The sequence below is a fragment of the Sorangium sp. So ce362 genome, assembly GCF_051519845.1.
Classification (GTDB): Bacteria; Myxococcota_A; Polyangia; order Polyangiales; family Polyangiaceae; genus Sorangium.
Map to the genome: position 1 here is coordinate 6,162,573 of NZ_CP150332.1, position 230,686 is coordinate 6,393,258.

The 230,686-nt window shown below is 71.4% G+C and carries 168 protein-coding genes and 2 pseudogenes (2 of these 170 only partly in view); 95 read left to right on the forward strand and 75 right to left on the reverse strand.

The window, feature by feature from the left end:
• The 9 genes from WMF17_RS23510 to WMF17_RS23550 form a co-directional block, all read left to right on the forward strand.
• Positions 1 to 830, forward strand: partial view of an alpha/beta hydrolase family esterase gene (locus WMF17_RS23510; RefSeq protein ID WP_437595309.1) — the 3' portion only. It extends 217 nt beyond the left edge of the window; 830 of the gene's 1,047 nt are visible here — the last part of the coding sequence; its start codon lies off the left edge, out of view; the stop codon is at positions 828 to 830.
• A gap of 268 nt (positions 831 to 1,098) precedes the next feature.
• Complete coding sequence (locus WMF17_RS23515; RefSeq protein WP_437643339.1) at positions 1,099 to 2,163, forward strand: DUF3237 domain-containing protein; 1,065 nt, start codon at positions 1,099 to 1,101, stop codon at positions 2,161 to 2,163.
• A 59-nt stretch (positions 2,164 to 2,222) separates the two neighbouring features.
• Positions 2,223 to 3,422 (forward strand): MFS transporter, encoded by a 1,200-nt coding sequence (locus WMF17_RS23520; protein ID WP_437643341.1) that lies wholly within the window; start codon positions 2,223 to 2,225, stop codon positions 3,420 to 3,422.
• A gap of 113 nt (positions 3,423 to 3,535) precedes the next feature.
• Positions 3,536 to 4,762 (forward strand): flavin-dependent oxidoreductase, encoded by a 1,227-nt coding sequence (locus WMF17_RS23525; protein ID WP_437643342.1) that lies wholly within the window; start codon positions 3,536 to 3,538, stop codon positions 4,760 to 4,762.
• Complete coding sequence (locus tag WMF17_RS23530; protein ID WP_437595313.1) at positions 4,759 to 5,205, forward strand: DUF3237 family protein; 447 nt, start codon at positions 4,759 to 4,761, stop codon at positions 5,203 to 5,205. The genes WMF17_RS23525 and WMF17_RS23530 overlap by 4 nt, the downstream gene beginning before the upstream one ends.
• 90 nt (positions 5,206 to 5,295) lie before the next feature.
• Positions 5,296 to 6,582, forward strand: coding sequence for a hypothetical protein (locus WMF17_RS23535; RefSeq protein WP_437643344.1), 1,287 nt, complete (start codon positions 5,296 to 5,298; stop codon positions 6,580 to 6,582).
• A gap of 375 nt (positions 6,583 to 6,957) precedes the next feature.
• Positions 6,958 to 7,935, forward strand: coding sequence for a fumarylacetoacetate hydrolase family protein (locus WMF17_RS23540; RefSeq protein WP_437643346.1), 978 nt, complete (start codon positions 6,958 to 6,960; stop codon positions 7,933 to 7,935).
• A 131-nt stretch (positions 7,936 to 8,066) separates the two neighbouring features.
• Positions 8,067 to 9,218: a 4-hydroxyphenylpyruvate dioxygenase family protein gene (locus WMF17_RS23545; RefSeq protein ID WP_437643348.1), complete on the forward strand. Its 1,152-nt coding sequence runs from the start codon at positions 8,067 to 8,069 to the stop codon at positions 9,216 to 9,218.
• A complete protein-coding gene (locus WMF17_RS23550) occupies positions 9,218 to 10,378 on the forward strand; it encodes a homogentisate 1,2-dioxygenase (RefSeq protein ID WP_437595317.1) in 1,161 nt (386 codons plus the stop codon). Before WMF17_RS23545 ends, WMF17_RS23550 begins: the two co-directional genes overlap by 1 nt.
• A 90-nt stretch (positions 10,379 to 10,468) precedes the next feature.
• Here WMF17_RS23550 and WMF17_RS23555 read toward each other — a convergent pair whose 3' ends face one another.
• The gene (locus tag WMF17_RS23555) at positions 10,469 to 12,778 is read right to left on the reverse strand and encodes a protein kinase domain-containing protein (protein ID WP_437643350.1); all 2,310 of its coding nucleotides are present in this window, start codon (positions 12,776 to 12,778) and stop codon (positions 10,469 to 10,471) included.
• A 131-nt stretch (positions 12,779 to 12,909) separates the two neighbouring features.
• Positions 12,910 to 13,533, reverse strand: coding sequence for a TetR/AcrR family transcriptional regulator (locus WMF17_RS23560; RefSeq protein ID WP_437595319.1), 624 nt, complete (start codon positions 13,531 to 13,533; stop codon positions 12,910 to 12,912).
• Positions 13,534 to 13,845: 312 nt separating this feature from the next.
• Here WMF17_RS23560 and WMF17_RS23565 point away from each other — a divergent pair, with 312 nt between their 5' ends.
• Positions 13,846 to 15,354, forward strand: coding sequence for a serine/threonine-protein kinase (locus WMF17_RS23565; protein WP_437643352.1), 1,509 nt, complete (start codon positions 13,846 to 13,848; stop codon positions 15,352 to 15,354).
• Between the two features lie 10 nt (positions 15,355 to 15,364).
• Positions 15,365 to 16,468 (forward strand): hypothetical protein, encoded by a 1,104-nt coding sequence (locus WMF17_RS23570; protein WP_437643354.1) that lies wholly within the window; start codon positions 15,365 to 15,367, stop codon positions 16,466 to 16,468.
• A gap of 4 nt (positions 16,469 to 16,472) precedes the next feature.
• On the opposite strand, the gene WMF17_RS23575 is transcribed toward WMF17_RS23570, so the two are convergent.
• Complete coding sequence (locus tag WMF17_RS23575) at positions 16,473 to 17,912, reverse strand: PQQ-dependent sugar dehydrogenase (RefSeq protein WP_437643356.1); 1,440 nt, start codon at positions 17,910 to 17,912, stop codon at positions 16,473 to 16,475.
• Between the two features lie 248 nt (positions 17,913 to 18,160).
• Between WMF17_RS23575 and WMF17_RS23580 the strand changes: the two genes are divergently transcribed.
• The 14 genes from WMF17_RS23580 (at position 18,161) to WMF17_RS23645 (ending at position 32,466) form a co-directional block, all read left to right on the forward strand.
• A complete protein-coding gene (locus tag WMF17_RS23580) occupies positions 18,161 to 18,811 on the forward strand; it encodes a cytochrome c3 family protein (protein WP_437643357.1) in 651 nt (216 codons plus the stop codon).
• Between the two features lie 122 nt (positions 18,812 to 18,933).
• Positions 18,934 to 21,960 (forward strand): TAT-variant-translocated molybdopterin oxidoreductase, encoded by a 3,027-nt coding sequence (locus WMF17_RS23585; protein WP_437595324.1) that lies wholly within the window; start codon positions 18,934 to 18,936, stop codon positions 21,958 to 21,960.
• Positions 21,957 to 23,300: an NrfD/PsrC family molybdoenzyme membrane anchor subunit gene (gene nrfD / locus WMF17_RS23590; protein WP_437595325.1), complete on the forward strand. Its 1,344-nt coding sequence runs from the start codon at positions 21,957 to 21,959 to the stop codon at positions 23,298 to 23,300. The genes WMF17_RS23585 and nrfD overlap by 4 nt, the downstream gene beginning before the upstream one ends.
• On the forward strand, positions 23,300 to 23,833 hold the full coding sequence (locus tag WMF17_RS23595) for a DUF3341 domain-containing protein (RefSeq protein WP_437595326.1): 534 nt from the start codon (positions 23,300 to 23,302) through the stop codon (positions 23,831 to 23,833). The genes nrfD and WMF17_RS23595 overlap by 1 nt, the downstream gene beginning before the upstream one ends.
• Positions 23,830 to 24,465, forward strand: a complete 636-nt coding sequence (locus tag WMF17_RS23600) for a c-type cytochrome (RefSeq protein ID WP_437595327.1) — start codon at positions 23,830 to 23,832, stop codon at positions 24,463 to 24,465. The genes WMF17_RS23595 and WMF17_RS23600 overlap by 4 nt, the downstream gene beginning before the upstream one ends.
• Positions 24,462 to 25,649, forward strand: a complete 1,188-nt coding sequence (locus WMF17_RS23605) for a hypothetical protein (protein ID WP_437643359.1) — start codon at positions 24,462 to 24,464, stop codon at positions 25,647 to 25,649. Before WMF17_RS23600 ends, WMF17_RS23605 begins: the two co-directional genes overlap by 4 nt.
• Complete coding sequence (locus tag WMF17_RS23610; RefSeq protein ID WP_437595329.1) at positions 25,646 to 26,038, forward strand: hypothetical protein; 393 nt, start codon at positions 25,646 to 25,648, stop codon at positions 26,036 to 26,038. The genes WMF17_RS23605 and WMF17_RS23610 overlap by 4 nt, the downstream gene beginning before the upstream one ends.
• Complete coding sequence (locus WMF17_RS23615) at positions 26,035 to 26,874, forward strand: SCO family protein (RefSeq protein ID WP_437595330.1); 840 nt, start codon at positions 26,035 to 26,037, stop codon at positions 26,872 to 26,874. Before WMF17_RS23610 ends, WMF17_RS23615 begins: the two co-directional genes overlap by 4 nt.
• Positions 26,871 to 27,962, forward strand: a complete 1,092-nt coding sequence (coxB, locus tag WMF17_RS23620) for a cytochrome c oxidase subunit II (RefSeq protein WP_437595331.1) — start codon at positions 26,871 to 26,873, stop codon at positions 27,960 to 27,962. Before WMF17_RS23615 ends, coxB begins: the two co-directional genes overlap by 4 nt.
• Positions 27,959 to 29,617 carry a cytochrome c oxidase subunit I gene (locus WMF17_RS23625; RefSeq protein WP_437595332.1) on the forward strand — a complete coding sequence of 553 codons (1,659 nt, stop codon included), beginning with the start codon at positions 27,959 to 27,961 and terminating at the stop codon, positions 29,615 to 29,617. The genes coxB and WMF17_RS23625 overlap by 4 nt, the downstream gene beginning before the upstream one ends.
• Complete coding sequence (locus WMF17_RS23630) at positions 29,592 to 30,257, forward strand: cytochrome c oxidase subunit 3 (protein ID WP_437643361.1); 666 nt, start codon at positions 29,592 to 29,594, stop codon at positions 30,255 to 30,257. Before WMF17_RS23625 ends, WMF17_RS23630 begins: the two co-directional genes overlap by 26 nt.
• A gap of 15 nt (positions 30,258 to 30,272) precedes the next feature.
• Entirely contained in the window at positions 30,273 to 30,611 is a 339-nt protein-coding gene (locus tag WMF17_RS23635) for a cytochrome C oxidase subunit IV family protein (protein WP_437595334.1), read from the forward strand.
• Positions 30,612 to 30,749: 138 nt separating this feature from the next.
• On the forward strand, positions 30,750 to 31,535 hold the full coding sequence (locus tag WMF17_RS23640; RefSeq protein WP_437643363.1) for a hypothetical protein: 786 nt from the start codon (positions 30,750 to 30,752) through the stop codon (positions 31,533 to 31,535).
• A gap of 118 nt (positions 31,536 to 31,653) precedes the next feature.
• Positions 31,654 to 32,466 carry a ferritin-like domain-containing protein gene (locus WMF17_RS23645; protein WP_437595336.1) on the forward strand — a complete coding sequence of 271 codons (813 nt, stop codon included), beginning with the start codon at positions 31,654 to 31,656 and terminating at the stop codon, positions 32,464 to 32,466.
• Positions 32,467 to 32,544: 78 nt separating this feature from the next.
• On the opposite strand, the gene WMF17_RS23650 is transcribed toward WMF17_RS23645, so the two are convergent.
• Entirely contained in the window at positions 32,545 to 33,057 is a 513-nt protein-coding gene (locus tag WMF17_RS23650) for a GNAT family N-acetyltransferase (RefSeq protein ID WP_437595337.1), read from the reverse strand.
• A gap of 527 nt (positions 33,058 to 33,584) precedes the next feature.
• Between WMF17_RS23650 and WMF17_RS23655 the strand changes: the two genes are divergently transcribed.
• Positions 33,585 to 34,178, forward strand: a complete 594-nt coding sequence (locus WMF17_RS23655) for a hypothetical protein (protein ID WP_437595338.1) — start codon at positions 33,585 to 33,587, stop codon at positions 34,176 to 34,178.
• Positions 34,179 to 34,676: 498 nt separating this feature from the next.
• Positions 34,677 to 35,888, forward strand: coding sequence for a hypothetical protein (locus WMF17_RS23660; RefSeq protein WP_437595339.1), 1,212 nt, complete (start codon positions 34,677 to 34,679; stop codon positions 35,886 to 35,888).
• A 59-nt stretch (positions 35,889 to 35,947) separates the two neighbouring features.
• Here the strand turns inward: WMF17_RS23660 and WMF17_RS23665 are convergent, their stop codons facing one another.
• Positions 35,948 to 37,495, reverse strand: a complete 1,548-nt coding sequence (locus WMF17_RS23665; RefSeq protein ID WP_437643365.1) for a phytoene desaturase family protein — start codon at positions 37,493 to 37,495, stop codon at positions 35,948 to 35,950.
• Positions 37,496 to 37,838: 343 nt separating this feature from the next.
• Here WMF17_RS23665 and WMF17_RS23670 point away from each other — a divergent pair, with 343 nt between their 5' ends.
• Positions 37,839 to 39,545 (forward strand): protein kinase domain-containing protein, encoded by a 1,707-nt coding sequence (locus WMF17_RS23670; RefSeq protein ID WP_437595341.1) that lies wholly within the window; start codon positions 37,839 to 37,841, stop codon positions 39,543 to 39,545.
• Between the two features lie 264 nt (positions 39,546 to 39,809).
• On the forward strand, positions 39,810 to 44,816 hold the full coding sequence (locus tag WMF17_RS23675) for a translocation/assembly module TamB domain-containing protein (RefSeq protein ID WP_437643367.1): 5,007 nt from the start codon (positions 39,810 to 39,812) through the stop codon (positions 44,814 to 44,816).
• A 148-nt stretch (positions 44,817 to 44,964) separates the two neighbouring features.
• Here WMF17_RS23675 and WMF17_RS23680 read toward each other — a convergent pair whose 3' ends face one another.
• Positions 44,965 to 45,462, reverse strand: coding sequence for a hypothetical protein (locus WMF17_RS23680; protein WP_437573098.1), 498 nt, complete (start codon positions 45,460 to 45,462; stop codon positions 44,965 to 44,967).
• 78 nt (positions 45,463 to 45,540) lie between these two features.
• On the opposite strand from WMF17_RS23680, the gene WMF17_RS23685 reads away from it, so the two are divergent.
• On the forward strand, positions 45,541 to 46,299 hold the full coding sequence (locus WMF17_RS23685; RefSeq protein ID WP_437595344.1) for a class I SAM-dependent methyltransferase: 759 nt from the start codon (positions 45,541 to 45,543) through the stop codon (positions 46,297 to 46,299).
• An 18-nt stretch (positions 46,300 to 46,317) separates the two neighbouring features.
• Here the strand turns inward: WMF17_RS23685 and WMF17_RS23690 are convergent, their stop codons facing one another.
• The 5 genes from WMF17_RS23690 to rpsO form a co-directional block, all read right to left on the reverse strand.
• The gene (locus tag WMF17_RS23690) at positions 46,318 to 47,376 is read right to left on the reverse strand and encodes a hypothetical protein (protein WP_437595345.1); all 1,059 of its coding nucleotides are present in this window, start codon (positions 47,374 to 47,376) and stop codon (positions 46,318 to 46,320) included.
• 84 nt (positions 47,377 to 47,460) lie between these two features.
• Positions 47,461 to 49,368 (reverse strand): protein kinase domain-containing protein, encoded by a 1,908-nt coding sequence (locus WMF17_RS23695; protein ID WP_437643369.1) that lies wholly within the window; start codon positions 49,366 to 49,368, stop codon positions 47,461 to 47,463.
• The gene (pyk, locus tag WMF17_RS23700) at positions 49,365 to 50,792 is read right to left on the reverse strand and encodes a pyruvate kinase (protein WP_437595349.1); all 1,428 of its coding nucleotides are present in this window, start codon (positions 50,790 to 50,792) and stop codon (positions 49,365 to 49,367) included. Before pyk ends, WMF17_RS23695 begins: the two co-directional genes overlap by 4 nt.
• Positions 50,793 to 51,069: 277 nt before the next feature.
• Positions 51,070 to 53,334 (reverse strand): polyribonucleotide nucleotidyltransferase, encoded by a 2,265-nt coding sequence (gene pnp, locus WMF17_RS23705; protein ID WP_437595350.1) that lies wholly within the window; start codon positions 53,332 to 53,334, stop codon positions 51,070 to 51,072.
• A gap of 489 nt (positions 53,335 to 53,823) precedes the next feature.
• The gene (gene rpsO, locus WMF17_RS23710) at positions 53,824 to 54,090 is read right to left on the reverse strand and encodes a 30S ribosomal protein S15 (RefSeq protein WP_437595351.1); all 267 of its coding nucleotides are present in this window, start codon (positions 54,088 to 54,090) and stop codon (positions 53,824 to 53,826) included.
• Positions 54,091 to 54,476: 386 nt separating this feature from the next.
• Between rpsO and WMF17_RS23715 the strand changes: the two genes are divergently transcribed.
• Positions 54,477 to 56,048, forward strand: a complete 1,572-nt coding sequence (locus tag WMF17_RS23715; protein ID WP_437595352.1) for a serine/threonine-protein kinase — start codon at positions 54,477 to 54,479, stop codon at positions 56,046 to 56,048.
• 45 nt (positions 56,049 to 56,093) lie between these two features.
• Here WMF17_RS23715 and ruvX read toward each other — a convergent pair whose 3' ends face one another.
• Positions 56,094 to 56,522, reverse strand: a complete 429-nt coding sequence (gene ruvX, locus WMF17_RS23720) for a Holliday junction resolvase RuvX (RefSeq protein WP_437475727.1) — start codon at positions 56,520 to 56,522, stop codon at positions 56,094 to 56,096.
• A gap of 113 nt (positions 56,523 to 56,635) precedes the next feature.
• Here ruvX and hisS point away from each other — a divergent pair, with 113 nt between their 5' ends.
• From hisS to WMF17_RS23740, 4 genes and pseudogenes are all read left to right on the forward strand, one after another.
• Positions 56,636 to 57,922 (forward strand): histidine--tRNA ligase, encoded by a 1,287-nt coding sequence (gene hisS, locus WMF17_RS23725; protein ID WP_437595353.1) that lies wholly within the window; start codon positions 56,636 to 56,638, stop codon positions 57,920 to 57,922.
• Positions 57,919 to 59,697, forward strand: coding sequence for a hypothetical protein (locus WMF17_RS23730; protein WP_437595354.1), 1,779 nt, complete (start codon positions 57,919 to 57,921; stop codon positions 59,695 to 59,697). Before hisS ends, WMF17_RS23730 begins: the two co-directional genes overlap by 4 nt.
• Positions 59,698 to 59,800: 103 nt before the next feature.
• Positions 59,801 to 60,433 carry a COMM domain-containing protein gene (locus tag WMF17_RS23735; RefSeq protein ID WP_437643371.1) on the forward strand — a complete coding sequence of 211 codons (633 nt, stop codon included), beginning with the start codon at positions 59,801 to 59,803 and terminating at the stop codon, positions 60,431 to 60,433.
• 67 nt (positions 60,434 to 60,500) lie between these two features.
• Positions 60,501 to 60,641, forward strand: a pseudogene (locus WMF17_RS23740) (DoxX family protein); the annotation flags it as partial.
• A gap of 55 nt (positions 60,642 to 60,696) precedes the next feature.
• Here the strand turns inward: WMF17_RS23740 and WMF17_RS23745 are convergent.
• The 3 genes from WMF17_RS23745 to WMF17_RS23755 all read right to left on the reverse strand — a co-directional run bounded on the left by WMF17_RS23745 (position 60,697) and on the right by WMF17_RS23755 (position 63,490).
• Positions 60,697 to 61,272, reverse strand: a complete 576-nt coding sequence (locus tag WMF17_RS23745; RefSeq protein ID WP_437643372.1) for a hypothetical protein — start codon at positions 61,270 to 61,272, stop codon at positions 60,697 to 60,699.
• A 125-nt stretch (positions 61,273 to 61,397) separates the two neighbouring features.
• Positions 61,398 to 62,165: an alpha/beta fold hydrolase gene (locus tag WMF17_RS23750; RefSeq protein WP_437643374.1), complete on the reverse strand. Its 768-nt coding sequence runs from the start codon at positions 62,163 to 62,165 to the stop codon at positions 61,398 to 61,400.
• A gap of 269 nt (positions 62,166 to 62,434) precedes the next feature.
• The gene (locus tag WMF17_RS23755) at positions 62,435 to 63,490 is read right to left on the reverse strand and encodes an AraC family transcriptional regulator ligand-binding domain-containing protein (RefSeq protein WP_437643376.1); all 1,056 of its coding nucleotides are present in this window, start codon (positions 63,488 to 63,490) and stop codon (positions 62,435 to 62,437) included.
• Positions 63,491 to 63,834: 344 nt separating this feature from the next.
• Between WMF17_RS23755 and WMF17_RS23760 the strand changes: the two genes are divergently transcribed.
• The 7 genes and pseudogenes from WMF17_RS23760 to WMF17_RS23790 all read left to right on the forward strand — a co-directional run bounded on the left by WMF17_RS23760 (position 63,835) and on the right by WMF17_RS23790 (position 71,954).
• A complete protein-coding gene (locus tag WMF17_RS23760; RefSeq protein WP_437643378.1) occupies positions 63,835 to 65,496 on the forward strand; it encodes a MutS-related protein in 1,662 nt (553 codons plus the stop codon).
• 1 nt (position 65,497) lies between these two features.
• Entirely contained in the window at positions 65,498 to 66,481 is a 984-nt protein-coding gene (locus WMF17_RS23765; RefSeq protein WP_437643380.1) for a hypothetical protein, read from the forward strand.
• Positions 66,482 to 67,223: 742 nt separating this feature from the next.
• Positions 67,224 to 68,288, forward strand: a pseudogene (locus WMF17_RS23770) (S8 family serine peptidase); the annotation flags it as partial.
• A gap of 241 nt (positions 68,289 to 68,529) precedes the next feature.
• On the forward strand, positions 68,530 to 69,681 hold the full coding sequence (locus tag WMF17_RS23775) for a hypothetical protein (RefSeq protein ID WP_437643382.1): 1,152 nt from the start codon (positions 68,530 to 68,532) through the stop codon (positions 69,679 to 69,681).
• The gene (locus tag WMF17_RS23780) at positions 69,678 to 70,301 is read left to right on the forward strand and encodes an RNA polymerase sigma factor (protein WP_437643384.1); all 624 of its coding nucleotides are present in this window, start codon (positions 69,678 to 69,680) and stop codon (positions 70,299 to 70,301) included. The genes WMF17_RS23775 and WMF17_RS23780 overlap by 4 nt, the downstream gene beginning before the upstream one ends.
• Entirely contained in the window at positions 70,292 to 71,167 is an 876-nt protein-coding gene (locus WMF17_RS23785) for a hypothetical protein (protein WP_437595363.1), read from the forward strand. Before WMF17_RS23780 ends, WMF17_RS23785 begins: the two co-directional genes overlap by 10 nt.
• Before the next feature lie 61 nt (positions 71,168 to 71,228).
• Positions 71,229 to 71,954, forward strand: a complete 726-nt coding sequence (locus WMF17_RS23790) for a hypothetical protein (RefSeq protein WP_437595364.1) — start codon at positions 71,229 to 71,231, stop codon at positions 71,952 to 71,954.
• A gap of 193 nt (positions 71,955 to 72,147) precedes the next feature.
• On the opposite strand, the gene WMF17_RS23795 is transcribed toward WMF17_RS23790, so the two are convergent.
• On the reverse strand, positions 72,148 to 74,334 hold the full coding sequence (locus WMF17_RS23795) for a hybrid sensor histidine kinase/response regulator (protein WP_437643386.1): 2,187 nt from the start codon (positions 74,332 to 74,334) through the stop codon (positions 72,148 to 72,150).
• A gap of 47 nt (positions 74,335 to 74,381) precedes the next feature.
• Complete coding sequence (locus WMF17_RS23800; RefSeq protein ID WP_437643388.1) at positions 74,382 to 76,784, reverse strand: hypothetical protein; 2,403 nt, start codon at positions 76,782 to 76,784, stop codon at positions 74,382 to 74,384.
• 209 nt (positions 76,785 to 76,993) lie between these two features.
• Between WMF17_RS23800 and WMF17_RS23805 the strand changes: the two genes are divergently transcribed.
• The 3 genes from WMF17_RS23805 (at position 76,994) to WMF17_RS23815 (ending at position 80,528) form a co-directional block, all read left to right on the forward strand.
• Complete coding sequence (locus tag WMF17_RS23805) at positions 76,994 to 78,244, forward strand: MFS transporter (protein ID WP_437595367.1); 1,251 nt, start codon at positions 76,994 to 76,996, stop codon at positions 78,242 to 78,244.
• 184 nt (positions 78,245 to 78,428) lie between these two features.
• The gene (locus WMF17_RS23810; RefSeq protein ID WP_437595368.1) at positions 78,429 to 79,859 is read left to right on the forward strand and encodes an MATE family efflux transporter; all 1,431 of its coding nucleotides are present in this window, start codon (positions 78,429 to 78,431) and stop codon (positions 79,857 to 79,859) included.
• A gap of 78 nt (positions 79,860 to 79,937) precedes the next feature.
• The gene (locus tag WMF17_RS23815) at positions 79,938 to 80,528 is read left to right on the forward strand and encodes a Uma2 family endonuclease (RefSeq protein ID WP_437595369.1); all 591 of its coding nucleotides are present in this window, start codon (positions 79,938 to 79,940) and stop codon (positions 80,526 to 80,528) included.
• 7 nt (positions 80,529 to 80,535) lie between these two features.
• Here the strand turns inward: WMF17_RS23815 and WMF17_RS23820 are convergent, their stop codons facing one another.
• The 5 genes from WMF17_RS23820 to WMF17_RS23840 form a co-directional block, all read right to left on the reverse strand.
• Positions 80,536 to 84,189, reverse strand: a complete 3,654-nt coding sequence (locus WMF17_RS23820; RefSeq protein ID WP_437643390.1) for an SNF2-related protein — start codon at positions 84,187 to 84,189, stop codon at positions 80,536 to 80,538.
• Positions 84,190 to 84,227: 38 nt separating this feature from the next.
• Positions 84,228 to 84,362 (reverse strand): hypothetical protein, encoded by a 135-nt coding sequence (locus WMF17_RS23825; RefSeq protein ID WP_437643392.1) that lies wholly within the window; start codon positions 84,360 to 84,362, stop codon positions 84,228 to 84,230.
• A gap of 219 nt (positions 84,363 to 84,581) precedes the next feature.
• Complete coding sequence (locus WMF17_RS23830; RefSeq protein WP_437643394.1) at positions 84,582 to 85,091, reverse strand: hypothetical protein; 510 nt, start codon at positions 85,089 to 85,091, stop codon at positions 84,582 to 84,584.
• Positions 85,088 to 85,510, reverse strand: a complete 423-nt coding sequence (locus tag WMF17_RS23835; RefSeq protein ID WP_437643396.1) for a hypothetical protein — start codon at positions 85,508 to 85,510, stop codon at positions 85,088 to 85,090. The genes WMF17_RS23830 and WMF17_RS23835 overlap by 4 nt, the downstream gene beginning before the upstream one ends.
• Positions 85,511 to 85,589: 79 nt before the next feature.
• Positions 85,590 to 85,853: a hypothetical protein gene (locus WMF17_RS23840; protein WP_437595373.1), complete on the reverse strand. Its 264-nt coding sequence runs from the start codon at positions 85,851 to 85,853 to the stop codon at positions 85,590 to 85,592.
• A 676-nt stretch (positions 85,854 to 86,529) separates the two neighbouring features.
• Between WMF17_RS23840 and WMF17_RS23845 the strand changes: the two genes are divergently transcribed.
• Positions 86,530 to 87,147 carry a hypothetical protein gene (locus WMF17_RS23845; RefSeq protein ID WP_437643398.1) on the forward strand — a complete coding sequence of 206 codons (618 nt, stop codon included), beginning with the start codon at positions 86,530 to 86,532 and terminating at the stop codon, positions 87,145 to 87,147.
• Between the two features lie 555 nt (positions 87,148 to 87,702).
• Positions 87,703 to 88,797: a serine/threonine-protein kinase gene (locus WMF17_RS23850; protein WP_437643400.1), complete on the forward strand. Its 1,095-nt coding sequence runs from the start codon at positions 87,703 to 87,705 to the stop codon at positions 88,795 to 88,797.
• Between the two features lie 602 nt (positions 88,798 to 89,399).
• Here the strand turns inward: WMF17_RS23850 and WMF17_RS23855 are convergent.
• From WMF17_RS23855 to WMF17_RS23870, 4 genes are all read right to left on the reverse strand, one after another.
• Positions 89,400 to 90,515, reverse strand: a complete 1,116-nt coding sequence (locus tag WMF17_RS23855; RefSeq protein ID WP_437643401.1) for a hypothetical protein — start codon at positions 90,513 to 90,515, stop codon at positions 89,400 to 89,402.
• A gap of 287 nt (positions 90,516 to 90,802) precedes the next feature.
• Positions 90,803 to 90,997 (reverse strand): hypothetical protein, encoded by a 195-nt coding sequence (locus tag WMF17_RS23860; RefSeq protein WP_437643403.1) that lies wholly within the window; start codon positions 90,995 to 90,997, stop codon positions 90,803 to 90,805.
• Positions 90,998 to 91,247: 250 nt separating this feature from the next.
• Complete coding sequence (locus tag WMF17_RS23865) at positions 91,248 to 92,624, reverse strand: DUF1552 domain-containing protein (RefSeq protein ID WP_437643405.1); 1,377 nt, start codon at positions 92,622 to 92,624, stop codon at positions 91,248 to 91,250.
• 16 nt (positions 92,625 to 92,640) lie between these two features.
• The gene (locus WMF17_RS23870; protein WP_437595399.1) at positions 92,641 to 94,131 is read right to left on the reverse strand and encodes a DUF1592 domain-containing protein; all 1,491 of its coding nucleotides are present in this window, start codon (positions 94,129 to 94,131) and stop codon (positions 92,641 to 92,643) included.
• 862 nt (positions 94,132 to 94,993) lie between these two features.
• Here WMF17_RS23870 and WMF17_RS23875 point away from each other — a divergent pair.
• Both WMF17_RS23875 and WMF17_RS23880 read left to right on the forward strand, forming a co-directional pair.
• Positions 94,994 to 95,179 carry a hypothetical protein gene (locus tag WMF17_RS23875; RefSeq protein ID WP_437595380.1) on the forward strand — a complete coding sequence of 62 codons (186 nt, stop codon included), beginning with the start codon at positions 94,994 to 94,996 and terminating at the stop codon, positions 95,177 to 95,179.
• A 144-nt stretch (positions 95,180 to 95,323) separates the two neighbouring features.
• Positions 95,324 to 96,364 (forward strand): Gfo/Idh/MocA family protein, encoded by a 1,041-nt coding sequence (locus WMF17_RS23880; RefSeq protein WP_437595381.1) that lies wholly within the window; start codon positions 95,324 to 95,326, stop codon positions 96,362 to 96,364.
• Between the two features lie 268 nt (positions 96,365 to 96,632).
• Here WMF17_RS23880 and WMF17_RS23885 read toward each other — a convergent pair whose 3' ends face one another.
• A complete protein-coding gene (locus tag WMF17_RS23885; protein WP_437643407.1) occupies positions 96,633 to 97,772 on the reverse strand; it encodes a family 16 glycosylhydrolase in 1,140 nt (379 codons plus the stop codon).
• A gap of 302 nt (positions 97,773 to 98,074) precedes the next feature.
• Entirely contained in the window at positions 98,075 to 99,802 is a 1,728-nt protein-coding gene (locus WMF17_RS23890) for a glycoside hydrolase family 43 protein (RefSeq protein WP_437643409.1), read from the reverse strand.
• Positions 99,803 to 100,516: 714 nt separating this feature from the next.
• On the opposite strand from WMF17_RS23890, the gene WMF17_RS23895 reads away from it, so the two are divergent.
• On the forward strand, positions 100,517 to 101,257 hold the full coding sequence (locus tag WMF17_RS23895) for a hypothetical protein (protein WP_437595384.1): 741 nt from the start codon (positions 100,517 to 100,519) through the stop codon (positions 101,255 to 101,257).
• Between the two features lie 332 nt (positions 101,258 to 101,589).
• Here WMF17_RS23895 and WMF17_RS23900 read toward each other — a convergent pair whose 3' ends face one another.
• From WMF17_RS23900 to WMF17_RS23910, 3 genes are all read right to left on the reverse strand, one after another.
• Complete coding sequence (locus WMF17_RS23900) at positions 101,590 to 102,804, reverse strand: endo-1,4-beta-xylanase (RefSeq protein WP_437595385.1); 1,215 nt, start codon at positions 102,802 to 102,804, stop codon at positions 101,590 to 101,592.
• 100 nt (positions 102,805 to 102,904) lie between these two features.
• Positions 102,905 to 103,354 (reverse strand): hypothetical protein, encoded by a 450-nt coding sequence (locus WMF17_RS23905; protein ID WP_437595386.1) that lies wholly within the window; start codon positions 103,352 to 103,354, stop codon positions 102,905 to 102,907.
• A 228-nt stretch (positions 103,355 to 103,582) separates the two neighbouring features.
• Positions 103,583 to 104,722, reverse strand: a complete 1,140-nt coding sequence (locus tag WMF17_RS23910) for a hypothetical protein (RefSeq protein ID WP_437595387.1) — start codon at positions 104,720 to 104,722, stop codon at positions 103,583 to 103,585.
• Between the two features lie 1,028 nt (positions 104,723 to 105,750).
• Here WMF17_RS23910 and WMF17_RS23915 point away from each other — a divergent pair.
• The 4 genes from WMF17_RS23915 to WMF17_RS23930 all read left to right on the forward strand — a co-directional run bounded on the left by WMF17_RS23915 (position 105,751) and on the right by WMF17_RS23930 (position 111,541).
• A complete protein-coding gene (locus tag WMF17_RS23915) occupies positions 105,751 to 106,536 on the forward strand; it encodes an alpha/beta hydrolase family esterase (RefSeq protein ID WP_437595388.1) in 786 nt (261 codons plus the stop codon).
• A 124-nt stretch (positions 106,537 to 106,660) separates the two neighbouring features.
• Positions 106,661 to 107,821: an alpha/beta hydrolase family esterase gene (locus WMF17_RS23920; protein WP_437595390.1), complete on the forward strand. Its 1,161-nt coding sequence runs from the start codon at positions 106,661 to 106,663 to the stop codon at positions 107,819 to 107,821.
• A gap of 640 nt (positions 107,822 to 108,461) precedes the next feature.
• Positions 108,462 to 110,114: a DUF1592 domain-containing protein gene (locus WMF17_RS23925; protein WP_437595391.1), complete on the forward strand. Its 1,653-nt coding sequence runs from the start codon at positions 108,462 to 108,464 to the stop codon at positions 110,112 to 110,114.
• Positions 110,111 to 111,541, forward strand: coding sequence for a DUF1552 domain-containing protein (locus tag WMF17_RS23930; protein WP_437643411.1), 1,431 nt, complete (start codon positions 110,111 to 110,113; stop codon positions 111,539 to 111,541). Before WMF17_RS23925 ends, WMF17_RS23930 begins: the two co-directional genes overlap by 4 nt.
• A gap of 432 nt (positions 111,542 to 111,973) precedes the next feature.
• On the opposite strand, the gene WMF17_RS23935 is transcribed toward WMF17_RS23930, so the two are convergent.
• The 5 genes from WMF17_RS23935 to WMF17_RS23955 form a co-directional block, all read right to left on the reverse strand.
• Positions 111,974 to 112,363 carry a TIM-barrel domain-containing protein gene (locus WMF17_RS23935; protein ID WP_437643413.1) on the reverse strand — a complete coding sequence of 130 codons (390 nt, stop codon included), beginning with the start codon at positions 112,361 to 112,363 and terminating at the stop codon, positions 111,974 to 111,976.
• A 317-nt stretch (positions 112,364 to 112,680) separates the two neighbouring features.
• Entirely contained in the window at positions 112,681 to 113,655 is a 975-nt protein-coding gene (locus tag WMF17_RS23940) for an alpha/beta hydrolase family esterase (protein ID WP_437643415.1), read from the reverse strand.
• A gap of 219 nt (positions 113,656 to 113,874) precedes the next feature.
• Entirely contained in the window at positions 113,875 to 115,284 is a 1,410-nt protein-coding gene (locus WMF17_RS23945; protein WP_437643417.1) for a hypothetical protein, read from the reverse strand.
• Positions 115,281 to 117,623 (reverse strand): PKD domain-containing protein, encoded by a 2,343-nt coding sequence (locus tag WMF17_RS23950; protein WP_437643418.1) that lies wholly within the window; start codon positions 117,621 to 117,623, stop codon positions 115,281 to 115,283. Before WMF17_RS23950 ends, WMF17_RS23945 begins: the two co-directional genes overlap by 4 nt.
• Positions 117,624 to 117,626: 3 nt before the next feature.
• Positions 117,627 to 119,357 (reverse strand): Ig-like domain-containing protein, encoded by a 1,731-nt coding sequence (locus WMF17_RS23955; protein WP_437643420.1) that lies wholly within the window; start codon positions 119,355 to 119,357, stop codon positions 117,627 to 117,629.
• A 342-nt stretch (positions 119,358 to 119,699) separates the two neighbouring features.
• Here WMF17_RS23955 and WMF17_RS23960 point away from each other — a divergent pair, with 342 nt between their 5' ends.
• A complete protein-coding gene (locus tag WMF17_RS23960) occupies positions 119,700 to 121,166 on the forward strand; it encodes a PAS domain-containing protein (RefSeq protein ID WP_437643422.1) in 1,467 nt (488 codons plus the stop codon).
• Between the two features lie 20 nt (positions 121,167 to 121,186).
• Here WMF17_RS23960 and WMF17_RS23965 read toward each other — a convergent pair whose 3' ends face one another.
• Entirely contained in the window at positions 121,187 to 121,351 is a 165-nt protein-coding gene (locus WMF17_RS23965) for a hypothetical protein (RefSeq protein ID WP_437643424.1), read from the reverse strand.
• Positions 121,352 to 122,247: 896 nt separating this feature from the next.
• Between WMF17_RS23965 and WMF17_RS23970 the strand changes: the two genes are divergently transcribed.
• Together WMF17_RS23970 and WMF17_RS23975 are read left to right on the forward strand one after the other, a co-directional pair.
• A complete protein-coding gene (locus tag WMF17_RS23970; protein ID WP_437595399.1) occupies positions 122,248 to 123,738 on the forward strand; it encodes a DUF1592 domain-containing protein in 1,491 nt (496 codons plus the stop codon).
• A gap of 16 nt (positions 123,739 to 123,754) precedes the next feature.
• Positions 123,755 to 125,131, forward strand: a complete 1,377-nt coding sequence (locus tag WMF17_RS23975; protein WP_437643426.1) for a DUF1552 domain-containing protein — start codon at positions 123,755 to 123,757, stop codon at positions 125,129 to 125,131.
• A 295-nt stretch (positions 125,132 to 125,426) separates the two neighbouring features.
• Here WMF17_RS23975 and WMF17_RS23980 read toward each other — a convergent pair whose 3' ends face one another.
• The 4 genes from WMF17_RS23980 to WMF17_RS23995 form a co-directional block, all read right to left on the reverse strand.
• Positions 125,427 to 126,773: a DUF1552 domain-containing protein gene (locus WMF17_RS23980; protein WP_437651380.1), complete on the reverse strand. Its 1,347-nt coding sequence runs from the start codon at positions 126,771 to 126,773 to the stop codon at positions 125,427 to 125,429.
• Between the two features lie 41 nt (positions 126,774 to 126,814).
• Entirely contained in the window at positions 126,815 to 128,371 is a 1,557-nt protein-coding gene (locus tag WMF17_RS23985) for a DUF1592 domain-containing protein (RefSeq protein ID WP_437643427.1), read from the reverse strand.
• 854 nt (positions 128,372 to 129,225) lie between these two features.
• The gene (locus WMF17_RS23990; RefSeq protein WP_437643429.1) at positions 129,226 to 130,314 is read right to left on the reverse strand and encodes a serine/threonine-protein kinase; all 1,089 of its coding nucleotides are present in this window, start codon (positions 130,312 to 130,314) and stop codon (positions 129,226 to 129,228) included.
• A gap of 164 nt (positions 130,315 to 130,478) precedes the next feature.
• Complete coding sequence (locus WMF17_RS23995) at positions 130,479 to 133,127, reverse strand: protein kinase domain-containing protein (RefSeq protein ID WP_437643431.1); 2,649 nt, start codon at positions 133,125 to 133,127, stop codon at positions 130,479 to 130,481.
• A 168-nt stretch (positions 133,128 to 133,295) separates the two neighbouring features.
• Between WMF17_RS23995 and WMF17_RS24000 the strand changes: the two genes are divergently transcribed.
• Both WMF17_RS24000 and WMF17_RS24005 read left to right on the forward strand, forming a co-directional pair.
• Complete coding sequence (locus tag WMF17_RS24000; protein WP_437643433.1) at positions 133,296 to 134,831, forward strand: serine/threonine-protein kinase; 1,536 nt, start codon at positions 133,296 to 133,298, stop codon at positions 134,829 to 134,831.
• Positions 134,832 to 135,163: 332 nt separating this feature from the next.
• Complete coding sequence (locus WMF17_RS24005) at positions 135,164 to 135,658, forward strand: hypothetical protein (RefSeq protein ID WP_437643434.1); 495 nt, start codon at positions 135,164 to 135,166, stop codon at positions 135,656 to 135,658.
• Between the two features lie 68 nt (positions 135,659 to 135,726).
• Here the strand turns inward: WMF17_RS24005 and WMF17_RS24010 are convergent, their stop codons facing one another.
• Positions 135,727 to 136,884 (reverse strand): hypothetical protein, encoded by a 1,158-nt coding sequence (locus WMF17_RS24010; protein ID WP_437643436.1) that lies wholly within the window; start codon positions 136,882 to 136,884, stop codon positions 135,727 to 135,729.
• 270 nt (positions 136,885 to 137,154) lie between these two features.
• Between WMF17_RS24010 and WMF17_RS24015 the strand changes: the two genes are divergently transcribed.
• The 7 genes from WMF17_RS24015 (at position 137,155) to WMF17_RS24045 (ending at position 145,337) form a co-directional block, all read left to right on the forward strand.
• Positions 137,155 to 137,637, forward strand: coding sequence for a peroxiredoxin (locus tag WMF17_RS24015; RefSeq protein WP_437643438.1), 483 nt, complete (start codon positions 137,155 to 137,157; stop codon positions 137,635 to 137,637).
• A gap of 114 nt (positions 137,638 to 137,751) precedes the next feature.
• Complete coding sequence (locus WMF17_RS24020) at positions 137,752 to 139,740, forward strand: DUF4139 domain-containing protein (RefSeq protein WP_437643440.1); 1,989 nt, start codon at positions 137,752 to 137,754, stop codon at positions 139,738 to 139,740.
• Positions 139,741 to 140,113: 373 nt separating this feature from the next.
• Complete coding sequence (locus WMF17_RS24025; RefSeq protein ID WP_437595410.1) at positions 140,114 to 140,686, forward strand: hypothetical protein; 573 nt, start codon at positions 140,114 to 140,116, stop codon at positions 140,684 to 140,686.
• 1 nt (position 140,687) lies between these two features.
• On the forward strand, positions 140,688 to 141,920 hold the full coding sequence (locus WMF17_RS24030; protein WP_437595411.1) for a matrixin family metalloprotease: 1,233 nt from the start codon (positions 140,688 to 140,690) through the stop codon (positions 141,918 to 141,920).
• Between the two features lie 551 nt (positions 141,921 to 142,471).
• The gene (locus tag WMF17_RS24035; protein ID WP_437643442.1) at positions 142,472 to 143,356 is read left to right on the forward strand and encodes an SUMF1/EgtB/PvdO family nonheme iron enzyme; all 885 of its coding nucleotides are present in this window, start codon (positions 142,472 to 142,474) and stop codon (positions 143,354 to 143,356) included.
• A 321-nt stretch (positions 143,357 to 143,677) separates the two neighbouring features.
• Positions 143,678 to 144,541, forward strand: a complete 864-nt coding sequence (locus WMF17_RS24040; protein WP_437595413.1) for a mechanosensitive ion channel family protein — start codon at positions 143,678 to 143,680, stop codon at positions 144,539 to 144,541.
• Positions 144,542 to 144,695: 154 nt separating this feature from the next.
• The gene (locus WMF17_RS24045) at positions 144,696 to 145,337 is read left to right on the forward strand and encodes an HD domain-containing protein (RefSeq protein WP_437595414.1); all 642 of its coding nucleotides are present in this window, start codon (positions 144,696 to 144,698) and stop codon (positions 145,335 to 145,337) included.
• A gap of 2 nt (positions 145,338 to 145,339) precedes the next feature.
• Here the strand turns inward: WMF17_RS24045 and WMF17_RS24050 are convergent, their stop codons facing one another.
• Positions 145,340 to 146,299, reverse strand: coding sequence for a diacylglycerol/polyprenol kinase family protein (locus WMF17_RS24050; protein ID WP_437595415.1), 960 nt, complete (start codon positions 146,297 to 146,299; stop codon positions 145,340 to 145,342).
• Positions 146,300 to 146,545: 246 nt separating this feature from the next.
• Between WMF17_RS24050 and WMF17_RS24055 the strand changes: the two genes are divergently transcribed.
• The 3 genes from WMF17_RS24055 (at position 146,546) to WMF17_RS24065 (ending at position 151,638) form a co-directional block, all read left to right on the forward strand.
• A complete protein-coding gene (locus WMF17_RS24055; protein WP_437595416.1) occupies positions 146,546 to 146,770 on the forward strand; it encodes a hypothetical protein in 225 nt (74 codons plus the stop codon).
• Between the two features lie 182 nt (positions 146,771 to 146,952).
• The gene (locus WMF17_RS24060; protein WP_437643444.1) at positions 146,953 to 150,900 is read left to right on the forward strand and encodes a M36 family metallopeptidase; all 3,948 of its coding nucleotides are present in this window, start codon (positions 146,953 to 146,955) and stop codon (positions 150,898 to 150,900) included.
• Positions 150,901 to 151,014: 114 nt separating this feature from the next.
• The gene (locus tag WMF17_RS24065) at positions 151,015 to 151,638 is read left to right on the forward strand and encodes a carbonic anhydrase (RefSeq protein ID WP_437643445.1); all 624 of its coding nucleotides are present in this window, start codon (positions 151,015 to 151,017) and stop codon (positions 151,636 to 151,638) included.
• A 256-nt stretch (positions 151,639 to 151,894) separates the two neighbouring features.
• Here the strand turns inward: WMF17_RS24065 and WMF17_RS24070 are convergent, their stop codons facing one another.
• The gene (locus WMF17_RS24070) at positions 151,895 to 153,913 is read right to left on the reverse strand and encodes a lipoxygenase family protein (protein WP_437643447.1); all 2,019 of its coding nucleotides are present in this window, start codon (positions 153,911 to 153,913) and stop codon (positions 151,895 to 151,897) included.
• A 502-nt stretch (positions 153,914 to 154,415) separates the two neighbouring features.
• On the opposite strand from WMF17_RS24070, the gene WMF17_RS24075 reads away from it, so the two are divergent.
• The 3 genes from WMF17_RS24075 to WMF17_RS24085 all read left to right on the forward strand — a co-directional run bounded on the left by WMF17_RS24075 (position 154,416) and on the right by WMF17_RS24085 (position 157,660).
• Positions 154,416 to 155,312, forward strand: a complete 897-nt coding sequence (locus tag WMF17_RS24075; protein WP_437643449.1) for an SCE4755 family polysaccharide monooxygenase-like protein — start codon at positions 154,416 to 154,418, stop codon at positions 155,310 to 155,312.
• A 109-nt stretch (positions 155,313 to 155,421) separates the two neighbouring features.
• On the forward strand, positions 155,422 to 157,293 hold the full coding sequence (locus WMF17_RS24080) for a DUF885 domain-containing protein (protein WP_437595421.1): 1,872 nt from the start codon (positions 155,422 to 155,424) through the stop codon (positions 157,291 to 157,293).
• Positions 157,294 to 157,414: 121 nt separating this feature from the next.
• Complete coding sequence (locus WMF17_RS24085; RefSeq protein ID WP_437643451.1) at positions 157,415 to 157,660, forward strand: hypothetical protein; 246 nt, start codon at positions 157,415 to 157,417, stop codon at positions 157,658 to 157,660.
• A gap of 13 nt (positions 157,661 to 157,673) precedes the next feature.
• On the opposite strand, the gene WMF17_RS24090 is transcribed toward WMF17_RS24085, so the two are convergent.
• Positions 157,674 to 158,198, reverse strand: coding sequence for a hypothetical protein (locus WMF17_RS24090; protein ID WP_437595423.1), 525 nt, complete (start codon positions 158,196 to 158,198; stop codon positions 157,674 to 157,676).
• 239 nt (positions 158,199 to 158,437) lie between these two features.
• The gene (locus WMF17_RS24095) at positions 158,438 to 160,078 is read right to left on the reverse strand and encodes a di-heme-cytochrome C peroxidase (RefSeq protein ID WP_437595424.1); all 1,641 of its coding nucleotides are present in this window, start codon (positions 160,076 to 160,078) and stop codon (positions 158,438 to 158,440) included.
• A 424-nt stretch (positions 160,079 to 160,502) separates the two neighbouring features.
• Between WMF17_RS24095 and WMF17_RS24100 the strand changes: the two genes are divergently transcribed.
• The 4 genes from WMF17_RS24100 to WMF17_RS24115 all read left to right on the forward strand — a co-directional run bounded on the left by WMF17_RS24100 (position 160,503) and on the right by WMF17_RS24115 (position 164,157).
• Positions 160,503 to 161,423 carry an alpha/beta hydrolase gene (locus WMF17_RS24100; RefSeq protein WP_437595425.1) on the forward strand — a complete coding sequence of 307 codons (921 nt, stop codon included), beginning with the start codon at positions 160,503 to 160,505 and terminating at the stop codon, positions 161,421 to 161,423.
• Positions 161,424 to 161,573: 150 nt separating this feature from the next.
• Positions 161,574 to 162,065: a Cys-tRNA(Pro) deacylase gene (gene ybaK / locus WMF17_RS24105; protein WP_437595426.1), complete on the forward strand. Its 492-nt coding sequence runs from the start codon at positions 161,574 to 161,576 to the stop codon at positions 162,063 to 162,065.
• A gap of 74 nt (positions 162,066 to 162,139) precedes the next feature.
• On the forward strand, positions 162,140 to 162,958 hold the full coding sequence (locus tag WMF17_RS24110) for a hypothetical protein (RefSeq protein ID WP_437643452.1): 819 nt from the start codon (positions 162,140 to 162,142) through the stop codon (positions 162,956 to 162,958).
• Positions 162,955 to 164,157, forward strand: coding sequence for a serine/threonine-protein kinase (locus WMF17_RS24115; protein ID WP_437643454.1), 1,203 nt, complete (start codon positions 162,955 to 162,957; stop codon positions 164,155 to 164,157). The genes WMF17_RS24110 and WMF17_RS24115 overlap by 4 nt, the downstream gene beginning before the upstream one ends.
• Here the strand turns inward: WMF17_RS24115 and WMF17_RS24120 are convergent.
• Positions 164,146 to 164,673, reverse strand: a complete 528-nt coding sequence (locus WMF17_RS24120) for a DUF2243 domain-containing protein (RefSeq protein WP_437595429.1) — start codon at positions 164,671 to 164,673, stop codon at positions 164,146 to 164,148. The two genes, WMF17_RS24115 and WMF17_RS24120, sit on opposite strands and share 12 nt — an antisense overlap.
• Before the next feature lie 201 nt (positions 164,674 to 164,874).
• Between WMF17_RS24120 and WMF17_RS24125 the strand changes: the two genes are divergently transcribed.
• The gene (locus WMF17_RS24125) at positions 164,875 to 165,657 is read left to right on the forward strand and encodes a hypothetical protein (RefSeq protein ID WP_437643456.1); all 783 of its coding nucleotides are present in this window, start codon (positions 164,875 to 164,877) and stop codon (positions 165,655 to 165,657) included.
• Positions 165,658 to 165,855: 198 nt separating this feature from the next.
• On the opposite strand, the gene WMF17_RS24130 is transcribed toward WMF17_RS24125, so the two are convergent.
• Both WMF17_RS24130 and WMF17_RS24135 read right to left on the reverse strand, forming a co-directional pair.
• Positions 165,856 to 166,212: a hypothetical protein gene (locus tag WMF17_RS24130; RefSeq protein ID WP_437595431.1), complete on the reverse strand. Its 357-nt coding sequence runs from the start codon at positions 166,210 to 166,212 to the stop codon at positions 165,856 to 165,858.
• 104 nt (positions 166,213 to 166,316) lie between these two features.
• On the reverse strand, positions 166,317 to 167,705 hold the full coding sequence (locus WMF17_RS24135; protein WP_437643458.1) for an MFS transporter: 1,389 nt from the start codon (positions 167,703 to 167,705) through the stop codon (positions 166,317 to 166,319).
• A gap of 95 nt (positions 167,706 to 167,800) precedes the next feature.
• Here WMF17_RS24135 and WMF17_RS24140 point away from each other — a divergent pair, with 95 nt between their 5' ends.
• The 3 genes from WMF17_RS24140 to WMF17_RS24150 are packed head-to-tail and all read left to right on the forward strand — an operon-like array spanning position 167,801 to position 170,893.
• On the forward strand, positions 167,801 to 169,006 hold the full coding sequence (locus tag WMF17_RS24140; RefSeq protein WP_437643460.1) for an efflux RND transporter periplasmic adaptor subunit: 1,206 nt from the start codon (positions 167,801 to 167,803) through the stop codon (positions 169,004 to 169,006).
• Positions 169,006 to 170,226 carry an ABC transporter permease gene (locus tag WMF17_RS24145; RefSeq protein WP_437643462.1) on the forward strand — a complete coding sequence of 407 codons (1,221 nt, stop codon included), beginning with the start codon at positions 169,006 to 169,008 and terminating at the stop codon, positions 170,224 to 170,226. The genes WMF17_RS24140 and WMF17_RS24145 overlap by 1 nt, the downstream gene beginning before the upstream one ends.
• Positions 170,219 to 170,893, forward strand: a complete 675-nt coding sequence (locus WMF17_RS24150) for an ABC transporter ATP-binding protein (RefSeq protein WP_437643464.1) — start codon at positions 170,219 to 170,221, stop codon at positions 170,891 to 170,893. The genes WMF17_RS24145 and WMF17_RS24150 overlap by 8 nt, the downstream gene beginning before the upstream one ends.
• Positions 170,894 to 170,971: 78 nt before the next feature.
• Here the strand turns inward: WMF17_RS24150 and WMF17_RS24155 are convergent, their stop codons facing one another.
• Positions 170,972 to 171,760: an SDR family NAD(P)-dependent oxidoreductase gene (locus tag WMF17_RS24155; protein ID WP_437595436.1), complete on the reverse strand. Its 789-nt coding sequence runs from the start codon at positions 171,758 to 171,760 to the stop codon at positions 170,972 to 170,974.
• Between the two features lie 270 nt (positions 171,761 to 172,030).
• Here WMF17_RS24155 and WMF17_RS24160 point away from each other — a divergent pair, with 270 nt between their 5' ends.
• On the forward strand, positions 172,031 to 172,972 hold the full coding sequence (locus WMF17_RS24160) for a hypothetical protein (protein ID WP_437643466.1): 942 nt from the start codon (positions 172,031 to 172,033) through the stop codon (positions 172,970 to 172,972).
• Positions 172,973 to 173,052: 80 nt separating this feature from the next.
• On the opposite strand, the gene WMF17_RS24165 is transcribed toward WMF17_RS24160, so the two are convergent.
• Complete coding sequence (locus WMF17_RS24165; RefSeq protein WP_437643468.1) at positions 173,053 to 176,928, reverse strand: serine/threonine-protein kinase; 3,876 nt, start codon at positions 176,926 to 176,928, stop codon at positions 173,053 to 173,055.
• 599 nt (positions 176,929 to 177,527) lie between these two features.
• Here WMF17_RS24165 and WMF17_RS24170 point away from each other — a divergent pair.
• Together WMF17_RS24170 and WMF17_RS24175 are read left to right on the forward strand one after the other, a co-directional pair.
• Complete coding sequence (locus tag WMF17_RS24170) at positions 177,528 to 178,352, forward strand: SDR family oxidoreductase (protein ID WP_437595439.1); 825 nt, start codon at positions 177,528 to 177,530, stop codon at positions 178,350 to 178,352.
• 210 nt (positions 178,353 to 178,562) lie between these two features.
• Positions 178,563 to 179,243 carry a universal stress protein gene (locus WMF17_RS24175; protein ID WP_437595440.1) on the forward strand — a complete coding sequence of 227 codons (681 nt, stop codon included), beginning with the start codon at positions 178,563 to 178,565 and terminating at the stop codon, positions 179,241 to 179,243.
• Between the two features lie 80 nt (positions 179,244 to 179,323).
• Here the strand turns inward: WMF17_RS24175 and WMF17_RS24180 are convergent, their stop codons facing one another.
• The 9 genes from WMF17_RS24180 to WMF17_RS24220 all read right to left on the reverse strand — a co-directional run bounded on the left by WMF17_RS24180 (position 179,324) and on the right by WMF17_RS24220 (position 189,124).
• Positions 179,324 to 179,935: a DUF488 domain-containing protein gene (locus tag WMF17_RS24180; protein ID WP_437643470.1), complete on the reverse strand. Its 612-nt coding sequence runs from the start codon at positions 179,933 to 179,935 to the stop codon at positions 179,324 to 179,326.
• A gap of 95 nt (positions 179,936 to 180,030) precedes the next feature.
• Complete coding sequence (locus tag WMF17_RS24185) at positions 180,031 to 181,080, reverse strand: DNA-3-methyladenine glycosylase 2 (protein WP_437643472.1); 1,050 nt, start codon at positions 181,078 to 181,080, stop codon at positions 180,031 to 180,033.
• Positions 181,040 to 181,306: a hypothetical protein gene (locus WMF17_RS24190; RefSeq protein WP_437595444.1), complete on the reverse strand. Its 267-nt coding sequence runs from the start codon at positions 181,304 to 181,306 to the stop codon at positions 181,040 to 181,042. The genes WMF17_RS24185 and WMF17_RS24190 overlap by 41 nt, the downstream gene beginning before the upstream one ends.
• Positions 181,307 to 181,841: 535 nt before the next feature.
• Positions 181,842 to 183,353: a hypothetical protein gene (locus WMF17_RS24195; RefSeq protein WP_437643474.1), complete on the reverse strand. Its 1,512-nt coding sequence runs from the start codon at positions 183,351 to 183,353 to the stop codon at positions 181,842 to 181,844.
• Positions 183,354 to 183,825: 472 nt separating this feature from the next.
• Positions 183,826 to 184,350 carry a hypothetical protein gene (locus WMF17_RS24200; RefSeq protein WP_437643476.1) on the reverse strand — a complete coding sequence of 175 codons (525 nt, stop codon included), beginning with the start codon at positions 184,348 to 184,350 and terminating at the stop codon, positions 183,826 to 183,828.
• 599 nt (positions 184,351 to 184,949) lie between these two features.
• Positions 184,950 to 185,150 carry a hypothetical protein gene (locus WMF17_RS24205; RefSeq protein WP_437595448.1) on the reverse strand — a complete coding sequence of 67 codons (201 nt, stop codon included), beginning with the start codon at positions 185,148 to 185,150 and terminating at the stop codon, positions 184,950 to 184,952.
• A 109-nt stretch (positions 185,151 to 185,259) separates the two neighbouring features.
• The gene (locus WMF17_RS24210) at positions 185,260 to 187,701 is read right to left on the reverse strand and encodes a substrate-binding domain-containing protein (protein ID WP_437651382.1); all 2,442 of its coding nucleotides are present in this window, start codon (positions 187,699 to 187,701) and stop codon (positions 185,260 to 185,262) included.
• A gap of 175 nt (positions 187,702 to 187,876) precedes the next feature.
• Positions 187,877 to 188,056 (reverse strand): FG-GAP repeat protein, encoded by a 180-nt coding sequence (locus WMF17_RS24215; protein WP_437643478.1) that lies wholly within the window; start codon positions 188,054 to 188,056, stop codon positions 187,877 to 187,879.
• Between the two features lie 126 nt (positions 188,057 to 188,182).
• Positions 188,183 to 189,124: a hypothetical protein gene (locus WMF17_RS24220; protein WP_437643480.1), complete on the reverse strand. Its 942-nt coding sequence runs from the start codon at positions 189,122 to 189,124 to the stop codon at positions 188,183 to 188,185.
• Between the two features lie 127 nt (positions 189,125 to 189,251).
• On the opposite strand from WMF17_RS24220, the gene WMF17_RS24225 reads away from it, so the two are divergent.
• The 6 genes from WMF17_RS24225 (at position 189,252) to WMF17_RS24250 (ending at position 197,046) form a co-directional block, all read left to right on the forward strand.
• Positions 189,252 to 190,055 (forward strand): VTC domain-containing protein, encoded by an 804-nt coding sequence (locus tag WMF17_RS24225; protein WP_437595453.1) that lies wholly within the window; start codon positions 189,252 to 189,254, stop codon positions 190,053 to 190,055.
• Positions 190,052 to 190,744 carry a DUF4956 domain-containing protein gene (locus WMF17_RS24230; RefSeq protein WP_437595454.1) on the forward strand — a complete coding sequence of 231 codons (693 nt, stop codon included), beginning with the start codon at positions 190,052 to 190,054 and terminating at the stop codon, positions 190,742 to 190,744. The genes WMF17_RS24225 and WMF17_RS24230 overlap by 4 nt, the downstream gene beginning before the upstream one ends.
• A gap of 2 nt (positions 190,745 to 190,746) precedes the next feature.
• Entirely contained in the window at positions 190,747 to 192,804 is a 2,058-nt protein-coding gene (locus tag WMF17_RS24235; RefSeq protein WP_437595456.1) for an HlyD family secretion protein, read from the forward strand.
• A gap of 56 nt (positions 192,805 to 192,860) precedes the next feature.
• The gene (locus WMF17_RS24240) at positions 192,861 to 194,297 is read left to right on the forward strand and encodes a TolC family protein (RefSeq protein ID WP_437595457.1); all 1,437 of its coding nucleotides are present in this window, start codon (positions 192,861 to 192,863) and stop codon (positions 194,295 to 194,297) included.
• A gap of 995 nt (positions 194,298 to 195,292) precedes the next feature.
• Entirely contained in the window at positions 195,293 to 196,057 is a 765-nt protein-coding gene (locus WMF17_RS24245; protein ID WP_437643481.1) for a dienelactone hydrolase family protein, read from the forward strand.
• A 14-nt stretch (positions 196,058 to 196,071) separates the two neighbouring features.
• Complete coding sequence (locus tag WMF17_RS24250) at positions 196,072 to 197,046, forward strand: aldo/keto reductase (protein WP_437643482.1); 975 nt, start codon at positions 196,072 to 196,074, stop codon at positions 197,044 to 197,046.
• Between the two features lie 123 nt (positions 197,047 to 197,169).
• Here the strand turns inward: WMF17_RS24250 and WMF17_RS24255 are convergent, their stop codons facing one another.
• The 4 genes from WMF17_RS24255 to WMF17_RS24270 all read right to left on the reverse strand — a co-directional run bounded on the left by WMF17_RS24255 (position 197,170) and on the right by WMF17_RS24270 (position 200,895).
• On the reverse strand, positions 197,170 to 198,036 hold the full coding sequence (locus WMF17_RS24255; RefSeq protein WP_437643484.1) for an alpha/beta hydrolase family protein: 867 nt from the start codon (positions 198,034 to 198,036) through the stop codon (positions 197,170 to 197,172).
• 54 nt (positions 198,037 to 198,090) lie between these two features.
• Positions 198,091 to 198,990: an AraC family transcriptional regulator gene (locus WMF17_RS24260; RefSeq protein ID WP_437595463.1), complete on the reverse strand. Its 900-nt coding sequence runs from the start codon at positions 198,988 to 198,990 to the stop codon at positions 198,091 to 198,093.
• A 57-nt stretch (positions 198,991 to 199,047) separates the two neighbouring features.
• Positions 199,048 to 200,166 (reverse strand): endonuclease/exonuclease/phosphatase family protein, encoded by a 1,119-nt coding sequence (locus tag WMF17_RS24265; RefSeq protein WP_437643486.1) that lies wholly within the window; start codon positions 200,164 to 200,166, stop codon positions 199,048 to 199,050.
• A gap of 153 nt (positions 200,167 to 200,319) precedes the next feature.
• Positions 200,320 to 200,895, reverse strand: coding sequence for an MmcQ/YjbR family DNA-binding protein (locus tag WMF17_RS24270; protein WP_437643488.1), 576 nt, complete (start codon positions 200,893 to 200,895; stop codon positions 200,320 to 200,322).
• A 122-nt stretch (positions 200,896 to 201,017) separates the two neighbouring features.
• Here WMF17_RS24270 and manA point away from each other — a divergent pair, with 122 nt between their 5' ends.
• Positions 201,018 to 202,217, forward strand: coding sequence for a mannose-6-phosphate isomerase, class I (manA, locus tag WMF17_RS24275; RefSeq protein WP_437643490.1), 1,200 nt, complete (start codon positions 201,018 to 201,020; stop codon positions 202,215 to 202,217).
• 173 nt (positions 202,218 to 202,390) lie between these two features.
• Here manA and WMF17_RS24280 read toward each other — a convergent pair whose 3' ends face one another.
• From WMF17_RS24280 to WMF17_RS24300, 5 genes are read right to left on the reverse strand one after another with little or no spacing between them, the layout of a single operon-like run.
• Positions 202,391 to 202,732, reverse strand: coding sequence for a hypothetical protein (locus WMF17_RS24280; protein ID WP_437595468.1), 342 nt, complete (start codon positions 202,730 to 202,732; stop codon positions 202,391 to 202,393).
• Positions 202,725 to 203,309 carry a 4Fe-4S dicluster domain-containing protein gene (locus tag WMF17_RS24285; RefSeq protein WP_437595469.1) on the reverse strand — a complete coding sequence of 195 codons (585 nt, stop codon included), beginning with the start codon at positions 203,307 to 203,309 and terminating at the stop codon, positions 202,725 to 202,727. The genes WMF17_RS24280 and WMF17_RS24285 overlap by 8 nt, the downstream gene beginning before the upstream one ends.
• Complete coding sequence (locus WMF17_RS24290) at positions 203,306 to 204,079, reverse strand: nitrate reductase cytochrome c-type subunit (RefSeq protein WP_437595471.1); 774 nt, start codon at positions 204,077 to 204,079, stop codon at positions 203,306 to 203,308. The genes WMF17_RS24285 and WMF17_RS24290 overlap by 4 nt, the downstream gene beginning before the upstream one ends.
• Positions 204,076 to 206,484 (reverse strand): molybdopterin-dependent oxidoreductase, encoded by a 2,409-nt coding sequence (locus tag WMF17_RS24295; RefSeq protein WP_437595473.1) that lies wholly within the window; start codon positions 206,482 to 206,484, stop codon positions 204,076 to 204,078. The genes WMF17_RS24290 and WMF17_RS24295 overlap by 4 nt, the downstream gene beginning before the upstream one ends.
• Positions 206,484 to 206,726: a hypothetical protein gene (locus WMF17_RS24300; protein ID WP_437595475.1), complete on the reverse strand. Its 243-nt coding sequence runs from the start codon at positions 206,724 to 206,726 to the stop codon at positions 206,484 to 206,486. Before WMF17_RS24300 ends, WMF17_RS24295 begins: the two co-directional genes overlap by 1 nt.
• 227 nt (positions 206,727 to 206,953) lie before the next feature.
• On the opposite strand from WMF17_RS24300, the gene WMF17_RS24305 reads away from it, so the two are divergent.
• Genes WMF17_RS24305 through dsrP form a run of 3 tightly spaced genes read left to right on the forward strand, consistent with a single transcriptional unit; the run spans position 206,954 to position 209,781 of the window.
• Positions 206,954 to 207,574 (forward strand): hypothetical protein, encoded by a 621-nt coding sequence (locus tag WMF17_RS24305; RefSeq protein ID WP_437595476.1) that lies wholly within the window; start codon positions 206,954 to 206,956, stop codon positions 207,572 to 207,574.
• A complete protein-coding gene (locus WMF17_RS24310; RefSeq protein ID WP_437595477.1) occupies positions 207,571 to 208,473 on the forward strand; it encodes a 4Fe-4S dicluster domain-containing protein in 903 nt (300 codons plus the stop codon). Before WMF17_RS24305 ends, WMF17_RS24310 begins: the two co-directional genes overlap by 4 nt.
• 15 nt (positions 208,474 to 208,488) lie before the next feature.
• A complete protein-coding gene (dsrP, locus tag WMF17_RS24315) occupies positions 208,489 to 209,781 on the forward strand; it encodes a sulfate reduction electron transfer complex DsrMKJOP subunit DsrP (RefSeq protein ID WP_437643492.1) in 1,293 nt (430 codons plus the stop codon).
• Here the strand turns inward: dsrP and WMF17_RS24320 are convergent.
• From WMF17_RS24320 to WMF17_RS24345, 6 genes are all read right to left on the reverse strand, one after another.
• Complete coding sequence (locus tag WMF17_RS24320) at positions 209,776 to 211,053, reverse strand: GNAT family N-acetyltransferase (RefSeq protein WP_437643494.1); 1,278 nt, start codon at positions 211,051 to 211,053, stop codon at positions 209,776 to 209,778. The genes dsrP and WMF17_RS24320 overlap by 6 nt on opposite strands.
• Positions 211,054 to 211,142: 89 nt before the next feature.
• The gene (locus tag WMF17_RS24325) at positions 211,143 to 211,922 is read right to left on the reverse strand and encodes a metallophosphoesterase family protein (RefSeq protein ID WP_437595481.1); all 780 of its coding nucleotides are present in this window, start codon (positions 211,920 to 211,922) and stop codon (positions 211,143 to 211,145) included.
• On the reverse strand, positions 211,888 to 213,123 hold the full coding sequence (locus WMF17_RS24330) for a carboxylate--amine ligase (protein ID WP_437643496.1): 1,236 nt from the start codon (positions 213,121 to 213,123) through the stop codon (positions 211,888 to 211,890). Before WMF17_RS24330 ends, WMF17_RS24325 begins: the two co-directional genes overlap by 35 nt.
• 2 nt (positions 213,124 to 213,125) lie before the next feature.
• Positions 213,126 to 214,256, reverse strand: a complete 1,131-nt coding sequence (locus tag WMF17_RS24335) for a polysaccharide deacetylase family protein (RefSeq protein ID WP_437595484.1) — start codon at positions 214,254 to 214,256, stop codon at positions 213,126 to 213,128.
• Positions 214,257 to 214,323: 67 nt separating this feature from the next.
• Positions 214,324 to 215,562 carry a glycosyltransferase gene (locus WMF17_RS24340; RefSeq protein WP_437643497.1) on the reverse strand — a complete coding sequence of 413 codons (1,239 nt, stop codon included), beginning with the start codon at positions 215,560 to 215,562 and terminating at the stop codon, positions 214,324 to 214,326.
• Between the two features lie 838 nt (positions 215,563 to 216,400).
• Positions 216,401 to 216,805 (reverse strand): hypothetical protein, encoded by a 405-nt coding sequence (locus tag WMF17_RS24345; RefSeq protein WP_437595487.1) that lies wholly within the window; start codon positions 216,803 to 216,805, stop codon positions 216,401 to 216,403.
• Positions 216,806 to 217,189: 384 nt separating this feature from the next.
• Here WMF17_RS24345 and WMF17_RS24350 point away from each other — a divergent pair, with 384 nt between their 5' ends.
• Positions 217,190 to 217,822 carry an NUDIX hydrolase gene (locus WMF17_RS24350; protein ID WP_437643498.1) on the forward strand — a complete coding sequence of 211 codons (633 nt, stop codon included), beginning with the start codon at positions 217,190 to 217,192 and terminating at the stop codon, positions 217,820 to 217,822.
• A gap of 848 nt (positions 217,823 to 218,670) precedes the next feature.
• On the forward strand, positions 218,671 to 230,686 hold the 5' portion of the coding sequence (locus WMF17_RS24355) for an SDR family NAD(P)-dependent oxidoreductase (RefSeq protein WP_437643500.1). Its footprint extends 6,161 nt past the window's final position; only the first 12,016 of its 18,177 coding nucleotides appear in the window; it begins with the start codon at positions 218,671 to 218,673; the stop codon falls past the right edge of the window.

Consider the following 230,686-nt stretch of genomic DNA (forward strand, 5'->3'; position numbering starts at 1 on the left):
GTGGCGCCAGCGGCAGCGGCGGGCACCCGACCTCGGGGGGAGCCGGCGCGGGCGGCGCGGGCTCCGTCGGCTCCAGCTCGAGCGGTTCGGGGGGAGAGACGGAGAGCGCGGGCTGCGGTAGCACGACGGAGCCGACGAGCGGCCGTTTCAGCATCGATGTCGGGGGCACGACGCGCGAGTACATCCTCGCCGTGCCGGACGACTATGATTCGAGTCGTCCTTACCGGCTGATCTTCGCCTGGCATCCCCGCGGCGGCTCGGCCGAGCAGGTCGCGACCGGGTTCGGCGGCGGCTACTACGGCCTCCAGGGCCGCGCCGGCGGCTCGGCGATCTTCGTCTCGCCCGAGGGCATCGACCAGGGCTGGGAGAACAAGAGCGGCCGCGACATCGCGTTCCTCCGCGCCATGCTCGACCGCCTCAGCGCCGATCTCTGCATCGACGAGAGCAAGATCTTTTCGACGGGATTCAGCTACGGCGGCATGATGTCGTACGCGATCGGCTGCGCGATGGGCGACACCTTCCGTGCCATCGCCTCCATGTCCGGCGCGCTCTACAGCGGCTGCGAGGACGGCGACGACCCTGTGGCCATGTGGGGCGCCCACGGCGACACCGACAACGTGGTTCCAGTCGATAATGGTCGGAGCGCTCGCGATGTCTTCCTCGAACGAAACCACTGCGACCAGCAGACCACACCGACCGAGCCGAGCCCCTGCGTCAGCTACGAAGGCTGCGACGCGGGCTATCCCGTCGTCTGGTGCGAGTTCAGCGGGGGCCACGCCCCACAGAACAACTCCGGCGAGTCGATCTGGAGCTTCTTCTCGCAGTTCTGAGTCGGGTCTCGCTCGCCGCAACTTTCATGGACGACGTCTGGCGCCACCGCTGCCAATCGACGACATGCTCTTCACTGAATGGACGGATCCGACGATGAAGATGGGGAATTGGCCGACGAAGGCCTTGATGTTTGGAATCCTTGGCATCTGCTCTGGAGGGTGTGGTCAGTCAAGCGAGGATGGCAGCGGACCCACGACGAGCAGCAGCGCTAGCGGCGCGGCGTCGGGCGGCTCTGGTGCAACGACCGGCACCGGCGGCGACGCCGGCATGGACGGCGCGGGTGGCGGGATCGCCGGAGCCGGTGGCGCTGGGGAGACCGGCGGCAACAGCGGCAGCGCTGGCGGGAGCGCCGGCGCTGGCGGCGACAGCAACGGCGGCGGCGAGGCGACGATCGTCCCCGATCCATCGTGGACCTGCGGCATGCCCGGCGGCATCCCGCTCCCCACGCTCGGCGAGCTCGTCTTTCGGGCGACGCTCCAGCTCGGCGAGACCCACGACGTCGGGACCACCCAGTTCGGACACCGCCGCCTCCTCGACGTGAAGGGGGGCACGCTCACGGGCGACAAGGTCCAGGCCACGTTCCTCACGGGCGGCATGGAACTCGAGCTCACGCTGTCGAACGGATCCGTCGAGCTCGAGGAGATCAACATCCTGAAAGCGAGCGACGGCACCCTCATCTACCTGCGGAGCTGCGGCGTCGCGCCCGCCGGCGATGCGGTCGTCCGGATCGTCCCGGACTTCGAGGTCGCGACATCGAGCTCGCTCGCCTGGCTCAACACAGGGAAGTTCGCGGGCACCCGTGTCGTCGACGCCGCGGCGGGCACGGTCCAGATCGACGTCTACGACATCGCCGACGTGGCCGCCGGAGAGCCGAAGATCCAGCTCAAGGATCCCGAGGGCGTCCCCAACCAATCGTGGGAGTGCTCGACGGCGACCGGGGCGAGGGGCTCGAGCGTGTTCACCGAGTCCGTCACGCTCGGTGCTTCCATCTCCGTCGGCGCGAGCAAGCGCGGCACGCGCAACATCATTCCCATCACCGGGGGTACAGTCACCGGTGGAATGCTGCTCAGCGGCCTGTCGGGCTCGGTGCTCCCCGGAGGCGCGGACTACCAGCTCCTCGGATCGAGCACGGTGCTGGACGCCAGGTACGCGCTGTCCTCGAACGGCGAGGTCATCGTGGTGAGGAACTGTGGACCGTTCGGCGCGCTCATCCCGGTCTTCGAGACGCGCGCGGACGGCCCCTACGCGATCCTCAACACGAAGCAATATGTGAGCTCCGACCCGGGAGGCGCGGCGGGCGGTGTCAGCCTCACCTTCTACGAACGCAGATAGCTCCAGTGCGGCCAGTTGCAACCATCCCGGGTAACGGGACGAAAACGGGAGATTTCCCCATGGGCGCATCGCCCCCTCACGCGTCACGCGGCGCGGTCACGCTGTCGCTGTGCTTCCTGATCGCCCTGCTGGAAGGGTTCGATATCCAGGCCATCGGCGTGGCCGCCCCCCTGCTGATCCCCGACCTGGGCCTCTCGCCCGGACAGGCGGGCGTCGTGTTCGGGGCCGGCATGGCCGGGCTGGTCTGCGGCGCGCTGGCCGGCGGCTGGATGGCCGATCGCATGGGCCGCAAGCCGCTGCTGATGCTGGCTGTCGCCATCTTCGGCCTGTTCACGCTGGCCACCCTGGTGGCGGGCGGACCGCTGTCGCTCGGCCTCTACCGGTTCCTGGCTGGGGTCGGCCTGGGGGCGGCGATGCCCACCCTGGTGGCCATCGCCCTGGAGATCGCCCCGCCCGACCGGCGGACCCGCACCACCACCATGATGTTCAGCGGCATGCCGGCCGGCGGGGCGCTGGCTGCGCTGTTCGCGGCCGGTTTCCTGGAACGGTTCGGCTGGCACAGCATCTTCCTGGTCGGCGGCGTGCTGCCGCTCTTGCTGCTGCCGGCCATGGCGTGGCTGATGCCCGACAGCCGCGCGGCGGCGGCCGGCGGCGCCCAGCGGCCGGGCAGCGCGCAGGCGCTGTTCGGCGAGGGCCGGCTGCAGGTCACGCTGCTGGCCTGGTTCACCTTCGGCCTGACGCTGCTGGTGCTGTATCTGCTGCTGAACTGGCTGCCGTCGCTCGTGGCGGCCAAGGGCCTGGGCGGGACCGGGGGCGCTGGGGCCGCCTTCGCCTTCAATGTCGGCAGCGTCCTCGGCTGCTGGATCATCGGCATGCTGGTGGACCGCCTCGGGCCGCGCCTTCCCATCATCGTGGCCTATCCCGCGCTGGCCCTGTCGCTGTTCGGGCTGGCGTGGGCCGACAGCCTGCTGCCGGTGGTGGCGCTGGCCGGCCTGGCCGGCTTCTTCCTGCTGGGCGCGCAATATTCGCTCTATGGCGTCATCCCGCTCTATTACCCGGCGCCGGCGCGCGGGCTGGCCACCGGCGCCTCCATCGCCGCCGGCCGGCTCGGTTCCATCGGCGGGCCGCTGATGGCGGGCCTCCTGCTGGGCCAGGGCTGGGGCCCCGCCGGCGTGGCCATGGCCATGGTGCCAGTGGTGCTGTCGGCCGGGGTGGCGGCCGCGGTGATGACCATCCGCGGCCGCTATGCCGGTGATTGAGGAATGGGCGGCGGCGATCAGCGCCGGGCCGTCGCGGTTGACGTCGGGACCAAACCATCATCAAAGCCTATAACAACAGGCGGCTTCAAGCCGCATGTCTGCGGGAGGACTTTATGCAGGTGATCGTCGCAGGCGCCGGGATCGGCGGCCTGGCCGCGGCTCTGGCGCTGCACGCCTCGGGCCATGAGGTGACGGTGTTCGAGGCCGCGCCCAGCATCCTGCCGCTCGGGGTCGGCATCAACCTTCTGCCCCACGCCGCCGAGGTGCTGGACGAGCTGGGCCTTGTCGAGGCCCTGCTGGCCAAGGGGGTGGCGACCCGCGAGCTTGTCTATTTCAACCGCTTCGGTCAGCGCATCTGGGGCGAGCCGCGCGGCCGCTTCGCCGGGCACGCCGCGCCGCAGATCTCCCTGCACCGCGGCGCCCTGCAGGGCGTGCTGTTCGACGCCGCCGTCGAGCGGCTGGGCGAAGGCCGGGTGATCTGCGACCGGCGCCTCTCGGACCATGAAGAGGACGGAGGCCGCATCGTGGCGCGCTTCTTCAATCGCGAGGGTGCGGCCTCGAAGGTTCCCGCCGACCTCCTGATCTGCGCCGACGGCATCCATTCGGCGGCGCGCGCCGGCCTCTATCCGGACGAGGGGCCGCCGGTCTATGGCGGCCGCATCCTGTGGCGGGCGACCAGCCTGGCGGCGCCCTTCCTCACCGGCGCGAGCATGATCATGGCCGGGCATCAGGACCAGAAGTTCGTCGCCTATCCCATTTCCCCGCCGGGGCCGGACGGCCGGCAGAGGGTCAACTGGATCGCCGAGCTCACCGTCGCCGAGAGCCTGCGACGGGAGGACTGGAACCGGACGGGCGATCCCGCCGACTTCCTGCCCAGGTTCGAGGCCTGGCGCTTCGACTGGCTGGATGTGCCCGGCCTGATCCGGAGCGCCGAGGCGATCTACGAGTTCCCGCTCGTCGACCGCGATCCCCTGCCGCGGTGGAGCCATGGGCGCATGACCCTGCTGGGCGACGCCGCCCATCCCATGTATCCGATCGGCTCCAACGGGGCGAGCCAGGCCATCCTGGACGCCCGCGCCCTGGTCCGCGCGCTCGCTGCCCATACCGATCCGGTGGAGGCGCTCACCGCCTACGAGGCCGAGCGCCTGCCCGCCACCGCCGCCATCGTCGCGGCCAATCGCGGCAACGGCCCGGAGCAGTGCATGCAGATCGCCCAGGACCGCGCGCCCGACGGCTTCGAGCGTATCGAGGACGTCTTCGCCCCCGGCGAGCTTTCGGCCATCGCCGCCCGCTACAAGGTGCTCACCGGCCTCAAGCGCGCCTCGGAGCCCCGCGCGTGAGCCCGCCCCTCGTTCGCCTGATGACGCTCGAGGTGACGGTGGACCCGCCGGTCACCGTCAGTCCGAGCCCGCCCGGCCGGCGCTTCATCCCGATCGTCGGCGGCACGGTGGCCGGCGGCCTCGAGGGCCGGGTGCTGCCGGGCGGCGACTGGCAGACGATCTGGGCCGACGGACGGATGGACATCTCCGCCCATTACATCCTCGACATCGCCGGCCATGGGACGGTGGAGATCCTCTCCGAAGGCGTCCGCGCCGGGCCGCCGGAGGTGCTGGCGGCGCTCGGGCGCGGCGAGGCCGTGGATCCCAGGCTCTACTATTTCCGCACCGCCATCCGTATGCGCACCTCGGCGCCAGGGCTCCTGCGGCTGAACGCCGTGCTGGCCCTGGCCGTGGGCGAGCGGCTGGCCGACCGGGTGCGGCTCACGGTGTACGAGATCGGCTAGGGGGCGCGACCGTTGCTGAGACCTCACGGAGAACGCATGAGCACACAGACGAGAGCGTCGAGACGCCGGGGCGATGTTGGCGCAGGGTTCTTGGCCCTCATCGTCGGCATCACTTCCTTCAACCGGTCGGCACAGGCGCAAGCGCAGCCCGAAGCACCGCCGGGGCCCGCGGGCGGAGACCCGCCGATCGCGGCTCCCGCGACCGAGCCCGCGAGCCCTCCTGCAGACGCGACCACGGCGCGAGCGCCGTCTGCGGAGGCCCACGCCGGCGCGCCGGCACTGCAAAGCGCGGCCGGGCCCGGCCCAGCTTCGCCGGCGCCGCCGCCTCCGGCAGAGGAGGAGCCATGGAAGAAGCCGCTCAGCGTCGCGGCCTGGGCCCGCGTCGGAGGTCGCCTGCAGAACCCCGGCGCGCGCGAGAAGATGGACCGACTGCTCGCGGACGGAGAGCTGGATCTGTCGTTTTCAGGCGAGATCAACCGGTTCATCGGGGTGCAGGGCGCGATCGTTGCTCAGTTTGGGCCGACCCCGACGGGGGGCAACATCGCGGGCAGCGCGACCCTCCGTGACGCCATCGCCAAGATCAAATTTCATGATTTGCTGAACGTCTGGATCGGTCGAATGATCGTGCCGTCGGATCGCTCCGCCTTCTCCGGGCCGTGGTCGATGGGGCCGTGGAACTATCCAGGATTCTTCGAACCCTATGCGCCGCCGATTGGTCCGAGACAGGGGCCTCTCGGGCGCAACGATGGAGTAACCGCCTGGGGCAAGATAGCGGGCGGCCTATTCAAATATTACGCCGGTGCTTTCAACCTGCATGACTCTTCGGTGAGCCCGCTCTACACGGCGAGGCTCAATTTGAGCTTGCTCGACCCGGAGCCAGCTTATTACCAGAAGTCCACGTACCTCGGAGAGAAGAGCATCCTCGCGCTCGGCGTGGCGGGTGAAGTGCAGAGGGAAGGTTCAGTCGAATCGTTGCCGCCCCCCGCGATGGGCATGCCCCCAGGCGTCCCGCGCAAGGACACCTTCATGGAGGCCAACGCCGACATCCTGTTCGAAAGGAACCTCGGCACGGCGGGCACGATCACGCTCGAAGGCGCATTTTACAAGTACTTTGGAGACTTCGAGAGGCTCGACTATTCCTTTTTTGCACTCGCGAGCTACCTCACGCCGAGCAACGTCGGCGTCGGGAAGCTGCAGCCTCTGGTTCGACTGCAACAAGCGAAGCCGAAGAACGCCGACCCCTATGTGCTCATCGATGCCCAGATGGGCTACATCATCGAAGGGCACGCTGCGCGCGCGGCGCTCGGCTATCAAAGGAGCGATCTCTCGGGGGCGAAGGGGAATGCCCTGTTCCTCGGCGTCCAACTGCAGAAGTGATCCCCGAAGCTTGGGAGTCTTGCGTCCACGACCCGCTTGCGAGGAGCTGGTCATGCGCGGCATGGGAGCGGCCCCGTCGGCAAGTCGACGTCACCGACGTGGGCGTGAGTCTCGCATCGCGGCATAGGTGAGTATGCCTATGCCGCGAGCCAGAGGGATCGGGTACGAAGTCGTTGCAGTCACCTCCATGGCGCGCTGCACAGGATCGTGGAGCGTCGTGAAAACATCCAATCCGGTGTTCATGCGGATCCGTTCAACCGGTTACCCGATGCGCAGCGCGCAACGAAGGACGAGCCCTGGCAGGCGCGACGGGGCTCCTGCTCGTCGAGCGGAGGCGAAGAGACGCCCGGGGCGCCACGAGGAGCTCGCACGCGCATGAAGCTCGCCTCTCTCCGCGGCCCCGGCCGCGATGGCACGCTCGTCGTCGTCCGCCGCGACGGCCTCGCCTGCGCGCCGGCCGGCGCCGCCTTCCCGACGCTCCAGGCCGCGCTCGACGACTGGGAGCGCGCCGAGCCCGCGCTGCGCCGCATCGCCGACGACATCGAGCGCGGCGACGCGGCGGTGGCCCCGCTCGTCATGGAAGAGCTCGCTGCGCCCCTGCCCCGCGCGTACGAGTGGGTCGACGGATCGGCCTACATCCATCACATCGAGCTCGTGCGCAAGGCGCGCGGCGCCGAGCCCCCCGCGACGCTCACGACCGATCCGCTTGTGTACCAGGGCGGCTCAGGCGTCCTCCTCGGGCCGACCGACGACATCGTCCTGCGCGACGAGGCGTGGGGCCTCGATTTCGAGGCCGAGGTCTGCGTCGTCCTCGGCGACACCCCGCAGGGCACGCGCCGTGACGAGGCCGACCGGCAACTCCGCCTCTTCCTGCTGGCCAACGACGTGACGCTGCGCAACCTCGTGCCCGCCGAGCTCGCGAAGGGGTTCGGCTTCTTCTGCTCGAAGCCCGCCACGGCGTTCTCTCCGTTCGCGATCACGCCGGACGAGCTCGGCGACGCGTTCCGGGACGGGCGCGTCCACCTGCCGCTCCGCTCGACCTACAACGGCGCGCTCATCGGCGATCCCGAGGCCGGCCCGGAGATGCACTTCTCGTTCTTCGATCTCGTCGAGCACATCGCCAGGACCCGCAGCTTCACGGCCGGGACCCTGCTCGGCAGCGGCACCGTCTCGAACCGGGATACGGCGCGCGGCGTGTCGTGCCTGGCCGAGAAGCGCATGCTCGAGATCCTCTCGCACGGCGCGGCGAGGACGCCTTTCATGAAGCCGGGAGACACGATCATGATCGAGATGCTGAGTCGCTCGGGCGAGAGCCTCTTCGGGCGCATCGCGCAGCGGGTGGTGTCCGGATGAGCGCCCCGGCGAAGCGGACCACGCGCTACGGCCACTGGCGGAGCTCGCGCAGCTGGCGCGCGCGCATCGCCCTCGCCTACAGGGGCGTCTAGCTCACCCCTGCGTTTACCCCCTCGCGACGGAGGATCCGGATGGCCAAGGTGGAGTCGATCGGCATCAAGCGGGTAGAGGCGCTGCACTACTACGTGCGCGACCTGGAGCGGAGCCGCAGGTTCTACACGGAGAAGCTCGACTTTCAGGAGATCGCCGCGAGCTCGCCGGAGCTCACGGCGGCGGCGGCGCAGCGGTCGGTCGTCTTCCAGGCCAGCGAGTGCGCCATCGTGTGCTCGCAGCCGCTCGGCGAGGGCGGGCGGGCGTGGCGCTACCTGCGCAAGCACCCCGACGGGGTGGGCACGATCATCTTCGAGGTGGAGGACGTGGGCCGCGCCTTCCGGCTGCTCGAAGGCCGCGGGGGCACGCCGATCGACGAGATCCACCGGGCGACGGACGAGGGCGGCACGTTCGCGTCGTTCTCGATCACGACGCCGTTCGGCGACACCACCTTCCGCTTCGTGGAGCGGCGCGGCTACCGGGCGCTGTTCCCCGGCTGCGTGGCTTACGACGCGCCGCGCGGCGGCGAGAACCGCTTCGGGCTCGCCCGGTTCGATCACATCACCTCGAACTTCCAGACGATGGCGCCCGCCCTGCTCTGGATGGAGCACGTGCTCGGGCTCGAGCCGTTCTGGAAGATCGCGTTCCACACGAACGACGTCGCGGAGGGCGCCGATCACGGCTCGGGCCTGCGCTCGGCCGTGATGTGGGACCCGGGCTCGGGCGTGAAGTTCGCCAACAACGAGCCTTACCGGCCCTACTTCAAGAGCTCGCAGATCAACGTCTTCAACGAGGAGCACCGCGGCGACGGGGTGCAGCACGTGGCGCTCGCCGTGGAGGACATCCTCGCGGCCGTGCGGGCGATGCGCGCGCGCGGCGTGGAGTTCATGCCGACCCCGGCCGCCTACTACGACATGCTGCCCGAGCGCCTGCAGCAGCTCGGCGTCGGGCAGCTCGACGAGGACGTGGCGGCGCTGCGGGAGCTCGAGGTGCTGGTCGACGGCGACGGCGCGAGGTCGTACCTGCTCCAGATCTTCCTCAAGGAGTCGGCCGGCACGCACCGCGATCCCGACGCCGGGCCGTTCTTCTTCGAGCTCATCCAGCGCAAGGGGGACCGCGGCTTCGGCGCCGGCAACTTCCGGGCGCTGTTCGAGAGCATCGAGCGGCAGCAGAAAGCGGAAGGGAGCGGCTGATGCTCGATCGCGTCGTCGCCGGGAGCGTGCCGCGCAAGCACCACATCGCCCTCCGGAGCGAGGCGGGGGAGCTCCGCTACGAGGAGTGCCTGACGCGGGAGGGCTTCGACGGCCCCTACACGATCGCCTACCACGAGCGCCGACCGCACGAGCACCGGGTCGCGCGGGCGGCGCACGGCTTCGCGCTGCCGGTCGCCGCGCCGGCGCGCCCGCTCGCGAAGCGGCACTACCGGTCGCAGGAGCTGCCGCGCCGGGGCGGGCCCGCGATCGACTGCCGCGTGCCGCTGCTGTTCAACGACGACGTGGTGATCGGGATCGCCCAGCCGGACGCCGACGATCCGGTGTACTTCGCGAACGCCGACGCCGACGAGCTGCTCTTCGTCTTCCGCGGCGGCGGCGTCCTGCGCACGATGCTCGGCGATCTCCGCTTCGAGCGGGACGACTACGTCGTCGTCCCGAAGGGGCTCTTCCACCGCTTCCTCCCGGACGCCGCGCCCCAGCAGTGGCTCTCGATCGAGGCGGCGGACATCCACCTCCCGCGCAAGTGGCGCAACGAGGTCGGCCAGCTGCGGATGGACGCGCCCTACTCCCACCGCGATTTCCGGCGGCCGACGTTCGTCGGCCCCCTCGACGAGGGCATCCGCGCGCTCGTCGTGAAGCGCGGCGGCGCGTTCCACGGCTTCGCCTGCGAGCGCTCACCGCTCGATGTCGTCGGCTGGGACGGGACGGTGTACCCGTTCGCGTTCCCGATCCAGAGCTTCCAGCCGCGCGTCGGGCTGGTGCACCTGCCGCCGGACTGGCACGGGACGTTCGCGGCGCGGGGCGCCCTCATCTGCAGCTTCGTGCCGCGCCCGGTCGACTTCCACCCGGAGGCGATCCCCTGCCCCTACCCCCACTCGTCCGTCGATTGCGACGAGCTGCTGTTCTACTGCCGCGGCAACTTCACCTCGCGCCGCGGCGTCGGCCCCGGCAGCATCTCGCACCACCCGGCCGGCGTGCCGCACGGGCCGCACCCCGGCGCGTACGAGGCGAGCCTCGGGAGCCGCGAGACGAGCGAGCTCGCCGTCATGCTCGACACGATCCGCCCGCTCGCGGCCACCCCGGCCGCGCTCGAGGTGGAGGACCCGGGCTACCAGGACAGCTTCATCGCGGGCCCCTGATCCGGATCAGGCGCTCAGCGCATCGAGAAGCAGCGGTTCAGGAACTCGTTGATTTCCTTCTCCCCGAGGCCGCTTCGCGCAGCCGCCTTCTCAAGCGAGCGCCTCGGCGTGGATCCTCCCGCGCCGGGGCGCGGTGGCCGGGAGCTCGAGCGTGAACTTCGCGCCCAGGCCGGGGCCCTGGCTCTCCGCGCGGAGGGCCGCGCCGAGCAGGCGGGCCTCCAGCACGCTCGCGTGCAGGCCGAGCCCCGTGCCCTCGGGCCACGTGGTGAACCCCTGCTGGAACAGCCGCGCCAGATGCTCCGACGCGATGCCCACGCCGGTGTCCTCGACCTCCACCGAGCAGCCACCCTCCTCCCGCGGCGCGCACCGGACGAGGACCCGGCGATCCGGGCCCGCCGCGTGGCACACCGCCCGCCGCGCGTTGGTGATGAGGTTCGTGACGATCTGCAGCAGCCGGCGCCGGTCCGTCTCGACCCGCGCGTCGTCCGAGAGCTCGCAGACGACCTCGATGCCGTGGTGCGCGCGCTCGGCGCGGTTCAGCCCGACGCGCAGGGCGTCCTCGACCACGGAGGAGACAACGACCGGCTCGACGATGATCTTCATCCCGGCGTTGCGCAGCTGATCGGACACGATGTCGCGGATGCGGCTCACGCATTCGCCGAGCTCCGAGAGCTCGCTGGCCGCGGCCTCCTGCTCGGCCGCGAGGTGCCGGGCCAGCTCCTCGACGTACTCGATCAGCCGCTGGCCGCGCGGGTCCGCCGCAAAGAACCCCGCGAGGTCGTCCCTGTGCGTCTTCAGGAGCTGCGCCACCTGGCCGAGCCGCGGGACGCGCGAGCCCGCGATCCGCTCCGAGAGCTGCATCCGCAGCACCATGACGCTGTTCAGCGCGTTGCCGACGTTGTGCACGGCGCTGTCCGCGACCTCGGCCATCCCCGCCTTGCGCGCGGCGTCGGCGAGCCTCTGCTGCGTGCTCCGGAGCTCGCGCGTGCGCTCGTCCACCCTGCGCTCGAGGTCCTCGTGGACAAGCGCGTTGCTGAGCGAGACGGCCGCCTGCGCGGCGAGCAGGAGGAGGATCTCGAGCCGCTCGGGCCCGAAGAGCCCCTCGAACAGGTTGTTCTCCAGGTAGATCGCGCCGAGCACCCGCTCCCTGAACAGGAGCGGCGCGCAGAGCATCGACCGGACCTTGCGGGAGCTCACGCAGGGGTCGTCCCGCAGCGCCGGGTCCCGGGAGGCGTCGGCGTGGATCACGCTCTGGCGCGTGCGCACGGCGAGCCGCACCACCGAGGCGCAGACCTCGTCGCTCTGGTCCTCGAGCGGGATCGACGGCAGCGCCCGCGACTCCGGCGGGTGCGCCACGCCCTGCGCGACGAGCACGAGGCCGTCGCCGCGGACGAGCAGCAGCGCCCCCCGCTCGGCGTCGGCGTTCTCGATGAGCACCTGCACCATGCTGGTGAGCAACCGCTCGACGACGAGCTCCTCGGAGAGAGCGCGCGCCGCGTTGAGCAGCGGCGACAGGGACCGCTGCGCCTCCCCCTCGCGCCCGACCAGGCGGTGCGGGAGGCAGCAGCGACCGGAGGCGTCGCGCTCGCCGGGAGGGAACGGGGCGATACGACCGTCCTCGCGGAGCGAGCGCTGGCACCTGACCAGGTCTCTCGCCAGGCCCTCTGCGCTCTGGTGCCGCTCCTCGGCGTCCTCCGCGAGGAGCTTCATGACGAGGGCCGACACGGCCGGAGGTACGGAGCCCTCGGGCAGCGGCGCGGGGGGTCGGGGGGAGTGCATCCACTCGAGCGGGCCCGAGGCGTCGAACGGCAGGCGCCCAGCGAGCATCACGTAGAACACGACCCCGAGCGAGTAGAGGTCTGTGCGCCAGTCGAGCGTCCGGCTCGTCCGGCCCGCCTGCTCGGGCGACATGTAGGGGAGCCTGCCCTCCTCGACCGCGCTCTGCGCCTGCGGGTGCTCGTTGCGGAGCCGCGTCGAGAACATGAAATGGGTCAGCCGGACCGCGCCGGCCTTCGGGTCGACGAGAAAGCTCTGCGGCTGGATGTACGTGTGGATCACGCCGCCGCCGTGCACCTCGGCGAGCGCGCCGGCCATGCTCGCGGCCCACGCGAGGAGCTGCTCGATCCCGAGCGGTGAGCGCGCGAGGAGCCGGTCGAGGGGCACGAGATCCTCGTCCTCGAAGACGAGGACCGGTGTCTCGCCGCAGCGCTCCATCCGCGTCGGGCGCAGCACCTGCGCGGCGTCGAGAGAGCGGGTGATCTCGAGTTCGTTGAGGAGCGCGCCGGCGGCCAGAGCCGTCGTGTGACGAGGTGAGTCGAGGTGAGCCTTGAGCAGCACGCGCCTCCCGTCGCTCTCGCGCACGGCACGCACGAGGATCCACCGCTCATTCGTCGTCTGCAACACCTCTTCGTATCGATAGCCCACCGCTGCTTGCAAGGCTCTGCTCCGATCTGGCGAGGCGCCGATTGGCCGCCAGCAAGGAGCCGATGGTAAGCCAGCGATCCGCGCCTGTCACATATGCGGCGCCGGAGTCAGCGCTCCGGCTTGCGGGCGGGCTCACGGCCGACGAGGCCGTAAAGGACGATCCGGTGGACGGCGGACAGCGTCGCTTCCACCTCCTCGCGGGAGCTCTGGAACAGCCACGGAGGGGAGAAGCTCGCATAGGCGCGAAGGAGCGCGCGCGCGGCGAGCTCGGGGTCCTCGACGTCGAGCTCGCCCGCGCGGGCGCCGCGCGCGATGAGGTCGCGGAGGAGCGCGCGCTCCTCGTCGAGGAAGCGGGCGTGGGCCGCCTTCACGGCGCGGCTCTGGCAATGCACGAGATCGCACGCGTGCGCGCCCGAGCCGGCGAGCTCCAGGAACGAGCGCGCGCGGGTGTCGAAGACCGCGCGTAGCCGGTCGCCGAAGGGCTGGCCGTCCCCGGCCGCGGCGGCGCGCATGGCGGCCATGACGGCGCGGTGCTGGCCCTGGGACAGCTCCTCGACGATGGCGTCCTTCGAGGCGAACTCGAGGTACACGGCGCCGACCGCGATCTCGGCCTCGCGCGCGATGTCGGCGACGGTCGTCTTGGCGGGCCCATACCGGCAAAGGAGCCGCTCTGTCGCCTCGAGGATACGCTGGCGCCGCTCGCTCGCGCTGCCGGGGTGACCGTGCTCCATGAGGTGAGCGATGTTCTCTCGGATTCACGCGCGGGGGAAGTGGCCCGGCGAACAGCTGGAGGGAGCCGACGGGGGCGCGGGCAGCGCGACGGCGCCGGCCGCGCGGGGGGCGCGGCGGCAGCGCGGGTCGGCGCGGCCGCGCGGCGGCGCGCGGGCCGCGCGGGGCGCGCGGTCGCGGCGCGTCGGAGCCCAGCCCCGAGATTGATCGCCGTCCGCCCGGCGGCTATCGTGGGCTGGCTTTGCGCCGGATCTTCCGCGAAGATCGCGCGGTTCACGAGATCCGCGATCCGGCGCCGCCGAAGGGACCGATCCATGACGAGCACCGCGCCGACACACGACGAAGCCGAAGGGCTGGTTCGACAGGGGCAGGTGATCGCCGGCAAATACCGCGTCGAACGGGTGATCGGCATCGGCGGGATGGGCGTCGTCGTCGCGGCGACCCACCTCCAGCTGGAGGAGCAGGTCGCGATCAAGCTGCTGCTGCCCAGCGCGGCCCACTCGCGCACGCTCGCCGAGCGCTTCGTGCGCGAGGCGCGCGCCGCGGTGAAGGTCAAGAGCGAGCACGTGGCGCGCGTGACCGACGTCGGGACGCTCGAGTCGGGCACGCCGTACATGGTGATGGAGTACCTGTCGGGCAGCGATCTCGCCGAGGCGCTCCGCGCGGGCGGGCCCATGGCCCCGCAGGCCGCGGTGGAGTACGTGCTCCAGGCCTGCGAGGCGCTCGCCGAGGCGCACGCCGCGGGCATCGTCCACCGCGACCTCAAGCCGGCGAACCTGTTCCTGACGCGGCGCGCCGACGGCTCCCCGTGCGTGAAGGTGCTCGACTTCGGGATCTCGAAGGTGGCGACCGGCGGCTCGGATCCGCGGATCACCGACACGACGGCCGTCATGGGCTCGCCGCTCTACATGTCGCCGGAGCAGCTCAAGTCGTCCCGCGACGTCGACGCGCGCACCGACCTCTGGTCGCTCGGCGTCATCCTGTTCGAGCTGCTCGCGGGCGCGCCGCCGTTCGACGGCGCGACCATGCCGCAGCTCTGCGTGGCGATCATGCAGGGGATCCCCCGCCCGCTCGCCTCGCTCCGCCCCGACGTGCCCCCGGCGCTCGTGGCGGTGATCCTCCGGTGCCTGGAGAAGCTGCCGGAGCGGCGCTTCCGCGACGTGGGCGCGCTGGCCGAGGCGCTCGCGCCGTTCGTGACCGGGCGGGCGCGGCTGTCCGTCGACCGGATCAGCGGGATCTCCCGGAGCTCGGCGCCCTCGCGGCCGGACACCCCGGCGCGGAGCGGGGCGACCTCCCCGACCATGGTGAACACCTCCCCGGCGTGGACCGATACGGTGGTGCCGCGGAAGCGGCCGGTGGGGCTCGCCGTCGCGCTGGCCGGCATCGGCCTGTCGCTGGTCGCCGCGCTCGCGGTCTTCGGCTTCCTGAGCGCCCGCGCGCGCGGCGACGGCGCCGCGACCGAGCCGTCCGGCAGCGCCTCGGCCGCGTCGTCCCCGGCGGGCTCCGCGGCGCTGCCGGAGGCGCCCGCGGCGCCGTCGCCGGCGGGCTCCGCGGCGCCGCCGGACACGCCCGCGGCGCTCTCGCCGGCCGTCACGCCGGGCGGCGTCGAGGCGCCCGCGCCCGCGGAGGACCGCGCGGCGCCGGGTCCGGCCCAGGCGGCCTCGGCGCCGCCGGCCAGCGCCAGGCCCGCGGCGGCGCGACCGGCGAGCGCCGCTCCCCGACCCGCAGTCGCCGCGACCGCGCCGCAGATCCGGACCGCCCGGCCGGCCGCCGCTCCGGCCGCCGCGCCGACCAGCGGCAACCTGTTCGACGATCGCAAGTGAGGACACGATCATGACGAGCCTGCCCATGCAGCACCTCGGGCGCCTGCTGGCGCTCGCGATGTTCCTTGCCGCCCTCGTGGGGGGCGGCCGCGACGCCAGGGCCGATACGGCGGCCGCGCAGGCGCTGTTCGACGCGGCCAGGCAGCTGATGGCCCAGGGCAAGTACGCCGACGCGTGCCCCAAGCTCGAGGAGAGCCAGCGGCTCGACCCGGGGATCGGCACGCAGTTCAACCTCGCGGCCTGCTACGAGCAGATCGGCCGGACGGCGAGCGCCTGGTCGACGTTCCTCGACGTGGCCGGCGCGGCGAAGGCCGCCGGCCAGGCGGAGCGCGAGAAGGTCGCGCGGCAGCGCGCCACGGCGCTGGAGCCGAGGCTCATCCGGCTGACGATCACGGCGCCAGCCGACGCCCCGGCCGACCTCCAGGTGAAGCGCGACGGCGCCCCCGTGGGGCGCGCGCAGTGGGGCACGCCGGTGCCCCTGGATCCCGGAAAGCACACGATCGAGGCCTCCGCCGCCGGCCGAACGCCGTTCGTGAAGGCCGTCGAGCTCACCCGGGCGGGCGCCTCGGAGACGGTGGCCATCCCCCCGCTGCCCGCAAGCGCGGCGGCGCGCGCCGCCACGCCGCCGGCCAGCACCACCGCGCCGCCGGTGAGCGCCGCCGTCGCGCCGCGCGCCGCCGCGCCGCCGGCCAGCGGCGCCGCGTTCGCGCCGGTCGCCGGACGCGCGCCGGCCCCGCCGGCCGAGCCGCTGACCCGGCGCCGCAGCAAGGGGATGATGGTCACGGGCATCGTCCTGACGAGCATCGGCACCGTCGCCCTCATCGGCGGGGCCCTGGCGATCGCCTCCGCGTGCTCGGGCCCGGGCTGCGAGTCCGGGGAGGAGCTCGACCCGTTCGAGGAAGAGTTTGGCTACGCGGAGGAGGACAGCGAGATGGACGCCGGGTACGCGCTCGTCATCGGCGGCCTCGTCTTCGCCGGCGTCGGCATCCCGCTCGCCATCATCGGCGGCCGCAAGGTGCCGGTCCAGGTGGAGAGGAAGGCCGCCTCCGCGCCGGCGCCGCCGCCCGAGCTCGTCATCGGCCCGCGCTACGCCGGACTCCGCTGGTCCATGTGAGCCGTCACTCCGGATCGACGCGGTACACGGTGCCGCCGCCGAAATCCGTGACGTAGACCTCGCCCACGCCGTCTTGCCCGAAGCTGGCGACCTTGAACCCGAACGACCCGAGATCGTCCGTCCGGTCGACGGGCGCGGACGCCACCCCGCCCTCGTACGTCAGCGTCCAGATCCGGCCGCTGCAGTAATCGCCGAAGAAATAGCTCCCCCGGAGCCATGGGATCCTGCTGCCCCGGTAGACGTAGCCGCCCGTGACCGAGCAATCCTCGATGACCCGCCCGGCGTGGGCGTACTCGGCGGCGGGGGGCGTGGTGATGCCGTCAGGATCGCAGTCTTCCGCGGGCACGAAGCAGTGCGCGCCCTCCATGAGGCGCCAGCCATAGTTCTTCCGGCCCTGCCCCGCCGGCTCGATGTTGATCTCCTCCCACAATCGCTGTCCGACGTCTGCGATGTAGAGATCGCCCGTGCACACGTCGAAGCTGAAGCGGTACGGGTTCCGCAAGCCGTAGTCCCAGATCTCGGGCAGGACGCCCTCACCGGTCATGTTCCCTTCCGGGATGCGGTACGGGTGCGTCGAGACGTCCAAGCGAAGGATCTTCCCGAGCAGCGTCGCGAGCTCCTGGCCATTGCCGATGGGCGAGTGGCCGGGGCCGAAATCGTTGCTGTTCCCGCCGTCGCCGAGGCCGAGATAGAGAAAGCCGTCGACCGGGCTGAACTCCAGCGAGCCACCGTTGTGGTTTCGCTCCGGCTGCGCCTGCTCGAGGATCGTGGCCACCGGCGCCGGATTGGCCACGTCCGGGCGGTCGCCCCGCGCGAGCTCGACGACGCGCGTGTCGCCGCCCGTCGCCTTGTCCGAGTAGTGAACGAAGAACCGGCCATTGCTCTCGTAGTCCGGGTGGAAGGCGAGCCCGAGGAGGCCGCGCTCGCCCGCGAAGAGGACGAGGTCCCGCAGATCGAGGAACGTCGTGGGCTCGGTCGCCCCCTCGTCGAGCACGAGGATCTGACCGGGCTGCGTCACGATGAAGAGCCGCGTGGGGTCGCCCGGCGCGGATTTCACGAGGAGCGGTGACCGGAGGCCGGTGACGACCGGGGTGAGCTTCAGCGAGCCCTCGTCCTCGGTCGGCGGCGAGCAGCTCGGCCGCGCGACAGGCGCGCCGCCGCCGCCGTCACCGCCGCTCCCGCCGGCGCCGCCCTCCCCCGCGCCGCCCTGATCGGCTCCGCCCCCGCCGGCGCTCCCCCCGGCATCGCCGCTTCCGCCGGCGCTACCCCCCTCGATGCCGCTCCCGCCCGGCCCGCCGCTCGAGGAGACCGAGGAGGCCCCGCCGCCGCCGAGCGACAGCGGGGAGAGCGATTCGTCGCGCGAGCACGCGACGAAGGCGAGCCCGGCCGCCACGGGAAGCGCGATGAGCAGGAGGGGCGACAGGGCAGAGCTCGATTGCCTCATCGCGGGAGGATATCGCAGATCTCCGTCCCGGGAGGCGAAGAACGGGTGTTCGTGCCCGGCGTCGCGCGCAATCCAGCGCAATCCAGCGCGCGGGACAAGCACGCCGGACGGCGCCGCTCCGGGATCGCCCTCGCGCGCTGCTCCCGCCGCGCGCGAGATGACGAGATCGCGAAACGACCCCAGCGATCCTCGCATCGATGGAGATGGCCGTGTCGCCGCACATCGAGCGAGGCCGGCCACACGCGATCATGGCATCCGTTTTTCCGCGATGGAGCAACACCGCCTTTCGACTCGCCATCGCCGCCGTCCTCATCGGCGGCGCGGCGGCCGTGGCAGCGCCGATGATCTACGTGCGAACCGAGTGGAACACCGGGCAGAGCCTGCCCGTGCAGCAGCCGGTGCAGTTCGACCACAGGCACCATGTGCAGGACGACGCCATCGATTGCCGGTTCTGCCATTACACGGTCGAGCGCGCCGGCACGGCGGGCATGCCGTCGACGGCGCTCTGCATGGGGTGCCACAGCCAGATCTGGAATCAGAGCCCCAAGCTCGAGCTCGTCCGGAGCAGCTATTTCTCGGATATGCCCATCCGCTGGAACCGCGTCACCGACGTCCCCGACTTCGTCTATTTCAATCATGCGATCCACGTGAACAAGGGGGTCGGCTGCGTGACGTGCCACGGCCGCGTGGACCAGATGGCCGACGTCTACAAGGTGTCTCCGATGACGATGGGCTGGTGCCTCGACTGCCACAGGGCGCCGGAGCGGCACCTCCGCCCGCCCTCCGCAGTCGCGGACATGGACTGGGACGCCGGCCCCGACGCGGAGCGGATCGGCCGGCAGATCGCGCAGGAGCTCGGCGTGCGGCGTCTCGAGTACTGCTCGACCTGCCACAGGTGAGCGCGCGCAGGAGCAAGAGCCAGGCGGGGACGGGGACAAGAAGACAACGACGGGCGTGCGACGAACCGCGGAGAGCAGTCGAGGCGGCGGCGCCGATCCACCGATGACCTGAAGAGGGATTGATGGCTGATCAGAGACAGACCCCCTGGAGCGCGGCGCTCGACGGCAAGACGGGCAAGGCGTACTGGCGCAGCCTCGCGGAGCTCCTCGAGTCGCCGGAGCTCCGCGAGGCCGCCGCGCGGGAGCTCCCCGGAGGCGAGGGCGGCCCGGGCGCGGTGAGCCGGCGGGCCTGGCTCAAGCTCCTCGGCGCGAGCATGGCGCTCGCAGGCGTCTCCGGGTGCAACTCGAGGCCCGCGGAAAAGATCGTCCCCTATGTGACGACGCCGCCGGAGGTGACGCCGGGCATCCTCCGGTACTACGCCACCAGCCTGGAGCTCGACGGGTTCGCCACAGGCATCCTCGTCGAGAACCACGAGGGGCGGCCGACGAAGGTCGAGGGCAACCCGGAGCACCCGGCGAGCCTCGGCGCGACAAACGTCTACGAGCAGGCGTCGGTGCTCGGCCTCTACGATCAGCACCGGGCGCGCGCGGCGCGGCGCGGCGCCGCCCCGGCGGCGTGGCAGGCGTTCGTCGAGCAGCTCGGGGGCGAGCGGAGCGATCGCGGCGCCGGGCTCCGGTTCGTCCTCCGGCCGACCGGCTCCCCGCTCGTCCTCGACCTCATCGGCCGCATCCAGGCGCGCCATCCGGCCGCGCGGTTCACGTTCTACGCGCCCGCCCGGTCTTCGCACCCGGCGCGCGGGGCCGAGCTCGCCTTCGGCGCTCCGCTCCAGGCGCAGTACGACTTCCGTACGGCGGACGTCATCCTCGCGCTCGACGCCGACTTCCTCGCGTCGATGCCGTTCAGCGTGCCGCATGCGCGCCAGTTCTCGGAGCGCCGGCGCCTCGGCTCGCCGACGGGCACCATGAACCGTCTCTACGTCGTCGAGCCCGGGATGAGCCCCACCGGGAGCATGGCCGATCACCGCCTGCGCAAGCGCCCGAGCGAGATGCCGGCGCTCGCCGCGGCGATCGCGGCGGAGCTGCTCCTCGCGGAGGGCGCGCGCCCCGGATCCATCCCGCCGCAGGCGCTCGGCGCGCTCGAGCCGCTCCGGGCGCACGTGCGCGAGGAGGAGAAGCCGTTCGTCCGGGCGCTCGCGCGCGACCTCGCGCGCGGCGCCGCGGCGAGCGTCGTCATCGTGGGGGAGCGGCAGCCGCCCCAGGTCCACGCGCTCGCGCACGTCATGAACACGGCGCTCCACAACGACCGCGCGGCGTGGGTCACCCGGGCGACCCTGATCTCGGCCGGCGCCGCGGAGCAGGAGCTCGCCGCGCTCGCCGACGAGATCCGGCGCGGCGGCGTCGATACGGTGGTGATCCTCGAGAACAACGTGGCCTATACGGCGCCCGCGGATCTCGAGCTCGCGGCGCTGCTCCGCGCCGTCCCGAACCGCGTCTATCTCGGGCTCTACGAGGACGAGACGGCGGCCGCCTGCGACTGGTTCTTGCCCGCCGCGCACGAGCTCGAGGCCTGGGGAGACGCCCGCGCCTACGACGGCACGATCTCGCTGGTCCAGCCGCTCATCGAGCCGCTCTTCATGGGCAGGACCGCCTCCGAGGTGCTCGCGGTGTTCGCCGGCGAGCCGCGCCGGGGCGCGCGCGAGCTCCTGCGCGACGCCTGGACGGCGCGGCGGGGCGGCGCCGATTTCGAGGCGTTCTGGGAGGACGCGCTCCGGCGCGGGCTCGTCGAGGGCAGCGCGGCCCCGCGCGAGAGCGCCGCGCTGCGGGTCGACGGGGTGATCGCGGCGCTCGGGCAGCTCGCGGCGGCGGTCCCGGCGCCGGCCGAGGTCGTCGAGGTCGCCTTCTCGACCGACTCGAACGTCTATGACGGCCGGTTCGCCAACAATCCGTGGCTGCTCGAGCTGCCCGATCCCGTGACCAAGCTCACCTGGGACAACGCCGCGCTGCTCAGCCCGGAGACGGCCAGGGCGCTCGGCGTCGAGAGCGAGGATGTGGTCGATCTCGAGCTCAGGGGGCGCGCGATCTCGATACCGGTCCTCATCGCGCCGGGGCACGCCGACGGGACGGTGTCGCTCGCGCTCGGCTACGGGCGGAGCGGCGCCGAGTCGATCGCCGCCGGGGTGGGGGCCGACGCGTACCGGCTCCGCACGGCGGACGCGCCGTTCTTCGCGGCGGGCGTCTCGGTGCGGAAGCGGCCGGATCAGAAGCACCCGCTCGCCCTGACGCAGGCGCACTTTCGCCTGCAGGGGCGCCCTATCGCGCTCTCGGTCCCCCTCGCCGTCTACCGCGAGCACCCCGGCTTCACGGAGGCGCTCAAGGGGCCGCTGCCGTCGCTCCTGCCCGAGGTGCCTGCCCCCGGGGCGCCGCTCGGGCAATGGGCCATGACGATCGATCTCACGATCTGCACAGGATGCAGCGCGTGCGTCGTCGCGTGCCAGGCCGAGAACAACGTCCTCGTGGTGGGCAAGGAAGAGGTCCTGAACAGCCGCGAGATGCACTGGCTCCGCATCGACACCTATTACGCGGGCGACCTGCGCGACCCGGGTGTCGTCCACCAGCCCATGCTGTGCCAGCACTGCGAGAAGGCGCCGTGTGAATACGTGTGCCCCGTCAACGCGACGACGCACAGCCCCGACGGACTCAACGAGATGACCTACAACCGCTGCGTCGGGACGCGGTTCTGCTCGAACAACTGCCCCTACAAGGTCCGCCGTTTCAACTGGTTCGATTATACCGAGCTCCACGCCTACAACACCGGGCTCGCGAAGCTCCAGCGCAACCCCGACGTGACCGTGCGGGAGCGCGGCGTCATGGAGAAGTGCACGTACTGCGTCCAGCGGATCCGCCGCGCGGAGATCGCGGCGCGCATCGAGCAGCGCGGGATCCGCCCGGGGGAGGTCGTCACCGCCTGCCAGCAGGCCTGTCCGACGCGGGCGATCCAGTTCGGCTCGCTCGATCACGAGGGGACGCCGATGGTCGCGTGGCGGAGCGAGCCGCGGAGCTACGCGGTGCTGCACGACCAGGGGACCCGGCCGAGGACGATGTACCTCGCGCGCATCGACAACAAGAACCCGGAGATCGGCGAGCCGTGACACAACCCCTCATCCTCGGGAGGCCCACCGACGAGGCCCTCTCGGAAGAGCTGCTGTCGGTCGTCTGGAAGCCGCGATCGCGGCTCTGGTGGGCCGCGTTCGCGCTCGCCGGCGCAGGGACGATCGTGCTCGCGATGACCGTCACCTACACCATCACGAGCGGGATCGGCGTCTGGGGCAACAACATCCCGGTCGGCTGGGCGTTCGGGATCATCAATTTCGTGTTCTGGATCGGCATCGGGCACGCCGGGACGTTCATCTCGGCGATCCTGCTCCTCCTCGAGCAGCGCTGGCGCACGAGCATCAACCGGTTCGCCGAGGCGATGACCCTCTTCGCGGTCGTCCAGGCGGGCCTCTACCCGCTCCTGCACCTCGGGCGGCCGTGGTTCGCGTACTGGCTCATCCCCTACCCTGCCACGCTGAGGGTCTGGCCTCAGTTCAAGAGCGCGCTGCCCTGGGACGCGGCGGCCATCTTCACGTACTTCACGGTCTCTCTCGTGTTCTGGTACGTCGGGCTCGTCCCCGACTTCGCGTCCCTCCGCGACCGGGCCCCCGATCGCCGCCGACGGGTGATCTACGGGATCCTGTCGCTCGGCTGGCGCGGCTCCGCGCAAGGCTACCGCCATTACCGCCTCCTCTACGGGCTCCTCGCCGGTCTCGCGACACCGCTCGTGCTCTCGGTGCACTCGATCGTGAGCAGCGACTTCGCGATAGCGCTCGTCCCGGGCTGGCACTCGACCATCTTTCCCCCGTTCTTCGTCGCCGGCGCCATCTTCTCCGGCTTCGCGATGGTGCTGACGCTCCTCATCCCGGCGCGCCGGGTCTTCCACCTGAAGAGCGTCGTCACCCAGCGGCACATCGACAACCTCAGCAAGCTGACGCTCGTCACGGCCTGGATCGTCATCTACTCGTACATCATCGAGCTCTTCGCCGCCTGGTACAGCGGCTCGGCGTACGAGATCTATCAGTTCTTCGTCGCGCGCCCGAGCGGACCGAACGCCGCCGTCTTCTGGGCGCAGATGATCTGCAACGTCGCCGTCCCGCAGCTGCTCTGGTCCTCGCGGGTCCGGAGCAACATGGTCCTGCTCTGGATCATCTCGATCCTCGTGAACGTCGGTATGTGGTCCGAGCGGTTCGTGATCATCGTCCTGTCGCTGCAGCGCGAGTTCATCCCGTCGGGGTGGCACGCCTACAGCCCGACGTGGGTCGATCTCTCGATGTTCGCCGGGACGTTCTGCTTCTTCCTGCTCCTCTTCCTGATCTTCCTGCGCCTCTTGCCGTTCATCCCGGTGGCCGAGGTCAAGGAGCTGAATCACGAGCTCGGCAAGGAGGAGCACTGATGCGAAGAGGTCTGCTCGCCGAGTTCGAGACGCCGGAGGCGATGCTCCGGGCGATCGCGGAGCTCAGGAGCCGCGGGTACCGCAGGCTCGATGCGTTCACGCCGTACCCGGTGCACGGCCTTGACGAGGCGCTCGGCCTGCGCCGCTCGCCGCTCAACTGGATCGTCCTGCCGTTCGCGCTGGCGGGCGCCGCCGGAGGCTACCTCGTCCAGTGGTACAACAACGCGTACGACTACCCCCTCAACGTCGGCGGCCGGCCACAGCACGCGGCCCCCGCGTTCGTGCCGATCACCTTCGAGATGACGGTGCTCGCGGCCGCCCTCGGGGGGTTCGTCGCGCTGCTCGTCCTCATGCGGCTGCCCGAGCTCTGGAGTCCGATCTTCGACGTTCCGGGCTTCGAGCGCGCCACCATCGATCGATTCTGGATAGGCATCGACGCCCGCGACCCGGCGCTCATCCGCCCCCTCGCCGAGCGCGACCTCACCGATCTCGGCGCGCTCGCCGTCGCCTGGGCCGGGAAGGAGCGCACATGAAGCGCGGCCGCCTCCTCCCGCTCTCCTGCCTGGCCGCGGCGGCGCTCTGCCTGTCGTGCACCCCGGCGGCCCCGAGCGAGCGCGAGCCCGGGGACGCCGACGCGCTGGACCTCGAGCGCATGCTCCACCAGGCGCGCTACGCACCCTACCAGGCATCGGAGCTCTTCCACGACGGCTCGGTCATGCGCCATCCGCCCGAGGGCACCGTTCCGAACGACCGCGTGACCGGCGATCCCGGGCTCACGCGGGGCGTCGCGGGCGGGGCGTACGTGGCGCGCATCCCGGTCCCGGTGACGATCGAGCTGCTCCGGTACGGCCAGGGCCGTTACGAGATCTTCTGCGCCGCCTGCCACGGGATCGCCGGAGACGGCGAGTCGGAGGTCGCGCGCAACATGACGCAGCGCCGCCCGCCGTCGCTCGTCGACCCGCGCGTGCAGGCGTTCCCGCCGGGCCGCGTCTACCAGGTCATCGTCGAGGGCTACGGGCTCATGCGCTCTTACGAGACGAACATCCCGCTCCATGAGCGCTGGGCGATCGTCGCCTATGTGAAGGCGCTCGGGAGGAGCCGCGCCGCCGCGCTCGACGCGCTCCCTCCACCCCTCCGCGAGCGCGCCCGGAAGGAGCTCCCGTGACGTTTCGTATCCCGGTATTCCGGGGCGGCCGCGCGATCGTGACGCGGTCCCTCGGCCTCGCGCTCGTCGGCGCCGTGCTGCTCGTCGCCGGCGCGTTCGTGGACCGCGAGCGGCTCTTCTATGCGTACCTCGCGGCGTACGCCTACGCCGTGACCACGGTGGTCGGCGCTCTCATCTTTCTCATGATCTGCCACGCCATGAACGCGACGTGGCCGGTGGCCGTCCGCCGCCTCGCGGAGGCGATCGTCGGGGCTTTGCCCCTCCTCGTCGTCCTGTTCATCCCGCTCCTGTTCGGGCTGGACACGCTCTATGGCAAGTGGCTCCGCCCCGAGTCCATCGGCGACGAGCACGTGAGGGCGATCGTGCTCCACAAGCAGCCTTACCTGAACCTCCCCTTCTTCCTCGTCCGGACGGCGATCTACTTCGCCGTGTGGCTCGCCTTCGGCGCCCTGCTCCTGCGCGGCTCGCTCCGGGGCGACGCGAGCCCGGCCGTCGCGGACAGCGGCCGGCTCCGCACGATCAGCGTCGCCGGCCTCCCGCCCGTCGCGCTCACGCTCTCGTTCGCCTCGTTCGACTGGCTCATGTCCCTCGCGCCGACGTGGATCTCGACGATGTTCCCTGTCTACGTCTTCGCCGGCGGCTTCGTCGCGGCGATAGCGCTGCTCACGGTGCTCGCGTTCGCCGCCGAGCGCGCCGGGCTCCTGCCCGGGCTCCGCGCGTCGCACTACTACGCCCTCGGCCGGCTGCTGCTCGCGTTCACCATCTTCTGGGCCTACGCCGCCTTCTTCCAGTTCATGCTGATCTGGATCGCGAACAAGCCCGAAGAGGTGGAGTTCTACCTGCACCGCTCCCACGGCCCGTGGGGGCCCGCGACCCTCGTCCTCGTGCTCGCGCGGTTCGTGATCCCGTTCGCGATCCTGCTCAATTACAGGATCAAGCGGCGGCCAGCCTGGCTGTCGGCCGTCGCCGCCTGGATCCTCCTCGCGCATTACCTCGACATGCACTGGCTCGTCGCGCCCGAGGCCTCCGGCGCGCGCGCGCCGTTCCACTGGCTCGATCTCGCGGCGCTCCTCGCCGTGGTCGGCCCGTGCGTCGCGTTCGTCGCGCTGCGCCTGCGCGGCAAGCCGCTCGCCCCCATCAACGACCCGGCCCTGCCGGCCGCCTTCCGTTACGAGAGCGTATGACGTCCCACTACCGCCGTCCCGACGTGCGCCAGGAAGAGGATCTCCTGCCCTGGCGGATAATCCTCGCCGTCGCGTTCGCCGTCGTCGTGATCTTCTTCATCCTGGGCATCTGGTCGAGGATGATCCTGCGCGACCGCGAGGCGGAGCTCCGCCCCGCGGGCAGGACCCTGGAGCGCGCCCTGGAGCGCCTCCCGCCGCGCGGCGTGGTGGCCGGGGTGGATCAGCGGATCTTCCAGCGCCGGGCCGTCGGCGAGGAGGGGCTCGGCACGATGCTGAACCGCGAGAAGCGCGAGGAGCTCGACCGCTTTGGCTGGGCCGATCAGGGCCGCGGGCTCGTGCAGATCCCGATCGAGGACGCGATGAATCTCGTCGTCGAGGAGAGCCGATGATGAGGATGCATCCGGTGTCCGCCGCCGCGCTCCTCTCGCTCGTGTTCACGCGCGCGCCGCTCGCCGCCGCCGCGGATCCGCCGTCGCTCCCGCCCGCCGCGCGCGAGGTCGACATCGAGGAGCGCCTCGGGGGCGCGGTCGACAAGGCGCTCCAGTTCACGGACATGGACGGGCGGCGCGCGCCGCTCGCCGAGCACTTCGATGGCCGGCGGCCGGTCCTCGTCGTCCTCGCCTATTACCGCTGCCCGACGCTCTGCGGCCTCGTGCTGCGCGGCCTCGTCGCCGGCATGGCGAAGCTCGATTACCGGCTCGGCGACCAGTACCGCGCCGTCACGGTGAGCTTCGATCCGCGGGATACCCAGGAGTCCGCGGCGCGGAAGCGCGGCGCCGCCCTGTCGGCGCTGGGCATGGCGGGCGCGCCGGCGCGGGAGACCTGGCCGTTCCTGACCGGCGAGCTGCCCGAGATCCGCGCGCTCGCCGGCGATCTCGGCTTCCGGTTCGCGTACGACCCGCGGACCGAGCAGTACGCGCACCCCGCGGCGGTCTTCGTGCTCACGCCGGAGGGCCGCATCTCCCGCTATCTCTATGGCATCGAGTTCTCCGCCCTCGACCTCCGGCTCGCGCTCCTCGAGGCCAGCCGCGGGCAGGTCGGCACCTCCTTCGATCGCGTCCTCATGACGTGTTATCGCTACGACCCCGCGAGCCGCCGCTACGGCCCTTACGTGGCCGGCTTCCTGCGGATCGGCGCGGCCGCCATCCTGACCTGGGTCGCCACGGTGCTCGCCTTCTTCGGGTGGCAAGGGTGGCGGCGCCGGCGGCGGGAGGACGCGCGATGAACGAGCTCCTGCGCCAGCTGCTCTTCCTGCCCGAGCAGCGCTCCTCGCTGGCCCGCGAGATCGACGGGCTGCACTACTTCGTCATCCTCATGACGATGGGCGGCGCCGTCCTGATCACGCTGATCGGCGGGTATTTCCTTATCCGTTATCGCCGGCGGATCCAGAACACCCCGCGGCCGAACACCGGGGTCCTCGCGCGGCCGGCGCTCCTCCTGGAGACGGCGGGGCTCTTCGGCCTCGGCTTCGTGTTCCTCACCTTCTGGAACATCGGCACGCGGCAGTTCGTCGACCTGCGCACGCCGCCGGACGACGCGCTCGACGTCTATGTCACGGCCAAGCAGTGGATGTGGAAGTTCAGCTATCCGGAAGGAGAGAGCATGATCTCGGTGCTCTACGTCCCTGCGCGCAGGCCAGTGCGGCTCGTGATGACGTCGCGCGATGTCATCCACAGCTTCTTCGTGCCCGCGTTCCGCATCAAGCAGGACGTCCTCCCGGGCCGGTACACCACCGCCTGGTTCGAGGCGACCGAGCCCGGCGCGTACCCCATCCTCTGCACCGAGTACTGCGGCACGAGCCACTCGGAGATGCGCGGCCAGGTGATCGCGCTCGACCCGGAGGACTACGAGCGCTGGCTCGCGGGCGGCGCGGCGAGCACCCCGGCGTTCGCGCAGGAGGCCGCCGCCAAGGCCGAGCAGGAGCTCGCCGCGGCGGAGCCGACGATGCCCGTCCGCGGCGAGCGCGCCGCCGCGCGGCACGGCTGCCTCCGCTGCCACACCCTCGACGGCACGCCGCACGTCGGCCCCACCTGGGCCGGGCTCTACCGCGCCGTCGTGCCGCTCGAGGACGGCGGCGAGCGCATCGCCGACGAGGCCTACATCACCGAGTCGATCATGGATCCGCTCGCCGTCGTGCACCGCGGCTTCTCGCCGGTCATGCCGTCGTATCTGGGGCAGATCACGCCGCCCGACATCGCCGCGATGATCGAGCTCATCAAATCGATCCGCGACGTCCCCCGCGGCCCCGTGGTGCCGTGGGACGGCGGAGTCAGCGGGGGCGGCGCCGCCGCGCCGGGGGGGATGACGCCATGATGGCCCATGAGGTCGAGGGGACAGCGCCCGTTCACGGCTCGCACGAGCTCGATTACCTCCGCGCCGGCGTCGGCGTGCGCTCGTGGCTGCTCACGACCGATCACAAGCGCATCGGGCTCATGTTTTACGCGCTCATCGTGCCGATGCTCATGCTCGGCGGCGCCTTCGCGCTCGTCCTCCGGACAGAGCTCCTGACCCCCGGGCCCACCGTGATCGACGCGTCGACCTACAATCGCATGTTCACGCTCCACGGCGTGGTCATGGTCTGGCTCTTCATGATCCCGTCGATCCCGAACATCTTCGGGAACTTCGTCCTCCCGCTCCAGATCGGCGCGAAGGACCTCGCCTTCCCGCGCCTCAACCTGGCGAGCCTCTACTTTTACGCGATCGGCGGCGTTGTCACGCTGGCGACGGCGATCTTCGGGGGCGCGGACACCGGGTGGACGTTCTACCCGCCGTACAGCACGACCACGCCCACGGCCGTCATGCCCGTCGTGATCGGCATCTTCATCCTCGGCATCTCGTCGATGATGACGGCGGTGAACTTCATCGCCACGACGCACACGATGCGCGCCAGAGGGGTCGGCTGGGGCCGCCTGCCGCTCTTCACGTGGGCGATCTACAGCACGAGCATCATCATCCTGCTCGCGACGCCCGTCCTCGGCCTGACGATCCTGCTCGTCGGGCTGGACCACATCTATCATTTCGGCATCTTCGACCCGACGCTGGGCGGAGATCCCGTGCTGTTCCAGCACCTGTTCTGGTTCTACTCCCACCCGGCCGTCTACATCATGGTGCTCCCGGCGCTCGGGGTCATCAGCGAAGTGGTCTGCACCTTCTCGCAGCGGCCCCCGGCGTCCTACTGGGCGATCGCCATCTCGTCGCTCGGCATCGCCTTCATCGGGTTCACCGGCTGGGGGCACCACATGTTCGTGGCCGGGATGAGCGAGCTCGACGCCGGGATCTTCGGCGCGCTCTCGATGTTCGTCGCGATCTTCTCCGCCATCAAGGTCTTCACCTGGGTGGCCACGCTGCAGAAGGGGGCCATTTATTTCAACACCCCGATGCTCTATTTCTTCTGGTTTCTGTTCCTCTTCGTCTTCGGCGGCATGACCGGCGTCGCCGTCGCGACGCAGTCGCTCGACGTCCACTGGCACGACACCTACTTCGTCGTGGCCCACTTCCATTTCATCATGGTGGGGGGCACGGTCACCGCGTTCCTCGCGGCCGCGCACTACTGGTTCCCCAAGATGTTCGGCCGCATGTACTCCGAGCCGATGGGGATGGTCAGCTCGTTCGGCGGGTTCCTCGGGTTCATCCTGACGTTCCTCCCGCAGTTCTTGCTGGGCAACGCCGGGATGCCGCGCCGTTATTACAGCTACCCGGAGCAGTACCAGTGGCTGAACGTCCTCTCGACCGGCGGCGCCTACCTGCTCGCGGGCGCGCTCGTGCTCTCGCTGGTGAACCTCCTCATCGCCCTGCGCTGGGGGCCGCGCGCCGCGGCCAATCCATGGAGGTCCCGCAGCTACGAGTGGGAGACGCCGCCCATCCCACCGGCGCACAACTTCCCTGTGACCCCGATCATCGAGCGCGGCCCGTACGACTACCACCTGACCGACGAGGAGGCCCATGCCCGAATCTCAACCGCCCGCTGAGCCGCTCGCCCCGGCGCGGCTCGCCATGCAGTTCGAGGATCTCGAGAAGCAGACCCACGCCGCGCACTTCGGGATGTGGATCTTCCTCGCCAGCGAGATCCTCCTCTTCGGCGGGCTCTTCGCCCTGTATGCCGCCTACCGCGCGGTCTTCGGCGCCGAGTTCACCGCCGCCGTCGCGCACAACAACGCCACCATCGGCACGGCGAACACGGCGATCCTCCTGACGAGCAGCCTCCTCGTCGCGCTGAGCGTCTATGCCGTGCGCCTCGATCAGCCCGTGAGGGCCGGCCGCCTCCTGCTCGGCGCCATCGCGCTCGGCCTCGCCTTCCTCGCGCTGAAGGGCATCGAGTACACGCACCACTTCCACGAGGGCATCTTCCCCGGCGCCGCCTACCGCTTCGAGGTGCTCCCGCAGCCGGGCGCGAACGTGTTCTTCACGCTCTATTACCTGACGACCGGGCTCCACGCCATCCACGTCACGGCGGGGCTCGTGGTCCTCGGCTGGCTCGCGTGGGGGTGCTTCCGGCGCCGGTACGGCGCGGGCAACGAGACGCACGTCGATCTCGGCGGGCTCTACTGGCACCTCGTCGACGTGATCTGGATCTTCCTCTGGCCCATGCTCTACCTGATGCACCGCTAACGGCATGTAGCGCTCATGATCGTCAAGCACCTCTCCTCGCGGACCTACGTGATCGTCTGGCTCGTCCTGATGGCGCTCACGCTGGCCTCGTACCTCCTCTCGCTCGCCCACCTCGGCCGGGCCGACGTCGTCGCGGCGCTGCTCATCGCCACGGCGAAGACGGTGCTCGTGCTCCTCTTCTTCATGCACCTCATCGAGCAGCGCTTCGCGAACACCCTGCCCATGATCGTGGCGGCCCTCCTCCTCGGCCTGCTGCTCACGCTGATGATCGCCGACGTGACGACGCGCGAGACGGTCTCGCGCGGGCCGGTCCCGCCGGCTCCGCCGCCCGAGGCCATCGCCCCACCCCGGTGATCCGGGGGAAGCGCTCGTCGGGCGCGCTCGATCACCACCTGCCGCTCGGCCTGGCCCCTCGCTTGCATGCTCCAGCCGCAGAGCGCGCAAGGACGAGATCTTGCGCCATGTTGTGCCGCAGAAAGGACGTAGCGAGTCATGGCCATTCAGAAAAAGCGCAAGGTGCTCCGGGCTCCCTTCATCGTGACCGTCGCCGCGGCGGCCTCGCTCGCGGGCGCCGTGGCCCTGCCGGGATGCCTCCCCACCGTGCAGGGCGGCGGCTGTCCCGAGGCGATTCCGGAGAGGGGATCGAGCTGCGACGCGGACGACCTGTCCTGCGACTATCTCGACTCCTGCGACCACCCCATCGAGTACGGGTGCGTGGACGGGGCGTGGCAGGTGGAGGCCGAGATGTCCTGCAACCCGCCGCCGCCACCGGAGGAGTGCCCCGTCGCGGTCTGCAACCCGCCGCCGCCCGCGTGCCCCGAGGAGATGCCGGCCAACGGGGCTCCCTGCGACGGCGGGATCGGGACCTGCGGCTACGAGATGATAACCGGCTGCGGTCCGATGCCGATCGACGCGGCGTGCGTCCTGGAAGACGACACCTGGCGCTGGCAGGTGCACGAAATCTTCTGCAACCCGCCGCCGCCGGACCAGTGCCTCACGGCCGCCACCGCGAACGAGTGCGCGGGTCTGGGGCCGACATGTCAGTGGCTTGTGCCAGGCTGCGCCGAGGGCTCCGGGACCCCGGCGCTGCCCGCGGTGGGCTGCTTCCCGAGCCTGCCATGCGAGGCCGACGAGGCGTGTCCATCCGGGACGCTCTGTCAGGAGGTCGTCGTCAACCCCTGCGTCGCGTCGTCTCCCGACGGGGCGACCTGCGCCGCGTGCGGGGCGACCGAGCACGTCTGCGTGCCGCCCTCCGCGGCGACCACCGCGTCGAAGTGAGCTCCTCCGCGGCCGGCACTCCCACCTCCCGGCCACCGCGGCGGCGTGAGCCGCTCCGCGGCCGGCGCGCTCCGCCTCCCGTCTTGCCGCCCTCGGACCCCGCGCATAGGGTGACCCCATGACGGACGCCCCCGACGCAAAGCAGGACAGCACCGCGGCCGCGGAGCAGGCGCCGCGCGAGCAGCCGTCCCCCCTCCCTCCCGCGAGCGACGCGGTGCGCGCCGAGTGGGGGCGGCGCGTCGAGGCCGAGTACCGCTCGGCGGCGATCACACAGCACCTCACGCTCTGGCTCATCCAGATGGGCGCGTCGCCGGATCTCATCGACGACGGCCTGCGCATCGTCAAGGACGAGCTCGCCCACGCGCGCCTGAGCCATCGCGTCCACGCCCTCGCGGGCGGCGGGGCCTTGCCGGCGCTGCGCCGCGAGACCCTCGGCCTGAAGAGCAGCGGCGACGAGCCGCTCGAGATGGCTGTCGCCCGGGCGGGCGTCGAGGTGTTCTGTCTCGGAGAGACGGTCGCTGTCCCGCTCTTCAAAGTGCTCCGCGAGGGGTGCACCGTCCGTGTCGCGCGCCGGGCGCTCGACCGCATCCTGCGCGACGAGGTCCGGCACCGCGACTTCGGCTGGACGCTGCTCAGCTACCTGCTCGAGCTGCCGTGCGCGCCGGCGGTGAGGCAGCTTGTCGACCGCGAGCTCCACGCCATGTTCACGCGGCTGCGCAGGAGCTACATGCCTCCCGGCGGCGCGAGGCGCGCGGCGATCTCGGACGACGACCGCGCCTGGGGCCTGATGCCGGTGGCCCGTTATGGCGAGATCCTCGAGCGTGCCATCGAGCGGGACTACGTGCCTCGCTTCGGCGAGCACGGCCTCGACGCGGCCGCCGCGTGGCGCCGCTCGGCGAGCGCGCCCGACAGGGCCGCCGCGCCCCCCTGAGCCGGCCCCGCCCGCCCTCGACACGGCGCCGCGAGGCGGGCCGTCGCCCTTCGGGGGCGGGCCGGGGCTGGCGGTAGGTCAGGCCTTGAAGAGGTCGAACTCGGGGCTGTAGGTCACGACGCCCCGGGCGCGCTCCAGCGCGTGCCCTGCGAGCTCCAGCACCATGAACGCCTCATCGACCGCGTACTCGTTGCCGAGGCCGTACAGGCTGGCCTTCTTGAACCCGAACCGGGCGTAGTACGCCGGCTCGCCGAGCACGACGGCGAACGCATGGCCGGCGTCCCTGCACGCCTCGAGCCCTCGCCGCGCCAGCGCGGAGCCCACGCCGCGACCGTGGAGGTCCGGCAGCACCGCGAGCGGCGCGAGGCCGAGGCCCCCGTCGGGCGCGCCGTCGCCGGCGATCGTCACGGGGCTGAACAGGACATGTCCGACGATGGCACTCTCCATCTCCGCGACCAGCGAGACCGTGGAGCGCCCCGCGTCCCGCAGCCTGTCCACGAGATCCGCCTCGAGCGCCGAAGGAAACGCGGCGATGTGCACGGCGCGGATCCCGGCCTCGTCGCCCGCCCGCTCGGACCGGAGGCTCATCATCGAAGCACCCCGCCAGGACGGCGGTTCCCCGCCGCTTCGCCCGATCCGCCGGGGGCCTCCGGCGCGATCCCTCGCCCGCGGTCAGCGTCAAGCGCCGAGGCGCACCTGGCTGTGACAGACCACGTCCGACCGCGTCCACGCGTGGAGAGCGTCCCGAGGACTCCAGTTCTCCACAGGCGTTCTCCACAGGAAAGCCCCCGGTGCAACAGCTGGATTCTGTCGATTACCATCGCGGCGCGCGCCTCCTCTCGTCATGGCTCCCGCAGAGCCTAGCCGAACCGAGCGCGGACCGGCGAGCCGGCATTCGCGCCGCGCATGTAACTACATGTAATCGTTATAATTTAAGGCGCAAGAGGCTCCGCCGTCCGACCCTGATAGGTTGGGACAATGTCCGTCCGATCGATCCCTTTCCGGACGGGTCGAAGGTGGCTATCCATGGTAGACATCAAAAACACGGCGCGACGACGTGTCTCTCGCACGGCGCGCGTGAATGGCGCGCCGGAATGCTCCGTTTTGGAGGAGATTTCATGGAACAGATCTCGCTCACGTATTTTGTCGACTTCGTTCTCAAGGCCGGGACGCCCAAGCTGACCGGCGTCAGGGAGTTCAAGGAGCGGAAGGACGAGCTTTACACGGACTTTTACAGGCAGGTCCGCGAGGCGATCGTCGACATGCACAGGAGCGGAAAGCCCACCAGCGTGCTCGACGGCTTCCTCGCCGCCCAGCACGACGAGCGGCGCCGCCGCATCTACCCGTCGGTGGTGAATGGATACCGCAAGTTCCTCGCCTCGACGAAGATGACGTGGTTCGAGCCGCCGGCGTCGACGTACCGCCTCGGCGATCTCGAGATCAACGTCAATCCGGAGCTCGGGCTCCTCATCGATGGGACGCCGCACGTGATCAAGATGTATTTTCGCGGGGAGCCCCTGTCGTCCAAGCGGGTGTCGGTCGTGCTGAATCTCCTCATGAACGGCCTCGCCGAGAGCACGCCGGGCGGCGCCTTCGCGGTGCTCGACGTGCGGAACGCCAAGATTCACACCTTCAAGGTGCCGAACCCGCGGCTCAGCCTGCTGCTCCGCGGCGAGGCGGCCTCCTTCGCCACCATCTACACCGGGCTGTGACGGCCGCGGCGCCGGGCGAGGCGGCGGCGCGCAGCGCGAACGTCGCACCACGTCATCGCTCGGCATCCACCGAGCCCGGGGCGCCCACCGCCGCGCCACCGACGCCGCCGCGCCGCGCGCCCGCCCAGCGCACGAGCCGGCTCAGCGGGCGGACCGGCAGGCGAGCGGCCTCGCGACGACGCCGTGACGCGGCAACGCCGTGACGCGGCAACGCCGTGACGCGGCAACGCCATGACGCGGCGGCGCCGCAACGCCGCGGCACCGTCACGCGGCAGCAGCGGAATGATGCAGCACTGAACCCGCGACGAACGGCGCACAGGCAATCAGCTGTAGGAGATTTACGCCTCTGGCCACATCGCAGCACGCACAAGCAGAGCAAAAATGACCGATCCCGTGAAAGAGAACTACGATCAAGCCGTCAGCTTCAGTTATCCTCAGGCTGCCATGGACCGCCGCGCGCAGATCACTGCAACCCCGCTTCATGTACCCAGCATTCTTGTGGTCCTTGATCCGGCGTGGCCGGCGCTCTTCAGCCTGTGCCTCGCGGTGGCGCCGGGCTGCGGGGTGCTCCTGCACCGCTGCGACGCGGCCACCGCCGCGACGATCGCCGCCGAGCGGCGGCCGCTCGCGATCATCCTGTCCAACAGCGTCTACGCGAAGGAGCCGGCCGAGTTCGACGCGCTCGCCCGCGACGTTCGCTCCACGCTGCTGCGGCTCGACGAGGAGGTCAGCGAGCGAGAGCTGGAGGCGATGCTGAGCGGCGCGCTGCGCGAGACGCGCGAGATGAACGCCCAGCGCGACGCGGGGCGGCGCGACGAGGGCAGCGGGCGCTACACGCTGATCGGCACGCAGCTCAGCGAGGCCGTCGGCGCGAAGGGCGCGGCCCCGCGTGCGGCGCCGAGGCCGGGCGCGAGCGCCGATCCCCGGCTCGCGCAGCGGCACCGCGAGTCGTCGCCGAGCCACAGCACGATGCCGCCGCCGTCGGCGCGCGCCGGCTCCCCGCCCTCGGTCCGGCTGCCGCTGCCGAGCCAGCCGTTCACCCCGGTGCCTCCGTCCAGCGCACCGCCGTCGTTCCGCTCCCCGCCCTCGGTGCGCTCCGCGCAGCCGTCGTCGGCGCGCGCGCAGCCGAGCGCGTACGCCACGGGCATACCTCGCTCGGTCCCACCGCCCGCCTCGCGCCCGCTCTCGGGCCCCCCGCCGGCCCATCCGGCGGTCACCGCCGGCGCCCCGCAGTCGGTCCCGCCCCCGTCGACGCGCGCGGCGGCCGCCTCGGTGCGCGCGGAGCTGCGGTCGAGCCCGCCCCCTCCGATGCGCGCCCAGCCGAACGCGTCGCCGCCGTCGTCGCGCGCGCTGCCGGGGGTCCCGGCGGCGCGGCGGCCGACGCCGATGCCGCCGTCGAGCTCGCAGGCGGGGCCGCCTCCCTCCGCGCGCAGCCTGCCGAGCCCGCCCTCCATGCGCGGCATGGCGAACTCGCCCCCCTCGGTCCGCTCCGGCCCGCCCGGTCGGCTCTCGGGCACCGAGCCCCCGCCGTCGATCCGGACGATGGGTCCGCTGTCGGCGCGCCTGGCCCCGCCGTCCTCGGTTCGCCCCGAGCTGTCGCCGCGCTCGGGCGTGCGGGAGCGGGGCAGCGAGGAGCTCGACGCCGTGTTCGAGGATCAGAAGCTGCCGCTCGACGCGCTCGGCAACCGGGGCGGCACGACGACGCGCTGAAGCGCGGGGGCCTCTGCGGCGCTGTCCGGCGAACGCTGTAGCTCGTCGGACGGCGGCGCCTATCCGCGCGGGCGCGTGACCCACGACACGGCGGAGGCCGCAGCGCGCCCGAGCAGATCGCCGGCGATGTCGCTCAGCGCAGGAGGCGCGGGCGCGCCGAGATCGCGGCCCAGGTCGACGAGGATGCGGTCGACGCACTCCATCGCGCTCGAGGCGGCGAGCTCCATGCCCGCGCCGCGGCCGCCGGCGGCGCCCCCCGCGAGGTAGAGCCCTCGCACGGGCGTGTGCACCGCCGGCCGCGCGCGGCCGACCTGGCCAGGCGTCTGCGCCGTCCCCGCGGCGAGCTCGCCGCCCGGGACGCACGCTCCCCCGCGCCCGTTCCCGGGCGAGCCGTCGACGCCGTCGACGAAGAGCGCCGCGGAGAGCAGGCCGGGCACCGCGCCGACGAGCGCGCGCAAGAGCTCGTCGGTCGTCGCGGCGGGCGCGCCGGGCGAGGCGCCGCCGCTCGCGCCAGACACGGCGCATGCGCAGAGGAGCTCGTGCCCGGGCGGCGCGAGCGACGGATCGAAGCGCGTCGGCGCCAGGCAGTAGAACGGCAAGGCCGGCGCGCCGTCGCCGCCGCCGCCGATGCCGGCGAGCGCGCCCGCCGCGACGAGCCGCTTGCGCAGCCCGATCTTCACCTGGGCCTGCCTCGGCTGCGGCGTCAGCGCGCGGGCGCGCGCCACGTACGCCTCCGGGAAGTGCGGCTCGCCCACGAGGCCCGCGACGGTGGGCAGGAGGCCGGCCGTGCTCACCACGACGCGCGCAGACAGCGTCGTCCCGTCCTCGAGCTCCACGCCGCGCACGCGCCGAGCCTGCACCAGCACGCGGCGCACGGTCGTGCCCGCGAGCACGGCGGCGCCGTGCTCGCGGGCCAGACGGCAGAAGACGTCGGGGACCCGAGCCGCGCCGCCCTCGGGGTAGCTCTGCCGTCCGGAGCGGGCGAGCCGGCGCAAGGAGAAGAGCGCCTCGCCGGCCGACGCCTCGGATCCGGGGAGCAGCAGCGGCAGGCCGAGCAGCCCGCCGAGCCGGGCCGCGGCCGCGGCGCGCGGGAGGAAGCGGGCCGCGTACGCCTCGGCCGTCACGTCATCGCACGCGGCCAGGTCCACGTCGCGCATCGCGGTCGCGTGCGCGAGGAGGCGCGCGGCGCGCGCGGCCTCCAGGGGCGTGAGCTCGAGGGCGCGCGCGAGATCCAGCGCGGAGGCGGCCAGCTGCCGGTGATCCGCCGGGAAGACAACGCGGCCGCCGCGCTCAGCTTCGCGGCCGCCGCGCGCGGGGCCCGCGAAGCAGAGCGCGGCGGGCTCGCTGCTCTGCCGGAAGGCGATCGCGTCGCCCTGGCCCACGCGGCGGAGCACGTCGCCGACGGGGCCCTCTTCGCCGCGGCAGAGCATGTGCGTGCCTGTATCGACACGGAAGCTGTCCCTCTCGTAAGCCGCGGCGGAGCCGCCCAGGCGGCGCTCCTTCTCGGCGAGGAGGGTCGGGATGCCGGCGTGCGCCAGGAGGAGCGCCGCGGCAGCGCCGCCGACACCCGAGCCGATCACCACCGCGCGCAAGGGAACCTCGTCCATGACGTCGTGAGAACATAACGCGGCGAGCCCGTGCGCGGCGTGTCGTGCAGCACCCTCCGTGCGTCGCAGGAATCACGCCACGTGCGCAAGGAGCACCAGAAGCGCAAGGAGCGCAAGGAGCGCAAGGAGCGCAAGGAGCGCAAGGAGCGCAACGAGCGGAGCGGCGGAGCGTAAGCAACGCTGGACGCGCCAGGCGCGCGGCGCCCGCGAGCGGCGACCACGAGCGGCGACCACGAAGCCGCGCGCAGCAGCGCAAGCCAACAAAGCGTCGAGGCGCGCGCCGAGCGTTGACCGTCGAGAACAGCCCCTCGTAGAGTGTAGCCTTGCAGCCGACGTGCCCGCCATGAAGACCTGCCCGCAGTGCCATCAGCGTTATCCGGCCGACAGCGCCTTCTGCTTCATCGACGGCTCGTCGCTCGTCTCCGAGAAGGATCCCCGCATCGGGATGTCGATCGCGGGCCGGTACGTCATCGAGCAGGCGCTCGGGATCGGCGGGATGGCCACGGTCTACCGGGCCTACAACAAGCTCATCGGGACGCCGTGCGCCATCAAGATCCTGAACCGCGAGTTCGCGCAGGACACGACGACGCGGGAGCGCTTCCGGCGCGAGGCGCGGCACGCGCAGCGGCTCGCGCACCCGAACATCATCGAGATCTTCGATCAGGGCGACACCGACGAGGGGCTGCCCTTCCTCGTGATGGAGCTGCTCCAGGGGACGAGCCTCGCCGACGTGGTGGAGCGCAGCCGGGTGCCGCTCGCGCGGGCGCTGCCCATCTGGGTGCAGATGGCGCGCGCCCTCGGCCGAGCGCACGATTTCGACGTCGTGCACCGCGATCTCAAGCCCGAGAACGTGTTCCTGCTGAAAGGCGACTGGGTGAAGCTGCTCGACTTCGGCATCGCCCGGTGCGCGCAGGACGCGCGGCTCACGAACCTCGGCGAAATTTTCGGCACGCCGCAGTACATGGCGCCCGAGCGCAGCACGACGATCGACGCGGGCCCCCCGGCCGACCTCTACTCGCTCGGGGTCATCATGTTCGAGATGATCACGCAGCGGCTGCCGTTCGACGCGCCCGATCCGGCGAGCTGGATCCTGAAGCACATGAACGAGCAGCCGCCGGCCCTCAAGGAGCTCGCCCCGGAGATGCCCGACGCGCTCGACCGGCTGGTCAGCGCCCTGATGGCGAAGGCGCCCTCGGAGCGCCCCGTCGACGCGTACCGCGTGCTCGCGGAGCTCGAGGAGATCGCGGCGGCGAACCGGATCGCGCTCCCCCCGCCGCCCGAGGCGATGCCGCGCGACTCGGCCGTGCGGTCGCGCGGCGCCGGGCGCGATCCCTGGGTCAACCGGCTCGATCTGTTCGAGAAGATGACGGCCCGCGCGTTCGGAGCGTCCGCGCCGGCGGACATCCAGCGGCAGCTCGAGGGGCTGCGCGGCCTCGTGCGGGAGCACGCCGAGCTCCGCTCGAGGGCGCTCGACGAGCAGCGGCGCCTCGAGGGCGTCGCCGAGGAGTGGCGCGACGGCCGGCTGCAGATCGGGCGGGCGATGGACGCGCTCACGGTCGACGCCTCCCTCACGCGCGACGAGGCCCGCTCCTTCCGCGCCAGGGTGGCGCCGCTGAACGCGGCGACGCAGGCGTTCATTCCGGCGGTGCTGAGCGCGCACAAGGAGGCCGTGCGCTGGGAGGGCCGGAGCGGGTTCGCCGAGCCCTACCTCGAGCTCGCCGCCAGCTACCGCCAGCTGGCCGAGCTCGTCGAGGGCTGGTACGCGTCGCGGAAGGCGGATTACGAGGCGGAGAGCGAGGCGATCGCCCGCGAGCACGAGGTGGCCGAGGTGGACGCGCAGATCAAGAAGCTGCGCGAGCGGCTCGAGGAGCTCGATCGGCAGCTCGAGGCGCGGCGCCGGGAGTCCCAGGAGCGCATCGCCGAGATGGGGCGCAGGGCCGATCAGCTCGACGCGGAGCTGCTCCACCTGGCCAGCCGGTTCTGCGCGCCGCTCCGATCGAAGCCGGAGCTCGGCACGCTCTTCGTGGAGCTCGAGCGGCTCGCCGGCTGAGCGCTCGGCTCCGGCGCGCCTCGGACGCGCCGCCCGGCGACGGGCAGGCCGCGGCGTCCGGGCGACGTCGTCCCCACGGAGCCCGTGGATCCGGCGCGGACGCGCCTCGGCCGGGATCGCGCCGGCGTCACAGCAGCCCTCCGTCGCCTGGTTTCACGTCGCGCGCCGGCGCGGTCGCCGCACCTCTTGCGTACTAAGCTACCCTCCGTGACGCCCGCCCCCGCACCAGAACCGCGGCGCCCTCTGCCGCGCGCGCCGGGACGCATGCGCCGCGCCGCGTCCGCGGCGGCGGCAGCGCTCGGGCTGGCTCTGGTGTTCACCGGCGCCGCTGCCGTCGGTGTCGCGCTCCACCTCGACACGCCCGCCGCGCGCCGCGTCGCCCGAGACGCCACGAACCGGCTGCTCGGTTCCCTCTTCCAGGGGCGCATCGTCGCCGACGAGATCGACGCGCTCAGCCTGAACGGCGTGCGGATCCGCTCCGCGGTCGCGCTCGATCCGCGGGGGAACAAGGTGATCCGCGCGGGCGGCATCGAGGCGCGCGCCGACGTGCTCTCGATGCTCCGCGGCGCGCTCCTCGGGACGGGCGCGCTCCGCATCGAGGTCCCGTACATCCGGGTCGAGCAGATGGAGGTGCTGGTCCAGGACAGCGGCGCGGGCGGCGTCACCCTCGGCGAAACGTTCACGCCGCTGCCGCCGAGCCGCCCGCCGTCGCCTTCGCCCGAGGCCCCGCCGCGCGAGGTCGTCGCCGCGCTCTCGCGCATCGAGATCGGGCGCGGGTGGGTCCACGGGCAGCTCGCGCCGCCGCGCGCGCTGGACGCCGACGTCAGCCGGCTCGTCGGGTCGGTGCACATCGGCCCGGAGGGCGTGGCGGTCGACGTGGACCAGACCGGCCTCGTGGATCGCGCCTTCCTGCCCGCCAGGACCGCGGGCACGGCGAACTACCACCTCCGCGCCGGCGAGAAGGTCCGGATGTGGAGCAGCTTCGCCGGTCGGCTCGCCGACGTCGAGGTCACCGCCCGGGCCGTGCTCGACGAGGAGCACCTCGAGGCGCACGCGAGCGTCCCGCGCGCGACGCCGGAGCAGCTCCGGAGCCTCCTGCCGGATCACCCCCTCACCGAGCCGGTGGCCGCGCGCGTCTCGCTGAGCGGCCATCTCCCCCAGCTCGACGTCGCGGCCTCGTTCTCGGCGGACCCTCCCGGCCCGGCGGGGGGCAGCGTCGCCCTCGCGGGGCGGCTCGACGTGACGGGGCCCGTCCGGCTCGACGCCGATGTGCAGGCGCGCGACATCGATCTGCGGGTCTTCGGCGTGCACCTCTCGCCCGCGGCGGCGGGTGGCGAGCGCGGCGCAGCGCCCGCACGGACAGGCGTGGCGCCCATCCGGACAGGCGTGGCGCCCATCCGGACAGGCGTGGCGCCCATCCGGACAGGCGTGGCGCCCATCCGGACAGCAGCCGCCGCGAACGCCGCGCCGGAGAGCGGCCACAAGCCGACGGAGGCGGCACCCTCGATCACCGCCGAGGGCCGGGTGCGCGTCGAGCTCGGCGACGAGCTCCGGCTCGCCGTCGAGGCGCGGACGGAGCCGACCGAGCTGCTCGGGGAGCGGGTGCCGGCGGCGGACGTCCACCTCGTGCTCGACCGCGGCGAGCTCCACATGCACGCGCACCTCCACGAGCCGGGCGCGCCGATCGACGCCACCGTCTCGCTCCTGCCGGGCGGCCAGGGTATCCGCTTCGCGGCGACGGCCGACATCCCGGCCATCGCCGCGGCGCCGCGCCTCGCCGGGCCCGTCGGCGGCGCCGGCCGCGTGCGCGTCGAGGGGAGCCTGCGCGATGGGGCGCTCGACGCGCGGGTCGAGGGCGCGTTCGCCGGGCTCCGGGTCGGTCCGGACGTCGCGCTCGCGAGCGCGCGCTTCGCGGGGCGGGTCTCCGGGCCGGTCGACGCGCTCACGGTGAGCGGCTCGCTCTCCGGCCAGGAGGCGCTCGCCGGCGGGCACACGTTCGACGAGGTCACGGCGCAGATCTCCGGACCGCTCGCCGCGCCGAAGCTCCGCGCGACGGTCACCGACGGAGACGACACCCTGAACGCCTCCGCCCGGCTGAGCTCCGCCACCGGCGCGCTCCGCGACGTCGAGCTCCAGCTGAAGCGCGACGGCGCCGAGGTCGCGGGGAAGATCGCGGCGATCCGCCCCTCGGCCGGCGGGCTCGCCGTCGAGGGGATCGAGCTCGCCTCCGCCGAGCTCGGCTCGCTGAAGGGTCAGCTCGCGGTGCGCGGCGACGACGTGACCGGGCGGCTCCAGGGCAAGGACATCGACGTCGGCCGCCTCGCGCGGATGCTCTGGATCCCGCTCCGCGTGCGCGGGCGCGCGGACGTCGACGTCGCGCTCGACCACGACCGCGAGACCGGGCGCTCGGGCCACGTGCGGCTCGCTCTCACGGGCGGCGAGGTCGCGTTCCTGTCCGGCGTCTCGGCGCAGCTCACGGCGATCTTCGAGCGCGACCAGATCAAGGCCGACGGGCTCGTGCGCCTCGACGCGAGGGCGCCGCAGGCGGCCGGAGGACCGGCGGGGAACGGCGCGGGGAACGGCGCGTGGGACGGCGCGCTGCCGCGGTGCGCCGGCACCCTCGCGAGCGTGCGCTTGTCCGGCGCCGAGGGCACGCTGAAGGGGCCTCTCCTGCGCGCGGAGACGTGGGCCGCTCTGGTCGGGCAGGCCGAGGTCGCCGCGGACGACTGGGACCTCGGGTGCCTCGCGCAGCTCATGCCGATCGGACACATCGTGAGCGAGGTGCGCGGCAAGCTCACGACCCGCTTCCAGGTCTCGCGCGCGCCCGGCGAGCCGTTCCCCTCGCTGCACGACGTGCTCGTGCGGACGCAGGGCCTCGCGCTCGCCGGGCCTCACCGCCTGGGCGCCGAGCGCCCGGCCTGGGAGTCGCGCTTCATCGACGCGCAGCTCAAGGGCTCGCTCGACGGGACGACCGGCAAGGCCGACGCCGCGCTGACCCTGTACGACGGCGGGCTGCTCGCCGACGCCTCCGGCTCGATCGAGCTCGACCTCGCGGCGCTCGCGGCGCCGCCCGCGGACCGGTGGTCGTCGCTCCTGCGCTCGCCCATCGCCGCGCAGGTCTCGCTCCCGCGGCGCGCGATGGACCAGCTCACCACCCTCCCCTCGTTCGTGCGCGACGCGCTCCCGCCGCTCGCCGGCGAGCTGCGGATCGACGCCTACGCCAACGGCACCGTCGCGCGTCCATCCCTGACGGCGCGCACCCTCTGGTGGGGCCTCACGTACGTGCCGCCGGGCGCGAAGGGCGCGACGGATCTCCTGTTCCCCACCGACCTCGACGCGTGGCTCACGTACGACAGCGAGAAGGCCACGCTGGACGCGCACGTCACGCGCGGCGCGGACGAGATCGCGACCGTGCGCGCCGAGGTGATCGCGCCGCTCGACCGCCTGCTCGGGGACGTCCCGGCGCGCGCGCTGAGGGGCGCGCCTCCGCTCCCGGCGTGGACCGGCCGCTTCCGCGCGACGCTGCGCAACGTCCCGCTCGGCGAGATCCCGCTGCTCGGCGACAGCGGCATCGGCGGGCACCTGAGCGGCGAGATCGAGATGCGCGATCTCAACGTCGCGCCGGCGCTCACGGCGCACCTCACGCTGCCGGGCGTCACGATCGGGAGCGATCTCGCCTTCGAGCGCGGTGTGCTGTCGCTGCGGATCGACCCCAGGCGCAGGACGGGGCGCGGGGACCTCCACGTCACCGAGCTCGCGCTCGAGGGCCGGAGCGGCGGCAAGCTCCGGGCGAACGCCTACGCCAGCGTGCGCTTCCGCGACGGCTTCCTCCCGATCCCCGACGGCGAGCGCACCGACCTCGCCATCTCGGCGGAGCGCTTCCGGCTCGCGGCGCTGCAGCCGCTGGTCGGCAGGCTGCTGAGCAAGCTCGACGGCACCCTGGACGGCGACCTGCACGTCGAGCTCGGCGGCGCGTCCGGGGCCGACGGGGGCAGCGTCCGCGCCCAGCTGGAGGTCCGGGACGGGGTCGTGCACATCCCCGAGCTCGGGCAGGAGCTGCGCGACGTGGCCGCCCGCGTCACGGCCGACAGCGGCGTCGTCCGGATCGAGGGGTTCCGCGCGGCAGGCACCACCGGGCAGGCGCAGGGCTGGGCGCTGTTCCGGCTCGACGGGCTCGCGTTGCGCGACGGGGCCGGGGCGCTGACCATCGCCGACGACCAGGCGCTCCCGCTCACGCTCGAGGGGGTGCCGCTCGGGACCGCCTCGGGGACGCTGTCGTTCATCGCCGAGAAGAAGCCGGGCGAGCTCGCGCTCTACGCGACGGTCCCGAGGCTCCGCCTCTCGCTGCCGGCGACGAGCAGCCGCGACGTGCAGCCGCTCGGCGACAACCCCGACATCTCCGTCTCCCACCCGCTCGGGCCGGAGAAGGAGAAGCGCGCGGCGGACGCGCTCCGCTACACGATGACGTTCGACGTGCGCGACGCGGCGGTCAGCGGCGCCGGGCTAAGGCTGCAGCTGAGGAGCGCCGAGGACGCGCCGCCGCGGGTCGTGATCGGCGAGGACGTGGTGGTGTCGGGCGGCATCGAGCTCGCGCGGGGCGAGCTCGAGATCTACGGCAAGGTGTTCGAGATCGAGGGCGGACGCGTGCGCCTGCGCGAGGAGGAGACCTCGAACCCGCACCTGAACGCCACGGCGCACTGGGACGCCCCGGACGGCACGCGCATCCACGTCGCGTTCAACGGCAACCTCCGGCCCATCACCGAGAGGACGCTGCGCTTCACCTCGAGCCCGCCGAGCTCGCAGCAGGACATCCTCGCGCGGCTCCTGTTCGGCGCCGATTTCTCCGGGGGCGCGCAGGCGGCGGGCGCCGAGACGCCCGCGCGGCTGGCCGCGGGCCGCATGGTCGCGTCGGTCGGCGGCGAGCTCGCGGCGGCGCAGTTCAACGCGCTGCTGAGCGGCATCGCGCCGCTGCGCGGGCTGTCGACGCGGTTCGGGACGACCTCGGACGGGACGCTGCGGACGAGCCTCATCTACCGGCTGAACGACGACCTGACGGCGAAGGCCACCTTCCAGGAAGGCGCGCTGCAGGGCTCCTCGACGAGCGAGGGCGGGCCGAACCCCGGGGGGATGGCGAGCGAGCGCGGCACGCGGACCGAGGTCACCATCGACTGGCGCTTCGACGAGCACTGGACGCTCCGCGGCACGGTGGGCGTCGACGCGCGCCAGACGACCTCGGGCATGCTCGACCTGCTCTGGCAGTACCGGTACTGAGCGGCGCGAGCGGGCGGAGCGGACGCGAAGCGGACGCGGGGGTTCGGGGCGGAGCCCCGAGGAAACAAAACTAGGGCCGCCCGCGCGAAGCCGCCGCGAAGCGGCGCCGAAGTCCGGCCATCCTTGGCCGGACTTCGGGCGGGCGGAGCTAGCTTGCGGCCCGCGCGGGCAGCCGGATCTCGCGCCCGCTGACGCAGAGCGTGGGCGGCTCGGCTTCGACGAGCAGCGGGGCGAGCTGCGACTGCGCGTGGCGCGAGAAGCGCGCATCGAGCGCGCCGCCGCGGGCGCGCGCGTACACGACGCCGTCGTCGCCGAGGGAGAGCGTCGCCGGATCGAGCGGCTCCTCGGTGCCGTCGAAGAGGAGCAGCGTGACCGCGCCGCCGTCGCCGATCCGGAGCGCGTCGACGAAGAGCGGGGCGTCGTCGGCCTGGAAGTAGCACCAGTCGTAGCCGTTCGTGAGGATCGGACGGCCGTCGTCCGGGTGCCGCGCGATCCACGACCTGAGCCCGCGCTCGAGCGCCGGGTGGTCGACGCGGGCGCCGTCGTGCCAGAAGCGGCCCTCGCGATCGAGCCGGATCGAGCTCTCGCGGGACGTCCCTGGGGGCGGCGCGAACCGGAAGAAGTCAGGATGGTCGCCGGGCTTCATGGGTCACCTCGCAGGAGAGATGCGCCCCGGCGCGGCGCCGCGCAAGCCGCGCGCGCCGGGGAGTACTATAGCGAGCCCATGCGATCCCAGACGGACGAGGCCGTGGCCGACGAGCACCTGCGCGCGACGCGGGCGTACTACGACGAGTTCTCCGCGCGCTACGAGGCCCGGCGCGGGGGGCGCGATCGCGGGGGCTACCACGACCTAGTCGACGCGCTCGAGGTCGACTTCGTGCGGCGCTTCGGCGAGGGCCGCGACGTGCTCGAGGTGGGGTGCGGCACCGGGCTCCTGCTCGCGCGGATCGGCGCGTTCGCGCGCTCTGCGCGCGGGGTCGACCTCTCGCCCGGCATGCTCGAGCGCGCCCGCGAGCGCGGGCTCGACGTCGTCGAGGGGAGCGCGACCACCCTGCCGTTCGCCGACGAGAGCTTCGACGTCGCCTGCTCGTTCAAGGTGCTCGCCCACGTCGAGGACGTGCGCCGCGCGCTGTCCGAGATGGCGCGCGTGGTGCGGCCCGGCGGGCACGTGATCGCCGAGTTCTACAACCCTCTCAGCCTGCGCGGGCTCGTGAAGAAGCTCGGCCCGGCGGGCGCCATCAGCGACAGGACCCGGGAGAGCGCCGTCTTCACGCGCTTCGACGCGCCGCGCGCCGCCGCCGCCCTGATGCCCGGGAGCGTGCGCGTCGTCGCCTCGCGCGGCGTGCGCATCGTGACGCCGTTCGCGGCCGCGATGCGGGTGCCCGGCCTCGGGCGGCTCCTGCACCGGGCGGAGTGGGCGCTGTGCGACACGCCGCTCGCGCAGCTCGGCGGGTTCTGGATCGCCGCCGCGCAGAAGGCGTGAGCCGCGCGGCGGCCCCGGTCAGAACCGGCCGAGGAGCCCCCCGTAGAGGCCGCCGGGGAGCACCGAGATCGTCGGCGCGGCGCTGAAGCTCGGGGGCGGCGGCGGCACGCGGCGCGTGCGGAAGGACACCCTCTCCGGGACGAACGTGATCTGCGCGTGGGCGATCCCGGCCGCGACGAGCGTCGCGAACGCCCCGAAGGCCACGCGGTTGACGGCGGCCGCGGTGTCGATCCGGCGGTTCAGCGCGTCGATGTCGACGCTCTGCGCGGGCCTGCCCGGCGTCGAGGGCCTCGGCGTGACGTCGACGTTCTCGTAGCTGGACAGCGCCAGCGCCGACACGATCGAGGTCCCGCCGGCGACGGCCTGGCTGACCAGGAAGAACCAGCCGATCCCCTCGTCGCCGTTCTGGAACTGCCCCACCCCGAAGGGCAGCATCGCGGTCCATCGGGAGTTCCTCTCCACGACCCGCTCGCGCCCGGCGAGGCGGCGGAGCTCGGCGACCCAGCGGCGCTCGTCCTCGCGGCCCCGCTCGATCCGCAGCCGCTCCGCGCGCTGCACCTCGGCCTTCTGCCGCGTCATCTCCTCGATCCGCGCCCGGATGCGCGCCCGGACCGCGGTGAACCGATCGATGACCTCGGGCTGGAACACCGCCGGGTTCGGCGAGTACACCGGGTTGTCGAGGAGGATCTGCTCGATGTACGCGTCCGCCGCGCCCGTGCGCCGCAGCGCCACGAGCGCCGCGACGGCGAGGCCGCGCGCCCGCTCGATCAGGACGGGATCCGAGATCCGGCACGGCTTGCCCTCCACCTCGGTCGCGCCGCGCTCGCAGGGCGCGTTCGCGGGGTCGAGCATCGCCGCGAAGCGGTCCACGGCCTCCTCGTAGTGCCCGGCGTCGAAGCGCGTCTTGGCGAGCTCGAGCTGCTGCATGTCGTCGGCGCGCGCCGGGCCCGTGAAGAGCAGCGCGAGGGCGCCCACCGCGGCCGCAAAGAGCCGTTGCGGCGCGAGCAGGGCGCGGCTGCTCCCGACCGATGGGAAGCGAGCGCCGGGAGACTTCCCGCCTGGAGTTCGCGCAGCCATGCGGAGGGGTGCGCCGTGATGTAGCGGAGTTTGGCCGGGGATGCTGAGATTTCAGGCGCCGACGCCTTGATTCTGTCGATGCCGTCAGCCGGACGGCCAGGAAACGGTGTTCGATTCGCCGGCCACGAGCGTCACGTTGCCGACGCGCGGCGCCGCGTCCGGCGTCGCGGGCGTGAAGATGCAGCGCCCGCTCCAGGACACGTCGCTCAAGGTCACCGTCTGCGGGGTGCCCGCGTAGCCGATCACGCCGATCTGCGGGCACGCGTACTGCGCGCTCGGCGGCGCGCCGCTCAGGACGACCGTGCTGGGCAGGATCTCCAGCTTGTGCACGATCCGCTGCGGCGCGGTGACGCCGGGCTTGGGCGCGACGACCGAGATGACGCCCGAGTACGACTTGCAGCACCGCGAGCCGGGCACGCTGATGTGGATGCTGTGCGCGCCGACCTTGAGGGGCGTGACCTTGTTCGCGCCGAACCAGCGGATCTCGACGCCATCGAGCACCACCTTGGCGCCGCTCGGGACGATCTGGAAGACGACGTCGCGGACCGCCGGGACCTCGCCCTGAGGCGCGGCCGTCGGCGCGATCGACGACGGCTGAGGCCGCCGGCGGGGCCGCGGCGCGATCGCGAGCTCCGTCGCGCTGGGCGCGACCGCGCGCAGGTTCGGCGGCGGGATCAGGGCCTCGAGGGGCGCCGGCCGCAGCGGCTCGGCCGCGGCGGGCGCGTCCCCCTCCGGCGACGGCGGAGGCTCGCGGAGCGCGCGGGCGACACCGAACGCGGCGACGCCGAGCGCCGCCGACCCGAGCGCGACGAGCAGCGCGCGCCGCGCGAGCTGCCTCCGGCTGCGGCTCGCGTTCAGCTTCGCGATCCGCTTGAGGATGCTCAGATCGCTCGGCGCGAGGGCGAGGGCCCGGTTGTAGTCGGCGGCCGCGCCCGGCACGTCGCCGCGCTTGCGGCCGGCCTCCGCGCGCGCCACGAGGCGCGGGACGAGCCGCGCGACGTGCCGCTCGGTGTAACCCGCCGGGTCGGCGAAATAGGCGGCGAGCTCGACGCGGGGCTCCGCGATGCCGAGCTCGGTCAGCTCGGCCCGGATCAGCTCGGCGAGCGCGCGCGGGCTCGCCGCGCGGGCCGCGATGTCGTGCGCCAGGGCGCTCGCGACGATCCGGCTCCAGCGCGCGCCCACGGCGGGCCGCTCGCGCTCGGCCTCCGGGTAGGCCCCCTCGAGCACCTTGCGGAGCACCTGCGCCGGGTTCTTGCCCTCGAACGGCAGGTGCCCGACGAGGCACTCGTAGAAGAGCACCCCGAGCGCGAAGACGTCGGTGCGCGCGTCGACCTCGCCCCCCTCGATCTGCTCCGGCGCCATGTGCGCCGGCGAGCCGAGCACCTGCCCGGTCGACGTGACGCCCTGGGCGTCGAGGATCTTGGCGATGCCGAAGTCGGTGAGCTTGATGACCACGCTCGCGCCGTCCCAGCTGACGCCGGGGCGGTCGGATGGCAGCTCGACGAGCACGTTCTCCGGCTTCACGTCGCGGTGGATGATCCCGGACGCGTGCGCGTGCTCCAGCGCGTCGCAGAGCTCGAGCGCCATGGCGGCGCCGATCTCGGCCGGCATGTCGGGGTGGGAGCCCAGGATCTTGCGCAGCGTGGAGCCGCGGAGCAGCTCGACCACGAGGTAGCGCTCACGGTCCTGCTCGCTCGAGACGTCGTACACCTCGACGATGCCGGGGTGGCGCAGCTTCGCCGCTGCGCGCGCCTCGGCGACGAAGCGGGTGCCGACCTCGGCGTTCTCGCGGAGGTGCTTGTGGATGATCTTGACTGCGACCTCGCGGCGGAGCCGCGGGTCGCGGGCGCGGTAGACCGTGGCCATGCCGCCATGGCCGATCTCCTCGATCAGCTCGTATTTCTCGAGCTTCGGGAGGCCTTCTGCGCCCGCGTGTCTGGAGAGGGATTCCTGCTCGCCCGTCGAGCCCCTATCGCGGGCGGGCAGGCTCATTCAACAACCTTCACCCGAATCGTGTTGGTCGACCCCGAGACGCCGACAGGAGCACCGAAGATGGTGACGAGCTTGTCGCCCGGCGAGACGACGCCGTTCGCGAGCAGCTGACCGGTGGCGCGCTCCACCATCTCATCCGAGTTCCGGAGCGCGTCGACGGGGAACGGCACCACGCCCCAGAGCAGCGCGAGCCGCCGGCGCGTCGTGTCGTTCGGCGAGAAGGCGACGATCGGCACCACGGGGCGCGCCTTCGACGCGTACCGCGCGGTGAGGCCGCTCTCGGTGAACGCGATGATGAGCTTCGCCCCGATGTCCCGCGCGATGTCGCACGCGGCGCGCGCGGTCGCCTCGGGGACGTTCGCGCGCTGGCCGGGCTGCTCGCTCGAGAGATAGCGATAGAACGAGCTCTGCTCGGCCTCGGTGACGATGCGGGCCATCATCCGCACGACGAGCGGCGGGTGAGCGCCGGTCGCGGTCTCCTGCGAGAGCATGACCGCGTCGGTGCCCTCGAAGACGGCCGTCGCCACGTCGCTCGCCTCGGCGCGCGTCGGGCGCGTCGCGGTCACCATCGACTGGAGCATCTCGGTCGCGACGATGACCGGCTTCTGGTGCACGCGGGCGAGCCCGAGGATCTCGCGCTGGATGATCGGCACCCGCTCCGGGTTGAACTCCACGCCGAGATCGCCGCGCGCCACCATGACCCCGTCCGAGGCGAGGATGATCGACTCGAGGTTGTCGATGGCGCCTGGCGTCTCGATCTTGGACACGATCGGCGTCGGGCGGCCCCAGGCGTCGCAGATGTCGCGGACGTGCCGGACCTCGTCCGCGTTGCGCACGAACGAGAGGGCGACGTAATCGACCCCCTGCGCGAGGCCGAAGCTCAGGTCGGCCTTGTCCTTCTCGGTGAGGGCCGAGATGCGCACGCGCCTGGCGGGCAGGTGGACGCCGACGCGATCGCGCAAGCGTCCGCCCTGCGTCACGCCGGCGTGGACGCGCTCGCCGTCGACCTTGGTGACGGTGACCACGACACGGCCGTCGTCGATCAGGACGACGTCGCCCGGCTGCAGGTCGGAGGCGAGCCCCTCGTAGAGGATCGGGATCTCGCCCGGCGTGGCGACAGGGCTGTCCCTGTTCGCCTCGATCAGCGTGACGGAAGCCCCGTCAGCCACCTCGAAGGTGTTGCCGGGGAAGCGACCGGCTCGAATCTTCGGGCCGCAGAGATCCTGCAGGATCGCCACTGGCTTTCCGCAGGCCTCCGCAGCCGCGCGGACCGTGGCAATTGCCTTGCCGTGATCCTCATGCGAGCCGTGAGAGAAGTTGAGTCGAGCGACATCCATACCGGCGCGGATCAGCTGCTCCAGCGTCGTTTGAGAGTCACACGAAGGACCAATGGTACAGACGATTTTCGCTCTGCGTACGAGCACGGGCGGAGCATGCCACGAGCAGGGGTCGCGACACTACCCTGATTGTGAAGGAGCCATGCTGACTTCACCGGATTCCAACAAAGCGGCCGGGGCGACGGGCCCGGACGCCGCGCGCGCGTCGACGCAGCGGCCGAGCGCGCCGGCCCGCAGCGGACAGCGATCGCCGCGCGAAGCCGCGGATCGCTGGGAAACAGATGATTTTTGTGAGGAGCGTGAGCGTCGGGGAGGCCGGCGCGCGCCGCAGCGCGGCATGGCCTCCCCGTCTGCGGTCGCGTGACTAGGAGCGTCGCTCGCGGCGCTCGCGCGGCGGTCCGCCTCGATCGCGATCCATACCGGGCCGCGATCCGCGGTCGCCGCCGCGCCCTCCGCCCGGACCATCGCGCCGCGGCGGCGGGCCGGCGTCGCGCGCCTGCGCCATGCGCTCGCGCGCCCGATCGCCCTCCTCGCCCTCCGGCAGCGGCAACAGCTCGCGCCGGCTCAGCCGGATCTTGCCGTCGCGATCGACGCTCAGCACCTTCACGTCGATCGAGTCGCCCTCCTTGAGGACGTCCTCGACGCGCTCGACGCGCGTGTGGGCCATCTCCGAGATGTGCAGCAAGCCGTCGGTGTTCGGGAGGATCTCGACGAAGGCGCCGAAGTCGGTGATGCGCTTGACCGTCCCCGCGTAGGTCGTCCCGACCTCGGGCTCGGCCGTCAGCCCCTTGATGATGTCGAGCGCCCTCTTCACCGCGTCGGAGTCGGCCGACGCGACGTTCACCGTGCCGTCGTCCTCGACGTCGATCGCGACGCCGGTCTGGTCGACGATGCCCTTGATGGTCTTGCCGCCGGGGCCGATGATGAGCCGGATCTGGTCGGGCTTCACGCGCACCGTGGTGATCCGCGGCGCGTACTGGCTGAGCTCGGGCCGCGTGGTCGCCAGCGTCTCGAGCATCTTGTTCAGGATGTGGATCCGCCCCTCGCGCGCCTGATCCAGCGCCTGCATCAGGATGTTCCGGCTCAGGCCGGCGATCTTGATGTCCATCTGGATCGCGGTCACGCCGCGCGCGGTGCCGCAGACCTTGAAGTCCATGTCACCGAGGTGGTCCTCGTCGCCGAGGATGTCCGAGAGCACCGCGTAGCGCTGGTCCTCCATGATGAGCCCCATCGCGATGCCGGCGACCGGCGACTTGATCGGCACGCCCGCGTCCATCAGCGAGAGGCACCCGCCGCAGACCGCCGCCATCGACGACGAGCCGTTCGACTCGAGCGTCTCCGACACGATCCGGATCGTGTAGGGGAACTGATCCGGCGCCGGGATCATCCGCAAGAGCGCGCGCTCGGCGAGCGCGCCGTGGCCGATCTCGCGCCGGCCGGGGCCGCGCATCGGCTTCGTCTCGCCGGTCGAGAAGGGCGGGAAGTTGTAGTGGAGGTAGAAGCGCTTCCACGTCTCCCCCATCAGGCCGTCGATCTTCTGCTCGTCGGTCGAGGTGCCGAGCGTCGTCGTGACGATCGCCTGCGTCTCGCCGCGCTGGAACAGGGCGCTGCCGTGCACGCGCGGGAGCAGGCCCACCTCGCACATGATCGGCCGGATGCTCTTGCCGTCGCGCCCGTCGATGCGCCGGCCCTCCTCGATGACGTAGGTGCGGACGACGTGCGCCTTGCGCTCCTCGAACTCGGCCTTCACGAGCCCCTGGAGGGGCAGGAGCTTCTCGGCGCCGAGCTCGGCGGCCAGGGTCTCGGTCATCTTCTTCTTGAGCGAGCTGTAGCCCTCGTAGCGCGCCTTCTTGTCGGTCACCCGCGTCGCGGCCTTGAGATCGCCGTCGACGAGCTCGGCGACGCGCCGCTTGATCTCCGCCGGGAGCTGAGGGGCGACGAACTCGCGCTTCGGTTTGCCCACCGCGGCGCGCATCTTCTCGATGAGATCGATGACCGGCTGCGCCGTCTCGTGCGCGAACATCAGCGCGTCGATGATCTCGGCCTCGGTCGCCTCCGCGGCGCCGCCCTCGACCATCACGATCGCGTCGCGCGAGCACGCGACGACGAGATCGATGTCGCACTTCTCGATGTCGGCGGCCGTCGGGTACGCGACGAACTCGCCCTCGAGCCGGCCCACGCGCACGCCCACGATCGGCCCCTGCCAGGGGACGTCCGAGATGTGCAGCGCGGCGCTCGCGCCCGTCAGGGCGAGGACGTCCGCCTTGTTCTGCTTGTCGCTGGAGAGGACGGTCGCGATGATCTGCGTGTCCCGCTTGAAGCCCTCCGGGAAGAGCGGGCGGAGCGGGCGATCCATGAGGCGGCACGTGAGGATCTCCTCCTCGCGCTGGCGCGCCTCGCGCTTGAAGAACCCGCCGGGGATCTTGCCGGCGGCGTACGTCTTCTCGACGAACTCGCAGGTGAGGGGGAAGAAGTCGAGGCCCGGCCGCTCGTCCTGCGAGACAACGGTCACGAGCACCATGGTGTCGCCGTAGGTGACGAGCACGGCCCCGTGGGCCTGCTTCGCCAGGCGGCCGGTCTCGAGGGTGAGGGCACGGCCGCCCACCATGACGGATTCACGAACAAACATTGGAATTTCAGCTCTCTCTCGCGATCGCGAGGGCCGCTGCGTGCGGCGCTACGCCGAGCGCGAGGGGCTGCTCTTCTTCCTCGGTCCCTGCGCAGGAGCCGAGCTGCTGCGCACGAAGCGAAGACGAAGACGCGCGGAGCCCGCGCTCGGAAACAGCGAGGCCTATCGCCCCGCCGGTCCGTGGTCAATGAATGACCTCCTTAGAGCGTTCGCTCCCCTCTCGCCAGCGCAAAAAGCAGGCGTTCAGGGGTGCGTGCCGCAAACCTCCCGAACGGAAGGGGCCGAAACGCCGGCCCGTCGTCCGTGGCGCGTCGATGGATCGATGGAGATCGCGGAGTGGAAGGGAGCTGCGCGGCGGAACGGACCACCCCGGCGGGCTGTCGCCAGGGCTCGTCGTCTGCTCGCTCTCAACGTGGGGTCACGCGGGCGCGGCGGGTCGAGCGGGCGCTCGAGGCGCCCGCGGGCCGGCGCGATCCGCTCTGAAATCGGCTACTTGCGGAGGTTGAGGCGGCCGATGAGGGTGCGGTAGCGCTCGACGTCGATGCGCTTCAGGTAGTCGAGCTGCCTGCGGCGCTGGCTCACCAGCTTCAGCAGACCCCGGCGCGAGTGGTGGTCCTTCTGGTGCGTGCGGAAGTGATCCTGCAGCTGGTTGATCCGCTCGCTGAGGAGCGCGATCTGGACCTCGGGGGACCCGGTGTCGCCCTCGTGAACCGCGTACTTCTGAATGATATCCGTCTTCTGAATCGAGTGCAGCATGCTGGCTCTCCATGGCCTTGCCGGTGCGCTGCCGAGCGTCCGGGCCGGGGCGTCTTACAACGCCGGCGACTGGCCAAGCGACGCCTGAAGGTGAGCCCCGCGCCCGTAGCGGCGCGAGCCCACGAAGTTCAGGCCAGTGAGCTGAGGAGCGCGCGAGTATACGCAGACGCCTCGCTCCGTCAACGCGGTCGACATGGGCGCGCGATTTGTCACCCCCAGAACGGCCGATTGGCTACCCTCGGTCAGCGATGCCCGGCACCCTCCGGCCCCCTGACGACGCTCCCCGACTACAGTCGGACCCTTCCCGACCCCAGTCGGACGCACGCGGCCCCCGATCGCAGTCGGACGCACGCGCGTCGCAGTCGGACCTTCATATCGCGAACGCGATGACGAGCCTGTCCACCTCCGCCACCGCGCTCCCGGCCTCCGGGAGCGACAACGCGACCCCCAAGGTCTGCCCCACCTGCGGGGTGCGCTACCCGGCCGAGTTCAGGGTCTGCCCGCGGGACGCCGCGACGCTCGACGAGTCGGAGGACGACGCGCTCCGCGACGACCTCGTCGGCAAGACGATCAACGAGACGTACACGGTCGTGCGCGTCGTCGGCGAGGGCGGCATGGGGCGCGTCTACGAGGCGCGCCACACCCGGATCTCGAGCAAGCGCTTCGCCATCAAGATGCTGCACCCGGAGTTCGCGCGGCAACCGCAGGTGATCTCGCGGTTCCAGCGCGAGGCCGAGGCCGCGGCCGCGGTGCAGAGCCCGTACGTCGTCACCGTCTTCGACGTCCACCGCACCGCGGAGGGGCGGCCGTTCCTCGTCAACGAGTTCCTCGAAGGCAGGGAGCTCGCCGACTACCTCAATGATGTCGGCAAGATGAAGATCGGCCCCGCCGTGCGCATCGTCCGGCAGATCTGCAAGGCGCTCACCGCCGCCCACGCGAAGGGCGTGGTGCACCGCGACATGAAGCCGGAGAACGTGTTCCTCACCGGCGACCTCACGATGCCCACGGCCAAGGTGATCGACTTCGGCATCTCCAAGGTCGACGACGCGCCGGGCGCCGCGCTCACGCAGACCGGCATGATCATGGGCACGCCGTCGTACATGGCCCCGGAGCAGGCCCGCGGCGAGCGCGTCGATCATCGGGCGGACATCTACGCCGTCGGCGCGATCCTCTACTGCGCCCTCACCGGCAGCCGGCCGTTCGACCGCAACGACCCGACCGCGACGCTGACCGCGGTGCTCACCGAGGACCCGCCGCGCCCGCGCTCGCTCGAGCCGAGCATCCCCGAGCCGCTGGAGATGATCATCCAGCGGGCCATGGCGAAGGAGCCCATCCATCGGTACCAGACGATGGAGGAGTTCGACGCGGAGCTCGCGCTCTACGACAGCAACGAGACCGAGCCGAAGGAGCTGAGCTCCTCCGGCGTCCAGCCCGGGCCGCGCAACTCGCTGCCGTCGGCGCCGCGCGCCGCGCCGACGATGACGATGCAGCTCCGCCAGGCGCAGCAGGTGAGCATGGCGAGGCCGCTCATCCTGCTGCTGTCGGTGCTCGGCATCTTCTGGGTCGCCGGCGGCCTCATCACGCTGGTCACCGCGATCATCCGCCTCTCGCGCGGCGGCACCGTGACCGACAACCTGACGGGCCTCGAGGCGGTCCTGCTCGCGTTCGGCATCGGCTTCGCGCTGATCACCCCCGCGCTGATCGGCGCGCGCCACGTGCGCCGGAGCGTGTGGAACAACAGCATGAGGGCGGTCGATCTGGCCGACAACCTCCGCCGGCCGATCGTGGTCGGGCTGTGCGCGTACGGCTTCGCGTCGCTGCTCGTGCGGGTCGTCGAGGCCGTCGTCCTCCGGCGCGCGGCCGGCGTCGCGTGGCCCATGTGGGACGTCGTGCTGTTCGCGATCGGCGCGGTCGGCGCCGCCGGCGCGTACCTGCTGCTCCGCAGCGAGAGCCGCTAGCGCCGGCGAGCGCCGCAGCGCCGGCGAGCGCCGAAGGCTCCGCGGCTAACCGCGCCGCCCGTCGAGCCAGGCCTGGAGCAGCAGCGCCGCCGCCGCCCCGTCGACGCGCTCCTTGCTCTTTCGCCCCGAGACGCCCCCGTCGCGCAGGCGCCGTGCCGCCTCGACCGTCGTCAGCCGCTCGTCGACGAGCTCCACCTCGACGCCGGCCGCGTCGGCCAGCACCTGCGCGAAGGCCACCGCCCGCCGCGCGGCGGGCCCCTCGGCCCCGTTCATCTCGAGCGGCAGCCCCACCACGAACCGCGTGATCCCTTCGTCCCGGGCGAGCGCCGCGAGGGCCGTCAGGAGCGCCTTCCGGTTCCGCCCGTCGAGCAGCGGCCGCGGGTGCGCGTAGAGCCCGAGCTCGTCGGTCACGGCCACGCCGACGCGGGCCTTCCCAAGATCGATCGCCGCAGCGCGCGTCTTCGCCTTCGCCATGCTCCTCGGGGAGAGCACATAGCCCCCGGACGGTGAGGCGGCGAGACCCAACGTACCGGGAAGCATCCGACCGGCTTGACCCGCTCGCCAGCACCGACCATAAGCGCCGCGCGATGGAACTGCGTGCGGTACGGGGGATGAACGACATCCTCCCCGAAGAGGTGGAGCGCTGGCACAAGCTCGAGGGGGCCTTCCGCCTCCATGCGGAGCTCCACGGTTATGCCGAGGTGCGCACGCCGCTGATCGAGCCGACGGAGCTCTTCCGGCACCAGATGGGCGAGACGACGGACGTGGTCGAGAAGGAGATGTACTCCTTCGAGCGCCACGGCGATCAGCTCACCGTTCGCCCCGAGGGCACGGCGGGCGCCGCGCGCGCGTACGTCGAGCACGGCGTGCACGCCAAGGAGCCGGTCACCCGCTGGTACTACCTCGGGGCGATGTTCCGCGGCGAGCGGCCGGCCAAGGGGCGCTACCGCCAGTTCTACCAGGCCGGCTGCGAGCTCTTCGGCGATCCCGGGCCGCTCTGCGACGCCGAGACGATCGACCTCGTCGCGGGCTTCCTGCAGCGCATCGGCGTCGACGACTTCGTCGTCCACGTGAACTCGCTCGGCAGCGCGGGCACGCGCGAGCGCTACCGCGAGGCGCTGCTCGCCCACTTCACGCCGCGCAAGGGCGAGCTCAGCGACGACTCGCAGCGCCGCCTCGAGAAGAACCCCCTGCGCATCCTCGACTCGAAGGACCCGCGCGACCACGAGGTGGCGCGCGACGCCCCGTCGATCCTCGACCTGCTCGACGACGCGGACCGGGCCCACTGGGAGGGCGTGCTGCGCTGCCTCGACGTGCTCGGCGTGAACTACGTCATCGACCGGTCGCTCGTGCGGGGGCTCGACTACTACACGCGCACGCTCTTCGAGGTGAAGGCGACCTCGAGCGAGCTCGGCGCCCAGAGCACGCTCGCGGGCGGCGGTCGCTACGACAACATGGTCGCCGGGCTCGGCGGGCCGAGCGTGCCGGCGATCGGCTTCGCGATGGGGATGGAGCGGCTGCTCACGGTGATGCCCGACGCCGCCTCGCGCCGCAGGCCCGGCTGCTTCCTCGCCCCGCTCGGCCAGGCTGGCGCGGACCGGGCGCTCGTCCTGGCGAAGCAGCTGCGCGCGCTCGGCGTCTCGGTCGAGCTGGACGGGCGCGGCGGGCGGCTCAAGGCGATGCTCCGGCGCGCGGACGCCCTCGGCGCGCGGCTCTGCGTGATCCTGGGCGACTCGGAGGTCGAGCGCGGCGTCATCCAGATCAAGGATCTCGTGGCGCACGTGCAGGAGGAGATCCCGCTGGAAGGAGCGGCGCGCGTGCTCGCGGATCGGGCCCTCGAGGCTTCACCCGTCGGCCAGCGGGGAGCGCGTTGACCACCGAGGCGATGGGAGCACCGGGCTGCTCGCGGGGGGCGCGCGGCGCTCCGGCGGGCGAGGAACAGGGCAGGGCGCGGCGCGCGCGCGCGGCGCTCTCGCTCGCCGCCGCGCTGGTCGCGCTCGCCGCGCCGTCCGTCGCGGCGGCGCAGGTCGGCTTCGGCCAGCCCGGCATGGGCCCGCCCCCCTCGAGCTCGCCGCAGCCACCGCCCGGCATGCCGGAGACGCACGCGGCGCCGACCTCCGAGGAGAGCCCGATCCAGACCCAGGAGCCGACCCTGCCGGAGGACCCGCTGGCCGTGCCGCCGTCGGTCAAGAAGCAGATCGGCACGAACGACACCGGCGAGTGGGAGGTCGGGCGCGCCGAGGAGATCCAGCGCGACTGGTACGGGCTCTATTACGGCGAGCGGAGCGGCAGCTACCAGTTCCGGACGCTCTTCCCCCTGTGGGCGGAGCGCAAGATGCCCGGCGACCGCGCCACGATGGTGACGCCGCTCTACTACAACCGCCGGAGCAAGGACGTCGACGCCGACGTCCTCTTCCCGTTCTTCTGGAAGCTGCGGGACCAGAACACCTACACGACGATCGTCGGCCCGTTCATGCACCGCGAGTCCGAGGGCCGCCCCGCGAGCCCCGGGCGCAAGGCGGAGCCGGGCCGTCACGACAACTGGCTCGCGCCGCTCTTCTTCGAGGGCAAGAGCGACGATGGGAGCGGCTACCTCCACATCCCTCCCCTGCTCACCTTCACGCACCACACCGCGCGGAGCGGCTTCAACCTGGTCGGCCCCCTCTTCTGCAGCTGGAAGGGCGGCCCCGCGTGCGACGCGCGCTCGGCCGACAAGATCGATCTCGGCCTGGCCCCGCTCTACTTCTACGGTCGTGACGAGAGCAGCGAGTACGAGGTCATCCCGCCGCTCCTGCACTACTACCATTACAGCGACGTCGGAGACCGCTCGACCAATATCTGGGGTCCCTTGATGTGGCAGCACTCGCGCAAGGGCGACGTGTTCAACATCATGCCCTTCTACTGGCACAGCTGGGGCAAGAACCACGATCGAACCACGCTGTTCCCGTTTTTCCATTACGGATACGAGGGCAACTCGAACCTGCTCGTCACACCGCTCTTCGTGAAGGCGCGCGGCGAGGAGGGGGAGAGCACCTTCGCGACCTGGGGCTACGCTCGCTATCGAGGGCGGACGGAGCTCGACATGATCACGCCGCTCTTCTGGCAATACAGGGATCCGGACATCGATCTGGAGCGGACGTTCCTGCTCCCGTTCTATTACCGGAACACCTCGCCGCGCAGCGATGATCTCGTCCTCTTCCCGTTCTACGGCCGCTTCAAGCGCCACGGGCTGAGCGACACCACGTGGCTCACACCGCTGGTCCGGCACACGCAGGATCTCACCGGCTGGGAGACGGACATCTACCCGTTCTTCTATTCGGGTCGAAACCGCAGCTCCACGCACCTCGTTGTCGCGCCGTTCCTATGGGACTTCGCGTCGCCGACGTCGCGCACCACGATGGCCCTGCCGGTCTTCTTCCGGTTCGCGGACCAGAACTCGGTGACGCAGGTCGCGCTCAACACGGTCTACCGGGAGCAGCGGCTGCGCACCGGCAAGGAGTGGGAGTTCCATTTCTTCCCCGTGTTCTCGTACGGCGAGACGCCGCAGGGGCACTGGTGGAACGTCCTGTACGGGCTCGCCGGGTACACGCGCGAGGGCACGATGTCGAAGATGCGCGCCCTCTACGTCCCGATCCAGCTGAGCAAGTGAGCCGGCCGGGCGCCGCGCCGGCCGCGCTCGCGGGCCAGTACGGCCGGCGCGCGCGCGGCCATGGACATCGCCGCGGCGCTCGACAATCGTTGGCGAGGTCGCGATGAGCACCCCCGCGCGCGAAGCGCCCTCCCCCCGCGCCGAGCTCCTGAGCCTCGGCGGAGCGCCGCCGCCCCCGGAGCTCGGCGCCGACCTGCGCCGGCTCCTGGAGCTGCCCGAGGGCGCGCGGCGGCGCCTCTGGGAGGCGCTCGGGCCCAGCCTCGGCGAGCCGGTGCCCGCCGCCGTGGAGCGGCTCCTCGACGCGTTCTGCCGCCGGCACGAGGTCGACTCCGAGGCGCTCGCGCGGGTGCTCAAGGCGTGCCGCTTCCTCGTCCGCGAGGCGAGCAAGCGCGACCTCGACCGCGCCGCCCTTGCGGCCGACCTCGCCGCGCTCGCGCCCGGCGAGGGCGCCGAGGAGATCCAGGCGATCCTGCTCGCCGGCTACGACCAGGCCAGGGCGGTCGTGCGGCGGGAGATCGTGCGCGGCGCGCTGCTCGACCACGGCAAGCTGCTCACCGGCGTCGACTGGCGCATCGACACGATCGCGGCCGCGAGCCGCGGGGTGAAGATCGCGTCACCCGTCGTCCTGCTCACGCTGAGCTACCAGGAGGGCGAGCACCGCTCCCGGATCACCCTCCAGGCCACCCCCGACATGCTGCTGGAGCTCCAGCAGCTCTGCGCGCAGATCCTCGGCTGACCGCGCACGTCAGCGCGTTGAAGCGCCTGGTGCCATCGCCGAGGAGCACGACGACCAGGTCGTCCTGCTGCCCTCCGCCACGCGCATCGAGCCCGTGCTTGCGGTGCTGGCCGCGCTCGGCTGCGTCGCGCTGATGGTGGGCGCGATCGTCTTCCACGTCACACGCGGGGAGGCGGCGAACGCGCCGTTCAACTTCCTGCTGGTCGCGCTCTCACTGTTCGTCGCGTGGGGCCGCCGATCGAAGGCGCCGATCGCCCCCCGCGTCAGGTCCAGGGCCACAAGGAGAACGTACCCCCGAGCTCGACGCCGAACGTCATCGGCTGGACCCACGGCCCGTAGCTCTCCAAGGTCGCGGGGAGCCTGTACGCCGCGCGAACTCCGGAGAAATAGCGCCGGCCGAAGCGGAGGCCCGCCGTGACTCCGAACGAGAAGAGCGCGGTCCCGCTCAGGTAGGTTCCGTCCTTCGCCTCGGGGAATTGCTCCAAGTACGAAGCGCTTTGCCACATCGTGGTGGCGATATTGCCGCGGAACCCGGCTCCGGCCGCGGCGTACCATTTCGGTCGATAGAACCCCGGGGCGAGGGTGAGGCGATAGCCGTAGGCGAGCGCCGTGTGCGCTTCGTTTTGAGCCAACTTGAGGTCGAGGTCGACGCGTCCGAGCACGTCGAACCCAGGTCGATCGAAGAGCCGCGCGCTCACGCCGCCCGTGAGATCCCAGCTCGAAAAATCGATGAGCGCGTCGAGGTCGACGTGCAAGCCGAGCCTCCGCGCTCGCCCGTGCCCCACGTCGATGCCCCGAACGTACCCAAGGCCCACCATGAAGCCCGGATCCAGCGTCACACGAGCGCGGAGATGATCATCGCCAGGTGCGCCGCGCAGCATCGACTCAGCGGCGGCCTGCGCGCGCGCCGCGCTCGGAGCCAAGAGGACGCCGGCCAGAGCGCTGAGCAGAAGTCCGGCGCGCTTCACGGGTGACCTCCGAGGAATTCACGGATGGCTTCGTGAGCTTCGGCGCGGCGGAGCAGCTCCGAGTGCTCGGCGTCTTCGATCTGGAACACCTCTGCGTTCGGGAAGCAGGGGACGTGATGGTCGAGCTGGAAGTCGTGGCCCAGACGGCCGTCCGACTTGCCCGTGATGAACAGCACGGGGTTGTCTTCGAGGCCCTCGGTGAAGTCGAAGCTGTAAGACTCGTCGAAATTTCCTTGCCAGAGGTTGATGCGATAATTCGCGCGAAACCCGAGGCGCCAGAAATCATAACCCAGGAGCGAATCGCGCTCCGTCGTTCCAGCCAGGCCGATGACGTAGAAGTAATCCGCGCGGGCATCCCCGCTCGGCAGCAGGTAGTCCGTGGCGTTCAGGTATTGATGCACCTCACCGCCGAAGAAGTTCACGCTCGCCACGTTGGCGTCTCGGGCGGCCGCTGGATTCAGGCTCCCGGGCTCCGCCACGACGGCGCGGCCCACTCGCTCGGGGTAGCGCTGGAGGAAATAGGTCGCGTACGCGCCGCCCCAGGAGATGCCGATCAAGTGGACGGGAGCGTCGGGGCTCCAGAGCTCAGCTAGATAGTAGAGGTCGTCCAGGTAGGTCGGTCCGTCGAGCTCCTCGTCCGGGACGCGTGCCGAGAGCCCGGTGCCTCGTTGATCCCAGAAGACGAGGAAGTACTCGTCATCGAGGACTTCAAGGGAGAGGAGGTCCCGGTGATCCCCTCCGGGCCCGCCGTGGAGGACGATCACGACGGGATTGTCTGCGTCGCCTCGGGTCTGGAGATGAACCTTTCGCCCGTCCTCAAGCGATGTCTGCGGTAGAGAGGGATCGTCGACGACCGTGAGCGGCACGAGGTTTCCATCCGTTCCGCTCTCGAGGCAGCCAGTGGAGACGACGCCCAGCAAAGATAGAGCCAAGTGCTTCATGATGTGGGCGGATCCTGACGCGCACCTCGGCGTCGGGGAGGGATCGAGGGCGCCACAAGGGGGACCGATCGCGCCAACTTGCGCGCTACGTCTTACACTTTGGCGCGTGCGCGTGAGCCCTGGGCGCGAAGCTCGGCGGGCGGGGCGCCGAACCAACGTTGGCACGCGCGTCGTAAGGCGCGGACGTCCGAGTAGCCGAGCAGGTCGGCGACCTCGCTGAGCTTGAGAGAGCCTCGAACGATCAGCTCTTCCGCCCGCTCACGAAGGACCTCATCGACCAGCTGGCGAAAGGTGATCTTCGCGAGGCCGAGCCGCCGCTGCAGAGTCCTGGTGGAGCAGCCGAGCGCGCGCGCCGCGCCGTCGACGCAGAGCGGCTCCTGACGCTGAACGGAGGCGCGCAAACAGGCCGCGGTCTTTTGCAGATCGTCTGCGCCGTCTCCGACCGTCTCGAGGAGCCTTTGGGCGAGGGACCGGAGGTGCGGAACCAGAGCGGGCCTGGCCGAGTGCAGCGGAGCATCGAGCAGCTGGGCCGGCGCGACGAGGGCGTTCCTGGGCGCCGAAAAACGGACCCGCGCACCAGCGAATAGTGCAGCCCTCTCCGTCGTCCACCCCGGGTGGCGAGCGTGGGCCCAGCAGATCTCGAAGAACGGATGCAAGACGCCCGTCGTGAGGACGATGGTGCGAGCATAGAACGTCATGGTCGCTTCAGCGGCGACGCGCGGTGTGGGTCGGCCGTCTGGCAGGTGCGCGTCGGAGATGTAGACGCGCTCGCCTTCGACCCAATAGGTCGCGAGCGAAGCCTGGTTCGCCAACGGGTTGAACCGTTGGACCATGTCGAGGGCATCTCGGAGCGTCGCGCTGGTCTCGGCCAAGAGCCCCATGGCGCCGAAATCTTCCGGCCTTCCGGTTGCTCCAATGTCGATTCCTACCCCTGTATCGGCGAGGCTCTCCTCGATCGCCTGCAAGAGCTCGACGTGCTCTCGAAAGGCGATGCGCGCCTCGGGATGCTCGAGCATTTCACTACGAAGGCCCACGGCCCCGAGCATTGCCTCCGCGTCCAGACCTCGGCTCACCGCGTAGCGAGCGGCGCGGCGCGTCCACGAAGCAGCGATCGTTCCGCTCAGGGTCTTTGTCCGTCTCCCGGTCATCGGTGGCGTTCGACCCTAGCACCAGAGCCGGCTCGACCTTCGGGCTTCGCCCCGCACGGCCGGCACCTCGCGTCGTGGCCCGGCCCCGTGCTCGGACCCGAGATCGAGGTCGAATCGCCACGACCGGCCCGATGGCCCCCTCGCCATCTCCGAACCGGGGCCTCACCGGGACGCCGGAGCGCCCCAGCTGCCGTGGAATCTTGCAGTTTCGCGACCATCTTCATGGGTGTTCCCTGCGCGGGGGAACTTTTCCTGCGAGCGCGGGTCGTCTGCTCGTGCACCCGATCCACGCGCAGGTTCCCACCGAGAGCATCGCCCGTCCGCCCGCGCCCCATGGGCCCGACGTGCCCTGTGCGGCCGCGCTCCCGTCCACGGACAGGATCCCCAGCCTGCTCTTCGTGGATCCGCCCGCGCGGACCGATCTCGACGAGATGCGACAGTCCCTCTCGTTCGCGTTCACAAGCGGCGTCTCCGGCGGGTTCTTCGGCCAAGCGCTCGATCGGGCGCCCATCGCGCCCTCCACGTGGGATCCGAAGAACTTCGCGCCGGACCTGTTCCTGGAGGAGCTCGTGGCCCGGTGCTTCCGCGTCCGCGTCGGGGGGCACGAGGCCGTCGTCAACCGAGGGTTCATCCTCCGCGTCCTCTCCCGGCCTCCGAGCGACACGCGCGTGACCGAGCTCCGGAGGGGGATCCTCCACGAGCTCTCGATCTCACCCACGTTTCGCAGGCAGCTCGAGAAGCTCTACACCGCCTCGTGCCGGTTGCGGGGCGCGCTCGAGGGCGCGGTGGCAGGGAAGAAGTTCGATCCGACGCGGCGGCAGCTCGACGTGCTCGCGATCGTCAAAGAGGTCTTCGATCTGATGAGCGCGTCGTTCGAGGGCGCTCGATCGGGCCTCTCCCGGCTGCGCGATTTCGGCCAGGCGGTGCAGGCGACCGAGGGGTATCGATCGATGGCCGATCTCCTCGATTACGACGAGCACCTCGCGACGCTCCGCCTGGACATCCGCGTGGGCGCCGACGGCCGCATCCGCGGCTTCGACGTCGTGACCGTCCGGGAGCGGCAGGAGAACCCGTTCGTCCTGTCGCCGGTGCGGCGCTGGCTCGCGAAGCTCGAGATGTTCTTTCGCGGGTACAGCTTTGGCGACGGAGAGGTCATGGCGAGGCTCATCGACGCGGTGTTCGAGGGCGTCGAGGATCAGGTCGTCCAGCTGGTCCCGCTCGTCGGAGAGATGGAGGTCTACCTGGGAGCGCTCGGCTTCCGGGATCTCACCGCGGCGGCGGGGCTCGAGGTCAGCCTGCCGGAGCTCCGGTCCGTCGCGGAGGGCGAGCGCGTGCTCCTCGGCCTCTTCAATCCGCTCCTCGTCGCCAACGGAGGCAAGGCGGTGCCGTGCGACGTCGTGATCGATCGGGCCGACACGACGCTCCTTGTCACGGGGCCGAACTCGGGCGGAAAGACTCGCCTGCTCCAGTCGGTGGCGCTGGCGCAGCTGCTCGCGCAGGCAGGCATGTTCGTGCCGGCGCGCAGCGCGAGCGTCGTCTGCGTCCCAGGGCTCGTTGTGTCGCTCATCCAGGAGACGAAGTTCGATCAGAGCGAGGGGCGGCTCGGCATGGAGCTCCTCCGGATCCGGGCGCTCTTCGAGGAGCTCGGCCCGGGAGCGATGGTGATCCTCGACGAGCTCTGCTCGGGGACGAACCCGTCCGAGGGGGAGGAGATCTTCGAGCTCGTCGTCACGCTGCTCGCGAAGCTCCGCCCGCAGGCGTTCATCACCACGCATTTCCTGACGTTCGCGGCGCGGCTCGAGCGGGAGAAGGCGCTCAGGAACCTCCGGTTCGTCCAGGTGGAGCTCGACGCGGCGCAGAAGCCCACGTACCAGTTCATCGTCGGCGTGGCCGCGACCTCGCTCGCGGCCCAGGCCGCGGCTCGGCTCGGCGTGACCCGCGGCGAGCTCGAGGGCCTCATCGATCGCAACCTGCTCGCCTCCCGAGCGCACTCCAGGGAGAGCTGACGTGGCGACGTTCCTCGCGACGGAGCGGATGAACCCCGCGCTCGCCGCGCGCGTGGAGCGGGCCATCAGCCACCGGGCGCGCGCACGCCGTCACGCGGCTCGATCCGGAATCGAGGGGACGCTCGCGAGCGGGCGGCGGCTTGGGCGGGCACGGCTGCTCACGCTGCTGACGGCGGTGGTCATCGGGCTCCTCGCGATCGCGATGTACCTCCACGATCGCCGCACCGTCGAGGCCGAGCGGCGCGCGCTGCTGGCCGTGATCGACGAGCGCCGCGCGGGGCTCCCGGCGGGCTACGAGCGCTTCGTCGAGGCGACGGATCGCTGGATCGGCGAGGCCGCGAGCGACGGGGACCCCGCCGACATCGTCGACCCCTCGCTCCGCGCTCCGGGGGCTCTCGACGCCCTGCTCCGCCGGCCCGCGGTGTACGTGCGCGCTCCGCGCGCCGAGCTGCGCGACGTTCGCGGGATCGACGACGCCGCGCGCGGATCCGACAAGGATGCGTTCCTCCTGTGCCTCATGAGGCCCCCGCCCTCCCCCTCGGAGCGCGATCGGCTGACGAAGGTGCGAGGCGTGTATTTCGGCGGGACGAAGGTCGACGAGGACACCGCGAACGTCCGCCGGCTCGTCGAGGCGCGGCTCGGCCTCGCGGTGCTCGGCCCCGCGTTCGATGGCTCGGTGCGCGCGGCCCGCGAGCTCTCGGCGCTGAAGCGGCTCCGCAAGGCGCTGGAACAGTCCCCGATCGAGCTGGCGAAGAAGGCGGCCGGCGCGGAGATCCTGATCGTCGTGGCCGAAAGCCCGATCGAGACCGAGACGTTCGCGAGCTCGGCGCGCGTCTCGCTCGTGGATCTTGCGGCGAAGAAGGTCCTCTTGCGCGTGGGCCGGCGGGTCGACGAGCAAGCGCTCTCGCCGATGGGCGTGATCCATCGCGAGCAGATCGAGGGCTGCGGCCTCGCCTTCGCGGTGCGGCGCAGCGTCGAGGAGTGAAGGCTTCGATCCCCGGATCGCGAGGCGGTCACCGAGCTCCGGCCCGCTCACCACCTGCGACGGCTGCCCGGACGGCCCTCTCGAGCACCTCACCGACCTCGCGCGTCCGCAGAGGACGAGCTCGTTCCACACGAGCTCTGCACCGTCTTCGTGAGAGGCGCCGTCGAGCAAGAGCGCCGCGCTCGCTCTCGAGCCATCCGTGCCGGCGGAGGTGACGCGCCATGCGCCGGACGGCCACGCGACCTGCGTCGCGCCGCGCGAGAACCGCGCGGCGTAGGCGGGACACCACCGCGCGGCGAGCACGGCGTAGTCGAGGCGCAGGGCCGGCCCGCGCGCGGGTCTTCGAAGCACCGGACGGCGAGGTTCGCGCCCCGAGGGCCGATGGCGGCTCACGCCCTCAACGTGGAGGCTCTCGCCGCCATCCGCCCGGCGAGGCGTGCCCCGCCCCTCTGGAGCAGAGGCCACGCGCCAGACGGCAACGCCGGCTTCCGCAGCGCGAGGCGCCCTGGTGAGGCCGCCCAACGGGCGATCTCACGCCTGGCCCGGCGCTTGCTGACACCAGCGATGACGCGGCGATGAGCCCCGTCGACGCTGGCTGCGAGGAGCGCTTGAGCGCCGCAAGCGGCCTCGCCCGGGTGCCATCTCGCGGTTCACCCAGGTGCGCTGTCACCGAGAGCGTAGTTGCTCGTGGACAGCGATCCAGCCTCGATGAGGACCTCGCCGCGCGGGACAGCTTCGCCCGGCGAGCGGCACGAGCGCCGCGTCGCCCTACGCCGCGGGCGTGGCGGCGCTGATCTGGGCCGCCGATCCGACGCTCAGCGCCAACGAGGTGATGGATATCCTGCGCACGACCGCCGACACGTTCGGCTTCGGGGACGCGCGCATCGTCGACGCGAGCGACGCCGTGAAGACGGTCCTGGGCAACATCCCGCCCGCCGTGAAGATCCTGAGCCCCGCGAACGACGCGAGCGTGCTGCACGGCACGGAACTCACGCTCTCGGCGCAGGCTGACGATGTCGAGGACGGCCCTGCGTGCTGCACGGTCCACTGGTCGAGCAGCCTGATGGGCTCGCTCGGCGGGGGCGCGACGCGGGAGGTGTTCCTCACCCAGGGCAGCCACACGATCACGGCCACCGCGACCGACTCGAACGGCGCCTCGACGACCACCTCGATCGTCGTGCACTCGGGGAACTCGCCGCCGGTGCCGGAGATCCAGGAGCCCACGGCCGGCAGCACCATCACGCAGAACGTGATGACCACCCTTCAAGGCCGCGCGTTCGACGCCAACCTCGGGCTCGAGATGTTCCTGCCGTGCAGCAGCCTGCAGTGGAGCTCGCCGCAATTCCCGGGCTGGGCGCCCATCGGCTGCGCCGTCGCAAGGACGTTCCCGAACGTCGGGCCGGTGACGCTGAAGCTGACGGCGACCGACGACAGCGGCGCGATCGGCACGGTCACGCGCACGGTCAACGTGGTGGCGCCGCCGCTCGACGCGCCGCCGAACGTGTACCTGTCCAACATCGTGAATGGCAACGGGATCGACTACGATGTCCCGAAGTTCATCAGCGGCGGCGCCGTCGACCCCGACGGCGGCAGCATCGTGTCGTACCGCTGGACGGTGATTCACGACGGGGTGGAGACCGAGATCCGCGGCCCAGCGGCGACGCCCGGGTTCAGCTGGACCCCCTCGGCGCACCTGCCCACGGATTGCGGCGGCTACTCGGTGCAGCTCCGGCTGTACGCCACCGACTCGCAAGGTCAGGTCGGCTTCACCACGATCACCATCTACGTCTTCCAGCCAGTCTGCTGAGCTGCCCCGGCGCCGAAGGCGCGACCGCCAACGTGGGTCGGGTCGCGCCTTCGGCGGAGGCGCTCGCGGGGAGGGTCCAAAGGGTGCGCGATCGCGCAGCTCATTGGGGCTTGACGCCTCCGAAACGTTTGGATTCCCTTCTCCCCGGCCGTCGAACCATGTCAACCTCCCGAGCTGGGCGCGGAACCTCCTGCCGATCGCGAACGAGCCCGGCGCTACCGTCGCTTGCGATCCGCAGGACATGATGCGCCGGCTCGACCCCCGCCGGCGGGACATCCTCGCTGCCGCCGAGTCCCTCGTCTTCTCCTTCTCCGAGCGCGGCGCGCTCGCGCTCGCCGCGCTCGCCGCGGTGGCGGGCGATGCTCGCGCCGACACCGCGGCGAGCGCGCGCGGGGTCGAGCTCGACTGGATCGCGCCCGGGGAATGCGCGGATCGAGGGCGCGTGCTGGCCGAGATCGCGCAGCGCCTCGGGCGGCCGTCCGAGGAGAACGGCGAGCCGACGCTGAAGGCACGCGCGGTGGTGTCCCGCAACGAGCGCGGGCCGTGGGACCTCCGCCTCACGATGACGCTCGGCGAGACGACACGGTCGCGCGAGCTCCACAGCGAGACCTGCGCCGAGCTCGCCGACGCGGCGGCGCTGATCATCGCGCTCGCCATCGATCCCGACGCAGCCAACCGCGGCATCCCGAAGGCGGCGCCGGACACCGACGCGGGGCCAGGCGCCATCTCCGGCGCGGATCCGGGCGCCGGCGCGGCGCCGGAGGTGGACGCAGCTCCGGACGCGCCCACCGCCGCCGAGGCGCCGCCCGCGGCCCCGCCCCCGGCAGGCGCCAGCGCCCCCGCGGCCCCGGCGCAGCGCGCGGCGCGCCCGTCGCGCCCCCTCGAGCTGCGCGGCACGCTCAGGGCCTCCGGCGTCCTCGACACCTCCGCGCTCCCGGCGGTCGCCCCGGGCGCCAGCATCTCCGCGGGCGTGCTGATCGGAGCCGTCCGCGCCGAGGTGTCCGGCACCTACTTCGGCGCGCAGCAAGCGCTCGTCGCGCGGACGACGATGGGCGGCGACGTCCACCTGGCCACCGGCGGGCTGCGCCTTTGTTACGCAACGCGTTATCACGCGTTCGAGCTCGGCCCCTGCGCCGGTATCGAGGTCGGCGTCATGGGCGCGGCCAGCTTCGGCGCGGCGTCGCCCGGCTCGAACCGGGCGCTCTGGATCGCGCCGCACCCCGGAGCGATCGCGACCTTCGCCCTCTCGGACCGGATCCGCATCCCGCTCGCGATCGACGTCCCGTTTCCGGTGACGCGCGATCGGTTCGTGCTCGTCGGCATCGGCGCTGTCCACCGGAGCGCTGCCGCCACGCTCCGCGCCTCGCTGGGGGTCGAGGTGCGATTTCCGTGACGGATCCGGACGGCGCCGGCCATGTACTTCGCGTGACGAGGACGTCCCCCGCGTCGGCGCTCCCCTTCGCGGGGTCCGTCTTCGATCCGCGCGCCGGCGTCCACGAGGCGCCCGTCCTCCTCGACTTCGACGCGGTCTATGACGAGCACGCCGACTTCGTCTGGCGAAACCTGCGCCGGCTCGGCGTCCGCGAGGCGAGCCTGGACGACGCCTTCCAGGACGTCTTCGTCGTGGTCCACCGGCGGCTCGGCGAGTTCGAGCCACGGTCGAGCGTGAAGGCGTGGCTGTTCGCGATCCTCTGCCGGGTGGCGCGCGATCACCGGCGCCTCGTCCGGCGCAAGGGAGGGCTCGAGGAGCTGCCGGGGGGCGTGGCGGACCGCGCGCCGGGGCCGGCGGAGCGGCTCGAGCAGGTCGAGGCGCTGAAGCTCGTCGACGCGCTCCTCGCGGAGCTCGACGACGACAAGCGCGCGGTGCTCGTGATGGCGGAGATCGAGGAGCTGAGCGCGCCGGAGATCGCCGCGGCGCTCGACGTGAAGCTGAACACGGTCTACTCGCGGCTGCGCGCCGCGCGCCGGGAGTTCGAGCTGGCGCTGGCGAGGAGCGGGGGTGGATGGCCATGAGCGATCCGGGCGAGAGGGCGCGCGCGCTCCTGAGGGCGGCCCGAGCGGACGGGCTCGCGCCGTCCGACAAGGTCCGGCTCCGCGCGGCGATCGCGGGGAAGCTCTCGGCCGCCGCGCCGCAGGAGCCGTCCGGGGAGGCGCCCACCTCGCCCCCGCCGCCGCTCGCGGGCAGCGGGGAAGGCGGCGTGCTCTCGGGCAACGCGGCCGGCGGCGTGCTCTCGGGCAAGGTGATCGCGGCGGGCGCGCTGATCGGCGCCGTCGCCTTCGCCGGCGGGTTCTTCACCGGCAGGGCGACCGTCGACGTGCCTCCGCCGGCCAGCGCAGCGCCGCCGGCGAGCGCGCCCGCGGTGACGCCGCCCGCGGTGACGCCGCCCGCGGCGCCTCCGCCTGCGGTGACGCCGCCCGCGGCGGCTCCAGTCGCCGCGCCGGCGCCGATGGCGGCGCCCTCGCGCGCCGCCCGCGCGGTCGCTTCCGCACCGCCGCGGCCGCTGGACCCGGGCGCGGAGGACGCCGCGCGAGCGCCCTCGACAGGCGGCGGCGAACGCGAGCCGGCGCGCCCGCGCGGCGGACAGCCGGCGACGCCGAGCACGCTCGCCGCGGAGATGGCCTTGCTGCGCGAGGCGCAGGACGCCGTGCGGGACGGCGATCCGTCGGCCGCGCTCGATCGCCTCGACGACCTCGGCGCCCGGTTCCCAGAGGGCCAGCTCCGCGAGGAGCGCATGGCTGCTCGCGTGCTCGCCCTCTGCGCGGCAGGGCGGGCGCCGGAGGCGCGCGCGGAGGCCGAGCGGCTCCTCGGCGAAGCGCCGGGCTCGGTGCACATGGGCCGAGTCCGCGCCTCGTGCGCGTTCCGAGAAAATCTCGACTGACAGAGACGGATGTTCCTCGCGCCGGCCATGTAGCGATGGACCGCAAGAGACAGGAGGAACCATGAATCGTTCGACCCGCGTCGCGCTCGCGTTGCTCTTCACGGCTGCCTCGCTCGGGAACACCGGCTGTCAGTCGCAGGATCTGCCCATCGGCAGCGGTGAGCCCAACCCCGACTCCAGCGCGGCCGCGCTGCTCATCGCGCACTGGGATGGATACGTCGAGAACTTCAAGTTCCGCTCGGGATCGGACGTGATCCAGATCGACATCGACACCGTGGAGGGCGCATCGATCCAGGGGAAGGTGCGCTTCGGCACGGGAGCCGCCATCCCCCCGGCTGTGGATCCGGACGTGGGCTATCCCACGTCGATCGAGCCGGGCAACTACTACGATACCGACCTGCCCTACGAGGGGTTCGATTTCACCATGCTCGATGCGCAGCTCACCGACCGCCGGCTGCGTTTCGCCATCGATCCCCGAGAGCTCTGGACGGGCTGGTGCGAGCTTCAGACGTCGTACCTCATGCAGCCAGACTCGGACGCCTACCTCTGCATGCCCAACGGGGGGTGGGGAACAGGGGCCGCCGGCTGTACCCAGGACGGGCAGCCCACCGACTGCGGATACATCGCGCTGTGTAGAATAGGCGTTTGCGATTGTGATGCATCCGGGTGCACCATCGATGTGCGCAACACGGTCGCCTTCGATTTTGTCGTCGACCAGCAGAGGGCAGACGGCAGCATCGTGTTCGGGAGCACCATGTACAACGTCCGGCTGACGCGCAACCCCTGACGGCGAGCAGCTCAGGTGGTCCGTGGCCAAGCGGTCCATTCGATGCGTGGCTGGCGCGCGACAACGTTCCTCGCGTCGCTCCCTACCACGCTCGGAAATGGGTCGCGCGCCAGCGGGTGGCCCCGCTGCGCGCAGATCCTCGGCTGACCGCGCGCGCCGCCGCCGGCGCGCGCGCGTCACCGCTGAGCGCGCCTCACCGAGACCTCGCGCTCTCCCGCTCCTCGGCCTGGTTCGCCGTGACCACCTCGGCGATCGCGCTCAGCGCGTCCTCGGCGGAGAACGGCTTCTCCAGGAGCGGCCGGCCCGACGACGCGAGGAACCGCTCCACGTCGGCGCCGAAGCCCACGCCGGTCATGAAGATGAATCCCTGCGCGAGCGCCGGATCGCTCTCGCGGATCCGCGTGTAGAAGACGTCGCCCGACATGCCGGGCATCCGCAGATCGCAGAGCACCACGTCGAACCGCTGGCCGCCGGCGAGCATCCCCATCGCCGCGTCCGCGCTCGGCGCGACGGCCACCTGGTGCACGCGGCCCAGCTGCTCGCACAGCGCGCGCGCGAGCGACGCCTCGTCCTCCACCACGAGCACCCGCGCCCGCGTCGACACGAGCCGCGGCACCGGCGCCACGCTCGGCGTCGCCTCCTCCGCGCGCCCCGCCGCGGGCAGCGAGATGACGAAGCGCGCGCCGCCCGGCGGATCGCTCCCGGGGACCGGGCTCTCCGCCGTGATCTGCCCGCCGACGCGCTCGATGATCTCGCGGCTGATCGACAGGCCGAGCCCCGTGCCGACCTCGGGCCCCTTCGTGGTGAAGAACGGCGTCCAGATGCGCGGGAGGTTCTCCTCCGCGATGCCGGCGCCGGAGTCGGTCACCACGATCTCGACCGTGTCCCCGTCGCTCCGCGTCTCGACCGTCACCGTCTGCTCGCGCTCCTCGTGCTTCGAGCCCGGCTTCGAGATCGCCTGCGCCGCGTTGACGAGGAGGTTCACGATGACCTGCCCGAGCCGGCCGTCCTCCATGAGGACCGGCGGCACCTCCGACAGGCTCTTCACGATCTGCGCCCGCTCGATGATCTGGCCGCGCGTGAGGCTCAGCGCCGACTCGACGGTGCGGTTCGCGTCCGTCAGCGTGCGCCGCGACCCCTCGGGCTGCGGCGGGCTCGCGAACAGCTTGAGATCGCGGACGATGTCGACGATGCGCTTGATCGAGTCGCGCAGCTCCCGGAGCAGCTCCGACGCGCTCGAGGCGGCGGCGCCCTCCATGCGCACGTTCGGGCCGCGCAGCAGGCGATCGAGCATGTCCAGGCCGAGCAGGATGAACGCGGCCGGGTTGTTGATCTCGTGCGCGACGCCGGCCGCCAGCGTGCCGAGCGTCGACAGGCGATCGACCTGGATGAGCCGGGTGCGCGCCGCGTGCTCGGTGCTCACGTCCGCGAGGACGCCCTCGATCGCCACCACGCGGCCGCGATCCGAGACGAGCGGGTACACCGTGCCGCGCGCGGTGATCGCGTCGCCGCCCCGCCTGCGCAGGCGCGCCTCGTAGGACGACGAGGGGGCGCCGAGCTTGGCCCGCGCGACCGCGTCCTCGAAGCACATCACGCCCTCCGGATCGGCGTGGGCCTCGCCGAGGAAGCCCGGCGTCTTCAGCGCCTCGGTCACCGGCACGCCGAGGAGCCGCTCGGCGTGCCGGTTCAGGAACGAGAGCTCGCCGGTCTCGGGATCCAGCCGGAAGATGATGAGCGGCGCGTTGTCGAGGAGGTTCCTGTGCTGCTCCTCGAGCTCGCGGATCCTGAGGAGCCGCTCGGCGGCCTCGCGCTCGCCGGCGACGACGCGCAGCGAGCGATCCAGGCCGGCGCCGAGCGCGTCGGCGAGCTGCTCCAGGAGCTCGATCGGCGCGGCGGCCGCCGCCGCGGCGTCGGCGTAGCCGAGGACGAGCGCCGCGATGACGGGGCCGCCGGACGGCCCGGAGCGCGCGGAGGCCTCGCCGCCGGGCGGCGCGGCCCGCACCGGGAGCGCGACGTACGAGAGGCACCCCGCGGAGGCCCCCATCCCCTCGAGCGCGTCGCCCGCGCGGGTGTCGACGCAGGAGAACGTCTTGCCCTCGCCGAACACCCGCCGGAAGAGCGCCACGGGCGCGGGGACCAGCGCGCTGAACGGCGCGGCCGCGAGCGTGTCGCCGCGGAAGGCCGCGTACGCGCGGAGCTCGCCCTCGGGCTCCGGAAACAGCATCGCGAGGACCTGGAACGCGGCGAACCGGCCGACGGCGTCGGCGAGCTCCTCGAACGGCCTCGGCAGGAGGAGGTTCGAGTGGCGGGCCACGACGGTGAGGACGGCGTTCAGCGCGACGAGGCGACGGTACCTCTCGCTCGCAGGCGCATCGTGCATTTCCACGCCATCTCACCACGTCAGCGCGCGGGAACGAGAGGCATTCTTCATTTTTGTCCGGCCGGCGGGTCGGATGGGGTCGCCGGGGACGCGGGCCGGGGCGCCGCGCGGTCGCACCGCTCGAGCAGGCGAAGGGCGGCGTCCCGGCGCTCCTCGCTCACGGCGGGCCCGGTGCCGGCCGCCCCGTCGTGGGCGGCGTACTGGGCGAACATCCGGCGGGCGGTCTCGGCATCGTCGACGCCGCACGCCACCACGAGCCGCAGGCGCTTGGCCTCGATCCAGACCCGCTGGACGGGCAGGTGGGCGCCGAGCGCCCGCTCCAGGCGATCGGCCGCCTCGTCGAAGCGGCCGTCGTTCAGGTAGTGGCGGCCGAGGAGGTAGCTCGGCAGGCCGTCGCCGGGGGCCTGCGCGGCCCAGGCGCCGAGGAGCTCCGCCGCCCGGAACCGATCCGGCGCGCCGCCGCGGGTCCCGATCAGCAGCTCGGCGACGGCCGCGCGCGCCCGCTCGTCGTGCGCGGCGGCGATCTTGACGTCGAGCGTCCGGAGCCGGTCCTCGTCGACGAGGCGGCCGGCGACCTCGCGGTACCAGGCCACCGCGCCCTCCCGGTCGCCGGCCGAGAGCGCGGCGTCGCCGAGCCGCTCCGCCGCGCGGTCGCGCAGGTGGCGCGGCATCGACGCGTCGCCGGCGATGGCCGAGAGCTCGCGGACCCCCTCGCCCCGGCTGCCGGGCGCGTCGCTGGCGAGCCGCGTCTCCGCGATGGCGACGCGCGTCGCGGGGCTCCGGTCGAGCGCGAGGACGCGCTGGTACTCGGCGATCGCGCCCTCGTGGTCGCCGCGCGCGCGCAGCTGCTCCGCCTTCTGCGCGCACGCGTCGACCACGTGCGGGCAGCGCCGCTCGAAGACGGCGGGCCGATCGAACCGGGCCTTCGCCTGCGCCCTGGCGGCGTCGGGGAGCGACAGCGCGTCGAGCTCGGCGTGCCACGCGCGCTCCATCTCGTCCCACGAGGCGCCGGTGATCTCCGGCAGCGCCCTCCCGCCGTACCAGGCGCGCACCGCGGCGGGGCCGTGCGTCGCGCGCACGTGGCCGACGAAGGCGCCGCTCACGGTGTACGCGGTCGACGAGTTCTCGGCCAGGAAGCCGAGCGCGAAGAGGCGCGAGAGCCGCGGCAGGATCCCGAGATCTCTCATGGCCTTCGCCCATTCGCGCGGGCTCAGGTCCTCGCCTTCCCTGGGCGATCCGGCGACGGCGATCCCCTCGATGAGGCCCGGGTCGGGGAGCCACCCGCCGAGCCGCCCGGCGATCTCGAACGGGCCGCGGGCGAAGGCGCCGGCGAGCACGTGCATGATCTCGTGTCCGAGCGTCGGGTGCGGGAAGCCGGCGGCCTGCAGGTACACCTCGCGGCGCCACGGCTTCGCGACGTACGTGCGCGACGCCCCCATGAGCGCGCCCTTCTGCGCCGCGCTCTCGAACAGGTAGGCGCGGACCCGGAGCGGCTCGCCGTCCCGCTCGGCGGGCGCGCCGAGCCAGCGCTCGCCGGCCTCGATGTGGGCGTCGCACTCGCGCACGAAGCGCAGGATGTCGCCCTCGCGCATGCCGCGCGGGTAGACGACCTCGCAGCGCTGGCCCTGCGAGAACGCGCCGAGCTCGGCCGCGATGGTCTCGGAGGTCTGGAAGTGGCCGAGGCGCGCGCCTTCGAGGAGGTTCACGGCGCCCAGGGCGGCGCTCGCCGCGCCGAGCAGGAGCAGCCCGGGGCGGCCCTGCGGCTGGAACGAGATCCGGCCGCCCGTGTCGTGCACGAGGTGCTGCGCGAGCACGGACGCGGCGAACAGGGTGGCCAGCGTCCCGGCGCGGTAGGTGAGCAGCCCGGAGGCGTCGACGACCGTGTCGTAGAGGGTGCCGCTGAAGAAGCCGACGAAGGGGTCGTAGGCGAAGACGATCGGGCTCGTGTAGAAGCGGACGGCGCTCACGCCGATCGAGGCGAGCGGGGCGGCGAGCGCGGCGAGGACGGCGACGAGCCGGCGCCGCCATGCCGGGGGTGGGGGCGCGGCGTCCTCGCGCCGGATGCCGGCGGCGAGCTCGCCCGCGACCGCGCCCCAGGCGCCGCCGAGCGCCGCGCCGAGGACGGGCCCGAGGGCGAAGTGCGCGGAGCCGCCGAGCACGTCGCAGAAGCCGGCGCGGAGGCCGTGGCCGAGCGTGGTGGCGTACGCGACGAGCGCGAGCAGAGCGCCGTTCGCGACGCCCCGCCGGAAGGCCTCGACCGGCAGGGGCCGGTGGGCGGCGACGTCGAGGGCGGTCGTGATCGCCGCGACGCTCGGCACGAGGAGGCCCGCGGCGAGCGCGCTCTCGTAGCCGGGGCCGTCGAAGAGGGGCAGGAGACCGACGAGCGCCATCGCGATCGCGACGAGCGCTGCGCCGAGCCTCAAGGCCGGTGAACGGAGCAGCGTGGGCATGGGCGCGGGTGCCTCCAGGGCTGCCTTAGTAGCCGCGCCTGCCCGGAGAGGCGAGCGGGATGCGGGCCCCCCCCCGACGCCCGGGGTCGGGTTCAAGGCGTCTTGCCCCCGGAGGCTCTCTCGGGCCCCTCCCGCCGGCGCGTTCCAGGAAGCTGGACTCTCCTTCCCGTTCTCTTCTCTTCTCTTCTCTGCTCTGCTCGCCCCCCGCAATGTCCCCTCCCCCCGCCGGCCTCTCTCGCCACCCCGATTTCCTGCGTCTCTGGGCGGCGCAGGCGGTGAGCGCGCTGGGCAGCCGTGTCAGCCGGACGACGCTGCCCGTGATCGCCATCGTGAGCCTCGGGGCCGACGCGGGTGGCGTCGCGGTGCTCTCGGCCCTGTCCACCGCGCCGGGCGTCCTGGTGGGGCTCTTCGCGGGTGGGCTCGTCGATCGCTCGCGCAAGCGGCCGTTGCTCATCGGCGCGGATCTCGTGCGCGCCGCGCTGATCCTCTCGGTTCCGATCGCGGCCTGGACCGGCGCGCTCACCCTCCTCCACCTCTTCGTGGTGGCCGCGCTGGTCGGCATGGCCACCTCCCTGTTCCAGATCGCCGACAACGCGTACTTGCCGGCGCTGGTCGGGCAGGACCGCCTCGTCGAGGCGAACGCCAGGCTGGAGGGGACCGAGGCCGCCGCGGAGATCGCCGGCCCCGGCGCCGCGGGCATCCTGATCCAGGTGCTCACCGCGCCGCTGACGATGGTGGCGGACGCGCTCTCGTATCTCGGGTCGGCGGCGCTCCTCGGCCGCATCCGGGCGATCGAGACCCCGGCCGCCGCCGGAGGCGACGGGGCCGAGGGGGGCGCCTCGCTGCTCGAGGATCTCCGGGTGGGGTTGCGCCACGGCCTCGGCCACCCCGTGATCGGGGCGACGTTCCTCGCCATGGGCGCGCACGCCCTGCTGAGCGGAGGGGTCTTCTCCGCGCTGTACATGCTCTATCTCCTGGAGGACCTGCGGCTCGATCCCGCCGCGGTCGGGCTGATCATCAGCGCGGGCGGCATCGGCGCGCTGGGCGGCAGCGTCCTCGCGGGCTGGCTGGGCCGTCGCTTCGGCGCCGGGCCGGCGATGATCCTCAGCCTCATCGTGGGTCAGGCCGGCGCCGCGCTCATCCCGCTCTCCGCGCAGCTCGGGCCGCTCGCGGTCCCTGCCCTCGTGCTGCACCAGCTCCTCGGGGACGCGTTCCTCGTGGCGTTCATGATCCACGCGGTGAGCGTCCGGCAATCGATGCTGCCGCTGCACGTGCTCGGCCGGGTCAACGCCACGCTCCACGTGCTCACCAGCGCGCTCTTGCCGGCGGGCACCCTGGCGGCCGGATGGCTCGCCGGCCGGATCGGCGTGGAAGCGACGGTGTGGGCCGGCGTGATCGCTGGCTTCGCCGCGCCGCTCCTGCTGCTGCGCCCCGCGGTGTGGCGGCTGCGGGCGGTGTGAGCGCGCGGGTCACGCCTCTCGCCGTCGCGCCCATGGGAAGGACTGACGCGCTCAGCCGCCTGCGCCGACGGCAAGCCGCGGGCCAGCGGGAATGGACTGTCGCCGCGCGTCGGCTACGTTACGCCGCGCTCGACCCGCCATCCACGCTCCCTCTTCCGCCCCCTCCCCGCGGGCGAGGAACCTGATGAAACCGAAGTTCGGAACCGATCTGACGACCGGCAGCATCCCCAGACACCTCGTGACGTTCTCGCTCCCGATGCTGCTCGGGAGCTTCCTGCAGACCGCCTACAGCTTCATCAACGCCATCTGGGTGGGTCAGTTCCTCGGCACCGGGGCCCTGGCGGCCGTCACCGTCAGCTTTCCCGTCATCTTCACGATCTTCGGCGTCGGGATGGGGATGACCCTGGCGACGAACATCCTCGTCTCGCAGAGCTTCGGCGCCAGGCGGTTCGACGAGCTGCGGCGCGTGGTGGACGGCTCCACGGTGCTCATCTACGGCCTCGGCATCCTGCTGACCGTCCTCGGAGAGATCTTCACGCCCGAGATCCTCCGGGCGATGGATACGCCGCCAGACGTCCTCCAGCCGGCGGTGAGCTACCTCCGGATCTACCTGCTCTCGCTGCCCTTCAGCTTCGGCATGTTCGCGCTCCGGAGCATGCTCCAGGGGACGGGAGACTCGAGGACTCCTCTCTATTTTCAGCTCGGCTCCGTCCTGCTCACGACGGTGCTCGATCCGCTGCTCATCTTCGGGCGGCTGGGGCTGCCGGAGCTCGGCCTGAACGGGACGGCCTGGGCCACGCTCGTCTCTCACGTCCTCCTGCTCGCGGCGCTCAACATCCATCTCCGCGTCCGGAAGTCGCCGATCGCGCCGAGGTGGCCGCGCTTCGGCCAGCTCGGTCCGACGATCCGGAAGACGTGCCGTATCGGCGTGCCAGCGTCCATCCAGCAGTCGGTGGTCTCGCTGGGCATGGTGGTCGTGACGGGGATCGTGAACGGGTTCGGGGAGGTCGCGACCGCGGCGTTCGGCGCGGCGTCGCGGATCGACCAGATCGCCGTGTTGCCGGCGATCACCCTGGGGATGGCGATATCGACGCTCGCCGGGCAGAACCTGGGCGCGGGGCACCACGGCCGCGTGCGCGAGGTCTTCAGGTGGGGCTGCGTGTTCAGCGGCGGGATGACGCTCCTGATCTCGGCGGCGGCCATCGTCTTCCCCGAGGCGCTCCTCCGGGTGTTCATCACCGATCCGGTCGTCATCGGGCTCGGCGTCTCGTACCTGCACATCGTGGGCGCGTGCTATCTCTTCTTTGGCCTCTCCTTCGTGAGCAACGGCATCATCAACGGCTCCGGCGCGACCGGGGTCACGACCGTGATCTCCCTGCTCAGCCTCTGGGTGATCCGCAATCCGCTCGCCTACTGGCTCTCCCGCGAGATGCACAGCGTGGAGGGCGTCTGGTACGCCATCGCGCTGAGCTTCTTCGTGTCGATGGTCGCCAGCATGGCCTACTACTTCTCGGGGCGCTGGAAGCGGTCCCTCGTCCAGCCGGCCGCTCCGGAGGACGCGACGCGACAGGCCGACCCCGCAAAGACCTTCGCGAACGAGGTCGGAGAGGCGTGATGACGGCGGGGAGCCGCACCGGCCGGTCGCCCGGCGCGTCGGCTTGCCTGGCCGCGCTCCCGCAGGCAGGCTGAGCCCATGGGCCAGCCCGCCGAGAAGCCCCGCCGCGCCACGTACGCCGACCTCGAGGCCGCGCCGCCGAACAAGGTGGCAGAGCTCATCCGCGGCGTGCTGCACGTCTTCCCGCGGCCGGCGCCGCGGCACGCGCGCGCCGCGTCGAGCCTGGGCATCGAGCTCGGTGGTCCCTTCGACCACGGCAAGAACGGACCGGGCGGGTGGTGGATCCTGGACGAGCCGGAGCTGCACTTCCCCGATCCGGAGTCGCCGGGCGACGTGGAGGCGGTCGTGCCGGACATCGCCGGCTGGCGGCGCGAGCGCATGCCCGAGCTGCCCGACACACCCTACTTCTCGCTCGCTCCGGACTGGATCTGCGAGGTCCTGAGCCCCTCGACCGAACAGCACGATCGCAAGGAGAAGATGCCCCTCTACGCGCGCGAGGGCGTGCAGCACGCGTGGCTGGTCGATCCCATCCAGAGGACCCTGGAGGTCTTCTCGCTCGCCCCGGGCCGCGGCTTCACCCCGGTCGCCACCCACCGCGGCGCCGCGCGCGTCCGCGCCGCGCCCTTCCAGGCCATCGAGATCGAGCTCGCCGTGCTCTGGGCGACGTAGCGCGCCCTCAGGCGGGCGCCGGCTCGTCGTCGAGCGCCGGCGCGCCCTCCCCCTCGCCGCCCTCCCCCTCGCCGCCCTCCCCCTCGCCGCCCTCCCCCTCGCCGCCCTCCCCCTCGCCGCCCTCTCCGCCCGCCGGCCCCGGAAGCCGCTCCGAGAGCAGCCCCAGGAGGTCCTGCGTCGAGAGCTTGCCCGCCGCGTCCTTGCCGCCGAGGACCTGGGCCACGAGCGACCGCTTCTGCTCGTGCAGCGACAGCATCTGCTCCTCGATCGTCCCGAGCGCCACAAGGCGGTAGATGGTGACCGGCCGCCGCTGGCCCAGGCGGTGCGCGCGATCCGAGGCCTGGTCCTCGACCGCGGGGTTCCACCAGGGATCGAGGTGGATCACGTTGGTCGCCGCCGTGAGGTTGATGCCGAAGCCGCCCGCCTTGAGCGAGATGAGGAAGAGCGGCGCCGCCCCCTCCTGGAACTCGCGCACCCGCTCGCCACGCGCCTTCCGGGGCGTCTCGCCGTCGAGGTAGACGTACGCGACGCCGCGCGCCTCGAGCGCCTCGCGCACCAGCGCGAGGTGCGAGGTGAACTGGCTGAAGACGAGGGCGCGCTGCCCCTCGGCCCGCAGCTCCTCGACGAGCGAAAGCAAGCGCGCGAGCTTCGACGAGGCGAGCTCCGAGCGCTCGTCGTAGAGGCGCGGGTGCGAGGTGAGCAGCCGCAGGCGCGTGAGCGCCGCGAGCACCTCGACGCGCCGCTCCTGCTCGCGCCGGACCGACCGGCGCGTCTCGAGATCGGACAGCGCCGCGAGGCGCGCGTCCTCGTACAGCTGCCACTCGGCGCCCGAGAGGACGACCGGCACGCGCACCTCGGTGCGCGCCGGGAGCTCGGCCTCCACCTGCGCCTTCGTCCGCCGGAGGAGGAAGGGGGCGAGCACGCGCGCGAGCGCGGGCGCCGCGGCCGGGTCGCTCTGCCGCTCGATCGGCGTGGCGTAGCGGTCGCGGAACGAGTCCCAGCCGCCCAGCAGGCCGGGAAAGACGATCGCGAAGAGGCTCCAGAGCTCGCCGAGGTGGTTCTCGATCGGCGTGCCCGAGAGCGCGAACCTGAAGTCCGCCTGGAGCGCCCTCGCGGCGCGCGCGCGCAGGGTGGTCGCGTTCTTCAGGTTCTGGGCCTCGTCGAAGACGACCGTGGCGAAGCGCCGGGCCGAGAGGCGCGCGGCGTCGCGCACGAGCAGGCCGTAGCTGAGCACCAGCACGTCGCCCGGGCCGAGCCGCGCGAGCGCGTCGTCGCGGTCGGGCGCGTCCGCGTAGAGCGTGAGGCGCAGGGAAGGCGCGAAGCGCTGCGCCTCGTCCCTCCAGTTGAAGGCCACCGAGGTCGGGGCGAGGACGAGCGCCGGCCCCCGCGCGCTGCGCTCGAGCAGGACGGCCAGCGCCTGCACGGTCTTGCCGAGCCCCATGTCGTCGGCGAGCACGCCGCCGGCCCCCCAGGCCGCGAGCCGCACGAGCCAGCGGTAGCCGTCGCGCTGGTACGGGCGAAGCTCGGTCCCGAGCGCCGGAGGGACGGCCGGGCAGAGCTCGCCGGCGGCGGCGGCGCGCTCGGCGAGCTGCCGGAAGGCGCCGTCCGCCTCGAGCGCCGCGCCGGCCCGCTCGAGCTCCCACAGCACGCCGGCGGACGAGGGGCCCACCGAGAGGCCGTGCCGGGTGGCGTGCACGTGGTCCGACAGGCGCTCGAGGTGGAGGCGCAGGGCCTCGCCCAGCTCCACGTAGGTCTGCGCCTCGACCTGCACGTAACGCTCCCCGCGCCGCGCCGCATCGAGCAGCCGGGCCAGCTCCACGCGCTCTCCCTCGACGCTCAGGCCGCCGAGAACGCCGAACCACTCGCGCCGCCGCTCGAGGGCGACCTTGAGCGCGTGGGGACCGCGGTCGCCCACGACGCGCAGGGGCGCGCCCACCCACTCGAGCTCCGGCGGCGGCTCGCGCGCCGCGCAGGCCGCGAGCAGGTCGAACGCGCCGTGCGCGCTGGCGAAGCGGTACTGGAAGCGACGGTCCTCGAACGGCTCGGCCCCGCCGAGCGGGAGCGCGGCGGCGAGCGCGGCGGCGAAGTCCTCTTCCCGGCGCAGGTCGCGCAGCGCGTGCAGGGCCTTCTCCCCGCGCCGCACGTGCACGTCGCGGGCGCCCGCGCCCGGCACGAGGGCCGGGCCGTCGGCGAGCGGCCGGAGGCGCAGCTCGACCTCCACGGCGCCGCGGGGCTGGGCCGTGAGCCGCAGCACCGGGAGCAGCTCCGGCGGGATCGACTCGCCCATCACGCTGCGCGGCATGGCGACGGGCACGCGCTGCGCCCACCGCGAGAGCGAGGAGAGGAGGGCGGCGTGGCTCTCGGGCGGGAAGACGTTGCCGTCGCGCACGAGCACGTCGACGAGCGCCCGGATCTCGGCCTTGACGTCGAGCAGCGTGAGCCGGCGCGCGCCCTTGTCCCAGTCCCAGAGGAACACCACCTCCTCGGGGCGGGCCCGGCGCACGCGCTCGATCAGCGCCGGAGGCAGGGCGGTGCCCTCGACGCCGGCGCTCACCCGCACGGCGCCGTGGCGCTCCTCGGCCACGAGGCCCACCGGCGTGCGCTCGATGCGCACCGCGACGTCGGGCGCCTCGTCGAGGAAGAGGCGCGGGTGGCCGATGAGCGCGTCGAGCAGCGCCCGCGAGGCGAACCCGTCGCCGTCGGGCAGGAGGGCGGCGATGCGGGCGTCGTCGGAGGAGAGCTTCGCGCCGTGCTCCAGGAGGAGGCGCTTCCGGCCGATCCGCGCGCCGGCGCCGCGCTGGCCCTTCTTGCCGAGCCGGTGGATCCAGGGGGCGACCGCGACGCCGGCGCCCTCGACGACGTCGAGCCGGAAGGTGATCTCGACGCCGGCGCGCGCGCCGGGGCCGCCGTCGAGGGCCCTGTCGAGCGCCAGCAAGGTGCGCTCCCAGGCGGGGCGCCCGAGCTCGTCGAGCGCGCGGAAGAAGGCCTCGCCCGGGGGCTGGCGGAGCCAGAGCAGCGCCGCGTCGATGGCCGCGAGCACGTGCACGCAGTCGACCGCGCCGCAGCCGCACTCGGCGCGGGGCGCCCCGGGCGCGAGGATCAGCCGCGCCTCGGGCCGGACGAAGCCCGCGCCCACGCGCTGCGACTCGAAGGGCTGCGGGTCGTCGAGGCGAAAGCCGGGCAGCGCGGGGTCGAAGCGCAGCGCGGCGGCCCGGAGCGCCCGCTCGGGGCGCGGGGCCGCGGCGTCCGGGACGCGGGCGCGCAGGGCGCAGAGCAGGTCGTGCGCCGGGAGGGCCCGCGGCTCGTCGGGCGCCCGCAGCAGCGCGGGGACGGCGGCGCGCGCGAGCGCCGCGCCGGCGCGCTCGTCCTCCAGGAAGCGGAGGACGAGGGGCGGCAGCGCGTCGCGGAGGCGCGAGGGCGGGAGCCACTCGATCGAGCGCGCCAGCTCGTCGGCGCTCGCCAGATCGATGAGGCGCCGCCGCGCGCCGAGGACCCGCAGCTCGGGCCAGAGGGCGGGGTCGGCGCGCGGGGCCACCGCCTCGAGGTTGAGCCGGGCGACGTGCGCGATGCCGTGGTGCGCGAGCCAGGACAGGAGGGCCGCCCGGGTCTCGAACGGCGCCGCCGGGGCTGCGGGGGGGACGGCCTGGGGGTCTCCTGGCATGGTCGGGCCGCGTAACGTTGTGGGTGCGCGGGCCGGGTTCAAGGGGTTTTGGCGCGCTGCCCCCCGGGAGCGAGCGCGCCGCGGAGCGCGGCCGCGAGCAGCAGCGCCCCGCCCGCGGCCGTGTCGACCGAGCACGGGCGCACCGCCTCGACGCCGCGCCCCGAGAGGGTCATCGCCAGCGCGAACGCGAGCAGCAGAGGCTCGTGTCGACCGCTCCAGGGCGGGAAAAGAGGCTCACTCCTTCGTCACGGTGATGACGAAATCACCGACAGTACCCCTACGATCGCTGCCTTCACCAATTTGTATCTCGGGAAAATTCCTCGAAGATCGGCCAACAGCGCTCGACGAACCCATCGGGTCGATGGCAAGCGCTGAGTGAGGCGAGATAGGCCTCACTTCTTCTTGGGGTTCTCGTTCTTCTCTGCTTCCTTGAGGCGCGCCCTCTTCTCGTCGTCGGTGCGATAGACCATCCACGTTGAATCGAGCTTTGCCTTGGGAAAGTGCTTCGATTTATACAGCCTGTTGAGCGCCCTCTTCTCGGCGGGGGTGAGCTGGTCGGCGACGCGGCGCACGTCCTGCTCGAGATCGACCTTCGCCGCCTGGTGCCTCTGCTGCGCCTCAGCGTTCTGGCGAGCCTGCTCCCTGAGCTTCGCCTCGCGCTCCTTCTCCTCGGCGGCGCGCGCCGCTGCCTGCTCTTCTCGTACTTTCTCGGCCGCCGTCTTCAGGTTGTACAGCGCCTGGCAGTTCTCGCACGGATCGCACGACGCGTGATCGTTCCCCTGATCCCGCCGCAGCGCCTGCGACTCCGTGACGGTCCACCCGTCGCGGAGGAGGTTCCCGATCGGGAGGCATTCGGCGCAGTTGAGCAGATCACGGGGGTTCTCCGTCAGCGATCCTTTCACATGCGTCTCGATGGCCGCCTTGCTGTCCCGGATGTCCGAGGGGATGACCTTGGCACGGTACTCGTTCTCTGCGTCGTGCTGGCCCGATTCTGGCCGAGGAGCACGCGCAGGGAGCCGTCCGGGTAGCGCCCGACGACAGCCGCGATGGTCTTGGGCAGCTCGTGCCGCCCGTGCCTGTCCCCGATGCTGATGGTGTCGTGATCATCGCTCCCGATCCCGAACGCGACCTTCAACGCCCGGGCGTATTCCTGCGCCGAGGAGGACGCGCTTGGTTTCTTTCGCATCGACGCCATCTTCTGGTTGATGGCAATCTCCGTGATGCGTTCGACCACGAACGCTAGCCGCTGGCTCTCCTTCACGTGCGAGATGCGCCCGCTCTCCTCGTTGGATCCGCCAATGATCCTGTAGCCAGTCGCCACCCACCCCCGGAGCTCCTCGTGTAGCCCGACCCAGGTTGGGGTAGCCCGGCTCAGGTTGGAGCAGCACGGCTGCCCACATTCAGACCGCGAGCCTGGGCAGGTCCGCGGCGCAGGCCGCTGCCGCGCTCGGGCGGGAGCGCTCGGCCGCGCGCGCCGAGGCGAGAGGCCGCGACGTAGCTCCAGGAGCCAGGTGGTCCTCCCCCATCCAGGGCGCCACCGTGGACATCTGACACACGCGGAGCGCCGGGCTCTGCTCCGGGGACGACTCGGTCGCGATGTGCACGAACGACGACGAGGACGCGCTGAGCCACAGGTACGTGAACCACCCCGTCGCGACCGGCACGCCCGCCTCCTTGCGGACGCGCCCGGCGTGCGGGAGCAGGAAGCCGGGCCCAGGGGGCCCTGGAGAGATCGGGGACGACGACCCCGCGGCTCGCGTCGAGCCGATCGAGGCCGGACGCCTTGAGCCGTTTCGTCAGCTCGATCGACTCCTCGACCGTGACCCCGCCATCCACCCGGTCCGTGATCGAGAGCCGGACGGTGGGCGGCAGGCGCTCCGGCCAGGCGTTCCGCACCGCCTCGAACGTCTCGATGCGGAGGCGTCCTCCGGCCGCGGCGCCGTCGCCTCCGTGCGAGGCTCACGAGCCGAGTGTCTCACAGCTGGCACAACTGAGACATGTCGAGACACAAGTGAGACACAACGAACCGCGATGCCCCCCCGCGGCAGGCCGCGATCTCCGCGCGAGCTGTGCCAAATCCCGCTGGCACCGAAGCTGCTTCAAGACAGGCGAAGACAGGCGCGACGATGGCGCGCCTCTCCCCGAAGGACGCGCCTCGGGGAGCAGAGACGACAGGAGCCCTGAAGGGGGCCTGGGCGGTGGCGTCAGGGGTGTCCTCCCCTGGCGGCGCCTGCGCGCCAGGCTGCCGCGCGATCACCGATCCGGTGGCCGCATCAGGGCTCGAACAAGCACGATGCGGAGGTTCTGATGCGCCACACAGGATTGGCTTTCTTGCTCATCATGATTGGACTCGTCGGCTGCCAGGCGGAGAGCGACGGCGACGTCGGGGAGACGCAGGAGCCGCAAAAAACACAGGAGTGCGGCGGCTTCCTCGGGACGAGCTGTCCCGACGGGCTCGAGTGCGTCGACGACCCGACCGACGACTGCGACCCAGAGCACGGCGGCGCTGACTGCACCGGTGTCTGCGTCGAGCCCAAGCCCGTCATGTGCGGCGGCTTCCTCGGGACGAGCTGTCCCGACGGGCTCGAGTGCGTCGACGACCCGGGCGACGACTGCGACCCAGAGCACGGCGGCGCTGACTGCACCGGTGTCTGCGTCGAGCCCAAGCCCGTCATGTGCGGCGGCTTCGCGGGCTTCCCCTGCCCCGACGGGCTCGAGTGCGTCGACGACCCGGGCGACGACTGCGACCCAGAGCACGGCGGCGCTGACTGCGCCGGCGTCTGCGTCGAGCCCAAGCCCATCATGTGCGGCGGCTTCGCGGGCTTCCCCTGCCCCGACGGGCTCGAGTGCGTCGACGACCCGACCGACGACTGCGATACGGCCACCGGCGGCGCTGACTGCGCCGGCGTCTGCGTGGCGATCCGGCGCGCGTCCCCGGTCGCGCCACAGCCGCTCTGACACAGCACGAAGGTCGAGCGCCTCGCCGCGCTGCCCGTGTACGGCCGTGCTGTACGCTCCGCTTGCCGGCCGCGCCGCGCGTGGAGGCGCGAGGCCCCCATCCCCCGCCGGGCAGGATGGGTCTGCTTCGCGCTCGCACGCGCGTTCTCTACACTCCGTCATCCACGGCAAGATCGCTTTGCCCTCCGCCCTGCTCGGTTTCGACCGCCGAGGGAGTTCCATGTGGTGCAGACGCCGACGCACAGCGCCGCCATGCGACCGTGTGAGCACAAGGCCGCAACAAGCGCTCTGCGGGAGCGCTGTCCGGGATTCCCAGGTTCCCGTGTTCGCGATAGGCTCTGGGCATGCCCCGGTCCCTGGCCCAAGCGCGTCGCCCGAGAGGCACACCGACGCGTCTGGGAGACAGAGGCGGCACGGAGGTGCGCGATCGTGTTCCAGCCATCCTCGTTCGATCCCCAACCCGATTCCCAGAGAAGAGACGGCGCGCGCGCCGCGGCCGCGCTCGCTGATCGACCCGCAGACTCCCGCCCAGCCTCCTCGCGCCGCGCCGGACGGATGCGAGGCCGCCTCGTCGGCGGGCGTTACCGGCTCGAGCTCCCGCTCGGGCGCGGCGCGATGGGCGAGGTCTGGCGCGCGCACGACAGCGTCCGGCACGTCGACGTCGCGCTGAAGTTCCTCGTTGTCGCGCGGAGCGGCCGGAACCTCGACGCGATCGAGCGGTTCCGCCTGGAGGCGCGGGTCGCGGCGCAGCTCGGGCAGAAGACAGGCGGCGTCGTCGCGGTGCACGACGCGGGGGGGGACCCGGCGGCGGGCCCGTACCTCGTCATGGAGTACGTGCGCGGCAGGTCGCTGCGGCAGCTGCTCCAGGAGCGGGGGACGATGCCGGCCGTCGAGCTCACGGCGCTCCTCCGGCAGCTCGGAGAGGCGCTGTCGGTGGCGCACGGCCTCGGCATCGTGCACCGGGACATCAAGCCGGCGAACATCCTGCTCATCGAGGGGAGCGACGGGCACCTCCGCGCCAAGATCGCCGATTTCGGGATCGCCAAGTGGGTCGGGCAGGATCGGCCGGTCGACTTCCGGCGCCGGACCGCGGACGGGGTGGTGCTCGGCACGCCCGCCTACCTGAGCCCGGAGCACACGTGCGACGGGCAGGCGGGCCCGCAGCTCGACATGTGGTCGCTCGCGGTCGTCGCGCACGAGGCGCTGACCGGGCGGCAGCCGTTCCCGGGGCGCAACCTGGCCGCGGTGCTCGCGGCCATCCTGGTCAGCGGGCGCCCCCCGCTGGCCACGTTGTGCCCGGGAGCGCCGCCCGCCCTGGAGGCGTGGTTCGCGCGCGCCTTCGCCATCAGCCCGTCGGAGCGGTTCCCCTGCGTGGAGGTGATGATCGCCGCCTTCACGGCCGCGGCAGGGGCGCCGGTCGCGCCGCCGTCCGCGACGCGGGAGCGGCCGCGGCGCCTGCGCCTCGCGGCGGCCGGCGTCGCCGCGGCGCTCGGGGTGGCGCTCGCCGCGGGCCTGCTGTGGGAAGGGGCCGCGGGCGCGCGCGACGTCGACGAGAGCCTCCGCGACGCGGCGCGCGCCGCCGGGCGCGCGGTCGACGCGGCGCAGGCCGTGACAGCGCGCCTGCTGGAACGGCGGGGCGCTGAGCCCTGACGGCGTGCGCCGTCGCTCCCTCCACCGATCGCCGACGCGCCGCCGTCAGGCCGGTGGGGGGTGGTGAGCCACACGGCCGCGAGGACCTTCGGGTCGGAAGCCGCGTGCTCGTCCACCACGAACGCGTCGTCGGGGGCGCTCGCCTCCGAGGGACCGCGCACGCCGTAGATCGACGCCAGGGCCGAGAGCGCGACCTCGGCGTCGAGCGGCGCGCAGGCGCGCTCCTCGTCGCACGCGGCCGCGAACGCCGCGGCGTCGATCTGGGTGGCGAGCCCGGCGCGGTGCAGGCGCGCGCGCGCATCCTCGGGGCGCAGGGGGGTCGTCATGTCATCCGGCCGATGCCACCGCGGGAGCTCGGCTCACGCCTCCGGGGCACCCTCGTGGCATGGTGCACGATCCCGCCGTGGAAAGGTAGCCACACGCCGCCGTCCCCTGTCACATCGCCGCTGTCACATCGTCCCCTGTCACATCGTCCCCTGTCACATCGTCCCCTGTCGCACCCCTGTGGCAGGGGACGGGGTGAGGACCAGCGTCGCCGGCTCGTCGCGCGCAGCGCTCATGCTGCCCCTCTCCGCCCGCGGACCGGCCGCCGCGCGGGGCGATCAGCGATACGGCCCGTGCGGGCTCGGCGCCGCGAGCGCCGAGACGATCGCGATCGCGCGCTCGATCCGGTCCCGCCCCGTCTCGAGCTGACCGAAGACGAGCGTTACAGCGGCCTCGTCGCCCACGACCGCCGCCGGGCGGAGCGCGGCGATCTCGCGCCGAAGCTCGTCGCCGAGGCGCTGCATCGCCCGGTCGGGCGCTTCCGCAAGCACCTCGTAGGCCCGGGGCAGGGCGTCGTCGCCGGACGGACCTCGGGCGCCCCTGGCCGAGCCGCGCCTGGGCCGTCGCCTCAGGGTGAATCGCTCCGAGGGGGACGCGGCGCGGGCGGCGCGGACGCGGGTGCCGAACACGCCCTTCTTCCCTTCCCGGCCGAACTCCACGGTGAGCAGCCTGCTGCGGTGCTCGATCTCGATGGTCATCTCGCCCTCGGACGAGGCCGCGCCGGACAGCAGCCGCCCGCCGAGCTCCTGCGAGAGCGCCCGCAGCTCCTTCGTGAGCGCCCGGCCGCGGCCGGCGACGAGCGCGGCGGCGCGGATGGCGCTCACGAGCTTCTCGGCGTCGTCCTCCAGCCCGGCGCGGATGGCGGTGAGCCGGTGCGACTCGAGCGTGAGCTGGTAGTCGGCGGCCGCGCGGAGCGCCTCGCGCAGCGGCGGCGTGAGCCACCAGCGCGCGAGCGTCGGGATGCTGGCCTTGACGACGAAGGCGCCGTCCAGCGCCGGGTCGCCGACGTCCACCTGCCTCGCCCGGAAGGTCCCGTCGTTCGCCCGGCGCAGCCGCTGCTCGTGGACCCGGAGCCTGAGGCCCGACGGGTTCCGCGCCGAGCCGGTGATGCGGGTGTGGTACCGCACGACGGACGCGTCGCCGTGATCGATATCGTGGTCGACGAGCAACGCGACGTTCTCGAAGACCACGGAGATCTGCATCCGGGGGTCTCCCTGCTGGCCCGGCCCTGACCTGAACTCGCCGCCGACAAGGGCCGCGGCGCGCTGCCAGATGGGCCGCGCGATCCGCCATCGGGCCTCGGCTGCCCGCCTTGCGTCCTGCCGCGCCTGCGCGAAGCACCTCGCGAGCCCCGCGATTCCCGAGATGATCATCAGGACGAAAATGGGCTCCATCCTCCGCCATCCTATCCTCCCCGCCGGGCGCGCGCCCAGGCGTGAAGAGCCGGATCGCGAGCGGCGCTGTCGCAATCTCGAGTCCGGCGCGGCCCTCGAGAGGGCTCGGGATCTACCGGTGACCGAGCGCGAGGCCCCGGGGAGCTGCGGCACCGGCTTGGCGCGCGAGCGCCGCGGTCCCGCGGGGATGACCGCGGCGCTCCCATCCCGGTGTGGACCTCGCGCCACCCACCGCCGCCGGCCGGCGCGCGTCGCCCTCGCGCTCGAGCGCCCGCGCCGAGCCGGCGTCATCGCCAGCGCTGCGCCCGCGACGCATCGAGCGCGCGGGCGACACGCGCGATCCAGTTGACGCTCGAGATCTCCGTGGTGCGGCCGACGGAGCTGTCGGTCGAGCGATCGTCGAAGTCGAGGCCTGCGGCGGCGAGCACAGCCGCCGACAGCGCGGCCGTCCCCCACCAGAGCCCGCGGAGCAGCTCGCGCAATCCGGGCTCGGGCGGCGAATACTCGCAGCTCCCGTGTCGCCTCGGCTCGCTGCAGGCGGATCGCTAGAGGCACATCTTCGAGCGTAGGTGGACGGGCGCCGCGACCGGATCGCGGCGCCGTCGGTGTGTGTCGCGGCAACGGGCCGCTCGTTCACGAGGTGGGTTGTGCTCGATCCGGGGACGATGGGGCGGCGCGCGCAGGCCGGCGAGCGCGTGCGGAGCGCCTCTTCCAGACGCCGCGATGCCGCGGTCAGACCTGGACGCCCGCGAGCGGTGACGTGACCCGCCCCGCGTCGAGGCCGATCTCCGTCACCTTCGAGCCCATGACCTGGGCGACCGTCAGGAGCGCTTTGCTCAGGTTATCGCCGGGGAAGTTGTGATGCTCGTCGCCGCGCAGCCGTCCTCCGGCTTTCCCCGCGAAGAGCACGGGCCATTCTGTCTTCGTGTGCACCTTACCCCAGGCGGTGTCGGACGTGACGTACACGAGCGTGTTGTCGAGCAGGTTCGAGCTGCCATGTGGCGTATTCTTGAGCTTCGTCAAGAACTCGTTCAGGCAGCGCATCGTGTAGATCACGCCCTTGTCGACGCGAGGCTGACTCGATTGATCTCCGGCATCCCCGTGACAGATGGTGTCGTGAAAGTCGTCGTTCATATCCTGCGCGAGGTGCCGGTAGTAGACGTGCGCGGCGGGCAGCGAGAACATGAACGAGAGCACGCGGGTCCTCTCGCAGGCGAGCGCGAGCGCCGAGAGCTCGACCATGGCGGCGTTCACCTGCGGGGGCGCTTCGCTCTGCGAGTCCTTGCCGGCGGTGGGGGCCGTCGGGCTGCTGCACGCGGACGGCGAGCCGCCGCCGGGCGTCGTCGTCTCGAGGCGCCGCTCGATGGCGCGGATCGACTCGAGGTGCTGCTCCACGCGCTGCTTGTCGGCCGCCCCGAGCCGCTGCTGCAGGCTCGCGCCGTCTCGCAGGATCGAGTCGAGCACGCTCTTCCGGACGTTCGCGAGCTTCGTCGCCTGGTCCGCTTCGTCGTCGTTGGGCGTCGGCGTGCCGCCCATGAACAATCGATTGAACACGGCTTTTGGTTCGAACTCCGGGTTGTTGCGCGAGTTCGGTCCCCTGTGTGAGACGGTATGCAGCGAGTCCTGAGGGCCGCCCGGCGTCGCCGGCGTCAATCCCACCTCGAGAGAGCGGTACGGCGCCCCATCGGAGTTGAGGTTCGCGACGACCTGGTCGATGGATGGGGCCCGCACGGCGTTCCCGCTGAGCGGCGCGCCGGTCGTGGCCCCCGCCGACCCCGTGGGGTGCTCGAAGCCGGATACGACGAGCTTGTTCTCGAGGCCGCTGATCACCGTGAGATGAGACTTGTGCTCCGCGAGCGGCTGGAGCTGGGGACTGAGCTCCCAGGCCGAGCCGGAGCCCGTGCGCGCCGGCTTCCAGCGGCCGGGCAGCGTACCGTTCCCGAAGAACCACGTGACGTAGAGCGGCGAGACCGGGGTGTTCGACTGAGCGAGCGCCGTGCCGCTCTGGTTCAGCATGATCTCCAGCAGCGGGAGCGGGATCGTGACGGCGGCGCCCGTCGCCAGCATGCCCCGGAGAACAGTTCGTCGGTTCAAGGCTTTGGTCGTCATGGGGTACACCGTTCGACTAGGGTTGCGGGGCGACGGCCGAAAAGGCTTCGTTCGTCACGACGTCGAGGACCAGCTCGCGCAGCTGGAGCCCCGACGCCTCGAACGAAGCGACAAGCGTGTTCAGCACGCTGCCGTCCACGGCTCGCTCCTCGTGGCCTGCTGCATACGAGTAGTACTTGCGGACGAGGCATCGCGCGACCTCGTCGCTCGCGCCGACGGTCATGCCGAGCTCGCGCGCGTCGGCGACCGGCGCCCCGTCGAAGTCGCCGCTGGAGTCGATCGGCAAGCCGTGGTCGGTCGTGCGGTAACGGCCGATCGCGTCGAACGTCTCGAGCGGCAGGCCCAGCGGGTCCATGTAGGCATGACAGGCGGCGCAGGCAGGCGCGGTCCGGTGGGCCTCGAGCCGCTGACGTTTCGTGAGGGGCCTGTCCGCAGGCGGCTCCGGGAGCTCGAGAGCGACGTTGCCGGGGGGCGGCCGCACGGGCGTGCACATGAGGGCGTCACGCATGAACTTGCCGCGCAACGTGGGCGACCCCTCTTTCTGGTTGGCGAACTGCGACAGGAAGCCGGCCTTGCCCAGGATCCCGACCCGCGGGCCGTCCGCAGGCAACGAGCGAACCTCGAAGGTGCTCGAGCTCAGGCCGGTCGCGTCGACGCCGTAGAGCTCGGCGAGCTCCGTGTTGACGACGACCTTCGTGGTCGAGAACAGGTCGAGCGCGCTCGCTTGATCGTCGAACGCGAGGACCTCCCAGGTGCCCCGCATATCGCGAACCATCGCCGCTTTCAGCGCGGCGCCGTACTCCGGAAACAGCTCCGCGTCTTTCGCCTGCGTGCCGATTCGATCGAGCCGCATGTACTCTTCGGCGAAGGCGCCGATGGCCTCGCGTCCGGCGGGCGCGTCGAGCAGCCGCGTCGCCGCGGCACGGACGCCCTCCACCGTCGCGAGCATCCCGCTCGCGGCCTGGTCGAGCAGCTCCTCGTCCGGCAGGCTGTTCCACACGAGAAATGCGAGCCGGGACGCCATCTCGTAGCCCGTCAAGCGAAGCGACCCATCGGCGCTCGGAGCTCCGAGCTCCGGGCGATACAGAAAGTTCGGCGACGAGAAGAGTGCCACCGTCGCCCAGCGGGCCCCCTCGACGGCGCTGCCGAGCTCGGTCGCGGCCTCGCTGGCCACCGCCGCGAGGCTGTCGACCTCTGCTGTCTCGAGCGGGCGCCGCCACGCTCGAAGCCCCAGCACCTGGATGAAGCCGCGTACGCAAGCGTCGTCTTGCGCGCCGCTGGGCGTGCAACCGATGAACTGGTCCCGCTTCGCCGAATCGGAGAACACCGCGTCCACGGCGCTCTCGATGGCCGTGTGGTACTGCTCGACGCCTCGTTCCGAAGTCACGACGGTCGAGGCGCCGATAACCGCAAAGTTTCCGTTCCAGCTGTCGGCGTCGAGCGCGTCGAGATGGACCTCCACGCCGAACACGTCGCGCACGGCGTTGCGGAATTGCGTTCTCGTCAAACGACGCAGCATCCCGGCCGCGGGTTGGAACGCCGGAGGGGCCGAGCCCGTCGACGGTCCATCGTCTTCGGCGGAGGATCCCCCAGTGCCATCCGACGAATCACCCAGCGTGCCCGTGCACGCGGCCGCGAACGCGAGCGCACAAACGGCGGCGACTTCTCTTGAGGAACGGAGCTTGTGCCAGGACGGCTTCTTCATCTTGCTCTCCGATACTGCGAGGGGGGACGACGCACGGGTACCCACATCTGGCGACGGTGCCTGAGAGCAACTGCTCGCCCTGCGAAGCCCACCTCGCCCGGCGTGACGGAATGTAGACCACCTGACCGAGCACCTGACCGTGGTCCCCGGTGGATCACCGCTGGCAGAACGCCAAGCACCCCTATCGGCAATCGCCTTCGCGACGACCGAACGGAACCCGTGCCGAGACCGGTCAGACCACGAAGGCCTCGGCACGCAGGACGACCCCACAAGGCAAAGCCGAAGGATACCCCGTGCAAAATGTGAACGATCACATTTATGATGTCAAACCCAAACGACCGGCCCGACGGGGATCCTCGAGCGCGGGGGGAGGACAACGCTGGCGGGCTCCTCCGGAGCGCCGCGTCACGGGGCGGCGGGCGTCGGACCGCGCTCGACGCCGACCAGCGCACCGACGGCTGGCGCTCGATGCCGCAGGCGGCCGGCGCCCCGGGTATGGCCTCCTGAACGCCGCGGCTCGGGCGCGTGCTCCGGCCAACAGCTCGCCCCCGCGTCGGTCGATTTGGATTGACGCGCGAAATGTGAGCGTTCACATTCACAGAGCTGCGATGGCATGGGTGAGCTTGCCCTTCACCTGGTCAGGAGACGTCGTATGGCGAGAAGCATGACGCTGATGGGTGCCGCGATGATGAGCGTCGGCATTGGCTTTGCAGTCGGCTTTGCCGGCGGCTTTGCGGGCGCTGCATGGGCCGCTGGCGGGACGGCGGACGTCCCCGCATCGGCCGCCGAGGGGAAGGATTTCGGCTGCGGCGCAAAAGGACAGAAAGCCTGTTCTATGCAGACCTTCTGAGGCGCCGCGCCCTGCTCTCGCCCTCTCCGCTCTCGCGCAGGGCGCGCTCCTCTTCCAGCCCCTGGCCCTACCCGTCGGGTCGACTCACATCGAGCGTTTACAGACGCGCCGTCGGCCACCAGCGTCGCGCGCTGCGAGGTGCCCATGTCCACATCTGCCCAAGGTCCGAAGTCGAGCGAACACCTCACCCCCGTGCGCTGGGGCGTCCTCGGGGTGAGCAACTTCGCGATGAATGTCAGCCTGCCCGGCATGAAGCGGGGGCCCCTGACCCAGCTCGCCGCGCTGGCCTCGCGCGACCTCGGCAAGGCGCGCGCCGCCGCGCAGTCGCTCGGGATCCCGAAAGCGTACGGCAGCTACGATGAGCTGCTCGACGATCCGGAGATCGAGGCCATCTACAACCCGCTCCCCAACCACCTGCACGTGAAGTGGACGGCGCGCGCGGCCCGCGCCGGCAAGCACGTCCTGTGCGAAAAGCCGATCGCGCTCAGCGCCAAGGACGCCGCGGCGCTTGTCGACGTCCAGCACGAGACGGGCAAGCGGATCGCCGAGGCGTTCATGATCCGCCACCACCCGCAGTGGCAGCAGGCCAGGGACTGGGTGCGAAGCGGCCAGATCGGCGACCTGGTCAGCGTCCACGCGGCGTTCTCGTATTTCAACCGCGACGCCACCAACATCCGCAACAGGAGGGAAGTCGGGGGCGGCGCGCTCTACGACATCGGCTGCTACGCGGTGAACATGTCGCGCTTCCTGTTCGGACGCGAGCCCGTGCGGGCGATGGCGCTCGCCGAGCGCGATCCCGAGTTCGGCACCGATCGCTTGACCTCGGGCCTGCTCGACTACCGCGGCGCGCACCTGACGTTCACGTGCAGCACGCAGGCCGTGGCCTACCAGCGCGTGAACGCGCTCGGTACCAGGGGCCGCATCGAGATCGAGATCCCGTTCAACGCCCCCGCCGATCAGCCGTGCAAGCTCTTCCTTGATGACGGCTCGACGCTGAACTGCAGCTCGGCCCAGGTCACCTCGTTCCCCGCCGTCGACCAGTACCAGCTGCAGAGCGAGGCGTTCTCGCGCGCCATCCGCACGGGGGGCCCCGTCGAGAACCCGATCGAGGCCGCGGTCGGCAACATGCGGGTCATCGACGCGCTCTTCCGTTCCGCCGAGAGCGGGCGCTGGGAGAAGATCTAGCTCCGCGCGTCTGAAATCCCGCCAGGGATTGCTGACGCGCGGTGACACGCGGAACTAGGGCGGCCGCGAAGCGGACGCCGGGGTTCGGGCGGAGCCCCGAGGAAACGAGCTAGGCCCGCCCGCGCAAAGCCGCCGCGGAGCGGCGCAGAAGTCCGGCTGTCCCTGGCCGGACTTCTGGCGAGCGGGACGAGCGGCGCCCGCAGCGCCCGGCGTCGTCACGGCCGCGACGGCGAGAACGCCCCGCGACGCCTGCGAACATCCTGCAAGGTCAGCCACGGGTCCGGCGCCGTCGCATCGCCAGGGCGGAAAGCCCCACGGCGAGCGCCGCGGCCCACGAGCTCGTCGTGGTGCTGGCTCCGGCGACGACGCACCCGCAACCTCCGTCGGAGGCCTCCTCGTCCGGCGGTGTTCCGCCGATCCCACCTCCCTCGCCCGGTGCGTCGCCGCCCCCGGAGGAGGAGGTCGCCGTCCCCGCCCCGCCCGCGCCACCCCCGGAGGAGGAGGTCGCCGTCCCCGCCCCGCCCGCGCCGCCCCCGGAGGAGGAGGTCGCCGTCTCCGCCCCGCCCGCGCCGCCCCCGGAGGAGGAGGTCGTCGCCCCCGCCCCGCCCGCGCCGGTGCCTGTCCCGGTGCCCTCATCGCGGGGCACATTTCCGGTGAATCCGGTCTGCCCCTCCCGGGTCAGCGACAGCACCAGCGTGCCATCTTTCACCGTCACGTTCTGCGGGTCGAAGTCGACGCGGTTCCCATCGAACGTCCAGTCCGCTTTGCTCCATCGCGCGCCGTCCAGGGAATCGAACTCGTCGTGCCACGCGAGCTCGAAGACTCCGTTGTTATAGCGATAGTACTTGACCCAGTTGACGAACTGGTGCTGCGGGAGGACGGAATCGTCGAACGCTCCGACCCACTCGGTGGCCTCGGAGGACCACGTGTTGAAGCGCAGAGACTGGGGATTCTTCAGGCTGGCCACCTGCTGCCCCGTCGTCCTCCTGACCTCTTTCCCGTCGAAGCTCCAGGCGACGTAGTCCGGCGTCCACTCCAGCGCGTAGGTGTGATAGCCGTCCGCGAGGGAGACGTCCGTCGTGTGCACCTCTTCCGACGTCGCCCTCGTGCCCGTCCCGGTGATGATGTTCGACTGCCAGCTCCGGGCGCCGTCCTTCCCGAAGACCTCGATATCGATCTCCTCCCAGAATGCGCCGGACACCTCGGAGCCGTCCTTGTAGGTGAAGAAATTCGACAGGATGCCGCTCCCGCGCGCCATGCGCATGCGCATCTCGATGCGACCATGAAGATAGCCCTGGGGCGTGTAGAGCTCTGCTCCCTTGTAAGGCTTCGCGGCCGCGGTCGAGCTCATCGCGAGCGCCAGCGACGCAGCGGCGAGCATCAGACCAGCGCGCAATTTCGTGAACATCGTGGAACCTCCTATGAGAACGTTAACATGGACGGCGTCCATGCGATAGTTCTTCGTCGGCTCCTCGTGTCAGGGCGTGGCCTGCTGGTTCGCGCTCGGCATCCTTGACATCGATGCCGACTCTTGGCGGCAGAAGGGGTCGCTGGCCATGAGCGAGGCGCGCTCCAAGCCGAGGGCCGAGGCCGCCGAGCCGCCTGCGCCGGCGGCAGCGAGGAGACGCTGACCCAGGCGACGCCGGGTCAGCTTTCCGCGGCGCCTGGAGGGCAGATTTCCGCGGGCGCCGCGGTCATTGCACCAGACCGTCAGTCCGCGGCGGCCCCGCTCCGCCCTGCTTCTCGGGCACGACGCCGCCGCGCGGCGACCGCGCCCAGCGCGATCAAGGCGGCGAGCGCGCCCGCGGGGGAGCTGGGCCCCGATTGGACCCGGCAGGCACACCCGCCCCCGTCGTCGCTGGCGCCGTCAGCGGGGGCGGCGCCACCGCCGCCCGTGCCGCTGCCCGCCGTTGCTCCGGTGCTGGTCGTTGCGGCGCTGCTGACGCTCCCACCCCCGCCCGCGCCGCCGCTGCCCGTCGCTCCCCCTTCACCCACGCTCGGAGCGCCCCCGCCGCCGGTCGGATCCGGATCCGGATCCGGGGCGTCGAGCGGAGTGAATCTCCACCAGTTGACATTGAACAGAAAACCGTTTCCACCGGTGAACTTGAGGTACAGATCGTGTACCCCTGTCGCACCGTCGACAGCGCAGGACGTGGTAACCCATGTCTGGGGGCCGCCGGTCCCCTGGACCATGCAGGTTCCCACCAGCGTGCCGGTCGTGCTGTCGAGGCGCAGCTCGATGTTACCGCCGCTGGTCGCCGAGGCCACTCGTGCGTCGAAGGACACCGCGCCCGTGCCGAAATCGACGCCCTTCACCTTGATGTAGTCCCCGTTTTCAATCGACCCGACGTTCATTCCGCCCTCGCTGCATGCCTCGGTCTCTACACCGGATTCCCAGGCAATCGTTTCAGCCTCCGTCATGACATACGGATTCAGGGTACCGACGCCAGGCGGGCCCGCCTGAGTCATCTTGATCGTCGGGAAGGTACCATCGGCGTTGAAGGTGAATCGCTCGACGGCCGTCGACCGGTGAAAACCTCCACCGCCCGGCAAGGCACCGTTGTGATAGAAGAAGTAGGAGCTCCCCTTGAAGTCGATGACGCCCGCGTGGTTGGTGAAGCTGCTGCCCTCCGTGGGCATGATGACCCCCCGGTAAGTCCACGGGCCGGTGGGGCTGCTGCTCGTGGAGTACGCGATATATTCGGAAATAGGCCCCCCCGCATACACCAGGTAGTACAGTCCGTCGCGCTTGTAGAGCCACGGACCTTCTTCGTACTTGGTCGCATGGCGATCATCGGCCTTACGCCCGGTGCTCTGCCCAAAGCTCGCCGCCGTCATGGGCACGTGTACGACGTCCCCCTGGTAGGAGATCATGTCTTCGTTCAGCTTCACGTAGCACACACTGGGGTTTCCCCAGTACAGATAGGCTTGACCGTCGTCGTCGATGAACGGCGTCGGATCGATGTCGCCGCAATCGGCGCTGATCAGCGGTTTTCCCAGGGCGTCTTTGAAGGGACCGGTGGGGCTGTCCGACACGGCCACGCCGATGGTCATCCTGTTGAGCGAGCGGCTCGTCACAGGAACGTAGTAGTAGAACTTTCCGTTTCTGTGGATGGCCTGGCCTGCCCACGCGTCTCCCTTTGCCCAGCTGAAATCGCCATACCTCAGCGGTGAACCGTGATCCGTCCAGTTCACCATATCCGTGGAGGAGTACACTCTCCATTCGTTCATCCCGAACCAGTCCGTCGCGCTGTCTTCGTCGTGTCCGGTATAGAGGTATACCGTATCATTGTAGACCATGGGCGCAGGATCGGGGGTATAGATGGTCTGAACGATGGGATTGTCTGCCAGGGCGCCTGACGGAAACGCGGTCACGCCACAGATCAACAATGCCGCCGTGAGAAGCCTACGCTGGACGGACGTGGTGTTCGTTGCCATTCCTGGGTCCTCGCTGCTCTCCTGAAACTTCTTCAGGTGTTGTCGGTATCGCAGCGCGCTCGGTTCATCACTCTCCGGCGCTGCTCGTGGGGGTGATTCGCCGCCAAGGCGGCCCGCTGGGCGCTCTGGCAGTGATCGTCTTTCGCGAGAGATGAAAAATCGGCGGCAGACGACGTCCGAGCCCTCACGCTCGGAACCTCTCCGACGAAGCGCGCCGAGCGCCGTGGCGCTCGACAGCGCGCGTCTGCCCCCCTCACGATCATGGTCGTCGCGCATGCTCCGAGACCACCGAGCGAGCGAGACGCTCCGCCGAGCCCGATCGGACGACGAACGTCTCGATGCGCATGACGCCCCATCCGGGGCAAAGCAAGAGGGTGCCGATCGGGTGTATAGTGAACGTTCACATTACGGGTGTCAACCCCGATCGACACCCCCTGGGGCGTCTCCAGCCTCGCCCCTCCCCCGGGTCCAGCGCTGCTTTCCAGCAGGAATCCGGCGCCTGCTCCTCCCGACGCCGCGCTCCGGAGGAGCCCCCGGCCAACCTCGTCTTCCCTCGGGATCGAGGAGATCGCGTGCCGGTCGATCGCTATTGACACCTCTTATGTGATCGTTCACATGGAACCAGGTTCGATGTGAACGACACGAATTTCGGTGTTCCCAGCTTCCATGCCGGCGGTCTCGCCGGACGGGTGTAAAATGAGAATCTCTCTGCTCGTGGTACCTGCAATCACGGTCCTTCTTGCCTGCGGCTCCGACGCCGACCCGCCTCCGGACGACCAGGCCACCGCCAGCTCGACCGGCGCTGGAGGTTCGGGCGGAGGAGCCTCGACGAGCGTCAGCACGAGCGCCTCCAGCAGCGCGAGCTCCGGCGGGGCCGGCGGGGGCGGCGGAGCCGGCGGCAGCGGCGGAGCCGGCGGCAGCGGCGGCGAAGACCTGCTCGCGGCGGCCGCCAACATCGACGGATTTCGCTGGGAGATGCCGTGCGACAGGGACCCGGGCAACAGTGACGAATGTACGACGTCCAGGCGGGTCGACGAGACGCGGACGTTCGGCGGCTCGCCCGACACGATCTACCAGGTGACCGTCCGTCTCCGCGGCGTCGTCGAGCCGGAGACGTACCGGGGCGGCACGCCCGATGGCATGCACTTTCGCGTGGGCGGTACACCCGACAACCCGACGTACAACGTCTACAGCTTCTCTGTCTCAGATCCGCCCGAGGTCTACTACCTCAACGATAGCCCCAACGTGGGTCACGACGTGTTCATCATCGACCATACGAAGACCATCCCGGTTCGGGGCGGAGCCAGCGTATCCTTCCTGGGCGACGATCCAAATCGCGTCATGATCGCCAACTTCAAGCATCTGGTCGTGGACGGCGTCCCCCCTGCGCCCGAGCCTTTCGTCGGTCAATTCATACAGCTCGACGTCCAATCCGTCGAGGAGACGCAGCCCTGACCGCGCGCCGCGGCGACCTCGTTCGACGTCGCCCCCGAGCGGGAGCGCTCCTCGGCATACGCCTCCGCCCGCTCCCGCAGCTCGGTCGTGTACCTCGCCGAGCTGCCCGAGCTGCCCGATAATTGTGAGCGTTAATATTCAGGAATAACAGCGACCGGCGGTGCGGCGCGGTTCACCGTGAGCCCGAGGGGGGACAAGGCTGGCGGGGGCTCCTGCTTGACGGACTTCTCTCAGGCGAGCTCCGCTGGGCAGCACGACAAGGCGGGGTGGCCGACCGGCAGCACAGCCGCACCGCGCGGTCTTCCAGGATCACCGCTTGAGCGGGACGTCAATCACCCACGATCCAGGAAGTCCATCAGCCACTGCATCGCCGGCCGCATCCTGTCGTCCGGATGCTGGATGCCGGTGTTGTCCCGCCAGGTGGTGCCGACGATGTAACCCCACAAGGTGATGCCCTGGACCGAGGGGTGATTCCAGTACATCGTGAACTGCTCCTCCATCACCCTCTTCTGCTGGTTGTCGTCCGCGATGCCGATGTCGTACTCGGTGATGTGCACGGGCTTGCCCAGCGAGGCGAGCGCGTCGATGTAGCCCTTGACGGTGTTGGTGTTGATCTTGTACGCGTCGTGGGCCTGCGCGCCGATGACGTCGACCGGGGCGCCCGCGTCGATGACCGCCTTCGCGATCCTCATGAAGTTGTTGTGGTCGTTCTGGTACTCGATGTTGTTGTAGTCGTTGAGGATCAGGACCGCGTTCGGGCAGAACTCGCGGGCCCACTTGAAGGAGTTGACGATCCAGTCCCAGCCGCTGGCGCCGTCTCCGCCGATGCCGTTCTTGTAGGAGGGCGTGGTGTGGGGCGGCGGCTCGTTGACCACGTCGATGTACTTGGTCTTGGGGTAGCGCTCGCAGAACGACTTCATCCAATCCCGCACGGCCGCCTGCTGCTCCGACCCGGAGAGGCGCCCGACCCAGTCGGGTTGCTGGGAGCCCCACACGAAGACGTGGTGCTTGAAGAGGATGTTGTTGTCCTGCGCGTACTTGTAGATCCTGTCGAGCGCGGACCAGTCCCTGTTCCCGCGGGACTTCTCGACGGAGCCCCACTTGCCCTCGTTCTCGGGCGTGATCTGGTTCCAGTACTTCACGAAGCCGTCGCGCACGGCGCCGCGCGTCGTGATGTTGCCGACGAACTTCCCCGTGGGCTCGGAGCCGCCAGCTCCGGTGGACGCGCTGGTCGAGGCGCCCGAACCGCCGCCGCCCTCGTTCGATCCGCCGGTGCTGGCGCTGGTCGTCCCGGCCCCGGTCGTCCCGGCCCCGGTCGTCCCGGCCCCGGTCGTCCCGGCCCCGGTCGTCCCGGCCCCGGTCGTCCCGGCCCCGGTCGTCCCGGCCCCGGTCGTGCTGCCGCTGGTGACGGTGCTGCCAGCTCCCCCCGAGCCGCCCGCGCCACCTTCACCGCCGTCGCCCCCATCGGAGCATCCAAAGAGAGTCGCGACCCCGAGCGCGATCCACGTCGTGCCGCACAGCCATCGAGAAGAACGGTTCTTGTTCATGTTAATTTCCGCAAGTTGAGCGATTGAAGATGGCAATCCTTCGAGCGGCGAGCCGATAGGCAGCGGCTCGAGCTCCGAAATATCTGGATTCCCTTGTCCATCAGGCGATGATCGGGTCGACGAGCCCGCCTTCGCGGCTCTCGTCGCCGAAGTTGTCGAGCGGGCCTCCCTGCCCGTTGGTGCAGCCGACCGCGGTGCCGATCGTGTCGAGCAGCTTGTTGTTGGTGATCTTGACGTCGACGAGCTGGCCGGTCTTCAGGGAGCCCGAGGCGCGGCCGGCGAGGAGGTACGGGACCTTCCGGAGGGAATCCGTGTCCTCACGCTGCGCGTGGCGCAGCCGCGGGGACATGCTGCGCTCGGCGACCTGCCAGAGACGCTCGAAGCTCGTGAGCTCGCGCACGAAGGCGATCGCGAGAGAGCGCGCGGTCTCGAGGAAGCGACCCGACAGCCGGCGACCTGCGGTGCGCCGATCCGCCGCCGGCGGCGCGCACCGCCGAGCGAACGGTAGCGGTGCCGAGATCCATCGGAGGACGAAGATCTCGGTGCGCATGGACGACCCACCCTAAACGAAGCAAGAGGATACTGCTCCGGAGTATTGTGAACGGTCACATGATCGATGTCAAACCCAATCGACTTGCCCGCGGCCATCCTCCAGCCCGAGGGAGGACGCTGGGATGGACCCGTGACCGTGATAACTGGAACTTTCCGGCAGCGACACGCATGCGGAGAGCGCCGCCGCGTACGCCGGGCACCGGCGCCGGGGCGACGAGCGCGGAGGCTACGAACGGTCGAAGAAGTCGAAGACGTCAGGCAGCACGAGCGGAACCATTCCTGCGTGGTCCGCATCGACTTCCTTGTACGTGATCGTGTAGCCGCCAGCCATCATCCAGTCGCGCAGCTCCCGGCTGCCGGTCAGGGAAGGCGTGCCGCGGGTCCCCTCCGTCACGAAGATGGGCACGTTGCGCAGCCGGTCCCACGGATAACCCGACTCCAGGACGAAGGGTCCGGACATGGGCGCCAGAGCCTTCCAGTAGTCGGAGTATTTGGCGCCGATGTACCAGGTGCCGCCGCTCCCCATGGAGTGTCCGGTGAGGAACATCGCGCTGCGATCGATCGGGTACTCGTTCAGCACCAGCTCCAGGACGTTGATGACGTCCTTCTCGCTGAGCTCCTGATCGCGCTCGCGCTCGGGCGTACGCGCGGCCAGGAGCTTCTCCGCCTCCCCGGGTTGCCCGAATACGGCCGGCAGCCGCAGGAAGGTGCCGTACGCGCCGTGGTAGCCGAGCGGCGAGACCAGCAGCACGCCATGCTGGTCGGCCAGATTCACCATCTGCTTGTTGTTCTGATCCAGGTACGAGCTCTCGTCGTTCGAAGCGCCGTGCAAGAACATCACGAGGGGCAACTTCGACGCGCCGTCCCAGCGATTCGGGACGCAGACGCGGTAAGGAACGTCGGCGCCAGCGGCTGGAAAATTATAGGTCCTCCGCTGGTCACCTTTGGCGCGCCACTGCGGAGAGCTGGGATCGGCGACGGACTCGGCGAGCGCTCGCGCCTCGAGCACCTGAGCGCGCGGATCGAGCGTGGTGCCGAACGAGATGGTCACCGGCTCGAACTCGTCTGGACCGCCCGTCCCCGCCGAGCCCGCAGCGCCGCCTTCGCCGCCGGCCGCCGTCGTTCCGCCGCTGGGCGCTCCACCGCCCATGCCGCCGCCGCCCGCTTCACCTCCCGCGCTGGACGAGGCGCCTCCAGGAGCCCCGCCGCTGGAGCCGCCAGAGACCGCGTTCGCCGCGCTGGCGGCTCCGCCGCCACCTTGGCCGGTGGAGGTGGCGCCGCCGTCGGCGTCATCGCTTCCGCAAGCGGCGAGCGACAACGCGCAGCCGATGCAGGCCAGTGACGAAAGGAATCGATGTTTCTTCATGCTCACTCCAGCGACGTGATCAGCCCGTTCCAAGTGCGCCCCCCCGGGCCCGGCGTGGTACGAAACGAGCGATGCCCCCGCGACCTCACCCCCCTCGCGCCCGCGACGACCGGGCGAACAGAGTCGGCGCAAAGGCTCGATCCCGAGCCCAGGACGAAGGGCACGGTGCGCAGTGCGGCCCATCCAAGGCAAGGTAGCAGGACGCCTCGAGAGCGGACTGTGAACGTGCACATTTCGGGCGTCAAACAAATTTGACCGGCCCGCGGCCACCCTCGATCCCGATTGCTCTGGTCGGTTTCGAGCCAGTCGGGCAGCCCAGTGATGTTCCACACCGTCCGGGGCCCAGATCGAGGAGATGGCGCGTCGTGTCGAAACTGAAGCTGCCCGGCCCACCGTCAGCGAGCGGCGTCGGTCACGACCCCTGCAGCACGGAGTTCGAGCGGTAAGATTGGAATCCACATCGACCATGATCGCGCCCGCCTGGATTGACGCGCCGCTTCGTCGGACGAGCCACGCCAGCCCCGTCCTCCCTCGGGCTCGAGATACCTGCGATCCCGCCGACAAAAGTTGACATGGATGATGTGAACGATCACAATGCGCCCGCTCGCCGCGCTCGCGGCGAGCGGAGATCTAGGGGGGTAACGATGGCCATCTCAGGGCCGGATCACCCGGCCATCATGCACACCGAGGGCGCACCTCGCGGGACGCTGCCGGTGAAAGCGAAATCGCGTCAGGGTATTCAAATGACCAACAAACCTACTATCCTTCGAGCCACATTGTTTGCGGCGCTGGCCGGCTCTTGCGCTCTCCCGGCTTGCAGTGGTGACGGCGCGAGCTCCTCGGACAACAACCCTCTCCCCGGAACCGGCGGGGCCGCCGCCTCAGGCAGCGGCAGCAGCACCACGACGGGCGACGGCGGCGCGTCCGCGAGTGGAGCGGGCGGCGCGGGCGGTGAGGGCGGTGCGGGCGGTGCGGGCGCAACGAGCGGAAGCGGTGGTTCGCCAGGAACCGGTGGCTCGGGCGGATCGATGGGAGGCAAGGTCGCCCCGAAGCCGAGCACGGGTTGCAACAAGGCCAATCCGCAGACGGGCAGCGCGCAGAGCCCGCTCACCGTATCGGGTCACCAGTACTACGTGAAGCTGCCGACCAACTACGACGCCAGCAAGCCGTATCCGGCGATGATCATGTTCAACCCGACGGGCAACCCGATCAGCTGGGCGGAGCAGAACGCGGGCTTCGAGGCGACCGGCCCCAAGGAGGCCTGGATCCGCGTCTACCCTCACCCGGCCAACTCCGGCTCGGGCTGGGGCGCGAACGATGTCTCTTTCTTTGAGCCGTTCTACGATCAGATCACGGACAACTTCTGCATCGACGAGGCTCGCGTGTTCGCGGCGGGCGAGAGCTCGGGCGGCGACTTCTCGAGTATCCTTGGCTGCGAGCACGCGGACAAGCTACGCGCGGTGGGTCCGTGCGCCACAAAGAACGTACCCCAGTATCCGCTCAACGCCAGCACCCGAGCGTGTACCGGGCAGGTCACGGCGGTCGTCATCCACGGAGAGCGCGACTCGGTGGTCGGAACGGACAACGGCCCGAAGACGCGCGACTTCTATACCGGGCTGAACCACTGCCAGGCCAGCACGACGCCAGTCGAAGGGTACACGGACAAGCTCTCGAACTGCGTCATGGTTCAGGGCTGTGACGAGGACTATCCGGTCTATTGGTGCCAGCACGGAGACCCGAACTACAGCAACACCAATCACGGATGGCCGGCGTTCGCGCCCAAGTTCCTCTGGAGCCTGTTCTCCACCTACTGAGAATCATGATCGGCCCGGCGGCGCTCGGCTCATCGTGCCTGCAAGGACCAGCCGGGGGAGCGTGGCGGACGACCCGCGATCGCCCGAGCCATCGACGAGCAACAGCTAGCGAGGTGCTTTTCCTATGAGTAGGTCTTTATTTGGACTGAGCGTTCTTTTCACCGTGGGCGTGGCGGCGGGGCTGACCGCCTGCTCATCGGAGCCGGATCCCCTCGACCCCGGCGCTGGTGGATCTTCTGACGCGTCCACGAGCGCCGGTTCCACCTCGGGTCCGGGAGCGACGTCAGGCGGAGGAGCCGGTGGGAGCGCGGCCACGAGCACGACCGCGAGCACGACCGCGAGCACGGGTAGCCCCAGCGGCACCGGCGGCGACTCGGCCGGCGCCGGCGGCTCGGGGGGCGCTGGCGACGGCGGCTCGGGGGGCGCTGGCGCCGGCGGCTCGGGGGGCGCTGGCGACAGCGGCTCGATGGGCTGCGGCGAAGCCGTGACGCGCCCCGACCCTCGCCAGCAGCAGACGCTGACGGTCGGTGGGGTGACGCGCTACTACCTGATTCACGTGCCGGAGAACTACGACCCGAGCAAGCCGCTGCCGCTGGTCTTCGGTATCCACGGCCTGAACATGAACAACGTGTGGGCCGCGCACGACAACAGCGGATTCCAGCTCATCCAGGAGACCAACAACCAGGCGCTGCTCATCTACCCGCAGGGCTTGCCGGCGGATGGGCAATCCAGGCCTCCGAGCACCCAATCGCAGTGGGGGACCGCAGACTCCAACTGGGGCGGTCCGCCGCCCAACGCCAATCAGGCGCGCATGACGGCCGACCTGGCGTTCTTCGATGCCATGCTCGAGCATGCCAAGGCGAACTACTGCGTGGATACGAAGCGCGTCTTCGCGGTCGGGTTCAGCCAAGGTGGTTTCATGACGAACACGCTCGGCTGCCAGCGCTCTTCCGTGTTCCGCGGTCTCGCTCCGGTCGCCGGATGGGGCCCCCAGGGATCCCAGCCCACGTGCAGCGACGCCAGCGCCGCACACGCGGTGATTCAAACGCAAGGCGACACCGACGGGACCGTGACCCCCGCGCTGGGACAAGCCACCCGCGACTTCTGGCGCGGCCGGAACGGCTGCCAGGCGACAACGATGCCGTCGGCTTCCGGCGATGGGTGCGTCGAGTATCAAGGCTGCAAGGAGGGCCTGCCGCTCGTGTACTGCACGCACCCCGGTGGTCACTCCGTACCGTCCGGCGCGGGCGGGCGAGCCTGGCGCTTCTTCCAGTCGCTCAAGTGAGCCCCGCAGGCCGTGGAGTGAACGCGGCCTCCCGCAGGCGTGAATGATGTCCCGTCCGGGATGTCGTTGAAGCCGACGACGCTGATGTCCCGCGGCGCCTCGCGCCCGCTCCTCCTGACGCCGTGCTCCAAAGGAGCCATGACGCCGTGCTCCAAAGGAGCCGTGCCAGCCCGCGGGTATCCTCCCCCGGGCTGGGAGGATACCCGCGGGCTGGTCGATTCGAATTGACACTGGACTTGTTAGCGCTCACATTGAGTCCGACCGGTTTCCTTTGTCTTCGCCCTGGATGGTCGTTGCGCGCGCCGAGACGTTCGTCATACGATCGAGCTCTGCACCATGCCATGCGCGCGGCGAACGGCGGATCGGCGCGACCGCAGGTCGCCCGCTGTCGCGCCCCCCCCGAGACCGTGCACGCTCTCGCGATTTCCCTCCGGCGCGAGCTCACGAGTTCCGGTGGTGCTCGAACTATCCAGCGTTGATCTGTCGCGAGCCAAACGTTGCAGGTCAAACCAATGCCGCGCTTGATTTTGAGATAAACAAGACAGTTTTAGAACGATGGTTGCATTGCAGCTACGCTAAAATGGCTGCTTTGTGACCCGAGCTTGGTCAGGAGACAATGATGACCTCACCGTCTTTTTCGATGACCGGCTTGCCGCGCGGCAGGCGGGCGCTCGGCGCGGGGCTCTGCGTCACGGCGCTCCTGCTCGCGGGGTGCACGGGCTCCGTGGGCGATCTGGAGGAGGGCGACGGCGCCGAGCCGGGCGGCAGCGGCCCCGTCACCGGCGGCGTGGCGCGCGGCATCGACATGCCGGGCGCGCCGCAGTACCACCGGCTCGTGCGCCTCACGAACTCGCAGTGGGCGAGCAGCGTGCAGGTGGTGCTGAACCTCGCCGCTCCTTCTTCGCTGTCCGACGGGTTCGAGAAGCCCGTCGCCGGCACGACGGATTTCACGAACAACGAGCTCCTGCTGAGCGTGAACCAGCGCTCGTGGAGCGACTACCAATCGGCGGCGGAGGCGCTCGCCGAGGAGGTCACCGCTTCGGATGCGGCGCTCGCCAAGGTTTACCCGGGTACGGACGCGGCCGGCTTCATCGAGGCCGTGGGGCGCCGTGCGTATCGCCGTCCGCTGAAGGACGCCGAGGTCGCCAAGTACACAGCGCTCTTCGAGACCGGCACGGCGATGTCCGGAACGAAGAGCGCGTTCGCCAAGGGCGCGCAGCTCGTGATCCGGACGCTGCTCCAGTCGCCGCACTTCCTCTACCGCACGGAGCTCGGCGAGAGTCGCAAGCCGCTCGACGGTTACGAGATCGCGGCGAAGCTCTCGCTCTGGCTGCGCAACGCCGCGCCGAACGACGAGCTGCTCGACAAGGCGTCCACGCTCACGACGCCGGAGGCGGTCGTCGCGGTCGCCGAGTCCATGCTGGAGGAGCCCACGGCGGTCAAGGGCATGCGGTACTTCCATGGCGAGCTGCTCCACTTCGATCGCTACGCCACGATCAGCAAGCTCGGCGTGCCGAGCTACAACGAATCGTTGAACGCCGAGTACGAGGAGAGCGCGTACCGGTTCTTCGAAAAGATCTTCACCGAGGGTCTCGGTGTCAAGGACATCCTCACGTCCACCAAGGGCTTCGTGGGGCCGGGGATGGCGCGCCTCTACGGCCTGGGGTCGAGCGGCGGCGGCGTCGTGGAGCGAGATCTCGGTCCCGATCGCGTCGGTTTCTTCTCGCAGCTCCCTTACCTGACGCTGAACGCTCTGAACGATGAGTCGGACTCGATCCACCGCGGCGTCAGCATCAACCTCGACGTGCTGTGCACGCCGCTCGGTTCGCCGGCCCCCAACATTCCGCCGGTCCCGCCTCTCGAGCCCGGGCAGACGAACCGTGAACGCATCACGCGGCTCACCTCCGCCTGCGGTGGCGCGTGCCACAACCAGCTCATCAATCCTGTCGGCTTCGCCTTCGAGCACTTCGACGGCATGGGGCAATATCGGGACGAGGAGAACGGCGGCTTGCCGGTCGACAGCAGCGGCGTCTACTCCTTCTCCGAAGGACCCAGGTCGTTCGCGGACGCCGGCGAGCTGATGCATTACATGGCGGAGGGCGAGCAGGCTCACCTCTGCTACGCCAAGAAGCTCGCGAGCTTCGCGCTTCAGCGCGACGTCGTCCCGTCGGACTTGCCGCTCGTCGAGATGCTCGCCGGGGTGAGCCGCGGCGCCGGCGGCTCGGTGAAAGAGATGATGCTCGAGCTCGTGAAGAACGAAGCATTCCGGACTCGCATGGGAGGCACGCTGTGAACCCCAAGACCGTAACGAACCTCACTCATCCGCACGTGGCGCGCCGGCCCGGTATCAATCGGCGCGCGTTCCTGCGCGCCGGCGGCGTCGCCATCGCCCTTCCGTTCCTCGAGGGGTTGCCGTCGCGCTCCGCCTGGGCCGCGGACAGCGCGCCCGTGTTCAGCCTCTACATCGTGGCGGCGTGCGGCGTGGTGGGTAACCGGTTCTTCCCGGAGAAGACTGGCCCGCTCACGACCGACGGGCTCGCCGCCATGACGGACAAGGCGACGCACGTGCTCGCGCCTCACGCCGCGAACCTGCTGTTCATCCGCGGTATCAACTTCCCGATGGGGGGCCCGAGCAACTGCGGCCACGCGCAGGGCCTCTGTCAGGCGCTCACCGCGCGCCCGGCGCAGGGCGGCGGCAAAACCGCATCCTCGGGCGGCGTGTCCGCGGACATGGTGATCGCCAACCTGGTGAACGACGGCGGTGCCGAGCCGCTCACGCTCTACGCCGGCAACCGCAAGAACGGGTACATCGCCGAGCGCATCTCTTTCAAGGGCGGTGGCGCCGGGCAGGTGCGCTCGGCGGACGACAACCCGTACACGCTCTACTCCAAGCTCGTCGGCCTCTCGAACAGCGGCGGTGATAGCGGCGGGTCGCTCGCGGAGGAGCTCATCCGCAGCCGCAAGAGCGTGAACGACTTCGTGGGCGAGGAGCTGAACAGCCTGATGCGCATGTCGGCGCTGAGCTCCGCCGACAAGCAGCGCCTCCAACAGCATTTCGACTCCATCCGCGACACCGAGGTCACGATGGGCGAGATGGGCGGGGCCTGCACCCAGGCGGGCCTCGCGACGTCGGAGCTCGAGGCGCTCAAGAGCGGCTTCGCGTTCAAGACGAACGGCATGATCGAAGACGTCGCGAAGCTCCACCTCGAGCTCGTGGCGCTGGCATTCGCCTGCAACTTCAACCGCGTGGCGACGCTGCAGCACGGCGACGGCACGGATCAAACCAAATATGCGGTGCCGGCGAACGCGGGGCTCGGCTGGCCCTTCCACCACATCAGCCATCGTGTGCAATCGGACGCGGCTTCGGGCAGCAACCCGACGGCCGAGCAAGCACACGCCGAGATCGACGTGCTCCGTATGCAGACGCTGCTCCACGGCCTCGATCAGTTCAAGGCGCGCGGCCTGTTCGACAAGTCCATCATCATGTGGACGAACCACGTAGCGGACGGCCCGTCGCACAGCTTCCGCAACGTGCCGACGATCATCGCCGGAAACGGCGGCGGCTACCTGAAGCAGGCGGAGTTCATCGACGCCGGAAACGTCACGAACAACCGCCTCTTCAACGGCCTCATCGCCGCCGCCGTTCGGGACAAGACCGAGTGGACGGAGAACTTCGGTGAGGGTCAGGGCTCCGGGCCCATCGACGGCATGCTCGCCTGAGCGGCATCGCCGGGCGGTGAGCCTCGCTGGCGTTGGCGCCAGAATTGCAGACGATCACATTGGCTTCGAAAGAGCCCCGTGAGCGGACGAAGGGCACGGCGTGAGCGCGGCCGGTGGCGCGGGGGCGCGACCGGCGCCTCCGGCGAGCGCGTATTCTGGCGCGTTACGGCCGCGCGTTACGGCCTGAGCCGGCCGCACTATATTTTCAGGTTCCGGATACGCCATCTCGCAATGCGGGTATCCCGTACACCACCTCGGAACGGGTGGCCGGGTCACCGGAATCGGTGGCCGGATGCCGTCGGAACGGGTGGCCGGGTCACGTTGGAACGGGTGGCCGGGTCACGTTGGAACGGGTGGCCGGATCGCGCGGGAATACGCACATCAAACACGGGCTCGGCCCATTTTCCGCCGCTGCTCCCGCCGGCGTTCGGATCACCCGCGCTGGCACCGCCCGAGATCTCTCCGCCTATCACAGGTCTTCAGCGCGCGCCACTCGGCGAGATCCGCGGCCGCCGGCGGGGCGGCGGTGAAGCGCGCCGGCGGGGCGTACCCGCCTGCGTCCGTGGTCCAGTACGGAAGCCCCGAGATCGACATCCCCAGCCCGGCGGCGTTCTGCTTGCGCATAGCCGTCCAAGTGGAGGTGATGTCCCCCGACCAGACGATCGCACCATAGCGCTGCTGCCCCGCGAAGGCGCTGCGGGTGAGGATCAGCGGGCGCCGGCCGGGGCCTCCGCGCGCTGCCCCCCGTAGATCCCCCTGGCTGTGCATCAGCGGATACGCGTTCAGCACCGCCGCGCCCCGCCCGAGCGCCGTCGGGTCCATGCGGCTCTGGACGCTCGCGAGGTGGGTGGCCGGGTAGGCGCGAAATCTACGCGCAAAGCCGGTGGTCCTTGAGACAGCCGGCTCTTGGCGGCGCGGCCACCATGGCACGACCTGACCGCCGCAGCGGTCGTCTACAAGGCCTTGAAGAACGACCACACGTCTTCCGGGACCCAGGTACAAGGGCACGTGTCCGAGCAGGTCTTGGCAGGCGTCGCGCACGAGTTCCATAGGTCCCCGGTCCCATCCACGACGGCGTTGCCGTGACCCGACGGTGCACGCACCAACGGAGGGGATGCCCGCTCGAGCATCCGGCGTAGTCAGTGCAGATATGCCCCCCCGGGGTTCAAATAGGGGGGAGACTGAGGCGGCTGGGGCGGGTTCTGGGGGGTGCAGCCGTTGTTCTGGACGAACCTGTCGCGCATCGGCCTTGCTCGGTCGAGAGTGCATGTGTTGTCAGCAAGGCCGGCCATCTGCCAGTATGCGATGGGATCGTTGCCGCCTTCGCAGCCGCTGAGCACGGCTCCGTTGTAGATCGCGACCCCACGGAAGACATTCGCGCGGGCACACGCGATTGCGTAGCTCATGCCGCCGCCGTAGCTGAAACCATTGGCGAAGGTGTGCGTCGTGTCGACGCAGAAATTCTCCTCGATCAGTTTGACCATGTCGTCGACGAATGGCAGGTTGTTTCCGCCCCATCCGCCGTTGAGCCCGTCGGGCGCGACGAAGATCGCGCCGTTGTTCGACAGTTTTTGGAGTCCGAAATGGGCCATGTTGTACCCATTCGTTCCGCCGCTGTCGACTTCCTTGGAGTTGCCGCCATTCCAGTGAAACCCGAACACCAACCAGTAGGGCTTGTTCTTGTCGTAGTTGTCGGGAAGCCTCATGGCGAAGCCCCGATTCTGGCCGCCGCTCTGGATCCTGACATAGCCGCCCTCGCCGAAGCCGTTCGGCGGCTCGTTCGGGACCGGCTCGAACCTAATCGCCGAAGTCTTGCCGCACCCCGGGCTCGGCACCGCGCCAGAGCTGCCGTCATCCGGCCTTGTACCGCCGGAACCACCGCTCGTCGAACCACCGCTCGTCGAACCACCGCTCGTCGAACCACCGCTCGTGGAATCACCGCTCGTCGAACCACCGCTCGACCCGGAGCCGCCAACCGAGCTGCCGGAGCTGGCGGATGCGCCACCGCTGCCCGAGCTGTCTCCATCGCCGGAGCTCTGGCTACATGCGGCCGCCATCAAGGCGATGGTACGCGGGAATTCGCGCCGGTGCTCGATTGCGCCATGCGCGGGCAAGGCCTCGATTGTTGTGCATCATGTCTGCAATCCTCCGGGGAGCTCGGCCAGGTTGTTCGTGCCAACGCGTCGATTCGCTCGGAGAAGCCCGGCCCCCACGGGGATGCAACGTGCATGGTCCCTCGGCGGGCAAGTCCCGCAGTTGGGGTTTGACGTCTCCGAAGCCTATGGATTTCCTGCTCCCCGCAGACGGCGCCTGTCCACTGCAAGTCGACAGCGCTATCTGCGCAGCTCCTCGATGGCCGCGGCGAGCTCCGCGGGTGGCAGAGCGTCGGCGGCGCGCCAGGGCGGCATGCGCAGCGGCGAGGTCGCGGGCTCCTGCAAGCGAGCGATGGCCCGGTCCTTCATTCCTCGCGACATGCCGTCCAGGTCCTTCACGTTGAACGCGGCGCGGCTCAGCGCCGCGTTCCCGCGACCGTCGTGGCAGCGCGAGCAGAGCTGCGTGAGCACGGTGCGCCCGCTCGCCCCCGGCGGCGGCACCAGGCCGACCTTCACCTTCGCGTCTGCGGAGAAGATGTCGCGCAAATCGAGCAGGGATTGTCGCGGGGCTGCGCCCGTCACCACGTCGAGGTAGGATGTGGTCCGCGCCGCGCGGAGCGCAGGATCCGTCACGTCCGCGAGCGGGTAAGGCACCGGGATCGAATCACCCGCCAGCGACACGGCGAACTGCTTCTCCCAGGTCGGGCTCGACGAGCTGGCCTTGACCTCGGCCTCGATGCGCGGGTCGAACGCGTTCGGCTGCGACGCCTGGCCCTCGGCGACGAGCAACGCCTCGAGCTGCGCGCCGCTGCCCTCGTCGATGGCATTCTGGATGGTCGCGATGGGGATACCGCCGTACTGCGCGTCGAGCGCGTGGGCTTCCAGGAACTGCGGCGTGAGCACCCGATCGGACTCCGTGCGCTGCACGAAGCGCTGCGGGAACCAGTGCAGCCAGGGGTTCTCCAGCTCCTGCATGCGCAAGATCTTCTTCGTGCCGTGGCCGTCGGGCTGGTGGCACGAGCGACAGTCGAACGACGTATTTTCGACGTCTTCCTCGCTGTAAACGCTGAACGCGGTCCAGCCGTGCTCGATCTCTTCGGTGAGCAGGCTCGCGAGATCGCAGCCAGCGTCGTAGTCACACTGCCGTTCGAACGTGAACAGGTAGAAGTTGTAATCACCGCTCGAGAGGTCGCGGCTCACGACCTCGACGAAGGGCTCACCGCGAACGAAGCCGATCGCGGTCATTTCAGCCGGCCTCTCGCGCATCTCGGTCACACGCGGAAAGACGATGAGGCGCGGGTTGATGGCGGAGACGGACCTCTTCACGAGCGAGGTGGAGTTACCGGTGAGAGCGAAGGCGCGATCTTCGTCGAGCTTCGCGACCCTGAGCAAGCTGGCGAAGTCGGTGATGTTCGGTCGCGGCGTGGCGCACACCGCCTGGAAGAAGCTGTCGCCGCGCGGCGTGGCGCAGAGCGCGCGGTGCTGCACCTCGCGGCTGGGTAGGCCCGACAGCTCCGGATCGGGAGCGCTCACGGGCGGCAGCGTGTCCCAATCGGTCACCGCCTGGTCCGTGGCAGCGACCTCGCCGATCTCGCCGACGCACGCCGCCAGCAGCAGCGAAACCAGGCACAGGCTCGGCAGGCGCCTCACGCCGGCCTCCTACGGCGGGCGCCGAACGTCATCGACCCGGCCACCAGCGCGAAGGCCAGCAGCGGCGCGTGACGGTCGCCAGGCCCGCCCGTCACGCTGCAGCCGACGCGCTCGCTCGGCTCCTCCCCCGCGCCGTCACCCTCGCTCGGATCCGAGTCGACGGCGCCGTCCAGCTGCTGCACGTAGGCGATGAGCTGCCCGAGCTCGGCTTCGCTCAGCGCGCTGGTGAAGGCGTGGCGATCTTCGGGATTGGCCGTGACGAGGACGTCGCGCAGCGTCGGCGCGGAGCCGTCGTGCAAGTACGGCGCCGTCTCCCACACGCCGTTCAACGTCGGCGTGTCGATGCCGAACAGCGGCTCACCGGCGCGCATCCCGGAGGACGCCTTCACGGTGCCGACGTCGTGCAGCTTGCCACGCGCGCTGTCGGTCCCGTCGGGACCCGTGTGGCAGAAGCCACAACCCAGGCGCTCGAAGATGGCGCGACCCGCGACGCCGTCTTCGGTGAGCGAGCCGTCGGCGTTGCGAAAGGGGCTCGGGCGGTACGTGTCGAGCGAGCCGAGGAATGCCGCCAGCGCATCGAGCTCGGGGCTCAGGCCGGCCTTCTTGTCGCCACGCGGCGTGGCGACGGTTCCCACGGCGAGCTGCTCGGCGCTGAGGAAACCCTTGCCGCCGAACAGGTCGCGGATGTTGTCGTCAGCGTCCTGGATCTCGTCGAAGCTGCCGCTCCAGTTGACGTTGCCGTGGCCCGTGCCGCGCCGTCCGACCAGCGAGACGGTGTTGCGAAGCCCCTCCCCCACGCTGCCGAAGTCCCAGACTCGCCCGTCGTCCGCGCCGTCGAAGTGACACGACGCGCAGCTGATGTAGCCCTGATCGCTCATGCGCACGTCCGCCGAGTTGAAGAACAGCTGCTTTCCGCGCAAAACCTGCGCGTCCAGCCTCTCCGCAGCGACGGTCGGAATGTCGGCCAGCTTCTTGGTGATGAGGTCGTGCGAGCTGACGACGTCGGCGACGTCGTAGACCGCCACCGTACGGCTGAGCGATGCGTGCACGAACAGCTTGTCGGTCTCGGTCAGAGCCAGGCCGCGCGGAGCAAAGCCCGTCTCTTTCAGCGCGGTCACGAACTCGCCCGTGTAGGCGTCGCGAACCTCCACCAGGGCCGAGCCGGCCACGCTGGCGAACGCATAGTCGCCGAGCGGCGTGAACACGACCTGGTTGGGCAGGTTGCGATCGTCCAGATCGATGCGCCGCGCGACGTCTTCGACCCCCTCCGCGAGGTTCAGCAGCGCCACGAGAGGCCGCACCGTGTTGTCGTCGGTGAGCGCGAGCTGATCGCGAGATGGACCGCGAAAGATGTTGTCCTTCTTGCCCAGCACCCACGCGAACAAGCCGTCGGGCGAGAGCCCCACCGAGAACAGGTAGTTCGGCAGGCCACGCCCTTGTTGATCCGTGTCCTCCGTCGTGGTGTCCGCCGCGAGCTCGAAGCGCGTGCTCACCTGGAAGGTCGCCGCGTCGATGCGCGCGACCTCGCCGTGACTGTCCTCGGAGATGAAGCGCGTGACGTAGATCTGCGAGCCGTCGTGCGACACCGAGACACCTCGCGGCGTACCGCCCAGCACCAGCTCGGCCACGACGGCGCCGCTCGCCACGTCCAGCTTCAGCAGCTTGCCGACCGCCATCAGCGACACGTACGCGGCATCCCCCGTCGGGCTGATCGCAAGGCCCATCGGCTGCGAGGCGTACGGCAGCATGACCTCGCTCTCCACCGCCAGCGACGCGGTGTCGATGATGGAGAGAGAGCGCGCGTCGCGGTGCAGCACCCACAGTTTGCCTTGCGCCGTGAGCGCGAGCCCGACCGGGCCGCGCGCCACCGGCACCTCCGCGAGCTGGGTCAACGCGTTCGTGTCGAGCACGCTCACGCTGTCGTTCTCGTAGTTGGCCGTGTAGATCCTCGCGTTCGGCTGGTCGTAGACGAGATCGGTCGAGACCGCCGCGCTGCCCGTGACGAGCGGCCGGTGCACCGTGTGCACGAACGCGACGCTGGTGAACCCGACATCGTCTTTGACCGTCGCCAGCACCGGGTAGTGGCCGGGAGCGGCGTAGGTGTGAACCTGCTGCACGTCCCCGACCGTGAACTCGGTCCGCGTCTCGTCCCCCATGTCCCAGCGCACCTGCACGGGGCCGACCGCGTCGCCGATCGTCAGGTCGAACGTGGCGGCCTCGCCGCGGAGCGAGGGCGCGCGCTCGGCGACGGTGGCCGTGACGGCGCGCGCCTCGGCCGTCCAGGCCCCCACCCCACAGATGCCTGCGAGCAGGCCGAGGAGCTTCGGCAGCGAGCGCACGGCTCAGGGACCCGTCGTGAACGTCGACTTGAACTCGGCCGCGATGCCGTTGCCGACGAGATCCTTCATGCCGTCCTTCGGCAGGACGACCTCGTAGATGGTGTTCGGCATCAGGTCCTCATCGGGGTCGAAGTTCACGATGCCCATGTACAGGCCGAACTTGCCCTTCACCGGCGCGCCGCCCACCGGTCGGACGATGAAGCTGCCTGGGTGAACCGTGGCGAGCTCGATGTTGTCGGTGAGGCTGAGGCCGACGCGCGACTTCCTGGACGCACCCGTCGCCCCGCTCTTCGGCAGCACCGTGTCCACCGCCGGGGGCGTGGTGTCCGGATCCGTGGAGTGCGCGGCGATGACCATGCCGCGGTAGGGCAGCTCGTCGTCAGCCAACACCAGCAGGCTGCCGACCGGGATCGAGAACTGGTCGTCGCCGTTCTCGAACTCGAGCCGGCCCCAGATGCGATTCTTGATCGACATCCGTTGGACGTCGTGCACGTCGATCTTGGAGACGCCGGCATCTGGCCGCAGGTGACCCAGGAACAGGTGGCCGTCGGAGAAGCTCACGTACTCGGATCCGGCGGGGTAGCCCTTGGCCCTGAACGCCGAGTCGGGGAGCGTGGCGAGGGGTGAATTGGCCGAGCCGATGTCGGTGGGATCGGTCAGCACGTCCCACACGCGCAGCGGCGACTGCACGTAGACGTGCTTGCCGTACAGGCCACAGATGTAGCTCTTGCTCGGGGTGATGAAGTCGAGCGCGACCGGGTTCATCGGATCGCTGATGTCCATCGTCGCGATGCCGCCGTTGTCCTTGGGCGTCGTGATGACGAGCGTATTGCCGACGGCCCACAGCGGACCGGCGCTCACACCGCCGAACTGCGAGATCGGAATCTTCTTCACGAACCGCACGTTCTCGGGATCCGCTGCGTCCAGGATGTGCAGGCCCGTGTTGGTGCCGCCGATGTAGATGACGCTGCCCTGCCAGTACATGCCCCACACGGAGTCGGTGAAGTCTCCATAGTTGATGCCCTCGAGCCGGACGAGCGTCACGTGACGAGGCGCGTGGGCGTCAGTGACGTCCCAGATGTCGACGCCGGCGCCCGCGGTGGTGACCTGGTAGAACTTGTTGCCGTACCGGGCGAGCGAGGTCTGGTGCGACTCCGCCTCGCCGACGCCCTTGGGCCCTCCCCTGGGATCGAAGCCAGGGCTCTGAATGCGCGAGAGCATCTTCGGATGGGTCGGATCGGCGATGTCGTAGAAGACGATCTCGGCGTTGCCGGCGCCTTGAACGTAGCCGTTGACGACGATCGGCTGGTTCTGGTGGTGGTCCTTCTCGAGCGTCGGCGACACAAGGCCGTCTCGCCAGTTTTGACGCGGCAAGTTGACCTTGTTCGCCGGCATTGGCATGTTCGGGATCTTGCCTTCCGGGGCGGTGATCATGTTCGGGTCAACTTCGCCCGAACCGCCGCCGCCGGCCGTGGCGTCTCCGCCCGAGCCGCTCGTGGAGCTGCTGCTCGTGGAGCTGCTGCTCGTGGAGTTGCTGCTCGTGGCTCCCGTCACCGGCATCGGCGCTGCGCCGCCACTGCCCGTCACCACGGTCGTGGAGTCGCCAGAGCTGCCGCCGTCATTTCCTTCCGGCGTTGGGCCGAGGTCGCCGCCGGAACACGCCGCGAGCAGGGCAGCGAGCGAAGAAAAGCCGAGCCAACGCATCCCTAACCTCTTCTGTAGTGTGTGGGCCATGACAGATGGTCAACCAGCGGGAACCTGGAGCCGACGGTATCCACCGTGTTCCTGCGGACGCGCAGACGCGCGTCGTGCCCCCGTCCTGACTAATGTGAACGTTCACATTTGGAATGTCAAGTCCGGCCCGACCGGCTGCACGCGTTTTGACACGATCCGGTCCGGCGGCTCGATTACAGGCCCAGCCCGGTGCTGGGGACGCTCGCACTGGGCCATCGCCACCGCGGCGGCGGCAGGCGCGCGCTCGCGGTGCGCCTGGTCAGATTTCTAGTGAGACCTCGACTTGCAGAACCGTTACACTATGGGCGACGCGCTTTTGGATCAGCGCGCGGAGGAGCGAGCATGAGTCGCGACAGGGGCGAGCGGACATCCGGACCGTGCGGGCGCGCGGACGCGGACGGGGCGTCCGGAGGGGACCACGACTCGGAAGCAGGGAGCACGGCGGGCGGGCATCGCCAGCTCGACGGGATCCCCGCGCCGGGTGGGATCTCCATGCACATCGACGACGACATTGACTACAAGGCAGAGTGCGGGGCGCTGCGCGCGCGCGTCGAGGAGCTGGAGAATGAGCTGGCCAGTCGGCGCGGCGAGCTCGGGCGCGAGAGAGGGTTGGTCAGCGCGGCGGCGTACCTCGACCCTCCGTTCGCGCGGGGCGCCACCCAGGTGCCGGCGCTGATCCACTGGCGCCTGGATGGCACCGTGACGCGCTGGAACGACGCCGCCGGGTGCCTCTTCGGCTGGAGCGAGGGCGAGGCCGTGGGCCGCCGGCTCTCCGAGCTCGTGGCCGCGGATCCGGTGTCGCCCGAGGAGGTGCAGGCGTTCGACCACGATCCTGGCGAGAGCCTCTTCGCGACGATCACGAGCGCGGGCAGGACGAGAGAGGGAAACGCGATCACCTGCCGATGGACCTACGCCGTGCTGCGCGATGAGCGGGGCGACGTCCGAGAGATCGCGGCCATCGTGGATGAAGGCGATGATCCGCGGCGGAGAGAGCGCCTGCTGCACGAACGCCATCAGATGCTCCTGCAGCTCATGGACAACTCGCCGAACGTCATGTTCATCAAGGACGCGGAGGGGCGCTACGTGTTCCTCAACCGCCATTATACGCGGGCTCTCGGCCGGCACGCCATCGAGTTCCTCGGCAAGGACGAGCATGAGCTCGGCGCCACGCCGCCCGGCGTCGCCGACCGGATCGTGGCGAAGGAACGGGAGGTGCTCGCGACCGGCCGGGCGATGCGGTACGAGGAGGTCCTGGACTACGGCAGCCAGAACAATTATTTCTTCACGGTCAAATTCCCGATTCGCAACGAGCGCGGCGAGACGGTCGGCGTCGGCGGCGTCGTGCGAGAGGACACCGACCTGAGGCGCGCGGAGGCGGAGCGGGCCGCGCTGCAGGAGCAGATCATCGCCGCGCAGCAGGAGGCGCTCCGGGAGCTGTCGACGCCGCTCATCCCGCTCGCCGACGGCGTCCTGGCCATGCCGCTCGTCGGGACGATGGACGGCGCGCGCGCGGCGCAGATCATGGAGACGCTGCTCGCCGGGATCAGCAGCCAGCGCGCCCACACCGCGATCCTGGACATCACCGGCGTGCGCGCTGTCGACGCGCTCGTCGCCGATGCGCTGACGCGGACGGCACGCGCCGCCCAGATGCTCGGCGCGCGCGTGGTGCTCACGGGCATCGGCCCCGAGGTGGCGAGGGCCCTGACCGAGCTCGGCGCGGACCTCACCGGCATCATCACGCTGGGCACCTTGCAGAGCGGCATCGCCCACGCGCTCCGGCCCACGGAGCGTCCGCGCGTTGCCCGGTGAAGCGCGCCCCGGCTGCATGGTCAAGTGACTGAGACCCTGTGCACGATCTGGTCGAGGATCACTGCGACGACGATCACGGCGCCGATGATGATGAACGTGGGCCGGACGATTCGGTCCCGGTGTTCGCCGTCGACCAGCAGCGCGGCGCGGCGGCCGCGACCCGCCATCGCCTCGACCCGGGTCACCGTCCGCCAGGATTTCTCCGAGCTAGGGCGCAGCTGCCTCCACCTGCTGCTCGAGCAGATCGAGAGCGGCCGCCGCTCCTGCTCGCGCGTCGTGGTCGAGGCCGAGCGGCTCCGGCGCAAGAGCACCGCCGCGGTCTCCCGGCGCCGATGAGCGCGTAGGCGGTTCCGGCGTGGTCCCGCCAGCCTGGTCATCCGTCGGGATCGAGGACAGCGGCGCGCCCGCCCTTGGTGGTTGACATTTGCAATTGTGAGCGCTCACAATACCCTTCAGGGGTATTCTTTGGCTTTGCGCTGGAGGAGGCCGTCGCGTGTACCCGGGCCGGTCGTCCCTGGGCCAGGGAGCGATCTGCGCCGACACCGTTTGCCCCCTCGGGCTCGAGAATACTCATCAGCCGGTCGATCTGGATTGACCACGATAATGTGAACGTTCACAATCATCACGTATCGTACCCTTTTGCTTTGCCCTGGATGAATCGTCAGGCGCACCGATACCGTCGTCATCTGATCAACTCTGGTCGATTTTTGCACCGATTCGGTCCTCTAGGTCGGCGCGGAAGTGATCGCTGATGGATGATGTTTGCGTTCGCCAAGGTCACGCCGGGCGAGGTGGGCTTCGCAGGGCGAGCAGTTGCTCTCAGGCACCGTCGCCAGATGTGGGTACCCGTGCGTCGTCCCCCCTCGCAGTATCGGAGAGCAAGATGAAGAAGCCGTCCTGGCACAAGCTCCGTTCCTCAAGAGAAGTCGCCGCCGTTTGTGCGCTCGCGTTCGCGGCCGCGTGCACGGGCACGCTGGGTGATTCGTCGGATGGCACTGGGGGATCCTCCGCCGAAGACGATGGACCGTCGACGGGCTCGGCCCCTCCGGCGTTCCAACCCGCGGCCGGGATGCTGCGTCGTTTGACGAGAACGCAATTCCGCAACGCCGTGCGCGACGTGTTCGGCGTGGAGGTCCATCTCGACGCGCTCGACGCCGACAGCTGGAACGGAAACTTTGCGGTTATCGGCGCCTCGACCGTCGTGACTTCGGAACGAGGCGTCGAGCAGTACCACACGGCCATCGAGAGCGCCGTGGACGCGGTGTTCTCCGATTCGGCGAAGCGGGACCAGTTCATCGGTTGCACGCCCAGCGGCGCGCAAGACGACGCTTGCGTACGCGGCTTCATCCAGGTGCTGGGGCTTCGAGCGTGGCGGCGCCCGCTCGAGACAGCAGAGGTCGACAGCCTCGCGGCGGTGGCCAGCGAGGCCGCGACCGAGCTCGGCAGCGCCGTCGAGGGGGCCCGCTGGGCGACGGTGGCACTCTTCTCGTCGCCGAACTTTCTGTATCGCCCGGAGCTCGGAGCTCCGAGCGCCGATGGGTCGCTTCGCTTGACGGGCTACGAGATGGCGTCCCGGCTCGCATTTCTCGTGTGGAACAGCCTGCCGGACGAGGAGCTGCTCGACCAGGCCGCGAGCGGGATGCTCGCGACGGTGGAGGGCGTCCGTGCCGCGGCGACGCGGCTGCTCGACGCGCCCGCCGGACGCGAGGCCATCGGCGCCTTCGCCGAAGAGTACATGCGGCTCGATCGAATCGGCACGCAGGCGAAAGACGCGGAGCTGTTTCCGGAGTACGGCGCCGCGCTGAAAGCGGCGATGGTTCGCGATATGCGGGGCACCTGGGAGGTCCTCGCGTTCGACGATCAAGCGAGCGCGCTCGACCTGTTCTCGACCACGAAGGTCGTCGTCAACACGGAGCTCGCCGAGCTCTACGGCGTCGACGCGACCGGCCTGAGCTCGAGCACCTTCGAGGTTCGCTCGTTGCCAGCGGACGGCCCGCGGGTCGGGATCCTGGGCAAGGCCGGCTTCCTGTCGCAGTTCGCCAACCAGAAAGAGGGGTCGCCCACGTTGCGCGGCAAGTTCATGCGTGACGCCCTCATGTGCACGCCCGTGCGGCCGCCCCCCGGCAACGTCGCTCTCGAGCTCCCGGAGCCGCCTGCGGACAGGCCTCTCACGAAACGTCAGCGGCTCGAGGCCCACCGGACCGCGCCTGCCTGCGCCGCCTGTCATGCCTACATGGACCCGCTGGGCCTGCCGCTCGAGACGTTCGACGCGATCGGCCGTTACCGCACGACCGACCACGGCTTGCCGATCGACTCCAGCGGCGACTTCGACGGGGCGCCGGTCGCCGACGCGCGCGAGCTCGGCATGACCGTCGGCGCGAGCGACGAGGTCGCGCGATGCCTCGTCCGCAAGTACTACTCGTATGCAGCAGGCCACGAGGAGCGAGCCGTGGACGGCAGCGTGCTGAACACGCTTGTCGCTTCGTTCGAGGCGTCGGGGCTCCAGCTGCGCGAGCTGGTCCTCGACGTCGTGACGAACGAAGCCTTTTCGGCCGTCGCCCCGCAACCCTAGTCGAACGGTGTACCCCATGACGACCAAAGCCTTGAACCGACGAACTGTTCTCCGGGGCATGCTGGCGACGGGCGCCGCCGTCACGATCCCGCTCCCGCTGCTGGAGATCATGCTGAACCAGAGCGGCACGGCGCTCGCTCAGTCGAACACCCCGGTCTCGCCGCTCTACGTCACGTGGTTCTTCGGGAACGGCACGCTGCCCGGCCGCTGGAAGCCGGCGCGCACGGGCTCCGGCTCGGCCTGGGAGCTCAGTCCCCAGCTCCAGCCGCTCGCGGAGCACAAGTCTCATCTCACGGTGATCAGCGGCCTCGAGAACAAGCTCGTCGTATCCGGCTTCGAGCACCCCAGCGGGTCGGCGGGGGCCACGACCGGCGCGCCGCTCAGCGGGAACGCCGTGCGGGCCCCATCGATCGACCAGATCGTCGCGGACGCCATCTCTGCGGGGGTACCGTACCGCTCTCTCGAGGTGGGGGTGACGCCGGCGACACCGAACGGCCCTCAGGACTCGCTGCATACGGTCTCGCACAGGGGGCCGAACTCGCGCAGCAACCCGGAGTTCGATCCGAGGGCCGTGTTCAATCGATTGTTCATGGGCGGCACGCCGACGCCCAACGACGACGAAGCGGACCAGGCGACGAAGCTCGCGAACGTCCGGAAGAGCGTGCTCGACTCGATCCTGCGAGACGGCGCGGGCCTGCAGCAGCGGCTCGGGGCGGCCGACAAGCAGCGCGTGGAGCAGCACCTCGAGTCGATCCGCGCCATCGAGCGGCGCCTCGAGACGACGGCGCCCGGCGGCGGCTCGCCGTCCGCGTGCAGCAGCCCGACGGCCCCCACCACCGGCAAGGATGCGCAGAGCGAAGCGCCCCCGCAGGTGAACACCGCCATGGTCGAGCTCTCGGCGCTCGCGCTCGCCTGCGAGAGGACCCGCGTGCTCTCGTTCATGTTCTCGCTGCCCGCCGCGCACATCTACTACCGGCACCTCGCGCCGGACATGAACGACGACTTTCACGACACCATCTGTCACGGGGATGCCGGAGATCAATCGAGTCAGCCTCGCGTCGACAAGGGCGTGATCTACACGATGCGCTGCCTGAACGAGTTCTTGACGAAGCTCAAGAATACGCCACATGGCAGCTCGAACCTGCTCGACAACACGCTCGTGTACGTCACGTCCGACACCGCCTGGGGTAAGGTGCACACGAAGACAGAATGGCCCGTGCTCTTCGCGGGGAAAGCCGGAGGACGGCTGCGCGGCGACGAGCATCACAACTTCCCCGGCGATAACCTGAGCAAAGCGCTCCTGACGGTCGCCCAGGTCATGGGCTCGAAGGTGACGGAGATCGGCCTCGACGCGGGGCGGGTCACGTCACCGCTCGCGGGCATCCAGGTCTGAGCGCGGCGTCGCGAGGTCTGGAAGGACCGCGCCGCCCGCGCTCACCCACGCCTGCCCGCAAGGTCAGGCGTGGCCTGGAGGTCGACGTGGGCCTGGAGCTCCCCGGGGGGGTGCTCAGCCCATCAACGTCGACGTGCGGAGCCATCGCATGCGTCGATAGCGCACGATGACCCCGATACTCGGCACGAGCCTCTTGACCGCGGTCGCTACGGTTCGCGCCCTCGGCGGCTGCTCGTCCACCGACACCTCCGGCGTCGTTGATATCGAGCCAGCCGGCGCGCCGCCCTCAGGATGGCTAGGTCAGGTTCGTGAGCGGCCCGGTGCAGTAGCGCGGGTCGCCGAACGCGGTCCGGGTGTCTCCGAACAGGTTCAAGATCGAGACGAGCAGATCGTTGTGCGGGCGGTTGGGGTACCGGACCCAGCGTCCGGTGCGCAGGCCTCCGCCGCCGCCGGCCAGCAGGAACGGCATGTTCGTTTTTGTGTGACTCGGCGGATCCGAGAGCTCGGACCCGAAGAAGACGACGCTCTCGTCGAGCAGCGAGTGTCCACCCATGTCGATCTTCTCCATCTCCTGCAGGAGATAGAGGTGCTGCTTCGAATACCAGTTGCAAATGCGCGCGCACTCGTCCGGCCTGAAGCCGCCGTCGTGCTGGTAGAAATGGTGGTGCTCGGTCAAGTTGAGCCAGGGGAAGGTGTGCTTCGCCTCGGTGTCGCTCCACTGCAGCGTGCCGACCGCGGTGATGTCGCAGGCGAGCGACATCACCAGCATGTCCATCATGAGCTTGCCGACCTTGGGGATCGCCGCGTCGGTCGAGGTGTCCTTGATCGAGCCGGTGTCGGAGGAGTTGAGCCCCGTGCGCGGGTTGTAGTCGGACGTGTCGACCCTGTCCGGCGCCTTGCACGCGCTCGTCTCGACCGGCACGTTGGCGAGGCTCATCTCGATCTCGCGGATCTTCGTCAGGTGCTGGTCGATCTTCTGCCTGTCGGCGGCGCCGAGCCGCGCGGACAGGGCGGAGTAGCGCCCGTCGAGGAAGTCGAGGATCGATCTCTTTCGCGCGAGGCGGCGGGCGGCTTCGTTGCCGGCGCTGGGATCCAGCGAGCCGAAGAGCTCGGTGAAGATCTCCATCGGATCGAGGCGCGGCGGGATCGGCTTGAACGGCGCGGCGTTCTCAAAATTCGCGGCGTTCATCGGCGACAGCAGGCCGTGGGACTTGCCCGTCGCCCAGCGCACCGCGATCTGGATGCTCGCCTTCGCCTTTATACCGGCAGAGATCTGGGAGGCGATCACCTGATCGACGGACGGCCCGTTCCCGTAACCGCCGTTCGGGGAGCCCTCCTGAAGGCTGCCCGTGAGCCAGGCGATGATGCCGCTCTGGTGCTGCTCACCGCGCGCGCTCTTCATGTCGAGGCCGTCGACGACGAGCAGCCGGTCCTGCACGGGCGCGAGCGGCGACAGGATGGGGCCCAGGGTGAAGCTCGTCTCGCTGCCGGTCGGCCGCCACCGATCGATCACGGTCCCGCCCGGCGTGTAGACGGCGAGGAAACGCTTGGCGGGGGCGGGGGCCGCGCGCGCCGTGCGTTCGGGGCCCATGATCTCCAGCCAGGGGAGCGCGATGGCGATGGCGCCAGCACCGCGCAGCATGGCACGTCGGCTCAAACGAAAGTTGGACATGACCATCACTCCTAGCGGGCAACCAAGATGTAGTGGAAAGCATCCGTCTGTGTGAGCTCGATGAGGAGCTGCTTCACGTTGTACCCGGACGCCTTGAACGCGGTCGATATCGCCTGCTTTGTGCAAGCGTCCTCGGCGCGCAGGGTGAGGCCGTAGCCGTACTCGGCCCAGCGCGTCGCGAAGCAGCCATGCACCTGTTCGGCCTCGGCGAGCTTCTTCACGAGCTCGGTCGGACCGCTCACCGCGCCCGGCGTGCCCGGGAGCGAGCCGCTCGCGTCGATCGTGACGTCGTTCTCTGTCGTGCGGAACAGCCCGACAGCGTCGTAGTTCTCGAACGTGAAGCCTACCGGGTCCATGTACTGGTGGCACGTCACGCAGACCGGATCCTGGCTGTGCTGGCTGAAGCGCTCCCGCGCCGTCGCGCCGGTGTACGGATCCGGCGGCTTCACCCGCTCCAGGATGTCGCCGGTGGGGAGCGGGATCTTCTCACACATCAGCTTCTGGAGCACGAACGAGCCGCGGACCACGGGGTTCGTCGTGTTCGAGTGCGTCGTCCCGGCCATCACCCCCGCCTGGGTGAGGAGCCCGAGGCGCTGGGTCGTGTCGAGCTGCACCTGCTGGAACTCGTCGCCCGTCACGCCGGAGACGCCGTAGAACGCCGCGAGCGGTCCATTCATGAACGTGTACGGGGCCGTCAGGATGGATGCCCAGGTGCCGGTCCCCTCGAAGATCTCGTGCTCGAGGAACCGCTGCGTCTCCTCCCGCATGAGCGCGCCGATCGCTCGAGAGAAGGTCGGGAACGCCTCCGCGTTTCGCTCGAGATCCGCGAGGTTGCTGATGGGGAGCAGGTTGTCGAAGAAGAACCGGATGGTGGTCCGAGCCCGAGGGTCTTCGAGCATGCGCTCGGCTTGCGCGCGCACGCCTTGCTTCGTCGAGAGCTCGCCTGCCTGCGCGGCCAGGCGTAGCTCCTCGTCCGGCATCGTGCCCCAGAACAGGTACGAGAGCCGCGTCGCCATCTCGTCGCCCGTGGGCCGGCGGAGCTCGGGGCGCTCCGGGTCGGATGTGCCCCATTCGATGCGGTAGAGAAAATCCGGCGATTGAAGCAGCCCCTCGATCATCGTCGCGACGCCGACATCGAACGCCGCATCCATCCGCCCGACGCTGTACAGCGCGAGGAGCTCGTCCGCCTCGCCGGCGGCGAGCGGCCTTCGATAAGCGAGCGGCGCGATGCGCTCGACGATGGTGCGCGCGCACGCTTCCTCGCTCTCCGCGCTCACATTGCTCGCGCAAGGGGCGAGCTTCGCGAGCGCCTCCCGGGTGGCGGTCGCGCGCCGGGCGACGCCCTCCGCGACGGTGCTCAGCTGCTCGGCCAGCAGGCTCGAGACCGACAGCGCGTCGGCGTCATTGCCAAAGCCGTTTCCGACATCCTCGCTCGGCAGCGAAAAGGCTGGCTCGGTCGTGTCACCGAAGAGGTCGCGAACCGTCTTGTTGTACTCGAAGCGCGTCAGCCGCCGCAGCGGCGCTCGCCCGGGGTGCACCGCGCCGTCCTCGCAAGCGCGCGGGTCCACCGTGGGGGGATTGTTCGTCGTGGGATCGTCAGTGGAGTCGTTGGTGCGAGTCTCGCCCAGGTTTCCCGTGCAGCCACTGGCCAGGATCAACGCTATAGAAACAGCTGACCGAGAGCCTGTGAGAGGACGCGCCCGCTCATGATCTGAGGGCCTTGACATGGTTCTCTCTCTTCGCCCGCTGTGGGCACGATAAGTGGAATGTAGGCGGGACCTGGTGTTTACCCTCGCCCGTGTCGCGGTCGATGAATCTTTTGACGGTGGCGGTGGATCTGCTCTCGCTCTCGGCTCCGCCTCCACCCTGTACGCCCACCCGGCGCACCGATTCGACTCTCATGACCTCGTTGACTGGGAGCCGAACACCGCCGAGCGGCATCGCTTCCGCGACGACCGAACGGAACCGGCGCCAAGATCAACCCGATGACGAAGGTCGCGGTGCGCATGACGACCCGTCCGTAGCGCAGCGAAAGGATACCCCTGATCGCAATGTGAACGATCACATGGGCGGTGTCAACTCCCATCCGTCGGCCCTCGCGTGTCCTCGATCCCGAGGGAGGACAGGGCTGACGGGGCTCCTCCGGAGCGCCGCGTCAGGTGGGGCGGGCGCCGGACCGAGGTCGTCGCCGGCCCGACGAGCTCGATGCCGATCAGCGCATCGACGGCTGGCGCCTCCCGTGCGCGACGTCCGGAGCACGCTCCGGCGACGCTCGGTCAGAGCCGCGATCAAGGACAGCCGCGAGCGGTCCATCGTGTTTGAGCTCAAACATGTGAACGTTCACAAATGCTCGCAGGGCGGCGGCCCATCCTAGGAGACCGGGAAGCCGACCGGGCCAAGCGGCGCGCCCCGCCGCTGGCGCTCAGCCCTGCGAGGGTCGCCGCCGCGCCAGCATCCCGCTCGGCTCCCTCTCGCCCACCACCCCCGCCTCGTGCATCGACCGCAGGGCGGCGATGATCTCCGGCGTGACGAGCGGCCCGCCGGGGGCATAAGACGGCGCCAGCGGCCGCAGCGGCACCGGGAGGATCTCGGCGACCCGCGCGCCGATGACCCCGCGCGACGCCGCGTGCCCCTCGCGCTCGGCCGCGTCGCGGAGCGCCCGCGCGAAGTCCGCCGCCGTCGGCCAGCGCGCGTCGCGATCGCGCTCGAGCGCCCGCGCCACGGCGGCCGTGACCGCCTGGCCCACCCCCTCGCGCTCGCTCGAGAGCGGCGGCACCTCGCGCTCCAGCACGGCGTGGAGGATCGACAGCATGCTGCTGCCGACGAACAGGCGCCTGCCCGCCAGCACCTCCCACGCCACGACCCCGAGAGAGAACACGTCCGAGCGCCGATCCAGCGGCCGCGCGTGCGCCTGCTCCGGCGAGAGATAGCTCAGCTTCCCCTTCACCGTCCCGGTCTTCGTCCGCGTCGTGCGGCGCAGGGCGTACGCGAGCCCGAGATCGCAGATGGACGCCCGCCCGTCCACGCCGACAAGGACGTTCGACGGCGAGATGTCCCGGTGGATCACCTGGAGCAGCTCCCCCGAGCTGTCGCGCGCCTCGTGCGCCGCATGCAGCCCCTCGGCCGCCTGCGCGATGAGATAGAGCGCGTCGCCGACCCCGATCGTCTCCGGAGGTCGGGTGAGGTGCTTCAGCGTCACCCCCACAACGAGCTCCATTGCGATGTAGGGCGCGCCCCCCTCGCCGAGACCGCAATCGAGGACCGGCACGAAATTCGGGCTCACGACGCGCGATGCGATGCCCGCCTCGTCGAAGAGCATCGCCGCATACACCGACTCGTACCGTAAATCGGCGCGGATCCGCTTCACCGCGACGAGCGGCTCGCGCTCGATCTCCGCCTCCGCGCTGGCCTTCGCGTTCTCCCCGCTCCCGCCGCCCGCCCCCTCGACACCTGCCGCGCGGGCGCGACGGGCGATGAAGACCTCGGCCATGCCGCCCACAGCGAGCTGCACAAGCAGCTCGTAAGGACCGACAGTGCCCAGACCAGACGAATCCATACTTGACTCTCTGGACGGTTAGTTATCACGTCAATGGAAATCCATCAACCCGGCCATTTTACGGGCGGTCGCCTTCGTTCGTCGTTTTCATCCTTTTGCGGCTGCTCCCGGCCGCCCTCTCACGCTTGCGCCGGGCGGCGGGCGGCGAGCGCCCCGCCGCCGCCCACGCGCTCGGGGTCGCCGCCCCGCTCGGCGTGCTCGGCCAGCACCCGCTCGTCGGTCTCGCCCACCGAGCGCAGCCAGCGCGCGGCCGCGCGGTGGCCGGCGGCGCGATCGCCGTCCGTGAGCATCCCGTAGGCGGCGTCGCGCACGAGGGCGTGACGGAACGTGAGCTCCTCGTGCCCCGGGTAGCGCGACACGCCCCGGCGGGCGACGAGCTCCTCGGACAGCAGGCTCTTCAGCCAGCGATCGAGCGACTCGGCCGACGTGCCGGCGCCGAGCAGCTGCCGCACGCCCTCCGGCCAGAAGCTGCCGCCGAACAGGCTCGCCGCGCGCAGCGTGCGCCTCGCCTCGGCCGGCAGCGCCTCGATCCGCGTGTGCATCAGCGCCACCACCGTGGGCGGCAGGTCGCCCCGGCCCTCGGCGCGCGCGCGCATCAGCTCCTCGAGGAAGAACGGGTGGCCGTCCGCGTGCTCGACCAGCCGCGCCGCCTCGGACCGCGCGAGCTCCTCGCCGAACACGCTGCGGACGAGCCGATCGGCCGCCCGCGGGCTGAGCGCGCCGAGCTTGATGTGCTGCACCCCGCGCGGAACCCACAGCCCGGGGAACGTCTCCATCACGCTGTGGCGCGCGAAGCCGAGCACGAGGAGCGGGCGATCCGAGAGCGCCTGCAGCGCCTCGTCCAGCACCGAGACCGAGGCGTGATCGCTCCAGTGCATGTCCTCGAGCACCACGACGACCGGCCCCTCGCCGCACCGCGCGGCGAGCCAGTCGAGCACGGCGCGGCGCGCCTGCTCGCCCAGGAGGACCGCGTCCCCCCGGGCGACGTCGAGCTCCGGATCCGGATCGTCGAGCGGCGTGCCCGCGATCTCGCCGAGGAACCACGCGATGCGCCGCGCGTCCGCGGCCGGCACGGCGCGCGCCACGTGCTCGCGGATCTTGCCGCGCCGGGCCTCGATCGCCTCGCCGGGCAGGCAGCCGGCCGCCGCGAGGACGATCTCGCCCAGCATGCCGAACGGCGCCCCCGCGCCGATCGGGTCGCCGCGCGCCACGTAGACCGACGCGCGCGCGTCGACCTCGCGCACGACGCGGACGAGCTCGCAGCGCAGGCGCGTCTTGCCGATGCCGGCCTCGCCGAGCACCAGCGCGGCGCGCGCCACGGGCTCGTCGGCGCTCTGCTCGAAGAGGCCGCGCAGCATCGCGAGCTCGCGGTCGCGCCCGACGAACGCGGTGACGCGCCCGAGGAGCGTGCGATCCGGCTCCGTGCCGTCGCGCTCGCCCTTCAGCAGGAACGACGGGCCGTCGCCGATCACCTCGAAGCGCGGGGCCGCGAGCCCCGCCGTGACCTCGTCGATGCACACGTCGCCCCCGGCCTCGCGCAGCCGGGCGACCGCGCGGTCGATCACGTCGCCCGCGGGCAGGCGCTCGCCCACCTGCGCGCGGCCCGTGGCGAGCGCGACCGGGCGCCCGGGCAGGCGCGCCTTCATCGCGAGGGCGCACTGCGCCGCGCGCGCCGCGAGGTCGAAGGCGACCATGGGGCCGGAGCCGCCGCGGCCGGTGAACGCCTCGTCGGCGTGCGAGGACAGGAGCACCATCCGCGTGCCGCCGGCGAGCCGCACGCGCTCGCCGCCGAACGCCTCCGCGACGTCCGCGACGACGCGCTCGACGCCTCGATCGCTCGCCGGCTCGGGGTCCGCGGCGCCCACGTCGACGAGGACGACGCTGATGAGCCGCCGCTCGTCGCCCGTGACCGACGCCGGCGCGCCGTCCCCGCCCTCGCCGGGCGAGCGCGCGAGCAGGGCGCGCATCTCCGCGAGCGCGGCCGCCGCCGCGCGGCCGCCTTCGGGGCGCGCGGCCGGGTCCTTCGCCAGGAGGCGCGCGACGAGCTCGTCGAGCGAGGGCGGCACCTCGGGGCGTCGATCGGCGAGGCGCGGCGCCTCCTCGAGGAGGATGCGGCACATCTCCGCGAGCGGATCGTCGGCCGCGAAGGGGCGCTGCCCGGCGATGCTCTCGAAGAGCAGCACGCCGAGCGCGAAGACGTCGGCGCGCGCGTCGACCTCGGCGTCGCCGCGCGCCTGCTCGGGCGCGACATAGCCGAGGGAACCGACGAGCGAGCTGGCCTCCGTGACGAGGGTGGTCGACGCCGTCGCCCGCGCGACGCCGAAATCGAGCAGGACAACGCCGTCGACCCTGCCGTCGCGGAGGAGCACGTTGCTCGGCTTGAGATCGCGGTGCGTGATCCCGAGCGCGTGCACCGCGGCGAGCGCCTCCGCGATCTGGTGCGCGACGAGCAGCGCGTCGGCGACGGGGAGCGGCCCCTCCTGGAGGCGCGCGTCGAGCGTGATGCCGTCGAGCCACTCCATCGCGAGCCACAGGGCGCCGTCGTCGCTCGTGCCGTGCGCGATGTGCTGGACGATGAGCGGGTGCTGCGCGGCCTCGAGCAGGCGCGCCTCGCGCCGGAAGCGGGCCGCGAGCTCCGGGAGCGCGACCTTGAGCGCCACGGGGCGGCCGGTGACCTGGTCGGTCGCCCGGTAGACCGTGCCCATCCCGCCGGCGCCGGCAAGGCGGTGCACCTCGAACCGGCCTGCGACCAGCGTGCCCTCGCGCATGGCGAGAGCTTATCCGAGAGCCCCTGCCACGTCCGCGGTCCGCGTGCTCGGTGGTGACGGTTCGGGGTGTTTGTTGTACGCTGTGCGCGTAGACGCCCGGAGGACCGCGCTGCGCGCACAGGACGCCTTCTCGGGTCGGCGGCTCGGCTGATTGGAGAGGGACCCCCGATGAACCCCGGACAGCACGTGACGAGCACGCTCAGGCTGGCGCGCGAGCTCGGGAAGGGGGCGATGGGGAGCGTGTGGGTGGCCGATCACCTCGCGCTCGGGACGCAGGTGGCGGTGAAGTTCATGTCGCCGGCCTACGCGGACCAGAGCGGCTTCGTGGAGCGCTTCCGGCGGGAGGCGATGGCGGCCGCGCAGATCAAGAGCCCACACGTCGCCCAGGTCTTCGATCACGGCGTCATGCAGGAGGGCGTGCCGTACATCGTGATGGAGCTGCTCGAGGGGGAGGACCTGAAGAGCCGCATCCAGCGGCTCGGCGCGCTCCCGCCCGTCGAGGTCGCGGGGATCGTCGCGCAGACGGCGAAGGCGCTCGGGCGGGCCCACCAGCTCGGGATCGTCCATCGCGACATCAAGCCGGACAACATCTTCCTGCTCGACGTCGAGGGCGAGGTGTTCGTGAAGGTGGTCGATTTCGGGGTGGCCAAGCGGGTCCAGGGCGCGCCCCAGGGCGACCTCGGCATGACGTCGACCGGGAGCGTGCTCGGCACGCCGCTCTACATGAGCCCCGAGCAGCTGCTCAGCGCGAAGCACGTCGATTTCCGCGCCGATCTCTGGGGGCTCGCGGTGGTCGCGTACCACGCGCTCACCGGGCAGGTGCCGTTCGTCGGCGAGACGCTGGGCGCGCTGTCGGTGGTGCTTCACACAGGGATCTTCACGCCGCCGAGCGCGCTGAGGCCGGAGCTCTCCCCGGCGATCGACGCCTGGATGAAGAGGGCGCTGGCGCTCGATCCCGCGGCGCGCTTCGGGTCGGCGCGGCAGATGGCGGAGGCGCTGGAGCACGCGGTCCTCGGGCTCGCGCGCACGCCGTTCACGAACGATCCCTCGTCCAGCGGAGATCGGGGGAGCCACGGTGGCGCGCCCGGGAGCGCGTCGCAGCCGGTGCTGTTCGGGGCGCCGACGCCGGCGCCGTCGGCGCCGGGCGCGCGGCTCTCGACCACCGGCACGCCGGGGCGGACGCTCGCCGGCATGGCGACCTCGGGGGCGGACGGGTCCCGCAGATGGGCGCCGGCGATCCTGGCGGCGGCGCTCGCCCTGGGGGCGGCCGTGTCGGTGGGTGTGTTCCTGGCGACGAGGCCGTCGCCCACCGTGGAGGTATCCCCCTCCTCGGACGACCCGGCCGCCCGGCAGGCCGCGCCGGGCGCAGCGCAGCCGGCTGGGCCCGCCGCGCAGGGCGGCGCTGCGGCGCCGGCCAGCGCCGCAGCGCCAGGGCAGGCGGAGCCCGCTGAGCCCGGGACGGCAACCACGGCAGCGCCTGCGAAGGCGGCCACGGCAGAGGCCGTGGCAGGCGTGCAGGCGCCCCAGGCAGGCGCGCAGGCGCCCCAGGCAGGCGCGCAGGCGGGGGCGAAGCCCAGCGCGTCCGCGACGCCGCGCGGCGCCGCGGACGGCCGCGGACGGGTCGCGCCGCGGGAAACGGCGTCCGGCCGCCCGGCGGCGACGAAGCCCCCGCCCCCGCCGCTCGAGGATACGATCGGCTTCTGAGGCGGCCCTCGTCCTGCCTCGCTCCAGCCGCCCGGCGCCCTCGAACGCCGGCGGATGCCACCGGACCGGCCAGACGAGGCCTCCTGCAACGGCGTTCTTGCGCCATGCGCCTGCAAAACGCGGAATATCGCGCGGCGCAGGCGAGAACTTGGCATCGGAAGGCGAGGCAAGGCGGGCGCACTGCGGCATCCCGCCTCGCTCACCCCGGGTGCCGGGGCCGCAAAATCGGCGCGCTCGCATTGCTGCGCGAGAATTTCGAACTGGCATGGACCGTGCGGTATCCGCCACGGGGGCCTGGAGCGAGGGCGCGCTCACGCAAAGGAGGTCTCTTCATGGCGAAGCTCGTAATTGGCCTGGTGCAGACGCGCGAGGAGGCGGAAGCCGCGGCGGAACGCGTCATCGACTGCGGCTACACGCGACAGGACGTCAGCCTGCTGATGACCGACGCGACGCGCCACAAGTACTTCAGGGTTCCGGACGGAACGCCGCCGGCGCACACGGCGCACACGTTCGGCGCCGCGATCGCGATGAGCGCCGTGGTTCCCGACCTCGAATTCGTGGTGGCCGGCCCGCTGGCCGCCGTGGTGGCGAGCGCGGTCTGCGCCAGGCTCGCGGGCGGCCTGCGCGAGATCCTCATCACCGCCGGCGTCCCGAAGCGCTGGGCGGAACGCTACGAAACCGGCGTCAAGCAGGGCAGGATCCTGATGAGCGTATTCGCCCACAGCGAACGAGAGGCCGGCGTGCTCCACAGGGTCCTTGACGACCCCGGCATGTACCCGGTCCGCCCCGCGATCCGCGGACGCCAGTCGTACGACACGTTCATCTGAGCGAACAGCGCGCAACCCGGCGCCTCACCTCCGCAGACGCGAGGCGCCGGGCGCGCCGTGTGTCGGGCTCAGCCCCCCAGGGACCTGAGCCGCGCGCGCAGCATCAGCGCCCCGATGAGGTCTTCCTCCGCGTCGCTCCGGCGCGACCAGCCCAGCGCGAGGTAGCGCAGGAGCTCGCCGAACGTCGGTCCGGCCGGCGCCGCGCTCGTGCCGCCGCGGACGACCCAGAGCTGCTCGCCGTCGGCCTCGAGCGCGACGGTCGCCCGCTGGGCCGCGCCGCCGCCGAGCGCCGAGCCCGAGAGCCGCGCGATCGGGTAGAGCTGCCGCGCCGCCGCCGCGTCCCAGCCGGGCTCGCGCTCGTGGCTGCGGAGCTCGTCCTCGCGGAGGAAGCGCAGCGTGCCCTCCACGGCGCCGATCGCGAGCTCCCGGTAAAGGTCCTCCGGATCCGCCGGATCGGCCCAGTCGTAGGCGCGCGCGAACGCCGTGTACGTGGCCGGCGGGGCGACGCCGCGGACGGGCGGCGGGGGCGCCGCCGGCGCGCCGCGGCCGTCCTCGCGCCGGAGCACCCGGTTGAGCCGCCTCACCTCGTCGGCGATCGACCCCGGCCCCGGCTCGACGAGGCGCACCTCGACCCGGCGCTCGGGCGCGAAGAGGCCGCCCATGAGCGCGCCGAGCACCGGGGCGCCCAGCTCGGCCGAGAGGAACGTCGAGCCGCGGTGCGGCCGGATCGCCCGGTCCGTGGCGTCGCGCTCCTCCTGCGCGGTCGCGACGTCCGGCAGGTCGATGTCGACCGCAGCGAGGTCGCTCCGATCGGGCGTCTCCACGCCGGCCTCGAGGCCCTCCTCCCCTTCCCTCACGAAATGGCGGACGAACCCGCTCGCCTCGAAGCGCCAGCCGTCGTCGTGGACGACCTCCTCCGAGAACACGAGCACGAAGATCGTCGCCCCCCGGTGGCCGAGCTCGGCGGCCGCGTCGAGCACGGCGACGGGTGGAGAGAGCTCGTCCTCGAAGAGCTCGATGAGGTGGTCGAGCTCGTCGCCGCCACCGGCGGGCTCGCCGCTCGCGTAGTACGCGGCGCAGTACCCGGGCACGCCCGGGAGCGCCGCGACGAACAGGCGCGGCGAGGCGACGCCCCAGCCGCCGAGCGCAACGGCAAAGCCCTGGGACAGCGCGCGGTCCGGGATGTCGGCGGGTCGAAAGATCAACGCAGCGAACGTGGTGGCCATGGGGCGCCCAGGGTAGCCGATCGCCCGCCCGCGGCCGGTGTCCGACGCGCTCCGCGCGCCTTCATGACCGCTTGCTCAAGTTCTCCGTGGTTCTCCGGGGGGCGAGCACGGTCCTCGGAGAGGATCCCGCCACCCGCGGCCGGGCGCCTGCCGGGAAACCACGAAGAGACCTCCGGAGCGGAGGAACCGGATGCCGGGCCTCGCCGGCGAGCCGCGGCGCGCCTCGCGGCTGCCTTGGACGCGGCGCGGCGCATCGGGTAGAGGACCCTCATGCTCGGTCAATCCACCCTGTCCGTCGGTGAGATCGCCCCTGACTTCACCCTGCAGTCGCAGAGGCGAGAGGCGGTGAAACTCTCCGATTTCCGGGGCAAGAAGGCGGTCGTTCTCTTTTTCTACCCCAAGGACGACACCCTTGTATGCACCGCGGAGTCGTGCGCGTTCCGCGACCATTATGACGCGTTCGCGGAGGCCGGCGCCGAGGTCATCGGCGTGAGCGCCGACTCGGAGGGATCCCACGAGCAGTTCGCGCAGAAGCACCGCCTGCCCATGACGCTGCTCAGCGACCCCGGCGGGCAGACCGCGGCGCGCTACGGCGTGAGGCCGCTCTTCGGGCTCCTCCCGGGCCGCGTGACGTTCGTCATCGATCGCGAGGGGGTCGTTCGACATGCCTTCTCCTCCCAGCTCCGCGCGGCGAGGCACGTCGAGGAGGCGCTCGCCGTCGTGAAGCGGATCGAGGCCTCCGGCCGCGGTTGACAGGCGCCGGGAGCGGCGCCCGATCTCCACCCGTCGCCCGTCGTTGACGCCCTCGAGAGGGGCGTTATGAACCCACACGGCGGGGCCATCGCACGCCTCCGCCGGGGGGCGACGATGAAGAATGGATTGTGGACGACAGCGACGCTGGCGGCCGCCGCGATGGGTCTTTCCCGGCCGGGGGCCGCGGCGGACGCGCTCTCGCTCCGCCGGGTCGTGCTCTCGACCGGCGGCGTCGGGTATTTCGAGTACGAGGCACGCGTCCGCGGCGACGCCGAGCTCGCGCTCGAGGTGCGGCTCGATCAGGTCGACGACGTGCTGAAGAGCATCGTCGTCTACGACGAGCACGGCGCGGCCGGGAACATCACGCTTCCCGGGAGGGAGCCGCTGCGCGACCTGTTCCGCGAGCTCCCGTTCGACGAGGGAGCGCTCGAATCCGAGGCCGCCCTGCTGAACGCGCTGCGCGGCGCCGAGGTGCGGACCCGGGGCTCCGAGGGGACCATCGTCGGGCGGATCGTCGCGGTCACGGCGGCGCAGGTGGCGCTGCCGGGCGGCGGCTCGGAGAACCGGCACCGGCTCGCGCTGATGTCGGAAGGCGCGCTGAGGCAGGTCGTCCTGGAGGAGACGGGCGGCGTGGAGCTCGTCGAGGAGCGCCTGCGACAGCAGGTCGGCGCGGCGCTCCTCGGGCTCGCGAGCCGGCGTCAGCGCAACCGCCGCGAGCTCGTCGTGCGCACGGCCGGAGAGGGCGAGCGGGTCGTCCGGGTGGCCTACGTCATCGAGGTCCCGCTCTGGAAGACATCGTATCGGCTGACCGTGCCGGAGGACCCGCAAACGACGGCCGCCGCGCTCTCCGGGTGGGCCATCGTGGAGAACCAGAGCGGCGGCGACTGGGACAGCGTGGATTTCACCCTGGTGTCGGGCAACCCGGTGACGTTCCGCCAGGCGCTCTACGAGATCTACTATGTGTCCCGCCCGGAGGTGCCCGTCGACGTCGCCGAGCGGGTGCTGCCGCGGCTCGACGAGGGCGCCGCGGCGCTCGCGGCCAGGGCGGCGCGGCTCGCGCGCTTTCACGCCGGCGCGGCCGCCGAGGCGCCCCCCGCGACCGCCGAGAAGGGCGAGCCGGAGCGCGAGGAGGCGGCGACGCAGGTCGTGTTCCACTTCCCGGCGCCCCTCACGATCGCGAGCGGGCAGACGGCGCTCCTCCCGATCGTCGAGCGCGAGGTCCCCGCGGAGCGCGTGGGGCTCTACCAGCGGGAGGCGAGCGCGCGCAGCCCGCTCGCCTCGGTGCGGCTGCGGAACGACGGCGACACGAGCCTGCCGCCCGGCGCGATGACGGTCTACGAGCGCTCCGCCCGGGGGGTCGTCACCTACGTGGGCGACGCCCGGCTCGCGCCGCTGCCGCCGGGCGAGTCGCGGCTCGTGAGCTTCGCCGTGGACCGGAAGGTGCGTATCGATCGCGAGGAGCGGGCCGAGGAGGCGTTCTCGCGCGCGCGGATCCAGGGCGGGATGCTGGAGATCGTCCGGACCGCCCGCAAGGTGACGGTCTACACGATCGTGGGCGCCGCGCGCGAGCCGCGCGTCGTGCTCATCGAGCACCCGCGCCTCGCCGGCTGGGAGCTCGCCGAGCCGAAGAAGGGCGTCGAGGTGACGCGCGACCGCTACCGCATCCGGCGGGAGGTGGCCGCGGGCGAGACAGCGCGGCTCACGGTCGCGCTGGAGCAGCCCATCTCGCACACGATCGCGCTCACGAGCCTCTCCAGCGAGCAGATCGGGGTGTACCTGTCCTCGCGCGAGCTCTCCGAGGCGCTGCGCGCGGTGTTCGCGCGGATCGCGGAGCTCAGGGCGACGATCGAAGGCCGGCAACGCGCGCTCTCGGCGCTGGAGTCCGAGCTCGCGGCGCTGCGCGGCGAGCAGGAGCGCGTGCGCGAGAACCTCAAGGTCGTGCCCGCGGGGAGCGCGCTCCACGAGCGCTACCTCAGGACGCTCGGCGAGCAGGAAGACCGGATCGCGGCGGTGTCGGCGGAGCTCCCGGGCGCGCGCGAGGCGGTGGCCGGCGCCGAGCGGGCGCTCGCCGACTACGTGCGCGACCTGTCGCTCGCGCCCTAGCGCCGCGCGTCGAGCCGAGCTGCCCGCCCGAGGAGACGCTGTCCGTCGCGGCGCCAACGAACAGCGTCTCCTCGGATCGCCGAGGCAGCGGCCTTTGGGCGCTATCGAGCGCTCCGGGGCCACGTCGTGTCCCCTGGGTGCAGCAGCGGTAAAGGCCGAGCCCGTCTCCGGCTCCTCCGGCCGGCGCACCACCGCGCGAGCGACAACGACCCTATCCGCAGATCACGGCGTGACGCCGCGCTACGGCGTAATGATCCGCTGTCACGATAGATGCGCCGCGTCGCAGCACCGCGAGCACGAAGTCGGTGCTGCTTCCTGTGTAGCCGCCGGGCGCGCTTCGGGATAGAAAAGACGATCTTAAGGAGTCATCGACATGAAGAGAAGCGTGAACGCAGTGCTCTCCCTGTCTGCTGCCGTGGCGCTGCTGTGCCTCGGCACGCCTGCCGACGCGACGACGGCCGTCCTGCTCTCGCGCGAGGAGCTCGTGCGCAAGTCAGCGACGGTGGCGCGCGTGACCGTCGGCCAGTCGTACACGGCGGAGTCCGACGACGGGAAATCGATCGTGACCCGCACCGAGCTCACGATCACCCAGCCGCTCAAGGGAGGCGAGGCGGCCAAGGGGGGCGTGAAGGTGATTGTGCTGGAGCAGGTCGGCGGGACCTACAACGGCAAGACACAGCGGCTGCTGGGCGACGCCGCGCTCTCGCAGGGCGAGGACGCCGTGGTCTTCCTGCGCCCGGGCGACAAGGGGCGTTGGCACTTCACGGCGCTCGCGCTGTCGGTCTATCACGTGGACACGAAGGGCCTGGCGCGGCGCAGCCTCGAGGGGCTGCACCTCGTCCAGCGGACCGGGGGCACGTTCGTGCCCGTCAAGGCGCCCGCCGAGGAGGTCGAGCCCATCGAGACCCTCATGACGGACGTGGTCCGCTTCGCGGGAGTGAAGTGAGGTGAGGCGCCACGTTGCCCTCGCCGTCTTGCTCGGCGCCGCCTCGTTCCACGCCGCGGGCCGCGAGGCCGCCGCGTGGACGCCGCTCGATTCCAGCGTCCCTCGCTGGGGTCAGCTGCCCGTCAGCTACTACATCAACCACGCGACGATCCCGAGCGGGATCGCCGGCTTCGCCGTCGCCCGTATCGAGTCCGGGTTCGACGCGTGGTCGAGCCCGGGGTGTACGGCTTGGCAGGCCAACCTCCTCGGCGACACAACCGATCGTTACAACGTCAATGACGGCAAGAACGTGTTCCACTGGGTCAGCAACTCCTGGCCGAACATGCTCGGCGACGTCAACTCGGTCATCGGCGTCACGATGCCGGCCTGGGGGAGGTTCGACTACGCCATCGTGGACGCCGACATGGTCTTCAACAACGTCGGGTTCTGCTGGAACGACACCGGCAACGACGGCTGTGTCGACACACAGTCGATCGCGACACACGAGGAGGGACATTTCCTCGGCCTCGGCCACTCCAGCGAGCGGAGCGCGACGATGACCCCGTACTACGTCGTGGGCTCGTCGATGCGCACCCTCGAGGACGACGACGTCGAGGGCGTGTGCGCCCTGTATCCCAACGGCGAGACCGTGACCACGAGCGCCACGAGCGCCACGAGCGGCGGCGGCGACGACTGCGATAGCTGCTTCAACGGCTCGCTCGCGGACACCTGCAGATCGCAGTATGACGCCTGCGGCGCGTCGACCTCGTGCCGGGCATTCGCCGGCTGTTACGCCACCTGCCAGGACAACGCCTGCGTCGAGCGCTGCATGAGCGATCATGCCGCGGGCGCCAACATCTATCTCCGCATCATCGAATGCCTCTGCAACGACTGCTCGACGGAGTGCACCGCCGAGTGCGCCGGCGTCGAGGGCGGGGGCGGCAGCGGAGGAGGCGGCGGCGGGGGCAGCGGCGGTGCCGGCGGAGCGGAGGCGAGCAGCACGTCGACCTCGTCGGCCGGCGGCGGATCGACCGCGAGCGCGACAGCGAGCTCGTCGGTCGCCTCGGGCAGCGGCGTGGGCGGCGCCGACCCGCCGACCGAGGACCCGCCGGACGACGGGGAGTCCGGCGGCGATTCCGGGTGCTCCTGCTCGACGAGCGGTCGATCGGCCGATCTCGGAGGGCTCACGCTCCTCGGCGTGGTCGCCGCGCTGGGTTCGCGCCGGCGCCGACGCGAAGCGCTCGGTCGCGGGTAACGCTCCTCCCGGGTGAACCACGCCCGGTGGCGCCGTCCCTCCCTGCTCGCGGTGCGCGCGTCGACGATCATCCCACCGAGGCGCCGCCGCTCGCGCTGATCGAGAACCGTCGATCGCGCGTGGGCAAGGCGGAGCATCGGCGGCCAGCCAGCCACGCAAGAACGACGTAGGGCGCGCATGTCGCGCGCGGAGCGTGTGCCGAGGTGGCCGCGCGCTGGCCGGCCGTCCTGGCCGACTGGGCGGCCACACCACGGGACGACGACAGACCGACCCGCCGCGTGGCCCGACAATTCGGGGCACGGCAGCAGGCCGAGATTTTGCACGCTCTCCAGCCAGGTCCCGACGCTCGCAGGAAGATCAAGGCGAGCTCGGCTCAATCTTGGCCCACGCATGTGCGCTAATGTAGGCAAACGTGGGAAGAGGTCAACGTGCGAACCCTGGCCATCACGGTAATAACGCTGCTCGGCGTCGCGGCCTCAGGCTGCGGCAGTCATTCGGACACGGAGGTGGGCGAAGCTCGAACCGTCGAGATCCGCGAGGTCTCAGGGGAGATGTCCGACCCCCCGCAGGTCGCGGCTCGGCAGGCGGAGGCCGCCGCTCCGCAGGTGGAGGAGGAGGAGGAGGTCGCGGCTCCGCAGGCCGAGGCCGACGGGCCGCTGGCCGATCTCACGACGAGCGAGGCGCCGGTCGCCCTGCCCGGATGGACCGAGGGGTGCCCGGGCGGGATGGTGAGGGTGGAAGGCGAGTATTGCCCCGCCGTGGTGCAAGAATGCCTCGAGTACCACCCCGAATGGACGAAGCGCCACGGTGAGCCGGGTGTGGCCGCCCGATGCGTGCGTTTCCGTGAGCCGTCGCGGTGCGTCGCCAAGAAGAACGAGAACCTCTCGTTCTGCATGGACCGGTACGAGTACCCGAACGTTCCGGGCGAGCTGCCCCGCACGCTGACCTCGTGGGAGCAAGCCGCCGATCTCTGCGCGGCAGAGGGCAAGCGGCTGTGCACCGAGGCCGAGTTCAACTTCGCCTGCGAAGGCCCCGAGGCGCTGCCTTACGCCTACGGCTACCAGCGGGATGCCGAGACGTGCAATCAGGACCGAGACTACCGCTTTCCGGATCACTCGCAGCGGCTGCTCCACTACGAAGCATGCCAGCAGAACGAGCGATGCGCCGCCGAGCTGTCACGCCTGGACGGCCGCGAGCCGGCCGGCGGACGCGCGGCGTGCGCCTCGTGGGCAGGCGTCTTCGATCTGAACGGCAACGCCAACGAGTGGGTGGTGCGCACCGATCAGAAGGCCCCTTATCGCAGCGGGCTCAAGGGCGGATGGTGGGGTCCGATCCGGAGCCAGTGCCGCCCGATGACGACCTTTCACAAGGAAGACGACTACGGCTACGAGGTCGGCTTCCGCTGCTGCGCGGACGTCGAGCAGCAGGCGACGTAGGACCAGCGGGTCCGTGGCGGCGACCTCACCTCCTGACCGCAGACGCAGGCGAGGGGACGAGCTCTCACGGGGGCCTGCGGGCCCCGGCGAGCTGCAAGGTGCCGGCGGCGACTCCAGGTGCAGGCAGGAGCCAGCTCCGCGCTCAGCTGATGTGCGCAGGCCGCAAGGCTGATGCTCGAAGATCTCTGTGTCCCCTCTCGCGGACCGACCGTACGGCGTGATAGAGGTGGCGGCCCGAGGGGAAGCTCGCACAAAGCGAGGCGCGCACGCGCCTTGCTCAGGGCCCCCTCGAGCGGCGCACACGCCGCCAGGAGGCTTGAGATGGACGAGAGAGTTCAGCGGTACGTGGATATGGGGGTGGCGCTCGGGATGAGCGTCGGCGCGAAGATCGTGGGCGCGATCCTGGTCTGGATCATCGGCCGGATGATGATCCGGGGGGTCCTCTCGGTGATGCAGCGCAGCTCCGCGCTGAAGAAGCTCGACGTGACGCTGGCTCATTACCTCGAGTCGGCGACGTCCGTGCTGCTGAACATCCTGCTCGTCATCGCGATGCTCAGCGTCTTCGGCGTCGAGACGACCACCTTCGCCAGCCTGCTCGCCGCGGTCGGCATCGCCGTCGGCATGGCGTGGTCCGGGCTCCTCTCGAACCTCGCGGCCGGCATCTTCATGATCCTCCTGCGCCCCTTCAAGACGGGTGATCTCGTGACGGCCGGGGGCGTGACGGGCACCGTACACTCGATCGGGCTCTTCGCGACCACCCTGGACACGCCCGACAACGTCCGCAACATCGTGGGCAACGGCAAGATCTTCAGCGACACCATCCAGAACTACAGCACGAACCCGTTCCGTCGCGTCGACTGCACCGCGCAGCTCGCGCACGGCGCGGATCACGAGGCGGCGATCACGCGGCTCAGGGCGCACCTCGCGCTCATCCCCAACGTGGTCAAGGTGCCCGCGCCCAGCGTCGAGATCCTGGACTTCACCCTCGCCGGGCCCGTGCTGGCCGTCCGGCCCTTCTGCCATACCGATCATTACTGGGACGTCTACTTCGCCACCAACAAGGCCATCCGCGAGGAGCTCGGCAAGCTGGGGCTCCCTGTCCCGAGCCAGCACGTGCACATCAACCAGCTCGCGGCGACATCTCCCCCGCGCAGCGCGGGCGCAGACGCGCACCCGGCGGCCTGACGCGCTGCCGCTCGACCGCGCGCGGCAGCCCGCGCGCGGTCGAGCGGAGACTTCGCGAGCGGCGCGCAGCGCGGGGTCCGCTGGGCGTAAGCCAAGACGCTGGCCCGTCCTGTCGTCATTGCCCGCGCTCGTCTCCGTGGATAAGAGGCGGGGGATGAACGACTGGGAAGCACGCTTTGCGAGGAAGCTCGAGCAGACCGACCTCGGCGATGATCCGGCCCACGATCTGGCGCACTTCACGAGGGTCGTCGCCACGGCCAAGACGCTCGCGGCGGACGAAGGGGCCAGGCTCGAGGTCGTCGTCCCCGCGGCCTGGCTGCACGATCTCGTGAACGTCCCCAAGAACGACCCGAGGCGCTCGCAGGCCTCACGGCTCTCCGCGGCGGAGGCGCTGCGCTTCCTCCGGAGCATCGCGTACCCCGAGGCCTTCCTCGCGGACATCGCCCACGCCATCGAGGCCCACAGCTACAGCGCGGGGATCGAGCCGAGCACCCTCGAAGCCAGGGTCGTCCAGGACGCCGACCGCCTCGACGGGCTGGGGGCGATCGGGATCGCCCGCTGCTTCGCCGTGGGCGGCCTGCTCGGCGTCCGGTTCTACGATCCCCAGGATCCGTTCGCCGAGCGGAGGCCGTGGAACGATCGCGAGAACGCCATCGACCACTTCCACGTGAAGCTGTTCAAGACCGCCGAGAGCCTCACGACGGCCGCCGGGCGTCGCGAGGGCGCGCGACGGGCGGAGTTCATGAGACAGTACCTCGCCCGCCTCGCGGTCGAGATCCGCGGCGAGATGCCCTGAGATCAGCCCGCGCCGGCGACGGTCACCGCGGCCGCCACGGCGACCGGGATCGTGAAGTTGTCGTCCATCCGCGACGAGAACAGCTCGGTGGCCGCCCCGGCCAGGCCCGCGACGGCGGCCAGGGCGAGCCGCGAGGAGAGCGACGCGGGGCCGAGCGCCCACATCACCGCGAGGGAGCTCAGCGCGCCGGCCGCGAAGCAGGCGAGCGTCCCCTCCAGCGATCGGCCGTCGCGCAGCCGCGTGCGGCCGAAGCGACGGCCGATGAGCGCCGCCGCCGGGTCGCCCACCGCGAGCACCACCACGGCGAGCGACTGGCTCAGCCGCGTCCCGAACAGCGCCAGCAAGAGGAGCGCCGTCACGTACCAGGTCGACGAGTTCACCCGGTAACGCTCGTGCGGGTGCGCCACGAACCGGAAGAGCCGCATCAGCCGATCGTTGACCCGCTCGCTCACCCGGCGGGCAATCTCCATCGACCACGCCGCCGCCGCGAACGCGCCGCTCACGGCCACCAGCCAGCCGCGCTCGGGCAGGAGCTGGATCAACCCGAGCACCGCCAGCCCCGAACCCACGTGCCACAGGCTGCGCGCATGGTTCGTCGGCCTGACGCTCGGCGGCGCCACAACGACCCCCCGCAGCGTCAGCAGCAACGACTCGTACGCAGGCTGCACCTCCCGCTGGAACGCTATCCACGCCGCCTTGGGCGAGGGCGTGCCGGTCGGGGTCGCCCGCTCGACCGCCGCGAGCAACGCGCGAAGGCGCTCGCGGAGCCGCCCGAGCGTGCCCGCCGCATCGTCGCGCTCGGCGGCCACGACGAGCTCCCGGAGCCGCGACACCACCCGATCGACCCGGGCGCGCACCTCGGGCTCGTCCCGGAAGACGAAGACCGCGGGATCAACTTGACGCAGAAGAGCGCAGAGCTCTTCGGAGACGAGCTTGGTCTCGACGTGCAAAGCGTGGATCACGTTGGCTTTTGTGAGGATAGTCTCCGGAGCCCCGCGCGGCATGTCAGCGCTTCGTCATACCCGCAGGTGGGCCGGCTCGCTGCGCCCGAGCCGATGAGACGCGCCGCACGGCGTGACTGCGTACCCGCCTTCACGTTCGGACCCGCGCCGCAGGACAGACGCCCCATGAGACCGCGCCGCAGGGACCGCAGGAGCCGCCGCCCGCCCGGTTCACATGGCCGGATCCAGGATGAGGCCGCAGGCGCGATGGCCTCGCCTCCCGCCCCAATTGCCCAGGTCGCGGCGACCACGGCGCACGCCGCGACCGGCTCGCCCCAACTCGTCGGCAGCGACAACAACCTCGTCGGCAGCGACAACAACCACGCAATTCATGGATTCATGGAGTGTGGCGAAAGGTATCCTCTCTATTCCATTCCTGTCTCAAATCCGCCCGACTCGCGCCTTGCCAAGCACTGGGGCGAAATCGCATGAAAGGCACCTTACGACTCCGCAAGGAGCGCGAGCCGTCGCGCTTCCCCTGCACTCACGCTGCGGCTAGGGTGCCTCGCGTCGCGGATTCGACGGGTGGGCGCGAGGCGCCCTGGACGCAGCGCGCGGCCTTCGCGCGCGCGTCCGATAGGCGTCGTTCCCTCGGAATCGGAGAATCGAGGAACATGAAGGTTTCAGTTCGGTACACCGCGCTGTCGTTCGCGCTGCTCGCCGGGCCCCTCGCCCACGCGCGGGAGCGCCCGAACCACGATGCCTATTTCAAGGAGCCGCCGGCGCTGCCCGCCGGCGTGGCGCGCGTCGCGAACGAGGATGCGCCGGGCGTCGTCGTCGCGTCGACCGATCCGCAGCGCGGGGTGCCGACCTTCGTGTGGGCGACCTCGCCGGAGCACCGCCCGCCGGCCGCGACCCACAGCACGGCCGAGGCCGCAGCGCGCTGGTACGTGCAGCGGTACGCGCGCCTCTACAACCTGCCGCAGGCCGCGCTCGACACGGCCGTCGTGCGGCACGTCCACGACACCGGGCGCGGCGGCATCCTCGTCACGCTGGGCCAGGACGTCGACGGGGTCCCGGTCTTCCGCAGCGAGCTCGGGGTGCTCATGAAGCGCGACCTCGCGCTCGTCGCGCTCGCGGGCAACCTGCACGCGTCGGCCGTCTCGCTCCCGCCCGGCGCCGGCTCGCTGCGGCCCGGCTCGAAGCGCAGCCGCGCGTTCTCCGGCTCGCCGGCCCAGGCGATCGTCCGCGCCGTGCGCGACGCGCACCGCATCGACATCAAGACGGCCGACCTCCGCGGCCGGGGCGAGGCGAAGGGCGGGTATCGGCTCTTCGAGCTCGCGGACACCGCGCACGCGCGCCAGCGCGCCGGGACCCTGCGCTTCATGCAGCCGGCGCGGGTCAGGAAGGTGCTGTTTCCGCTGCCCGACCGGCTCGTGCCCGGCTACTTCGTCGAGCTCATCTCGGGCGACGCCGGCAGCACGAGCTCCGGGGCGTATGCGTGGGTGTTCGGGGCCAGCGACGGGCGGTATCTCTACCGGGAAAACCTCTCCCACGCCGCCACGTTCGATTACCGGGTCTGGGCAGAGGAAGGGGGCAAGCACACCCCGCTCGGCGGGCCCCTCGCGGACATGTCGCCGCACCCGACCGGGCAGCCCGACGGCCATGTCCCGCGGTTCATCGCGCCGAGCCTCATCTCCATCGAGGGGTTCAACACGAGCCCGGACGGCAAGGCCGATCCGTGGCTTCCGGCGGACGCGACGTCGACCCGCGGCAACAACGTCGACGCCTACGCGGATCATCACGCGCCCGACGGGTTCTCCAGCGGCGATACGCGCGCGGCGCTCTCGGGGCCGGGCGCGTTCGACTACACCTATGACCCGCTCGCCGAGCCGCTCGCCAGGCCCGAGCAGATCATGGCGGCCGTCACCCAGGTCTTCTACGTCACGAACTGGCTCCATGACTGGTACTACGACTCCGGCTTCACCGAGGCCGCAGGCAACGGCCAGCGCGACAACCTCGGTCGAGGCGGCCTCGACGGCGACCCGCTCCTCGCCGAGGCGCAGGACGACGCGCCCGGCGGCAGCCGCGACAACGCGAACATGGACGCGACGTACGACGGCGCGTCGCCGCGGATGCAGATGTACCTGTGGTCCGGGCAGGACCTGCGGTCCCTGAGCGTCACGCCGCAGAACGCCAACTACGCGTCGAACACCGCCATGTTCGGGCCCCTGCGCTACGAGGTGACCGGTGAGCTCGCCCTCGGCGAGGACGACGCCGCGCCCCGGGGCGACGCGTGCGGGCCGATCACGAGCGACGTGGCCGGCAAGATCGCCCTCGTCGACCGGGGCGGGTGCACCTTCGCCGAGAAGGCGCAGAGCGCGCAGGAGGCGGGCGCCGTCGGCGTCATCATCGCCAACAACCGCGTGAGCGACGGGGCCCCGCGGCTCGCCGGCGACGCGCCCGAGGTGACGACGCCGGCCCAGAGCGTCTCGCTCGAGGACGGCAGCGCGCTCAAGGCGGCGCTCGCCGGGGCGCAGGCGCCGCTCGCGGTCACGATGACCCGCGAGCCCAGCGTGGAGCGCGACGGCACGATCGACAACACCATCGTGGCGCACGAGTGGGGCCACTACATCCACCTCCGTCTGGTCGCGTGCGGCACGCAGATGTGCGGCGCGCAGAGCGAGGGCTGGGCGGACTTCATCGCGCTGCACATGGCGCTGCGCGATGGCGACGACCTCGACGGCGCCTACCCGCTCTCGAGCTACGGGAGCGCGGCGATGGGCGACAGCTACTTCGGCATCCGCCGCGCGCCCTACTCCGTCGACTTCAGCAGGAACGGGCTGACGTTCAAGCATATCTCGGACGACGAGCGCCTCCCCGACCACCCGCTCAACGTCTCGGCTCCCCAGAACTCCGAGGTGCACAACGCCGGTGAGGTCTGGGCAGCCATGATGTTCGAGGCCTATGTCGCGCTGATCCGGCACGGCGACGGCCTGACCCCGCCGCGCGCGTTCGAGCAGACCCGGCGGAGGATGAGCGATTACGTGGTGGCGGGCATGAAGCTCGCCCCGGCCAACCCGACCTACACCGAGCAGCGCGACGCCGTGCTGGCCGCCGCGCTCGCCAGCGATCAGGGCGACTTCCTCGCGATGGCGGAGGCGTTCGCGCGGCGGGGCGCCGGCACGTGCGCCGAGTCGCCGCGCGCCGACTCGCACGGCCTCTCCGGCGTGGTCGAGAGCTTCAAAATCCAGCCCGAGATCGCGCTGGTCCGCGCGGAGCTCGACGACAGCGCCGGCTCCTGCGACCGCGACGGGCTGCTCGACGCGGAGGAGTCCGGCACGGTCGCGATCGAGATCGTCAATCGCGGCACGGCGCCGCTGACCGGGGCGGTGGCGTCCATCGAGGGGCCGGGCGGCGGGGTGAGCTTCCCGGAAGGCGCGCGCGTGTCGTTCGGCGACATCGCGCCGTTCGCGACCGGGACCGCGACCGTGGCGGTGAAGCTCGACCGGAGCGTGAAGCCCGCCGAGGACCTGAAGCTCCGCCTGACGCTGAAGAGCGCCGAGGCGTGCACGCCGACGCGGGTGGAGGCCCTGGTGCGCCGCGTGAACTACGACGAGGTCCCCGGGTCCTCGGCGGTCGACGGCGTGGAGACGCAGAGCACGACCTGGACCGTCGAGGGGCTCTCCAGCGAGCTCGTGTGGTCGCGCGCCGAGGCGGACGCGCCGAACCGCGTGTGGCGCGGCGTGGACCTGGCGAGCCTGTCCGACGCGGCGCTGGTGTCGCCGGCCCTGGAGGTCAGCGAGACCGAGCGCTTCGTGCTGACGTTCGCGCACCGGCACCAGTTCGAGGCGAGCGACGGCACGTCCTGGGACGGCGCGGTGATCGAGATCAGCGCCGACGGCGGCGAGACGTGGGTCGACCTCGCGAGGACCGCGGATCCGGGCTACAGTGGGAGGATCACGAGCGAGTCGGGCAATCCGCTGGCCAGGCGGATGGCCTTTGTCGGCGAGAGCCCGTCGTGGCCCGAGGCCGACAGGGTGTCTGTCGACCTGGGGACCGCGTTCGCCGGGAAGACGGTGCGGGTGCGGTTCCGCGTGGGCACCGACGAGGCCGCGGGCGACACCGGCTGGGAGCTCGACGACATCGGGTTTGCGGGCCTGAAGAACAAACCGTTCGCGACGCTCGTCGAGGACACCGCCTCCTGCCAGAGAGGGCCGGTGGCCGACGCCGGAACGGATCAGGCGGTCGCGATCGGAGAGCTCGTGACGCTCGACGCGTCGGGGAGCTCGGATCCCGAGGAGGACGAGCTGACGTTCTCCTGGACGCAGACGGCGGGGCCGGCGGTCGAGCTGACCGGCGAGGGCGCGCAGACGACCTTCGTGGCGCCCGAGGTGGCCGCGGCGACGACCTTCGCGTTCGAGGTGAAGGTCGGCGACGGGATCCTGGAGGCGACCGACCAGGTGAGCGTGGTGGTCGATCCGGCGATGGAGCTCGCGCCGGAGGGGTGCGGGTGCGCGATCCCGGGGGGAGCGCCGCGCGCTCCGCTGGGCGCGCTCGGCGCGCTCACGGCGGTCGCGGCGCTCGCGATGCGGCGGCGGCAGCGCGGCGTCGGGAGGTGATCCCCGCGCGAGCGCCGGGTAAGGCAGGAGATCCCCCCATTGACGCCCGCCGCCGGGCCCACCACGGTGGCCGACCGCATGGGAACCAGCAATCCTTCGCCCTCCGAGCCCGCCATGTCCGCCGAACGAGCGCTGCAGCGGCTGGCCGAGGGCAACCGGCGCTTCGTGGACAACATCCGCAGCGAGCACGTCGTGCTCGGAAAGCGGGCGCGGGCCGCGCTCGTGGACGGGCAGCAGCCCTTCGCCATCGTCCTCTGCTGCTCGGACTCCCGGGCGCCGGCCGAGCTGATCTTCGATCAGGGGCTCGGCGAGCTGTTCGTCATCCGGGTGGCGGGCAACGTGGTGGCCCCCTCGCTGATCGGCAGCGTGGAGTTCGCCGCCGCCGCCTTCGGGACCCGCCTCGCGGTGGTGATGGGCCACTCGCGCTGCGGCGCCATCGAGGCCACGCTGAGCGAGCTGCTCCAAGAGGAGCACGGCGGTCCCCTCACCGACAACATCCGCGATATCGTCGAACGCTGCCGATCCCCGGTGGAGACGGTGCTGAGCGCCGCCAGCCACGACGCTGCCAGGGACTTCCTGCTGCGCGAGGCGATGCGGGCGAACGTGCGCAACTCGTGCGACCACCTCCGGCACGGCAGCCGCCTGCTCGAGCGGCTCTGCGCCGAGGAGGGCATGAAGATCGTGGGCGCCGAGTACGCCCTGGAGACCGGCGAGGTGACGTTTTTCGAGCGCACGTGAAGCCCGATCGCGGCGCCTCGGCGTGCTCCGGGACGCCGGCGCTCACCGGGCCTCGCGCAGGAAGCGCTCCACCGAGCTGGTCGGCTGCATGCAGCCCGGGAGCAGCAGCTTCAGCGGCGAGGCGATCCCCACCGGCAGGGTCCGCAGCGGGCGAGCAGCGATGTCAGGCAGAGCCGGGCTCCTCGCTCGAGGTGGCGCATCGGGTTCTTCTGCGCACCTTCTGTCCGGACGACAGCGTCCCCGCTCGGCGACCGCCTCAGATATTGATGCTCTGCGGGATCTCGGACGGCAGGAGGACGACATACGGGACGCGCTGAAAGTTGCGCTTGCCGATGATCGTCTCGGTCTCGATCAGCGCGCGCTGGAACGCCTCGAGGGGCTCGCGGACCCGCGCGTCGGTGAAATAGCTGCCCGGGATGTTCCGGTCGTAGTCGCCGAGCCGCGAGTAGTAGACCCCGCCGAGGAGCGTCATCACGTTCAGCTGGAGCAGCGCCTGCTGCAGGGGCGGCAGGTGGTGGTAGATCTCCGAGGACGGCAGACCCGTTGTGACGCTCGGCGCCGGGGCGTAGGCGGCGAGCGGGAGCGCCGGGGTGAAGCCCATGATGAAGCGCTGCGGAAAGTTCACCGCCGCATGCTGGGCGCTGGCGGTGAAGATCACGTGCGTCAGCAGATCCGCCAGGTAAGCCACGGTGCGGATCGCCCCGTCCTCGCCGATGTCTTTCAGGGCGCAGCCCGTCGGCGAGGACAGCTCGGCGATCCAGCTCTGTAGCTCGTAATCGCCCTGCACGTCCGCATCGCTGGTATAATAGACGGCGAGGTACCGCGACACCCACGGGTGGATCGCTCCCCAGAGGAGGATCGCGTCGTCGCGGTAGGGGTAGATCGGCAGGGCATCCGGATCGTCGACGCCCCGGCGCGCGAGCGCCGCCGGGAGGAACTGCTCATTGACGCTGTAGCTCAGCACGGAGTCGACCGCGAGCTGGGTGGACGACGCGATCGTCCCGGCGAGCAGGTTGTCCACCGGGCCTCCCGGGGCGATCAGATCGGCCTCGGCGGCGTCGTTGATCGCCAGGGTGCCCTGGAAATGCGGGGTGAGCAGGACGTTCACCGGGTGCTCGGGGGCGAGCTGCCGCGGCGTGGCCATCGCGAACGCCTCGATGACGAGGTGGGTCTGCCCGAGGTGGGAGATCAGCTCGTGATAGTTCCCATCGGCGACCTGCACGTGGAGCTTGGCCACCTCCCACCCCACGCCGTCCGACGGCGTGAAGATCGGGCTCGCCGCGCCCGGCGTCTGCGCGCACTGGATGGCCACCGGGCGGAGCAGACGGCCAGGCGAGCCCGCGGCGGGCACCGCGAAGAGCGCGAGCGGCGCCTCGACGTACTTCTGCTGATCCGGCGCGGTCCCGGGCACGAGCTGCGAGAGCGCCTTGTAGTCCGCCAGGTAGAGGCGCCCCTCGTCACCTGCGCTCGCCAGGGAGTCGTTCTTGCCCATCACCGATTGATACTGGGCGTCGGTCACGGGGAAGCTCGGCCCGGGCGACGCGACGCGCCTGAGCACGAGCGGGTTCGGCCCCGCCACCCGCATCCAGGCGAAGATCGTGTCGTCCTGATAGACGCTCACGATCTCCGGCAGGCGGAACGTCTGGAACTCCAGGACATAGTCGTACACGCTGGTCGCTTGCCCGTACAGCCCGACGAAATCGAGAAGGAGCTTCCCCGCGGCGCTCAGCAGCGTCTCCAGCAGCGCTTTGATGATGTCACCCGGCTTCTCGATGGGACAGTCCATCGTGCCGGGGGCGTTGCCCACCGCGCCGCCCGCCGCCGCCGTGACGATCTGCTGCGCGGCCCCCTGCCGCGCCACAGCCGGCCGGCGCGGGGGCGGCGCGGGGGCACGCTCGGGCTCGCCGTGGAGCGGCGTCAGCCAGAGGGTGAGCTTCCGATGGCGTTGCTTCAGATCGTCGAAGACGCCCTGGATCCTCTCGCGCGTCACCTTGTCCATCGGGGCGCCGTCGGCGGTGCGAAGTGAGCCGTCCGCAGCCACGAGCTTGGACGCCTTGGCCACCACATTGCCGACGAGTTCGAGAACCACGAGCGCCGCCGACCCCACCAGGATGGGGGCAAAGCCCTGTCCGTTCGGAACGCTCTGAGCCACCCCGAGGGGCGCCAGACGGGTGTTGTGGTTGTAGACGTAGGTCTGCTGGGCTTGAGCGAGCTCGTTTTTGCGCTGCTGCTGCTCCGCGGGAGAGTCTTTCTGCGGCAGGGACGGGTTACTCATGATGCCCTCGATGTTGTGTTGAAGAAACTGCAATGAGCGCCACGCTACGACGGGTTTCCACTGCTGGCAATCCGGCGCGTTGCCAGATCTGCAGATCGGCAGTTGAGAAACGCCGGCCGAGCGCCCCGTCCTCACGTCCACAGGAAACGAGAATCGACCACAAAGGAGAGAGGGACATGGCTGCGGCGACGTCCGGATTCCACGGCGAGCTCCCTGGCCCCGCGCTGTCGTCCCGAGGCCGACGCTCGGCCCGGATCGAGCAGGGTGAAGTGGGCGTGGCCGCGGCGCGCTTGCCGTGCGGCGGCCGCTGACAGCGGCGAGTTCAAGCTTGGGTGTCGTCGTCGCGGCGAGATCGAGCTTATGTGTCGCTGCCGCGTGCCGGTTCGGGCTTGGCGGCGGACAAGCGGTGGTGGAGAGTAGCCGCCCGCGCCGTCCTGGGAGACGAACCAGCAAGGCCCGACGGGCGCGGCCCCGAGACCACCTCCTGACCCAGAGAAATGCGATGCGAATATCACGAACGAGACTCAAGGCGCCATGGCGCGCGCCCGCGGCGGCGGCCCTCGCCGCGGCGGCCCTCTCCGCGATCGACCCGGCCGTGGCTCACGCCCACTTCACCCTGCTCGAGCCGGCTTGCTACTCGGAGCAAAACAACCTGGGCGACCCGCAGAAGAGCGCGCCGTGCGGCCAGGCGGACCCCGGGAAGCCGGTCGAGCTGACCGGCGACGTGACCACCTATGTCCAGGGTGAGACGATCACCCTGACGATCCAGGAGACCATATTTCACCCGGGCCATTACCGCGTCTCGATCGCGCCCGATCCGGAGTCTATCCCCCCGGATCCGGAGGTGACCCCCGGCTCCACGCCGTGCGGCTCCACCGTGATCGAGACAGATCCGCAGCTCCCCCTCGTGGCGGACGGCCTGCTCGTCCACACCGCGGCGATCACGGGGACGCAATCCGTCGAGATCAAGCTCCCCGATGATCTCACCTGCGAGAACTGCACGCTGCAGGTCAGCCAGTTCATGTCAAACCACGCGATCAACAACCCGGGCGGCTGCTTCTATCACCACTGCGCGACCATCACGATCGTCCCGCGTGAGGGTGAACCCGCGGGGTCCGGCGGCGCAGGCGGCAAATCCGGAGAAGGCGGCGCTGCATCGAGCAGCAATAGCAGCGGCAGCAGCAGCTCCGGCGACGGCGGCACCGCGTCCGAGGGCGGCGGCCCCGGCGACGGCGGCGCCGCATCCACCGGCGACGGCGGGAGCGCCGGGGCCGAACCGTCCGATTCTTCCTCTTCGTCCGGTTGTGGATGCCGTGTCGGCGCCGCCGAGAGGCCCACCGTCGCCTACGTCGCAGGCCTGCTCGCGCTCGGGCTCCTGCGCTGGCGCCGCCGCCGCTGAGCCCGTGTGGGCGCGCGAGGCGACCGGCGGCGAGCTCGTGAGATCCTCCGAGATCATCTGAGCCTTCGTCGCGGTTGGCTCACGGCGGCGCCTGTGCAAGAGGTGCGATATGGCCCTGCGCGCGCTCCGCACCATCGCCGTCGTTCCCCTGCTCGTGGCCGCGTGCGCCCGCGCGGCGCCGCCTCCCGCCGCCGCGCCGGCTCCCCTGCCCTCGCCGGCGCCCCCGGCGGTCGCGAGCACGGCAACGGCGGCGACTGCTGCGCCCGCGGCGACCCCGCGGCGCCCGGCGTGGGTGGAGCGCAGCAACGAGCACGCGCAGGTGCTCCTCGACGTGCTCGCCCGGTTCTCTCCGGAGCTCGCCGGCTCGATGGGGATCGAGCGCGCGGACGCGGAGATCACCGATCCCTCGTCGGAGGCCGAGGCGCGGGCGCGCGCGGCCTACCGCGCGGCCATCGTCGAGCTCCAGAAGCGGCGAGAGGCCGAGAAGGACCCGGCGGTCGCCGAAGATCTGCAGATCCTGCTGGACGCCGCGGACCGGGCCGTTCGCGGCTCGGAGCTCGACGAGAAGCACAGGGTCACTTACGTGCACGTCACGGGGCTCGTGTTCGAGGGCATCTCGAACCTGCTGGACGACCGGCTACCCCCGGCGCGGCGGGCCGCGGCCCTCACGCGGCTCCGGCGCTATGCCGGCCTGGAGGCGGGCTACACGCCCATCGCCGAGCGGGCCAGGGCCAGGCTCACTCAGGAGCTCGGAAAGCCCGGCTTGCTCGCCCCCTCCAGGATGGAGATCGAGCGGCACCTCGCCACGAACGCCCGCGTGCGGGAGGGCATCGGCGAGCTCTTCAGGAAATATGCTATCAGCGGCCATGAAGCGCCGCTCGCCGCGCTGACTCGCCAGCTCGAGGCGTACGACGCGGCGCTGCGCGCCGACGTGCTCCCCCGGGCGCGGACCGGCTTCGCGCTGCCGCCGCCGCTCTATGCGTTCGCGCTCGAGTCGTATGGCGTCGATCTCCCGCCCGCCGAGCTCGCGTCCCTGGCCCACACAGCCTTCGACGATCTGAAGGCGCAGATGCAGAAGCTCGCGGTGTCGATCGCCGCCGCGCGCAAGCTGCCGAGCGCGGATTACCGCGACGTGATCCGCGCCCTGAAGAAGGAGCAGCTGGTGGGCGAGGCGATCTTGCCGCACTACAAGGAGCGGCTCGCCCAGATAGAGGCCATCATCCGGAGAGAGCGCCTCGTCACGCTGCCCGACAGACCGGCGCGCATCCGGCTCGGCACGGCCGCGGAGAGCGCCGAGTCGCCTGCGCCGCACATGCGGCCGCCGCGGCTGCTCGACAACCAGGGAGAAGAAGGGGAATTCGTGCTGCCGCTGAGCCTCCCAGGGCCGCCCGGCTCCACGGGGGAGCTGCGGAAGATCGACGATTTCACCCATGCCGCGGCGTCATGGACGCTCACCGCTCACGAGGCGCGCCCCGGACACGAGCTCCAGTTCGCGTCGCTCGTCGAGCGGGGCGTCTCGATCGCGCGGGCCATCTTCGCGGAGAACAGCGCCAATGTGGAGGGATGGGGTCTCTATTCCGAGGCCATCCTGCTCCCGTTCATGCCGCCCGAGGGCCAGCTCGTCTCGCTGCAATACCGCCTGCTGCGGGCCGCGCGCGCCTTTCTGGACCCGGAGCTCCAGGCCGGCAAGATCACGCCGGCGGCCGCGCGCGCCTTCCTGGAGAAGGAGGTGGTGCTGTCGGCGCCGTTCGCGCAGTCCGAGGTGGAGCGCTACACGTTCCGCGCGCCGGGACAGGCGACGTCGTATTTCTACGGGTTCACCCGGCTGATGGAGCTCCGGGCAGAGGTCGAGTCCAGGATGGGCCCTCGCTTCGACGCGCAACGGTTCCACGATTTCGTGCTCGCCCAGGGGATCCTGCCGCCGAAGCTGATGCGCAAGGCGGTGTTCGAGCGGTTCGTGGGGGCTCAGCGGGCGCTCTGAGCGAGGACGCGTACGAGGAGAGGAGAAAGAAGGCCGCCTCGATCCAGCGCGGGATCCCCTTGCGGCGCGCCTCGCCGGCTCCAGCTGTCCAGGAGGACACGGCAGCGCCGGAGGGTGACGCATGGAAATCAACGAGAACGCGGCGGTGAAGCGACAGTCGGCAGCGCCCGACGGCGCCGCGGCCGGATTCAAGAAGACGGGGAAGAAGGCGCGCGAGGAGCGGACGCCGGAGACGCCGGTCGATCGCGGGGGCTCGCTCTGGCCAAGCAGGGCGTCAGAGGCGCTGGTCGATCCGGAGGACGTCGCGTCGGACCTGTCGTTCCCGGCGAGCGACCCTCCGGCCTGGACGCCGGGCTACCCGGGCTGAGCGCCAGCACCCGTCACGCCTCGGGAACGTCCCCTTCGAGCCACTTGCGCGCGCTCTCGGCGGTGAGCTTGAAGGCCGCGGGCACCCTCGCTCGCCGCACGGCCTCCCCCGCCGCGTCCCACTCGGTGAGGATGGCGTGGGGGTCGTCCTCGTCGGGCACCACGTCGAGGTCCACCCGCACCCGCGCGCCGCCCTCGACCGCCGTCGTGACGCTCCGGTGCAGCTGCGCCCGGCGCTGCTGGACGTGGCGCGCCAGCACCTCGTTCGCCGTCTTCACCAGGGTGGCGAAGGCATTCGCGTCGAGGGGCTTCGGGTTCTTCTTGTCACGCCCCATCGTCCACGGCCCCACCAGCGAGGGCTCGCTCTGGCCGTCGCACGTCATCTCGACGGCCCACCCGTCGTCGTCCTCGTTCTTGATGACCCGCGCCGTCCACCCGCTGCCCCTCCACAGCTTCGGGTCCTGGTCCTCAGGGCGGATCGGGCGCTCCTGCCCCGCCTCGTCGTCCGTCTCGTCCGTCGCGTCGTGCGTCGTGTCCATGGACGCCTCGGTGTACCCGCTATGCGCTCGGTGCGTCCACCACCTCCAGCACGTCTCGGGCATTTCCTGTCAGCCCCTGGCGGCTCTGGAGCGCCTCCGCGGCGCCCGTCGATCCCCCTCGACGGCCGGCGGCACGACGCTGACTGCCGGCGCGGGCGGTTCGCCGGCCCGGCGATCCATCCGCCCGGCGCTCCACCCGCGCCGCCGCGCGCTCGGCGCGCGCGCCAGCGGAGCGCCCGTCACAGCGTCTTCAGGTACTCGACGAGATCCCAGCGCTCCTGCTCGGTCAGCGCGGGCCCGATGACGCCCTTTCCGCGCGGCCCGTCGCGGTACTCGTGCCCGGCGTTCGAGTTGCCGGGGAGATCCGTTACGAGCTCGAACCCTCCCTGAGAGGGCTCCACCCGGAGGCCGACGCGCCTCGGGTCGAACGCCGCGCCGCCGAGATGGAACCTCTTCGAGCGCCGCTCTCCTGGGAGGAGCAGCTCATAGAGGCTCGGGACAGAGCCATTGTGGAGGTACGGCGCCGTCGCCCAGATCCCGTTCAGCTCGCGCGCCCGATACGCGAGCGGCGCGCGCCACCTGTTCGGGCGGTACCCATCCCACGCGAGCCGCTGCTCCGCCGACAGGCCGTACTCCTCGTACTTCGTCTCGCGGATCGCCCACGTGCCGAGCTCCAGCGCCTGCGCCATCCCGACCCTCCCGAGCCCGAGCGCCCCCAGATCCACCTTGCGCTCGTTGAAGCTGACGGCGTGGGTCGGATCGGTGCCGATCAGGTCGAGCGGGGACATCATCGCTCTCCGGAAGCGCCTGCCATGCTCGTTCGGGGGAGTCAGCCCGGGCTCGTGACAGCTCGCGCAGTGCATGCTGTAGAGGCGCCTGCCGCGGGCCGCCTGCTCCTTGTCGATGCTGCCGAGGAGGTGCTCTGGCCAGCGCGGCGCGCGGAGCTTCTCGACCTGCTGTTCAATCAGGCGCAGGTTGTCCACCCGGATGCTCGACTGGACATGCACCCTCGTCCCCTGCGACTCCGGGCTGAGCCGCGTGTGCGTGCCCACCCCCAGGGCCTCCGCGATGTTGCGAGCCATCGGCTGCATGATGGATCCGTTCCACTGCACCCAGTCGTAGCTCGGCGCATCCCAGAGGTGAGGATAGTCGACAGGCGCGTTGGTCGCGCGGACGTTCTCCGGGTTGATCGATCCGAACAGAAGGTTGCCGGCGCGCCCGAGCGCGTCCAGCCTGCCAAAGCCCGCGATGGTGGCGTGGGACCCCTCCCCGGCCCCGGTGAACGCTTGCAGCCGGACCACCTCCAGCATCTTCCCCACCTGCGCTCGCAGGGCGCGAGCGGAGTCCTCGCCGTGGTGGTCCTTGAGGACCGCCCTGGTGAAGCGGTCCAGCTTTTCCGGCGTCTTCAGCGTGCGGTCGAGCGCGCCGAAGACAGCCTCGGTGAAGGCGACCACGTCGATCCGCGCCGGGCCGCCGTCGATCCGGATCCTCGCCCCACGGTGGGAGATCTGGCGGGTGTGGCACGTCGCGCACGTGAACCCGACGTACACCTCGCCCGTCACGGGATCGACGTCCTTGGCGAACCCCACCGGGAGGCGCTCCGGATTGCTCTTCGAGCCTGGATCCTCGATGAAGCGATAGCGCGCCACATAGTCGCTCGCGACGAACCGCTCCGCGCTGTCCCCCCGCTCCAGCGCAAGGAACCACCCGAGCGGCAAGAGCCTGGTCCCCTGGGAGACACGGTAGAAGATCCGACGCTCCTCCTCGCCCCACCCCTGGTCGAGGTACACGACGTCTCCCGCGCGCCGGCCGCCCTTCCCTTGCGCGCAGCCGGACGCTGCGAGCATCGCGAGCGCGATCGCACCGCTCTGGATCCACATGACCATCCCCCTTCGATGAGCTCCGCCCGCGAGGCGCGCCGATCGCCACACCGCGTGTCAGAGTCCGGCGACAGCGCGCTTTCCCTGATCGGCTCTCCGGAGCGCGACAGGGCCCCATTCGCGCGCCGCCGCGCTCCACCCCGAGCAGAGCGCAGCGGCGCGACACCTACGCAGGGAGCGTACGACGACACAAAGCCGAGTCAAGCTTGCGGGCAGCGCAAACTCGACTCGGATGATTTGATGTTTCGGACGTGCGCTGCGCGAGCGCCGACTCAGGATCTCGGTCCCCGGCGGCGAATCGGCAGATCCCAGAAGACGGCGAAGTCCGCGGGAGGCATGGCAACAGGATAGTTCAAGCGCGGCGACTGGTCAGGACCGCCGGTGCGGGCCTTGCCGGCCGCCGCAGGGCTGCGACACTCCCCGCATGCTCCTCCCCCGGCGCCCCTTCCTGGCCCTCTGCGCCGCCGCCCTGGCCCCGCGCGCGGCCCTCGCCGACCCTGCCGGGCCCGCGCCGCCATCTCCGCCGCCCGCCGCTGCCCCGCCCGCCTTCGACGTCCGCGACCTCCAGGTCCCCGGAGACCGCGCCCTCGGCCGGCGGTTCACGCTGCTCGTCCCGAAGCACCTCGCCCCGGGCGAGCGCGTGCCGCTGCTCGTGCTCCTCCACGGCCTCGGCGAGACCGGCGACCCGCGCCTCGGCGCCTTCGCGTGGATCGAGCGCTACGGCCTCGGGTCAGCCTACGAGCGGCTCCGCCGCCCGCCGCTCGGCCGCACCTCGCGAAGAAAGGACTGGACCGACGCGCGGCTCGCCGAGGTCAACGCCGCGCTCGCGGCGCGGCCGTTCCGCGGCCTCGTTGTCGCGTGCCCGTACACGCCCAACGTCCACAAGGCGCCGAACCCCTCGGCGGCGCTCGACGGCTACGCGCGCTGGCTCGCGGAGGTGGTCCTGCCCCGCGCCCGCGCCGAGGCGCCCGTGCTCGACGGCGCGGCCCGCACCTCGCTCGACGGCTGCTCCCTCGGCGGCTACGTCGGCCTCGAGGTGTTCCTCCGCAGGCCCGAGCTCTTCGGCGCCTGGGGCGGCGTGCAGTCGGCCGTCAGCGCCCACCGCGCCCCCGCCTACGCCGACCGGCTCGCCAGGGCCGTCGCCGCGGCCGGCCCGCGCGATCTCCACCTGCTCACCAGCAAGGGCGATCCGTTCCACGACGCGAACGCCGCCCTCGCCGCGCAGCTCGCGAAGCGCTCCATCCCCCACACGCTCCGCGTCCTGCCGGGCCCCCACGACCAGCCCTGGCTCCGCGAGGCCGGCACCATCGAGATGCTCCTCTTCCACGACCGCCGCCCGCGCTGACCAGCCGCGCGCGCGGCGCAGGCACCGGCAGGTTCACCGACGGGCACGGCTCCGCGACCCAATGAAAGCAGTCCGAGCCGAGCGCCCCCCCGTGGTCTCGGGGACAAGGCCGTCGACGCCCTCGCCGCCGCGTATAGCATGGCGCGGCCCATGACCACGAAGACCAACGCGGCGCGCATCCTCGACAGCCTCGGCATCCAGTACGAGCTGCGCGCCTACGAGGTCGATCCGAGCGACCTGACCGCAGGCACGGTGGCCAGGAAGATCGGCCTGCCGCCGGAGCAGGTGTGGAAGACGCTTGTGGCGCGCGGCGACCGCCACGGCGTCTGCCTCGCGGTGGTGCCCGGCAACGCCCAGCTCGACCTGAAGGCGATGGCGCGGCTCACGGGGGACCGGAAGGTCGACACCGTGCCTCTCAAGGACGTCCAGCCGCTCACGGGCTACGTGCGCGGCGGGGTCACGGCGCTCGGCGCGAAGAAGGCCTATCCCGTCTACGCGGATGAGACCATCGAGCTCTTCGACGTCATCTCCGTCTCGGCCGGCGTGCGCGGCACCCAGATCCTCCTCGCTCCCGGCGACTACCTGCGCGCGACGAAGGCCAGGGTCGGCGCCATCGCCATGCCCGGCAGCGACGCAGATTGACGGCGCGCGCCGCCGGATCGCGGTAGGATGGCAGAGCTCGGCTCCGGCTCGAGCCCGGGGCGGCGACGAGGGATATGACCAGAGCGGCCTGCGACGTGCGCGACCCGAGCGAGCTGAGCACCGCCGAGCTGCGGCAGCTGTGCCAGGGCTGCCACCCGTGGGAGCTCGGGCTCGGGGCGGTCCAGCTGGTCGCGTCGACCGCGGCGAGCGGCGCCGTGCTCGCCGCGGCCGCCGCCTGCATCCCCGGGCTGGTCCAGTGCATCAGCGTGGGCCCGGCGCTCGCGGCGGGGCTCGCGGTGTGGGAGTCGCTCGGGGTGGCCAGGGCGTGGCTCCCGGGCGCGGCGTACCGCGAGGAGCTCGCGTTCCGGTCGTGGCACGCGGGGCTCTCTCCCTGGGCGGGGGCCCAGGCGCTGCGGCGCTGGGCAGGGCGCGCGATGGCGCGCCGGCCGGCGCCGGACTGGCTCCTCGTCCTCGAAGGCATCGCGCCGGCCGGCGGAGGGCGCCGCTGGGTCAAGGTCGAGCTCGCGCTGTCGCCGTCCTCGGACGGCCCGTTCCGCTCGCAGGCCGGCGGGCACGCGCTGCTTCACCCGGGCGGGGGCGGCACGGCCGGGCCGCGCGAGCGGCGCCTCGCGCCCGAAGAGCTCGACGACCTGCAGCGGGCGCTCGCGGAGCTCCCCGAGGGGCTCTCGCTCGCCCCCCCTGCTTCACCCCGGAACCCGGCGGTGTTCAGCGGCCACTGCGAGCTGCTCATCGCCAGGAGGGCGCCGTTCGCCGCGGTCCAGCTGACGTGCGCGTTTCCGTCGCTCGAGGCGGGCTCGCAGCCGCCCTCGCTGTCCCTGCTGCACCGCCTCGTGCAGATGGCCTGGAGCGAGGGCGAGAGGGGCCCGGCTTGATCGGCCAGACGATTGACCGCAAATACAAGCTGATGCGCCTCCTCGGCGAGGGAGGGATGGGGTCGGTCTACGAGGCGGAGCACACGACAACGCAGCGGCGCGTCGCGATCAAGGTCATCAACAGGCGACATCTCCTGCCCGGCGGCGAGGGGGAGCAGCGCCTCCGCCGCGAGGCGCGGGCGGCGAGCGCGATCGACAGCGAGCACATCGCGCAGGTGCTCGACGCGGGCATCGATGACGCGACGGGCACCGCGTACATCGCGATGGAGCGCCTCCACGGGAGGGACCTCCAGCAGCGCATCGACGCGGGCGGGCCTCTGCCGCCCGACGTGGCGCTGCGCATCGGCGCCCAGGCGCTCGCGGGCCTGCAGAAGACGCACGAGGCGCGCATCGTCCACCGCGACATCAAGCCTGCGAACCTCTTCCTCGCGAGGCGCCCGGACGGGTCGCTCACGGTCAAGGTCCTCGATTTCGGCATCGCCAAGATCCTGGCCGATCCGCTGGCCGCGCGGCTCACGACGGGGCTGACGAACACCGGCATCCTGCTCGGCTCGCCGCTGTACATGTCGCCCGAGCAGGTGCTGAACGGCCGCGACGTCGATCACCGCACCGACCTCTGGTCGCTCGCCAGCGCGCTGTACTGCGCCCTCGCCGGCCACGCGCCGTACCAGCAGGTCGGCACGGTCGGTAAGCTCGTCTTCACGATCTGCAGCACGCCGCCGCTGCCGCTCCACGAGGTCGCGCCGTGGGTCCCGGTCGAGGTCGCGGCGGTCCTCCACGGCGCGCTCGCGCTGGATCCGGCGGCGCGCTACCCGAGCGCCGCGGCCATGCTGGCGGCGATGCGCCCGCTGCTCACGGGCGGCACCGAGCTCGATCCGTCGATGTTGGACGGCGATCTCCGCATGAAAGAGCCTATGTCGAGCGCTCCTTCCCTCGATCTGGCGCGGCCCGAGCGCGAGCCGATCAGCCGCTCTGTCGACGCTGCCGCGCCGATCTCGCGGGGAGAGACCACGGCGTCGCTCGACATGAGCTCTGTAGCCGAGGACGTGTCCGTCACGCAGGGTGACGCGATGGCCACCCTCGCGGCGCCGCTACCGCTCACGGCGGCTGCCGTCCCCAGGGCAGCAGAGCGCGACGCGTCGCTCGATGCGACCAGCCGCGCCGGCGATCCGGCCCGGCGCTCCCCCTCATCGCGCTGACAGGCGAGCCGGCGCGGCAGCGGGAGGCGGCGCCTCGCGCATCAGGTGTAGGCCGCCGAGCACGAGCAGGGCCCCGGATACGAGGAAGGCCAGATCCCAACCCAGCTGACCGGGCCCTGGACGGACGTGGTGAATCTGGAGGAGGTGGTGATCGATCACCCCCTCGACCAGGTTGAACCCCCCCCAGCCCACGGCGGCGGCGCCCGGGAGGATCCGCCCGGGCAGCGGATCTCCGCCCGCGCGCAGCGCGCTCCAGAGCTTGCTGACACCTGCCACGGTGAGGCCGAATGCGACAACGCTGAACAGGCCGTCTGCGAAGATGTTCCGCCTCACGTCGTCGAGGGTCGCGCCCGGATGGCAGCTGAAGCAGATCAGGTGGTGCCACTGCAGGAGCTGATGGAACAGGATCCCATCGAGCAGCCCGCCCGCGCCGATGCCAAGGAGCACGCCGGCCGTCTTCACGGCGCGTGACGTCCTCGCGGGGGTGTCGTTCTCGATCGGGCGGGCTGTGCTCATGGGGGTCCTCCTGGGCAGAGCGCCATGCGAGGGTCAAACCACGGGCGCGTGCGGAGGAGGGCGGGTGGGGCCGGGTCGACCGCTCTCGGGGCGATGCCTCGGCGACGTCGACCGGCCAACGCGGAGCTGGCACGGAGTTGGCACATGCCCTCGATCCTAGGTTTCCGCAGAGTCGTCGAAAGGTGTGAGATGGATAATCGAATGAACCCGGAACGCCCCGCAGGAACGCCGGAGCCGGAGCACCAGGGTCCCAAGCCGGTTCACTACACGTATCACGACGGCCGCGAGGATTATCTCCATGTCGGCCGCCAGGGGGGCACGGAGACAGACAAGTCCGAGGCGCTGATCCCCCCTTCCGAGGAGGTGCCTTCACCGCTCCAGGCGACGGCCCGGGCGCCCGAGGCGAGCGCTTTGCCGCCCGAGGCGGCGGCCCTGCCGACCGAGGCGGCGACCTCGCCTGCCCCGGCGAGCGCTTTGCCGCCCGAGGCGACGGCCCTGCCGCCCGAGGCGGCGGCTGGCGCAGCGGCGCAGCGCCCTCAGCAGGGGATCCGGATGAGCGAGATCGTCACGCGCGGGCTGCGAACCGGCGCCGTGCTGACGGCAGCGACGATGTGCACGATGATGGCAGCCTCCACCCTCAAACGCGGGTCGCCCTGGGCCTCCATGAACGCCATGGCGACGGCGGTCGGGCTCGGGGGGCGCCGCGCGAGCGACCGGTTCGACCCGGCCGTCACGCCGGCCGGGGTCGCGGTGCTCGCCGGAGGCCTGCTCGTGTGGGGCATCGGCTACGAGAAGGCGCTCGACGCGGCCGGGCGGCGCAGCAGCCCGCTCACGGGCGCGCTGTCGGCGCTCGGCGGCTTCCTGTTCGACGAGCTGGTCTTGCCCGACCGGCTCATGAAGAACTTCCGCGCCAAGATGGGCGTGCTCGGCACCCTCAGCAAATACGTCGCCCTGGGCGTCGCGAGCGCCGCGGCCCCTCGGTGAGCGCGCTCCGCGCCGGCGCGGTCGCCCCCGGCTCGGCCTGATGGAGGGTGGGGGTCAACTGTGCCCAGAGAGAGTTCACATGTAGGCGACAAGGCGGTAAGGCGTGAAGATCATTGGATTTTTCTTCCCGCCTTCCCGCCTTCCCGCCTTCATGGTCAAATTTGACAACTACCCGCGCTCCCCCGCCGCCGCGCCCTGCTACCCCTGCCCGGCGGTCCTGCGCTCCTCCGCGCTCCGCTCCTCGTGCTGCGGCAGCGCGCCCGCCACGGGCCGCGCCTCGTCGGGCGCGTCGCCGCTTTGCGCCGCCTGCTCCTCCGGCAGCGCCGCCGCGTCCTCGGCCGCGATGCTGCGGTCCCGCGGCTCGCGCGAGCCGGCCGGGCCACCGCGACCGGACTCCTCGTATGGACCGCCGCCGAGCGTGCCCGGCGCGCGGAGCTCGGCGTCCTTCGGGTGCGGCCCGTCGAGCCGGAAGATCCCCTTCGACTGATCGACCTCGTCGGTACGCCCCTTCCCCTGCGCCTGCGGCTCGGGCCGCTCCTTGTCTTCGCGCCCCATGGTTCCCCTCCCTCGCTCGGCGTGCGCCGTGCATCCCCCGCACACACACGCGGTTCGGTTCGCTGCGTGCACGCGAGGTGCCGGCGCGCGCCGGCCCCGCCCGCTCACGCCGGCCGCGCCGGCCGCTGCTCTCCGGGGGATCCCTCCACCGGGACCGGCTGGGTGAGCTGCTCCGCAGGCGTCCCGGCGGCCATCTGCTGGGCGATGATGAGCTCCCGCCCCTGCTGCCGCAGCCGGGGGAGCCTCGTCGCGAACACCGCCGCGGCCACGACGCAGCAGGCGCCGCCGGAGGCGACGGTCGCGGGCGCGCCGATCCGGTCCGCGAGCCAGCCGGCGAGCAGCGCGCCGAGCGGGGCCATCCCCATGAACATCATCGCGTAGACCGCCATGACGCGGCCGCGGAGCGCGTCCGGCACCATCGCCTGCACGAGCGTGTTCGACCCCGCCATCTGCACCATCTGCGAGAAGCCGACGGGCACGAGCAGCAGCGCCGACAGCCAGAACGACCGCGACAGCGCGAACAGCCCGAGCGCCACCCCGAACCCCGCGCACGCCGCGGCGACCCAGTGGCCGAGGCCCCGGAGCCGCCTGCGCCCGGCGAGGACGAGCGCGCCGAGCAGCGCGCCGATGCCCGACGCGCCCATCAGGATGCCGAGCCCCCGCGGACCGCCGCCGAGGATCCGGTCGGCGAAGATCGGCATCAGCACCGCGTACGGCATCGCGGTGACGCTCACGACCCCGAGCAGCACGAGGAGCGCGCGGACCGCCCCGGTGTGCGCCACGAACCGGAAGCCCTCGGCCGTCTCGGCGAGCGCCGAGCCGAGACGGACGGCGGCCGGGCGGGGCGGCACGCGCATCGCGAGGAGGCTCGCGATGACGGCGAGGAAGCTCAGCCCGTTCGCGAGGAAGCACCACGCCTCGCCGATCGCGCCGACCAGGACGCCGGCCACGGCCGGGCCGATGATCCGGGCGCCGTTGAACATCGAGGAGTTCAGGGCGATGGCGTTGGCGAGGTCCTCCCTGCCGACCATCTCGACAACGAACGCCTGCCGCGCGGGGATGTCGAAGGCGTTCACGACGCCGAGGAGCACGCTGAACCCGAGGATGTGCGCGACCTCGACGCGCCCGCTCAGGGTGAGCGCGGCGAGCCCGAGGGCGAGCACCATCGCGGCCGATTGCGTCGCGATGAGGATGCGGTGGCGGCTCCGCCGGTCGGCCACGGCGCCGCCGATGGGGGCGAGCAGGAAGACGGGGATCTGCGTGGCGAACCCGACGGTGCCGAGCAGCAGCGACGAGCCCGTGAGGCGGTAGACGAGCCACGACAGCGCGACCGACTGCATCCAGGTGCCGACCAGCGAGACGAGCTGCCCCGAGAAGAACAGCTGGTAGTTCCGGTGGCGGAGCGCGCGCACAAGCGCCGGAGCAGAGGCCGCCGGCCGCCGGCCGTCGCCCGCCCCGCGGAGCGGCGCCGCTTCAGGTTCAGGCTGACGCATGGCCGCAGTATGGTGTGCTGGAGGGGCAGGAACCCGGGATCGGAAGAAATTGCGCGCCGAGATCTCCGGGCCGTTTCATGTTACCGAGAGTCTCGATGCGCTGGGTGTCCCGTCCCCTGTTCTGGGTCGTCGTGGTCGCCACGATCGCAGGGGGCGGTTACGCCGCCGTCCGCGCGCGAGGGCCCAGCGTGCGCACGGCCCGCGTGGTCGCCCGCGATATCGAGCAGCACATCGTGGCGAGCGGACGCGTCTGGGTCCCGTCCCGGGTCCAGGTCTCCGCGCAGAGCGCGGGCCTGGTGGTCGCGGTCGGCGCGGTCGAAGGACAGCGCGTGCGCGCCGGCGACCTGCTCGTGCAGCTCGATGACGCCGAGGCGCGAGCGGCGGTCGCGCAGGCCCAGGCCGCCGTCGATCAGGCGGCCGCGCGCGTCGAGCAGCTCCGGCGCGTCGGCGCGATCGTCGCCAGCGAGGCGCTGCGCCAGGCCCAAGCGCAGCTCGAAGGCGCGGAGAAGACGTTCGCGCGCACCCGCGAGCTCGCGAACTCCGGCGCGACCCCCCCGGCGGAGCTCGACGACGCGCAGCGGGCGCTCGAGATCGCGCGCGCGCAGAAGGCGGCGGCAGAGGTCCAGCAGCTCTCGTCCGCGCCGCTCGGCGCCGACTCGCGCGTGGCGCTCACGGCGCTGTTGCTGGCCCGGGCCCAGCTCACCGGCGCCAACGTGCGGCTCGCGCAGGCCCGCATCACCGCGCTGGACGACGGCGTGGTGCTGTCGCGCTCCGTCGAGCCCGGCGACGTGGTGCAGCCGGCGCGGACCTTGCTCGTGATGGCGGCCGACGCCGCGACGCAGCTCGTCTTCAACCCCGACGAGCGCAACCTCCCGTTCATCTCGCTCGACCAGGCGGCCCGGGCCTCGGCGGACGCCTACCCGCAGATCGTCTTCGACGCCGTCGTGAGCTACATCGCCCCCTCGATCGACCCGCAGCGTGGCAGCGTCGAGGTGCGCCTGCGCGTGCCCCAGCCTCCCGCGTTCTTGAAGCCCGACATGACGGTCTCGGTCGACCTCACGGTGGCGCGCGCGGCCGGCGCGCTCACGCTGCCGAGCGAAGCCGTGCGCGGCGCGGCGACCCCGGAGCCGTGGGTATGGGCGGTCGAGGGCGGCCGCGCGGCGCGCCGGTCGATCGCGCTCGGGCTCAAGGGCGAGGGCAGCGTGGAGGTCGCCTCGGGCCTCCCGGCCGGCGCCGAGGTGATCGTGCCCGACGGGCGCGCCCTGTCCGATGGCCAGCGCGTGCACACGGAGTGCGACTGATGCCGTTCGAGTGGTTCGTCGCGCTGCGGTACCTGCGTGATGCCCGGGGCCAGAGCGCGCTCATCCTGGCCGCCGTCTCGGTGGGCGTGAGCGTCATCGTCTTCCTGTCTGCGCTGATCGGCGGGCTGCAGACCTCGCTCATCGACAAGACGCTCGGCTCGCAACCACACATCACGCTGCGCGAGCCGCGCAAGGAAGCGCGGCCGCTCGTGCAGCCCAGCGCGGCGCTCGCGATCGCGCGCAGCGTGCAGCCCGCCCCGCAGCGGCTGCGCTCGATCGACCAGTGGCCGACGGTGCTGCGCGACCTCGAGCGGCACACCGGCGTGCTCGCCGCTTCGCCCATCGTCACCGGCGCGGGCTTCGCCGTTCGCTCCGACGCCAAGAGCCCGATCGTCATGTACGGCGTCGATCCGGAGCGCTTCGTCGCCATCATCGACCTCCGGAGAAAGATGGTCGCCGGCCGCTTCGACGTGACGGGCGGGTCGGTGGTGATCGGGGCGGCGCTCGCTGCCGATCTCGGCGCCGTCGTCGGCGACAAGCTCCGCGTCACGAGCAGCGAGGGCATCGACGACGTGGTCACGATCTCGGGCCTGTTCAGGCTCGGCAACGAGGCGGTCGACCGGAGCTGGCTCGTCGCGTCGCTGCGCCACGCCCAGGCGCTGTATGCCCTGCCCGCCGGCGCGACCGCGATCGATCTGAAGGTCGCCGACGTGTTCGCGGCCGAGCGCATCGCGGCCGAGCTGCGCGAGCGGACGGGGCTCGACGCCGATAGCTGGATGGAGCTCAACGCGGAGCTGCTGAGCGGGCTGTCGGCGCAGTCGAGCTCGAAGGACATGATCCAGTTCTTCGTGGTCGTCGCCGTCGCGCTCGGCATCGCCAGCGTGCTCATCGTCTCCGTCGTGCAGAAAGCGCGCGAGATCGGCATCCTGCGCGCCGTCGGCACGCCCGCGCGGCGCGTGCTCGCGATATTCTTGATCCAGGGCGGCGTGCTCGGCGTCGCGGGGTCGATCGTCGGCTCGGCGCTCGGCGCGGCCTTCGCCAAGCTGTTCGAGGTCATGACCCAGAACCCCGACGGCGTGCCGCGTTTTCCGGTGACGATCGACGCCGGGCTGATCGCCGCCGCCAGCGCGCTCGCGACCGGCATCGGCTTGCTCGCCGCCGTGATCCCGGCGCGGCACGCCGCCCGGCTCGACCCCGCCACCGCGATCCGCAATGGCTGAGCCGCTGCTCGTCGTGGAGAACGTGGTCAAGGACTACGGCCACCGCGTGCGGACGCGAGCGCTCGCCGGCGTCGACATGGTGCTCGAAGAGGCCGAGTTCGTCGCGCTGATCGGGCCCTCTGGCTCCGGCAAGAGCACGCTGCTCAACATCATCGGCCTGCTCGATCGCCCCACCAGCGGGCGCGTGCTGCTCGGCGGCATCGAGACGACGCGCCTCGACGAGCGCGAGCTCACCCGGGTGCGCGCGCGCATGCTCGGCTTCGTGTTCCAGTTCCATCACCTGCTGCCCGCCTTCAGCGCGCTCGAGAACGTGATGCTCCCGGCCTGGGGCGACGAGGGCGCGCCGAGCCGCGCTCTGCGCAAGCAGGCCGAGGAGCTGCTCGTCGCCGTGGGCCTCGCGGACCGCATGCATTTCAAGACCACCGATCTCTCCGGCGGTCAGCAGCAGCGCGTCGCCATCGCGCGCGCCCTCTCGCGGCGGCCGCCGCTCGTGCTCGCGGACGAGCCCACCGGCAACCTCGACACGGACTCCTCGAACGAGATCTTCGCGCTGCTCCGCAAGTTCAACCGCGAGCTCGGCACCACCTGTCTGATCGTCACCCACGATCCGCGCATCGCCGAGCGCTGCGATCGCACCATCACGATCGTCGACGGGCGGGTGCGCTGACGCACGGCGAGCCTGGAGCCCATCGCCATCGCGCTGAGCCTCAGGCCGCGCGCGCCGGCTCGGCCGCTGGCGCGCGCCTCAGCCTCCGCCCGCGTAGCCCGCGGGCCACGACGCCGACACGAGGCCGCCGTCGACGACGAGGTCCTGGCCTGTGACGAACGAGGCCTTGTCGCTGAGGAGGAACGCGACCGCCGCGGCCACCTCTCCCGGCTTGCCGACGCGGTTCATGGCGTGCAGCGACGCGGCGAAGGCGCGGCCCTGGGGATCGTCGAGGCGCCAGCCCGCCGTGGCCATCTCCGACTCGACGATGCCAGGGCTCACCGTGTTGACGCGAATGCCCTTCTGCGCGTACTCGACCGCGACGGTGCGCGAGAGCCCGACGATGCCGGCCTTGGAGGCCCCGTAGACGGAGAGCCCGGGGAAGAAGCGCGACGCGGCCACCGAGGCGCAGTTGACGATGGAGCCCCCGCCGCCCGCGAGCATGGCCTTGAGCTGGTACTTCATGCACCAGAAGGCGCCGCGGAGGTTCGTCTCCATGAGCAGGTCGTAGTCCTCGTTGCTCATCTCGATGAACGGCACCAGAAAGCCGCTCCCGGCGTTGTTGAAGCTGCCGTCGAGGCGGCCGTAGGTGGAGACGGCGGCGTCCACGAGCGCCTTGACGTCGCTCTCCACCCGCATGTCGGCGGTGACCCAGGTGATCTCGCCGCCGCGGTCCTTGACGGCGGCGACGAGCTCGCGCCCCTGCGCCTCGCGCCGCGCGCTCGCGACGACCTTCGCGCCCTCGGCGGCGAGCGCGGCGGCCGTCTCCCTGCCGATGCCCGAGCTCGCGCCAGTGACGATGACGACCTTGTCTTTCAAAGCTCCCATGCCGCACGTCCTCTCGCGAAGGTAATCGGCGCCGCGGTGACCGGCTCCGGCGCTCGAAACGCCGAGATCAAGCAATCGTCCTCGCTCGCCCGGAGCACCTCCCAGCGCGCAGAACGGGCCGCGACGATGCCAAGGGCGCGACCAAATGGGAAGCGATTCCGGCGCCGTTCAGCGCAGCGCGCCCTGCGTTCGCCGTGTGCCGCGGGGCGCGGATGTGGGATGCCGGGACTGCGCCCGGCGGGGGCGAAGTTGGGTTATAGCCCTGCTCCCATGAACCGATCCCGCCTCGTCGCCGGCGCGCTCTTTCTGGCCGGCCACCTCTTCGCGCTCGGTTGCAGCGCCCCCAAGCCGGAGCCCGAGATCGCCTCCTCGGCCCCGCAGAGCGGCTATGCCGGGCGCTACCCGGCCGAGCTCCAGGCCACGGCCACGTCGCTCAGCGAGCGCGAGGACCTCGCGAAGCGCGCCACGGACCAGCTCGCGGGCTATCCGGACCAGCTCAAGGAGCCGGACTGGAAGGTGGTCGTCGACGTCATCGAGCAGGCCGACGCGGCTGGCCGGAGCTACGACTACGTGGAGCGCGTGCGCGCCGTGAACGGCGCCATGGAGTTCTTCGACGACAACAAGGACGAGCTCAACCGCAAGGTGAGCGGCGCCGCGCAGTACGTCGTCAAGCAGAAGGGGTGCGACGCCGACGTCACCGGCGCCACCGCGCACGCGCTCGAGGAGGGCGTCGCCCGCCAGCTCGAGAAGTACGTCCGCGACCGCAACGAGGCGCACCGCCGCATCGAGCGTCATCGCGCCTCGCTCGGCAAGGAGAACGCCGCGACGCTCGAGAGGCAGGCCGATGCCGTGAGCTTCGCGAGCTACACCGTCCACATCGACATGGTCGAGCACAAGCTCCGGCTCCGCCGCATGCTCGAGGAGATCGAGGCGATCAAGGCGTCGATCGACGAGGCCGTGGCGGCGGAGCGCACGTTCCAGTCCTCGGGCGATCGCACCGACGCGGAGAAGAAGGCGTCGGACGCGCGCATCGAGGAGCTCGGGCGCAGCAAGGCGATGCTCGACTCGTCCGCGACGCAGGTGAAGCAGATCGACGAGACGATGGAGGAGCGTCTCGCCGCGGCCCAGAAGAGCTACCGCGAGGCGATGGACGCCCTGATCGCCACCCTCCGCAAGAACGCCGGCCTCCCTCCCGCCCCCCGCGAAGACTGAGCCCCCGCCTCACCCCTCCGCCCCGTCCCCCTGTCTTTCGTGCGCGTGCGCGCCCTCGTGCTCGCCCTCGCTCCCCTTCCCTACCCCCCCCACCGCTCCGCCATCGCGAGCGTCTTCTGGTTATCCGGCACCGTGAGGAACCTCTCCCTCCACACCGGATCGCTGATCTTCCCCGCCCTCTCCAGCAGCCTCTCCCGCGCCGCCGCGATCACCGCCGCGCAGTCCGCCTCCATCCCGTTCGCCGCCAGCGCCTCGGCATAGACGAGCCGCACCGCGGACTCCCCCTCCTCGATCGCCCCGATCGCCTCCAGCATCGAGAACGCCTCCCCCGCCGCCGACAGCCCCTCGTCGAACCTCCCCAGCCCGAGGAGCGCCCGCGCCCGCGCCGCCACCGCCGCCGCGCGCAGCGGCGGCGCGCTCTGCAGGATCTCCGCCGCCGTCGTCGCCTCGCGCTCCGCCCCCTCGAAATCCCGGGCGAGCAGCGCGATCCGCGCGAGGTACGTCCGCGCGCTCCCCTCCTGGCGCGGATCCCCGAGCCGCTGCGACAGCGCGATCGCCTCCCGCTCGATCCGCTGCGCCTCCTCGACGCGCCCCCGGTAGCCGAGGACGTTCCCCAGGTTGCTCAGCGTCGCCGCCACCAGCTCGTGCAGCCCCATCCGCTCCGCGCCCGCCAGCGCGCTGCGCAGCACCTCCTCCGCGCCCGCGAAATCCCCGAGCTCCGCGTGCATGTAGCCCACGTTCATGCGGACCGCGCAGGCGTTGCCGCGATCGCCCGCCCGCTCGAACGCCGCGAGCGCCGCCGACAGCCCCGCGAGGCAGGCGCCGGGATCGCCGTTCACGAGCGCCCGGATCGACCGCGCCTCGTGCAGCCGCGCCACCACCTCGGCCTCCCGCTCCGCGAGATCGGTCCCGTCCCCCTCGATCGCCTCGATCAGCGCGTCCGCGAACGCGTAGCGCCCCCCGAACACGAGCAGCAGCGCGCCCTCGCCGAGGCACATGTGCTTCGCCACGAGCGCGCCCTCCGCGTCCGCCTCGGCGGCCTGCGCCGCGCCCATCCAGCGCTCCACCCGCTCGAAGCCGCCCAGCTTGCCCGCCGCGACCGCCACCTGCTTGATCGCCGAGAACCACGGCGCCGCGCCGGCCGGCAGCCGGTCCACCGCCTCCGTCCCGCGCTGCTCCGCGAGCGCGAGCTCCCCGCGCCAGACGTGCGCCTCGGCCTCCACGAGGCGCAGCGCCCCAAGCGTCTGCGCCGTCGGGCCGCACGCGACCCCGCGCTCGGCGCGCTCGATCGCGGCCGCGAGGTCCTGCGCCCGCAGCGCCTGCTCGGCCGCGCGGCAGTACGCGGCCGCGGCCCGCGAGAGCTCGCCGCCGCGCTCGAAGTGCTCGCCGAGCGCCATCGCATCCGCCGCGCCCGCCCGCGAGAGCCACTCGCCCGCGAGCCTGTGCCCGAGCCGCCGGTCGCCCTCGGTCAGCATCCCGTAGGCCGCCTCCCGGACGATCGCGTGCTGGAAGCTGTACTCGACCTCGCCGGGGAGGCTGCCCTCGCCGCGCCGGGCGATGACCTCGCGCTGCTCCAGCTCGACAAGCTTCGGCGCCACCTGCGCCCCGCCCACGAGCGCCGAGACGCCGCCCTGCCAGAACGTCTGCCCGAAGATGCTCGCCGCCCGCAGCGCGCGCCGCGCCTCGACGTCGAGCGCCTCGATGCGCGCCTGCACCATCGCCAGCACCGTCTCGGGCAGGTCGGCGCCCTTGCCGTCGGCGACCGCGCGGATCTGCTCCTCCAGGTAGAACGCGTTGCCGTCGGCGCGGTCGACGATCATCGCGAGGAGCTCCGGCGCCACGCCCTCGCCGAGCACCTGGCGCACGAGCCGCTCGCTGGCGCGGCGCGGCAGCCCCGAGAGCTGCACCTCGTGGACGCCGCGCCCCGCCCAGAGCTTCGGGAAGAGCTCGCGCACCTCGGGCCGGCCGAGCGCGAGCACCATCAGCCGCTGATCGCCGAGGTTGCGGAGCGCCGAGTCGACGAGCATCACGCTCGGCAGGTCGCCCCAGTGCAGGTCCTCGAGCGCGAGCAGCACCGGCCTCGCCGAGCACTCGGCCCGGAGCAGCTCCTCCCAGGCGAGGCGGATCTGGTCGCTCATCAGCACGGGGCTGCGCCGCGCCGCCTTGAGCTGCGCGCTGTCGCCGTCGGGGAACGGCACGCCCATGAGCTCCCCGAGGAACGCCGCTGTGCGCGCGGAGTCGCCCCGGCCGTACCGCTCGACGCGCGCGCGGATCTTGTGCTGCCGCGCCTCGATCGGCTCGCCGTCGAACAGGCCGATCGCGCGCCGCAGCGCCGGGGCGAGCAGGGCGAAGGCCGAGCCGGCGCTCATGGGGTCGCCGCGCCCGATCCACACCTCGATCTCCTCGCCGCGGTCGCGGAGGCGCCGGAGCAGCTCGGTGCGGAGGCGGGATTTGCCGGCGCCCGCGGGCGCGGTCACGAGCACGGCGCTCGGCGTCGACTCCTCGACGCAGTGGGAGAACGCGGCCTCGAGGAGGGCGAGCTCGCGGTCGCGCCCGACGCACGGCGTCGGCTTGCCGAGCAGGGGCGGCGTGGTGGCGAGCGCCTCGCGCTCGCCGTGCACGCGGAGGGTGCTCTTGTCGCGGGTGACGTCGAACCGGGAGCCGAGCAGCCCCGCGGTCACCTCGTCCAGGCGGACGGCGTCCGCGCCGACCGGGGCGTGGACGGACGGCAGGAGGTGGACGGCGCGGTCGATGAGCTCGCCGACCGGCAGCCGCGAGGAGATCTCGGCGCGGCCGGTGACGAGCGCGACGGGCACGCAGCCGAGCAGCGCGTTCAGCGCGAGCGCGCAGCGCGCGGCCTGGGCGGCGAGGTCGGTCGGCGCCCCGCCGGTGGAGAGCACGATGAGCGGAGAGCGGGACTCCAGGATCTCGAGCTCGCCCTGGTAGCGCTCCGCGACCGCGATGAGCGCCTTGCTGCGCTCCAGGTCCTCTTCCTGGGAGCGCGTCGCCTCGGCGTCGCCGGTCACGTCGCGCGCGAGCACGAGGCACATCATCTTGCGCTCGTTCGTGGTGATCTCGCTCCCGCGCACGGTGTTCGAGGGGCGGCTGCTCACGACGTCCGGGCCGAGGTCGTCGAGCGCGAGGAGCTCGGCCACGACCGCGTCGCCGTCGCGGGGCCGGTCCTTCGGCGACTTCGCGAGCATACGCGCGACGAGATCGTCGAGCGCCTCGGGGATGTCGCCGCGGAGCTCCCGGAGCCGCGGCGGGTCCTCGAGGATGACCTTGATGAGCACCGAGAGCCCGTCGGCGCCCTGGAACGCCGAGCGCCCGGTGAGGCACTTGAAGAGCACGCAGCCGAGCGAGAAGACGTCGGCGCGGGTGTCGATGTTCGGCTCGCTGCGGGCCTGCTCCGGCGCCATGTAGCCCGGGGTGCCGAGCATCGTGCCCGGCATGGTGAGGTGCCTATCGATGGCGCCGAGGCGCACCACGCCGAAGTCGAGGAGGGTGACCCCCTCGATGGCGCCGCCCACGAGGAGCAGGTTGCTCGGCTTGAGGTCGCGGTGGACGATGCCGGCGCGGTGGACGACGCCGAGCGTGGCGGCGATGCTGGAGCCGAGCGCGAGGGTCTCGGCGACGGTGAGCGACCTGCGGGCGAGGCGCTCGGTCAGCGTCTCGCCGGCGAGCCACTCCATGGCGAGGTAGGGCTGCCCGGTCTCGGTCGCGCCGTGCGCGGTGTAGCGCACGATGCCCGGGTGTCGGAGCGCGGTGAGCGCCTCGAGCGCCTCCACCTCCCGCGCGAACCGGATCGCCTCCTGGAGCCCCCGGCGCTGCAGGACCTTGAGCGCGACCGGCTCGTTCGTGTCCAGATCGATGGCGCGGTAGACGTCGCCCATCCCGCCGGAGCTGGCGAGGCGCTCGATGCGGAAGCGACGGTCGATGACATCTCCCACGCGCATCTCGGCTTCCCGTGTTACCTGAGATCTCGCATGAGCTTGCTTACAACGGTGAGTAGACGAACTCGGCGCCGATCGCCAGCGAGTCCGCCCGGAGCGGCCGGACACAGCAGTACATTGCCGGTCGCGACAGAGCACGGAATGTGAGATAAAAAACATAGAGCGCCGGAGCACGGGCGGAAGCTCCATGCAGCGCGGAGCGCGACCCCGTGCGGCACCAGGAACCCGGCGGCTTCCCTGGGAACGGGGTCGCTCCCCGTCGGGCTCGCCTCGCGGCGGGCTCGCGTCCGCTGTCACCCTGGCGGATCTGCGCTGAGGTGTGGCCGCGCATTTTCACCACAGCGGGGCAAAATGCCCTGTCCGCAGGATGCGCGTCACGACGGCTCATCGTCTCCGTACGGTGTTCTGAACTCGAATTCATGGCACGCGGCGTGCTGGACTGAAGCGCATGAATGAGGAGCTGACAAGGTGAGCAAAGGAAGCGGTTCAACCAGCTCGGTTGGAAGGTCCTCAGGCCTGTGGCTGCCCGTTGAGGCGTTCCGAGGCGGGCCCCGCACGAGCATCTCGCGCCTGACGCTCTCCTGGGGTAGGTTCCGCCGCCGATGGACACCCAGACTTACTTCCAGGGCAAGAGCGTTCTCGTCACCGGCGGATCGAGCGGCATCGGTCTGTCGTTCGCGCGGCTTGTCGCTGGCTACGGCGCCGCGGTGACGCTGGTCGCGCGCCGCCGCGCCCTCCTCGACGAGGCGGCGGTGGGCATCCGGCGGGAGCACCCGTCGGCGCGGGTCGACGTCCTGGAGCTCGACATCAGCCGGGCGGACGACGTCGCGCGGGCGATGGAGTCGCGGATAGCCGAGCGCCCGATCGATCACCTCGTGAACAACGCGGGCGTCGTGATGCCGGGGCGCTTCCTCGAGCTGCCGATCGAGGAGTTCCGCGGCATGATGGACGTGAACTTCTTCGGCGCCGTCCACCTGTGCAAGGCGGTGCTGCCGGCGATGGTGGCGCGCGGCAGCGGCCATGTGCTCAACGTCTCGTCGCTGGCGGGCGTGATCGGCATCTACGGCTACACGCCGTACGCCGCGAGCAAGTTCGCGCTGATCGGCTTCTCGCAGGCGCTGCGCGCGGAGATGTGGCCACACGGCGTCCGCGTGAGCGTGTGCATGCCGCCCGACACCGACACGCCGCAGCTCGCGTTCGAGAACCGGTACAAGCCCGCGGAGACCAAGGCCATCGCGGGCAACGTGAAGACGCTGGAGCCGGACGCGGTGGCGCGCAGCATGGCCGACGGCATGGCGCGCGGCCGGTTCGAGATCTACCCCGACCTCGGCTCGCGCGTGGGCGCGATCGCGCAGGGGGTGCTCCCGGGCGTGGTCCGCTGGGTCTGCGACAGCGCGCAGCGGAAGGCCGGCCCGGCGGCGGGCTGAGCGCCCCGGCGGGCGGCATGGGGCACGCCTGCCTCCGCCCCGATTCGGCACCTCCTGGCGTCCCACGCATCCGGTGCGCTGGTCGACGCATCCGCTGCGTCCCGAGCTGCTCCTCGCGACGTGCTGGCGCGGCGCCCCGGAGGCGGCGAGAGGCACGCTCCTTGCGTGTCGATCACGAACACACACGAGGACATCTCAGGGGAGAACGCCATGGAACCGAATTCTTCGAGCATTTCGAGCAACACAAAGCCGTTCAACGTCCTTGCGGCCGTGGATCTCTCGCCCGCGAGCCGGGGCGTGCTCCTCCGCGCGCTGTGGCTGGCGAACGCGGAGGAGACGGGCGGCGAGGTCCACGTGGTGACGGTGACGGACAGCCAGCCGGAGATGCTGAGCTTGCAGGGCCTCGCCCGGACCTCGAGCGCCGCGGACGCCGCGCAGCGGCTCCAGGAGCTCGCGACGAGCGTCGTCAACGAGTTCGCCGTGCCGTCGCGGCCCGCGCACGTCGAGCGCGTGGTCACGCACCTCCTCACGGGCGATCCCGCCCGGGAGATCGTCTGGCTCGCGGCGCACATCGACGCGGATCTCATCGTGATGGGCACGCACGGGCGCACCGGCGTGAAGCGCGTCCTGCTCGGCTCGGTCGCCGAGCGCGTCGTGCGGACCGCCGGGTGCCCTGTCTGCGTCGTCCGCGACAAGCACCACGACGACTCCTGGCGCGTGCCGGAGATCGAGCCGCCCTGCCCGGAGTGCCTCGTGGCGCGCAACGGGAGCGGCGGGGCGAACCTCTGGTGCGAGCGCCACCAGGGCCATCTCCGCGCGCACGTTTACTCCAGTGCCGAGACGACGAGGAGGGTGCAGCGCGCCGTGAAGCCCTGGGGGTTCTCGACCTGACGTCGCGGGCCTGGCTTCCCGCCGGCCGAGAAACTGCACCGCGCCACGCGATGGCGGCTCCAGCCGTGTACGCTTTCGAGTCACGGCGAGCGTAGTCGTGAGCCGGTTGGCCGCGTGCGCGGCGCACCACCTCCAGCGCGCGCCTTCGCGGCGCTCGTGGGGCGTCTCCTCGACGAGGCAGGGCGTGGTTCCGCGAGAGCCCGACCTTGTGCCAGGGGGGCGGCTTCGGCCGCGTTCTTGGTAGTCTGCGAGCGGGCGCGGGTTCTGTGCGCTCGCTGCTCGATCACCTCGCGGAGGACGACCGCTTGATTGTGAAGCTCATCCTTCGCCCCATACACGAGCGTGAGCGCCCCGCGATTCGCCAGCGCGACGAGCTCGTCGACGAACCCGGCGGCTGGCTGCCGGCGGAGCTCGCCGCGATAGCCCGCCGCGAACTCGTCCCATCGCGCGGCGTCGTGACCGAACCAGCGGCGGAGCTCATCGCTCGGCCCGATCTCCTTCATCCAGGCGTCTATCGCGAGCGCGTCTTTGCGCACGCCTCGCGGCCACAGCCGGTCCACGAGCACCCGGTATCCGTCCGTCGCCTCCGGCCGCTCGTAAGCCCGCTTGAGGCGCACCGGCTCCGCCCTCTTGGCGCCGAGGTGCGCGGTCCGCACTCTACCCGTCGTCGTCCGTCGCTTCACGTTTGCCATGCGCCCTCTTCCCTTCTTCTGCGACAAGCCCCTGATCGTCAACCATCTACCGGCGGAGAACTCGTGAAAGGTCCCCTGGCGCGTGCGGCGCAAGCTCACCGAGGGCGAGCGGACGTTGACGGCGGAGCCGCGTGAATGAGGCCCTTCGCGAGGAGGCCACCTCCCAGGGCGAAAAAGTAGAGATAGCCCCGGCGATCGCCGAAGCTCGCCAGGGAGCGCCGCAGCGACGCTCCAGGCCGAAGCTCCATCAGCCCGCTGAGCCCGCGTAGGGCACCGACGTCGCCCGGCGGGAACACGTCGAGACGCCTGAGACCCCGAAGCAGGACCAGGCTGGCGCTCCAGGGGCCGATGCCCGGTAGCTCGTCGAGGGTCCTGAGCGCATCGCTGATGGTCATGCTCGAGATCCCTCGCTCCGAGAGCTCACCCGACTCGATCGCTCGGGCGACGTGCCGGAGCGACTCGGCCTTCACGGCGCTCAGGCCGCATCTCCGCAGCGCATCGAGACGAGCCTCCGCGATCGCCTGGGCCGTGGGGAACGCCCGGAAGCGGCGACCGCCCTGCTCGAGGTACCTGCCGAAGCGCTCGACGAGCCGGCCGACGATCGCGATACCGGCGTCCAGGCTCACCTGCTGGAAGGGGATCACGTTCGCGAACGCCTCGAAGAGGTCAGCGAACCGCGGGGGTCGCATGCCTCGCAGTGCGAGCGCCGTGGCGCGGAGCCGGCGCTCGGCCTCGAGCACATGTTGCAGAGGTTCTGGATCCAGATCCAGGCCGAGCACCTTGCGGAGGGTCCGCTCAAGCCCGGCGATCGTGGCGGTGGAAGGGTCGCCTCCTCGGACGAAAAACCGAACATCGGGGCTGTCGATGGTCCCGCGGTTCTCCACTTCGACCAGCGCGAGATCGTCGCCCGTCGCCACCACCCGTTTGTAGCGCTCTCGCTCCCAGACCTCGACCGGGTTTGCCGGTCGTCGCTGCAGAACGCGCACGGTCGCCTCGAGGTGGAACGGCGCTCGGGTCCTGAGCCGCCCTTGCGCGACCGCTTCGCCTGGGCACGTGGCGTGCGTTTCCAGAGACCGATCGTGCGGGCATCTGCTCGGGTCCGCGTCAGCAGCCAGTGAATTCCTCCGTCCGGATATCATCGTCATCGACACCGGCCTTGTTCAGCATCGCGCGGAGGCCCGCGACCATCGCGCGTGGACCAGCCAGATGACAGAGCGGTCCTGTGATCTGGTCCCCCGGCGAGGCGCTGCTCTGCAGGTGCTTCCCGATGAGCGCGGGCTTGTCGAACCGGAGCGCCAGCGTTCGTTCGGCCACCTCGGATCGTGTCTCCAGCTTCAACGAATAGAGGGGCCACTTTGCTTCGGTGGTCATGTCTCTCCCATGAACAGCCGCGAGATCAGCGCATGGCTTGGATCCACTCCGTCGAGCCCGTCCCGCAGCCCGGTGGGACTGAGGCATCGCATCGGTACACTTCGCACTTGGGGTCCTCGGACGGGCTGTCAAGCCGCCCTTCTCTGTTCTTGCACCCTGCAGGCGCACCTCAGCGGTTACATCGGCGCCTGGACGTAGATGCAGCGCGTTCGGGCCGCCCGTCTGCGCTCACGCGGCCTGGGCTGCGTGAGCGGCTCGGCGAGCGGTTCTTCCGCGGCGAGGAGATCGCGATACCGCCGATCAGCTACGATACCGACGCTGTCGAGGAGCTCACGGGCAGGGCCGGCGGATCCGTGTGGGTCTGCTCCTTCGGCGTGCCGGTGCGCGACGCCGAGGCCGCGGGGCGGCGCAGCGACGCACGGCGGCCGCGGCGCGCGCACCGGCGCCGGAGCGAGACGAACGGGGAGAGGCGCCGCGGTCGGGGGCAAAGCCCCGTGGAGAGGCTCCTCCTCACAGGCGGTGAGCGCTCCTCCAGCTAGGACGAACAGTGCGGCGGGCGGACTTCTGTGCTGCTGTCCACCACGAAGCCTCGAGCAGATCGCCTGATGACGAGGTAGGTGGGCGTGCTGCTCATGTACTCGGCGAGCGCCGGCGGCGCCGGGATCCGAGCGGTCCAAAGCCACGCGGGGGCGTGCGGCGGCGTGGCGCAACCGGACACGTCGGCGAGCTCGATGCGCTCCGCGGCACGGGCGCGCTGCAGGCGCAGGTGCTGAGCGCTCAGCCCGGGCGAGCCGCTCGCCGCGGACCTGGCTTCGCTCCAGGGCTCCTCGAGCCAGGCATCGACGAACGACTCGAGGTCGCTCGGCACATCGGCCACCGGGCACGGTGAGGCGTCGAGCACCGCGCTCACGCGGGCGGGCTGCCCGCGGGGCTGCCGGACGACGACGAAGGCCTCTCGGCTCCACGCCTGCGGCGGATCGTGCTCCGCGTGGAGCTCAAGACCGAAGACCCACGCGCGCCCTCCAGCGCGGGGCTCGCACGCCCGGACGGCGCCGTACTGCCAGCGGACCCCCTCGGCGTCGAGCGCCCGTAGCAGCGCCGTCGCCTGCGTCCCTGCGAGCTCGGTCGGGCTCTCCAGCCTGTCTCGATACGCCGGCACGCCGAGCCAGCGCTCGACGAGCTCGTAGGGCGCGGCGCTGCCGTCGTTGCTCCGCAACCACCGCTCGCAGAGCCGCTCCGTCTCGCGGTCCGCCTCGGGCGATTCGCCTGGATAACCATCGCGACAGCGGACGAATCGATTCACGTCGTAGGCCGACGTGGAAGCGCTGTACTTGCCGTCGTACTCGATCACGATGCGCCCGCCGAAGCCATCCACGGGATGGAGCCTCCAGAAGCCGAGACGTAGGTCCGAAAAGCCGTGCGTCCTCGTCGGGAGCGGGCGCAGCAGCGCGGGCACGTCGGCCACGACCCGCAGGCAGCGCGGGTACGCTTCGTTCACGAGCAGCCGCGTACCGGGACTCGTGAAAGCCGCCTGGAACTCGACGCGGAGATCCCGCCGGCCGTCGGCGTTCAGGTCCAGATCGGTGTCGACCGTGAACGGGAACTGACCGTCCCAGTCATGGATACCGCGGGTCGCGAGGTCCTTCGGACAGGAGCTATCGGCCAGGTCGCTGATCCGGTACGCGAAGCCATCGACGCCCGGTGGCACGCCTGACTCGGTGTACTCCGCCGAGCGGACCCGGCCTCGCAGCGCGTACCTGCCCGGCGCGAGCTCCACCGACAGCGCCGGGCCGCACGCCAGCACGTTCCCTGGGCCGGTATCGGACATCGCCTGCACGCTGATCAGCGCGCGCGTCGTCGTCAGCTCCGGCGACGGGAACGGCCCCGTGCTGGCCCACAGCCGCAGGGGCTTCGGCACCTCGATCACCCAGAGCGGCGGATTCGCGGCGTCCGCCGCCATGGCCTCGCAGCCGAGCTCGGCTTCCGTGCGCGCCGGCGTGAGCGGCTCGGGTCGCGCGGCGTACTCTCCAGGCCGCCATTCGAGCACGGGGACCGCAGCCGCGCCGCGAGGCGGCGTGACAGCCACGACCGCATCGAGAGGCGGCGCTCTCCCTGTCGCAGGCGTGGCCACGATCGGAGCGGCAACGTCAGTCGGTCCGAGCGCTCCGGCTTTACGTGGGATCTGCGAGGGAGCGCTCGCTGCCGGCCCGCACGCGCACAGGCTGAGCCCAACAGCGACCAGATTCCGGCCCAGACGCGGCCCGAGTGTGCCCGGAGCTGGACTCCCTCGCAGACGCTCGCCATCGTTCATGCCGCGGCGCGCCAGCAATCCGCGCGCCGTACGCCGCATGCCATCGGCGCCGTCTCTTTCATGATTCGCGCACCGGAACCGTCGTCATCGGGACACAGCGACCGTGGGCGTCGAGACGCGCTCGGCGTCGACGGGGGCCATGGAAACGGCAGGAAGCAGGGCGGCTCGTACAGGTTTCATCGGCCTGATCGCTCGGCCGAGAGCGGGCTCAAGCTTCGACCCGCTCCTCGGCTTCCCATCGCCCGATCGGCGCGTGCGCGATGATCGTCAGCTCGTTTCCCTCGATCGTGTAGTCCATGTCGAGCCCGCCCTCGGCCCGGACGCGCGCGAGGCCCAGACCCGAGATCCCGTCGATCATCGCCGTCTCCGTGATGAGCTGGTCGTAGTGCTTCACCGGGTCGCTCGCGGCTTTCAGCGCGATGAGCTGCCGCTCGACCTCGCGCAGGCGCTCGGGCGACGCCTCGTTCCGCGCGCGGATCTTCATGACCTGCGAGCTCTGGTCCTCCTCCAGCGCGAGCTCGAGGCTCACGCGAGAGCCGGAGGAGTACTTGGTGATGTTCTCGGCGAGCTCGTGCGCGGCCATGTAGAACCGCGAGCTCACATTCGCGTCGTCCAGCACCTGGCCGCAAAAGCTGGACACCAGCCGCAAGACCGCCGTGGACAGCCGCTCGTTCGGGAAGAACGTCACGCAGAGGAACAAAGAAGCACTCTGCGCCTGCTTGGGTGTTAACACGATCCGTGATTCTACGCGGTTTCCCTCCTGGCGCCAACCACGACTTTCCGTTCCCACTCCCGATCGCCTCCCCTACTCCCTCTCCGCCATACTCCCTCTCCCCCTACTCCCTCTCTTCTACTCCCTCTCTCCTCCACCGACCCATCCAGCGAGGCGTGTCCGCTCGAGCCCGACACGGCCCCCAGTGCGCCTCGAGCGCACCACGTCGCCGCCTTGCGGACACATCCTCAGCGGCGCCCGCACAAGGAGGTGACGTGCGCCCTGAAATCGCCGTACCGCATCGCACATCGCGAGCGCCCGTCATCGGTTGTTCTGCGGGGCAGGCGGCTCGTGCACGCCTCGTCTCTGCCGCGCCTGATGGCGCGGCGCTTCCGCCCGAACATCCCGCCTGGGTCGTCCAGGCGAGGCGCGACATCGTCGCGGTGAGTCGCTAGCATCGCCTCGGGGTATCACCGAGGTCGCGGCTCAGCGGTATCGTCTCGACGCGCGCTTGTCGCGGACGAACCGAGGAGAGCTGCCGTGAAACATCACAAGGATCTCTGGAAGCCCGCGTGTGCAGCGCTCGCCATGCTGTCGATGGCGTGGATCGCAGGCTGCGATCAGGGCGGTGGGGGCGAGGTCGTCAGCAACGGCACCAGCAAGGCGCGCGCGAACGTGGAGGACATCATCGACGCCCACCCGGACCTCAACGTCGCGACGGGCCTCTTGTCGTACAACGGGCCGGCCATCGTCGCCGCCGTCGAGGCGCTCGGGAAGAAGGGCAAGGTCATCCCGCGGTCGTCTTCGACCAGGTTGTGCACATCGTCCAGGAGCAGCGGCGCGTGCGGCGCACCGCCGAGGCGAGCGCCGCGCCGCCGCGCCAGCTCGAGGCGCCCCCCACCGCCGGCGCCGGGTCGCCGCCCGCCGGGATCAGCGGCGCGTCGCCGTGCGGCGGCGCGCCCGCGCGAGCGCGTAGCGGAAGCCGCGCGCCAGGTTCGCCTGCGTCACCATCGCGCCGACGTCCAGGCCCTGCGCGACCATCATCTGCGCGGCCTCCGGCGTCATGCCGACGAGCACCGCCTCGGCGCCGAGCAGCGCGGCCGCCTGCGCCGCCTTCACGAGCTGCGACGCCGCCGACGCGTCCACGACCGCCATCCCGGTGACGTCGATCAGCACGACGCGCGCGCGCTGAGCGCCGATCGCGCGGAGCATCGACTCGATGAAGTTGCCGGAGCGCTCGGCGTCCATGACGCCCACCACGGGCATCACCAGGATGCCGTCCGCGATCGGCACGACGGGGCTCGAGAGCTGGCGGATCGTCTGGAGCATCGCGGCCTGCTGCTCGTTGGCGCGCTCGAGCGCCGCGCTCCGCTCGGAGATGCGGCGGAACAGCCGGGCGTTCTCGACGCCGACCGCCACCGTGCCGGCGACGCGGACCAGGAACGACACGTCGCCCTGCCGGCACGCTCCGCTGCGACGGCTGCTCAGGACGAGGGCGCCCAGGACGGTGCCCCGGGCCTGCAGGGGCAAGGCGACGGCCGTGCGCGCGCCGGCGTGCGCGGGGGGCAGGGCGACGTCCGCGCGCGCCTCTCCCTCGTCGGGATCGATCACGAGCGGGCTGCCCGCCTCGATCGCGCGGCCCACGAGAGAGCCCGCCGGGATCGAGACCTGGTCCTCGATGACGGAGCGCGAGGGGGGCGGGAGCCCGATCAGCATGATCTCCAGCGCAGGAGCGACCGACGGGCCCCGAGCGCCCTGCCCGACGGCGACGCGGCGGGCCGCGTCGAGCGTGAGGTAGTCGCTCAGCGTCGTGGACCACGGCGTCCGCTCGAGGGTGACGCAATCAACGCCGGTGTGGAGGGTGCGCGAGGGCGGCAGCTCGGCGAGGGTCGGCTCGAGGCCCTGCGTGACCATCCGGTGGATCACCTCGACCGCGCGGAATCCCATGTCGTGCTCGCGCTGGACGATCGTCGCGTGGATCGCGCCCTGCCGGAGCAAGGCGACCGTGCCGGCCATGAGATCGAACCCGACGACCTTCAGATCGCCCGCCCTGCCGAGGGCCCGCGCCGAGAGCCCCCAGGACGGCCCGTTGTCGGCGGCGGCCCCGAAGGCGCCGGCGACGTCGGGCCGCGCCTCGAGCGCCGCCGTGGCGAGCCGCGTGCCGGCCTCGAGATCCCAGTCGCACGCGAGGGTCGGCAGCACCGTGAGGTTCGACCCGCGGGCCGCCGCGCAGAAGCCCTCGACGCGCTCGCGGACGCCCAGCGCGAGCTCCACGGCGCCGAGGGCCGCGACGACGCCGCCGCCCGGGAGCAGCCGCTTCATCACCTCGGCCGCCAGCCTGCCCGACGCCACGTTGTCCGTCCCGATGTAGAGCGGCGCCCGGCTGCCCGGGATCGGCGGCGTGTCGATCACGACGACCGGGATGGCCACCTCCGCGGCCTGCCGGAACGCCTCCTCCGCGTTCTCGGGGTTGCTGGGCGCGATGAGGATGCCGGACACCCGCCGGCGGATCGCCTCGTCGAGCAGGGCGCGCTGCGAGCCCTCGCCCTGGCCGCCGTGGCCGGTCCGGAAGTCCACGGTGACGCCCAGGGGCCGCGCGGCGCTGTCGGCGCCGGCGCGGATGTTCTGCCAGTAGGTCGTCGGCTCCGACGTCGGAGCCCGGTACACGCGGGCGCGGCGGTCGCCCCGGCCAGGCGCGAGGCTGTCTTCCTCGAGCAGCCACAGCTCAACCGTGCTCCAGTCCGGATCGAGCTGCACGCTCTTGATGCCGTGAGCGATGGTCTCGATGAGGTCGTGCAGCGCGACGGTCGTGCCCACCGCGCTCAGCAGCTTCTCGAAGAGGCGGATCTCCTGCGCCGCGCTCGCCTTGTCGTCATAGAGCCGGTGGCGCTCCAGCGCGTGTCCGGCGGTGTCCGCGAGGGCCTCGATCGTGGCGCGGCGCGCCTCGTCCGGAGACTCCAGGGTCGCCTGCTCGATGGCGAGGTAGCCGACCGGCTCGCCGTACAGCTGGATGGGCGCGACGAGCATGCCGGCCCCCTCCGGGACGGCGCCGCCGATCCCGAGCGCGAAGGGCAGGTACGCCCGGTACCACGCGCGCGCATCGACGACGTAGCTCCCGCGCACGGCCTCGGGCGTCGCCTGGGCGAGCGCGGCCCCGTCGCCGGCGAGCTCCGGGGCGACCGGCATGTGCACACCGGGTCCAGGGGGCGCGTCGAACCCGACCAGCGCGCGCGCCACGAAGCGGTCGCCCTCGCGGAGGAGCAGGCTGCCGCGCGGCGCGCGCGAGAGGATGGCCATGGCCCGCCGCACGATCTGCTGCAGGACGGCGAGGAGGTCGGGCACCTTGAGCATGCGGGCGTACCGAGGGGCCATCACGAGGCGCGATGAGCTGGCTTACAATGCGCGAAACGCCTTGCCTCTTTCAAGATCGCTCCCAGCCTCGCGACGACTGCAGCATGGATCTCGCCGGAATCCGCCCGAGCTTCAACTGGTTCGCGCTCTATCCGATCAGAGAAGCGTGCGCCGCAGCCGGGCACGCTCTCGGGCCTCATCCCTTCGATCCCATCAAAACACACAGGCAGTCAGGCACGGTGTCGAGCGCGCCGGCCCAGGCGAAGTCGACATAGACGCGCTGGCTACCGGGCGCCCCGACAGCGATGTCCGAGAGGCCGTCTCCATGGAAGTCCGCCGAGGCGCCGAGCTCGCTCACGTTCTGCTGCTCGCTCACGTTCTGCTGCGACTGAGGGTCTCGCCGCGCGCCTCTCGCGACCCGGCCCGGGAGAGGCGATCGCGCGCGGCCCGGCTCGGGAGAGGCGGCGACCCGCGCCGGGCGCGCGCCGCGAGGGGGCGGCGCTCAGGGCGCCTGGCAGGAGACGCGGTGGATCGGCGCCTCGTCCCCCTCGCCGATCGTCACGTAGTCCCACCCGCCGGGCACCCAGGCGATCGCCTCCCCCTGGTCCTCGTCGGCCGCCGGCATCTCGCAGGGCGGCCCGGCCAGCGCCTGCGCCACGGTCTGATCCGGCGCCATCGGATAGAAGAAGACGTGCGAGTACGTGCGGAGCAGCACGCCGGCGCCGTCCGGGTGCACGTCGCCGCCCGTGAATTGCGGCTTGCCCACGGGCGCCTTGATCGAGCCCGCGCCAGCGAGCGTCGCCGGCCGGCCGGCGGCAGGTCGCGTCGATAGCTCGTAGATGCGGGCGCTCTCCTTCTTCTTCTTCACCTTCGTCACCACCGTGAACGCGCCGGTGACCGGGTGGACCAGCAGCGTCTCCGCGTTGTGGCTCCCGTCGGGGTACGCGAGCGAGATCGCCTCCGCGGACAGCGCGCGCGGCGCTCCCCCGAGCGCGTCCGGCTCCCTCACCTCGTAGAGCGCATAGCCGTCGCGCTCCCGGTCGTTGTCGCCGATGTCCCCGAAGAACAGGCAGCTCCCCCCGCCTGCGCCGCACGGGCCCCGCGCGACGTCCTCCCAGTCGACCGCGGTCGCGCCCGTCACCCCGAACTCGCCCCGCGGCGCGCCGTCAAGCCCGATCGCAAAGAAGCGCGGGGCATCGCCCGAGTCGTTGTGGAGGTACAGCGCGTCCGCGTGTACCGCAGAGGCGACCACGCCGGAGCACTCGGCGAGATCGCCCTTCGGCAGCGCGCCGACCCGCGCGACCCCGCCGCAGCGGGGGCAGCCCGAGGTCCGCACCGCCACGCCCGCCGGCGGCCCCGCGCCCCGGCAGCCCGAGGCGAGCAGCGCCAGCGCGAGCGCGGGCTGCAGGAGCCACCGGACTGTAGCTTTGCGACTCCAATGCAACGCGCGGGGATACAGCGGCGATATCGAGGGCTTGCCAAGGATTCCGCTAGCGGACATCCGGTGAAATTTATGTCATCATGGCGTACATACAGTAACAATTTCGCGACGCCGCGGCGGCGCGACCCACGTGGCCCTGACGATCGAGGAGGCCGCCATCCTGGACGTCATCGAGAGATACGAGTTCAAATACCTGGTCCCGGAGCGGCTCGTACCAGCGATCCGGGAAACGGCGCGCGCTGTCGGCCGGAGGGACCGGTACGCGAACGAGGACGGCTCGTACCGCATCCGCTCGCTCTACTTTGACACGCGCGGGTTCGACCTCTTCTGGGCGAACTCCCGTGAGCAGCGGGACCGCTTCAAGCTGCGGGCGCGCACCTACCCCGGCAAGAAGAGCCCGGTCTTCCTCGAGGTGAAGCGGCGCGTACAGGACGTGATCATCAAGTCGCGCGCGTGCGTGCCTGCGGACGAGTGGCGGGAGCTGCTCGAGCACCACCGCCCCGCCGCGCTGGAGCGGCTCGCGCCGGGCCCGCGGAAATACGCGGAGCGGTTCATCAGCGCGTTCCACCGCCACGATCTCCGGCCCGTGGTGGTCGTCGACTACGAGCGCGAGGCCTACGAGAGCACCCTCGACAAGTATGCGCGCATCACGTTCGACCGGAGGGTCGTCTGCCAGCGCAGGGAAGCGCTGGATCTCGACGCGCCCGACGGGAGGTGGCGCCCTGTCGACCACCCCGTCCAGACCCAAACGCACGAGCCCGTCTGCGTCCTCGAGCTCAAGTTCGAGCGCAGGCCGCCCGCGTGGATGGCGGCGCTCGTGCAGCGCCTCGAGCTCGTCCGGCACTCGTTCTCCAAGTACTGCTTCAGCGTCAACGCGCAGCTGACGCTCCCGGAGGCGCGCGCGGCCCGGATCGAGGGAGGGCCGCGGCCATGATGGACTGGCTGACGACGGTCTCGCAGGGCGAGGCCATCGAGTGGCGCAGGGCGCTCATCGCCCTCCTCGTCGCCTTCGGGCTCACGCAGGGCATCGCCGGCGTCTACATGCTCACGTTCCGCGGCCTCTCGTACTCGCGGACCATCGTCCAGAGCATGGCGCTGGGCAGCATCATCACGTGCACGCTGATGCTCGCCGTCGGCAACAACATCGCGGCCGGCATCGGGATCGCCGGGGGCGTCAGCGCGATCCGGTTCCGCACCACGATGCGCGATCCGCGCGACGTCGTGTTCGTCTTCGCGTCGCTCGCCATCGGCATGGCGAGCGGCGCGCAGGCCTACGGCGCGGCGATCGCCGGGGCGGGGATGTTCGCCGGCGCGACGCTGATGCTCCACGCCACCGGCTACGGGTCGCGCCGGCAGCCGGACGGGCTGCTCCGGTTCGTCGCGCCGTCCGGGCCGGCGGGCGCGGACCTCGGCGGCGCGATCGCGGGCGTCCTCCGCGAGCACTGCGGCTCCTTCTCGCTCGTGACCCTGCGCGAGGCGGCGCAGGGCGCCGTCATGGAGCACGCCTACCAGATCAGCGTGCGCCACCCCGACCTGCGGGTGCGCCTCGTGACGAGCCTTCAAGCGCTCCCCGGAGTGGAGGACGTGAGTCTGATGCTCCAGGAGCCGACGCTGGACCTCTAGTGATGCATCTCTGGCGAATCCGATCCGCGCTCTCCTCCGTGACCCCCGCGCTGACGATGCTGGGCACGCTCGGCCTCGCGGCGTGGCTGCGCTTCTCCGGCGCCCCGACCGGCGGGATCTTCGCGTTCGCGCAGGCCGACGTCGAGATGGTCGCCGCGATCGAGGTCGGGCGGGTGGCCTCGATCGAGGTCGACGTCGGGGACGAGGTGACGCCGGGTCAGGTGCTCGTCACGCTCGACAGCGGCGCGATCGACGCGGAGCTCGCCGTGGCGCGCGCCGACGTGGAGCGCCTCCGGGCGCTGATCCCCGCGGAGCACGCGCGGCTCGATCTGGAGCTCGAGGCGGGCGTCGAGGACCTGAAGCTCGAGCTCGCGCGCGAGGTCGAGGAGCAGCGCCGCGCGAGCGCCGAGGGCCAGGTGCTGGCCAGCGAGATCTCCCGGGTGAAGCGGCTGATCGAGGACAAGCAGGCGAGCCTCGACGTCCTGGGCTCGCTCGACGTGCAGCGCGCGGGCGTCGACGCGATCGCGACCGAGAAGCCCCGCACCATCCAGCTCCTCCGCGCGCAGATCGCGGTGGCCGGGGAGCGCCGGAAGAAGCTCCTCCAGCAGGCGAGCCCGGAGACGGCGAAGATCGAGGCGGACCTCGCGATGGCGAGGCGGAGCGCCGAGCAGCTCGAGGTGCTTCGCGCCCAGCAGACGCTGCGCGCGGCGCACGGCGGGCGCGTCTCGGCGGTGCGCAAGCGGCCTGGCGACGTCGCCGTGCCGGGCGACCCGATCGTCGAGATCGCCAACGCGCGCGGGCAGGTCATCGCCTGCCTCCCGGACAACTCGGTGCTCCACGTCGAGGCGGGCGACACCGCGACGCTCTGGGCGCGCGGCGGGACCGGGCGGCCGCTCACGGGCAGGGCCGTCACGGTCGGGGCGATGGTGACGCAGCTGCCGCTCCGCTGCTGGACGGACCTGAACGTGCCGGTGTGGGGCCGCGAGGTCACGATCGCGCTCGATCACCCGGTCGATCTGCTCGCCGGCCAGCCGTTCGATGTCGCCTTCGAGCGCTCGAGCACCGCGCCCCCCGCGCCGCCGGCCCCCGGCGCGCCGGCCGCCCCCGTGGCGAAGGGCGCGCCCGCGGCGGCGCCGCCCGCCCGGGCCGCCGACGCGCTCCGCATGACGGTCCCGGCGGCGTTGCGGCAGCGGACGCGCTTCGAGCCGTCCGGCATCCTGCCCCGCCCCACGGAGGCGCGGTACCTCCTCGTCAGCGACGACACGGGCCACAAGGACGAGAAGGATGAGGGCGTCCCCTGGCTGTTCGCGATGTCCGCGGCCGGCGCCGTCGATCCGGAGCCGGTGCCGGTGAACGGCGTGAAGGAGCTCGCGGACATCGAGTCGATCACCGCGGGCGACGGGGGCGACGTGTACCTGCTCTCATCGCAGGGCTACAGCGCGAAGGGCAAGCGCAAGAAGGCGCGCACCGCGCTGCTCCGGCTGAAGCCGGACGGCCGCGGCTTCCGCGTCGACGCCGAGGCCCACCTCGCGGAGCTGCTCGACGCCGCGGGCCCCGCGGCCCTCGCGCAGCTCGGGCTCCCTGGCGGCACGCGCCCGCTCGAGATCGAGGGCATGGCCTACCGCGACGGCGCGCTCTACTTCGGGCTCAAGTCGCCGCTCGACGCCGAGGGCAACGCGCTGATCTGGAAGCTCGGCGCGCCGCGCGCGCTCTTCGAGGCGCGGGGCCTCGATGGCGCCGGCCTCTCGCTCTGGGCGCGCGCGCGCGTCGACGTCGAGCTCGACGGCGCGCCTACGCCGGGGGGGATCTCCGATCTGTGCTTCCTCCCGGACGGCTCGCTCGCGATCGCCTCGACCCCGTCCACCGCCGACGGCGCCGCGGGGTCGCTCTTCCACGTCCTCCGCCCCGAGGGCGGCGTCCTCTCGCCCAGCCTCGTGCGGCGCTTTCCCGGCCAGAAGCCGGAGGGGATCTCGCTCGCGCTGTCCCCGGGCAAGCTGATCGTCGTGTTCGACGCCGGCGCCGAGGCGCCTTTCTTCCTCGAGATGCCGTGGCAGGGCTGAGCGGCGCAGGGCGGCGCCGTCCAGGCCCGGAGAGATCCCCACGAAGGCCGTAAGGCATGAAGATCACTGATATTTTCGCCCTCCTTCGCCGCCGCGCTGCGCGCGCGGCAGCGCGGCCCGCCGCGGCGGCGCTGTCGTCCGTCGCGTGCCTCTCGCTCGTGGCCTGCGCGGCGCCCGCGCAGCTCGAGGGGTCGGAGCGCGCGATCGCGCTCTACCGCGAGGCGCGCGCCGCGAAGGCGCAGGCGCGCGCGCGGGCGGGCCTCGCGGCGGGGCGCAGCGCCGCGCCGCGCGAGCTGAGCGCGGACGAGGCGGTCGCCATGGCCAGGGAGCAGAGCGGGACGGTCGCGTCGATGAGGGCGCGCGAGGCCACGGCCCGGGCGGCGGTCGACGCCGCGTCGGCGGGCACCTACCGGAACCCGGAGATCCGCGTCTCGCAGCTGCGCCTCGATCAGGTGCTCGATCGTGAGCCGCGCTTCTCGGCGGGCGTCCGCATTCGCCCTCCCCGGCCCGGCGAGGCCGGCGCGGCCGCGGACGTCGCGCGCGCGGACGTGGACGTCGCGCGCGCGGAGACACGCGTCGCGGAGCTCGAGCTCGAGGCCGAGGTCCGCTGGATGTTCGACGAGGTGCTGCTGCTCGACGCCGAGCTCGAGGCGCTCGGGGCGGTCGCCGCGACGCGCCGCCGCCTCGCGGACCAGGAGCGGGCGCGGGTCGCCGTATCGCAGGTGACCGCCGTCGACGAGGCGATGGCGGCGCTGTCGGCCGCGGTGGCCGAGGAGGACGGCGCGGCGCCGCGCGCGCGCCGCGAGGTCGTGCTCGCGGCGCTGCTCGATCGCGTCGGGCTCGACCCCGCCGCGCCGGTGCGCCTCGTGGGCGAGCCGCTCGCGACCGCGCCGCTCGTCCCCCTCGCGTCCGAGGAGGCGCTGATCGAGGCCGCGCTGAGGAACCGCCCGGAGATCGCGCTCGCGGCCGCCGAGCTCGACGCCGCCGGCGCGGAGGGCGCGCTGGCGCGCACGCTGCGCTGGCCGTGGTTCTCGTTCGTCGAGTTCGGCTACGAGTTCTCGCCCGCGACGCGCGACCCGATGGGCTGGACGTTCGAGGCCGGGATCGAGCTGCCGCTCTTCGACACGCACGCGAGCGAGGTCGCCGCCGCGGACGCCGGGGCGGTCGCGGCGCAGCGCACGCTCGCCGCCGAGGTCCAGCGGGTCGCGCGCGAGGTGCGCGATCGGCTCCGGGAGGCGCGCGCGGCGGGGGCGCTTGTCGAGGAGTTCAGGGCGCGCGCGCTCCCGGCCGTCGAGCGCGCCGGGGTCGAGGTCGCGCGCGCGCTCGACAGCCGCCAGATCGACGGGGTGCGCGCGCTCGGCCTGGAGGAGCGGGGCGCCGCCGCGCGGGTCAAGCTCCTGCGGCTCGTGCGCGAGTACCGGACGGCGCTGGCCGAGCTGCGCATCGTGGTCGGCGGCCCGCTGGACGCGAGCAGGCCGGCGGCCCGGCGCTGAGCTCCGGGGCTCCGGCCATCCAGTTCCAGGGACAGCCCGATCCGGCGCTGCGCGGCGCTTCACGGCCACGGGCTCGACGTGAAGCGCGCGGTGGCGCCCCGGCTGTCTCCATGCGTCCTGCGCCGTTGCTCTTGCTCCGAGGCGGCGATCTGCGCCTCTCCTGAGCGGTTGAGCTGCGCCTCGCGCAAACCGGCCGCCTCCCGGCCCTTCAGCGTGCTCCGCGACCTTGCGTGCAGCGCTCTCCATCGTGGATCTGGCCGCTTGAGCTGCGGCCGGTCCAATCGGAGCTCCACGCCTCCGCGTGTCCGACGGTGAGCTTGATGGCGAGGAGAGCTGCGCGCGTATCGCGAGCGGCTGTTCAGCCTCGCATCAACGGTCTCCAACGACTCACGCCCATCCAGGGTCGCGCGACGCACCTCTCACGCGGGCTGGACCAGCCGCGAGCGGCCGCCACCGCCACGGCATCAATCGATGTCAGCCAGGTCAGCACGGCACGTGCCAGTAACGAACCCATGGCAAAAAGCGCGCGATGCCGGCATTCTCGCCACCACCGCTGCTGATCCGCTGCTGCCTGGGAAGCAGCGGATCAGCAGCGCAGCTGGCCAGGACGCCGGATGGACATGGCGCGTGGGTCGAGCACCGATCATCGGAACACGGCGCCCCAGGCGAGGTGGCACCATCGCCGCGAGCCATGGAAGGACATCACACGAGGCGAGTGTGCTTGCCAAGTCGAGAGGAGCAGAGTAAGAGTCGTTCGCAGGACGAGCCCGCGGCCGCGCAGCCGACATCGAGGCGGTGTCGGCTGCGGCTCCGGACGCGACAGACGAGGGTCTTCTCCGGGAGGACTACCGGGTCATCGCGCTCGCTCCCGCGGCGGCGAGGGGCGAAGCCACCTGTCCGTGCTGTGGCGCGCGGGTCGCGCCGAGCGCTCCTGGTCGCCCATCCGATGATCCGAGCGCCCGCCAGACGTTCAGCCAGTTGAGCAAGAGGAACCGATGTCACGAGCTACAGTCACGTTGAAGACCCGGGACGGTCAGACCGAAGCATCCGTCTTCCGCCCCGACGCTGGTAAGGGTCCCTGGCCCGCGGTGCTGGTGTACCAGGATGGCCGCGGCATTCGTCCCGCGCTCTTCGAGCTGGGGGAGCGCATCGCGCAGGGCGGCTACTTCGTCCTGTTGCCCGATCTGTTCTATCGCGGCGGCCCCTATCAGGCGCCGGACGCCGAGACCTTCACGCGCGATCCGGAGTTTCGCAAGCAGTGGCAGCAAAAGTACATCGCCACGGCCACGAAGGCCAACGTGCGCTCGGACACGGAGGCGTTTCTCGCCTTCCTGGCAGCCGAGCCCGATGTCCGCTCGCTGTCGATCGGCACCACCGGCTACTGCATGGGAGGCGGGTTGTCGCTGTCGGCCGCCGGCCAGTTTCCCGACCGTGTGATCGCGGCGGCGTCTTACCACGGCGGCAACCTGGCGACCGACGACCCGGAGAGCCCGCACCTCCTCGCGCCGCGCGTTCGAGCGCGCGTCTATGTCGCGGGCGCGGTCGAGGACGCGTCGTTCCCGGACCAGCAGAAGCAACGCCTGAGCGACGCGCTCGATCAGGCCGGCGTACAGCACACGGTCGAGACGTATGCAGGCGCGAAGCATGGCTGGGTCCCCTCGGATTCGGCGGTGTACAACGAGGCCGCGTCCGAGCGCCACTACCAGACGTTGCTCGCGCTGTTCGACGCGACGCTCAAGGCGGCGGCTCCGAAGAGCTGAAGAAGAGGAGAACCATGACGGATTTACCCACTCGCCTGCTCGGACGCACCGGCGTCCGCGTCACCACGCTCGGCTTCGGCGCCATGGAGCTGCGAGGCGCCCCGCGCGGCCCGGAGCTCTCGGATCAGGAGGCGGAGCGCATCCTGAACGACGTGCTGGACACCGGGATCAACTTCATCGACACCTCCATCGATTACGGTCGCAGCGAGGAGCTCATCGGGCGCCACATCTCGCGCCGCCGGAGCGAATACTTCCTGGCTTCGAAATGTGGCTGCGTCGTCGGCGGGGCCCAGGGTGAGCATGTGCACACGGCACAGAACATCCGGCACGGCGTGGAGAACAGCCTGCGCCTCCTGAAGACGGACCACCTCGACCTGGTGCAGTTTCACCGGAGCCTCACCCGGCGAGAGTTCGAGCAGGACGGCGCGCTGCAAGAGGCGCTGAAGCTCAAGGACGAGGGCAAGGTTCGTTTCCTAGGCGTCTCGGGCACGCTGCCCAACCTGGTGGAGCAGATCGAGATGGGCGTCTTCGACGCCTTCCAGATCCCGTACTCCGCGCTGCAGCGCGAGCACGAGGACGTGATCAGCAAGGCCGCCGAGGCCGGCGCGGGCACCATCATCCGCGGCGGCGTCGCGCGCGGCGCGCCCACCGATTGGCAGCGTACGAACTATATGCTGCCGGGCACCACCATGCAGGACCGGTGGGAGCGGGCCAGGCTCGACGAGCTGCTCGACGGCCTGAGCCGGATCGAGTTCACCCTGCGCTTCACGCTCTCGCACCCGGGCCTGAGCACCACCATCGTCGGGACCCGGAACCCGCAGCACCTGCGCGACAACCTGACGTTCGCAAGGAAGGGTCCCTTGCCGAGCGAGGTGGTCGCCGAGGCGAAGCGGCGCTTGAGCCAGGCGGGATCGGCGCCGGAGCCCGTGCCCGCGGCGGCCGCGCGCCCGCCCAGCGCGGCGCAGGTCTCCGCGGCGATCCGGCCCTGAGGAGCCGCGCTGGACAGCGACCCTCCCGCCGTGGCGGGAGGGTGCAGGGCCTCGCTGCTCCGGAGCCAGAGCACCGTCGTCGCGGCAAAGCGCCTTGGTCGTGCGCAGTCGTCAGGGCGGCGCCTACCCTCTGGGTGTCGAGGTCCTGTCGAGGAATTCGCGCACGTCCTGCGGGAGCTCGCGGTGAAACGCCTCGCGATCGAACCCGGCGGGGTCGCTGGCGGGCAAGAAGCCCGGGGTCCGCATCGGGGGAGGAAACGGGCTCAAGAAGGAGAAATGGCCTGCATTCTCGACGATCTTGAACGTGACCTGCGCCCGGTCGGGAATGAGGTCGAGCACGAGCTGCCCTTGCCATCTCGGCGTCATGCGGTCGTGCTCCGCGACGAGCAAGAGGATGGGCACCGTGACGTCCTGCAAGGAGTCGTTGAGGCCGAACCAGCCCGTCGCCGGCGCCATCAGGACCAGCGCCTTCACGCGCGGGTCCTTCGTGACCTCGACCCGCTGCCCCGGCCCTGCCCAGGGCTGCCCGCCCGCGACGGCGAGCGCGGTGTAGCCCCCCATGGAGTGCCCGATGACCGCGATGTCATCGCCCCGCAGGTGCGGCCCGATCTCCGCATCGGAGCAGAGGGCATCCACCGTGAGGCGGACGTGCCGGGGTCGATCCCGGAGGTTCTCGACCGTCTCTGACATGGATCGATCATTGCGATTGTCCCCGGGGTGCTCGGGCATCGCGACGACGTATCCGCTCCGCGCGAGGTGGGAAGCGATCGTCCGGTACACGAGGGGTGAGCTGCCGCTGCCGTGCGAGAGGACCACGAGGCGCCGCGGGCCCCCGTCGACGGGGGCGTTCGGGGCGACCTCGAGCGAGTAAGGACCCATCGCGACGATCTCGGCGGGGACGTGCGTCGGGTACATCAGCAGGACCGGGAAGGAGAGGTCCTGCACCTCGTCTCGCACGACCAGGCGGCGGCTGCCAGCGAATCGAATCATGCTTGTTTCTCCGGAGGTCATCTGGGTGAGCGGAGGGCCACGGGAGGTGGTCTTCTACTGGAGCGGGAGGAGGATGTCGGTGACGCCCTCGTGATCGGGCACCTCCGGGAAGAAGCGCACCCGGTGCAGAAAGAGCGGGAAATCCCGCGGCGCCTCTCCGCTCGCGGGGAGCCAGGTCGCGTACAGGTGCCTCGCGGCCTGGAAGAGCGTGTCATCGCCCCCGATGTGCCGCAGCACGGCGCAGCGGCCGCCGGGGATCGTCTTCTCGACGACGCCGGACGGGTTCTCTGACACAGGGCGATGGATGGCCGCGCAGAGGTCGATGCGGTAGGCCTCCGGCGGGGTATCGGCCGGGTCGTCGTGGAGGATATTGAAGGTCGCGCTTCCCCTCGGCGGCAGCCTGTTCTCCTTGCGCCACCCGATGAACCGCCGCACCGATTCCAGGATGAGCTTCGGGTCGCCCCGGTGCTCGAGGGCGGCGACGCGCGTCTCCTCGAAGCGCGCGACCTGCACGTCTCCGGCACGATCGTCGGCCTGCAGGGGCAAGGTCCTCGCCTCTCTCAGGCGCTCGTGGGTCGCATGCCACGAGTCCCACCGGGGCTGCTCTCGGAACTCGGACGGGGTCTGGCCGAAGGCCTTCTTGAAGGCGCGGGAGAACGCTTCGGGGCTCTCGTACCCGCTCGCCATCGCGATGTCGATGATCCGGGCGCGATCCTGGAGGGCGAGCCGGTACGACGCGTGTCGCAGGCGGACGAGCTTCACGTACTGGTGGACGCCTATGCCGAAGAGCTCGGAGAACTGCCGGAGAAAGTGATACTTCGAGAACGCGGCGACGCCGCTCAGCCGCTCGAGCGTCAAGTCCTCGTCCAGGTGCGCGTCGATGTACTCGAGCACCCTGCGGAACCGGACGAAGCAGGCGTTCGCGGCGGCCTCGGTCAAGGCGGTGTCCTCCACGGCGAGCGACAGGGTAGCGAGGGGCTGCCCGTCATGCCTGACCGAAGTTGCTGAGCTTCAGGGCGACCCCTGGCGCGGGCTGCCCGTCCAGCGCAGGTCGGCGAGGATGGGGAGGTGGTCCGAGCCGAGATCCGGGCCGATCCACGCGCGCTCGGTGGTCCAGCCCGGCCCGGCGAGCACGTGGTCGATGCGGATACCGAACCAGCGCGTCCGCTTCGTCGTGCCGAACCCGAGCCCTGCGCGGGAGAACGCGTTCTCGAAGCCCGCCCAGAAGCGCCGGTAGATGGCGCTGTCGACCGGCATGTTGAGATCGCCGACGATCACGGCCGGGTGGGGCGCCTCGTCCACCCATTGCCTCGCGAGCTCGGACTCCCACGCGCGCAGCGCGATGACGCGGTCGTGCTCCGCTGCCTGCTTCCACAGGCCGTGGATCAGCGCCTCGATCGCGTCGCGGGGCGTCTCCAGGTGCAGGTTGAGGAGGCTGAAGGTGCGCGTCCCGGGCGCCGCTTGCGCGCCCAGCTGCGACGCGTCCGGCGCGTCCGCAGTCGCCTGCGGCGCGTCCGACGCCCCGACGTCGGCGCCTGGGCCGGGGGAGCCGGCCCGAGCGCCGGGGGTCGCGCGGTCCGGCAGCGCGATCGCGTAGCGTAGGATGGCGCCGTGGCCGCCTGCACGCCAGACGTCGCGGCGGTCCCTGGACTCGGCCTCGAGGAGCGGATACCGGCTCACGAGGCACATCCCGCGCTCGACGTGGACGAACCACCCCGGGAGGGCGGCAGTCAGCTCCGGCTCCGGCGTCGCGCACTCCTGCAGCGCGAGCACGTCGGGCCGGGACTCGGCCACGAAGCCCTTGAGTCGCTCCATGTTCATGGCGCGACTCCCCGTGTTGAACGAGGCGACGCGCAGATCGCCGCGGCCCGTCCCGCCGGCGATCGCCCGGAGCGAGAGGGAGTATCCCAGGATGGGCCCGACCACGATGGCTGACGCCAGCGCCGCCAGGAGGAGGGCACGGCGCTGCAGGAGGAGCGCGGCGGGCACGATCACGAGCAGAGGCAGAGCGAGGAGCTGGCGCGGGCCGAAGAGGATGAGCGTCGCGAGCCACCACCGGTCGCCCAGGACGGGCAGGGCGAGCCAGATCGCGACGACCACGACGAGGTAGAGCACGGCGCCGGCGAGCACGACGGCCCGGAGCCGGCGCCAGCGTGGCGGGGGCGGCGGAGGGCGCCGGGCGGCAGGCCCTTGCGGAGCGGAGGAGGATTCTGTGGATGGCTCGCTCTGGCGCATCGATGTCTTTCCGTGGGTGTGCTCGGGGGAACGCTCGCGAGCGCGGTGCTATCCGCGCTTCCGGGCCAGCTGCGCTCGCGGCGCCGGCGCCTTCTTCTTGGCCGGAATCCCCTCTTTCGCCAACGTCGTCTTGGCCGGAATCTCCTTCTTCGCCGCCGCCCCCGTCTTCGTCGCCTTCTTCTTGGCCGGAATCCCCTTCTTCGCCACCGCCTTCTTCGCCGGAGCCCCCTCGTCCCCCGGCTCCGGCGCCGCATCGTCGAGCGCCCGCAAGGCCCGCTTCGGCGCCACCGCGCGGTAGCTCTCCTCGATCCACTCGAGCAGCATCGCCTCGGGCACGCGGTCCTTCGGACCGAAGCGCCCTGTCACCCACCCGCTCTTGCCGAGGTTGTACCCGGTCGGCTCCGCAAACGGCAGCATGAGCGCGGCCTCGCCCGACTGCGGGAGCTTGGCGGTGACGCGGAGCTTCCCTTCGTGGGTGTTGAGGAAGACGAAGATCTTCCCGCGCACCTTGGCGACGCGATCGCCCCAGGGGAACTCCTCCACCGCCTCGGGATAGGCCAGCGCGGCGTCGCGCAGCCTCGCGAGGAGGGGAGTGAACGTCGCGCCGTCCTTGATCGTGGTCATTCGCCGAGCGTAGGGCGCACGCCGGCCCGCGTAAAGCCGGCGACGCTCGCCGCCTCGCCCGCGCGCTCAAGGGCTGACTTCCCCGGAGCCATCAGGTAGGGTGGGCCTCTCAGGAGCTATCCATGTTTTCGCTCGAGAACCGTGTTCAGGAGTATGCCTGGGGCTCGCGGGAGGCCATCGCGACGCTGCTCGGACAGGGACGTTCCGACAAGCCCCAGGCCGAGCTCTGGATGGGCGCCCACCCGGCGGCGTCCTCGTGCATCGAGCTCGACGGCGGCCGCGAGCGCCTGATCGACGCCATCCCCAGGCACGCGGACGCCTTCCTGGGCGGGCCGACGCGCGATCGCTTCGGCGCGCGGCTCCCCTTTCTGCTCAAGGTGCTCGCGGCCGACCAGCCGCTGTCGCTGCAGGCGCATCCGGACGAGGCGCAGGCGCGGCGCGGGTTCGACGCGGAGAACGCGGCCGGCACCCCCATCGACGCGCCCGAGCGCACCTACCGCGACCCCCACCACAAGCCCGAGCTCCTCTGCGCGCTCACCCCGTTCGACGCGCTCTGCGGCTTCCGGCCGGCCGACGCCCTGCCGGAGGTCTTCGAGCTCCTCGCTGGAGGTCCGGCGGACGCGCTCGTCCCGCGCGGCGCCGCGCCGGTCGACGCTGCCGCCGTCGCGCGGCTCTTCCAGGGCCTCCTTGCGCTCGACCCGGCGGCGCGGCGGGAGCTCGTCTCCTCGGTGGTCGAGGCGTGCCGGGCGCGCGCGCAGGCGGGCGGCTGGCTCGCGCGGGCCTCGGGCTGGGCGCTCCGCCTGCACGAGCTCTACCCGGGCGACATCGGCGTCGTGATCGCGCTCCTGCTCAACGATGTGCACCTCGAACCGGGCGAGGCGCTGTACCTGCCGCCGCGCCGGCTGCACGCCTACGTGCAGGGGGTCGGGATCGAGATCATGGCGAGCTCCGACAACGTGCTCCGCGGCGGGCTCACCCCCAAGCACGTCAACGTCGACGAGCTCGTGCGCGTCCTCGACTTCTCCCCGTGGCGCGTCGAGCCGGTCGCGCCGCGGCGGGCCGGCGCAGAGTCGTTCTACGACACCCCCGCGCCGGAGTTCCGGCTCTCCCGCATCGAGCTCGACGCCGTGTCCACCTGGAGGACGGACGACCGGCGCGGCCCGGAGATCGTGCTGTGCACCGGGGGACACGCGTCGCTGACCGATGCGCGCGGCGTCGCCCGCGATCTCCGCCAGGGCGGATCCATCTTCGTCCCGTTCGCCTCGGGGGCCTACGCCATCGAGGGAAATGGCCAGTTCTTCCGCGCCACCGTAGGCCTCTGAGGCCGAGTCGAACGGCGCCCCCCCGCGCCGCCGCCTCCCCCGACGCTGCTCCTGAAAACAGAGCATCAAAGAGCGCGGAGCCATCATCCCTTCTCCCCTCTGCGCCTCTGCTCCTCTGTGGCTCACCCTCTTCCTCTTCTCATGAAGCCACGGATCCGCGTGGGCGCGACGCACTACCCGAGAGCGTCCTCCATCCGCACGCGCACGAGCCGCACGCCGGAGGGCAGCCGGAGCAGCGTATCGCACCACTCCGAGCCCCCGAAGCGATAGCGGATCTGCACGCCGAGCGCCGTCCCGTCGCCGAGCGCGCGGCGGGCGAGGGCGAGCTCGTCGCCCCCGCTCCCTGCCCGCGGGAGGTCTCCGGCGCGGGCCGTCGCGCCCGCCTTGAGCGACACCGAGACGAGCTCCGCGGCCCCCGCGATGTCGAGGAAGAGCTGTTCCAGGGTCGCCTCGTCGAGCACCGCTTCCTGCAAGGGCGGCAGCGGGATCTCGGGACCGATCTCCGTCTCAAGCATGGCGTGGAGCTCCCTGCGGCAAGGCGCGCGGAACGACGGTAAAGCCGCGCACCGGCGCGGGACAGACCTCGACGCAGCGGCCGCAGCCGGTGCACCTGTCCTCATCGAGCTTCGGCCGCCCGAGCTCCATCACGAGCGCGCCCTCGGCAGGACAGCGCTCCACGCACACCGAGCAGAACGACTCGAGCGCGATGCAGGCGTGCGGCAAGAGCCGCGGGACGGCGCCTGGCGGCAGCGCGCCCTCGGCCCCTCCCCGGCGCCATGGCGGCGGCGAGGGCTGCTCGGCAGCGCTTGCGCGGGGTGTGGGGACCTCGGCCGGCGCGGAGATCCCGAAGGCGGGAATCGTCTCCCCCGTGACGGCCCCGGAGCCGACCCGCTGCGCGTAGAACGCGTCGAGCGAGAAGGCCGCCGCCGGCGCAGGCGCGAAGGCCGCCGCCGGCGCAGGCGCGAAGGCCGCCGCCGGCGCAGGCGCGAAGGCCGCCGCCGGTGCCCGGGTCGACCCCCGCGGCGCCTCGGGTCCCGGCGAGAAGATCCGGAGCAGATCCCGCCGGCGCATCTTCGGCCGCTCGGCGCTCATGGCCTGTCCGCTCCCATGCTCGGCGGCGGCCACGCCGAGAGCGGCGTGGGCGCGCGCTGATCCAGCTCGGCCGAAGGCGCGTGACACTGGGTGCAGCTCTGCCGGTAAGGGTGGGTCGAGCGCAGGCCGAGGGCGCCATGGACACCGTGGCAGCTCGCGCACTCCGAGCGCATCAAGGTCGGGTGCGGGATCGTCGGTGGCGCGCCCTCGTAGGCGCGCGCGCCTCGCTGCGGCGAGGCCAGGCCCACGAAGCTGTTGTCGGGCGCCGGCGGCGTCTCCGCGAGCGGCCTCGGGTCGTCCCCGACGACATGGCACTGCGTGCAGCTCTCGTAGCGCCGGTGGCTCATCCTGGGCGCGGTGAGGTTTGCGACGCGCAGCCCGTTCTCGTGGCACGACAGGCAATCCGGCGCGCCGAGCTGCTCGATGCGGTGCGGGATCGTGGGCGGCGCGCCGTCGTAGGCGCGGCGGGAGGCGCGCCGCTCGAGCGCCGCCTCGCGGTCGGCCTCGGATGGCTCCACGCGCGCGTAGAGGCCGGCGTGCGCCGCCTCCAGCCGGGAGAAGGCGCCCTCGTACATGCTCGCGTTCGGGCCGTGCGCGCGCTCGCGCATGTCGGCATAGCTGCGCGCCTCGACGCTCGCGGCGGGCGGCGGCGAATCGCCGCGCAGCGCCGCCACCCCCTGATCCGTGCCGCGGAGTCCCGAGAAGAAGCCCGCCGCCGTGATGGCGACGACCGCCGCGAGGCCGACGTGCAGGCCGCGGGCGCTCCTCATCGCGCCTCTCCCTGCCTGCGCTGCGGCTTGCGCCGGATCCGGACCGCGCACTTCTTGTAGTCCGGCTGCTTCGAGAGCGGATCGTAGGCCTCCAGCGTCGCGCGGTTCACCATCACCGTCTCATCGAAGAAGGGGACGAACACCGTGCCCGGCGCGGGCGCGCCGCGGCCCTCGATCCAGACCGGCAGCTCGAGCGCGCCGCGCCGGCTCTCCAGGATCACGACCTCGCCGTCGGCGACGCCGAGCTTCCGCGCGTCCTCGCGGTTCATCTCGAGGTACGACTGCGGCATCGCCCGCTGGAGCTGGGGTATCCTCATGGTGAGCGAGCCCGTGTGCCAGTGCTCGAGCACGCGGCCCGTGCACAGCCAGAAGGGATAGTCGGCGTCGGGCGACTCGGGCGGCGGCTCGTAGGGGTGGAACCAGACGAGCGCCCGGTCGTCCCTTGTGACCGAGTGGTAGAACTGGATCTCGTCCTTCGTCACATAGGGATCGTCGAACTTCGAGAAGCGGAACCGCGTCTCCCGCCACGAGCCGTCGGGCTGCTCGACCACGGGCCAGCGCAGGCCCCGCGCCTTCACGTACTCGCGGTAAGGCGCGAGGTCCTTGTGCTTGAAGCGGGTGAACTTGCGGTACTCCTCGAAGAGGTGCTCGTCGACGTTGACGTCGTAATAGTGCCTGTGGTCCCAGACCGGCACCTCCTTGCCGTCCTTCCGGATGTCGAACAGGAAACGCCCGTCCTTGTCCTTCATCCCGGCGAAGCCCATGTCGTGGAGCTTGCGGGCCACAGCGATGATCTGCCATCCGTCGTCCCGCGCCTCGCCGGGCGGATTGACCATCTTGAACCACTGCTGCGTGCGCCGCTCGGAGTTGCCGAACATCCCGTTCTTCTCGACCCACATGGCCGAGGGCAGGACGAGATCCGCGGCGCGCACCGTGGCCGTCGGGTAGACGTCGGACACGATGAGGAACTTGCCCGGGATCTTGCGGCTCGCGTCGAAGAGCTCGTTCGTGTTCGGCAGCGACTGGCCCGGATTGGTCACCATCACCCAGAGGGTGTCGATGTCGCCCCCCTGCTCCTTCGGGGTCGAGAAGCGCTTCCAGAGCTCGACCGCGTGGTAGCCGGGCTTCGGGTTGATCCGCCCCTCGGGCAGGTTCCAGAGGTGCTCCGCCTTCTGCCGGTGCTCGCCGTTCGTGACGACGAGGCCGCCGGGGAGCCCGTTGGCCACGGTGCCGACCTCGCGCACGGTGCCGCAGGCCGACGGCTGGCCCGTCAGGCTGGTCGGGGCGTCGCCGGGCTTGCCGAAATGGCCGCTGAGCAGGTGCACGCCGTGCACCAGATCGTTGATCGCGGTGCCGCGGGTGTGCTGGTTCATCCCCATGCACCAGAGGCTCGTGATCCGCAGGTCGCGGCGCCCGAAGAGATCCGCCAGCATCCGGAGGTCCTTCGCGGCGACGCCCGAGAGCGCCTCCACCCGCTCGGGCGTGTACTCGGCGAGCGCCTCCCTGTACTCCTCGAAGGTCATCGGCCGTCCGTCGAGGGTCGGGTGCTCGGTCCGCTGGCGGAAGTTGCAGAACTTCTCGACGAACGCCCGGTCGAACGTCCCGCGCTCGACGAGCAGGTGCGCGATGCCGTTCGCGATCGCAAGATCGGTGTTCGGCTTGAAGTACAGCGTGTGCTGGCAGAAGGCCGAGGTGCGCGTGCGCCGCGTCGTGAGATCGATGAGCAGCACCTGCTCGCCCCTCGAGCGCCTGTCGACGACGCGCGAGAAGAGCACGGGGTGCATCTCGGCGGGGTTGTTCCCCCACATGAGGAGGACATCGCACCTGTCGAGGTCCTCGTAGCAGCCGGCCGGCTCGTCCACGCCGTAGGTCGAGAGGAACCCGGTCACCGCCGACGCCATGCAGAGGCGCGCGTTCGGGTCGATCTGGTTGTTCCCGAGCCCCGCCTTCACGAGCTTGTTCGCGGCGTACCCCTCGGGGATCGTCCACTGGCCGCTGCCGTACAGCGCGAAGCCGGCCGGGTTCTGCGTCGCGCGCCTGGCGATGATCTCGATCGCCTCGTCCCAGCCGATCGGCTCGAGCTTGCCGTTCTTGCGGAGCAGCGGCCTCGTGAGCCGGTCTTTGCCGTAGAGGGCGAGGCCGACATGATACCCCTTCACGCAGAGAAGGCCCTTGTTGACGTCCGCGCTCTGGTCGCCCGCGACAGCGACCACGCGGCCCCCCTTCACGCCCACCTGCACGTGGCAGCCGGTGCCGCAGAACCTGCACGGCGCCTTGTTCCACACCACATCGGCGGCGACGGGCGCCGCCTCGGCGGCGACCGCGTCCTTGCCCAGCGCGAGCCGGCTCGCGGCCACGGTCGCCGTGCCCATCGCGGAGTACTTCAGGAATTCACGCCGCTCCATCACTCCTCCAGATCCGAGAAGTCGACCGACACCAGATCGACGAAGTCCACGCCGTCAATGAGGAGCACCCGCTCCAGGAGCTCTGCGCCCGCGAGCAGCGATGCTGTCTCGGCGACCGCGGGCAGCCTGGAGCCGGACGGTGGACCCAGCGAGAGCGCGGCCTCTCCGGCGAGCGAGCGATACGCGCGCTCTCGCGCGCTGGGTTCATCGGCAAGGGTGATGACAAGAGCACTGATGGGCATGGCACTTCCGTCCGCGCTGGCAAGGCCTGGGCCACGCGGGAGCGCCGCTGGAAGACCGGCGGATTGCACCTTGCGCACCGCTGCTCACCCGAGGCCCACGGCGCCCCGAGACCGCGCCTCACGCAAACCGTGCGTCCATACGCGCGCCCTGCACCCCGCTTGGGTCGCGGGCCACGGCGCCGCCCCGGACGCGCGCGGTGGCACGTGACGTGCGATGGGGCGGCGCCGTGCACTCCTCTCTTCATCGACCCGGGGCCGCCGCGATTCTGGGCCTCCTGTGCCTGGCGCACGAGGCAGGCTGTAAAGACCGCGACCAGCCGCTGGAGCTGCGCCCCGCGCTCGACGCGACGCCGGTCGCCTCCGCGACCATCCATCGCCCTGACAAGCTCTCCGGCGTCCCTACCGACAAGCGAGACTCCCTCGGCCGGCCGATCCGCGCGGCGTGCGTCACGTGCCACTCGCTGCGCCGGCCGGAGACGCTGCCGGCCTCGGCGTTGGAGCTCGACGAGTTCCACGTCGGGCTGCGGTTCGAGCACGGCGAGCTGAGCTGCGCCTCGTGCCATGTGATCGGCGACCAGGACACGCTGCGCAAGGCCGACGGCGCGCTCGTCCCGATGCGCGACGCCATGCAGCTCTGCGCGCAGTGCCATGGCCCGCAGCACCGCGACTACGCGAAGGGGGCGCACGGCGGCATGAGCGGCAGCTACGCGGGCGGCGCGCGGGTGCGCAACCACTGCGTCGACTGCCACGATCCACACGTGCCGGCGTTCCAGCCCTCGACGCCCGTCCTGCCCCCGCGCGACCGCTTCGTGGGGAATCCCGGCACCGGAGAAGGAGCCCACCGATGACCCAGCCGTCGAGGCGCGTCGCGCTCAAGGTGCTCGGAGGCACGCTCGGCGCCTCCGCCTTCGCTCACGCGATGGAGCCGCTGCGCGCGTGGAGCAAGGATCTCTCGCTCGATCAGTTCCTGCAGCGCCATTACAAGGAGCTCACCCGGGACGAGATCGGCGAGGTCATCCGCCGCCTCGAGCAGCAGACGCGCGAGGAGTACGGCCGCGAGGTGACGATCCGCGACGTCCGCCCGCAGGAAGGGGTGCAGTTCGGCTACGCGCTCAGCCTGAGCGTGTGCATCGGCTGCCGCAAGTGCGTCGAGGCCTGCCACGTGGAGAACAACCACGATCGGCGCACGAACAACTCCTACATCCGCGTGCTCGAGATGGAGCAGGGCAGCTTCGACATGGAGAAGGGCAACGCGACGTACGAGCACGCGGTCCCCGCGAAGGGCAAGTACTACCTCCCCGTGCAGTGCCAGCAGTGCGACAACGCGCCGTGCGTGAAGGTCTGCCCTGTCCAGGCGACCTGGAAGGAGCCCGACGGCATCGTCGCCGTCGACTACGACTGGTGCATCGGCTGCCGCTACTGCGAGGCCGCCTGCCCCTACCACGCGCGACGCTTCAACTGGACCAAGCCCGAGATACCGGCCGACGAGATCAACCCGGACCAGGGCTACCTGTCGAACCGCATCAGGCCCCAGGGCGTGGTGGAAAAGTGCACCTTCTGCCTCCACCGGACGCGCGAGGGCCGGATGCCAGCCTGTCTCGAGGCCTGCCCCACGGGGGCGCGCGTCTTCGGCAACCTCCTGGATCCGGGGAGCGAGCTCCGCTGGGTGCTCGAGAACAAGCGGATCTTCGTCCTCAAGGAGGAGCTCGGCACGCGGCCGCGCTTCTTCTACTTCTTCGACGTCTGAGGGAGCGGAGCCACGATGCGCAAGGACACGCACGCCATCACCTACCCGCGCTTCCTGCTCCGGGTCATCGGCCAGAGCTTCGAGGGCTCGTGGCGATTCTATCTCTGGATGACCGTGCTCACGGCGATCGCCCTCGTCGGCGCGAACGCCTGGGCGCACCAGCTCGCCGAGGGCATGCAGGTCACCGGCATGAGCGACCACGTCTCGTGGGGCCTTTACATCGCGAACTTCACCTTCGGCGTGGGGCTCGCGGCGGGCGCCGTCATGATGGTGATCCCGGCGTATCTCTACGACGACCACGAGATGCACGACGTCGTGATCCTGGGCGAGCTGCTCGCGATCGCCGCCATCGTCGTGTGCCTCCTGTTCATCGTGGCCGACATGGGGCGCCCCGACAGGTTCTGGCACATCCTGCCCGGGATCGGCCGGTTCAACTGGCCGATCTCGATGCTGACCTGGGACGTCATCGTCCTCAACGGCTACCTGCTCATCAACCTGCACATCTCGGGGTACCTCATCTACACGAGGTATCTCGGCAGGAGGCCGGACAGGCGGTGGTACCTGCCGTTCGTGTTCCTGTCGATCGGCTGGGCGGTCTCGATCCACACGGTGACGGCGTTCCTCTACTCGGGCCTCGGCGGCCGGCCGTTCTGGAACTCGGCCCTGCTCGCCCCCCGCTTCATCGCCTCGGCCTTCATCACGGGCCCCGCCTTCGTGATCCTGCTGCTCCAGCTCGTCGCCCGGCTGACCCGGTTCCGCGTGGGCGACGGGCCGATCCGCACGCTCACCTCCGTGCTCCGCGTGACCGTGCTGCTCAACCTGTTCATGCTGGGCTCGGAGCTCTTCACGTCGCTCTACACCGGAGGCACGCACGGCGCCGCGGTGACCTACCTGTTCTTCGGCCTGCACGGCAAGGCCGCGCTCGTGCCGTGGATCTGGTCGGCCGTCGCGCTGAACGTGGCCTCCGCGGCGATCCTGCACCTGCCGGCGAGCCGCAGGAGCCGGGTCTGGCTCGACGCCGCCTGCGTCGCCGCCTTCGCCGGCGTCTGGATCGAGAAGGGCATGGGCCTCATCATCCCGGGCTTCGTGCCGAGCACCCTGCACGAGCTCGTCGAGTACGTGCCCTCGATGGCCGAGTGGAAGATCACGGCGGGCATCTGGGCCGTGGGGCTCATGGTGCTCACGATCGCGATCAAGGTCGCGCTGACGGTGCTCACCGGCGAGCTGTCGGTCGAGCCGCGCGGGCGAGCGGGCAGAGCAGGTACAGCCGGGAGAGCGGGGGAGCCCGCCGCAGCGGAAGGCTCATGACGAGGCGGCGCGCGCCCGCGCCGCCCGCCGGGGGCTCGCGCCGTCCGCCGGGGCGCCTGCCGGCTCGCTGCACGGGGGCGCTTGCCGGTCCGCCGGGGCGCGCGCGAGCGACCCGGCGGCGGCGCGCCACGTCGCGAGGACGCGCCGCTTCAGCACGCGGAGCTCGTGCGCAGCGAGCTCCGCGGCGCGGCGGGCGCTGTCGTTCACCGAGGGCCGCGCGGCCCGGAGCTCGATGAGCGGCCTCGCCGACAGCGACAGGGCCAGCTTGTACTGGCAGGGGCTGTCCAGGAAATCGTACTCGCGCCGCCCTTCCTCGATCGCGGCGCGGATGGCGTGGGCGTGGATCACGGTCCCGGGCCGGAGCCCCTTCGGCAGGTCGACCCTGCGCCCGCACTGGTAGAAGTAGAGCTTGTTGTTCCAGACGAGGTTGTAGAGCGCCGCGATGGGCTCGCCGCGCGCCGAGAGCCACGCGAGATCGAGGGCGCCACGCTCGAACAGCGCGGGCATCACCTCGTCGTGGAACTCGCGAAAGCGCCGCGAGGCGAACACGCCCGCGCGCCCCTCGGCCGACCACCGCTCGGCGTGCAGGCGGACCAGGATCGCCCGCGCCTGCGCGAGCTCCTCCCGCGTCCTCGCCCGCTCGAGCGTCAGCGCGCCGCCCGCCCACGCTTCGAGGTCGCGCATCGAGCGACGCACGAGGTAGCGGCGCGACGTGGAGAGCGCGCCAAGGTACGCCTCCCAGCTGGACGGCAGCGGGATGTACGGTGAGGCGTCGGTGACCTCGATCCGCGCGTCGATGCCGTGCTGCCGGAGCTCGCGCGCAAGGAGCACGGCGAGCGCGCCGTCGGTGCGCATCGCCGGCATGGCGAGCTCGTCCCAGGCGCCGAGCGCTGCGCCCGTGAGCGCGCCGGCGAGCGCGCGCGCGACGTCGGCCTCGGCGCCCCGCTCGGCGATCACACCGAGGTTGCAGGAGCAGATCTCGTCGGCCTGGTCCTCCCCCGAGGCGAGGAGCTCCAGCCGGCGGAACGGGATGCCGCTGCGGTGCCGGCAGCGGCGCTCGAGCAGCGGCGCGAGGCCGACAAGACGGGGCCCATCGAAGAAGAGCGCGGCGCGCAGCGAGCGGCCCTGCGCCCCGAACACGCGCCACCAGGCGAGCGTCCAGTCCGGCGTGACCATCGGCTCGTTCAGGCCGCTCCGCCCCATCAGATCTTCCCACGCCCCGCGCATCGCGCAGAGCTCGGCGACCTCGGTCACCAGATGAAACCGCAACATATGCCCTCCCCTCCGGACAATCCCGCTCTCGTGTCCGCCGCCCCGCCCGGGCCCTCCTCGCAGCGGCGCGACGGCGGCACCGCTCCCCTTCAGCGCCATCGCGGCCGCAGGTGGGCGAGCGCCCCCCGCGCCGCGCCGAGGCGCGTGTCCAGCCACGTCATTCGATATCCATCCTCGTCGGCGCGCCGCTCGGCGCGCTCGTGATCATAAGGGACCCGGTGGAATGAGATCTCCTGTCGCCACGAGTCGAAGACGGCGAAATCCGCGAGCTTCTCGCTCCTCCGGGCCGCGTCGACCGAGCCGGGGTTGATGAAGAAGCGCTGGCGCCCGCGGCCCAGCGAGACGCGCTCGCCTGTCGGCCCCGCCGTCGCGACCCCCGCCTCGACCTCGTAGAGCGCCTGGACATGGGTGTGCGCGAAGAAGCAGATGCGCCCGCTCGGCTCGCGCTCGCGGAGGAGCAGCGCGTTCTCCTCGATGTGCGCGGGGCTCACCATGTACTGGCAGACATCGGCGACACCGCCGTGGACGAGGACGATCTCGCCCTCGATGACGCGCCGCTTGGGCAGCAGCGCGAGCGCCCGCTTGCTGTCCGCGGAGAGCGCGCTGCGCGTGCGCCGGAGCGCGAAGGCCGCCTTGGCGCCGCAGCGCTCGACGCCCAGCCGCCCGATCGCCATGAGGTCGTGGTTGCCCGCGATCGCGAGGACCGGCGGCCGCGCGAGCAGGCGCACGCACGCGTCCGAGTCGGCGTTGTACCCGACGATATCCCCGAGGCAGATCAGGCGATCCACGCCCCGCTCCGCAAGGAACGCCTGGACTGCCGAGAGGGCCTCGATGTTACCGTGAACGTCTGCGATGATCCCGTAGAGCATGGCGCGCCACCTTTCGTGTGAGGAATGAGCTGACCCATCGCGCGAAGGGCCTCGGGTCGTCCCAGGCGAAGGCGTCATAGAGGGTGTGCGCCCCCGCGATCGAGCCGATCCACGACGCGAGGGACGCGCCGCCGCGCTGCTCCCGGAACGCGCGGTAGACGCGGTAGACGTCGAGCCAGCGGTGGCCCGGGGCGGCGCGCGGGGGCGCGGCCGGGCGGCGGCCCAGGGCCAGGTAGTCGTACGCGACGCGCGGCAGGTTGACGCCCGCCGCGGCGCCCACGTGGTTCCAGAGGGTGTACCGGGCGTTGACCTCGAGGGTATAGAGCGCGCCGCTCCTCGCGTCGCGCGCGAGGTCGATCTTGAAGGGCCCCTTGAGCCCGAGCTTCCCGGCGACCTCGCGCCCGACCGCGGCGACCGCCTCGTCGCCCGTGACCTCGACGATCGCGCTCTCGCCGGCGAAGGCCGGGTAGGTGCGGAGCTTGCGCCCGCAGAACCACGCGAGCAGCTCCCCCCGCTCGTCCGCGAACCCGTGGAACGACACGAGATCGACGACGTCGCACGCGATGTGCTCCTGGACGATCAGATCCTGCTCGAGGCGCGCGAAGTGCGGGTGCGCGAGGAGCTCGGCGCGCGTGCTGAAGAGGCGCGCCTTGCCCACGCCGCCGAGGAGCTCGTGCTGGATCTCGGCCCAGGCGGACTTGCGGCGCGGCTTCACGAGGAGCGGATCGCGCAGGCCCGTGAGATCGCCGCCCGGCCGCAGCGTGCGCGGCGCGAGGATGCCTCTCGCCTCGCAGAGGCCGTAAAACCCCTCCTTGTCGAGCAGAGACCAGCACACGTCCTCCTCGTTGAGGAGGAAGAGGAAATGCTGCGCCAGCGCTCTCCGGTGGCGGTAGATGAGCTCGAGCTGCGGGTCGGTGCCGTAGAACAGCGGGATCCTGCGTCCGAGAGCCGCATGGAGCCGCTCCCCGAGGCGCAGCAGGATCGCCGCGGACGCGTCCCGGTTCGCCTCCTCGAAGCCGGGAACGAGGCAGGCGGCGCTCACGTGGCGCGAGCACAGGACCCGGTCCGCCGGGTCCGTCGTCGCCACGATCACCGGGGTCCCGACCATCCCGTGAGGCCGGACCAGGGTGATGTCGCCCAGCACGAGCGCCGGGGGGCGCTCGGGGGAGAAGCGGGTAACGTCGGTGTCTGTTCGGTCCATGATCACTCGAAGAGCGAGGAGGGCAGACTGCGGGTTTCGTCCTGGGTTCCATCGAGCGCCGGGCCCGGATCGCGCGGCGCCGCCGCGCCTCGCTGGACGACGTGCCGCGTCAGCACCTGCTTCGTCCGCAGGACGCCCGACACGGAGCGGATGAAGCTCCGGTGATCGGCGCCGAAGTCGATCCGGGGCACGGAGAACGGCGCGTCCGGGGAGCTCTGGAACCGCTCGGCGGTCTCGTAGTCGCAAGGCGAGTTGGTCACGGCGCCCAGAAAACCGAGCCGGCGCAGCGTGGCGCTCTCGCGAGGGCCGAAGTCCCTCCCCACATGCCCGTTCGGATAACAGAAGATGGGGACCGGGCGCCTGGCCTCGGCGCACAGGCGCGCCCAGGACACGAGGATCTCGTGCTTCGACTGCGCGTCGCTCGTCCTGGAGAGCACCGGATGGCTGACCGTGTGCGGACCGAACGTGATGCCGCGCGCCTCGCACGCGCGGACGTCATGCCACGACATGGGCGCGTAACGCGCGGGCGGACGCGCCGGGAGCTCGACCTCGGCGGCGGCGGCGAGCCGCTCGATCGCGCGGAGCTTCTCGGCGTCGGGGACGCGCTTGCACTGCTCAATGAAGCGCCGCGCGAGCTGCGCCCGCGGGGTGCCGTCGTCCAGGCGGACGACGTGGCGCAGGCCGGCCACCATCACGCTGAGCTCGCGGCGCCGCGTCGTCTCGAACACGTACTCCACGCGGTGCCACCAGCACCACAGCTCGCCGTCCAGATAGCCGGTCACGACGAAGATGGTGGCCGGGCAATCGAACTCCGCGAAGAGCGGCGCGGCGACCGTCGCCTGGTCGCTCGTGCCGTCATCCATCGTGAAGGCGACGGCCCGGTCGATGGGCGGCGCCTCGCCCGCGAGGCCCCGGAAGACCCGCTCGAGCGACACGATCGGATACCGCTCGCTCCTCAAAAACTGCAGCGCGCGCTGGAGATCGCGCCGTTCGAGGCCCGCGATGCCGCGATCCGGGTCCGCGAGCCGATGTATCACGATGATGGTCACCTGCCCGCGCATCATCCGCGTGAATGGCCGAGTCGCCCACGGCACGGCCAGGAGATCCGAGAGCCATTTCACCACGTTCGACATGAGTCCTCCCCCTTCGAGAGCCTTTGACAGCAGCAGAGATCGGTGACAGCAGCGCTCCGGCGGCCGCTCAGCTCGGGAGCGCCGCCGGCGAGCGCGGCCGATCACCGCGAGGGCGGCCGTCGCCGCGGTCCGGAGCGGCGGTGATCTCGCGCGGCTTCCGGTCCGCGCCCCAGATCCAGGCGAGCACGGTGCTCGGGCGGACAGCGGCGACGACGCGCGGCGGCTGCCGCACGAGCAGCAGCGCGTACAGCTCCATGTAGCGCTCGGCCATCCGGGCGGCGGAGTAGCGCCGGAGCGCGATCGTCCGGCCGCACCGGCCCATCTGCGCGGCGAGCCCGGGATCGACCTGGAGCTCCGAGAGCCTCGCGGCGAGCGGCGCGACCTCGCCGGAGGGCACGAGGAAGCCCGTCTCGCCGTCCACGAGGGCGGTGGCCACGCCGCCCACGTCCGTCGCGACGGCCGGGAGCCCCACGGCCATCGCCTCGAGGAGCGCGAGCGGCAGGCCCTCGGACAGGGAGGGCAGCGCGAACACGTCGAGCGCGGCGAGGAGCTCTGGCACGTCGTGGCGCTCGCCGGCGAACAGCACGCGCTCGGACACGCCGAGCTCGCGCGCGAGGGCGGTGAGCCGCCCGCGATCGGGTCCGTCGCCGACGATCAGGAGCCGCCCGCTCCAGGGCAGCGACCTCGCGGCGGCGCGCACGAGCAGCGCCTGGTTCTTCACGGGAGAGAGGCGCCCCACGCTCCCGACGACCCAGGCGTCCTGCGGGATCGCGAGCTCGGCCCTCACCCGGGCCCGCGCCGCCGGATCGGGCGCGAACCGCGACAGGTCAATGCCGTTCGCCACGACGTGCAGCTTCGACGAGCCGACCTCGCGCCGGCCGAGGACGGCCGCGGCGGTCGGCTGCGACACCGCGACATGGGCATCGACGAACGCCGACGCGGCGCTGCGCAGCCACCGCCGTCCTTGCATGTCCTGGGACACCCCGTGCCTCGTGTGGATGACCGGGACCCGGTGCAGCCACCCGGCGGGCGCCGCGTAGATGAGCGACAGGTGGTTGTGCGAGTGGACGAGCATCACCCCCTTCGTCGCGAACAGCGCGGCGAGGCGGGCGGTGAGCGTCCTGTCGAACCCGGGGCATTTCGGCACGAGGTGCACCTCGACCCCGCGCCGCCGGAGCTGCTCCGCGCGCGGGCCGTCCGGATCCTCGGCGATCGCGACCGCCAGCACGTCATGCCCCGCGGCGCGCTGGGACGCCGCGAGATCGACGACCACCTGCTCGGCGCCGCCGGTCTGGAAGCTGCTCACCACGTGCACGATGGCGAGCCGCCGAGGAGCCCGCGAATCCTCGCGACCGCGGTCCTCGGCACCGCAAACAGCCTGTGTCTCCATACCCCTCTCCCCCATCGGGTGGACTGCCGTTCATTCGACTCGCCTGCTCGTCCAGCGCCGGCCCTGCCTGGCTGTCCTCCTGGCCCGCCGCGCCCGGCCCCTCCTGCACGGCAAACATCGTCCAGGGCATCGCCGGAGCGGACCTGGGATGGTCCGGCGCATCGATTCGATGGATCGACACGAGCGCTGCAACACGCCGCATGACTACATGGCGGACGGCAGGGGCGCGACTCGGGTCCACTATACGGCGGATTCGAGAGCTGACAAGCGATTCAAGCAACAAACGGCAAAACCGAAGAACAGGGCTGCGCAACCCAGATAAGGAGTTTGTCCGCAGCGCCGAACAGGGGTGTTCCGTCCCGGTCTTCGACTGGCGTCCTCGAGAGCGGCGCCTCGCCGGCCAGGCGCCGCTCTCGAGGACGCGCCGGCGGCCGGCCGTCGCCCGCAAAGTGGTTCGTCTTCGGCCAGTTACAAGAATCGTCCCCGGCCGGTCGCGAAAGGTGAGCCGCGCCCGGATCGCGCGAGCACTGTGGAGGGCGAGCGGCGGCCCGGGCGGGGGGCCGTTGCAAGGGAGCGTGGGTGGCAGCCGTTCGCCCTGCGGGGCGCCGGGCGGCGACTTCGGCTCGTCATCTCTTCACGTCTTCATGGAATGAAGGAGTTCGCGATGGACATTGCCGGACCGAGGCCACCTCGATGAAGATCAGGAGCGGTGCTCCGGCGCGCGCCGGCGGGGCGACGTCGGCCGCGAACGGCGTCAGGGGCTGCGCGGCGCCTGGCGAAGGTGATCGAGCAGCTGGGCCTCGTCGCTGCCGATCATCCGGTCGATGCCGTCCTCCCGGACATGGCGTTGAACCTGCAGCGCGCCCGCGGTCGTCCGCACGAGGATGGCGACGCGCCGGAAGCCGCTCAACAAGGCTGGCCGCAGCCGCAGCATCGCCGCCTCGAACTGCGGATCATTCCGCCCCATCGCCGCGCGCACATCGACGAGCAGGCACAGCCCGCTGCGGCCCACCCGGTCCAGCGCGCGGCTCACCTCCATCCACCGCTCCTCGAGCTGCGCCGGGGACTCCAACGGCGTCGCGCTCCGCACGACCCGCACGAGCTGTGCCGCGGGGTCGATCGTCACGGTGTAGTGAGCATTGCGCAGGATCTCGAGCATGGTCCACGCTCATTCTATCATGAGAGCCGCCCTGGCGAGCCGCGCCCCGGGAGCCGCTGAGTTCGCCGTCGCTGCCCGGCGATTTCTTCAACGCCCCCGGCAAAGGCGCCTCGGTCCCCTCCAGGAGACTGGCCCGGCGAGAGCTGCCTCCTGAATCGCTGGGACGCCCGCGTGCGCCCGACGCGCGGCGGACGGCTCGCGGTGACCTGCCCTTCGCCTTGGCAACACCTGCCGAGCACATGCAGCACGCGCAGCCGAGCTCGCTCGATCTCCGGTAATGGCGGAAGTCGAAGCTCCTCCCGGCGGTCTCGGGCGCTCCTCCGCAGGGTAGTTTCCGGAGTCTGCGACGTAAGTACCGGTAGATATTGTGCTATCCTCGCCGTCGTGCTCTCCTCCTACGACCTCGCCGCCATCATGGCCCGCCTTGAAGGGCGCGCGGCCGGGCCCGACGTGGTCACGCAGGAGCGTCAGGCGGCGGTCGCCGCGATCCTGCAAGCGCCGGCGGGGCCTCCGGGAGCGGCGCTCGAGCGTGCGGGGAGCCGGGAGCCCGGGGAGGCCGAGCTCCTCCTGATCCGCCGGGCCGAGCACCCGGCCGATCCGTGGTCGGGGCACATGGCGCTCCCGGGCGGGCGGCGCGAGCCGTCGGACGAGAGCCTGCTCGTCACCGCGATCCGCGAGACGCGCGAGGAGGTGGGGATCGACCTTGCGGCGCACGGCACCCTGCTCGCGCGCCTGCCCGACATCCCCGCGGTCGCGCGCGGGCGGCGCGTCGGGATGATCATCGCCCCGTTCGTCTTCGCGCTGCGCTCCACGCCGGATCTCGCCCTGAGCGACGAGGTGGCCGAGGCGCTCTGGACGCCGCTCGGCCCGCTCGCGCGCGGCGAGCGCGCCTCGAGCTATGCGTACACGCACGAGGGGAACGTCCGCCAGCTCCCGTGCCTGCGCGTGGACGAGCGGGTCGTCTGGGGGCTGACCTACCTCATGCTGGAGCAGCTCTTCGACGTGCTCCACCGGTGAGCCGCGGGCCCGGGCGCTCGACCCGGCCCATGACCGGCGCGGGCCGGTTCGGACGTGGCGTCGCTGCGCCCCTCACACGATCGAGGAGATCCGGCTCGCGGATCACGTTCACGGCGCGGGCCTCATGGGGCTGATCCGTCGTGCGAGAGTCGGCACGACGCCCCGAGGGTCGATCCAAGGCCGGTCGATAGGTCGCTCGGGCTGAAGATCGTCTGTCGAAAGAACGGTGACACTGGGCTGCTCTCGCGGAAACGAGAGAGAAACGACAGCGATCGCTGAGCTTCGACCCATCAACCCGCATGGCTCCAACTCAGGGACAGCCACAAAAGCAACAGTCACGATCGCACCATGAAACAATCCGGGGCCCTTCACGCGAAGAGCTAGCCCGGCCGCGTGGACACACGGCAGCAACGCTGGCCGGCAGCGCCCCATGACGGGTCAGCGATATGGCGCAAGCGAGGGGCGGCACGCGCCTGTTGGCCCCGGCGCGCCTCCCACCCTGCATCATCCAGTAATGATACAGCGGAGGGCGACCCTCCTAACAGAAAAAAACAGAAAAAAAGATACTTGCCGAAAGTCTGAAGGGCGACAAAGTACGCCGGCATGCAGCTTCGGGACACACATTCGAACCACGGACGGTCGTCAATCCGAACGAGTACGCTGTTCCTCACGTTCCTCCCGGGTTCGCGTGGCCAGGAATCCTAGCGATTCTACGTATATATGGCGTCGCCTGACCCGGGACGAACTTAGGGAACGAAGTTACTAGCTCGCGACGCTGCTCGACGTAGGGCGAAGCAAACGGCCGCGTTTTTGCGCCTTGGCGCAGCGCGCGACGACGGAGGTATTGCGTGAGGGGAGGGAGTCAGGGAGCGAGGGACATCATCGCCATTGTCGGCATGGCTTGCCGGTTTCCCGGGTCCTCGGACTACCGGCAGTACTGGCAGCTCCTCGTTCGGGAGGAGCACGCCATCCGCGAGATCCCGCCGAGCAGGTGGGATCCACGGGTCTATTATTCCCCTGATTTCAACGAGCCTGACAAGAGCATCAGCAAATGGTGCGGGCTCGTGGACGATATCGACGCCTTCGACCACCGCTTCTTCAGCATCTCGGAGCGTGAAGCGAAGAGCGTGGACCCTCAGCAACGCTTGCTCCTCGAGGAGACGTGGCACTGCATCGAGGACGCCGGCGTGCCCCTCAGGCAGCTCCGCGCCCGGACGACCTCGGTGCACGTCGGCTTCATGGCCAGCGATTATCACCAGGAGTCCGCGGCCCTGAACCGACCGATCGACAGCTACGCCGCCCTGGGGAGCTACAGCTCCATCCTCGCCAACCGGATCTCCTATACCCTGGGGCTACGCGGCGCGAGCCTCGCCCTGGATGCCGCCTGCGCGTCGTCCCTCGTCGCGCTCCACGAGGCCAGGCGCTCCCTGCAGCGAGGCGAGAGCGACTTCGCGATCGTCGCGGGCGTGAGCCTCAACTTTCACCCATGGAAGTACATCTCCTTCTCCAAGTCGCGCATGCTCAGCCCGGACGGGCTATGCAAGACGTTCGATAAGGACGCCAACGGCTACGTGCCCGGAGACGGGGTGGGCGTCCTTATACTGCGTCCGCTCGCCGAGGCCATCGCGGCCGGAGACCATATCCACGGCATCCTTTCGGGCTCCGCGGTGAATCACACCGGCGCATCGCGCTCCATCACGGCGCCTCGCGTGGCCGCCCAGCGGGACGTCATCGTCGACGCGTACGAGGACGCGAGCTGGAGCCCAGAGACGGTGACGTACGTGGAGGCGCACGGCACAGGCACCTCGCTCGGAGACCCGATCGAGCTGGAGGCGCTCACCGAGGCGTTCCGCCGCTACACGCAGAAACGGCAGTACTGCGGGATCGGGTCGGTCAAATCGAACATCGGCCACCTCGAGGCCGCCGCGGGCGTGGCCGGGGTCATCAAGGTGCTCATGATGCTGAAGCACCGCACGATCCCCCGGACGCTGCATGTCCAGACGCTCAACCCCCTTATCCATTTCGAAGAGACGCCCTTCGTGGTCGCCACCCGCAGCAGCGAATGGCGACCGGCCGGGGACCTGCCCCTGCGGGCAGGGGTGAGCTCGTTCGGCTTCGGCGGCGCCAACGCCCACGTCCTCCTGTCCGCGTACGAGCGCAGCCCCGCGCGCCTCGATCCGCGCGCGCGAGCCGAGCTCGGCTCCCCCCATGACGTGGCCTCGCCGTGCGCCGCCGCAGACGGCTCGGCGGCGCACGGCCCCCGGGGACGCGCGGACGAGCGCGAAGGCACCGTGTTCATCGTCTCCGCCCGGTCAGCTCCTTGCTTGACGAGGACCTTGCAGCGCTGGGAGACCTTCGTCGACGAGCACCTCGCCGGGGAGAGCCGGGCGCTCTCGCTCCGCGACGTGGGCGCGACCATGGCCGCCGGGCGGGAGAGCTTCGCCTATCGCCACGGCTTCTACGCGCGCGACGCGCAGGAGCTCCGCCGCCTCATCAAGGAGCCGCCCAGCCGCCTGGAGAAGAGCACTCCGCCCCGCTGGATGACGCGCTTCGGCGCCCTCGCCCTCGGGCGAGGCAGGCCCGTCGCGACGCTGCTCGGCGCGCGCCACCTGATCGAGCGGCACGTCGACGCCCTCCGGAGCTTCCTCGAGGAGCCCGAGCTCGGGCCGGCGGCGGAGCTCTACGAAAGCGGCGACGCGCCCGAGCGCCACGAGCCGCTGCACGCGTTTCTGTTCGGGCACGCGTACATGTCGGCGCTCGCCGACCTGAACCTCAGGCCGTGGGCGACCACCGGTGAGGGTCACGGCGCCTGGTTGGCGCTCGCGCAGAGCGGGATCCTGCCGCTGAGCGCCATCGTGGCGGGCCTCCGGGGCGGCGAGGAATGGCGGCGCCTCCCGCCTCGCCGTCCCACGTTGCCGTTCTTCGATCCGATCCGCTCGACCTACCTGATGCCCTATCGCCTGGACGCCGAGTACCTGTCCTCCCTCGTGGAGGGGCTGCCGGTGCCAGCGACGGCGGTCGAGGGAGTGCTCGCGAGAGCCCGGCCCCTCTGGGGAGCGCAGTTCACCTTCAAGAAGTTCCTCGACGAGTGGTCGCCGGTGCTTCAACCGCTGGGCACGACGCCTGAGCGCCTGCTCCAGGAGGAGCTCCCCGCCTCGGACGCGCGTCGCTCGCTGGCCGCGATCGTCGTGCAGAGCTCCGTGCGGAGGCTGAACCGTCGATGGCAGCTGACGGACACGCTCTCCTCCGGCGATCCGCGGGTGAACGAGCTGGTGGACCTCGTGGTGGACGGGCTCATGCCGCACGAGGCGGTGGTGCGGCTCGTCCTCGCCCCTCGACCGGACCTCGACGCAATCGCCGAGATCCTGCGCCAGCGCCAGGGGATGCTGGATCTCGACCAGCCCTACAGCGTGCTCCGGAAGCACAGCGAGCGCCTCGACGAGCAGGAGATCGGCGACTTCCCCCGGTGGATCCGGGGCATCGTCGACCGCGAGCCCGCGAGCCTGCCCCCCGGCGACGACGTCGCGTTCCTCGATCTCGGGCAGCTGGCGAGGCCCGCCGGGCCGGGGCTGGCCATCCCCGTGCTGGATCAGCCCCTCGAGCTCACGGCGCTGCGCCTGTGGCTGGAAGGGACCGATATCCGCTGGGAAGAGCTCTTCCCGGAGGGGAATTTCGCGAAGGTTCCGCTGCCGGGCTACGCCTTCGACAGGGGGCGCTTCTGGCTGCCGGAGGGCGAAGGCGCCCCCTCCCCGGTCAGGGCTCCGGGGCAGCTCGACGGCCGCTCCGAGCAGGCGGGCGCGGCTCCGCCGCTGCCGGCCCGGCAGGAGGGCGCGGACGCCGCGCCGCTCCCCGCCCGGGTCGGCGTGGGCCCCGCGGCGGGCGCGGTGCGGCGGGCAGACGCCGCGAGCACCACACCCGAGCGACGCCCGCCGCTCACGCCCGACGAGAGCGCGAGCCAGGCTCGACGCGCCTTCACCTCCAAAGACCGCCTGATCGCCGCGCATGTCATCTCGGATCGCCCCATCGTGCCCGGCGCCCTCATGGTCGAGATGGCCCTGGAGGCGTCGCAACGGCTCCACGCTCACCCGACGACCACCCTGAAGGACGTCCTCTTCCAGCGGGCGGTACCGGTGGATGCACCGGCGGAGCTCACACTCGAGATCGAGCCTGAAAGCAGGCGATTCAGCGCGAAGCACGCCGGCCATGGGATCTGTCGTGGCGCTTATGGGCACGAGCCCCCGCCCGCGCTGGAGGCCCTCGACCGAGAGGCGCACGCGTGCGACCGCCGGGCAGACCCTGACCTCTACAGCGGCCTGGCGCGCGTCGGTTATCGCTATGGCGCCAGCCTGCAGGTGATCGCCGCGGTCGGGCAGGTCGGCCAGCGTCACGTGTTCGAGCTCCGCTCGGCGGCGGCCGGCCCCGCGCGCCTCGCCGGCTTCGACCCCGCGCTCTTCGACGGCCTCCTGCAGGCGGCGCTGGTCGTGGGGCAGCGCCTTGGGGCGTTCAGGGGGGGCGGCGCGCTCTACGTGCCCCAAGCCATCGCCCTCCTCGAGCAGCTCGCTCCGCTGAACGCGGGCTGCCTGGTGTGCATCGACGAACGCGACGTCTCCGTCGAGGACTACGGCCTGCTCGCCGATCTGCGCGTCCATGATCTCTCGGGCGCCGGCCTGCTCCGGGTCGAGGGCATCTTCTTCCGCAGGGTGCCCCGGGGATTCCTGGGCAGCGCACCGGAAAACCCCTCCGAGCGCCCCGTAGCCGCGCCGCGCCGCCGTGACGAGGGCAGCTCGCCCGGGATCGCTGCGGCGTGCTATCGACCCGTCTGGGAGCGACAGCGGCCCGCCGGCCGCGGGGGGGCAGCGCTGGGCCATCACGCGATGGCGATCCTCCGCTCCGAGGCCCAGTCCGTGGCCTGGCTGGAGCCGCTGCGCGCCCGCTATGCGCACCTCACGGTCGCGCGGCTCGGCGGCTCCCCCGCGCAGGCGGGCGACGGTCGGCTCGTCCTGCGCGACGACCAGGAAGAGGACTTCTCGGCGCTGCTGCGCCGCGTGGAGCGAGAGGCCGCCGGCGAGGGGGTGGATATCTATTTCCTGGCAGCGCTCACCCCCGCGGCCGCCCCCGCGCCCTCGCCGCCTGCGCCGCTCGATCCGGCGCTCGGCCCGGAAGACGAGGCGGCGGCGCGCGGCGCGTTCCTGCTCGCCAAGGCCCTCGTCAAGAGCGGGGCGCAACATCACCTGATCATCGGCACGCGGCATTGCCAGGCGGTGCTGCCTGACGATCGAGGCGAAGGGTTCCGCCAGGAGGTGCTCTGCGGCATCGCCAGGACGCTGGCCCAGGAGAACCCCCAGCTCCGCGTCCACCTGGTGGATCTCGACGCCGCCGATCCGCGCGCGTGCGCCGGCCACCTCGTCGAAGAGCGCGGCGTGCTCGACCAGGTGGACCGGGTAGCTTACCGCGACGGCGTCCGGTACGTCCGCGCCTTCGCGCCGATCGAGGAGCCCGGCGCGGCGCCCGCGCCCTCGCCGTTCCAGGACGGTCGGGTCTACCTGCTGCTCGGCGGCGCCGGAGGGCTCGGCCTCCGGCTCGCCGAGCACATCGCCTCTCGCGCCCGCGCTCGGCTGGTGCTGGTCGGCCGCTCCCCGCTCGGCGAGGAGGCTCAGCGCCGCCTCGCCGCGCTGAGCCGCGACGGCTGCGAGGTCCTTCATCTGAGGGCGGACATCAGCGATCCGCAGCGGTGCGAGGAGGTCGTCGCGACGACACGGCAGCGATTCGGGGCCATCCACGGCGTGCTGCAGCTGGCCGGCGTCGTGGAGGACAGGTTGATCGTCGGCAAGTCCTGGGACTCGGTGCGGCGAGAGATGGCTCCCAAGGCGCAATGCGCCTGGTCCTTCCATCAGCTCACCCAGGGCGAGCCGCTCGATCTCTTCGTCACCTTCTCCTCCGTGGTCTCCCTCGTGGGCAACCGCGGCCAGGTGGGTTACGCCGCCGCCAACAGCTTCCTCGACGGGTTCATCCACCACCGGGCCCGGAGCGGCGCGCCTGGCAGGAGCTTCGGGGTGAACTGGACGCTGTGGGAGGCCGGCGGGATGGGCACGCATCCCGAGATCGCGCGTCGGTTCTCGGCGCGCGGGCTCCCGCCCATCGGCGAGCGCGCAGCGCTCGACGCGCTCGACCGGCTGATGACCCAGTGCCCGTCGCCTCAAGGGATCGTCCTCGCCCGATCGGCAGAGCACCTCTTCCCCTCGGCGCGACCCGCTTCAAACACCGTCTCTCCCGCGCCGGAGCGCGGCGGGCAGGGTCGAACCCCAGTTAACGAACAAGGGCCAGGGAACGCGAGCATGGCATATCGGTCGCAATCATCGGGTTCTCGTGAAGAGCTCCACGCGGCGGCGCGAGAGGACAGACCGCAAGCGGCGCGCATCGAGGGCGATCTCCGCCGGCTCGTCGCCACCAAGATCCAGGCGGTATCGAGCGCGATCGACGCGGAGGAGCCGTTCTTCTCCCTGGGGGTCGACTCCGTGGCTCTCCAGGAGATCACGGAGCACCTCGAGCACACCTATGGGTCGTTGCCGCCCACGCTGCTCTTCGAGCACCCGAACATCCGCAAGCTGGCCCGCTACCTCGCGGAGCGCGCCCCCTCCGCGCCCGCTGCGCCGGGGGAGGCGGACCAGGCTCCGGCGGAGGTGCCGTCGGGCGAGGCTGAGCCCACGCCGCCCGCCGCGCATGCGGTCGTCCCCTCCCCCGCTCCGGAAGCTCCCGGAGACGCCCCGTTCCGCGCCGCAGGGGCAGAGCGCGCCGCGACCAGGGAGGAGCGCGACGCGCCGGGTACGCCCGCCGCTCCGACCTCCCGGCGCCCGCGGCCATCCTCCGCGATCGCGATCGTCGGCATGAGCGCTCGCTTCCCCAGGTCCCCCGATGTGGATGCGTTCTGGGAGAACCTGCGCGCGGGCCGGGACTGCATCGAGGAGATCCCCGCCGAGCGCTGGGACCACCGGCGCTACTTCGAGGAGACACCGCAGCCCGACAGGACGTACGGGAAGTGGGGCGGCTTTATCGAGGACGTCGCGTGCTTCGATCCGATGTTCTTCAACATCTCCCCGCGAGAAGCGGAGCAGATGGATCCGCAGCAGCGCCTCTTCCTGGAGTGCGCGTGGGCCACCATGGAGCATGCGGGCTACGGCGATCCGCGCGCGTACAAGGACGACGCCGTGGGCCTGTTCGTCGGGGTGATGTGGAACGAATACAGCCGTATCGGCAGCCGGCTCACCCACCAGACCGGGCGCTACGCCGGGCCAGGCTCGCTCTACTGGGCGATCGCCAACCGGGTCTCCTACTGGATGAACTTCACCGGCCCGAGCCTGGCCATCGACACGGCGTGCTCCTCGTCGCTGATCGCCGTCCACCAAGCCTGCGCGAGCATTCAGAACGGAGAGTGCGACATGGCGGTGGCCGGCGGGATCAACCTCTCGATAGATCCTGACAAATATCTCTATCTGGCGCAATCCAGGTTCCTGTCCCTCGACGGGCGCTGCCGCAGCTTCGGCGAGGGCGGCACCGGCTACGTGCCCAGCGAGGGCGTCGGCGCCGTGCTCCTCAAGCCGCTGGACCGGGCCCTCGGCGACGGCGATCACGTGTACGGCGTCATCCGCGGCTCCGCGATCAACCACGGCGGCAGGGCCGCCGGGTTCACCGTGCCCGATCCGGAGTCCCAGGCGAGGCTCGTGCTCGACGCGCTTCGACGCGCGCGTGTGTCGCCCGATCAGCTGGGCTACATCGAGTGCCACGGCACGGGCACGGCGCTGGGAGATCCCATCGAGATCGCCGGCCTCACCAGGGCGTTCCGCGAGGCCGGCGCCACGCGCCGGAGCTTCCCCATCGGGTCGGTCAAATCCAACCTGGGCCACCTGGAGGCCGCCGCCGGGATCGCGGCGCTGATCAAGGTCCTCCTGTGCATGCGGCACCAGGCGATCCCGAGGAGCCTGCACAGCGAGACAAAAAACCCCAACATCCATTTCGACGCCGTTCCGTTCGAGCCCGTGAACGAGCTTCGCCCATGGCAGGCGGACGGCGGTGGCTCTCGCTTCGCGGGCATCAGCTCCTTCGGCGCGGGCGGGTCCAACGCCCATGTCATCGTCGAGGCGCACGAGCCCCACGTGCGCCGCGGCGCGGGCGAGGACGCCGCGGGCGAGGAGGCGCTGTTCCTGCTCTCTGCGAGGAACCGCGAGCGGCTCAACGCCGCGACGGCGCGGCTGCGGGACTTCCTGCGCGAGCAGGCCACCGAGTCCCCCTCTCTGGGCGACATCGCCTATACGCTGCAGGTCGGGCGCCAGTCCATGGATCACCGGCTGGCCCTCATCGCCTCCAGCCGGGAAGAGCTGCTCGCCAAGCTGGACGCCGTGCTCGCCGGTCGCGGCGAGGTGCCCGGTGTGCTTCACGGTCAGGTCCAGGGGCACAAGACCGCTTCGTTCTCCATGGATGGAGACGCCGAGGATCGTGAATACCTGGAGAAGCTCGTCCGCAACCGCAAGCTGCCCAAGCTCGCCGGTCTGTGGCTGCAGGGGCTCTCGATCCCCTGGGAGCTTCTCCACGAGGGTCCCAGCCGCAAGCGGACCGCCCTGCCGACGTACCCTTTCGCTCGCGAGCGCTACTGGTTGCCCAGCGTGGAGAGCGTATCGTCGGCCCCCGCGCCCTCCCCCACCACCCCCGCATTCGAAGCGCCCGCCGCGCCCGTGGGAGCGCCTGCGCCTCGCGGGGAGACAGGCGTTCTCGAGAACTTCTTCTTTCACCCGCAATGGTCTCTGGCGCATTTGGATCCAGCGATGGCCGTGGGCGGCGCAGCCGTCCAGAGCGCGCTCGTGATCTTCACGCCGGAGGGCGCCCCTCTCGCCGAAGCCCTGGCCACGAGTCACCCCGGCGCCCGTATCGCCCGTGTTCTCCTCGGCGCGCAGCGAGAGCCCTCCGCATACAGCCTCTCCGATGCTCGGGACGGCTCGGCGGTGCGCGCCGCACGGCCGTCCCTCGGAGCGTCCGGAGCGGTGGAGGTTCAGGCCGACGATCCCGGCGCGCTGGAGCGCGCCCTCCGGGACCTGGCTGCCGCCGGCCTCTCCCATCTGGATGCCGTCTATTTCCTCGGTGGGCTGTCCGCGCAGGAGCCCGCTGCAGGCGATCTGGACGCCCTGGAGCGCTCCCAGCAACGAGGGTTGCTGTCCCTGTTCCGCCTGGTGAAGGCCCTGGACGCCCTGGGGCTCGCGCCGTCCTCGTGCCACCTGAAGATCGTCACCAACGATGTCTGCGCGGTGCGGGCCGGGGATCCCGAGCGGCCGCTGGCCGCGGGGATGTACGGCCTCGCCCGCTCCATCGCCAAGGAGTATCCCCGGCTCAAGGTCAGCTGCATCGACGTCGGGACGGAGGAGCTCGGACGCCCGGAGGAGGCGCTGGCCAGCGCGGTGATCGCCGAGCCAGGCCACCTGCGCGGCAAGGAGGTGGCGCTGCGAGGCGGCAAGCGCTTCCAGCGCTCGATGGCCGCCCTGCCGCTGCCGCTGCCCGCGGCCGAGCCGTACCGCCAGGGCGGCGTCTACCTGGTGCTGGGCGGCGCCAGCGGCCTCGGTTCCCTGTTCAGCCAGCACCTCGCCGAGGCCCACGGCGCCCGGTTCGTGTGGCTCGGCCGACGCCCCCTCGGCGACGGCGTGAAGCAGCAGATCAGCGAGGTCGAGGCGCGCGGAGGCGAGGTGCTCTATCTCCAGGCCGACGCCGGCGACCCGACGTCCCTGCGCGCGGCCGTCGCCCGCGCCAAGGCTCATTTCGGCGCCCTCCACGGGGTCATCCACTCCGCCGTCGTCCTCGGCGACCACCCCATCGCCACCACCGACGAGGCCACCTTCACCGCCGGAGTCCGCGCCAAGATCGCCGGCAGCGTCGCCGTCCACCAGGCCGTCGCCGGCGAGCCCCTCGACTTCTTCCTCTATTTCGGGTCGATCGCCTCGTATCTCAACAACGGCGGCGCCAGCCCGTACGCCGCCGGTTGCACCTTCCAGGACAGGTACGCGCTCTTCCACCGCGCGCGTGCGCCCTACCCGGTCCGGCTCATCAACTGGGGATACTGGGGCAAGGTCGGCGCCGTCGCCCGCACGGCCGATGTCCAGGGTCAACAGTTCGGCGCCATCGGCGTCGGTCCCATAGCGCCCGCGGACGGGATGGAGGCCGTGCGTCGCGTGCTCTCGCAGCGTGTGCCCCAGGTCGTCGCCGTGCAGCTCACGCGCGAGCCCACGGACCTCCTCGGCCATGAGCTGAGCCACACGACGACCGTCTATCCGGAGCGCTTCGAGCCCCTGCTCGCTCGAAGCTTGCCGCGCATCCAGCCCGAGCTCGACGCGGTCCGCGCGTTGCTGCGGTACCAGCCCTCGTTCGACAGGCTGGAGCGCTTCAGCGAGGATCTGCTGCTGTGCGCGTTCCAGGACATGGGCGCCCTCCGGTCGGGCGGCCGCGAGCCGGCGGCAGCCCTCCGCGAGCGGCTGGGCATCGCGGACCGCTACAGCCGACTCTACGACTCCCTGCTCGCGATCCTCGAGGGGGCCGGCTACCTCCGCATCCAAGGAGACGACCTCCTCATCAGCGATCGGGTGGCGCGCGAGGAGCGCGGTATCCAGCGGCAGATGCAGCAGCTCGCGGCCCTGCCGGAGATCGAGCCGTACGTCCGGCTGCTCTGGGCGTGTTATCAGCGCTATCCCGAGCTGCTCCGCGCCCAGGTCGCAGCGACCGACGTGCTCTTCCCGCAGGGATCGATGGATCTGATGGGCCGGCTCTACAAGGGCAACCCCACCGCCGATCATTTCAATGCTCTGGTCATCGGGAGCCTGCTCTCGTTCGTGGAGGCCCGCGTCGCGCGCCTGCGGCACGGCGAGAAGATCGCGATCCTGGAGGTGGGGGCCGGCACCGGCGGCACCAGCGCGTCCGTGCTCGACGCGCTCGATCCGTACGCGTCCCATATCGAGTACTTCTATACTGACATCTCCCGCGCCTTCACGCAGTACGGAAAGCGCCAGTACGGCCCACGCCACCCGTTTGTCACCTTCCAGCCGCTCAACCTGGAAGAGGACATCGCGGCGCAGGGTTACTCCCCGGAGCGGTTCGACGTGGTGCTGGGCGCGAACGTCGTGCACGCCACGAGGAACCTGCGCAATACCCTGCGGAGCATCAAGAGCCTCCTCAGGGCGGGCGGCTGGCTGATCCTCAACGAGATGACCCGGGTCGTCCATTTCCTCACGCTCACAGCGGGCCTGCTGGACGGCTGGTGGCTCTTCGAGGACGGGATCGAGCGCATGAAATGGTCCCCGCTGCTCAGCGCCTCGATGTGGAAGGGCCTGCTCGAGGAAGAGGGCTTCGGCCGGGTCGCGCCCCTCGAGCACAGCGACGGTGCCTCCTCCTGGACCATCCAGGGCGTGATCGTCGCCGAGAGCGACGGCGTGGTCCGCGGGCCGCGCGCCGAGCGCGCCTCCTCGCGCCCTGATGCATCCGCCGCGGCGCCGCCGCCCGCGGCGATCGCGCCCGCCCCCTCCCTCCCCGCCGCAGAGCAGGCCTCCACGTCGCGGCCGATGTCCCTGCAAGCCATCGAGAGCAAGATCATCGACGGCCTCGCGCGCACGCTGCAGATCGACAGGCCCGATCTCGACTCGGACGTGCCTTTCACGACGTTTGGCGTGGACTCGATCTTCGCCGTGGAGCTCGCCGGGATCATCGGTCGCGAGCTGGGCATCGAGCTGAGGACCACGGCCCTGTTCAACTATCCAACCACGCGCGCGCTCGCCGAGCACATCGCCACCACCTTCGCTCCCGTACAGGCGACCGCCAGCCCACCGCCGGGCGCGGCGGCGCAGCCGTCCCAGCCGCAGCCGCTCCAGCAACAGGCGCAGGCGCAGGCGCAACCGCCGCCGGCGCAGCCGCCGCCGGCGCAACCGCCGCAGCCGCCTTCTCCCGTCCAGGGAACGGCGCCGGCGAGCCGGCCGGCGTCGCCGCGGTTGGCCCTGGAGCAGGTCCGGCAGGTCACCCTCGATGCCCTCGCCGAGGTGCTGGCCGTCGATGCGCGAGAGCTCGACCTGAGCGCGACCCCGGAAGAGTGCGGCCTCGACGCGCAGCAGGCGGTCGCGGTGTCGAGCCGCGTCAATCAGGTCCTCGGGACGGGCGTCACCGCCACGGAGCTCCTCCGGCGCGTGCCCCTCTCCGAGCTCGTGGACCAGCTCGCCGCATCCCTCCCCACGCCCCGAGAGGCCGACGAGACGCGCGCCCCCCTCGTCGCGGCGCCCCTCGTCGCGGCGCCCCTCGCGCCGACGCCTCCTCCGGCGACCTCTGCGCGGACTGTCCGCAGCATGGATATCGCGGTCGTGGGCATCTCCGCCCGGCTGCCCGACGCCGAGACGGTCGCCGACTTCTGGCGAAACTTGTGCGATGGACACGACGCGATCCGCGAGATCCCGCCCGATCGCTGGCCCCTCGACGGGTTCTACGACCCCGATCCCGCCGCTCCCGCCCGCAGTTACAGCAAATGGGGCGGATTCCTGAGCGACATTGGCGGCTTCGACCCGCTCTTCTTCGGCATCTCGCCGCTCGAGGCGGAGCTCACCGATCCCCAGCAACGCCTCTTCCTCCAGGAGGCCTGGAGAGCCCTCGAGGACGCCGGGTACAGCGCCGACGCGCTGAACGGGCAACGGTGCTCCGTCTTCGTGGGGTGCAAGGACGGAGATTACGTCTACAAGCTCGGCGCCTCGGCGGATCCCTCTTATCGGCTCATCGGGAACACGCTGTCCATCCTGTCGGCGCGCATCTCCTATTTCCTCAACCTCAAGGGGCCGAGCGTCCCGATCGACACCGCCT

What these genes read in the sequence shown, in the direction of transcription:
- WMF17_RS23520 (WP_437643341.1), top strand. Translation starts at nt 2,223, where the DNA reads ATGGGCGCATCGCCCCCTCACGCGTCACGCGGCGCGGTCACGCTGTCG.
- WMF17_RS23815 (WP_437595369.1), top strand. Translation starts at nt 79,938, where the DNA reads ATGGGCCAGCCCGCCGAGAAGCCCCGCCGCGCCACGTACGCCGACCTC.
- WMF17_RS23595 (WP_437595326.1), top strand. Translation starts at nt 23,300, where the DNA reads ATGCGAAGAGGTCTGCTCGCCGAGTTCGAGACGCCGGAGGCGATGCTC.
- WMF17_RS23900 (WP_437595385.1), bottom strand. Translation starts at nt 102,804, where the DNA reads ATGAACAAGAACCGTTCTTCTCGATGGCTGTGCGGCACGACGTGGATC.
- WMF17_RS23825 (WP_437643392.1), bottom strand. Translation starts at nt 84,362, where the DNA reads ATGACCCTCTCGGGGCGCGGCGTCGAGGCGGTGCGCCCGTGCTCGGTC.
- WMF17_RS24255 (WP_437643484.1), bottom strand. Translation starts at nt 198,036, where the DNA reads ATGATTCGATTCGCTGGCAGCCGCCGCCTGGTCGTGCGAGACGAGGTG.
- WMF17_RS24015 (WP_437643438.1), top strand. Translation starts at nt 137,155, where the DNA reads ATGCTCGGTCAATCCACCCTGTCCGTCGGTGAGATCGCCCCTGACTTC.
- WMF17_RS23655 (WP_437595338.1), top strand. Translation starts at nt 33,585, where the DNA reads ATGGAACAGATCTCGCTCACGTATTTTGTCGACTTCGTTCTCAAGGCC.
- WMF17_RS23800 (WP_437643388.1), bottom strand. Translation starts at nt 76,784, where the DNA reads ATGCCCACGCTGCTCCGTTCACCGGCCTTGAGGCTCGGCGCAGCGCTC.
- WMF17_RS23615 (WP_437595330.1), top strand. Translation starts at nt 26,035, where the DNA reads ATGATGAGGATGCATCCGGTGTCCGCCGCCGCGCTCCTCTCGCTCGTG.
- WMF17_RS24230 (WP_437595454.1), top strand. Translation starts at nt 190,052, where the DNA reads ATGATGGACTGGCTGACGACGGTCTCGCAGGGCGAGGCCATCGAGTGG.
- WMF17_RS24005 (WP_437643434.1), top strand. Translation starts at nt 135,164, where the DNA reads ATGGCGAAGCTCGTAATTGGCCTGGTGCAGACGCGCGAGGAGGCGGAA.
- ruvX (WP_437475727.1), bottom strand. Translation starts at nt 56,522, where the DNA reads ATGGCGAAGGCGAAGACGCGCGCTGCGGCGATCGATCTTGGGAAGGCC.
- WMF17_RS24185 (WP_437643472.1), bottom strand. Translation starts at nt 181,080, where the DNA reads ATGACGATGATATCCGGACGGAGGAATTCACTGGCTGCTGACGCGGAC.
- pnp (WP_437595350.1), bottom strand. Translation starts at nt 53,334, where the DNA reads ATGTTTGTTCGTGAATCCGTCATGGTGGGCGGCCGTGCCCTCACCCTC.
- WMF17_RS23515 (WP_437643339.1), top strand. Translation starts at nt 1,099, where the DNA reads ATGGACGGCGCGGGTGGCGGGATCGCCGGAGCCGGTGGCGCTGGGGAG.
- WMF17_RS23850 (WP_437643400.1), top strand. Translation starts at nt 87,703, where the DNA reads ATGCGAGGCCGCCTCGTCGGCGGGCGTTACCGGCTCGAGCTCCCGCTC.
- WMF17_RS24125 (WP_437643456.1), top strand. Translation starts at nt 164,875, where the DNA reads ATGAACCCGGAACGCCCCGCAGGAACGCCGGAGCCGGAGCACCAGGGT.
- WMF17_RS23910 (WP_437595387.1), bottom strand. Translation starts at nt 104,722, where the DNA reads ATGAAGAAACATCGATTCCTTTCGTCACTGGCCTGCATCGGCTGCGCG.
- WMF17_RS24300 (WP_437595475.1), bottom strand. Translation starts at nt 206,726, where the DNA reads ATGCCCATCAGTGCTCTTGTCATCACCCTTGCCGATGAACCCAGCGCG.
- coxB (WP_437595331.1), top strand. Translation starts at nt 26,871, where the DNA reads ATGAACGAGCTCCTGCGCCAGCTGCTCTTCCTGCCCGAGCAGCGCTCC.
- WMF17_RS24270 (WP_437643488.1), bottom strand. Translation starts at nt 200,895, where the DNA reads ATGACCACGATCAAGGACGGCGCGACGTTCACTCCCCTCCTCGCGAGG.
- WMF17_RS24285 (WP_437595469.1), bottom strand. Translation starts at nt 203,309, where the DNA reads ATGAGCGCCGAGCGGCCGAAGATGCGCCGGCGGGATCTGCTCCGGATC.
- dsrP (WP_437643492.1), top strand. Translation starts at nt 208,489, where the DNA reads ATGCGCAAGGACACGCACGCCATCACCTACCCGCGCTTCCTGCTCCGG.
- WMF17_RS24330 (WP_437643496.1), bottom strand. Translation starts at nt 213,123, where the DNA reads ATGGACCGAACAGACACCGACGTTACCCGCTTCTCCCCCGAGCGCCCC.
- WMF17_RS23890 (WP_437643409.1), bottom strand. Translation starts at nt 99,802, where the DNA reads ATGGCAACGAACACCACGTCCGTCCAGCGTAGGCTTCTCACGGCGGCA.
- WMF17_RS24100 (WP_437595425.1), top strand. Translation starts at nt 160,503, where the DNA reads ATGCTCCTCCCCCGGCGCCCCTTCCTGGCCCTCTGCGCCGCCGCCCTG.
- WMF17_RS23775 (WP_437643382.1), top strand. Translation starts at nt 68,530, where the DNA reads ATGATGCGCCGGCTCGACCCCCGCCGGCGGGACATCCTCGCTGCCGCC.
- WMF17_RS23625 (WP_437595332.1), top strand. Translation starts at nt 27,959, where the DNA reads ATGATGGCCCATGAGGTCGAGGGGACAGCGCCCGTTCACGGCTCGCAC.
- WMF17_RS23980 (WP_437651380.1), bottom strand. Translation starts at nt 126,773, where the DNA reads ATGCTGCGCGGTGCTGGCGCCATCGCCATCGCGCTCCCCTGGCTGGAG.
- WMF17_RS23920 (WP_437595390.1), top strand. Translation starts at nt 106,661, where the DNA reads ATGAGTAGGTCTTTATTTGGACTGAGCGTTCTTTTCACCGTGGGCGTG.
- WMF17_RS23995 (WP_437643431.1), bottom strand. Translation starts at nt 133,127, where the DNA reads ATGCGCGAGGGCACGCTGGTCGCAGGCCGGTTCGAGGTGCACCGCCTT.
- WMF17_RS23640 (WP_437643363.1), top strand. Translation starts at nt 30,750, where the DNA reads ATGGCCATTCAGAAAAAGCGCAAGGTGCTCCGGGCTCCCTTCATCGTG.
- WMF17_RS24245 (WP_437643481.1), top strand. Translation starts at nt 195,293, where the DNA reads ATGTCACGAGCTACAGTCACGTTGAAGACCCGGGACGGTCAGACCGAA.
- WMF17_RS24045 (WP_437595414.1), top strand. Translation starts at nt 144,696, where the DNA reads ATGAACGACTGGGAAGCACGCTTTGCGAGGAAGCTCGAGCAGACCGAC.
- hisS (WP_437595353.1), top strand. Translation starts at nt 56,636, where the DNA reads ATGGAACTGCGTGCGGTACGGGGGATGAACGACATCCTCCCCGAAGAG.
- WMF17_RS24235 (WP_437595456.1), top strand. Translation starts at nt 190,747, where the DNA reads ATGCATCTCTGGCGAATCCGATCCGCGCTCTCCTCCGTGACCCCCGCG.
- WMF17_RS23975 (WP_437643426.1), top strand. Translation starts at nt 123,755, where the DNA reads ATGACGACCAAAGCCTTGAACCGACGAACTGTTCTCCGGGGCATGCTG.
- WMF17_RS23650 (WP_437595337.1), bottom strand. Translation starts at nt 33,057, where the DNA reads ATGATGAGCCTCCGGTCCGAGCGGGCGGGCGACGAGGCCGGGATCCGC.
- WMF17_RS23820 (WP_437643390.1), bottom strand. Translation starts at nt 84,189, where the DNA reads ATGCCAGGAGACCCCCAGGCCGTCCCCCCCGCAGCCCCGGCGGCGCCG.
- WMF17_RS23935 (WP_437643413.1), bottom strand. Translation starts at nt 112,363, where the DNA reads ATGGACCCGACGGCGCTCGGGCGGGGCGCGGCGGTGCTGAACGCGTAT.
- WMF17_RS23855 (WP_437643401.1), bottom strand. Translation starts at nt 90,515, where the DNA reads ATGGAGCCCATTTTCGTCCTGATGATCATCTCGGGAATCGCGGGGCTC.
- WMF17_RS24175 (WP_437595440.1), top strand. Translation starts at nt 178,563, where the DNA reads ATGGAACCGAATTCTTCGAGCATTTCGAGCAACACAAAGCCGTTCAAC.
- WMF17_RS23735 (WP_437643371.1), top strand. Translation starts at nt 59,801, where the DNA reads ATGAGCACCCCCGCGCGCGAAGCGCCCTCCCCCCGCGCCGAGCTCCTG.
- WMF17_RS24075 (WP_437643449.1), top strand. Translation starts at nt 154,416, where the DNA reads ATGCGAATATCACGAACGAGACTCAAGGCGCCATGGCGCGCGCCCGCG.
- WMF17_RS24310 (WP_437595477.1), top strand. Translation starts at nt 207,571, where the DNA reads ATGACCCAGCCGTCGAGGCGCGTCGCGCTCAAGGTGCTCGGAGGCACG.
- WMF17_RS23795 (WP_437643386.1), bottom strand. Translation starts at nt 74,334, where the DNA reads ATGCACGATGCGCCTGCGAGCGAGAGGTACCGTCGCCTCGTCGCGCTG.
- WMF17_RS24155 (WP_437595436.1), bottom strand. Translation starts at nt 171,760, where the DNA reads ATGGGAGCTTTGAAAGACAAGGTCGTCATCGTCACTGGCGCGAGCTCG.
- WMF17_RS23865 (WP_437643405.1), bottom strand. Translation starts at nt 92,624, where the DNA reads ATGACGACCAAAGCCTTGAACCGACGAACTGTTCTCCGGGGCATGCTG.
- WMF17_RS24160 (WP_437643466.1), top strand. Translation starts at nt 172,031, where the DNA reads ATGAACCGATCCCGCCTCGTCGCCGGCGCGCTCTTTCTGGCCGGCCAC.
- WMF17_RS24060 (WP_437643444.1), top strand. Translation starts at nt 146,953, where the DNA reads ATGAAGGTTTCAGTTCGGTACACCGCGCTGTCGTTCGCGCTGCTCGCC.
- WMF17_RS24250 (WP_437643482.1), top strand. Translation starts at nt 196,072, where the DNA reads ATGACGGATTTACCCACTCGCCTGCTCGGACGCACCGGCGTCCGCGTC.
- WMF17_RS23785 (WP_437595363.1), top strand. Translation starts at nt 70,292, where the DNA reads ATGGCCATGAGCGATCCGGGCGAGAGGGCGCGCGCGCTCCTGAGGGCG.
- WMF17_RS23880 (WP_437595381.1), top strand. Translation starts at nt 95,324, where the DNA reads ATGTCCACATCTGCCCAAGGTCCGAAGTCGAGCGAACACCTCACCCCC.
- WMF17_RS23575 (WP_437643356.1), bottom strand. Translation starts at nt 17,912, where the DNA reads ATGAGGCAATCGAGCTCTGCCCTGTCGCCCCTCCTGCTCATCGCGCTT.
- WMF17_RS23695 (WP_437643369.1), bottom strand. Translation starts at nt 49,368, where the DNA reads ATGAGCCTGCCCGCCCGCGATAGGGGCTCGACGGGCGAGCAGGAATCC.
- WMF17_RS23925 (WP_437595391.1), top strand. Translation starts at nt 108,462, where the DNA reads ATGACCGGCTTGCCGCGCGGCAGGCGGGCGCTCGGCGCGGGGCTCTGC.
- WMF17_RS23790 (WP_437595364.1), top strand. Translation starts at nt 71,229, where the DNA reads ATGAATCGTTCGACCCGCGTCGCGCTCGCGTTGCTCTTCACGGCTGCC.
- WMF17_RS23665 (WP_437643365.1), bottom strand. Translation starts at nt 37,495, where the DNA reads ATGGACGAGGTTCCCTTGCGCGCGGTGGTGATCGGCTCGGGTGTCGGC.
- WMF17_RS23805 (WP_437595367.1), top strand. Translation starts at nt 76,994, where the DNA reads ATGTCCCCTCCCCCCGCCGGCCTCTCTCGCCACCCCGATTTCCTGCGT.
- WMF17_RS23955 (WP_437643420.1), bottom strand. Translation starts at nt 119,357, where the DNA reads ATGGCCCACACACTACAGAAGAGGTTAGGGATGCGTTGGCTCGGCTTT.
- WMF17_RS24180 (WP_437643470.1), bottom strand. Translation starts at nt 179,935, where the DNA reads ATGGCAAACGTGAAGCGACGGACGACGACGGGTAGAGTGCGGACCGCG.
- WMF17_RS23545 (WP_437643348.1), top strand. Translation starts at nt 8,067, where the DNA reads ATGGCCAAGGTGGAGTCGATCGGCATCAAGCGGGTAGAGGCGCTGCAC.
- WMF17_RS23755 (WP_437643376.1), bottom strand. Translation starts at nt 63,490, where the DNA reads ATGACCGGGAGACGGACAAAGACCCTGAGCGGAACGATCGCTGCTTCG.
- WMF17_RS24040 (WP_437595413.1), top strand. Translation starts at nt 143,678, where the DNA reads ATGGACGAGAGAGTTCAGCGGTACGTGGATATGGGGGTGGCGCTCGGG.
- WMF17_RS24035 (WP_437643442.1), top strand. Translation starts at nt 142,472, where the DNA reads ATGTCCGACCCCCCGCAGGTCGCGGCTCGGCAGGCGGAGGCCGCCGCT.
- WMF17_RS24010 (WP_437643436.1), bottom strand. Translation starts at nt 136,884, where the DNA reads ATGGCCACCACGTTCGCTGCGTTGATCTTTCGACCCGCCGACATCCCG.
- WMF17_RS24210 (WP_437651382.1), bottom strand. Translation starts at nt 187,701, where the DNA reads ATGGCCCCTCGGTACGCCCGCATGCTCAAGGTGCCCGACCTCCTCGCC.
- WMF17_RS24055 (WP_437595416.1), top strand. Translation starts at nt 146,546, where the DNA reads ATGGCCTCGCCTCCCGCCCCAATTGCCCAGGTCGCGGCGACCACGGCG.
- WMF17_RS23915 (WP_437595388.1), top strand. Translation starts at nt 105,751, where the DNA reads ATGGGAGGCAAGGTCGCCCCGAAGCCGAGCACGGGTTGCAACAAGGCC.
- WMF17_RS24095 (WP_437595424.1), bottom strand. Translation starts at nt 160,078, where the DNA reads ATGTGGATCCAGAGCGGTGCGATCGCGCTCGCGATGCTCGCAGCGTCC.
- WMF17_RS23675 (WP_437643367.1), top strand. Translation starts at nt 39,810, where the DNA reads ATGCGCCGCGCCGCGTCCGCGGCGGCGGCAGCGCTCGGGCTGGCTCTG.
- WMF17_RS23570 (WP_437643354.1), top strand. Translation starts at nt 15,365, where the DNA reads ATGACGAGCCTGCCCATGCAGCACCTCGGGCGCCTGCTGGCGCTCGCG.
- WMF17_RS24090 (WP_437595423.1), bottom strand. Translation starts at nt 158,198, where the DNA reads ATGGACACGACGCACGACGCGACGGACGAGACGGACGACGAGGCGGGG.
- WMF17_RS24020 (WP_437643440.1), top strand. Translation starts at nt 137,752, where the DNA reads ATGAAGAATGGATTGTGGACGACAGCGACGCTGGCGGCCGCCGCGATG.
- WMF17_RS23645 (WP_437595336.1), top strand. Translation starts at nt 31,654, where the DNA reads ATGACGGACGCCCCCGACGCAAAGCAGGACAGCACCGCGGCCGCGGAG.
- WMF17_RS24280 (WP_437595468.1), bottom strand. Translation starts at nt 202,732, where the DNA reads ATGCTTGAGACGGAGATCGGTCCCGAGATCCCGCTGCCGCCCTTGCAG.
- WMF17_RS24145 (WP_437643462.1), top strand. Translation starts at nt 169,006, where the DNA reads ATGCCGTTCGAGTGGTTCGTCGCGCTGCGGTACCTGCGTGATGCCCGG.
- WMF17_RS24120 (WP_437595429.1), bottom strand. Translation starts at nt 164,673, where the DNA reads ATGAGCACAGCCCGCCCGATCGAGAACGACACCCCCGCGAGGACGTCA.
- WMF17_RS23715 (WP_437595352.1), top strand. Translation starts at nt 54,477, where the DNA reads ATGACGAGCCTGTCCACCTCCGCCACCGCGCTCCCGGCCTCCGGGAGC.
- WMF17_RS23875 (WP_437595380.1), top strand. Translation starts at nt 94,994, where the DNA reads ATGACGCTGATGGGTGCCGCGATGATGAGCGTCGGCATTGGCTTTGCA.
- WMF17_RS24240 (WP_437595457.1), top strand. Translation starts at nt 192,861, where the DNA reads ATGAAGATCACTGATATTTTCGCCCTCCTTCGCCGCCGCGCTGCGCGC.
- WMF17_RS24080 (WP_437595421.1), top strand. Translation starts at nt 155,422, where the DNA reads ATGGCCCTGCGCGCGCTCCGCACCATCGCCGTCGTTCCCCTGCTCGTG.
- WMF17_RS23685 (WP_437595344.1), top strand. Translation starts at nt 45,541, where the DNA reads ATGCGATCCCAGACGGACGAGGCCGTGGCCGACGAGCACCTGCGCGCG.
- WMF17_RS24150 (WP_437643464.1), top strand. Translation starts at nt 170,219, where the DNA reads ATGGCTGAGCCGCTGCTCGTCGTGGAGAACGTGGTCAAGGACTACGGC.
- WMF17_RS24345 (WP_437595487.1), bottom strand. Translation starts at nt 216,805, where the DNA reads ATGCTCGAGATCCTGCGCAATGCTCACTACACCGTGACGATCGACCCC.
- WMF17_RS23525 (WP_437643342.1), top strand. Translation starts at nt 3,536, where the DNA reads ATGCAGGTGATCGTCGCAGGCGCCGGGATCGGCGGCCTGGCCGCGGCT.
- WMF17_RS24130 (WP_437595431.1), bottom strand. Translation starts at nt 166,212, where the DNA reads ATGGGGCGCGAAGACAAGGAGCGGCCCGAGCCGCAGGCGCAGGGGAAG.
- WMF17_RS24190 (WP_437595444.1), bottom strand. Translation starts at nt 181,306, where the DNA reads ATGACCACCGAAGCAAAGTGGCCCCTCTATTCGTTGAAGCTGGAGACA.
- WMF17_RS24335 (WP_437595484.1), bottom strand. Translation starts at nt 214,256, where the DNA reads ATGTCGAACGTGGTGAAATGGCTCTCGGATCTCCTGGCCGTGCCGTGG.
- WMF17_RS23905 (WP_437595386.1), bottom strand. Translation starts at nt 103,354, where the DNA reads ATGCGCACCGAGATCTTCGTCCTCCGATGGATCTCGGCACCGCTACCG.
- WMF17_RS24290 (WP_437595471.1), bottom strand. Translation starts at nt 204,079, where the DNA reads ATGAGGAGCGCCCGCGGCCTGCACGTCGGCCTCGCGGCGGTCGTCGCC.
- WMF17_RS23670 (WP_437595341.1), top strand. Translation starts at nt 37,839, where the DNA reads ATGAAGACCTGCCCGCAGTGCCATCAGCGTTATCCGGCCGACAGCGCC.
- WMF17_RS24320 (WP_437643494.1), bottom strand. Translation starts at nt 211,053, where the DNA reads ATGTTGCGGTTTCATCTGGTGACCGAGGTCGCCGAGCTCTGCGCGATG.
- WMF17_RS23635 (WP_437595334.1), top strand. Translation starts at nt 30,273, where the DNA reads ATGATCGTCAAGCACCTCTCCTCGCGGACCTACGTGATCGTCTGGCTC.
- WMF17_RS24165 (WP_437643468.1), bottom strand. Translation starts at nt 176,928, where the DNA reads ATGCGCGTGGGAGATGTCATCGACCGTCGCTTCCGCATCGAGCGCCTC.
- WMF17_RS23690 (WP_437595345.1), bottom strand. Translation starts at nt 47,376, where the DNA reads ATGGCTGCGCGAACTCCAGGCGGGAAGTCTCCCGGCGCTCGCTTCCCA.
- WMF17_RS24170 (WP_437595439.1), top strand. Translation starts at nt 177,528, where the DNA reads ATGGACACCCAGACTTACTTCCAGGGCAAGAGCGTTCTCGTCACCGGC.
- WMF17_RS23550 (WP_437595317.1), top strand. Translation starts at nt 9,218, where the DNA reads ATGCTCGATCGCGTCGTCGCCGGGAGCGTGCCGCGCAAGCACCACATC.
- WMF17_RS23560 (WP_437595319.1), bottom strand. Translation starts at nt 13,533, where the DNA reads ATGGAGCACGGTCACCCCGGCAGCGCGAGCGAGCGGCGCCAGCGTATC.
- WMF17_RS23585 (WP_437595324.1), top strand. Translation starts at nt 18,934, where the DNA reads ATGGCTGATCAGAGACAGACCCCCTGGAGCGCGGCGCTCGACGGCAAG.
- WMF17_RS24295 (WP_437595473.1), bottom strand. Translation starts at nt 206,484, where the DNA reads ATGGAGCGGCGTGAATTCCTGAAGTACTCCGCGATGGGCACGGCGACC.
- ybaK (WP_437595426.1), top strand. Translation starts at nt 161,574, where the DNA reads ATGACCACGAAGACCAACGCGGCGCGCATCCTCGACAGCCTCGGCATC.
- WMF17_RS23630 (WP_437643361.1), top strand. Translation starts at nt 29,592, where the DNA reads ATGCCCGAATCTCAACCGCCCGCTGAGCCGCTCGCCCCGGCGCGGCTC.
- WMF17_RS23885 (WP_437643407.1), bottom strand. Translation starts at nt 97,772, where the DNA reads ATGTTCACGAAATTGCGCGCTGGTCTGATGCTCGCCGCTGCGTCGCTG.
- WMF17_RS24065 (WP_437643445.1), top strand. Translation starts at nt 151,015, where the DNA reads ATGTCCGCCGAACGAGCGCTGCAGCGGCTGGCCGAGGGCAACCGGCGC.
- manA (WP_437643490.1), top strand. Translation starts at nt 201,018, where the DNA reads ATGTTTTCGCTCGAGAACCGTGTTCAGGAGTATGCCTGGGGCTCGCGG.
- WMF17_RS23680 (WP_437573098.1), bottom strand. Translation starts at nt 45,462, where the DNA reads ATGAAGCCCGGCGACCATCCTGACTTCTTCCGGTTCGCGCCGCCCCCA.
- WMF17_RS24000 (WP_437643433.1), top strand. Translation starts at nt 133,296, where the DNA reads ATGAACCCCGGACAGCACGTGACGAGCACGCTCAGGCTGGCGCGCGAG.
- WMF17_RS24110 (WP_437643452.1), top strand. Translation starts at nt 162,140, where the DNA reads ATGACCAGAGCGGCCTGCGACGTGCGCGACCCGAGCGAGCTGAGCACC.
- WMF17_RS23565 (WP_437643352.1), top strand. Translation starts at nt 13,846, where the DNA reads ATGACGAGCACCGCGCCGACACACGACGAAGCCGAAGGGCTGGTTCGA.
- WMF17_RS23610 (WP_437595329.1), top strand. Translation starts at nt 25,646, where the DNA reads ATGACGTCCCACTACCGCCGTCCCGACGTGCGCCAGGAAGAGGATCTC.
- WMF17_RS24025 (WP_437595410.1), top strand. Translation starts at nt 140,114, where the DNA reads ATGAAGAGAAGCGTGAACGCAGTGCTCTCCCTGTCTGCTGCCGTGGCG.
- WMF17_RS23960 (WP_437643422.1), top strand. Translation starts at nt 119,700, where the DNA reads ATGAGTCGCGACAGGGGCGAGCGGACATCCGGACCGTGCGGGCGCGCG.
- WMF17_RS24325 (WP_437595481.1), bottom strand. Translation starts at nt 211,922, where the DNA reads ATGCTCTACGGGATCATCGCAGACGTTCACGGTAACATCGAGGCCCTC.
- WMF17_RS24070 (WP_437643447.1), bottom strand. Translation starts at nt 153,913, where the DNA reads ATGAGTAACCCGTCCCTGCCGCAGAAAGACTCTCCCGCGGAGCAGCAG.
- WMF17_RS23600 (WP_437595327.1), top strand. Translation starts at nt 23,830, where the DNA reads ATGAAGCGCGGCCGCCTCCTCCCGCTCTCCTGCCTGGCCGCGGCGGCG.
- WMF17_RS23580 (WP_437643357.1), top strand. Translation starts at nt 18,161, where the DNA reads ATGGCATCCGTTTTTCCGCGATGGAGCAACACCGCCTTTCGACTCGCC.
- rpsO (WP_437595351.1), bottom strand. Translation starts at nt 54,090, where the DNA reads ATGCTGCACTCGATTCAGAAGACGGATATCATTCAGAAGTACGCGGTT.
- WMF17_RS23810 (WP_437595368.1), top strand. Translation starts at nt 78,429, where the DNA reads ATGAAACCGAAGTTCGGAACCGATCTGACGACCGGCAGCATCCCCAGA.
- WMF17_RS24140 (WP_437643460.1), top strand. Translation starts at nt 167,801, where the DNA reads ATGCGCTGGGTGTCCCGTCCCCTGTTCTGGGTCGTCGTGGTCGCCACG.
- WMF17_RS24085 (WP_437643451.1), top strand. Translation starts at nt 157,415, where the DNA reads ATGGAAATCAACGAGAACGCGGCGGTGAAGCGACAGTCGGCAGCGCCC.
- WMF17_RS23540 (WP_437643346.1), top strand. Translation starts at nt 6,958, where the DNA reads ATGAAGCTCGCCTCTCTCCGCGGCCCCGGCCGCGATGGCACGCTCGTC.
- WMF17_RS24135 (WP_437643458.1), bottom strand. Translation starts at nt 167,705, where the DNA reads ATGCGTCAGCCTGAACCTGAAGCGGCGCCGCTCCGCGGGGCGGGCGAC.
- WMF17_RS23845 (WP_437643398.1), top strand. Translation starts at nt 86,530, where the DNA reads ATGATTGGACTCGTCGGCTGCCAGGCGGAGAGCGACGGCGACGTCGGG.